Annotated in this window: 201 protein-coding genes and 4 pseudogenes (2 of these 205 only partly in view); 104 read left to right on the plus strand and 101 right to left on the minus strand. The window is 60.9% G+C overall.

Annotation, left to right across the window (positions count from 1 at the left end):
* The 3 genes from ACM5SV_RS00310 to ACM5SV_RS00320 form a co-directional block, all read right to left on the minus strand.
* A protein-coding gene (locus ACM5SV_RS00310; protein ID WP_017996269.1) for an ABC transporter ATP-binding protein crosses the window boundary here: on the minus strand, positions 1–258 show its 5' portion. It extends 888 nt beyond the left edge of the window; only the first 258 of its 1146 coding nucleotides appear in the window; its start codon is at positions 256–258; the stop codon falls past the left edge of the window.
* A 340-nt stretch (positions 259–598) separates the two neighbouring features.
* Positions 599–1540: a PfkB family carbohydrate kinase gene (locus ACM5SV_RS00315; protein ID WP_221971614.1), complete on the minus strand. Its 942-nt coding sequence runs from the start codon at positions 1538–1540 to the stop codon at positions 599–601.
* A 3-nt stretch (positions 1541–1543) separates the two neighbouring features.
* Positions 1544–2344 (minus strand): class I fructose-bisphosphate aldolase, encoded by an 801-nt coding sequence (locus tag ACM5SV_RS00320; protein ID WP_003562561.1) that lies wholly within the window; start codon positions 2342–2344, stop codon positions 1544–1546.
* Between the two features lie 281 nt (positions 2345–2625).
* On the opposite strand from ACM5SV_RS00320, the gene ACM5SV_RS00325 reads away from it, so the two are divergent.
* Positions 2626–3387: a DeoR/GlpR family DNA-binding transcription regulator gene (locus tag ACM5SV_RS00325; protein ID WP_012755536.1), complete on the plus strand. Its 762-nt coding sequence runs from the start codon at positions 2626–2628 to the stop codon at positions 3385–3387.
* Between the two features lie 92 nt (positions 3388–3479).
* Here ACM5SV_RS00325 and ACM5SV_RS00330 read toward each other — a convergent pair whose 3' ends face one another.
* Positions 3480–4298 (minus strand): sugar phosphate isomerase/epimerase family protein, encoded by an 819-nt coding sequence (locus ACM5SV_RS00330; protein ID WP_017996271.1) that lies wholly within the window; start codon positions 4296–4298, stop codon positions 3480–3482.
* 282 nt (positions 4299–4580) lie between these two features.
* On the opposite strand from ACM5SV_RS00330, the gene ACM5SV_RS00335 reads away from it, so the two are divergent.
* Together ACM5SV_RS00335 and ACM5SV_RS00340 are read left to right on the plus strand one after the other, a co-directional pair.
* The gene (locus ACM5SV_RS00335; RefSeq protein WP_419424874.1) at positions 4581–5729 is read left to right on the plus strand and encodes a Gfo/Idh/MocA family protein; all 1149 of its coding nucleotides are present in this window, start codon (positions 4581–4583) and stop codon (positions 5727–5729) included.
* A complete protein-coding gene (locus ACM5SV_RS00340; protein WP_221965557.1) occupies positions 5726–6661 on the plus strand; it encodes an alpha/beta hydrolase in 936 nt (311 codons plus the stop codon). The genes ACM5SV_RS00335 and ACM5SV_RS00340 overlap by 4 nt, the downstream gene beginning before the upstream one ends.
* Positions 6662–6681: 20 nt before the next feature.
* Here ACM5SV_RS00340 and ACM5SV_RS00345 read toward each other — a convergent pair whose 3' ends face one another.
* A complete protein-coding gene (locus ACM5SV_RS00345) occupies positions 6682–7716 on the minus strand; it encodes a LacI family DNA-binding transcriptional regulator (protein ID WP_222026799.1) in 1035 nt (344 codons plus the stop codon).
* 573 nt (positions 7717–8289) lie between these two features.
* On the opposite strand from ACM5SV_RS00345, the gene ACM5SV_RS00350 reads away from it, so the two are divergent.
* From ACM5SV_RS00350 to ACM5SV_RS00360, 3 genes are all read left to right on the plus strand, one after another.
* Positions 8290–9537, plus strand: coding sequence for an ABC transporter substrate-binding protein (locus ACM5SV_RS00350; protein WP_221965555.1), 1248 nt, complete (start codon positions 8290–8292; stop codon positions 9535–9537).
* 87 nt (positions 9538–9624) lie between these two features.
* The gene (locus ACM5SV_RS00355; RefSeq protein WP_113545703.1) at positions 9625–10563 is read left to right on the plus strand and encodes a carbohydrate ABC transporter permease; all 939 of its coding nucleotides are present in this window, start codon (positions 9625–9627) and stop codon (positions 10561–10563) included.
* A 5-nt stretch (positions 10564–10568) separates the two neighbouring features.
* Positions 10569–11414 carry a carbohydrate ABC transporter permease gene (locus ACM5SV_RS00360; protein ID WP_033183234.1) on the plus strand — a complete coding sequence of 282 codons (846 nt, stop codon included), beginning with the start codon at positions 10569–10571 and terminating at the stop codon, positions 11412–11414.
* Here the strand turns inward: ACM5SV_RS00360 and ACM5SV_RS00365 are convergent.
* The 8 genes from ACM5SV_RS00365 to ACM5SV_RS00400 all read right to left on the minus strand — a co-directional run bounded on the left by ACM5SV_RS00365 (position 11372) and on the right by ACM5SV_RS00400 (position 18426).
* Complete coding sequence (locus ACM5SV_RS00365) at positions 11372–12217, minus strand: HAD-IIB family hydrolase (RefSeq protein WP_419424875.1); 846 nt, start codon at positions 12215–12217, stop codon at positions 11372–11374. The genes ACM5SV_RS00360 and ACM5SV_RS00365 overlap by 43 nt on opposite strands.
* Positions 12214–12999 carry a DeoR/GlpR family DNA-binding transcription regulator gene (locus ACM5SV_RS00370; protein ID WP_113545706.1) on the minus strand — a complete coding sequence of 262 codons (786 nt, stop codon included), beginning with the start codon at positions 12997–12999 and terminating at the stop codon, positions 12214–12216. The genes ACM5SV_RS00365 and ACM5SV_RS00370 overlap by 4 nt, the downstream gene beginning before the upstream one ends.
* A 9-nt stretch (positions 13000–13008) precedes the next feature.
* Entirely contained in the window at positions 13009–13758 is a 750-nt protein-coding gene (locus ACM5SV_RS00375) for a glycerophosphoryl diester phosphodiesterase (RefSeq protein WP_221965631.1), read from the minus strand.
* A gap of 55 nt (positions 13759–13813) precedes the next feature.
* On the minus strand, positions 13814–14860 hold the full coding sequence (locus tag ACM5SV_RS00380) for a sn-glycerol-3-phosphate import ATP-binding protein UgpC (protein ID WP_419424876.1): 1047 nt from the start codon (positions 14858–14860) through the stop codon (positions 13814–13816).
* Position 14861: 1 nt separating this feature from the next.
* Complete coding sequence (gene ugpE / locus ACM5SV_RS00385) at positions 14862–15710, minus strand: sn-glycerol-3-phosphate ABC transporter permease UgpE (RefSeq protein WP_003562583.1); 849 nt, start codon at positions 15708–15710, stop codon at positions 14862–14864.
* A gap of 12 nt (positions 15711–15722) precedes the next feature.
* Positions 15723–16607, minus strand: coding sequence for a sn-glycerol-3-phosphate ABC transporter permease UgpA (ugpA, locus tag ACM5SV_RS00390; RefSeq protein ID WP_003562585.1), 885 nt, complete (start codon positions 16605–16607; stop codon positions 15723–15725).
* Between the two features lie 65 nt (positions 16608–16672).
* Entirely contained in the window at positions 16673–17995 is a 1323-nt protein-coding gene (ugpB, locus tag ACM5SV_RS00395; protein ID WP_026157588.1) for a sn-glycerol-3-phosphate ABC transporter substrate-binding protein UgpB, read from the minus strand.
* Positions 17996–18087: 92 nt separating this feature from the next.
* Positions 18088–18426: a hypothetical protein gene (locus tag ACM5SV_RS00400; protein WP_419425053.1), complete on the minus strand. Its 339-nt coding sequence runs from the start codon at positions 18424–18426 to the stop codon at positions 18088–18090.
* On the opposite strand from ACM5SV_RS00400, the gene ACM5SV_RS00405 reads away from it, so the two are divergent.
* Both ACM5SV_RS00405 and ACM5SV_RS00410 read left to right on the plus strand, forming a co-directional pair.
* Positions 18316–18933, plus strand: coding sequence for a DUF47 family protein (locus ACM5SV_RS00405; RefSeq protein WP_245274062.1), 618 nt, complete (start codon positions 18316–18318; stop codon positions 18931–18933). The two genes, ACM5SV_RS00400 and ACM5SV_RS00405, sit on opposite strands and share 111 nt — an antisense overlap.
* Positions 18933–19937: an inorganic phosphate transporter gene (locus tag ACM5SV_RS00410; RefSeq protein ID WP_128406928.1), complete on the plus strand. Its 1005-nt coding sequence runs from the start codon at positions 18933–18935 to the stop codon at positions 19935–19937. The genes ACM5SV_RS00405 and ACM5SV_RS00410 overlap by 1 nt, the downstream gene beginning before the upstream one ends.
* Positions 19938–20046: 109 nt before the next feature.
* Here the strand turns inward: ACM5SV_RS00410 and ACM5SV_RS00415 are convergent, their stop codons facing one another.
* The 11 genes from ACM5SV_RS00415 to ACM5SV_RS00465 form a co-directional block, all read right to left on the minus strand.
* Positions 20047–21027 carry a sugar kinase gene (locus ACM5SV_RS00415; RefSeq protein ID WP_221996217.1) on the minus strand — a complete coding sequence of 327 codons (981 nt, stop codon included), beginning with the start codon at positions 21025–21027 and terminating at the stop codon, positions 20047–20049.
* An 18-nt stretch (positions 21028–21045) separates the two neighbouring features.
* Positions 21046–21861, minus strand: a complete 816-nt coding sequence (locus tag ACM5SV_RS00420; RefSeq protein ID WP_017996277.1) for a carbohydrate ABC transporter permease — start codon at positions 21859–21861, stop codon at positions 21046–21048.
* A complete protein-coding gene (locus ACM5SV_RS00425; RefSeq protein WP_003562595.1) occupies positions 21861–22799 on the minus strand; it encodes a carbohydrate ABC transporter permease in 939 nt (312 codons plus the stop codon). Before ACM5SV_RS00425 ends, ACM5SV_RS00420 begins: the two co-directional genes overlap by 1 nt.
* Entirely contained in the window at positions 22799–24127 is a 1329-nt protein-coding gene (locus ACM5SV_RS00430; RefSeq protein WP_419424877.1) for an ABC transporter substrate-binding protein, read from the minus strand. The genes ACM5SV_RS00425 and ACM5SV_RS00430 overlap by 1 nt, the downstream gene beginning before the upstream one ends.
* 55 nt (positions 24128–24182) lie before the next feature.
* The gene (locus tag ACM5SV_RS00435; protein ID WP_017996279.1) at positions 24183–24860 is read right to left on the minus strand and encodes a GntR family transcriptional regulator; all 678 of its coding nucleotides are present in this window, start codon (positions 24858–24860) and stop codon (positions 24183–24185) included.
* 7 nt (positions 24861–24867) lie between these two features.
* A complete protein-coding gene (locus ACM5SV_RS00440) occupies positions 24868–25752 on the minus strand; it encodes a dihydrodipicolinate synthase family protein (protein ID WP_419424878.1) in 885 nt (294 codons plus the stop codon).
* A gap of 108 nt (positions 25753–25860) precedes the next feature.
* The gene (gene repC, locus ACM5SV_RS00445) at positions 25861–27165 is read right to left on the minus strand and encodes a plasmid replication protein RepC (RefSeq protein ID WP_419424879.1); all 1305 of its coding nucleotides are present in this window, start codon (positions 27163–27165) and stop codon (positions 25861–25863) included.
* Positions 27166–27319: 154 nt separating this feature from the next.
* Positions 27320–28321: a plasmid partitioning protein RepB gene (gene repB / locus ACM5SV_RS00450; RefSeq protein WP_003562605.1), complete on the minus strand. Its 1002-nt coding sequence runs from the start codon at positions 28319–28321 to the stop codon at positions 27320–27322.
* Between the two features lie 4 nt (positions 28322–28325).
* A complete protein-coding gene (repA, locus tag ACM5SV_RS00455; RefSeq protein ID WP_105008296.1) occupies positions 28326–29519 on the minus strand; it encodes a plasmid partitioning protein RepA in 1194 nt (397 codons plus the stop codon).
* Positions 29520–29792: 273 nt separating this feature from the next.
* Positions 29793–31106, minus strand: coding sequence for a hypothetical protein (locus ACM5SV_RS00460; protein WP_221995370.1), 1314 nt, complete (start codon positions 31104–31106; stop codon positions 29793–29795).
* A gap of 738 nt (positions 31107–31844) precedes the next feature.
* The gene (locus tag ACM5SV_RS00465; RefSeq protein ID WP_221968830.1) at positions 31845–32597 is read right to left on the minus strand and encodes an SDR family oxidoreductase; all 753 of its coding nucleotides are present in this window, start codon (positions 32595–32597) and stop codon (positions 31845–31847) included.
* Positions 32598–32948: 351 nt separating this feature from the next.
* Between ACM5SV_RS00465 and ACM5SV_RS00470 the strand changes: the two genes are divergently transcribed.
* The 7 genes from ACM5SV_RS00470 to ACM5SV_RS00500 all read left to right on the plus strand — a co-directional run bounded on the left by ACM5SV_RS00470 (position 32949) and on the right by ACM5SV_RS00500 (position 40551).
* The gene (locus tag ACM5SV_RS00470) at positions 32949–36584 is read left to right on the plus strand and encodes a PAS domain-containing protein (protein WP_221969071.1); all 3636 of its coding nucleotides are present in this window, start codon (positions 32949–32951) and stop codon (positions 36582–36584) included.
* Positions 36581–37222 (plus strand): response regulator transcription factor, encoded by a 642-nt coding sequence (locus tag ACM5SV_RS00475; RefSeq protein WP_113547494.1) that lies wholly within the window; start codon positions 36581–36583, stop codon positions 37220–37222. Before ACM5SV_RS00470 ends, ACM5SV_RS00475 begins: the two co-directional genes overlap by 4 nt.
* Before the next feature lie 2 nt (positions 37223–37224).
* Positions 37225–37602 carry a response regulator gene (locus ACM5SV_RS00480; RefSeq protein WP_003562617.1) on the plus strand — a complete coding sequence of 126 codons (378 nt, stop codon included), beginning with the start codon at positions 37225–37227 and terminating at the stop codon, positions 37600–37602.
* Position 37603: 1 nt separating this feature from the next.
* The gene (locus ACM5SV_RS00485) at positions 37604–38296 is read left to right on the plus strand and encodes a response regulator transcription factor (protein ID WP_419424880.1); all 693 of its coding nucleotides are present in this window, start codon (positions 37604–37606) and stop codon (positions 38294–38296) included.
* A gap of 199 nt (positions 38297–38495) precedes the next feature.
* A complete protein-coding gene (locus tag ACM5SV_RS00490; RefSeq protein WP_221968835.1) occupies positions 38496–38849 on the plus strand; it encodes an ArsR/SmtB family transcription factor in 354 nt (117 codons plus the stop codon).
* Positions 38850–39228: 379 nt separating this feature from the next.
* Positions 39229–39930 (plus strand): nitroreductase, encoded by a 702-nt coding sequence (locus tag ACM5SV_RS00495; RefSeq protein WP_221968837.1) that lies wholly within the window; start codon positions 39229–39231, stop codon positions 39928–39930.
* A 48-nt stretch (positions 39931–39978) separates the two neighbouring features.
* Complete coding sequence (locus ACM5SV_RS00500; protein WP_113547492.1) at positions 39979–40551, plus strand: NADPH-dependent FMN reductase; 573 nt, start codon at positions 39979–39981, stop codon at positions 40549–40551.
* 179 nt (positions 40552–40730) lie between these two features.
* Here ACM5SV_RS00500 and ACM5SV_RS00505 read toward each other — a convergent pair whose 3' ends face one another.
* The 6 genes from ACM5SV_RS00505 to ACM5SV_RS00530 all read right to left on the minus strand — a co-directional run bounded on the left by ACM5SV_RS00505 (position 40731) and on the right by ACM5SV_RS00530 (position 49046).
* Positions 40731–41918 (minus strand): galactarate dehydratase, encoded by a 1188-nt coding sequence (locus ACM5SV_RS00505; protein ID WP_011649533.1) that lies wholly within the window; start codon positions 41916–41918, stop codon positions 40731–40733.
* A gap of 12 nt (positions 41919–41930) precedes the next feature.
* Entirely contained in the window at positions 41931–43142 is a 1212-nt protein-coding gene (locus ACM5SV_RS00510; protein ID WP_419424881.1) for a mandelate racemase/muconate lactonizing enzyme family protein, read from the minus strand.
* Complete coding sequence (locus ACM5SV_RS00515; RefSeq protein ID WP_221968839.1) at positions 43139–44860, minus strand: ABC transporter ATP-binding protein; 1722 nt, start codon at positions 44858–44860, stop codon at positions 43139–43141. Before ACM5SV_RS00515 ends, ACM5SV_RS00510 begins: the two co-directional genes overlap by 4 nt.
* A gap of 7 nt (positions 44861–44867) precedes the next feature.
* Positions 44868–45989, minus strand: coding sequence for an ABC transporter permease (locus tag ACM5SV_RS00520; RefSeq protein WP_003562630.1), 1122 nt, complete (start codon positions 45987–45989; stop codon positions 44868–44870).
* A 9-nt stretch (positions 45990–45998) separates the two neighbouring features.
* Positions 45999–46985: an ABC transporter permease gene (locus ACM5SV_RS00525; protein ID WP_003562632.1), complete on the minus strand. Its 987-nt coding sequence runs from the start codon at positions 46983–46985 to the stop codon at positions 45999–46001.
* A gap of 123 nt (positions 46986–47108) precedes the next feature.
* Positions 47109–49046 (minus strand): ABC transporter substrate-binding protein, encoded by a 1938-nt coding sequence (locus ACM5SV_RS00530; protein ID WP_012755519.1) that lies wholly within the window; start codon positions 49044–49046, stop codon positions 47109–47111.
* 301 nt (positions 49047–49347) lie between these two features.
* Here ACM5SV_RS00530 and ACM5SV_RS00535 point away from each other — a divergent pair, with 301 nt between their 5' ends.
* The 9 genes from ACM5SV_RS00535 to ACM5SV_RS00575 all read left to right on the plus strand — a co-directional run bounded on the left by ACM5SV_RS00535 (position 49348) and on the right by ACM5SV_RS00575 (position 58187).
* Positions 49348–50061 (plus strand): FadR/GntR family transcriptional regulator, encoded by a 714-nt coding sequence (locus ACM5SV_RS00535; protein WP_041935769.1) that lies wholly within the window; start codon positions 49348–49350, stop codon positions 50059–50061.
* Between the two features lie 21 nt (positions 50062–50082).
* Positions 50083–50913: an NAD-dependent epimerase/dehydratase family protein gene (locus ACM5SV_RS00540; RefSeq protein ID WP_003562638.1), complete on the plus strand. Its 831-nt coding sequence runs from the start codon at positions 50083–50085 to the stop codon at positions 50911–50913.
* Complete coding sequence (locus ACM5SV_RS00545) at positions 50910–51866, plus strand: SMP-30/gluconolactonase/LRE family protein (RefSeq protein ID WP_017996300.1); 957 nt, start codon at positions 50910–50912, stop codon at positions 51864–51866. Before ACM5SV_RS00540 ends, ACM5SV_RS00545 begins: the two co-directional genes overlap by 4 nt.
* Entirely contained in the window at positions 51863–52816 is a 954-nt protein-coding gene (locus tag ACM5SV_RS00550; RefSeq protein WP_003562642.1) for a dihydrodipicolinate synthase family protein, read from the plus strand. The genes ACM5SV_RS00545 and ACM5SV_RS00550 overlap by 4 nt, the downstream gene beginning before the upstream one ends.
* Before the next feature lie 146 nt (positions 52817–52962).
* On the plus strand, positions 52963–54549 hold the full coding sequence (locus ACM5SV_RS00555; protein WP_003562644.1) for an ABC transporter substrate-binding protein: 1587 nt from the start codon (positions 52963–52965) through the stop codon (positions 54547–54549).
* A gap of 6 nt (positions 54550–54555) precedes the next feature.
* On the plus strand, positions 54556–55653 hold the full coding sequence (locus tag ACM5SV_RS00560; RefSeq protein ID WP_012755516.1) for an ABC transporter permease: 1098 nt from the start codon (positions 54556–54558) through the stop codon (positions 55651–55653).
* A 4-nt stretch (positions 55654–55657) separates the two neighbouring features.
* On the plus strand, positions 55658–56593 hold the full coding sequence (locus ACM5SV_RS00565; RefSeq protein ID WP_003562648.1) for an ABC transporter permease: 936 nt from the start codon (positions 55658–55660) through the stop codon (positions 56591–56593).
* The gene (locus tag ACM5SV_RS00570; RefSeq protein ID WP_012755515.1) at positions 56590–57447 is read left to right on the plus strand and encodes an ABC transporter ATP-binding protein; all 858 of its coding nucleotides are present in this window, start codon (positions 56590–56592) and stop codon (positions 57445–57447) included. Before ACM5SV_RS00565 ends, ACM5SV_RS00570 begins: the two co-directional genes overlap by 4 nt.
* Positions 57444–58187, plus strand: a complete 744-nt coding sequence (locus tag ACM5SV_RS00575; protein WP_003562653.1) for an ABC transporter ATP-binding protein — start codon at positions 57444–57446, stop codon at positions 58185–58187. The genes ACM5SV_RS00570 and ACM5SV_RS00575 overlap by 4 nt, the downstream gene beginning before the upstream one ends.
* A 42-nt stretch (positions 58188–58229) precedes the next feature.
* On the opposite strand, the gene ACM5SV_RS00580 is transcribed toward ACM5SV_RS00575, so the two are convergent.
* From ACM5SV_RS00580 to ACM5SV_RS00595, 4 genes are all read right to left on the minus strand, one after another.
* On the minus strand, positions 58230–59075 hold the full coding sequence (locus ACM5SV_RS00580) for an alpha/beta fold hydrolase (RefSeq protein ID WP_419424882.1): 846 nt from the start codon (positions 59073–59075) through the stop codon (positions 58230–58232).
* Positions 59076–59518: 443 nt separating this feature from the next.
* Positions 59519–59908, minus strand: a complete 390-nt coding sequence (locus tag ACM5SV_RS00585) for a GFA family protein (protein WP_012755513.1) — start codon at positions 59906–59908, stop codon at positions 59519–59521.
* Between the two features lie 184 nt (positions 59909–60092).
* Positions 60093–62102: a methyl-accepting chemotaxis protein gene (locus tag ACM5SV_RS00590; protein WP_222016235.1), complete on the minus strand. Its 2010-nt coding sequence runs from the start codon at positions 62100–62102 to the stop codon at positions 60093–60095.
* Positions 62103–62512: 410 nt separating this feature from the next.
* Complete coding sequence (locus tag ACM5SV_RS00595) at positions 62513–63625, minus strand: hypothetical protein (RefSeq protein ID WP_012755511.1); 1113 nt, start codon at positions 63623–63625, stop codon at positions 62513–62515.
* 264 nt (positions 63626–63889) lie between these two features.
* On the opposite strand from ACM5SV_RS00595, the gene ACM5SV_RS00600 reads away from it, so the two are divergent.
* Both ACM5SV_RS00600 and ACM5SV_RS00605 read left to right on the plus strand, forming a co-directional pair.
* Entirely contained in the window at positions 63890–64510 is a 621-nt protein-coding gene (locus tag ACM5SV_RS00600) for a hypothetical protein (RefSeq protein ID WP_012755510.1), read from the plus strand.
* Positions 64511–64622: 112 nt separating this feature from the next.
* Complete coding sequence (locus ACM5SV_RS00605; protein ID WP_003550088.1) at positions 64623–64826, plus strand: cold-shock protein; 204 nt, start codon at positions 64623–64625, stop codon at positions 64824–64826.
* Positions 64827–65183: 357 nt separating this feature from the next.
* Here ACM5SV_RS00605 and ACM5SV_RS00610 read toward each other — a convergent pair whose 3' ends face one another.
* The 10 genes from ACM5SV_RS00610 to ACM5SV_RS00655 all read right to left on the minus strand — a co-directional run bounded on the left by ACM5SV_RS00610 (position 65184) and on the right by ACM5SV_RS00655 (position 78162).
* A complete protein-coding gene (locus ACM5SV_RS00610) occupies positions 65184–66809 on the minus strand; it encodes a GMC family oxidoreductase (protein WP_003562665.1) in 1626 nt (541 codons plus the stop codon).
* Positions 66806–68335, minus strand: a complete 1530-nt coding sequence (locus tag ACM5SV_RS00615; RefSeq protein ID WP_003562666.1) for an FGGY-family carbohydrate kinase — start codon at positions 68333–68335, stop codon at positions 66806–66808. Before ACM5SV_RS00615 ends, ACM5SV_RS00610 begins: the two co-directional genes overlap by 4 nt.
* Before the next feature lie 31 nt (positions 68336–68366).
* The gene (locus ACM5SV_RS00620) at positions 68367–69209 is read right to left on the minus strand and encodes a class I fructose-bisphosphate aldolase (protein ID WP_128439730.1); all 843 of its coding nucleotides are present in this window, start codon (positions 69207–69209) and stop codon (positions 68367–68369) included.
* Positions 69182–70930 (minus strand): glycerol-3-phosphate dehydrogenase/oxidase, encoded by a 1749-nt coding sequence (locus ACM5SV_RS00625; RefSeq protein ID WP_221995380.1) that lies wholly within the window; start codon positions 70928–70930, stop codon positions 69182–69184. The genes ACM5SV_RS00620 and ACM5SV_RS00625 overlap by 28 nt, the downstream gene beginning before the upstream one ends.
* Positions 70931–70942: 12 nt before the next feature.
* The gene (locus tag ACM5SV_RS00630) at positions 70943–71938 is read right to left on the minus strand and encodes an aldo/keto reductase (RefSeq protein ID WP_222005140.1); all 996 of its coding nucleotides are present in this window, start codon (positions 71936–71938) and stop codon (positions 70943–70945) included.
* A complete protein-coding gene (locus ACM5SV_RS00635) occupies positions 71935–72939 on the minus strand; it encodes a sugar-binding transcriptional regulator (protein ID WP_003562674.1) in 1005 nt (334 codons plus the stop codon). The genes ACM5SV_RS00630 and ACM5SV_RS00635 overlap by 4 nt, the downstream gene beginning before the upstream one ends.
* 1 nt (position 72940) lies before the next feature.
* The gene (locus ACM5SV_RS00640; protein WP_128439727.1) at positions 72941–73933 is read right to left on the minus strand and encodes an ABC transporter permease; all 993 of its coding nucleotides are present in this window, start codon (positions 73931–73933) and stop codon (positions 72941–72943) included.
* Between the two features lie 28 nt (positions 73934–73961).
* Positions 73962–75500 (minus strand): sugar ABC transporter ATP-binding protein, encoded by a 1539-nt coding sequence (locus tag ACM5SV_RS00645; protein WP_128406936.1) that lies wholly within the window; start codon positions 75498–75500, stop codon positions 73962–73964.
* 69 nt (positions 75501–75569) lie between these two features.
* On the minus strand, positions 75570–76598 hold the full coding sequence (locus ACM5SV_RS00650; RefSeq protein ID WP_003562681.1) for a substrate-binding domain-containing protein: 1029 nt from the start codon (positions 76596–76598) through the stop codon (positions 75570–75572).
* Positions 76599–77100: 502 nt separating this feature from the next.
* On the minus strand, positions 77101–78162 hold the full coding sequence (locus ACM5SV_RS00655) for a YeiH family protein (RefSeq protein WP_222079415.1): 1062 nt from the start codon (positions 78160–78162) through the stop codon (positions 77101–77103).
* 65 nt (positions 78163–78227) lie between these two features.
* Between ACM5SV_RS00655 and ACM5SV_RS00660 the strand changes: the two genes are divergently transcribed.
* A complete protein-coding gene (locus ACM5SV_RS00660; protein ID WP_419424883.1) occupies positions 78228–79151 on the plus strand; it encodes a LysR family transcriptional regulator in 924 nt (307 codons plus the stop codon).
* A gap of 97 nt (positions 79152–79248) precedes the next feature.
* Positions 79249–80166, plus strand: a complete 918-nt coding sequence (locus ACM5SV_RS00665) for a DMT family transporter (protein WP_222078715.1) — start codon at positions 79249–79251, stop codon at positions 80164–80166.
* Between the two features lie 148 nt (positions 80167–80314).
* Here the strand turns inward: ACM5SV_RS00665 and ACM5SV_RS00670 are convergent, their stop codons facing one another.
* From ACM5SV_RS00670 to ACM5SV_RS00690, 5 genes are all read right to left on the minus strand, one after another.
* Positions 80315–81931, minus strand: coding sequence for an arylsulfatase (locus tag ACM5SV_RS00670; protein WP_222078714.1), 1617 nt, complete (start codon positions 81929–81931; stop codon positions 80315–80317).
* A 759-nt stretch (positions 81932–82690) separates the two neighbouring features.
* Entirely contained in the window at positions 82691–84148 is a 1458-nt protein-coding gene (locus ACM5SV_RS00675) for a DUF1254 domain-containing protein (RefSeq protein ID WP_419424884.1), read from the minus strand.
* 20 nt (positions 84149–84168) lie between these two features.
* Entirely contained in the window at positions 84169–85569 is a 1401-nt protein-coding gene (locus tag ACM5SV_RS00680) for a DUF1254 domain-containing protein (RefSeq protein ID WP_222078712.1), read from the minus strand.
* 25 nt (positions 85570–85594) lie between these two features.
* The gene (locus ACM5SV_RS00685; protein ID WP_222078711.1) at positions 85595–86386 is read right to left on the minus strand and encodes a hypothetical protein; all 792 of its coding nucleotides are present in this window, start codon (positions 86384–86386) and stop codon (positions 85595–85597) included.
* Between the two features lie 44 nt (positions 86387–86430).
* Positions 86431–86868, minus strand: coding sequence for a hypothetical protein (locus ACM5SV_RS00690; protein ID WP_222078710.1), 438 nt, complete (start codon positions 86866–86868; stop codon positions 86431–86433).
* A gap of 113 nt (positions 86869–86981) precedes the next feature.
* Between ACM5SV_RS00690 and ACM5SV_RS00695 the strand changes: the two genes are divergently transcribed.
* From ACM5SV_RS00695 to ACM5SV_RS00765, 15 genes are all read left to right on the plus strand, one after another.
* Complete coding sequence (locus ACM5SV_RS00695; RefSeq protein ID WP_222078709.1) at positions 86982–88706, plus strand: tetratricopeptide repeat protein; 1725 nt, start codon at positions 86982–86984, stop codon at positions 88704–88706.
* Between the two features lie 82 nt (positions 88707–88788).
* Positions 88789–89784: a SphA family protein gene (locus ACM5SV_RS00700; protein ID WP_260691291.1), complete on the plus strand. Its 996-nt coding sequence runs from the start codon at positions 88789–88791 to the stop codon at positions 89782–89784.
* A gap of 9 nt (positions 89785–89793) precedes the next feature.
* Positions 89794–91029 carry an alpha/beta hydrolase gene (locus tag ACM5SV_RS00705; protein WP_419424885.1) on the plus strand — a complete coding sequence of 412 codons (1236 nt, stop codon included), beginning with the start codon at positions 89794–89796 and terminating at the stop codon, positions 91027–91029.
* A 159-nt stretch (positions 91030–91188) separates the two neighbouring features.
* Positions 91189–92823, plus strand: a complete 1635-nt coding sequence (locus ACM5SV_RS00710) for an arylsulfatase (protein ID WP_003562695.1) — start codon at positions 91189–91191, stop codon at positions 92821–92823.
* A gap of 58 nt (positions 92824–92881) precedes the next feature.
* Positions 92882–93859: an AAA family ATPase gene (locus tag ACM5SV_RS00715; RefSeq protein WP_419424886.1), complete on the plus strand. Its 978-nt coding sequence runs from the start codon at positions 92882–92884 to the stop codon at positions 93857–93859.
* Positions 93856–94794 (plus strand): DUF58 domain-containing protein, encoded by a 939-nt coding sequence (locus ACM5SV_RS00720; RefSeq protein WP_419424887.1) that lies wholly within the window; start codon positions 93856–93858, stop codon positions 94792–94794. Before ACM5SV_RS00715 ends, ACM5SV_RS00720 begins: the two co-directional genes overlap by 4 nt.
* A complete protein-coding gene (locus tag ACM5SV_RS00725; RefSeq protein WP_419424888.1) occupies positions 94794–95312 on the plus strand; it encodes a DUF4381 domain-containing protein in 519 nt (172 codons plus the stop codon). Before ACM5SV_RS00720 ends, ACM5SV_RS00725 begins: the two co-directional genes overlap by 1 nt.
* Positions 95299–96288 carry a vWA domain-containing protein gene (locus tag ACM5SV_RS00730; protein ID WP_419424889.1) on the plus strand — a complete coding sequence of 330 codons (990 nt, stop codon included), beginning with the start codon at positions 95299–95301 and terminating at the stop codon, positions 96286–96288. The genes ACM5SV_RS00725 and ACM5SV_RS00730 overlap by 14 nt, the downstream gene beginning before the upstream one ends.
* Entirely contained in the window at positions 96285–97838 is a 1554-nt protein-coding gene (locus ACM5SV_RS00735; RefSeq protein WP_419424890.1) for a VWA domain-containing protein, read from the plus strand. Before ACM5SV_RS00730 ends, ACM5SV_RS00735 begins: the two co-directional genes overlap by 4 nt.
* On the plus strand, positions 97835–99127 hold the full coding sequence (locus ACM5SV_RS00740) for a hypothetical protein (RefSeq protein WP_419424891.1): 1293 nt from the start codon (positions 97835–97837) through the stop codon (positions 99125–99127). Before ACM5SV_RS00735 ends, ACM5SV_RS00740 begins: the two co-directional genes overlap by 4 nt.
* A gap of 89 nt (positions 99128–99216) precedes the next feature.
* Positions 99217–100191, plus strand: coding sequence for a formylglycine-generating enzyme family protein (locus tag ACM5SV_RS00745; protein ID WP_419424892.1), 975 nt, complete (start codon positions 99217–99219; stop codon positions 100189–100191).
* The gene (locus ACM5SV_RS00750; RefSeq protein ID WP_419424893.1) at positions 100188–101201 is read left to right on the plus strand and encodes an HAD family hydrolase; all 1014 of its coding nucleotides are present in this window, start codon (positions 100188–100190) and stop codon (positions 101199–101201) included. Before ACM5SV_RS00745 ends, ACM5SV_RS00750 begins: the two co-directional genes overlap by 4 nt.
* 12 nt (positions 101202–101213) lie before the next feature.
* Complete coding sequence (locus ACM5SV_RS00755; RefSeq protein ID WP_419424894.1) at positions 101214–103130, plus strand: mechanosensitive ion channel family protein; 1917 nt, start codon at positions 101214–101216, stop codon at positions 103128–103130.
* 1 nt (position 103131) lies between these two features.
* Positions 103132–104265 (plus strand): hypothetical protein, encoded by a 1134-nt coding sequence (locus ACM5SV_RS00760; protein WP_419424895.1) that lies wholly within the window; start codon positions 103132–103134, stop codon positions 104263–104265.
* Between the two features lie 199 nt (positions 104266–104464).
* On the plus strand, positions 104465–104914 hold the full coding sequence (locus ACM5SV_RS00765; protein ID WP_419425042.1) for a pyridoxamine 5'-phosphate oxidase family protein: 450 nt from the start codon (positions 104465–104467) through the stop codon (positions 104912–104914).
* Positions 104915–104936: 22 nt separating this feature from the next.
* On the opposite strand, the gene ACM5SV_RS00770 is transcribed toward ACM5SV_RS00765, so the two are convergent.
* Complete coding sequence (locus ACM5SV_RS00770; RefSeq protein WP_419424896.1) at positions 104937–106181, minus strand: DUF763 domain-containing protein; 1245 nt, start codon at positions 106179–106181, stop codon at positions 104937–104939.
* A 117-nt stretch (positions 106182–106298) separates the two neighbouring features.
* Between ACM5SV_RS00770 and ACM5SV_RS00775 the strand changes: the two genes are divergently transcribed.
* Positions 106299–107810, plus strand: a complete 1512-nt coding sequence (locus ACM5SV_RS00775; RefSeq protein ID WP_128406900.1) for a phospholipase D-like domain-containing protein — start codon at positions 106299–106301, stop codon at positions 107808–107810.
* On the opposite strand, the gene ACM5SV_RS00780 is transcribed toward ACM5SV_RS00775, so the two are convergent.
* Positions 107757–108719, minus strand: coding sequence for a lysylphosphatidylglycerol synthase domain-containing protein (locus tag ACM5SV_RS00780; RefSeq protein ID WP_012755483.1), 963 nt, complete (start codon positions 108717–108719; stop codon positions 107757–107759). The genes ACM5SV_RS00775 and ACM5SV_RS00780 overlap by 54 nt on opposite strands.
* A gap of 139 nt (positions 108720–108858) precedes the next feature.
* Here ACM5SV_RS00780 and ACM5SV_RS00785 point away from each other — a divergent pair, with 139 nt between their 5' ends.
* On the plus strand, positions 108859–109587 hold the full coding sequence (locus ACM5SV_RS00785) for an endonuclease/exonuclease/phosphatase family protein (RefSeq protein ID WP_012755482.1): 729 nt from the start codon (positions 108859–108861) through the stop codon (positions 109585–109587).
* Positions 109588–109590: 3 nt separating this feature from the next.
* On the opposite strand, the gene ACM5SV_RS00790 is transcribed toward ACM5SV_RS00785, so the two are convergent.
* The 4 genes from ACM5SV_RS00790 to ACM5SV_RS00805 form a co-directional block, all read right to left on the minus strand.
* Positions 109591–110103, minus strand: coding sequence for a hypothetical protein (locus ACM5SV_RS00790; RefSeq protein WP_419424897.1), 513 nt, complete (start codon positions 110101–110103; stop codon positions 109591–109593).
* Between the two features lie 74 nt (positions 110104–110177).
* Positions 110178–111314, minus strand: coding sequence for an NAD(P)/FAD-dependent oxidoreductase (locus ACM5SV_RS00795; protein WP_003562726.1), 1137 nt, complete (start codon positions 111312–111314; stop codon positions 110178–110180).
* A gap of 96 nt (positions 111315–111410) precedes the next feature.
* A complete protein-coding gene (locus ACM5SV_RS00800; protein WP_419424898.1) occupies positions 111411–112943 on the minus strand; it encodes an amino acid ABC transporter permease/ATP-binding protein in 1533 nt (510 codons plus the stop codon).
* A 90-nt stretch (positions 112944–113033) separates the two neighbouring features.
* On the minus strand, positions 113034–113861 hold the full coding sequence (locus ACM5SV_RS00805) for an ABC transporter substrate-binding protein (RefSeq protein WP_003562731.1): 828 nt from the start codon (positions 113859–113861) through the stop codon (positions 113034–113036).
* A gap of 177 nt (positions 113862–114038) precedes the next feature.
* On the opposite strand from ACM5SV_RS00805, the gene ACM5SV_RS00810 reads away from it, so the two are divergent.
* Positions 114039–115109, plus strand: coding sequence for a LacI family DNA-binding transcriptional regulator (locus ACM5SV_RS00810; protein ID WP_419424899.1), 1071 nt, complete (start codon positions 114039–114041; stop codon positions 115107–115109).
* Positions 115110–115283: 174 nt separating this feature from the next.
* Positions 115284–116387 (plus strand): LuxR C-terminal-related transcriptional regulator, encoded by a 1104-nt coding sequence (locus ACM5SV_RS00815; RefSeq protein WP_419424900.1) that lies wholly within the window; start codon positions 115284–115286, stop codon positions 116385–116387.
* A 149-nt stretch (positions 116388–116536) separates the two neighbouring features.
* On the opposite strand, the gene ACM5SV_RS00820 is transcribed toward ACM5SV_RS00815, so the two are convergent.
* From ACM5SV_RS00820 to ACM5SV_RS00840, 5 genes are all read right to left on the minus strand, one after another.
* Positions 116537–116800, minus strand: a complete 264-nt coding sequence (locus ACM5SV_RS00820; RefSeq protein ID WP_012755478.1) for a hypothetical protein — start codon at positions 116798–116800, stop codon at positions 116537–116539.
* Positions 116801–116934: 134 nt separating this feature from the next.
* Positions 116935–117165 carry a hypothetical protein gene (locus tag ACM5SV_RS00825; RefSeq protein WP_011649482.1) on the minus strand — a complete coding sequence of 77 codons (231 nt, stop codon included), beginning with the start codon at positions 117163–117165 and terminating at the stop codon, positions 116935–116937.
* Between the two features lie 182 nt (positions 117166–117347).
* Positions 117348–117596, minus strand: a complete 249-nt coding sequence (locus tag ACM5SV_RS00830) for a hypothetical protein (RefSeq protein WP_419424901.1) — start codon at positions 117594–117596, stop codon at positions 117348–117350.
* Positions 117597–117662: 66 nt separating this feature from the next.
* Positions 117663–118070 (minus strand): hypothetical protein, encoded by a 408-nt coding sequence (locus tag ACM5SV_RS00835; RefSeq protein ID WP_419425043.1) that lies wholly within the window; start codon positions 118068–118070, stop codon positions 117663–117665.
* Positions 118071–118193: 123 nt separating this feature from the next.
* Complete coding sequence (locus ACM5SV_RS00840; RefSeq protein ID WP_387465862.1) at positions 118194–118484, minus strand: hypothetical protein; 291 nt, start codon at positions 118482–118484, stop codon at positions 118194–118196.
* A 376-nt stretch (positions 118485–118860) separates the two neighbouring features.
* On the opposite strand from ACM5SV_RS00840, the gene ACM5SV_RS00845 reads away from it, so the two are divergent.
* The 4 genes from ACM5SV_RS00845 (at position 118861) to ACM5SV_RS00860 (ending at position 121871) form a co-directional block, all read left to right on the plus strand.
* Entirely contained in the window at positions 118861–119289 is a 429-nt protein-coding gene (locus tag ACM5SV_RS00845; RefSeq protein ID WP_419424902.1) for a suppressor of fused domain protein, read from the plus strand.
* Positions 119290–119481: 192 nt separating this feature from the next.
* Positions 119482–119925: a DUF5086 family protein gene (locus ACM5SV_RS00850; protein WP_419424903.1), complete on the plus strand. Its 444-nt coding sequence runs from the start codon at positions 119482–119484 to the stop codon at positions 119923–119925.
* Positions 119926–119977: 52 nt separating this feature from the next.
* Entirely contained in the window at positions 119978–120340 is a 363-nt protein-coding gene (locus tag ACM5SV_RS00855; protein ID WP_419424904.1) for a hypothetical protein, read from the plus strand.
* Between the two features lie 343 nt (positions 120341–120683).
* Entirely contained in the window at positions 120684–121871 is a 1188-nt protein-coding gene (locus ACM5SV_RS00860; RefSeq protein ID WP_419424905.1) for a hypothetical protein, read from the plus strand.
* Between the two features lie 168 nt (positions 121872–122039).
* Here the strand turns inward: ACM5SV_RS00860 and ACM5SV_RS00865 are convergent, their stop codons facing one another.
* From ACM5SV_RS00865 to treZ, 3 genes are all read right to left on the minus strand, one after another.
* On the minus strand, positions 122040–122201 hold the full coding sequence (locus ACM5SV_RS00865) for a hypothetical protein (RefSeq protein ID WP_012755472.1): 162 nt from the start codon (positions 122199–122201) through the stop codon (positions 122040–122042).
* A 191-nt stretch (positions 122202–122392) separates the two neighbouring features.
* Positions 122393–124258, minus strand: a complete 1866-nt coding sequence (malQ, locus tag ACM5SV_RS00870; RefSeq protein WP_222016206.1) for a 4-alpha-glucanotransferase — start codon at positions 124256–124258, stop codon at positions 122393–122395.
* A 29-nt stretch (positions 124259–124287) separates the two neighbouring features.
* Entirely contained in the window at positions 124288–126048 is a 1761-nt protein-coding gene (treZ, locus tag ACM5SV_RS00875) for a malto-oligosyltrehalose trehalohydrolase (protein ID WP_419425044.1), read from the minus strand.
* A 209-nt stretch (positions 126049–126257) separates the two neighbouring features.
* Here treZ and ACM5SV_RS00880 point away from each other — a divergent pair, with 209 nt between their 5' ends.
* Entirely contained in the window at positions 126258–126539 is a 282-nt protein-coding gene (locus ACM5SV_RS00880) for a type II toxin-antitoxin system ParD family antitoxin (protein ID WP_222016203.1), read from the plus strand.
* Positions 126540–126883: 344 nt separating this feature from the next.
* On the opposite strand, the gene ACM5SV_RS00885 is transcribed toward ACM5SV_RS00880, so the two are convergent.
* Positions 126884–128560: a response regulator gene (locus ACM5SV_RS00885; RefSeq protein ID WP_128406890.1), complete on the minus strand. Its 1677-nt coding sequence runs from the start codon at positions 128558–128560 to the stop codon at positions 126884–126886.
* Positions 128561–128570: 10 nt separating this feature from the next.
* Entirely contained in the window at positions 128571–134870 is a 6300-nt protein-coding gene (locus ACM5SV_RS00890; protein WP_419424906.1) for a HAMP domain-containing protein, read from the minus strand.
* A gap of 209 nt (positions 134871–135079) precedes the next feature.
* Between ACM5SV_RS00890 and ACM5SV_RS00895 the strand changes: the two genes are divergently transcribed.
* The 7 genes and pseudogenes from ACM5SV_RS00895 to ACM5SV_RS00925 all read left to right on the plus strand — a co-directional run bounded on the left by ACM5SV_RS00895 (position 135080) and on the right by ACM5SV_RS00925 (position 140061).
* Positions 135080–135541 (plus strand): hypothetical protein, encoded by a 462-nt coding sequence (locus ACM5SV_RS00895; protein ID WP_017996328.1) that lies wholly within the window; start codon positions 135080–135082, stop codon positions 135539–135541.
* 74 nt (positions 135542–135615) lie between these two features.
* On the plus strand, positions 135616–135897 hold the full coding sequence (locus ACM5SV_RS00900) for a hypothetical protein (protein WP_003562757.1): 282 nt from the start codon (positions 135616–135618) through the stop codon (positions 135895–135897).
* A gap of 2 nt (positions 135898–135899) precedes the next feature.
* Positions 135900–136762: pseudogene (locus ACM5SV_RS00905) on the plus strand (alpha/beta fold hydrolase).
* 79 nt (positions 136763–136841) lie between these two features.
* Positions 136842–137108 (plus strand): annotated as a pseudogene (locus ACM5SV_RS00910) (DNA-binding protein); the annotation flags it as partial.
* Between the two features lie 132 nt (positions 137109–137240).
* A complete protein-coding gene (locus ACM5SV_RS00915) occupies positions 137241–138266 on the plus strand; it encodes an ABC transporter substrate-binding protein (protein WP_003562760.1) in 1026 nt (341 codons plus the stop codon).
* A complete protein-coding gene (locus ACM5SV_RS00920) occupies positions 138263–139303 on the plus strand; it encodes a FecCD family ABC transporter permease (protein ID WP_222016201.1) in 1041 nt (346 codons plus the stop codon). Before ACM5SV_RS00915 ends, ACM5SV_RS00920 begins: the two co-directional genes overlap by 4 nt.
* On the plus strand, positions 139300–140061 hold the full coding sequence (locus ACM5SV_RS00925; RefSeq protein WP_128406888.1) for an ABC transporter ATP-binding protein: 762 nt from the start codon (positions 139300–139302) through the stop codon (positions 140059–140061). Before ACM5SV_RS00920 ends, ACM5SV_RS00925 begins: the two co-directional genes overlap by 4 nt.
* A gap of 42 nt (positions 140062–140103) precedes the next feature.
* On the opposite strand, the gene glgB is transcribed toward ACM5SV_RS00925, so the two are convergent.
* The 3 genes from glgB to ACM5SV_RS00940 are packed head-to-tail and all read right to left on the minus strand — an operon-like array spanning position 140104 to position 148817.
* Positions 140104–142314 (minus strand): 1,4-alpha-glucan branching protein GlgB, encoded by a 2211-nt coding sequence (glgB, locus tag ACM5SV_RS00930; protein ID WP_419424907.1) that lies wholly within the window; start codon positions 142312–142314, stop codon positions 140104–140106.
* Positions 142311–145592, minus strand: coding sequence for a maltose alpha-D-glucosyltransferase (gene treS, locus ACM5SV_RS00935; protein WP_221968908.1), 3282 nt, complete (start codon positions 145590–145592; stop codon positions 142311–142313). The genes glgB and treS overlap by 4 nt, the downstream gene beginning before the upstream one ends.
* Positions 145593–148817, minus strand: coding sequence for an alpha-1,4-glucan--maltose-1-phosphate maltosyltransferase (locus ACM5SV_RS00940; RefSeq protein WP_419424908.1), 3225 nt, complete (start codon positions 148815–148817; stop codon positions 145593–145595).
* Between the two features lie 216 nt (positions 148818–149033).
* On the opposite strand from ACM5SV_RS00940, the gene ACM5SV_RS00945 reads away from it, so the two are divergent.
* Genes ACM5SV_RS00945 through ACM5SV_RS00955 form a run of 3 tightly spaced genes read left to right on the plus strand, consistent with a single transcriptional unit; the run spans position 149034 to position 151180 of the window.
* Positions 149034–149474 (plus strand): hypothetical protein, encoded by a 441-nt coding sequence (locus ACM5SV_RS00945; RefSeq protein WP_003562771.1) that lies wholly within the window; start codon positions 149034–149036, stop codon positions 149472–149474.
* Between the two features lie 32 nt (positions 149475–149506).
* Entirely contained in the window at positions 149507–150388 is an 882-nt protein-coding gene (locus ACM5SV_RS00950) for an MBL fold metallo-hydrolase (RefSeq protein WP_419424909.1), read from the plus strand.
* 21 nt (positions 150389–150409) lie between these two features.
* On the plus strand, positions 150410–151180 hold the full coding sequence (locus ACM5SV_RS00955) for an aminoglycoside phosphotransferase family protein (protein WP_003562775.1): 771 nt from the start codon (positions 150410–150412) through the stop codon (positions 151178–151180).
* 159 nt (positions 151181–151339) lie between these two features.
* Here the strand turns inward: ACM5SV_RS00955 and ACM5SV_RS00960 are convergent, their stop codons facing one another.
* Positions 151340–152383: a magnesium and cobalt transport protein CorA gene (locus ACM5SV_RS00960; protein ID WP_003562777.1), complete on the minus strand. Its 1044-nt coding sequence runs from the start codon at positions 152381–152383 to the stop codon at positions 151340–151342.
* Positions 152384–152534: 151 nt separating this feature from the next.
* Positions 152535–152730, minus strand: a pseudogene (locus ACM5SV_RS00965) (DUF4272 domain-containing protein); the annotation flags it as partial.
* Between the two features lie 127 nt (positions 152731–152857).
* On the opposite strand from ACM5SV_RS00965, the gene ACM5SV_RS00970 reads away from it, so the two are divergent.
* The gene (locus tag ACM5SV_RS00970; RefSeq protein ID WP_128406884.1) at positions 152858–154738 is read left to right on the plus strand and encodes a HAMP domain-containing methyl-accepting chemotaxis protein; all 1881 of its coding nucleotides are present in this window, start codon (positions 152858–152860) and stop codon (positions 154736–154738) included.
* Positions 154739–154803: 65 nt separating this feature from the next.
* Here the strand turns inward: ACM5SV_RS00970 and ACM5SV_RS00975 are convergent, their stop codons facing one another.
* From ACM5SV_RS00975 to ACM5SV_RS00995, 5 genes are all read right to left on the minus strand, one after another.
* Positions 154804–156255, minus strand: a complete 1452-nt coding sequence (locus tag ACM5SV_RS00975) for an NCS1 family nucleobase:cation symporter-1 (protein ID WP_012755452.1) — start codon at positions 156253–156255, stop codon at positions 154804–154806.
* 149 nt (positions 156256–156404) lie between these two features.
* Positions 156405–157586, minus strand: a complete 1182-nt coding sequence (locus ACM5SV_RS00980) for an alpha/beta hydrolase (RefSeq protein ID WP_128406882.1) — start codon at positions 157584–157586, stop codon at positions 156405–156407.
* 79 nt (positions 157587–157665) lie between these two features.
* Positions 157666–160737 (minus strand): efflux RND transporter permease subunit, encoded by a 3072-nt coding sequence (locus tag ACM5SV_RS00985; protein WP_128406881.1) that lies wholly within the window; start codon positions 160735–160737, stop codon positions 157666–157668.
* The gene (locus ACM5SV_RS00990) at positions 160734–161819 is read right to left on the minus strand and encodes an efflux RND transporter periplasmic adaptor subunit (RefSeq protein WP_221968913.1); all 1086 of its coding nucleotides are present in this window, start codon (positions 161817–161819) and stop codon (positions 160734–160736) included. The genes ACM5SV_RS00985 and ACM5SV_RS00990 overlap by 4 nt, the downstream gene beginning before the upstream one ends.
* The gene (locus tag ACM5SV_RS00995; RefSeq protein WP_128406879.1) at positions 161816–162889 is read right to left on the minus strand and encodes an efflux RND transporter periplasmic adaptor subunit; all 1074 of its coding nucleotides are present in this window, start codon (positions 162887–162889) and stop codon (positions 161816–161818) included. Before ACM5SV_RS00995 ends, ACM5SV_RS00990 begins: the two co-directional genes overlap by 4 nt.
* 111 nt (positions 162890–163000) lie before the next feature.
* Between ACM5SV_RS00995 and ACM5SV_RS01000 the strand changes: the two genes are divergently transcribed.
* Both ACM5SV_RS01000 and ACM5SV_RS01005 read left to right on the plus strand, forming a co-directional pair.
* Positions 163001–163633 carry a TetR/AcrR family transcriptional regulator gene (locus ACM5SV_RS01000; RefSeq protein WP_012755447.1) on the plus strand — a complete coding sequence of 211 codons (633 nt, stop codon included), beginning with the start codon at positions 163001–163003 and terminating at the stop codon, positions 163631–163633.
* A gap of 75 nt (positions 163634–163708) precedes the next feature.
* Entirely contained in the window at positions 163709–164788 is a 1080-nt protein-coding gene (locus ACM5SV_RS01005; protein ID WP_012755446.1) for a LacI family DNA-binding transcriptional regulator, read from the plus strand.
* Between the two features lie 46 nt (positions 164789–164834).
* Here ACM5SV_RS01005 and ACM5SV_RS01010 read toward each other — a convergent pair whose 3' ends face one another.
* Positions 164835–165866: a helix-turn-helix transcriptional regulator gene (locus ACM5SV_RS01010; RefSeq protein ID WP_128406878.1), complete on the minus strand. Its 1032-nt coding sequence runs from the start codon at positions 165864–165866 to the stop codon at positions 164835–164837.
* A gap of 269 nt (positions 165867–166135) precedes the next feature.
* Here ACM5SV_RS01010 and ACM5SV_RS01015 point away from each other — a divergent pair, with 269 nt between their 5' ends.
* Positions 166136–167287 (plus strand): ROK family transcriptional regulator, encoded by a 1152-nt coding sequence (locus ACM5SV_RS01015; protein WP_128406877.1) that lies wholly within the window; start codon positions 166136–166138, stop codon positions 167285–167287.
* A 279-nt stretch (positions 167288–167566) separates the two neighbouring features.
* Here ACM5SV_RS01015 and ACM5SV_RS01020 read toward each other — a convergent pair whose 3' ends face one another.
* The 6 genes from ACM5SV_RS01020 to ACM5SV_RS01045 are packed head-to-tail and all read right to left on the minus strand — an operon-like array spanning position 167567 to position 175702.
* On the minus strand, positions 167567–168613 hold the full coding sequence (locus ACM5SV_RS01020) for a carbohydrate ABC transporter permease (protein ID WP_012755443.1): 1047 nt from the start codon (positions 168611–168613) through the stop codon (positions 167567–167569).
* 1 nt (position 168614) lies between these two features.
* Positions 168615–169610: a carbohydrate ABC transporter permease gene (locus ACM5SV_RS01025; RefSeq protein ID WP_128406876.1), complete on the minus strand. Its 996-nt coding sequence runs from the start codon at positions 169608–169610 to the stop codon at positions 168615–168617.
* A 2-nt stretch (positions 169611–169612) separates the two neighbouring features.
* On the minus strand, positions 169613–170719 hold the full coding sequence (locus tag ACM5SV_RS01030; protein WP_017996347.1) for an ABC transporter ATP-binding protein: 1107 nt from the start codon (positions 170717–170719) through the stop codon (positions 169613–169615).
* Complete coding sequence (locus ACM5SV_RS01035; RefSeq protein WP_128406875.1) at positions 170707–172071, minus strand: glycoside hydrolase family 28 protein; 1365 nt, start codon at positions 172069–172071, stop codon at positions 170707–170709. The genes ACM5SV_RS01030 and ACM5SV_RS01035 overlap by 13 nt, the downstream gene beginning before the upstream one ends.
* Positions 172068–173162 carry a glycoside hydrolase family 88/105 protein gene (locus tag ACM5SV_RS01040; protein WP_128406874.1) on the minus strand — a complete coding sequence of 365 codons (1095 nt, stop codon included), beginning with the start codon at positions 173160–173162 and terminating at the stop codon, positions 172068–172070. The genes ACM5SV_RS01035 and ACM5SV_RS01040 overlap by 4 nt, the downstream gene beginning before the upstream one ends.
* A gap of 17 nt (positions 173163–173179) precedes the next feature.
* A complete protein-coding gene (locus ACM5SV_RS01045) occupies positions 173180–175702 on the minus strand; it encodes a hypothetical protein (RefSeq protein WP_128406873.1) in 2523 nt (840 codons plus the stop codon).
* Positions 175703–175893: 191 nt separating this feature from the next.
* On the opposite strand from ACM5SV_RS01045, the gene ACM5SV_RS01050 reads away from it, so the two are divergent.
* Positions 175894–177177: an ABC transporter substrate-binding protein gene (locus ACM5SV_RS01050; RefSeq protein ID WP_012755437.1), complete on the plus strand. Its 1284-nt coding sequence runs from the start codon at positions 175894–175896 to the stop codon at positions 177175–177177.
* Positions 177178–177431: 254 nt separating this feature from the next.
* Complete coding sequence (locus ACM5SV_RS01055) at positions 177432–178793, plus strand: MFS transporter (protein ID WP_017996352.1); 1362 nt, start codon at positions 177432–177434, stop codon at positions 178791–178793.
* Positions 178794–178797: 4 nt separating this feature from the next.
* Here ACM5SV_RS01055 and ACM5SV_RS01060 read toward each other — a convergent pair whose 3' ends face one another.
* Positions 178798–179721 (minus strand): LysR family transcriptional regulator, encoded by a 924-nt coding sequence (locus ACM5SV_RS01060; RefSeq protein ID WP_012755435.1) that lies wholly within the window; start codon positions 179719–179721, stop codon positions 178798–178800.
* A 114-nt stretch (positions 179722–179835) separates the two neighbouring features.
* On the opposite strand from ACM5SV_RS01060, the gene ACM5SV_RS01065 reads away from it, so the two are divergent.
* From ACM5SV_RS01065 to ACM5SV_RS01075, 3 genes are all read left to right on the plus strand, one after another.
* Positions 179836–180996 carry an FAD-dependent monooxygenase gene (locus ACM5SV_RS01065; protein WP_419424910.1) on the plus strand — a complete coding sequence of 387 codons (1161 nt, stop codon included), beginning with the start codon at positions 179836–179838 and terminating at the stop codon, positions 180994–180996.
* A gap of 4 nt (positions 180997–181000) precedes the next feature.
* Positions 181001–181846 (plus strand): alpha/beta fold hydrolase, encoded by an 846-nt coding sequence (locus tag ACM5SV_RS01070; protein ID WP_419424911.1) that lies wholly within the window; start codon positions 181001–181003, stop codon positions 181844–181846.
* A gap of 63 nt (positions 181847–181909) precedes the next feature.
* Complete coding sequence (locus ACM5SV_RS01075) at positions 181910–183367, plus strand: MFS transporter (RefSeq protein WP_419424912.1); 1458 nt, start codon at positions 181910–181912, stop codon at positions 183365–183367.
* A gap of 8 nt (positions 183368–183375) precedes the next feature.
* Here the strand turns inward: ACM5SV_RS01075 and ACM5SV_RS01080 are convergent, their stop codons facing one another.
* Positions 183376–183591, minus strand: a complete 216-nt coding sequence (locus tag ACM5SV_RS01080; protein ID WP_128406870.1) for a hypothetical protein — start codon at positions 183589–183591, stop codon at positions 183376–183378.
* On the opposite strand from ACM5SV_RS01080, the gene ACM5SV_RS01085 reads away from it, so the two are divergent.
* Positions 183590–184852: a DUF3422 domain-containing protein gene (locus tag ACM5SV_RS01085; protein ID WP_128406869.1), complete on the plus strand. Its 1263-nt coding sequence runs from the start codon at positions 183590–183592 to the stop codon at positions 184850–184852. The genes ACM5SV_RS01080 and ACM5SV_RS01085 overlap by 2 nt on opposite strands.
* Positions 184853–184927: 75 nt before the next feature.
* Here ACM5SV_RS01085 and ACM5SV_RS01090 read toward each other — a convergent pair whose 3' ends face one another.
* Together ACM5SV_RS01090 and ACM5SV_RS01095 are read right to left on the minus strand one after the other, a co-directional pair.
* Positions 184928–187072, minus strand: coding sequence for a methyl-accepting chemotaxis protein (locus ACM5SV_RS01090; protein WP_012755430.1), 2145 nt, complete (start codon positions 187070–187072; stop codon positions 184928–184930).
* A 16-nt stretch (positions 187073–187088) separates the two neighbouring features.
* Positions 187089–188018, minus strand: coding sequence for a substrate-binding domain-containing protein (locus ACM5SV_RS01095; RefSeq protein WP_012755429.1), 930 nt, complete (start codon positions 188016–188018; stop codon positions 187089–187091).
* 110 nt (positions 188019–188128) lie between these two features.
* Here ACM5SV_RS01095 and ACM5SV_RS01100 point away from each other — a divergent pair.
* Positions 188129–188707: pseudogene (locus ACM5SV_RS01100) on the plus strand (substrate-binding domain-containing protein); the annotation flags it as partial.
* A 6-nt stretch (positions 188708–188713) separates the two neighbouring features.
* On the opposite strand, the gene ACM5SV_RS01105 reads toward ACM5SV_RS01100, so the two are convergent.
* A complete protein-coding gene (locus tag ACM5SV_RS01105; protein WP_012755427.1) occupies positions 188714–188989 on the minus strand; it encodes a type II toxin-antitoxin system RelE/ParE family toxin in 276 nt (91 codons plus the stop codon).
* Complete coding sequence (locus ACM5SV_RS01110; protein ID WP_012755426.1) at positions 188989–189249, minus strand: CopG family ribbon-helix-helix protein; 261 nt, start codon at positions 189247–189249, stop codon at positions 188989–188991. Before ACM5SV_RS01110 ends, ACM5SV_RS01105 begins: the two co-directional genes overlap by 1 nt.
* Before the next feature lie 303 nt (positions 189250–189552).
* Here ACM5SV_RS01110 and ACM5SV_RS01115 point away from each other — a divergent pair, with 303 nt between their 5' ends.
* From ACM5SV_RS01115 to ACM5SV_RS01130, 4 genes are all read left to right on the plus strand, one after another.
* On the plus strand, positions 189553–190281 hold the full coding sequence (locus tag ACM5SV_RS01115) for a FadR/GntR family transcriptional regulator (protein WP_206615938.1): 729 nt from the start codon (positions 189553–189555) through the stop codon (positions 190279–190281).
* A gap of 337 nt (positions 190282–190618) precedes the next feature.
* Positions 190619–191632 carry an ABC transporter substrate-binding protein gene (locus ACM5SV_RS01120; protein WP_012755424.1) on the plus strand — a complete coding sequence of 338 codons (1014 nt, stop codon included), beginning with the start codon at positions 190619–190621 and terminating at the stop codon, positions 191630–191632.
* Positions 191633–191728: 96 nt separating this feature from the next.
* Positions 191729–192547, plus strand: a complete 819-nt coding sequence (locus ACM5SV_RS01125; protein WP_026157598.1) for an ABC transporter ATP-binding protein — start codon at positions 191729–191731, stop codon at positions 192545–192547.
* Positions 192548–192558: 11 nt separating this feature from the next.
* Positions 192559–193440, plus strand: a complete 882-nt coding sequence (locus tag ACM5SV_RS01130) for an ABC transporter permease (RefSeq protein WP_012755422.1) — start codon at positions 192559–192561, stop codon at positions 193438–193440.
* A gap of 80 nt (positions 193441–193520) precedes the next feature.
* Here the strand turns inward: ACM5SV_RS01130 and ACM5SV_RS01135 are convergent, their stop codons facing one another.
* Positions 193521–194924, minus strand: a complete 1404-nt coding sequence (locus ACM5SV_RS01135) for a sensor histidine kinase (RefSeq protein ID WP_221962721.1) — start codon at positions 194922–194924, stop codon at positions 193521–193523.
* The gene (locus tag ACM5SV_RS01140) at positions 194914–195582 is read right to left on the minus strand and encodes a response regulator (protein ID WP_003562839.1); all 669 of its coding nucleotides are present in this window, start codon (positions 195580–195582) and stop codon (positions 194914–194916) included. Before ACM5SV_RS01140 ends, ACM5SV_RS01135 begins: the two co-directional genes overlap by 11 nt.
* Positions 195583–195739: 157 nt before the next feature.
* Here ACM5SV_RS01140 and ACM5SV_RS01145 point away from each other — a divergent pair, with 157 nt between their 5' ends.
* Together ACM5SV_RS01145 and ACM5SV_RS01150 are read left to right on the plus strand one after the other, a co-directional pair.
* Positions 195740–196318 carry an isochorismatase family protein gene (locus tag ACM5SV_RS01145; RefSeq protein ID WP_017996366.1) on the plus strand — a complete coding sequence of 193 codons (579 nt, stop codon included), beginning with the start codon at positions 195740–195742 and terminating at the stop codon, positions 196316–196318.
* Positions 196315–197325: a GlxA family transcriptional regulator gene (locus ACM5SV_RS01150; RefSeq protein WP_012755420.1), complete on the plus strand. Its 1011-nt coding sequence runs from the start codon at positions 196315–196317 to the stop codon at positions 197323–197325. Before ACM5SV_RS01145 ends, ACM5SV_RS01150 begins: the two co-directional genes overlap by 4 nt.
* A 30-nt stretch (positions 197326–197355) precedes the next feature.
* Here ACM5SV_RS01150 and ACM5SV_RS01155 read toward each other — a convergent pair whose 3' ends face one another.
* Together ACM5SV_RS01155 and ACM5SV_RS01160 are read right to left on the minus strand one after the other, a co-directional pair.
* Complete coding sequence (locus ACM5SV_RS01155; protein WP_419424913.1) at positions 197356–198141, minus strand: carbohydrate-binding protein; 786 nt, start codon at positions 198139–198141, stop codon at positions 197356–197358.
* A 126-nt stretch (positions 198142–198267) separates the two neighbouring features.
* The gene (locus ACM5SV_RS01160) at positions 198268–200064 is read right to left on the minus strand and encodes a heparinase II/III domain-containing protein (RefSeq protein WP_419424914.1); all 1797 of its coding nucleotides are present in this window, start codon (positions 200062–200064) and stop codon (positions 198268–198270) included.
* A 133-nt stretch (positions 200065–200197) separates the two neighbouring features.
* Here ACM5SV_RS01160 and ACM5SV_RS01165 point away from each other — a divergent pair, with 133 nt between their 5' ends.
* The 7 genes from ACM5SV_RS01165 to ACM5SV_RS01195 all read left to right on the plus strand — a co-directional run bounded on the left by ACM5SV_RS01165 (position 200198) and on the right by ACM5SV_RS01195 (position 208308).
* Positions 200198–201184, plus strand: a complete 987-nt coding sequence (locus ACM5SV_RS01165) for a carbohydrate ABC transporter permease (RefSeq protein ID WP_221991010.1) — start codon at positions 200198–200200, stop codon at positions 201182–201184.
* Complete coding sequence (locus ACM5SV_RS01170) at positions 201181–202017, plus strand: carbohydrate ABC transporter permease (protein WP_419424915.1); 837 nt, start codon at positions 201181–201183, stop codon at positions 202015–202017. The genes ACM5SV_RS01165 and ACM5SV_RS01170 overlap by 4 nt, the downstream gene beginning before the upstream one ends.
* Before the next feature lie 4 nt (positions 202018–202021).
* Positions 202022–203194: a glycoside hydrolase family 88 protein gene (locus ACM5SV_RS01175; protein ID WP_419424916.1), complete on the plus strand. Its 1173-nt coding sequence runs from the start codon at positions 202022–202024 to the stop codon at positions 203192–203194.
* Positions 203195–203209: 15 nt separating this feature from the next.
* Positions 203210–204319 carry an ABC transporter ATP-binding protein gene (locus ACM5SV_RS01180; protein ID WP_113547390.1) on the plus strand — a complete coding sequence of 370 codons (1110 nt, stop codon included), beginning with the start codon at positions 203210–203212 and terminating at the stop codon, positions 204317–204319.
* 20 nt (positions 204320–204339) lie between these two features.
* Entirely contained in the window at positions 204340–205065 is a 726-nt protein-coding gene (locus ACM5SV_RS01185; RefSeq protein WP_017996372.1) for a YesL family protein, read from the plus strand.
* A 40-nt stretch (positions 205066–205105) separates the two neighbouring features.
* A complete protein-coding gene (locus ACM5SV_RS01190; protein WP_419424917.1) occupies positions 205106–206380 on the plus strand; it encodes an ABC transporter substrate-binding protein in 1275 nt (424 codons plus the stop codon).
* Between the two features lie 77 nt (positions 206381–206457).
* Complete coding sequence (locus ACM5SV_RS01195; protein ID WP_419424918.1) at positions 206458–208308, plus strand: DUF2264 domain-containing protein; 1851 nt, start codon at positions 206458–206460, stop codon at positions 208306–208308.
* Positions 208309–208355: 47 nt separating this feature from the next.
* Here ACM5SV_RS01195 and ACM5SV_RS01200 read toward each other — a convergent pair whose 3' ends face one another.
* Entirely contained in the window at positions 208356–208862 is a 507-nt protein-coding gene (locus ACM5SV_RS01200) for an HIT family protein (protein ID WP_128406129.1), read from the minus strand.
* A gap of 216 nt (positions 208863–209078) precedes the next feature.
* On the opposite strand from ACM5SV_RS01200, the gene ACM5SV_RS01205 reads away from it, so the two are divergent.
* Positions 209079–209342, plus strand: coding sequence for a hypothetical protein (locus ACM5SV_RS01205; protein WP_003562866.1), 264 nt, complete (start codon positions 209079–209081; stop codon positions 209340–209342).
* 44 nt (positions 209343–209386) lie between these two features.
* On the plus strand, positions 209387–209656 hold the full coding sequence (locus ACM5SV_RS01210; RefSeq protein ID WP_003562868.1) for a hypothetical protein: 270 nt from the start codon (positions 209387–209389) through the stop codon (positions 209654–209656).
* A 99-nt stretch (positions 209657–209755) separates the two neighbouring features.
* Here ACM5SV_RS01210 and ACM5SV_RS01215 read toward each other — a convergent pair whose 3' ends face one another.
* The 4 genes from ACM5SV_RS01215 to ACM5SV_RS01230 all read right to left on the minus strand — a co-directional run bounded on the left by ACM5SV_RS01215 (position 209756) and on the right by ACM5SV_RS01230 (position 211315).
* On the minus strand, positions 209756–210172 hold the full coding sequence (locus ACM5SV_RS01215; RefSeq protein WP_003562869.1) for an HD domain-containing protein: 417 nt from the start codon (positions 210170–210172) through the stop codon (positions 209756–209758).
* A gap of 5 nt (positions 210173–210177) precedes the next feature.
* The gene (locus ACM5SV_RS01220; protein WP_026157601.1) at positions 210178–210504 is read right to left on the minus strand and encodes a DUF2934 domain-containing protein; all 327 of its coding nucleotides are present in this window, start codon (positions 210502–210504) and stop codon (positions 210178–210180) included.
* Between the two features lie 54 nt (positions 210505–210558).
* Entirely contained in the window at positions 210559–210915 is a 357-nt protein-coding gene (locus ACM5SV_RS01225) for a hypothetical protein (protein ID WP_003562872.1), read from the minus strand.
* A 109-nt stretch (positions 210916–211024) separates the two neighbouring features.
* Positions 211025–211315 (minus strand): hypothetical protein, encoded by a 291-nt coding sequence (locus ACM5SV_RS01230; RefSeq protein WP_003562874.1) that lies wholly within the window; start codon positions 211313–211315, stop codon positions 211025–211027.
* Positions 211316–211343: 28 nt separating this feature from the next.
* Here ACM5SV_RS01230 and ACM5SV_RS01235 point away from each other — a divergent pair, with 28 nt between their 5' ends.
* From ACM5SV_RS01235 to ACM5SV_RS01250, 4 genes are all read left to right on the plus strand, one after another.
* Positions 211344–211544 (plus strand): hypothetical protein, encoded by a 201-nt coding sequence (locus ACM5SV_RS01235; protein ID WP_128406107.1) that lies wholly within the window; start codon positions 211344–211346, stop codon positions 211542–211544.
* 232 nt (positions 211545–211776) lie between these two features.
* Complete coding sequence (locus ACM5SV_RS01240; protein WP_017996377.1) at positions 211777–212091, plus strand: co-chaperone GroES; 315 nt, start codon at positions 211777–211779, stop codon at positions 212089–212091.
* Between the two features lie 149 nt (positions 212092–212240).
* Positions 212241–213869, plus strand: coding sequence for a chaperonin GroEL (gene groL / locus ACM5SV_RS01245; protein WP_003562877.1), 1629 nt, complete (start codon positions 212241–212243; stop codon positions 213867–213869).
* Between the two features lie 54 nt (positions 213870–213923).
* Positions 213924–214160, plus strand: coding sequence for a hypothetical protein (locus tag ACM5SV_RS01250; protein WP_003562879.1), 237 nt, complete (start codon positions 213924–213926; stop codon positions 214158–214160).
* Positions 214161–214212: 52 nt separating this feature from the next.
* Here ACM5SV_RS01250 and ACM5SV_RS01255 read toward each other — a convergent pair whose 3' ends face one another.
* The 3 genes from ACM5SV_RS01255 to ACM5SV_RS01265 are packed head-to-tail and all read right to left on the minus strand — an operon-like array spanning position 214213 to position 216619.
* Complete coding sequence (locus ACM5SV_RS01255; protein ID WP_017996380.1) at positions 214213–214491, minus strand: DUF6522 family protein; 279 nt, start codon at positions 214489–214491, stop codon at positions 214213–214215.
* Between the two features lie 35 nt (positions 214492–214526).
* Positions 214527–215657: an HPP family protein gene (locus tag ACM5SV_RS01260; RefSeq protein WP_041935730.1), complete on the minus strand. Its 1131-nt coding sequence runs from the start codon at positions 215655–215657 to the stop codon at positions 214527–214529.
* A 56-nt stretch (positions 215658–215713) separates the two neighbouring features.
* Positions 215714–216619: a LysR family transcriptional regulator gene (locus tag ACM5SV_RS01265; protein WP_003562882.1), complete on the minus strand. Its 906-nt coding sequence runs from the start codon at positions 216617–216619 to the stop codon at positions 215714–215716.
* 259 nt (positions 216620–216878) lie between these two features.
* Between ACM5SV_RS01265 and ACM5SV_RS01270 the strand changes: the two genes are divergently transcribed.
* From ACM5SV_RS01270 to ACM5SV_RS01280, 3 genes are all read left to right on the plus strand, one after another.
* Positions 216879–217190, plus strand: a complete 312-nt coding sequence (locus tag ACM5SV_RS01270) for a hypothetical protein (protein ID WP_017996382.1) — start codon at positions 216879–216881, stop codon at positions 217188–217190.
* A gap of 511 nt (positions 217191–217701) precedes the next feature.
* Entirely contained in the window at positions 217702–218406 is a 705-nt protein-coding gene (locus ACM5SV_RS01275) for a 5-formyltetrahydrofolate cyclo-ligase (RefSeq protein WP_041935729.1), read from the plus strand.
* A 21-nt stretch (positions 218407–218427) separates the two neighbouring features.
* Positions 218428–218634, plus strand: coding sequence for a hypothetical protein (locus ACM5SV_RS01280; RefSeq protein ID WP_419424919.1), 207 nt, complete (start codon positions 218428–218430; stop codon positions 218632–218634).
* Between the two features lie 45 nt (positions 218635–218679).
* On the opposite strand, the gene ACM5SV_RS01285 is transcribed toward ACM5SV_RS01280, so the two are convergent.
* Positions 218680–219582, minus strand: a complete 903-nt coding sequence (locus ACM5SV_RS01285) for a GNAT family N-acetyltransferase (RefSeq protein ID WP_419424920.1) — start codon at positions 219580–219582, stop codon at positions 218680–218682.
* A gap of 330 nt (positions 219583–219912) precedes the next feature.
* Between ACM5SV_RS01285 and argE the strand changes: the two genes are divergently transcribed.
* The 9 genes from argE to ACM5SV_RS01330 all read left to right on the plus strand — a co-directional run.
* Positions 219913–221034 carry an acetylornithine deacetylase gene (argE, locus tag ACM5SV_RS01290; protein WP_419424921.1) on the plus strand — a complete coding sequence of 374 codons (1122 nt, stop codon included), beginning with the start codon at positions 219913–219915 and terminating at the stop codon, positions 221032–221034.
* 26 nt (positions 221035–221060) lie between these two features.
* A complete protein-coding gene (locus tag ACM5SV_RS01295; protein WP_221995410.1) occupies positions 221061–221984 on the plus strand; it encodes a 2-hydroxyacid dehydrogenase in 924 nt (307 codons plus the stop codon).
* Between the two features lie 25 nt (positions 221985–222009).
* Positions 222010–222363: a cupin domain-containing protein gene (locus ACM5SV_RS01300; protein ID WP_003562889.1), complete on the plus strand. Its 354-nt coding sequence runs from the start codon at positions 222010–222012 to the stop codon at positions 222361–222363.
* Positions 222364–222492: 129 nt separating this feature from the next.
* Complete coding sequence (locus tag ACM5SV_RS01305) at positions 222493–223956, plus strand: aldehyde dehydrogenase family protein (RefSeq protein WP_419424922.1); 1464 nt, start codon at positions 222493–222495, stop codon at positions 223954–223956.
* Between the two features lie 9 nt (positions 223957–223965).
* On the plus strand, positions 223966–225009 hold the full coding sequence (locus tag ACM5SV_RS01310) for a tartrate dehydrogenase (protein ID WP_419424923.1): 1044 nt from the start codon (positions 223966–223968) through the stop codon (positions 225007–225009).
* A gap of 15 nt (positions 225010–225024) precedes the next feature.
* Positions 225025–226482 carry an NAD-dependent succinate-semialdehyde dehydrogenase gene (locus tag ACM5SV_RS01315; RefSeq protein ID WP_221974546.1) on the plus strand — a complete coding sequence of 486 codons (1458 nt, stop codon included), beginning with the start codon at positions 225025–225027 and terminating at the stop codon, positions 226480–226482.
* 227 nt (positions 226483–226709) lie between these two features.
* On the plus strand, positions 226710–228668 hold the full coding sequence (locus ACM5SV_RS01320; RefSeq protein ID WP_041935727.1) for an SARP family transcriptional regulator: 1959 nt from the start codon (positions 226710–226712) through the stop codon (positions 228666–228668).
* Between the two features lie 41 nt (positions 228669–228709).
* Positions 228710–229738, plus strand: a complete 1029-nt coding sequence (locus ACM5SV_RS01325; RefSeq protein ID WP_012755400.1) for a phosphatase PAP2 family protein — start codon at positions 228710–228712, stop codon at positions 229736–229738.
* Positions 229739–229771: 33 nt separating this feature from the next.
* A protein-coding gene (locus ACM5SV_RS01330; RefSeq protein WP_017996392.1) for a S8 family serine peptidase crosses the window boundary here: on the plus strand, positions 229772–230686 show its 5' portion. 780 nt of this gene lie beyond the right edge of the window; only the first 915 of its 1695 coding nucleotides appear in the window; it begins with the start codon at positions 229772–229774; its stop codon lies off the right edge, out of view.

Genomic DNA, 230686 nt, shown 5'->3' on the forward strand with positions numbered 1-230686 from the left:
CGCATAGCTCTGAAAGACCATGGCAATATCCCGGTCCTTGGGCGCGAGATCCACGACGTCCTGGCCGCCGATGCTCAATGTTCCGCTGCTGATTTCCTCGAGCCCGGCAATCATGCGCAGAGCGGTCGATTTTCCGCATCCGGACGGCCCGACCAGAATCAGAAACTCGCCATCATGGATCGTCAGGCTCAGATCCTTGATCGCATGGTAGCTGTTTCCGTAGGTCTTGCAGATTTTGTCGAGTACAACCACAGCCACGTCTCGTCCTCCCGTACCAGTCCGGATCATATCTTCAGACGGCGCTCCCCGCCGTGTCCGATCCTTTTGACAAGAAAGCTCAGGCCTGAGCTTCAAAGTCAACCAAAGAATCGATGATATTTCGCCGCAGATTACCAGCCGCTCTTAATATCTATTTGAAACGTATCATTATTTTACCAGAAATTAAAAATAAACTGCGGAATTATATTTTTTATCGCGCGTAACTTTTATGATCGAACTTGCCGCTGTTGAGAGATCGCTCAAAGTGATTCAATGACACGCCAGCCGTGAGGCTCTGCTGGGTCAGTCGATCGGTGCCGGCACCCATCGCCGCCCGCGCTCATTTTTGGCATCCCGGCATCGGCATCGGCACAGGCGCATTCTCCGCCGCCATCCATGCCAGGCACATAAGGTGATCCGGCAGGCCTCTGCGCCCTCCCCGTGCGGTCACGGAAATGGCGGCCGCCGCCGCGGCATAGGCAGTGCAATCAAGCGGGCTCTTACCCTCTGCGAGAGCAAGGGCGTAGGCACCGTGAAAACAATCCCCGGCGCCGGTCGTGTCGACCGCCTGAACTTGATAGGCCGGCACATGCCAGCGGGTGGCATCGCCTCTCTGACGGAGGTAGGTCCCTCGTTCGCCATCAGTCAGGACAACCGCGGACCGATCCCCCGACCAGAGCTTGTCCAGGATCATCGTTGGATCACCCTCGCCGGTGTACTCCCGCCCGAAGGCAAGCGGCAGCACCAGGTGATCGGCAAGAGCCAGGATCCGGTCGGTCGCGGCACCGACCGTCCATTCGATATCGGCAATCACGGCCAGGCCCAAGGCGCGTGCGCGCGCCACGACGTTTTCCGAGTGCGTGGCGTAGCCATCGATCAGCAGCACCGGGGCCTGCATCAGAACATCGTCCGGCAGCGCATCCGACGTGCCGTGCAGCACATCATCGTCATAAGCGATGAACCGGTCGCCGTCGGGACCGACGGTGATCACGGAGCGGATCGGCGCGGCATCCGCGTGGCGGGGAGCCAGCGATATATCGACACCGTCCCGCTCGAGCTCGCTTCCCGCCACGTCGGCCGTTGTGTCATTGCCGAGCCAGCCGATGAAGCCGGCCCGCCCGCCGAGCCGGGCGACGGCAACAAGGGCCGTCGCCACGTTGCCGCCATGGTCCGTGGCGCGCTTCTTCACCTTCCCTTTGCCGGCCGTCAGGCCCCGATCGACATAGATGATGTCATCGATTGCCAGGGCGCCGAAGCCCAGAACCTGGAAAGGGCGCGACACGTCTCAAGCACCGGCCGCCGCCAGCGCATCCTCCGGCGTCATCCCCTTATGAATGACGAACTTGAAGGCGCGCGCGGCCATGGTCGTGTCGCCGTGACCCCAGAGGTTGCGACCGACGACCGCGCCTTTGGCCCCAGCGCGCAGTGCTTCCGACGTCTGGACGAGCGCGCCGAGCAGCGTATCGGTCTTCGGGCCGCCGGCGATCACGACCGGAATCGGGCAAGTCGCAACGGTCTCGCGGAAGGACTCGAAATCGCCGGTGTAGCCGACCTTGATCACGTCGACGCCGGCCTCGAAGCCGATGCGCACGGCGTAAGCGATTTCATCCGGGGTGAACACGATCTTGCCGCCGTCGGAGAAATCGCGGGGATAGACGTGGGCAACGACCGGCATCTCGAAGCGGGCGGCGGCGTTGACCGTATCGGTGAGCCAGCGGATATACTCTCCTTCGGTGGCGCCGCGCACGGGAATGGCGACAGCCAGAGCGTCCGCACCATAACGAACCGCGTCCTCCGGGGTCGCAATGAGCTGGCGAATACGGTCGTCGGCGGTGAAGCAACCGCCCTGAATGACGAGCGCTGCCTTTCCGGCGTATTCCGACCAGAGGTGGCGCGCCGCGCCAGGCTGGATGCTGATGTAGTCGGGGCCTCCCGCCATGACGCGTCTGAGCGCACCCGGCAGGTCGGCAAGCCCGCCCTCACGCACATTGCCATAACCGACAAAATGATCGACGGCGCCTCCGAACAAGTGACCCGATGGGTTCGAGAACAGGCGTGCGAGGCGGATTTTGGTTCCGAGACCCATGGCGAGACTTCCTTTGTGATTGCCGACTTTGTGATTGCAGGCTTGCGATTGCCGGCGCCGATGCTGGAAAAACCCTAACTCGAAAACAAACAAACATTCAATATTTCGATTTCTTTCGTTTTTACAAGAATGATGAATTTTTGACGTGCATTTTCGTCGTTGAACGGCTATTTCTACAGCAGAAGCCGTAGGATGAGACAGCGAGCTTTCGTTTTTCAAAAGTCGCAGCGTCGCAATTTCAAAAGTCGCAGTGTCGCAAATAACAGCAGTCGGGATCACATATGCTTGCAGAGCAGAGGCGGCAGCAGATCATGCTGGAACTTCAACGGGTCGGCCAGGCACGCACCCGCCAGCTCGCGGAATTCTTCGAGGTCTCGGAAGTGACGATCCGCTCCGATCTCGAAATCATGGACGCCAAGAAGCAGCTGATCAAAACGCATGGCGGGGCAATCGCCCTGCCGTCCGACTCTCCGGCAGCAGCCTTCGAGGAACGCATGCAACGCAATTTCGATGCGAAGCGCCGCATCGCCCAGATGGCTGCGAGACAGATCATCGATAACCAGTCGATCGTCTTCGACAGCGGCTCGACGCTGCTGCAGGTCGCCATGCAGATGCCACCAGTCAACAACGTCGTGGTTGCGACAACGGCAATGAACATCGCCCAGCATCTGATGTACCGGCCAGGGCTCGACGTGCACATGATCGGCGGCCGCGTGTTTCCCAGCACCGTGAGCACGATCGTACAGGACTCCGACAAGGCGGTCGGCGGCCTCGTCGCCCACCAGGCTTTTGTCGGCGCCCACGCGATCGATCAGGCCTTCGATGTCGTCGATGTCTCCGAGGACGTGGCACGGACCAAGCGCAACCTGGTTCGCATGGCGCGGCGTGTCGTCCTCGTGGCGGATTCGAGCAAATTTGACGTCGGCGCCTCCTCCAAAGCCTTCTCGCTGTCGCGCGTCGACTTGATCATCACGGACAGCAACATGCCGCACAGCATTCGCCACAGGCTCGATAAGCTGGGCGTGGAGGTTCGCTACGCGTGACCTGCAGTCCACCTCTCCAATTTACAAGAGAGACAGGAGAGGCTTTGGCATCGACGGATAGCTTTGGCCGACGCCACGGAATACGAGATGGGCTAAAACCCCAGACGTCGAAGCGTCTCGCGGTTCGCTCGAACGGCGGCGGCAGGATCGGTTCCGGCATGGTCCGATTCTTCTTCCACCACGATCCAGCCGATAAAGTTCGGCGCATCCCGAACGGTCGAAACCACGGCAGGCACGTCGCAGACGCCTTCGCCCAGCATCGCCCAGATCCCGCCGGCGTCGACATCCTTCAGATGCACGTAACGGATCCGGTCCCGGTGGGCCGCCAGCGTATCGCCGATCTGCTGGCCGCCACGCAGGATATGACCGGTATCCGGCACCCAACCCACCTGTGGATCCAAGAGAGCAAACAGCTGATCATAGTCGTTCCGCGTGAACAGCAGCGTGTTGTGGTGCGAGGAAGGATGGACAGCTACAGCGACGCCAGCCGACCGTCCGATCTCGGTTGCACGATTGTAGCACTCGGCCGCAATGGCGAATTTCTCATCGCGCGGACCATCCGAGACGACCGTCGCCGATCCCATCGATATCATCGCGCCGGGAAAGTTCGCTGCGAAATCGACCCATCGCCGCGCCGTGTCGAGATCGGAGGCAATCTTTTCCGCCACCGTGAAGCCGCTGGCGGAGCCGAAGGCAAAGGAAACCAGCGCCAAACCGGCATCCGCCAGGGTGCGGGCAAAGTCGGCAGGCTTGAGCGCGTAGTGACCGATCATCGTGTCGGTGATTTCGATACCGGCATATCCGCCGTCGGCAATGGCGCGCACCAGATCGTCCGGGCCGCCGCTCCAACCTGTCCCCAGCATCTCCCAGGTGAATGTTTGGCAGCCGATCTGCAGCTCAGCATTTTTCATATCGCGGTCCTGACCTATTCGTTGATGACAGCCGATACCGAAGCCGGCTGCTTCCCCGCGCGGGCAATCCTCAGGGGCTCCGCCGACCTTGCAAAACTCCTTCCGCCTGGGAGGCGGCCGAAGGCCGGAAAGGCGGGCTCTTCAGCGGGGATTGCGACGCCAGCGTCTTGCCATTACGTACGGTCAAATGTTAGCGTACGTCAATATATTTTATCCCTTGCGATTAAAATGTAACGTACCCCTCAACCCTTCGCACCCGCAACGGCAAAATCAGGTTCTTCGATGGCACAGACCAATGGTATGAAACTCAGGATCGGCATTGTCGGATGCGGCAACATTTCGCTCGCCTATATGCGCAACGCGCCGCTGTTTCGCGGCGTCGAAATCATCGCCTGTGCAGACCTCAACGCAGACGCCGCCAAACGCCGCGCGGCCGAGTTCGATCTGCGCGCGGCTGACGTCGACAGCCTCATCGACGACCGGAACATCGACCTCATCCTCAACCTGACGATCCCGGCCGCGCATTTTGACGTTTCGATGCGGGCGCTGTCTGCAGGCAAGCATGTCTTCACGGAGAAGCCGCTCGGTGTCACGGCCGCCGAAGGACGCCGCTTGGTGGATGCCGCCGCCGTAAAGGGCCTCATGCTCGGCTCGGCGCCAGATACGTTTCTGGGGGCGGCCGGACGCCATGCCCGGCGGCAGATGGAAGCCGGCGCCATCGGCAAGCCGGTGACCGGGACGGCCTTCATGATGGGGCGCGGCATGGAGCACTGGCATCCGGATCCCGGCTTTTATTACCAGGCCGGCGCCGGCCCGGTCATGGATATGGGGCCTTATTATCTGACGATGATGGTCAATCTGATGGGGCCTATCCGCCGTGTGCAGGCCGTCGCCACAAGCGGGCAGGACGAGCGGCTCATCACGGCGGAGGGACCGAAGCAGGGCACCACGTTCAAGGTCGGCACGCCGACCAGCGTGCTGTCGTTGCTGGAATTCGATTGCGGTGCCACGGTCACCTTCGGCACCTCCTGGGACGTCTTTCGCCACTCCAATCACCCCATCGAACTCCACGGGACCGAAGGCTCGCTGCGCCTGCCCGACCCCGACAATTTCGGCGGCTCCGTTGCGCTCTCCAGCCGCGGCGCGCCCTGGCAGGAAACGGATACGTCAGGCAAACTCTTTGGCGCCGTCAACTGGCCGATCGCAGCGCCTGATCGTGCCAACTACCGCATGCTTGGTCTTGCCGATCTCGCACGCGCAATCATTGAGGGCCGTGCGCCGCGTGCTTCGGGCGATCTCGCTCTCCATGTGCTCGAAGTCATGGAAGCGATCCTGCGTGCCGGTGAAACCGGTGTCGCGCAGACCATTCCGGGTATTGTCGCGCAGCCAAAAGAATTGCGGGAAGACGAAGCGAGGAGTTTGCTGGCATGACACAACTGGATGAATCCGCCAAACGTGCGCTTGCATGGCCCGGCGATCCCCAAACGCCGGTCGAAAGCTGCACGCCGGCGCTGGCGCGGCAGCAATATCTGGATAGTTTCGCAGACATTCAACGGCCGCTCGAAGACGTAGCCGAGATCCTGGAAAGGCATGCGGGCGCAATCCGGTTGAAGATATGGCGCGGCCGCGCTGCGCCGCGCCAGGGCGCACCGGCCTTGCTCTATCTCCATGGCGGCGGCTTTGTCATCGGCGCGCCGGAAACCCATGAGGATATCTGCCGGACGCTTGCCAATATGGCAGGCGCCGTCGTGGTTTCGCCCGACTATCGCCTGGCCCCGGAACACCCCTTTCCCGCTGCCATTGACGACTGCGCCGCCACACTCGTCTGGATGACGGAGCAGGCGGATGCGCTGGGCATCGATCCCTTGCGAATTCTCGTCGCCGGCGATAGCGCCGGTGGCAATCTGGCCGCCGTCGTCGCCCTGTTGGCGCGGGACGGACAGGTGCCGGCTGTCATCGGACAGGTGCTGATCTATCCGGTGACCGATCAGTTGCAGACAAGCGACAGCTACTTGCGTTACCAAGAGGATTTCGGCCTGACGGCCGCGGCGATGAAATGGTTCCGAGACCACTATCTGCCGGAACCTACGAGCCGGTCGGACTGGCGAGCCTCGCCGCTGAACGTAGCGTCGCTGGCGGGCGTGGCGCCGGCGCTCGTGATCCTTGCCGGATACGACGTGCTGTTCGACGAAGGGGCCGCTTATGCCGAGCGGCTCAGCACCGAGGCGAAGGCAACGACCCGGACCTGGCCCGGACAGATCCATGGCTTCGTATCGAAGCGACGGGCTATTCCGGAAGCACAAGAGGCCCTCGAAGCCATCGCAATGGCATGGCGCGCCATGGACCCTGCGCTTACCCGTTGAGGCAGGAACCCGTGCCGGCCTCAAGCCGATTCGCGCATAACCAGCGTTGCCTCGAGGATCACCTTGTTCGTCGTAGGGGTCGTTCCATCATCCTCGCTCTCGATATGTGCCAGCAAAAGCTCCACGGATTTCGCGGCGATCTCCGGCGCGTTCTGAGCCATGGTCGTCAGCGACGGGCAGGTGTATCGGCTAAGCGGGTGGTCGTCGTGCCCGGCAATGCGTACGTCGCACGCGTCGCTACGACCGATTTTCAGTCCCGAAGCGAATGCGGCAGCCATTGCTCCGAAAGCGAAGCGGTCATTGGCGCATAGCAGCGTTTTGCCGGGAAGACCGTCTTTGGCAAGAATTCTCTGCATCTGCTCGTATCCGAGACGCTCGAATTCCCAGGAAGGTGGTGCGTCGCAATCGATGACCAGCGGAGTATGCCCCTCCCTCGCCATGGTCGCGCGGTAGCTCTCCTGCCGCTCGCCAGCATTTTCGGTCAAATGTGGAATCTCCAGGAATATCGGTGGCTCACCGGACCGGCAGAGATATTGCACAATGGCTGCCATGCTTTGCGCGTTATCGTTTCCGACATAGGGAAGGTCAGCGCCGGCAGGGTTGTCGAAGCAGACGACGGGGATTGCGCCGCTTAGTCTTTCCAGCGCGGAACGGCGTGAACCGGCTCCGAGCGGCGCCACGATCGCGCCTGCAACCTTCAGCGACAGCAAGGTCCGCACGGCCTCCGCCTCCAGCTCCGGCCGCGTGTGCGAAGAGATCTGCACGGGCCAGAATCCCTTTTCGCGCAACTCCAGCTCGATCAGCGACACGACCTGCACATAAAAGGGATCCGACATGGTCGGGACCAGAATCCCGATATTCCTGGTCCGCTTGCGATTGAGATGCCGGGCGAAAAGGTTCGGCTCGAAATGCGACTTCTTGAGAGCCGCCTCGATGCGCTTGCGGGTCACCTCCTTGATCTGCGAGGGATCATCGAAATATTTCGACAAGGTCGGACGCGATACGCCGGCGGCGGTCGCGAAGTCGTCCATCGATTTATAATTCTTCTTGGCCATTCAATTCCTTACCGGCGGGACGACGACAACTGATCGGGTATGACTTCACGCAACGGCCGATCCTCTGACGCGCCAAATCACGCATTCGGCAATTTGTACAGGTGATCTTCGTATCCTCAATCGTCGAAACCGACCACGTAAGCCGGCGTGATCCGTCACTTTTGGTGCGGGCCCTGCCCTCCCTTTCGAAAATCGAAATATTCCCTTCACTGCGACTTGCGCCGTTTGCGCCGCGTGGGTGCAAAAGGTGCTTGTTTCAGCGCCCCAAATTCGAAAATTTGCAGTGAAGACGCCGGGTTCCACGCTTTTCATTTTGTTGGGTAAACTTTCATTTGTTTACGAAAGTAAAGAAAAAATGCGTCACAAGCAACACAAATGCTGCAGAAAAATACCGATAATGTCAATCAATTTTATTATTTTTTATCAATGATTTAACTCGACGCACGCCGTGAATGCCGGCCTCCCAACTTTTTCCGATCGCAGTTCTTCATTGACAGATAGGGCCTTCAGGGAACCTACTTTGCCTACGATCTTGAGGAGGATCGATTAACTGACAATCTTTGGGAGGCACAGATGAATATCAGAAAATTCGGCGTGACGATGCGGGCTGCCGTAGCGGTATGGGCGCTCTGCGCCACATCCGCGTTTGCCGACACCACCATCGAGTTCATTCAATGGTGGGAACCCGAAATGCCGTCCGGCGCCTTGCGCGGCATTATGAACGATTTCGAAGCCAAAAATCCCGGCATCAAGGTGACGCTTGTCAGCGGTCCCTATGCCACGACGCGTGACCAGATCGTCGTCGGCGCCGCCTCGGGAACGCTCAGCGACGTGGTCGGCCTCGATGGTGCCTGGGTAAACGGGCTCGCCAAGCAGGGCGCGATCGCCTCCATGGACGAACTGATGGAGAAGGCGAAATACGACAAGAGCCAGATCACCGATATCGTCAAGGTCGATGGCAAGAGCGTGATGTTCCCACTGGCATCCTTCGTCTACCCGGTCTTCGTGAACCTGGATATCTCCAAGGCCGCCGGCGTCGACAAGTTGCCGACCACGCGCACGGAATTCGCTGAAGCCGCGAAGAAGATGACCGACGCCTCGAAGAACCAGTACGGCTGGGTTCTGCCGCTATCGCTGCAGTCTCCGAGCGGAATCCAGAACGACGTCATGTCCTGGGTCTGGGCCTCCGGCGCCTCGATGCTGAAGGACGGCAAGCCTGACCTCGAAAATGACGCCGTCGTCGGCACGCTCGATTATCTTGCCTCGCTCAACAAGGAAGGCGTGATTTCTCCCGGCATCTTCGCCAAGAAGGAACAGGACAAGGTCGAAGAATTCGTCAACGGCCGCGTCGGCATGATGGTGGATTCCCTCGCCCATGTGAACCTCATCCGCGAGCGCAATCCGAAGCTCAACTTCGGCATCTCCGCCTTGCCGGCCACTGACGGTTACACCGGCAAGCGCGGCATGCCCTATGCCTCCTGGGGCATCGGCATCAGCGAAGGCAGCCAGCACAAGGACGAAGCCTGGAAGCTGGTCGAATACCTGATGAGCCCTGACGTTAACGGCCGTCTCGTCTCGATTGCCAATGCCTTCCCCGGCAACGTCCATGCCAAGCCGGACTTCGTGGCCTCGGACCCGATTTTCGCGGAAGCTTTCAAAATCTTCCAGAGCGGCTATCCTGCCAACGAATTCGTCGGTCTTCCGGTTGCCGAAGAGCTGATGCGCGACATGAACGTCGAAGTCCAGAAGATGTTCGACGGCGGGCAGTCAGCCAAGGACGCAGCTGCCAATACCCAGAAGGCGTGGCTCGCGAAGTTCTAAGCACGTCGCTTTCACGATCACCGGCAGCGCAACCTGGCGCTGCCGGTGCATATCGTCAAATCTCGGCAGAATGGAAAGTCACAGCTCATGAATCATTCGGCTACGGCTCTGATCGCTGCGCACCCCAAAGCGCGAAGAAAGGGATGGCTTCGCTACAGCACCTTGAGGAAGCTGGTGCCGTATTTCTACGTGTCGCCGGCGACCCTGCTGCTTGTGCTGCTGATGCTGTTCCCGATGGTGATGGTCTTCAAATATTCTCTGATGGACGGCGCCATCATGAAAAAGGACGCTGCCTTCGCAGGCGTCCAGAACTATGTAACCATCTTCGAAAATCCGGTCTTCTGGCAGTCGGTCGCGCAGACGCTTTATTTCACGATCATGAGCGTCGTCTTCCACTTCATCATCGGCCTGGCCTTTGCGCTGCTGTTGAACACCAACCGCGTCGATCCGCTTATTCGCAGCATCCTGCGTGTGCTCTTCATCCTGCCCTGGCTGTTCACCGCCGTCATCATCGCCATCATCTGGCGCCTGCTGCTCGACCCGAACGGCGTCGTCAACAGCGTGCTGATGGCGCTCCATATCATCAACTTCAAGGTCGAGTGGTTTTCGTCGACGCGCACCGCCATACACGCTTTGACCTTCGCAAACATCTGGGCGGGTTATCCGCTTTACATGGTCAGCCTGCTCGCCGGCCTCCAGGGCATTTCAAAGGAGCTTTACGAGGCAGCCGGTATCGACGGCGCCAACGGACTCCAAAAGTTCTGGTACATCACCATTCCGCAGCTGATGCCGATCATCATCAGCATCGCGCTTCTCGACTTCATCTGGACGATGCAGGTTTTTCCACTGGTATGGATGACGACGGGCGGCGGCCCGATCTATTCGACGGAAGTGCTCTCCACCTTCACCTACAAGCTCGCATTCTCGCAGTATGAATTCTCGCTGGCTTCGGCGAGCGCGATGATCATTCTCATCATCTCGATGAGCGTCACCTATTTCTACATCAAACACCAGCAGCGCAGGTGACCGCCATGGCAAAGCGTTCCTTCAAGAGCTCGGTATTGCCGACCATCCTGACCTATCTCGGTCTGGCGATCGGCCTGGTTTTTTCGGCTTTTCCGATCGTGTGGATGTTCTTCAGTTCGCTGAAATCGAATACCGAAATCTTCGCCCTTCCGCCGCGGCTGTTGCCGGATGATTTTACGGTGGCCGCCTATCTGACGATTTTCAACGATCCGGTGAAAGTGCGGTTCTTCATCAACAGCTACTTCGTCGCCGGCGTCGTCACCGGACTGACCCTCCTCGTCGCCATCGTGACCGCCTACGGCTTCAGCCGCTATCAGTTCCGGTTCAAGAACACCTTGAACATCTTCATCATCAGCACCCAGACTGTTCCGCCGATCACCCTTCTCATCCCCTATTTCGGAATGGTGGTCGCCTTCAGGATCTTCGATACCTATCTGGCACTGATCCTGACCTACATGGTCTTCACACTGCCTTACGCCGTCCTGCTGATGACAGGCTATCTCAACACCCTGCCGAAAGAGCTGGACGAGGCCGTCCTGGTCGACGGCGGTTCGAGCTGGACGGCGCTCTGGCGCGTCATCGTTCCGGTCTCCATCCCCGGGATCGTCGCCACCGCGGTCTACACCTTTCTGCTCGCCTGGAACGAGTTCCTCTTCGCGCTGACGCTGACAAAATCGATGGACCTCAGGACGGTTCCGATCGGCATCCAGCTTCTGATGGGCCAGCACGCCTTCGAATGGAACGAGATGATGGCGATGAGCGTGCTCGGTTCCCTTCCCCTACTGGTCCTTTATCTGGTTGCTCAACGCTACTTCCTGGCAGGCATGACCGCCGGCTCGGTCAAAAGCTGACGAGACGTCTCAGAACCTGCGCCAGCCGCGTCCAAGATCGTTTGGGCAATATCGGCAAAGCCAAGCCCGGCGGGCTGCGAGGAGACCCATTTCGGCGCGTATTGCAATTGTGAAAGAACCGGGATGATGTTGTTGACCCCGAAAGAGTTGCGGATAAAGCCAAACATCGGTGCATCGTTTCGAGAGTCACCGACGAAGGCGGTCACGGCGGCTGTTTGATCGGGATCGATACCGAACATCTCGGTTAAAACGCGCTCGCTCATCGAGCGCTTATTGTAATCGCCGATCCACGTGTTGATGTGGATGGAGCTGATCGCGACCGTTCCGCCCATGGCTCTAATGCTGGATGCCAGATCTTCGACCTCATACGGTTCCTGACCGTGAATGTCGATTGCGACATCCGCCAGCCGGAAGACCTGGTCGTGGGCAATTCTGAACGTCCGGCTCTTTTGCGAGATCAGCTCTTTGATCGTCTGCAGGTGCTGGCGCTGGCGCTCACCCTGTAGGGCGCCATCCTCCCAATAGTCGAAGACCACTTCGCCGTCCTGACGGGTGACGCAATATGCGCCGCTTTCGCCGATGACGGCGGCCACAGGCCAGGCGCGGACGATATGTTCGCACCATCCGGCTGAGCCGCCCGTGACCGGCACGACGGCAATTCCCGCCCGGCTGAGATCCCAGAGAGCGCCGTAGGTCTGCGGCAGAAGTTTACCCTCTGTCGTCAGGGTATCGTCGATGTCGGTGAACAGGTAGCGCACATCCTGTAACTCACGAGCCGATGGCGCAAGGTCTACATAGCTCATGTCATATCCTCGCTGCATGTGACCACGTCCAAGCCGCTCTCGGCGAGGGCATTGGTGGCGGCAGCTTCGCCAGGCAGCCGATCGGTGTAGAAGCGGGTGAGTTTGCTGAATGGCGCAACACGCACGGAAGCGTTGCGCGTCCACTTGCTGACGTCTGCGGCCAGAATCTGCGTTTGTGAATTCTCAAGGAGGGCATTGGTGATTTGGGCTTCGCTATAACTGAAATCCATCAGACCGTTGAGCGGGCTTAAAGCGCCCGCGCCGACGACTGCGTAAGTCGCATAGAATTTTTCGACGAACTTGATCACATCCGTGCCCACCACGTCGCGGTCATCGTGGCGCAAAAGTCCGCCCGTCAAATGGACCTCGACGCTCGGCGCGTCGCAAAGGCTCAAGGCGACGTGGATGTTATTGGTGATCACCGTCAGACCCTGGTGATCACGCAGCGCCTCGGCGACGAACCGAACCGTGCTGCCGATCCCGAGGAACACTGTCGCGTCTGCCCCTATGTCGGCGGCGACGCGCTTGGCGATCAGCCGCTTGGCCCGTCGGTTGAGCTGGGCGCGAGCATTGAGCGAGATGTTGCTGCCCGCGACCGGCAAGTCGACGCCGCCGTGGAAGCGGCGTGCGTGCCCGAGATCGCATAATGCATTGATATCACGACGGATCGTCTGCGTCGTCAGATCATACCGACGTGCCAGTTCCTCGATGTACTGAACACCTTCCGTTTCGATCAGCGCAAGGATCTCACGTTGTCGGCTCGATATGATCCGCTGCCCCATCGCCGCTCCTTACGTGAGGTAGACACTGGGGTCGTCTGTTATCACACCGGTCAAACCCACATCCCAGAATGACGCGAGCCGCTTGGGATCGTTGCAGGTCCACGCCCGCACCGAGATGCCGCGACGCACGGCCTCCTCGAGAAACCCGATACTCAGAGCCTTGTAGTCGAGATGGATGGTCTTTGCGGGAATCGACCGAAGGATATCCAGCCAATCCGCAGGCAGCTTGCTCCACAGCATGGCGAGGTCGTAGCTTGGATCAATCTCGTGCATTCCCCCCAGCGCAGCGGCATCAAAGCTTGAGATCATGATCTTGGTGTGCGCCGCCCGCGCCTTCAGATGTTGATCGACGACTTTGACCAGCTGGTCGAGTGACTTGTGATGGGCATGCTGCTTGATCTCGACATTGGCGTTGAGGCCGAATTCGCCCAGCGCGGAAACAACGCGGGCCAGCGTCGGCAGTGGTTCGCCTTTGAATTTCGGGCTGAACCATGAGCCAGCGTCGATGGCGCCGAGATCTGACGCGGTGAGGTCGGCAAGATTTCCCTTCGACGAGGAACAGCGATCGATGGAAACGTCGTGGATGACGACCGGGGTCCCGTCGGCAAGAAGTGCAACGTCGAGTTCGACCCATTCCGCGCCTTGTTCAGCGGCCGCCCGGAAAGCGGCAATGGTATTCTCGGGCGCAATGGCAGAGGCGCCTCGATGCGCCTGAACCTCACTGCGTCTCGGGCCGGATCTCGGCTCTACGGTCGTCATCGTCTCATCTCTTTCGTCGTCTTCTGGGGTGGGATGGAGAAATAATAAACCGGAGTCAATCTGTGCGTTTTCCGGTATCGCTGTTGAAAGGATGCATTGCGCCGACACGTGCGAAGACGTCGATATTCGCATTCTCGGCAAAATCCGGACGACCCGGTACGGTCAGGACGACCGTCTGCTGGCCCCCTCCCAATCGCACATGCAGATGGCTTTCTCCGCCGATTGGCTCGAGCAACTCGACCGTTGCATCGAGACGAACGGAAGGCTCAACCGGCTTGGCAACAAGCAACGCGTCCGGGCGAAGGCCGACCATATCGGTCCCGGCGGGCAATGCCAGGGCACTTGCGCTGTCGGCTGCCCTGAGGACGTCGATCGGCACAAGATTCATAGGCGGTGAGCCGATGAAGCTGGCGACGAACAAACTCGCCGGGCGATCGTAGACCGCCACGGGCGTGCCGACCTGTTCGACAAGTCCTCCGTTCATGACGACCAGCCGGTCGGCCAGCGTCATCGCTTCAAGCTGGTCATGGGTGACGTAGATGCTGGTGGTCTTCAGGCGCCGTTGCAGCCGGCGTATTTCAACGCGCATCTGCACCCGCAATTTGGCATCGAGATTGGACAGAGGCTCATCGAACAGGAAGGCGGCCGGCTCGCGAACGATCGCCCGCCCCATCGCAACGCGCTGGCGCTGCCCGCCGGAGAGTTCGCGAGGTTTACGATCCAACATCGGCCCGATTTCGAGGATCTCGGCCGCCTCCGCCACGCGGCGGTTGATTTCCGCCCGTTCGGTGCCGCGATTTTTCAAACCATATTCTAGATTTCCGCGTACGGTCATATGCGGATAAAGCGCATAATTCTGAAAGACCATGGCGATATCGCGGTCGGCAGGCTCTGCCTTGTTGACATTGCGGCCGGCAATCTCGACATGGCCTTCGCTGATGGATTCCAGCCCGGCAATCATGCGAAGCAGGGTTGATTTGCCACAGCCGGAGGGGCCGACGAGGACGATGAGTTCGCCGTCTGCGACAGACAGGTTGATGCCCTTGACCGCCGGAACGGCGCCATAATTCTTCTTGACGTCGATGATATTGATCGTTGCCATTTCATTTCTCCGTTTCGACCAGGCCTTTGACAAAAAGGCGTTGCATGGCGACGATGACGAGGACGGGTGGCAGGGCGGCCAGAATGACGGCTGCCATCACAAGGTTCCAGCGCGGCTCGGCATCGGCAACCGCTGCCATGCGCTGGATTCCCATCACGACGGTATAAAAGCTCTGGTCGGTCGTTATGATGAGCGGCCACAGATACTGGTTCCAGCCGAGCACGAACAAGATGATGAAGAGCGCCGCGATGTTGGTGATCGACAGCGGCAGCAGGATATCCCGGAAGAACTTCATCGGCCCTGCGCCATCGACACGGGCAGCCTCCATGAGTTCGTCGGGAACAGTCAGAAAGAACTGACGAAACAGGAAGGTTGCCGTTGCCGATGCGATCAGCGGAATGATGAGGCCGCCGTAATTGTTCAGCATTCCGAGATCGGCGACGACTTTGTAGGTCGGCACGATGCGCACCTCGACCGGCAGCATCAGCGTGATGAAGATCATCCAAAATGCCAAGGTCCGGAACGGAAACCGGAAATAGACGATAGCAAAGGCCGAAAGGATCGAAATAGCGATCTTCCCGACGGCGACGCCAACCGCCATGATCAGCGAGTTGATCATCATGGGCCCGATCGGCGGCGCCCCCGAGCTTGTCATTCCAGATGATAGCATCGTCGAATAGTTCTCGATGATGTGGCTTCCCGGCGTCAGCGGCACGACACCTGACAAGAAGTCGTTTGGACCGTGGCTCGATGCGATGAAAGCCACGTAGACGGGAAATACAACAATCGTGACGCCGATGATGAGGACAAGATGCGCCAGGAAATTTAGGAAGGGGCGATTTTCAACCATCCTCGGGATTCCTCAATATTGCACGCGGCGTTCGATGAAGCGGAATTGGACGGCGGTCAGAGCGATGACGATCACCATGAGAATGACCGACTGCGCCGCCGACGAGCCCAAATTCAGTCCGATGAAGCCGTCGAAATAGACCTTGTAGACAAGGATCTCGGTTGCACGCGCCGGTCCGCCCTGGGTGGTCGCATGAATGATCCCGAAGGTATCGAACATCGCGTAGACGATATTGATGACGATCAGATAGAAGGTTGTCGGTGAGATCAGCGGGAACACGATCGTCCAGAAACGCTTCACAGGACCGGCTCCGTCGATGGCCCCGGCTTCCTGAAGCGAACGCGGGACCGACTGCAGCGCAGCCAAGAAGAATAAGAAATTATAGGAAATCTGCTTCCAAGTCGCCGCGATGACGATCAGGATCATGGCGTCGTCAGGATTGATCAGATGGTTCCAGTTGATCCCCATCGCCCGCAACATATAGGCGACGATGCCGATCGAGGGATTGAACATGAACCACCAAAGAATGCCGGCGATCGCGGGAGCGACGGCATAGGGCCAGATCAGCAAGGTCGAATAAATGCGAGAGGTGCGCAACACGCGCATCGCCGCTGCAGCCAGGAGCAGCGCGATCGCCGTCGATAGGACCGTCACGAGAATGGCGAAGATGAGCGTGTGGCCGAAGGCGTTGATGTAGATCGGATCGGCAAAGAGCCGGCGGTAGTTTTCGAACCAGACGAAACTCGTTTTGAAGCCGAAGGCATCCTGGCGCAGGAAAGATTGCCAGAATGCCGTCGCCGCGGGCCAGAGGAAGAATACCACGGTCACGAAAATTTGGGGTGCGATGAGCAGGTAAGGCAAAAGCTTGTTGGGAAATACGGTCCGTTTGGTTTGCATGGGCCCTCACACTGACGGATGGGAAACGGGGGCCGGTCTCTCACCAGCCCCCGTCGCGGAGCCCATTAGTTGGCGGACTGGAAATCGCGAAGCTGTTCGTTGCCTCGTGCGACCACGGAATCAACCGCTTCCTTCGCCGTCTTCTTCCCGCCCAGCAATGCTGCAAACTCATCGTCGATGATGCCACGCACCTGGACGTAGTTGCCGAACCGGATACCCTTGGAATTATCGGTGGGTGTCACCCGCGTCAGCTGCTTGATGCCGATATCTGCTCCAGGATTCTTCTCGTAATAACCCTGATCCTGACCCAGCTTATAGGCAGCCTCGGTTATCGGCAGGTAGCCGGAGAACTGATGCCAATCGGCTTGCACTTCCGGCTTCTGCAGGTAGGTGAAGAACTTCGCGACACCCTTGTACTCCTCTTCTGGGCGACCTTTCAGCGTCCAGAGCGTGGCGCCGCCGATAATCGAATTGAGCGGCTGCGTAATGACGTCGTCATAGTAGGGAAGCGGCGCAAACCCGACCTTGAAAGCCTTCGCGTTATTGATAACGCCTGCCCGGCCGGCCGACGAGTTCATGTACATCGCGCATTCCTGCGAATAGAACATCGGAGGAGCATTATCGCCGCCGCCAGGCCCGCCGAATTTGAAGAGCCCCTCGTCCTGCCACTTCTTCAAGTTGCCCCAATGGCGGATCGTGAGATCGTTGTTGAAGGTGAACTCCGCATCCAAGCCGCCAAAGCCGTTGGCCTTGGTGGAGTAGGGCTTGTCGTGCAGAGCATTGAGGTTTTCAGTCTGAATCCAGGAGATCCAGGCGCTGGTGAAGCCGCATTTGGCTGCGCCGGACTTCATGATCGTCCGCGAAAAGGCTTCAACTTCCGCCCATGTTTTCGGCGGTGTTTCCGGATCGAGCCCCGCCTTTTTGAAGACATCCTTGTTGTAATACATGATCGGCGTCGAGGAATTGAACGGCAAGGACAGAACGTTGCCGCTGGTGTCTGAGTAATAGCCGACGACCGGAGCAATGAATTTGCTCTGGTCCCAGGCCTCGCCTTCGTCCTTCATTAACTGGTAAACAGGATAGATCGCGCCCTGTGCTGCCATCATCGTGCCGGTACCGACTTCATAGACCTGTACGATTGCAGGCTGCTGGTTGGCGCGGAACGCAGCAATGGCGCCCGTCAGCGTCTCGTCATAGGTGCCTTTGAATACCGGGACGATCTCATAGTCAGATTGAGATGCGTTAAACCCCTTGGCGATCTGTTCAAGCTTCGCGCCATTCTCGCCGCCCATTGCGTGCCACCACTGGATCTTCGTGGCCGCCATTGCCGGAACGGATAAGGATAGGCTGGTCAATCCTGCGGACAGGAAAAAAGCGATCTTGTTCATCCTCACTCCCACTTGTTGTCGGTCCATAGCCTCCCGCTACGAACGTGAGCTCGATGGTAACAGGCTAGTTTCATTTTGCAAAGATAGAATGTTCATATGAACATTTGATGACACCAACTCGCTCGGCGATCGTAAAGACCGTTGCCCGGAAGGAGTGGCCAATCGATGATACGCGCCGCGTCAGCCTTTGATGGCACGCATGATCCGGTGGAAGTCCCCGTGACATCGGTCGCTAACGGCTTTTCACGACCAACGGCGTGCTCTATGACAGCTTTGTGACAGTCGATGGAGCGCAGATGCTGAACTGGTTTCGAAAACTCATGCCGCGGGAAGATCGCTTCTTCGATCTGTTCGCTCAACACGCAAAGACTGTCGTCGGTGCGGCCGAAGCCCTCGACGAACTTTTGAGCGGCACAGACATTGAAGGGCATTGTGCACGGATTGTCGCCTTGGAGAATGAAGCGGACGAGATCACCCGCGAAGTACTGCTTGCCGTGCGTCGCAGTTTTGTCACGCCGTTCGACCGTGGCGACATCAAGGATCTGATCCAGTCGATGGATGATGCGATCGACATGATGCAGAAAACGGTGAAGACCATTCGGCTATTCGAGCAGAAAAGCTTCGATCCTCTGATGCAGGAAATGGGAAAGACCATTGTCCAGGCAGCACATTTGATAGCCGAAGCCCTTCCTCTTCTCGATCGGATCAGCACGAATGCTCCCCGTCTGGCGGCGCTGGCAGAAGAAGTGACGCGCGTCGAAGGCCGGTCCGACGAGTTGCACGAGCAGGGCTTGAAGGATCTTTTCCGCCGCCACGGCGCGTCGAATGCAATGGCTTACCTCATCGGCAGCGAGATCTATGGCGAGCTTGAGAAGGTCGTTGACCGTTTCGAGGATGTCGCCAATGAGATCAGTGGCATCGTCATCGAGAACGTTTGATGGAAGCCACCCTTGCCCTTCCTCTTCTTGCCGCTCTCGTGGCTGTCGCACTCTTCTTTGATTTCCTGAACGGCCTGCACGATGCAGCTAATTCCATCGCCACAATCGTGTCGACGCGCGTGCTGCGTCCGCAATATGCTGTGCTTTGGGCGGCCTTTTTCAACTTCATAGCCTTCCTGTTCTTCGGCTTGCACGTCGCGGAAACGCTCGGAACCGGCATCATCGATCCGGCCATCGTGACTCCGCAAGTCATTTTCGCGGCGTTGATGGGCGCCATTGTCTGGAATATTGTCACCTGGGTCTTTGGTATCCCGTCGAGTTCATCGCATGCACTGGTCGGCGGTCTGGTGGGTGCTGGCCTGATGAAGACGGGATTCAGTTCGATCGTCTGGACCGGTTTGTTGAAGACGGCCGGCGCCATCGTGATGTCGCCGGCGATCGGATTTTTCCTGGCGCTTCTGCTCATTCTGATCGTGTCGTGGACTTTCGTGCGACAGACACCGTTCGCCGTTGATCGCACATTCCGGGTCTTCCAGTTTGTGTCTGCCTCCCTCTACTCCCTCGGCCATGGGGGCAACGACGCGCAGAAGACGATGGGCATCATCGCCGTGTTGCTATATTCGCAAGGGTACCTGACCGGTGGTTTCCATGTGCCGCTCTGGGTCGTTCTCTCATGCCAAAGCGCAATGGCACTCGGTACGCTTTTCGGCGGCTGGCGGATCGTCCATACGATGGGATCGAAGATCACGCGTCTCAACCCAATGCAGGGCTTTTGTGCCGAAACAGGCGGTGCATTGACACTGTTTGGCGCAACCTGGCTGGGCATCCCGGTCTCGACCACGCATACGATCACCGGCGCCATCATCGGCGTGGGCGCCGCCCGACGCCTGTCCGCCGTACGCTGGGGCTTGGCGGGCAACATCGTTGTTGCCTGGGTTGTCACACTCCCCGCCGCTGCGATCATTTCGGCGCTGTGCTACTGGCTATCGGACCTCTTCGCCTAGAATGGGATGTCGTCCGAAAACCGCTCACATTTTTCGGCATCATGCCCTATCTCTTTGTTTTCACGCAATACCGGACGCAAAACCGCTTCGCACTATTGCTGGAATTTCTCTAGCGACCACCCATCCTTGTCACCGGCGCGTCCCAACCCTGCAGCCTGTTGCAGACCTCGGCTCTGCTGGGTGCGCCGGTACGACCGCCAAACACCTGGCATTTGAGCGCCGCCGCCATGGATGAAAAGCGCATCGTCTCTTCAATCGGCAGGCCTTCCGCGACAACCAGCGCAAAAGCGCCATGGAAGATATCGCCTGCCGCGAGCGTGTCGACCGCCCTCACCTTCGGAGCGGCAAGATGAAGGACTTCGCCGCTTCGGTCATCGAACCAGAAGCAGCCACTTTCGCCCGCCGTGACGCTGATGAAGGCATGCTCGAACTTTCGTTTGAGAAGACCGACGATCTTCACCAGCTCGGCTGCTCCAGAAAGCCGTTCGGCCGCCGGTTGTGAGAACACGATGTGACTGGCCGCCGGCGCAAGCATCTCGATCACGCCATCGCCTGCAACATCGCCATCGAGAATGGCCGGCTTGCCCGCCTCTGCGGCTGCCAATAGCGTCCGCAATGCAAGCTTCGGCCACCGGACGTCAACCAGCACCGCATCGAAAGCAGAAATATCCTTCTTGGTGACCGGCTTGACCGTTTCGTGCAGGCCCGCATCGTAGAAAGGTACGATCAAACGCTCGCCTTGGTCATCCACAAGGATGGTCGAGACGGCCGAACGGGCGTCTTCGACGCGCAGCATGCCGCTCGTGTCTATGCTGCTATTGCTGAGATCGGCAATGATCCGTTCGCCGGTGGCATCATTGCCGACGGCGCCCCAGAGGCTGGCTTTGCCACCCAGCCGGGCGACTGCAAAGGCGGCGCTCGATGCCATGCCTTCGGCGATCTGGAGCATATCGTAAGGCAGAATTTTGCCCTGGCCATTCGGTAGCGAACGTACGCGAAACAAGGTGTCCATAACCGCGGCGCCGACACACAAAACGCGGCGCGCCCGACCGGGAGGTGGGTCGAAGGCAGAAGAAGAAGAAGTCGTCAAAACCGTTGTCTCACCCGCTCACTTGACGGCTCCGGCCGTCAGACCCGCCACGATCTGCCGTTGCGCAAACACCGTCAAAATCAGCACGGGCAAGGTGACGATCAACGCCGCCGCCGCCAGCGGACCCCAACTGACCTGCTCGAACGAGAGCATGTTGTAGACCGCGACGGGGAGCGTGCGCGTCTCGCGACTGGCGAGCACGATGCCGAAGACGAAATTGTTCCACGAGAAGATGACCGACAGGATGAAGGCGACGACAATGCCTGGCCTGGCGATCGGCAAGGCAACCAGCCGGAAAACCTGCCAGGGTGTTGCACCGTCGATGCTTGCAGCCTCTTCCAGTTCCATCGGCGTCGTCTCGAAATAACCGATCATGATCCACACGACGATCGGCACTGTGACGACGAGATGGATGATGATCTGCGGCAAGAGCGTGCCGAGCAGGTTCAGCCATTGGAACAGTAGGAAGAGCGGGATCAGGAACGAAAGGCCCGGCGTCATGCGCGCAATCATGATGACCATCGCAGACTTCTCGGCCTTCAGCCGCGCGATGCCATATCCGGCCGGCACGCCGATTAGTAGCGCCAGAAGTGTGGCGGCACCCGTCACCAGCACCGAATTCCAGAGATAGAGGAAGAAGTTGTTCTCTTCGAAGACCTTCAGATAGTTCGACCAGGCAAAGCGCTCCGGGATGAAGATCGGTGGATAAGCGCCGTTGTCGATTTCATATTTCAGCGACAGGGAAATCATCCAGAGGAAGAACAGGACGACCGGCGATATCATCACCAGGGCAACAAACAGCAGTCCGATGCGATCGAGCGTCTTGCGCTTCATCAGCGTGCCTCCCCGTCGGACCAGTTCGCGCGCTGCCGCAGCATCATCAGGACGAAGGCGAGCAGGACGATGAGGATGAAGAAGACAACCGCCATCGCAGATCCATAGCCAATATCGTAGTAAGCGAAAGCAGTGTTGTAGAGATAGATGTTGATCGTTTCCGACGCCGTGCCCGGACCGCCTTGGGTCATGGCGTAGATGATGTCGAAACTTTTCACCGCATCGATGCTGCGGATCATCACGGCAATCATCAGAAATGGCGCGATCATCGGCAGCGTCAGGTAGCGAAATTTCTGCCAGACATTGGCTCCGTCGATTTCGGCACTTTCATAGGGCTCGCGCGGAACCGCCGCCAGACCACCGAGCACGATCAGCATGATAAGCGGCGTCCATTGCCACGTCTCGACCAGCACCAGCGATGGGATGACACTGTTCTGGTTATAGATCCATTCCTGCGGGCCGATGCCCATGAGGGAGAGAAGATAGTTGAGGACGCCGAGCTGCGGGTGGAACATCATCGTCCAGACGAGGGCGATGGCGACCGGCGTCGCCATCATCGGCATCACGAATATGCCACGCAGAAGGCCGCGCAGCGGAAATTGCGTATCAAAGATCAGCGCGGCGAGCGTCCCCAGGAAAAGGGGCGCCACCACGGAGAGCGTCGTATAGAGCACCGTATGCCACAGCGAGTCCCAGAAGCGCATGTCCACGACCAGGCGGGCATAGTTGTCCAGTCCCGCAAAGACCTGGGATTGGCCAAGCGTCCAGCTGTTGACGCTCATCCAAAGGGTAAACACCCATGGAAAAACGATGACGGCCGCAATGACGATGAGCGCCGGGATGACGAAAGGCCAGTAGTTGGGAGCAAACCGATCCGGTTTGCTCCTTCCTTTCGAGGTCTTGGCCACTGCGGCCGTTTCGATGCTTGTCGAGGCCATTATCCCTCGCTTTTCGCCAGGACGGGTTCGAACTGTGCCGTCGCTGCCTTCAGCTCGGTTTCGGGATCGGCGCCGCCGATCATGTTGGTGAGACCGACACCGTAAACGTCGCGGAACTCGGTGACCGGAATGATGACCGGCAGCGCGAGCTGCGAAATCTTGCCGGAACCGACGACGGCATCTAGCCAGGCGCCCGGCATCTTGACGCCTTCGCGGACCTTCGCATCCTCGAGGACGGACTGGCGGAAAGGAACGCCGGCGCCGGCCTGCAGCAGACGTGCGCCCATTTCATGCGAAATCGCCCATTGGCAGAAGAGGTATCCGGCTTCTTTCTTCTGGCTTGCCGCGACGACTCCAAGCCCGTCACCGAAGGTGCCCGCGGCCTGTGCCTTCGGACCTTTCGGCATGATGCCGTAACCGACCTGGCCGACGACGCGCGACTTTTCCGGATTCTCGATCGGCGGCGCAAAACCGACGCCATCCAGCCACATGCCGATCTTGCCCTGCAGGAAGGCCGACTGTGCCTCGGCCCAGTTGAAGCCGGAGACGCCGGGAGGGGCTGTCTTGGTCATCAGTCTTTGGTAAAGCTTGGCCGCATCGATCGCTTCTTGCGATGTCGTGCGCAGCTTGCCATCCGGGCCGAGCGGGCTCGAACCATAGCCAAGCAGCAGCGACGTCCAGACCGGCGTATTGGCATTCTTCAGGCCGCGGGCGACGAAGCCGTAGGTGTTGGTGGAAGGATCGGTGAGCGCCTCCGCGGCACTGGCGAGTTCTTCGAACGTCGTCGGATAGGCCAGCCCCTTCTTCTCGAACAGCGCCTTGTTCCAATAGATGATCCAGTAGTCGACCGAGAATGGAAGCGAACGCAGAACGCCGCCCGGATCTTTGGCAAAAGTCAGGCCGGCTTCGGCGAAGTCGCTTTCAACCAGAGACGGGTCGGTCAGAGAGGGGTCCTTGAGAAAACCGCCGATATCGGCAAGCCAGCCGCCCTTTTCGAACTGCCGCTTCTGGACATGATAGCTCATATGCACGACATCGAAGCTGGGCTTGCCGGAGCTCAGCTCGATGGTCGTCTTCTGACGCTGCTGTTGTTCGGGCGTCGCTTCGGCATTGACCTTGATGCCGGTGAGCTCCTCGAATTCGGGAAGGTACTTGAGAAGTATTTCGCTGCGCGGGCTCTTGACCAGATTGACTTCGAGCGTCGTGCCGGTAAAGCGCTTCCAATCGACCGCAGCCGATGCCAGCCGCACGCCGAGCATGCTGCTGGCGCCAAAAGCGGCCGTACCCGCCAGAAAGCCGCGCCTCGTCGGGTTCAAAAACGATGACATGTGATTCCTCCTCCTTTTGCCGGCGATCTCCTCACCCCCGGCTGCTTATTTCCGATTATATCCTGAGCGCACGATCTCTTGCATGATTGATGTGTGCGACAAGGCTGTTGACGGCGTCCTCCGCCGATCGTCGTTCGATCGCCTCGAGTACCTTGAGGTGCTCACCCATGACAGGTCCGACGTGACCATCGATACGAAAACGGTCCTGACTGATCAGGCGCATCTTGATTGAGTTCACCCGGTAGGCGTTCGAGATGATGGTATTTCCCAAAGCATCGATAAAGGCGTCATGCATACCCCAATCGACAGCTTGTGCGTGTACTTCCAATTCGTGCGATCCATCGCCATTTCGAATGGCGTCCGCAATATCCCGATGCTGCTTCAAAAGCCCGGCGATCGTCTCCTCAGACGCAGAGCGGGTGAAAAGCGCTACCGCTTCCTTCTCCAGGAACACGCGCAGTTGGAACGCCTCGCGAATAAGGTTCAGGTCGATATGCGCGATCTGCAACCCCCGCTGGGGCACCGTCTTGATCAGTCCTTCGGCTTCGAGCCTTGGGATAAGTTCGCGGATGGCGCCAAGCGTCAGCCCCGTCAGCTCGACGAGGCGACGCTGCGAAACGAACTGGCCGGGGCGCACATCACGCGCAAGAAGGTGGCGTGTGAAACTCTCATACGCCTTTTCCCGCAGTGTCGGCTGCTCGTCCGTTCCGTCCATCGCCTCTCCCAGAAACATCTCCGACCTATGCCGCTTTCGAGCGGAAAAGAGTGTCGAACGCAAGAGCGAGTTGCGCCTGCCCTTCGCCGGATATTGAAACGAGTGGTGGGCGAACCGCAAGCCAGATTTCATCAGACGTCAGGTGAGTGACCATCGCTTTCACGGCGGCGGTCACCGGAAATTTCAGCAGTTCGGCCACGAAATCCTCGACGCGAGGATCGTCCTTGCCTTCTTCCGCCATCAGCTTGACTTCGCGAGGTACGAAATTCGCCATGCCGGAGATCGCACCCTGGCCGCCAAGCCGCACACCCTTCGCCAGGTGACGTTCGTCGCCCACCAGGATGACGAGATCGCCATGCGCCTTCAGCAGCTTTTCCGTAAAAGGCCAGTCGCCGGAGGAATCCTTGACGCCCGTAACGACCTTGGGAAAGGCGGTCCGCAGTCGGCCGATGAGCGATACGCTCAGCGGAACCATGGTGACCGAGGGAATGTTGTAGACGATAATATCGCGCGCCTTGTCGCCCAGGATGGCGAAGACAGCCGAAAACCACTGGAAGACGCCGTCCTCACTCACGTTCTTGAAATAAGACGGCGGAGCAAGAAGGATATTGCGGGCTCCCTTGGAAAGCGCATGGCCGGCCTGCATCGCCGCATCCTCGGCCGCGTCGACCAGCACACCGACGATGATCTGCTTTGCGGCTAATCCGCTATCAAGCATGGAAGCGAGAACATGCTCACGTTCCTGCGTGCCGATGGAAGAACCTTCACCCGTCGTCCCGAACAGGGTCACACTCGAGCAGCCGGCCGCGAGGCTGCGCCGTGCCTGCTCGATCATCGCCTCGATCGCGATATCGCCGTTGCTGTCGAACGGCGTGGCGAGAGCAACCGAGAGCCCGAATTTTTGTGTCAAATATGCTTCCTCCCAATGAATGGATCAAATGTAGCAAACTAACATGTTAGCTGTAAAGAGGTGATTGCGCACTGTTACACGAATGCCGAGGCAGTCGCTTTCTCACGATCAACTGGCATGCCTCGCCGTCGGCCCATTCGTCCGCGCGAGCGCCATCAGCATCGGTCCGATTGCAAACTCGCCCTTTTCGGTCCTTCGGGTCAGATCTCTGAGATAACCGCCGGGCGAGTTGATGTGCCCTCCCCTCTCCAGGATGCAGGCGATCACGGTGGCGGCGTTTTCCGGCCCCATGCCCGAGCAGGCTTCCTCATAGGCCGAGGGACTGACGCCGAGCATCGAACGCACGACGACGGCCGCCGACATCAAGTCTCGCCAATTGCCGATGTTTCCGCCGGGCCCATAGTCGAGAATACTCGGGCAGGCCTGGAGGACGAGGCCGAGCGGGAAGGATTTCAGGCCTTGTCCGGCGCCCGGGTCGGCTGCGCCCCCCGCCCTGTTGCTCATCCGGCCGGAAGGCCTTTGCTGCTTCAATCTTCGTTCGTCTGACGGCCCGGCGTTCGGGTCATTGTCGGCCGCTGCCTTTTCGCCCTGCTTCGTTTCGAAGCTTGGTTCAAGTTCATAATTGGAGTCGGGATTTGAATTCTGTTTGTGATGCTCAATTTGAGACTCATTGGCGTCTATTTTTTGTGTTTTTATCCGTCTTTCCAGCATGTTGACGATCTCTGCACGCAGCATCGCCATCTCGTCGAGCAGCGGTGTCAGGTCTTCGGCGGTCGCCACCCGTGGAATTCGGGCAAGAAGCGCTCGAAACATCGCCGAAATACCTTCCCAATCACCGGAAACCCCTTCTTCGAGCGCCGCCGTGATCAGCTTGGAAATGTCCCGCCGGCACAACGTCAGGCGTTCCCTGGTCACCCGTAACAGCTCCCGGTCGGCAACCGCCTGAGCCGCCAGGCTTTCGATTTCGACAGCACGCGCCAAAAGCGGTGCGACGCTGAAGCCGAAGGCATCGCCGATCGCCCCTGCCCTGTCGCGGCGCGCATAGCGCTTTCCATTCGGGCTGTCCTTGCGCAGGATCAGGCCGGCCTCGACCAGGACAGCAAGATGCCGCCTGAGGGTCGCTGGCGTCATGCCGCGGGCGCGCAACGAAAGCTGCGCATTCGAGGGGAAGACGATCAGTCCCTTTTCCTCGGAGATTTCGTCGTCAGGGTAGAAGGTCAGAAGCGCGTCGAGCACCGTCAGTGCCCGATCGGTGACGCCAAGCGCCGGCCGTGCTTCGCAGATCGCCCTGAATAGCTTCCATTTGCTGCGTTTCATTCCCGGCTCGATGGTCTCGGCCAGGTGCTGGCTTGCCAGCATGCCAAGCGACATCGGCCGCCGCCCAAAGGGCGTCGTCACATATCCACTCTCCATTTGCCTTCACCTTCGTTCAGGCAAAAGAAAACCATCCACCAATTTGGTGCCTAAGACGCTTGACTGTGATTCGGGGAAATGCGATTCTCGATGTGCTTAAGATCTGAGAAGGGCTTCCACGGCGTCGTCGTTGGGGGCCTTTTTCTTTTGCGCGCTACGCTCCTCTGTCCTTGTTGAACTCCTGGAACAGGCCCTTCAGCCTTTCCTGGACGAATTGATCAAAACCGGGCGCCGTCTTGCCGTCGAAGACGAAGGTCGCACCGGATGCTGTCTTCTTGATCATGACAGGCACACCGCTGACCTCAGATTTGGCCACCGTCGGCTTCGGAGCAGTCGTCTTCTTCGTTGCCAGAACGAGCGCCCGGTGAAACCGCTCGTCGCTCGAAATTTTGCGCGCGTCGTCCGCGGACAACTCCGCGATGATCTTTTCGACGTCGGCTTTCTCAAGCCGCTCCCCCAGTTCCAGCCATCGGCGGCGGCCGATATCAGGTGCTGCACCTATGGCATTGACGAGCGTCAGGGGGACCTGTCGTATGACGATCAGCATTCTCGACAGCGCCGCCTTGTCCACGCCGAGGGCCGCCATGATGACATCGCGGCCAAAGCTGCGTTCCTCGAGCCGCGATGCGAAAAGTGCGCGCTCGATGTAGGAGAGATTGGTTCGAGCGCTGTTTTCCTGTCCCTGGCTGACGACCAGCTGACCGTCGGTGAGATCGCGGACGACCGCACGCACCCTGATGCCAATTTCTCGGGTGGCAGCCAGGCGACGATGGCCGTAGGCGACCTGATAGCGTCCCCTGCTTTCGGGATGCGGGCGGACAAGAATCGGAACCTGCTGCCCATGCTCGCGAATCTGCTCGACAAGCTGCGCGAGTTCGGCCGCATCGATCGCCAATCGATCGCTGACGAAGGAAGCGTCGATCAGGCCGGGATCGAGTTCGATGATCGTCTGGCCACTGGCAAGCTGCCGTTCCAGCTCACTCGCCCGCTCCATTTTCTCGGTAATGTTGCCGAGCGTCTTGGTAATGCCGCCGACCGGCGCGGCACTGCGCTCCTGCGGCACGAATCCAGCGATCGGACGATTGTCGCGCAGTGCGACCGCGTCCGCCCTTGCCGGGTTCGGAGCGGAAATTTCGATGAGGTTCTTGCGCGCCATCTATCTATTTCCTCCCCCAGGTGGAGCGAATATGCGCCTCGATCTCGCCATTCACGAGGTTGAGGGATTCCAGTGCCCGATCGTAGGTTCCGCGTGTGAACTGCGACCGCTCGACCTCGTAAAGTGTCTGCTTGGTGACGCCGGCATCGGCGACTGCCGTCGATTTCACCATGGCATTGTGGAGCATTCGGTTGCCGAAGATTGCCCGCATGAAGCCGGTCATCTGGCTTTGCGGTCCGTCGTTCGGTTCGAACCGCGTCACGAGATAGCGCATCCAGTCATAGCTCGTACGCCCGCCGGCCTTTTCAACGACCGACATCAATTCACTCGTCATCGTCAGAAACTGCGACATCGACATGACATCCAGCATCTGCGGGTGGACCGTGATCAAGACCGAGGTTGCCGCGCAGAGCGCCGACATCGTCAGGAAGCCCAGCTGCGGCGGGCAGTCGATGACCACAACGTCGTAAAGGCTTTCGATTTCCGTCAGGACCTCGCCGATGCGGGCAAAGAACATCGTCTCCGCCGTACCCGACGCCATCGCCTTCGGGGTCTCGTGCTCGAATTCCATCAGCTCGAGATTGCCCGGAATGAGATGCAGATTGGGCGTGTAGGTGGCGCGCACGATGTCGGCGATGGGGCGCGGGTCATCATATCGGATCGCACCGTAGATCGTTTCGCCCTCTCCGACGTCGAACTCCGGCTGATGACCGAACAAGGCGGACAAGGACGCCTGCGGATCGAGGTCGACGGCGAGCACGCGGTAGCCTCGCAGCGCCATGAACTGCGCCAGATGGGCCGCAGTGGTGGTCTTGCCCGAGCCGCCCTTGAAATTCATGACGGAGATGATCTGGAGCTTTTCACCCGGCCTGCGGGCCGGCACATATTTCGGCGTTCCGTTTCGCTCGTCGAGGACCCGGCGAATTCGATCCATATCCGTTGCGCTATAGAGCCGCCGTCCGTTTGCGAGCGGATCGGGCCCATGGCCGTCGGCGGCTACCTGGCGGAGATACCCTTCGCCGATGCCGATAAAGGCTGCCGCTTCCGCCGGCGAAAATGTTCTGATGGTCTTTTGCGAGAGCGGGGGGAAGATTTTTGCCTGATGCTGCTGAAGTTGATAGGATAACTCCTTCGCATCCGTTGCCAGAAGCGACGGGAGGTGCTCTTGATCGTCCTGAAGAGCAAGACTCGGCTGCATGATCTTTTTCCCAAGTAACTGCGCAATTTTGAACGAAAGCGCTTCAGTTGCGCAGTTACTATATGCCTCGATTCGTTACCAATTTACAAATGCTTAACCAAACCGCCCGTTTCCGCCCGCCGAGACGACCGGCGACGTCGGGCAGATTTGAGGCGGTGCGAGCCATGCCAATGGTTCGCAATGGTTGACAACACGGGTGACTTTCAAGCCAGCCGGAAATTCAAGAAATTCCCCGGATAAATCCAATTTATCAATAGCCTGGACGCTGCCTCTCTATTTTCCGTCGTCCTTCAGGTAGTTGTTGCCGTTGATCACCAGAAGCCCGTCGGAACCTTTGTCCGGTTCGAATATGCTCATGGTCTCGGTCTTGCCGCTGGCGTCGGTCAGATCGAGGCGGTAGCCGGAAAGTTTGTAGCGTCCGCTGGCGCCCGGCCGGTTGCTTGACGTGGTGACGCCCGATTTCGATCCGCCGACTTCGTTCGTCGTCGAGGCGCCCGACCAGCCTGTGCGTTCGAAAGTACCGTTTCGATGAAGCCTCAGCGTATGGCTGGACGCCACCGATCCCGATGAGGTCGCGGTCATGCCGCTCGAGGCGAAGGTGGATACCCATTCGCCGTCAAGTGTCGTGCTCTCATCAAATGGCGGCACGGCGCGATAGTCTGCCTCGGCAATCACCAGGTCTTCGCCCTTTTTCGAGAATGTCTTCGTCTCTATCTCGATCGTGCCGTAGGCAGAGGTGACGCTGCGCGTTTCGATCGACCCGGCGGAGGAGAAGAAACCGCCGCCGACAAGCTTGTAGAGGCCGCAATCGGTCGGGGTCTCCTTACAATGTTCGGTGATGCTCCGGCCGCCCTTCGGTAGCTCTGTGCTGAACAGACCCTTCGGGTCGAAGATGGTGATCGTGCTGTCCGAATAAAAATCCATGCCGCCGAAGACATTCGGCCGGATTCCGGTATCGAGATGGGTGAAGACGCCGTCCAGCCCGCCATCGCCGCTCGTCGGCACGAGGTCGAAATCCTTGTCGGAAGGATCAAGCTTCACCGAGCGGACCAGGGCAGCGAAATCGGCCTCGGCGCCACTGCTTCTGTCACCGCTGACATTCAGCAGCACGAGCTGCAGAAAGGCCTGCCGCTTGTCGCCGGCGATGCCGACGACCATCTGGCTGATGCTGACGTTCTTCTGTTGGACGCAGCAGCGTTCTTCCGCGCGGATGTCATAGCCGTTTACCGAGACCCCGTAATGCTTGATCAGGATATCTTCCTTTGCCATGTCGGGCAGCGTCGCAACGAAGGTCTTCATGCCGGCCTGCAGGGAATTGCGCGCTGCCGCGAGCGGCTTGGTGATCTGAATCAGAGCATTGCCGCGCTTGTCGTCCTCCGTTTCCAGAAATTCCTTCTGGAGCATGAAGAGATTGCCCTTTCCGGCTTTCCTCCAGCCGGAAGCAGCATCGGGCAGGGTCACCGTCAGGCCGCCGATATCGGCGGGTGCGGCGAAGGATTGAGGGCTGGACAGTAGGGAAACGAGGACGAGAATGAAACCCAAGCCTGGTCTCACTCGACCGACCCGATCGATCTGTGCGTTGCCCATGTGCGCCTGCCCTCCTTTTCGACTGCTGCCGACGGGATTTGGAGCGGGGTGCGACGAGTTCAACCCTGAGCTTCATACAGGTTTCTTGAATGCTCCGAGGTGATGAACCCCGGCGACTTGGGTGAAAACACCCGAACCTCCAGAGTCGCGCCCCTCGACCTTCCGACGGACGCCGTCCTCAGCATCGGGCGGCAGGGTGCGCCTCAGATCACGGGTCTAAACCGGCCAACGTTGACGTAGCCGGCAAATGAATGTTTGCCATCCCTCGTTTTGCAGTGCACAATATTTGCTGTTAACAGGGATGTGAGCCGTTGAGAATTTGCATCTACAAATCAGATGAAGCTCCTGAAGTGACGCTGTTCTTACGAGAAGGCGTACCGGTGCCCGCACATCCGAAGAGCCAAAAGTGGCGGCACATAAAAGCGGTTGTTGGCGAAGAGGTAAGGGCCGACCTTCTGACCCAAATAGAGATCGGCAATGGATGTCTTTTTGTCAACCTTGGGGCATCCCCGAAGCACTGATCTAGGCGGCTGGGTTAAACGCTGCTCAACCGACACGGAATATGCTCGCTCATTATTGTACCCGCCGCCAATCTTTCAGGAGGCAAGCCTTGCCCCCCTCGTTCATCTCGATTTAAAGATTGCGGTGAGCCTTTGAGGGTTCTAATCGCAGCCAGATGAACGTTCTGTGGCGGGTCGATTTTAAGTCTCCTACCGGCCGGAAGAAAAGCCGCGCGGCCTACTCCCCCATCGATTGGTAGAGCCAGTCGGAAAGCGTCTGGCGCGCCATGCGCGCACCGGCGCTAGGAATCAGGGCGTCGTCGGTCAGTTCGACACCGAAATACGACGTGGATCGATCGGTTATCACCTGCCGTTCGTCTTCATTCGCGGCGAGATAGATCCGGGCGATTTCATCGATGCCGAACTGCTCCGGGCCGCCGATTTCGACGACATCGCCCAAGGGAGCACCAGCTGCCAGTTTCGCCAGGAATGCAGCGACGTCCCCGGCTGCGACCGGCCTCATCAAGGCCGACGGCAATCGAAAGATATTGCCTTCCGCACCGATGTCGATCAATCCGTTTATGAACTCGTAAAATTGCGTCGAGCGGAGGATCGTATAGGGTCGACCTGCAGCCCGGATGAGATTTTCCTGCACCATTTTCGCGCGAAAATAATCGCTCTCCACGAGGCGCGGCGTGCCAACGACGGAGAGTGCGAGATAGTGCCGGATGCCGGCTTGCGCCGCAGCTGCGAGCAAGTTCTTCGTCGACGCCTTGAAGAAATCGAGCGCCGAACTGTCACCGAACGATGCGGCATTGGTCACGTCCACAACGACCTCGGTTCCCGCCATAACCACGTCCAGACCCTTGCCGGTAACCGTGTCGACGCCAAGCGACAAAGATGCGGCCGCGACGTCGTGGCCCGACCAGCGCAGCTTCTCGCTGAGCCGCGTTCCGATCAGACCGCTTGCTCCCACCACGGTGAATTTCATATCGGAATCCTCTGTTGCATCTCGTCTGCAATGCCTCACGCGGATCAACAATGACCGGAAAGTCGGACGCCTTCCATCGTGCCTGAGGTCTGGCGCCCTAGCCGTAGGGCATAGCGGAACCAGCCCGAAGCCTAGGATGCGCCATCGGGAAAACAGAGCATTCTTCCGATCCGTCGTTTGCCCGAAAATTCCGGCTACATTCCCGCGCAATGCATGGGTTTCCATGAGTTGCGGTTGTGGTGCAGCGGGATTACGGTTCGTAACATGAGCTCGCCAGCCCCGAAATCGAGAATGACTGCTGCAGGAAATGCTGACGATCCCCCGGTTCTCTCTGTCCGGCAGGAGCAGTTGATGCTGAGCGTCTGGTCGCACCGTCCCCGGCTCCTGCACCTGGGGCTTTTCTTCCTCGCCTATGTACTCGCCTGCGGCTTCGCACAGTCGCTGGCAATCGTGCCGGGAACGGGTATTTCCATCTGGCCTCCGGGCGGGCTCTTCGTCGCGACCCTCATCCTCGCTTCCAGGCGCAGCTGGTCATGGTGGATCCTGGCGGGCTGCCTGGCAGAGATGTTCAGCAATTTCCTGTGGTTCTACAGCCCGGTGCCTGCGGCCTTCCTGATCTATGTCGGCAACGCTCTTGGAGCAATGGTCGCGGCATGGCTGGTGAATCGAACCTTGAAGCATCCCGTTCAGCTGGAAACTCTGCGGGAAGTTCTCACATTCGTCATCCTGGCTGCCGGAATTGCACCGATCGTGAGCGCGACCGTGGGAAGTGCCACGCTTGCCGGGTTCGCGATCCAATCGCAATCCTTCGCGACGGCCTGGCCGCTATGGTGGATCGGAGACGCAACCGGTATTCTCATCGTCGCACCGCTGGCGTTGGTCCTCTTTCACAGCTGGCGCAGCAAGACGCAGTTCTCTGCCGCGCAATGGGTGGAAGCCTGCGTCCTGGCGCTGATCTTTCTCGGTGTGGCGGCTCTTTCACTGAGCGGCTACCTTCCCTTCGCCTATATCATCATGCCGCCTCTTCTTTGGGCCGCGGTCCGCTTCGAGTTCAAGGGCGCCGCCGTATCGCTCGCTCTGCTTGCTCTGATCACGGCGGTGTTCACGATAACAGGCGCCAGCCAATTTGCCGGCGATCCCGAATCCCAGAAACACAATCAGATCATGCTGCAGCTGTTTCTGGCCATCTCGGCATTTTCGGCGCTGATTGTCGCCGCCATATCCCGACAGCATCAGCAGGCGGTGCTCACTTTGCGCCAAAGCGTGGAGACATTACGCGAACGGGAACGGGAACTCTCACACCTCGTGGATATGGTTCCGAGCCACGTCTGGCGCCTGACGCCTGAAGGCGAGCCGAGCTTTTTCAACAAACGGATGGTCGATTTCCTCGGTCTCGATGTGGTGGATTTCGACAAGCCCGGCATGAGCCGGCTGGAGGCGGTTCTAGAGGCCACCATCCACCCCGAGGATACGGCGGGGTTCGGAGACACCCTTCGTCATTGTCTCGTCAGCGGCGGCAGCTTTGCCATGCGCTATCGCCTGCGCCGTGCCGACGGCCTCTATCGCTGGATGTCGAGCCGTGCCGAACCAATGCGGGATCAGTCGGGGCGCATCGTCCAGTGGTACGGCCTTTGTCACGACATCGACGATCAGGTCCATGCCGAGGACGCTGTGCGGCGGAGCCAACAACAGCTCCAGCAGATCATAGACGCCGTGCCGGTCCGCATCTGGAGTGTGGAGCCCACCGGCGGCTCGTTCTATTTCAATAAGCGATATCAGGATCATTTCCGCTCCGTAATCGCCAATTTTGACGCTCTCGGTGAACCGCGTATCGACGATCTTCTGCAGCAGCTGGTTCATCCCGAAGACGCTCCCGATGTCCAGCGTACGCTCAGGAACTGCTTCGAGACCGGCGACGGCTCTGCGATGCGATTTCGCTGGCGCGAAAAGGATGACGTCTACCGTTGGGCGGAATGCCGGGTGGAGCCCCGGCGCGACGATGACGGAACGGTCGCGGAATGGTATGGCGTTTCTCTCGACATCGATGAAGAGGTACGCGCGCTGGAGGCGTTGCGCAATCGGGAGCGCGAACTCTCGCAGCTCGTCGACATGGTCCCGGTTCAGATCAGGCGTCTGACGCCGGAGGGCGAGCCGGTCTTTTTCAACAAGCGACTGATCGACTTCTTCGGTCTCGACGTAGGGGATATGGACAGGCCGGGCATGAGCCGGTTGGCGGCGGTCATTGGTACCCTCATCCATCCCGACGACGCCCCAATGGTGCTGGAGACGATCCACCATTCCCTCGCCAGCGGCGAACCTTTCTCGATAAAATATCGCATGCGTCGCGTCGACGGTGCCTATCGCTGGGTCGACGGTCGCGCGGAACCGCTGCGGGATCAAAGCGGCGCAATCATGCAATGGTATGTGATCTCAGTCGACATTGACGATGAGATGCGCGCGCAGGAAGCGCTACGCGACCGGGAGCGGGAGCTTTCGCAACTCGTCGATATGGTTCCCAGCCTGCTCTGGCGGCTCAATCCGGAAGGCGCTCCGACCTTCTTCAACAAGCGCCTGATCGATTTTCTCGGTCTTGAGATGGCGGATATGGACAGGCCGGGCATGAGCCGGCTGGCGGCACTCATCGAGGCCGCAGTCCATCCCGACGATGCGGCGATCCTTGAAGAAGCGCTTAACCATTCCTTCGCCACCGGCGAGCGCTTCTCCAGCCAATATCGCCTGCGGCGTGCCGATGGCGTCTATCGCTGGGTGAAAGGCAGTGCCGAGCCGCTGCGGGACGAGAGCGACCGGATCGTCCAATGGTATGGTCTGTCGCATGACATCGACGATCAACTGCGCGTCGAAGAGGCACTGCGGGAGAGAGAACGATCGCTCTGGCAGCTCGTTGAAACGCTGCCGGCAATGATCGATTGCGCAGCACCTGATGGAGAACCGATCTATCGCAGCCAGCAACTGCGCGACTTCCTCGGTTATAATCTCGATGAGTTGGATGGAACGGGCAAAACCCGGCTGGACGGCACACTCGATGCCGGTGTTCATCCCGACGATGTGGCAGGGGTCAAAGAAAACTATGCCCATTCATTGTCCACTGGCGAGCCCTATGCGCGTAGGCACCGTCTGCGGCGCCATGATGGTGAATATCGCTGGGTCGAGACGCGTGCGGCACCGATGCGCAATGCCGAAGGCGTCATCGTCCAGTGGAATGTCATCTGCCTTGATATCGACGGTGAGGTTCACGCGGAGGAAGATCTGCGTCGAGTGCGAGAGGGTCTTGCACGGGCGAGCCAAGTGGCGAGCCTCGCCGAGCTTTCAGCCTCCATCGCCCACGAGGTGAACCAGCCGCTTGCGGCCGTCGTGGCGAACTCACATGCCTGCCAGCGCTGGCTCATGGCCGAGCCGCCGAATATGGAGCGGGCACAGAGGACGGTCGAGCGCATCATCCGGGATGCCAACTCGGCGGCGGATGTCGTCAGCCGGATCCGCGCCCTGTTCAAACAATCCGTAGACAGGAGGATCTCATCGACGCTCTCCGGTATCGTCAACGAAGCGCGCAACCTCATGGCCGACGAGGCCTGGCGTCGTCACGTTCGGATGGAGGTGGAGGTCGACCCCACCCTTCCGCCGATCGCAATCGACCGCGTCCAGATCCAGCAGGTTCTGATCAATCTCATCCGCAACGGCATCGAGGCAATGGACGCCACGACAGGCGACAGGGTCGTCGAAATCCGCGTGCGCCAGATTGGGAATATCCTCCAGACTGAGATCAGCGATCGCGGACAGGGCATCGACTTTCCCGAAAAGATGTTTGAGCCGTTCTTTACGACGAAGGAAAACGGCATGGGCATGGGGCTGGCCATCTGCCGCTCGATCGTCGAGCTGCATGGCGGACGATTGTGGGCCGAGAAGAACAATCCGCATGGAGCGACGTTGCTATTCACCTTGCCCATAGAAACGAAGGCGGCGTCATGACGGGTGATGACCATATCGTCTTCGTCGTCGATGACGATGAACGTGTTCGGGAAGCGCTCAGCGAGCTGCTGGACTCGCACGGCATGCGCGCCATCACCTTCGAATCGGCCGGCGACTACGTGAAAGCGGACAAGCCGGATGTGCCCTCCTGCCTCATCCTCGATATCGAGCTGCCTGACATCAACGGCCTCGATCTGCAGAGACAGATCGCCGACAGGGATCATCCGCCGATCGTCTTCATCACAGGTCACGGCGACATTCCCTCCTCGGTGCGTGCGATCAAGCACGGCGCGGTGGATTTCCTGACCAAACCCTTCAGCGATGCGGACCTGATGGCAGCAATCCACGCGGCGCTCGCTGAGGATCGGGAAAAGAGATCGCAACGCGCCGAACTCGATACGCTCAAACGACACTATCTCGACCTGACGCCACGAGAGCGCGAGGTGCTGCCGCTTGTCGTCAGCGGTCTTCTCAACAAGCAGGCAGCAGCCGAATTGGGGATCAGCGAAGTGACGCTGCAAATCCACAGAAGAAATGTGATGCAGAAAATGGCCGCGGCATCGCTCGCCGATCTGGTGCGGATCGCGGAGAGATTGGAAATACCGATAACCCACTCGCGCCGAGTGGGAGGGAATTGAACATGAACAAGACAAGACACGTCGTGGCAATTGTCGATGACGACCCAAGGTTGCTTGAATCGATGGGCGATCTTCTTGAATCTGCGGGCTATGTGGCCCGCAGCTTCTCGTCGGCGGGCTCACTGCTCGTCAACGGGCTGTCGGACCTCGACCTGCTCATCACCGATATAGGTATGCCTGGCATCGACGGCTTCGAACTTCGTGACCTCGTGAAGAAGTCACGTCCGGAGCTGCCGGTATTCATGATCACGGGCCGCCACGAGATAGCGGATCAGGGGCGCGCTCAAGGCGCGAGCGGATTTTTCCGCAAGCCCTTCGACGCCCAGGCCCTGCTGGCGGCCATTGCCAACGCTTTGCATAAATCGACAGATGGAGGGTGACATGAGAGTTGACCAGCCGTTGCTGCGGAGATCGGCGCCGTTATCATTGCAGTGCAGTTATGATGAGAGCCAGCCGCTTGTCATTATCGTCGATGACGACGCATCGGTTCGCGAGGCGCTGTCGGAATTGATCCTGTCGGCGGGTTTCCAGTCGACCAGTTTTGCTTCGACCCGTGAATTGCTTGACGCCGATATTTTGGATAGCCCCGGCTGCCTTATCCTCGATGTGCGCATGCCGGGGGCAAGCGGCCTCCATCTGCAGCGTCATCTAGCCGAAAACGGCATTTCCAAGCCGATCATCTTCCTGACCGGACATGGCGATATTCCGATGACAGTCCAGGCGATGAAGGCCGGCGCCGTGGATTTTCTCACCAAGCCGGTGCGGGACCAGACGCTGGTCGACGCGGTGACTGCCGGCATTGCGATGGATGCCGAACGACGAGCGGAAGCCGCGATCGCCGAGCGCAACATAAAGCGCCTGGAGACGCTGACGCAGCGCGAGCGCGAAGTTCTGCATGAAGTGGCGCGCGGCCGCCTCAACAAGCAGATCGCCTTTGATCTCGGCATCAGTGAAGTGACGGTCAAGCTGCATCGCAGCAATGTCATGCACAAGATGGAGGCTGCCTCTATCGGCGAATTGATCCGGGCCTGGGAAACGCTGCCCGCGCAAATGCGCCAAGTCGGTGCGCGCTAGCTTATAGGTGAAGGATGCCGGGCTCGAAGACGAGCCTGCCGCCGCTGTCCATTTGATGCGCGGCGTATCCGATTCGCGCCAAAAAAGACGACGAGGCGCCGATAATGGGTTTCGGCTCCGCACCCATGCGTTATCTCTAAATTAAAGCTCGGGGATATGACCTGGTGCCCGGCTTTGGTTCCCTAAAGGAGATCTCGCCTTGAACAATCAATCGTCAGCCGCGCCTTCCCCTGAAACCAACGCCTTCGACAACGAAGCAAACTTCCTGTCAGCCATGGGGAATGCCAAACGGCTTCACATTCTGCATCTGTTGGCCGAAGGAGAAATGTCCGTGAGCGTCCTGGCCGACGAGGTGGGATTGAGCCAATCTTCGACGTCCCAGCATTTGGCAATTCTCCGAGAACAGGAACTCGTGCAGACGCGAAGGGCAGCCCAGACGATCTACTATTCACTTCAATCCGCCGCGGCCACCGCGATGCTCGATACGCTCGCCGACATCTTCGGATGGCATCCTCGCTCCCCAGTGGAACGCGTCCGAGCCGTAGGCAGCTGACGAAATGACGAAGCGGTGCTCTTGCGGCACATGATCTTGTAGGCAACTCGGGATCGGCGCAGCGGCAACGAAGAGCAGCGCAATGGCGAAGTCGGCGAAAAAGACAACTGCGGCTTGAGCGCAAGCGCCAAGCTGAGGCCCTTCAGGGGCGTCCTTCCAGGCCGGGATGCGGTGGCGCGGGAGTCCAGCGATGCTTCGCCCACATGCCCCCCCGCAACGCATCGATCCCTGATGTACGTTTGATGTACGCCTCCTAGACCACGGTGTGATTACGCCTCCATTGCGAATGGAGATAATGAACCACATCAGCAACGGAACAGTCTGGAGGAAGCGGCCATGACTATGGACGTAACGAACGGCCAGCGCCATGGAGGCGATCATGGACGTATATGAGGCAGTCAAAAGTCGGCGGTCGGTGCGAGGGTTCAAAGACGAGCCTGTGGACAGGGAGGTGCTTGAGCGTGTGCTGTCCGCCGCAGCTTGGTCGCCGTCAGGATCGAACATCCAGCCGTGGAATACCTATGTGATGACCGGCGCATCGCTGGCAGAGCTGAAGACGTCCGCCGTCGAGCGCGTGGCCCATGGTGACCCCTGGGACAAGCGGCAGTACGAGATGTACCCGGCCGGGCTGAAGCCCCCCTATGGGGAGCGCCGGTCCGCCTTCGGCAAGGAGCGCTACAGCGCGCTCGGCATTGCGCGCGAGGACTGGGAGGCGCGCCAGCGGGCAGCAATCGCCAACTGGAACTGTTTCGGCGCGCCCGCCGCCCTGTTCTGCTACATCGACCGTGACCTGGGCCTACCCCAGTGGGCTGACGTCGGCATGTATCTGCAGACCGTCATGCTGCTGCTCCGCGCCGAAGGTCTGCACAGTTGCCCGCAGATGGCGTGGTCGCAGGTTCGCGAGACGGTCGCGGAGGTCCTGTCGCCCCCGGACGGCCTCATCCTCTTCTGCGGCATGTCGATCGGGTACGAGGACCCCACGGTCAGTTACGCCCGTACAGGCCGCGCCCCGCTCGACGAGACGGTCACGTTCCTCGGCGATAGTGACTTGCGATCAAAGAACAGGAAACCACCTCTGTGATCCTAGCGTATGATACGTCCCTTCTCATGCGAGATATTGGAGAACGCCATGACCACGCATAAAGTAGGCTACCTCATCGGCAGCCTCGCCAAGGGCTCGATCAACCGCAAGCTCGCCAAGGCGTTGGTGCGGTTCGCCCCGCCGGAGCTTGAAATGTCGGAGATATCCTTCAAGGACCTGCCGCTCTACAGCTACGACTATGACGCTGATTATCCTCCGGCTGGCAAGGCATTCAAGGCGGCAATCGCAGCCGTCGACGCCGTGCTGTTCGTCACGCCCGAATACAATCGATCCATACCTGGCGGGCTGAAAAACGCCATCGACTGGGCTAGCCGCCCCTACGGCACCAACTCGTTCACACGCAAGCCGTCAGCGGTGATCGGCACGTCGCCGGGCGCGATAGGCACAGCGGTCGCCCAGCAGAATTTGCGCAGTGTGCTCAGTTTCTGCAACTCTCCCCAGATGAACGCCCCGGAAGCCTACATCCAGTTCACACCGGGGCTGATCACCGATGACGGCGAGGTCACGAACGACAAAACCGCGGATTTCCTTCGCACTTACATGCAGGACTTCCATGTCTTCATCGCAAGGGTTCGCTCAGTGCTGCCGAAAGATGCCTAGAACTGGATGATTTTAGGCCCGTCGGGCCTAAGATCTGAATTCTGTTCTAAATTAAAGAGTTAGAGCATGATGTCACCCGAAAACCGCTCACACTTTTCGGCATCTAGAAGCGTCGCCCTGCGGGAGCTGGCCGGGCCATCCGGGCGGTCAGCTCCTGTTTTTTAAAGCGGGCAATGCCCTCAGGCGAAGGCGTAGGAGCCGTCGGGCCGCTTCGGCACGCGCCGCTGCCAATGGATGTAGCCTTCCTCTTCCATCGCCTTCTCGTCCATTTCGACGCCCCAGCCCGGCCGGTCGGGACGCAGTTCCAGATAGCCGTCCTTCGGCAGATAGGGATCAACGACGTAACGGGTTTCTCCCTCCCGCTTCTCGATATCGAGGCCGCCATAGACATAGGCCTGTCCCTTTGGCAGCCGGTATTCGAGGATGCGGAAATTCTGTGCCGCCGCCGAAAAATGAACGTTGACCGCCGTTGCAAGCGGGCCCATCGGGTTGTGCGGCGCCACACCGACGAAGAAGGCTTCGGCAAGTGTCGCGATGCGGCGCATTTCGCTGATGCCGCCGACGACGCAGATGTCAGGCTGGATGAGGTCGGCGCCCTTGACCTGCAGCAGGCGGAGGAACTCGTTTCTGTTGTAGAGCGACTCGCCGGTCGCCAGCGTGCAGTTGAGCCCCTGTTTCAGATCACCCCACGCCTCGATATTTTCAGGACGCAGCGGCTCCTCGAAAAACAGCGGATCATAAGGCGCCAGCGCATTACCCAGCTGGCGAGCGGCGATCGGCTCGAAAATCTTGGCATGGGCATCGAAGGCGATCTCGTATTCGTCATTGACCGTCTCGCGTAGCGAGCGGAAATAATCCGCCGAGGCTTTGACGACATTGCCCCAGCGATTGGAGTGCATGTCGATACGCCAGGGGCTGAGCTTGAAGGCGGTGAAACCCCACCCCTCCTTCAGACGATCGAACTCGTCGCGGGCCGCCGGCGCATCCGGCGCGGTATAGACCCCGGCATAGACCTTGATGCGGTCGCGCACTTCGCCGCCGAGCAGCTTGTAGACCGGGACATTCACCGCCTTGGCCGCAAGGTCCCACAGGCAGTGATCGAGCGCGGAGATCGCGGCAAGACCGAGCGCCCCCGGCGGAAACCGGCTCTGCTGGATCAGCAGATTGACAAGATACTCCACGCGTGTCGGGTCCTGGCCGGAGACAAATCCATAGAGATAATCGAGCAGCGGCGGCAGCGCCTTGTCGGGGCCGTGATTGTAGCATTCGCCCCAACCCGTCAACCCGTCATCGGTGTCGAGCGCGACGATCACGCGCGGACGGTCCTTGTCGCGGGTCATGAAAACCCGCATGCGGTCGATCTTCATCTTTCTGTCCTTCTAGCGATTGAAATAGGTGCGGCGCGACTGGCGCGTCTGCACGTAGAGATGCTCGTTGTCGGTTCCGGTATTGTAGGCACCGGCACTTTGCGGCACCGAGACATTGCCGTTGCTGGGGAAGCGCGCCACGAAGGCCTCGTCGATATCGCAGCCAAGTCCCGGGCCATCAGGAACGGCGATCAAGCCGTCGACCTGTTGCGGATGCGGCACGATCGTCTGGCGGCGGCCATCCCAGTCGTCGTCGAGGCGCTCGAGGATGAGCGCGTTGGGGATCGCGGCGAGCAGATGCAGAGCCGCATATTCCGCCACCGGTCCGAGCGAACCCGAATGCGGCGCCATCTGGATATGATGGGCTTCGGCCATGGCCGCGATCTTCTTCATCTGGGTGATACCGCCGGCCCGGCCGGTGTCCGGCTGGATGACGTCGACCAGTTCCTTCTCGATAAGCTCACGCTCGCCGAAGATGGTCGCAAAGCGCTCGCCGGCGGCAAGCGGCACATGTGCTGCGTCGCGGATGCGCCGGTAGCCGTCGATATTCTCCGGCGCGATCGGATCTTCCACCCACATCAATTCATAGGGTTCGAGCGCCCGCACCAGCCGGCAGGCATCCGCCGGTGTCAGCCATGGCGGTCCGTGCAGATCGATAGCAATATCCATGTCGTCGCCGACGGCGTCACGCAGCGCGGCGACCTTGCGGACCGGATCGGCGACACCGCCGCACTTGATCGCCTTTATGCCGCGTTCCTTGATGGCAAGCGCGCGCTCGGGCGTATTCGCATGCGAGTAGATCGGAATCCGGTCGCGCATCTTGCCGCCGAGCAGCATCCAGACAGGCACACCGAGCGCCTTGCCTTTGATGTCCCATAACGCCATGTCGATGCCGGTCATCGCACCACCTCCGACCGTCCCGAGCATGCCATGTCCCATCATGGCGATATGCATCTTCTGCCATAGCCGTTCGGTATGGGCCGGATCTTCGCCGATAAGGAGTGGGGCGAGATCATGGATCGCTGTCTCGACGACGCGCGGCCACCCTGAGCATTCACCGATGCCGGTGATGCCCTCGTCGGTATCGATCTTCAGAAAGAGCCAGTTTCTGGTGCCGCCGAACTGTTTCGAGGCGCCACTGCTGGACCGTTGGTCGGAAGCCCAGTTCGCGGGATCAGGCTGACCGACATGCATGAGAAAAGTGCGGATTCCGGTGATTTTCATCGCTGCAAACTTCCATTCTTCAAAATCTCCGGCGCGACGTAGCGGAAACGCCTGGAATGGTCGCGATCACGCGGATCAGGGCGCGGGATCGCTGATATGAGCGCCTGCGTATAGGCGTGCTCGGGCGTGCGGCAGACCTTCTCCGCGTCGCCGATTTCGACGAGCTGGCCTTTGTACATGACGCCGACACGGTCGCACATGTAGCGGATAACGCCGATGTCATGACTGATGAAGATATAGGCGAGCCCGAGTTCGTCCTGCAGGCGCATCAATAGATCGAGCACCTGCGAGCGCACCGAGACGTCGAGCGCCGAGGTCGCCTCATCGGCAACGATGACGCGCGGATTAAGGGTGATGGCGCGGGCAATGCCGATGCGCTGGCGCTGGCCGCCGGAGAAGGCGTGCGGGTAGCGTTCGCGCGCCCTCGGATCGAGCCCAACCTGCTCCATCAGATGGCAAACGCGCTCCTCCAGCGTCCGCCCCTTTGCGACGCCATTGACGAGCAGCGGCTCGCCGATGATTTGCGAGACGGTCATGCGCGGGTTGAGAGAGCCGAAAGGATCTTGAAACACCATTCGCAATTCCCGCCGTGCCGCGGCAAGCGTCTGACCTTTTGCCGTTGCCAGATCGATGATGTCGCCGTCGGCGCGGCGATAGAGGATCTCGCCTGAAGTCGGATCGATCAGCCGCATGATCGAGCGACCCATCGTCGTCTTGCCGGATCCGCTCTCGCCGACGATGCCGAGCGTTTCGCCCGGCAGAAGCGAAATGGACACATCGTCCAGCGCTTTCACCTCGCCGAAATCCATCGATACATTGCGGAGCTCGAGGATCGGTGGCGCCGTCGTGTCGAGCGGCGGGCGCGCCAGCCGGATTTCGGCCTTCGCTTCCAGCTTCAGCACCGAGCCGATCAGCATGCGCGTATAGTCGTCTTTCGGTGCATGAAAGATCTGCTCGACCGGCGCATATTCCTTGGCGACGCCGTTGTGCATGACGAGCACATCATCGGCGATCTGCGCCACGACGCCCATGTCATGCGTAATGAAAAGAACGGCCATGCCCTTGGCCTTTTGCAGCCGGGCGATCAGGTCGAGAATCTCGGCCTGCGTCGTCACGTCGAGGGCCGTGGTCGGCTCGTCGGCGATCAGCAGCTGCGGTTTGCAGGCGAGCGCCATGGCAATCATCGCGCGCTGGCGCATCCCGCCGGAATATTGAAAGGCATATCGGTCCAGCGCTTTTTCCGGCGAGGGAATTTCGACCTGGCTGAGCAGCGATATGGCTTCAGCGCGCGCCTCCGCCTTGCTCATCCGGGTGTGAAGGCGAAGCGCCTCGACGATCTGGTTGCCGACCGTGTGGATCGGCGACAGCGACGACATCGGCTCCTGGAAGATCATGGCGATGTCGCGGCCGCGGATCGCCCGGATCTGACGCCCGCGCGGATTGAGGCTGGTCAGATCGATCGAGCCGCCGTTCCGATCGTTCAATATGATCGATCCGCCGGACATGCGGCCAGGCGCATCGACGATCTGCAGGATCGAACGCGCCGTCACCGATTTGCCGGATCCGCTTTCGCCGACGACACAGAGCGTCTTGCCCGGCTCGATCGAGAAAGACAGATCGCTGACGGCGCGGAAGACGCCGGTGCGCAGAGGGAACTCGACCGTCAGATTTTTCACCTGGAGCAGCGGCCTGCCGGCAATAGGAGGGGTATCGGTCATGCCGGCCTCATTTGTTGTAGGGGTCGGCCGCATCGCGCAGGCCGTCGCCGAGAAGGTTGAGCGCCATCACGGCGACCACGACGGCACAGCCCGGCATGAAGAGCCATGGCGCGGTGGCGATCGAGCGAATGTTCTGGGCCTCGCGCAGAAGCACGCCCCAGGAGATGGTCGGCGGCTGCAGACCGAGCCCCAGGAAGGAAAGAGAGGTTTCGGCAAGAATCATTGCCGGCACCGCAAGCGTGATCGACGCGATGATATGGCTGGCAAAGCTTGGCAGCATGTGACGAAAGATGATGCGTCTTTCGCGAACGCCGTCGAGCCTGGCGGCGGCGACAAATTCCTCGGTGCGCAAGGACAGGAAGCGGCCGCGCACGACGCGGGCGAGCTGCGCCCAGCCGGTCAGCGACAGGATGATCGTGATCATCATATATTGTAGCGTCGCAGGCCAGTCCTGCGGCAGGGCTGCGGCCATCGCCAGCCAGATCGGGATCGTCGGCAGCGACAGCACGAAATCGATCACCCGCTGCAGGAAGAAATCGATGCGGCCGCCGTAATATCCCGAGATGCCGCCGAGCACGATGCCGAGCATCAACGAGAAGAAGACGCCGACGAGGCCGATCGACAACGAGATCTGCGAACCCTGCACCGTTCGGCTGAAAACATCCCGCCCAAGCCTGTCGGCGCCGAACAGAAGCAGCGGCGTCGTCTTGTCGGGCGAGGCGATCAAATGGATGTTGGTCCTGAACAGGCCGAACACCGAATATTCATAGCCGCGCCCGAAAAACTGGACGTCGACACGTTTTGTCGTGTCTTCCTTGTAGATGGCGGCCAGCGTTTCCGGATCGCGGGCCAGCTTCATCGGATAATAATGCAGGCCGAACGAGAACCCGTTCTCAGTATCGATCAGATGCAATTTCTGCGGCGGGTGAAAGGTCGCCCGCGCATTTTGCAGGTACGGGTCGTTGATGGCGAAGAAGCCGGGAAGCAGGGCAACGATATACATCAGCACAGTGACGACAAGCGCCACCATGGCCAGCCGGTGCCGGCGGAAAGCCCACCAGATGAGCTGCCACTGCGATGCAACGGCGGCGCGATCCGGGGGAATGTTTGTAACGGTGATGTCGGCCACGTGGGGCTCCTATTCCAACCGAATGCGGGGATCGACCAGCGCAAGCAGGATGTCGCTGATCAGAGAGCCTATCAGCGTCAGCGCGCAGATCAGCAGGACGAAGGCGCCGGCGAGATACATGTCCTGAGCCATCAGCGCCTGCAGCAGCAAAGGTGCGGCCGTCGGCAGATTGAGGACGATGGCGACGACGACCGAGCCGGAGATGAGGTTGGGCAGCAGCCAGGCAATCGTCGAGATGAACGGATTGAGGGCGATCATCAGCGGATATTTCATCAGCAGCCGGAACTCTGAGAGACCTTTTGCCCGTGCCGTGGTGACGTATGGCTTCGGCAATTCATCGAGCATGTTGGCGCGCATGACGCGGATGAGGCTCGCCGTCGAGGAGACGGCAAGGATGATGACGGGAAGCCAGAGATGCGAGAAGAGGTCGACCATTTTGGCGAAGCTCCAGGACGCGTTCTCGTATTCCGGCGAAAAGAGCCCGCCGACATCCTGGCCGAATTCGACCGCCGCGACATACATCAGCACCAGCGCCAGCAGGAAGGACGGAACGGCTAGGCCGAAAAAGGTGAAGGCGGTGAAGAAATAGTCGCCGATCGAATATTTGCGCACGGCGGAATAGACGCCGATCGGCAGCGCGATCGCCCAGGTGGCGATCAATGTCGACAGAGCCAGAACGAGCGTCAGCGCCATGCGCTCCCAGATCAGGTCAGAGACCGGCTGCTGCCATTCGAAGGAAATGCCGAAATCGCCGCGTGTGAGAATGCCCCATATCCATTTGAAATATTGGACGAGCATCGGGTCGCCGAGGCCGAAGCGCTCGCGCAATTGCGCCGCCGTGTTCTGATCGACGATCTCGTTGGAGGCTGCCAGCGTCGCAATATAGGTCGTGACATAATCGCCCGGCGGCAGCTGGATCAGCACGAAAGCCAGGAAGCTGACGGCAAACAGCGATGGGATCATCCATAGGAAGCGTTTGGCGATGAAGACCAGCATGGGGCGCCTCTTGCATTGAACGCCGCCTTCCGGGCCTTGTCGGCCGTCAGGGCCGGCAAGGCATCTCGGAGAGCGAACTGAAAGTAAGCGCCGCACCTGATGGTACGGCGCTTATGACGAAAATCAGCTCGTGAAGGTGAATTGCTGCGGCATTGCCGGACCGGGATTGGGCCAGGACCAGCTATCCGGCTCCTTCTCGGGAACATTGCGCAGATTGTTGCGGATGATGCCGAAACCGCCGACGGCAAGGCAAAGGCCGACGGTCTCGAACTCCTCGGCCGCGATGTCGAAGATCTGCTTCATGATCGCGCCGCGCTTGTCGAGATCGGCCGTCGAACGCGCTTCGTCGAAGAGCTTCATGCGCTTCTTCTGGCTTTCTGGCGGTTCTTCGCCGCGTGCGCCGTTGGAGGTGTACCAAAGCGTCCACGGAATGGCGTAACGCGAACCCTGCGGATGGAAGGCGAAGAAATCGCGCGGATCGAGCATTGGATCGAGACCGCCAGGACCCGGCCACACCGCCGCGTCATGGGCGTTGTCGTCGCCGCGGGTGTAGTAGAGCGCCCGCTCGATCGTGTTGACCTTCATGTCGACACCGATCTGAGCCCAATGCGCCTTGACCAGTTCCAGGGCATCGACGAGGTCGGGATAAAGCGTCGGAATGACGTCGATCGAGAAGAACACCTTCTGGCCGTCGGGCCGGAGGCGGAAACCGTCGCCGCCTTTCTTGTAGCCGGCCTCATCGAGCATCGCGCCTGCCTTGTCGGCGTCGAATTCGGTGAATTGGCGCGCGTATTTTTCGTTATACCACGGATGGGTCGGACGCGGCCCTGCCTGGTAGGGCTCGCTCTGTCCGAAATAGACGATGTCGATGAGCTCCTGGCGATTGATGCCGATCGAAAGCGCTTGCCGGAACGCCTTGTCGGCAAACATCTTGCGCATGGCAGGATCTTTGTGGGTGATGTTGAAATAGATCTGGCACTGTTGCGAGGCCGAAGGCACGAGCGTCAGCAGCCGATAATCGCCCTTTTCCATGTTCTTGGACAGCGTCGGCTTGTTGGCGAGCACGCTGATGTGGCGTTCCTGTATGTCGATCTTTCCAGAGATGACGTTCAGCATCAGCGATTCGACGTCCTGTGAGATGCCGAAGTTGATTTCATCGATGTAGGGAAGCTGGTTGCCCTCGGTATCGACCTGCCAGAAATAGGGATTGCGGGTCATGACGACACGCGTCGCACCGCCGGCATAGGGCTCCTTGACCACCCATGGATCGAGCGTCGGCTTGTCGACATTGCCCCATCGCGACGGGATCTCGATGTCGCCGCAACGGCTGCGGAACAGCTCCGTCCAGCTGGTGACGCCGGCCTTCTTCGCATCGGCCTCGATATTGGGATTATATTTCGGCAGGAACTGGCTGCAGTAATGCTTCGGGAACAGCGTCGGATGCTGACCAAGCGGCGTGGCGAGGTTCTCCAGATAAAGCGCATTGGCCGCGGCAAAGGTGAACTTCACCGTGTAATCGTCGATCTTCTCGACGGTCACCGGCTTGCCGGCGACGGCAAGCTGCGCCGGTGTCGAGCTGTAGAGCTCGGTGTTCTTGACGCAGTCTTCGATCGCGAAAACGACGTCATCGGCCGTAAAGGGATGACCGTCCGACCAGCGCACGCCTTCGATCAGATGGAACGTGAATTGTGTTGCGTCGTCGCTGACTTCCCAGCGTTCGGCAAGGTTCGGCTGCACGGCGGTAAAGTCGAGGTTCCATCGCACAAGGCTCTGGTTGCCGACCATACGCAGGATGCCGTTATGGTCGGATGAACCGCGAAGGCCGCGGCGCAGCGAACCGCCATAGGTGCCGACTTTCTCGAACGGCGTCACGACCATCGGCTTTTTCGGCAGGCGCTCGGCGAGCGGCGGCAGCTTTCCGTCCTTGGCGAGTTGCGCAAGTGCCGGCGCTTCACCACCTGCGGCAGACACGCGACCGGCGATAGACAGCGCCGCGACACCAGCCATGCCACCAAGCACGGCGCGGCGGGTGACGCCACGCGACAGTATTTCTTTGGCCATCGAATTCCTCCCTTTTGCGCCGGCGCAGCCTTTGCACCGGCTGATGCGTCGGGCTCCCGACCCGACGCTGACGCCCTCCTCGGCGCGACGAGCGAAACCATAGACACGTTCTCAAATGATTACAAGAGTTGACAGATAATTACAAATTTTGTAGCCATGCAGCATTGAAACGCCATGTTGCGCCGCCGAAATGCGACCAACAAGACCAAAAACGTTGAATCTGTCAGATGCTGTGCACCGCCTTGAACATCATGGCCGGCGACAGCCACGGCGCACGCGGCGTTGAGAGAAAAGGACCATGGTGACATTCGCGGTCGATGCCGGTTCGAACAGGGGCGCAACGCGCTTCAGCGACATCATCTACGAGAAGATCGTGGGGATGATCGCCGACGGCAACTTTCCGGTGAACGAACGACTGCCGCCGGAGACGAAGCTGGCCGCTGATTTCGGCGCATCGAGACCCGTCGTGCGCGAAGCGCTCGAACGCTTGAGAGCCGATGGGTTGGTCGTTTCGCGCAAAGGTTCCGGTTCCTATGTCAGGCAAAGGCCGGATTCGTCGATGCTGAAAATGGTGCCGGTCGGCTCCTTGGCCGATGTCCAGCGGTTCTTCGAATTTCGCGCCGGTCTCGAAGCCGAGGCGGCTGAGCTTGCGGCACGAAACTGGCAACCGGACGACAGGGAGCGGATAATGGCAGCGCTTCTTTCGATCGAGCAATGCTTGCGCGATGGGGAGCTTGGTGCCGAGGAGGACCAGGCTCTGCATGATGCAATTGCCATGGCGACCGGTAACCAGTTCCACATCACCATGCGCGAGTGGTTCAAGCCGCATTTCGCCATCGGGCATTCCGTTACGCGAAGCTTGAGCCTGAAGCGGACGCCGGAACAGATCCGCAGCGTCCAGGATGAGCATGCGGTGATCGTCGAGGCGATCTTCGCGCACCGGGAAACCGAAGCGCACGATGCGATGAAGAAACACATACTGAATGCTCGCGCCCGCATGTTCCAGGGCGTTTGAGCGATAATGGGAGGAGAGACGATGAAACGGGTCGCTGTGACGGGTGCTGCCGGACGTGTGGGGACGCTGCTGCGCCCGCTTCTTCGGTCGCATTTCGAGCACCTCAGCCTGATCGATTTGCAGGAGCCTGACGGGCTTGGCGAAAACGAGACTTTCGTCAGGGCCGACTTTACAAAGCTCGACGAGGCGACGGCTGCGCTGAAGGATATCGACGGCGTCGTCCATTTGGCAGGTATCGCAAGCGGCATCGACATGAACGCCATTCTGCATGCGAACGTGCTTGGGACATACAATCTCTACGAAGCGGCGCGGATCAACAAGGTCCAGCGGGTCGTCTATGCATCGAGCAATCATGCCACGGGCTTTTATCCGCGCGGCCAGCTGGTGTCGCCGCTCGACCCGATGCGCCCCGATAGCCCCTATGGACTTTCCAAATGCTGGGGCGAACTTGTGGCGGGGCTTTATTACGACACGTCAGGCATTCGCTCTCTTTCCATCCGCATCGGCAATGCGGGCACCTATCCCAATAGCGAACGATCGGTTGCGATTTGGATCAGCGCGCGAGACCTGGCGCAATTGGTCAGGATCGGCCTGTCGCACCCGTTGATCGCAGCAACAGTGGTCTACGGCGTTTCGGACACCGAAGAGATGTGGTGGGACAACGGTCTGGCGGCACGATTGGGCTACCAACCACAGGACCGGCCGCGTGATCACGCCCGCATCGAAGAGGGATCCGAAGGGCCGGTCGCGCTGGCGTTCCAGGGAGGCGGGTTCTGTGAGATCAATCACGACGGCACCATCCGCATGCGCGACGCCGAGGGTCTGGCCAAGAGCCTGGAGACGGTTGAATGACGGCGCCTCGGATCATCCGCCCGGACGTCCGCTCCGTGAGCGAGCAGCCGCTGACGGTCGGTGAATCGCCGGTATGGGACGACGAGACCGGCACTTTGTGGTTCGTCGATATTCTGGCGCCAGCACTCGTTCGGCTCTCGGCTTCAGGAAAGAACGACCGCTTTGAGATGCCGGCCGCCATCGGCGCGCTCGGGCTTTGCCGCGATCAAAGGATCGTCGTGGCGCTCCAGACAGGCGTCCATCTCTTCGATCCCGTCTCCGGAGATTTCGAGTTTGTGTCCGATCCGGTCGGACGCGACATCAATTGCCGCCTCAACGATGGAAAGGTCGGTCCCGACGGGCACTTCTGGATCGGCTCGATCAGCGAATCCAAGCCACAGATCGATGAGGCCGCACTTTTCCGCGTGGGCGCCGACGGCAGCACGCGGACCGTGGCCACGAAACTGACGAGCTCCAATGGCCTTGCCTGGTCGCCGGACGGCCGGCGGATGTATCATTCCGACAGCCGGCAATGCTTCCTGCAGGCATTCGATTTCGATCCTGATACGGGCGACCTCGGCGATGGGCGCCGGCTTCGCAGCTTCACGGAAGACGAGGGTCGGCCGGATGGAGCGACAACCGATCGTGACGGGTTCTACTGGAGCGCCGGGGTTTCCGCCGGTCACCTCAACCGTATTTCGCCTGAAGGCGACATCGTCGAAATCTACATTCTGCCGGTCGCTGCACCGACGATGCCGTGTTTCGGGGGGCCGAATCTGCGCACCCTCTACGTCACGAGCCTGTCGACAGACCGCACCGGACGTTTCGAGGCGGGGAAGGTCATCGCCTTCGATGTGGATGCAGAGGGCCTGCCGCCGTTTCGCTTCGGGGCCAATCATCCCTCCGGGATGGCAGCGGCCGATCACCCTTCGGGTGACGGCGGATTGATGAAAGATAACGGGGAAGAAAGATGAGCATCGCAACCATGCGCAAGGCGCTTACAGGCGTATCGGGTGTTCCCGTCACCGCCTATGACGGCAAAGGTGAAGTCGAACCACGGATCACGGCGAAAGTCTATGAGCGGGTGGCGGCAGCCGGCATTCACAACATCGTCGCTGCCGGCAATACCGGGGAATTCTATGCTCTGACGCCGCAGGAAATCCGGATCGTCCATGAGGCGGCGGTTTCAGGCGTCAACGGCAAGGCGCCGGTGACGGCGGCAATCGGCCGGTCGCTGCGCGAGGCGATCGGCATGGCGAAAGATGCGGCGACGATCGGCGCATCCGCCGTCATGTCTCATCAGCCCGTCGATCCTTTCGCAGCACCTTCGGCCCAGATCGACTATTTCTGCAATCTTGCGGATGCTTCCACCCTGCCGCTCGTCGCCTATGTCAGGGCAGAAGGTTTCGGCGTCGACGATATCATTCGTCTCGCAAACCACGGCAATATTGCCGGCATCAAATTTGCCACGACCGATCTGATGCTGCTTTCCAGAGCGATCGCTGCGGCCGATCCGGCCGGCGCACTGTTCGTCTGCGGCCTGGCGGAGAGTTGGGCGCCGACATTTACGGCTGCGGGTGCGCGCGGCTTCACATCCGGCCTCGTCAATGTCGCACCGCATCTGTCGCTTGCCGTTCACAATGCGCTCGAAAGAGGAGACTTCGGCGCGGCCAGGGCTATCGTCAACCAGCTTGAACCATTCGAGCGGATGCGGACGAAATTCCGCAATGGCGCGAACGTGACTGTCGTCAAGGAGGCCGTCACCTATTCCGGCCTCGATGTCGGCCCCGTGCGCGTGCCGGGATTGCCGCTGCTCGATCGGCACGATCGCGAGGAACTCCATCGGCTGCTTCAACGCTGGGATGCCGCCGGTAACAACCAGATCGATCCACACCAGCAGGATTCCGCAAAGGCGGCCGGCTGAGTTCAACACGAGCGCGGCTCAACTTTTCATGGAAGCGCAGAGCCGCTCTAACCCTTTGTTTTTACGCAATTTCGCACGGAACATCGCTTCGCACTTTTCCTGGAATTGCTCTATTTCCGCCAACAACAGGATTGGGAGGTCTTGAGATGCTGAGACAAGTACTGACAACGATCGCAATTACCGGCGCCATGATGACGGCGCAGCCCAGCTTCGCGGCGTCGCCGCCCAATATGCTGGTGATCGGCACCAATCTCACCGGCATAAGGACGCTCGATCCGGCGCAGAACAATGCCCGCACGGTTTCCGAACTGATCTCGAATATTTACGACAATCTCGTGCAGCTGTCGCCGGACGACCTTAAAACGCTGAAGCCGATGCTCGCGAAGCAATGGAGTGTCTCGGCGGATGGCAAGATCATCACGCTGACATTACGCGACGACGCGGTCTTCCAGAGCGGCAACAAGGTCACCGCCGAGGATGCGGCCTGGTCGATCCAGCGCGTCATCAAGATGGGCCAGGTCGGCTCCACCGACATCGCGCTCTGGGGCTTCACGCCTGAAAACGTCGAAAAGCTCGTTCGCGCAAAAGACGAACACACGCTCGAGATCGAGCTGCCGCAGGCGGTCAATACCGATCTGGTGCTCTATTCGCTGGCGGGCTCGTCGATCGGCATCGTCGACAAGAAGACGGTACTGTCGCACGAGGCAAACAGCGATTTTGGCGGCGCCTGGCTTTCCGCCAATTCCGCCGGCAGCGGCCCATTCAGCCTGGCGCAGTGGCGGCCGAACGATGTCGCGATCTTCAATGCCCAGCCGAAATATTGGGGCGGCAAGCCGGCCATGGCCCGTGTCGTTGCCCGTCACATCCCGGAATCCGGCAATCTCCGGCTTCAGCTCGAAGCCGGCGACGTCGATGTCGGCCAATATGTTTCAAGCGGCGACCTCGATGCGCTCGCCACCAAGAAGGACATGGTCATCGAGAATGTCCCGGGTCTCGGCTTCTACTATATCGCCCTCAATCAGAAAGACCCGGATCTGCAGAAGCCAAAGGTTCGCGAGGCCTTCCAGCATGCCTTCGACTGGAAAGCGATCTCCGGCAACATCATGCGCTATACGGGCTTTCCCTGGCAGTCGATGATCCCGCGCGGCATGATCGGCGCTCCCGGTGAGGCGGCGGTCCGCTACGATTACGATCCCGCCAAGGCCAAGCAGTTGCTGGCGGAAGCCGGATATCCCAATGGCCTGAAGAAGGTGCTCAATCCGTCGGGAGCCGCGACCCTGCCCTTCGCCGAAGCGCTGCAGGCGAGTGCGCGCGCTGCCGGCCTTGATCTCGATCTCGTGCCCGGCGAGTTCACGCCCGCCTTCCGCGAGCGCAAATTCGAAGTGCTGCTCGGCAATTCCGGCGCCCGCCTGCCCGATCCCTTCGCGGTCGCCACGCAATATGCCTTCAACCCCGACAATAGCGACGAGGCACGCCTCGGCAGCTATTACCTCTGGCGCACGGGCATGAAGGTGGACGAGCTCAACACGCTCATCGACCAATCGATGAAGGAGCGCGACACGGAAAAGCGCACAGACATCTTCAAGAAGATGGATGGCATCTATGCCGGCATGGCTTCGCCGCTGGTCATCTTCTTCCAGCGAACCGACCCCTATGTCATGCGCGCCAACGTCAAGGGCTATCACGGGCATACGACATGGTCGACGCGCTGGCATGACGTGACCAAGGAGTAGAACGCCGTGGCGAGCGCCGATCTGACATCGAAGTCTGAGAGCAGCCGTGGTTCCACGGAGGGCGGGTTCGCCGAGGCGGCCCCGCACCCGGCGCTGAGCCTGCTGCGGCGCCTGGCGGGACGCGTCGTGGCAGTCGTGACGACGCTGCTTGGCCTGCTCTTCCTGACCTTCTCGATGGGCCGCCTGCTGCCCGCCGACCCGGTGCTCGCCATCACCGGGGCGGAGGTCAGCAAGGATGTTTACGATCGCGTCTATAACGAGCTGGGTCTCGGGCAGCCGATCTGGATGCAGTTCCTCTCCTACGTCGGCAAGATCGCCACAGGCGATCTCGGCATGTCGGCGACGACGGGCCAGCCGATCCTCACCGATCTCCTGACAATCTTTCCCGCAACGATCGAACTTGCGATCATCGCCATGATCATCGGGGCGATCGTCGGCATTCCCTTAGGGATCACCGCCGCGGTCAGGCGGGGAACCGTTATCGACCACATTGCGCGGATCGTCGCCCTTGCCGGCCACTCCATCCCGATCTTCTGGACCGGGCTGATGGCACTCTTCGTCTTTTATGCGAAGCTGAAGCTCGTCGGCGCCTCGGGCCGGATCGATGTCTTCTATGAAGGCCTCGTCACGCCGATGACGGGCTTTCTCCTGATCGACGCAGCGATTCAGGGCCAATGGGACGTGTTTTACAACGCCCTTGGCCACATCATCCTGCCGGCCGCCATCCTCGGCTACTATTCCGTCGCCTATATCAGCCGCATGTCGCGAAGCTTCATGCTGGAGCAACTGAGCCAGGAATACATCATCACCGCCCGGGCCAAGGGGCTTGGCACCCGCAAGGTGGTCTGGCGCCATGCATTCAAGAACATCCGCGTACAGCTCCTGACGATCATGGCGCTGACCTTCGGCGGGCTGCTCGAAGGCGCGGTGCTGATCGAGACCGTCTTCGGGTGGCCGGGGCTCGGCCAGTACCTGACGCGGGGGCTGCAGATGAACGACATGAACGTGGTCATGGGTTCGGTGCTGACGATCGGCGCCGTCTTCCTGACGATCAACATCCTGTCGGACTTCCTTTATCGCATTCTTGATCCGAGGACACGGTGACGCCATGACGATCTCCTCTGAGCACGCAGACAGCGTCAACACCGGCGGCCTCCGCAACTGGCTGCTCGCACCGGAGCCTCGAGGCTGGTTCCAGTCATCGGCGCAGCAGATTCATCAAGGCTGGCGGAAATTCAGCCTGCACCCGCTTGGTCTGGCGGGACTGGCCATTATCCTGCTGCTGATCGCCGTGGCGCTGGCCGCACCCCTGCTGACGAGCTACGATCCGATCGTTCAGGACATGGCCGGGCGGCTTGCCGCGCCATCGGCGAGCCATTGGCTCGGCACCGACAATTTCGGCCGCGACGTCTTTTCCCGGGTGATCTATGGCGCCCGCACGACGCTCTACATCATCATGCTCGTCACGGTCATCGTCGCCCCGCTCGGCCTGCTGATCGGCACCGTCTCAGGTTATTTCGGCGGCCTCGTCGACGAAATCCTGATGCGCGTCACCGATATTTTTCTCTCCTTCCCCGGTCTCGTGCTGGCGCTGGGTTTTGCCGCAGCGCTCGGTCCGGGCATCACCAATGCGATCATCGCGATTTCACTGACGGCCTGGCCACCGATCGCGCGTCTTGCGCGCGCCGAGACGCTCAGCCTGCGCAAGGCGGATTACATCGCCGCCGTGCGCCTGCAAGGCGCGACATCACTCGCGATCATCACTCGTCACATCCTGCCGATGTGCATTCCCTCAGTGATCGTCCGCGTCACCCTCAATATGGCCGGCATCATCATCACTGCCGCCGGTCTCGGCTTCCTCGGCCTCGGCGCGCAGCCGCCATGGCCGGAATGGGGGTCGATGGCCGCCAGCGGACGTGAATTCATGCTCGACAGCCCCTGGGTCATCGCAGCACCCGGCATTGCCATTGCGCTCGTCAGCCTCGCCTTCAACCTCGTCGGCGATGCGCTTCGCGATGTTCTCGATCCCCGAGGTTCAGAATGACAGAGCCCTTGATCGATATTCAAAATCTCGAAATCGCATTTGGCGGCGGACAGGTGCGGGCCGTGCGCGGCGTGAGCTTTTCGCTTGGTCAGGAAAAGCTCGGAATCGTCGGTGAATCCGGATCGGGAAAGTCGACCGTCGGCCGCGCCATCATGAAGCTGCTGCCACCGACCGCCATCGTCAATGCCGAGCGGATGCGGTTTCGCGACGTCGATCTGCTCAAGGCGAACGAAAAAACGATGATGACGATCAGGGGCCGGCGGATCGGCCTGATCCTGCAGGACCCGAAATATTCGCTCAATCCCGTCATGCGGATCGGCGAACAGATCGCCGAGACCTACCGCTTCCATCATCCGAGGGTGAGCAAGAGCAAGACCTACAGGCAAGCGCTCGATATGCTCGAAGCCGTCCAGATCCGTGATCCCGAGCGTGTTGCCCGCCTTTACCCGCACGAAATCTCGGGTGGCATGGGTCAGCGGGCGATGATCGCCATGATGCTGATTGCCGAACCCGAAGTGCTGATCGCAGACGAGCCGACGTCAGCGCTCGACGTGACGGTGAGGCTCGAGATCCTGGCACTGCTCGACGAGCTCGTCTTGCGCCGCAATCTCGGTCTGATCTTCATCAGCCACGACCTCAATCTCATCCGGAATTTCTGCGATCGCGTCCTCATCATGTATGCGGGGCGGGTCGTGGAAGTGCTCGAAGCGCGCGATCTCGACAAGGCCCGACATCCTTATACGCAAGGATTGTTGGCATCCCTGCCGACGATCGAAGATCCCCCTGCCCGGCTGCCGATCCTTAAACGAGATCCGGCCTGGCTTGAAGAATTCGCATTGGAGCCGCCGCGGTGATTAAAATCGACAATCTTACGGTCCGTTTCGGACCCGGGCAGCGGCCTGTCGTTCGAGACGTAAGCTTCGCCATCGAAAAGGGAACTGCTTTCGGTCTGGTCGGCGAGTCCGGCTGCGGGAAGTCCACTGTCTTGAGGGCGCTTTCCGGCCTCAACGCCAACTATGACGGCCGGATCGAGCTCCACGGCGAGCCGTTAAGTCAACGGCGCAGTCGGCCATTCTTCCGCCGGGTGCAGATGGTGTTCCAGGACCCCTACGGATCCCTCCATCCCCGCAAGACCATCCGCTCGCAGCTGAAAGAACCGCTGCGCAACCAGGGCCTCGATACGAATTCCGTCGACGTCAACGCCGTCCTGAGATCGGTCGGCCTCGATCCGGCGCTGAGCTACCGATTTCCGCACCAGCTCTCCGGCGGCCAGCGCCAGCGCGTGGCCATCGCCCGCGCGCTGATGCTGAATCCGGACGTTCTGCTTCTCGACGAACCGACATCGGCGCTCGACGTGTCAGTTCAGGCCGAGATCCTCAATCTCCTCCAGGATTTGCGCGTCAATCGCGGTCTGACCTATCTGCTCGTCAGCCACGACCTCGCCGTCGTCTCGCATATGTGCAGCCGCGTCGCCATCATGGAAGCGGGCGAAATCGTCGAACAGGTCGATGTCGGCGCCCTCCGAAGAGGTGCGGTCGAACACCCCTATTCGCAACGCCTGCTGCGCGCGAGCCGGATGTACGGAAGGGCGTAGCTGTTGGTCGGTGGGCCCCTGCCTGCTTCTTGATGCCACAAGCTACCGACCGCAATGGGCTTCGATAGCAGAAGTGATCTCCTGCCAATCCTGGAGATGAATTTCGTGGCCACCGCCTTCGAGCCGAATGAGCTTTGCTCCCTTGACGGTTCGTGCCAGCAATTCGCCGTGCTCAACGGGATAAATCGGATCAGCCGTTCCGTGTATGACAAGGAGCGGCGCGGCAAGTTCAGCCAGTTTGCTCCTTAAGGTCTGGCCGCCCTTCACCATGAAATGATTGGTAGCGCTGACGAAGTTTTGGGCCCGTTTGACGTCACGTTCAACAAAGGCGCGCGCCTGCCGTTCATCGTAAGGGTGCGCCGAACCGGCGATCATCTGGGTATCCTTGACGAGGAATTCGATCACCTGGGCATTGTCTGTCCAATCGACGTTCTCACCCGTCGCTGCGTGCTCCATGTAGGCGTCGGTAGTGTGGGGTAGAGCACTGGTATCAACGCCCACCGGCGTGGTGGAGATCAGTGTTAGTGTCTTGACGCGCTTCGGATTTGACAGTGCCGCGATCTGGGCGATCGTGCCGCCCAACGACATTCCAATCAGATTGGCGCGATCTATGCCGTAGCCATCAAGTACCCTTGTGGCGTCCTCGGCCATGTCGTCCATCGCATAGGGCGGCTCCCCCGGCGGGTAGATCGTTGAGCGGCCGGTGTCTCGATTATCGTAGCGGAGGACATAGAACTCGTGATCAGCAAGCTTTTGGCAGAATCCGTCCGGCCACCACAACATGGAAGCCATGGCGCCCATGATGAGCAGGATCGGCTCATGCGCCGGATTGCCGAAAGCCTGAGTGGCAATCTCGACGTCGTCAAACTTGATCATACGTTCAGTCACTTGGCGGCATCCTTTATTGGCTTGGATGAGGCAGCGAAAATCGCAGGCCTTCTTATCTGCAGGCTTCCACGCGAACGCCACTCGACGTCTGCATGTTCCCTATCCTGTGGCTAAGGTGGGTGGTGCCGCATCGGGCATATTGAGTATGACGGTCCCCAAAAACCATTTTCGCGGCATAAGGTGGTCCAAGCGGATTCAGGTCAGGGTTCCGGGGACGGAATATCGCCGGCACGTGGGATCTCCACATCGCTACTCTGCTAGGTCGGGATGACTATGTCTTCATCTCTGCTAATCTCGAACTTCAGGTTTCAGGGTCAGCCGCGACGGCGATGGATGGCACACGTTTTATGCTCGCAGACCAGAGTGATGCACACGTCTTGCAACGTGCCTTGATGTCGATCGATCAAATGACATGCACGCCGAGGGAGCGAAATCAGCAGGCGTCAGATCTTTTGCTGAGGGATGTCTATTGATACCCATGCGTGGCGGTTCTCATCGTAAACCGCCTGCGATGGCTCCAAGTCTCGCTTCTCGTCGAAACAGCCAAGTGCGACTGCTGTTAAACCCGGCCTGAACTCCGGTTTCCAAAAAACGGTCGAACCGCATGTGGGACAAAAATGGAATTCGATCAGCTTCCCGCTATCACCCGATCTCCTGAAGGTCGAAGACAACCCAGTTTCCTCGGTTGTTTCCGATGCAAAAAAGACCCCTACCCCAAAGCTTGATCCTGTCCGGCGTTGACAAGCGGCGCAATGGCAGACGGAAATTTTTAGGGGGTTTCCACGTGCGATGATGGAAAGTGCACCACACGAGCATGAAGCTCTTCTTTCCACGTAGGACCCCACTCTGTTTGAAGCCTTGGCGCCGTTCGCAGCGACAGAGCTAATGGCGGCTATTTCGGCCACCCGCGCGGATAAACGATGTCTGCACGGACGGAAGAGGTTCGAAACATAGTGGCGTCGGAACATTCCGACGCCACATCAGCATTTCTGACGCCGTGTCAGTACCCACGTAATCTCAACTTGCTCGGGCGTGTCTTGCACGGACCGCAGTTGCCAGCGTCTGATGCGGCGAGGGTGAAAGAGCGTGATGATGGGTGACGCTGGCTGCAGCAGGATTGCGGATGTTACGCGCTCCTACGTTAAAGCGGGAGATCAGTCTGGATAGCGTGACGACTTCTTCCGCAAGTCTGCTGGTACTTGCGGTGGCCTCTTCAACCATCGCGGCATTCTGTTGCGTGACCTGGTCCATCTGATTGACGGCAGTGTTGACTTCGGCGAGACCGGTTGCCTGCTCCCTTGCCGCGGTCGCAATTGAGTGGACGTGATCGTTGATTTTGGTGACCTGTGTTTGGATCAGGCTCAAGGCGTCTCCTGTAGCGGTCACCAAGCTAACGCCGGTGCGTACCTCTCCGCTTGAACGGGTGATCAGTTCCTTGATGTCCTTTGCGGCGCGAGCAGAACGCTGAGCAAGCTCGCGAACCTCTTGCGCGACAACGGCGAAGCCCTTGCCGGCCTCACCCGCGCGGGCCGCTTCGACGCCTGCATTCAATGCAAGCAAGTTCGTTTGAAAGGCGATCTCGTCTATGACACTGATGATCTGACCAATCTCGCCGGAGGCCTGTTCAATAAGACCCATGGCGGCAACAGCATCACTGACCACCGCACTCGATTGATCTGTGCTTCGACGCGCTTCGCCAACCATGTGACTGGCTTCCGATGCTCGATCCGTAGAATTCTTAACCGCCGATGTGATCTCCTCAAGCGCTGCAGCGGTTTCCTCCAATGAAGCAGCCTGCTGTTCCGTTCGTTTGGACAAATCGCCGGCCGCATCGCTAAGTTCACCGGTCCCAGAATTGATTGTGTCGATCGCGGTACCGACTTCCGCTATAACCGTTCGAAGACCCTCCATCGTCGCATTCACATTGCGCTTTAGCTCCCCAAAGGCCCCCTGAAATTCGCCTTCCATCTCCTCGGTGAGATTTCCCTCCGCCAGCGCCGCGATCACACGTTGGGTCTCACTGACGCCCCGATGAACAGACGTCACGAGCTCATTGACGCTTCCCGCGAAACGATTGAGGTCCGGACTATCATAAGTCGTCTCAATTCTTTTGGTGAAATCTCCCGCCACCGCCGCCGCAACCACCTTCGAAATATTTGATGAGAGGTCCGCGCTCTTAGCGTGCAGCGCAGTTTCCTGGGCGTTGAGATGGCGCATCCTAATGCCGTTCTGCTTGAACACTTCCACCGCACCCGCCATAGCGCCGATCTCGTCAGGTCGGCTGGCGAACGGTATGATTGTCTCAAGGTCGCCGTCGGCCAGTTGTTTCATACTGGTGGTCAACTTCCCGATTGGGCGAGCGATCGCCCTGGAACCAAAAATAGCTGACCCGATGAGGGTCATCACCACTAGACATCCCGCTCCGAGACTAACCTGCATCGCCAAGCTAGATGCTGTTGCCATCTGCTGACCTGCTTCGTCCGCTTTCCCTTTGGCCGCTGTTACACACTCGTCGAGCAACGATCCGATTTCATCGGCAATAGTCAGGAGCTTGACTTGAGCGGACCTTTCCGCGCTGGCAGCCTTGGAGCCGTCGGCTGAGTTGTCCAACTTCGCGTCGATAGCGGTTGAAAGCCCCCCGAACTCGGTCATCCACTGACTTGTCAATTCGGAGATCTTTGACACTCGATCCTTATTGGTCTGGAGCGTTATACTGGCGCTCGCGCTTGTCAGGTATTTGATGACCGACTCATGGCGCTTGGCGACATACTCGCGCGCCTTCGTCGCTTCGGCCGAGCTTTCCGCGAGGCGCAATTCCATCATTCCCATCATCATGCCGCGTAGCGACGCTTTCGCATCAACCAGGTCACGGGAAATGACCAATTGCATCCGGCCGAAATCGGAGCTCTTGCCGACCGAGGTGCCCCCGACCCAGACCGCCACCAGCAAGATCGCAACCATGAGAATGGCGGCTGCGGACATGGCGGTTAACTTGGCACTTATACGGGTAAAAAGTTTGGGCGGCATTTCGATGCTCCTTGGCGCACGGGACGACCGGCTCCCGGCTGCTGCGATTGGTCAACAAGCTGGACAAACGTGCTCCAGCCGTACTTTGCATTCGGGTTCCCAACACCAACTCCCACACGCAACGACGCTGTGGTGGTTATTTAGAATTATAGTAATGAGCTTAAGTTTCTGTTGAGGCTGTGGGCGACGGTCTGTGGTGGGTTTTTCGCGGATCATCGAGGCATGCAAAAATCGGTAGATCGCCCAGTTGCTACCGATTGAGCCGCGAGAGTGGGTTACGGTGCGCGCAACCGAACGGGGCACCTACAACCGTGCAGAATTGTGCCGCTTTGGCCGGCCGCTTCCACGCGCGCAGCCGATTGCCCCTACCGATGATGAGGGCGCCCGGTCAAACAGCGGGCGCCATCTTTTTATTTCCAGCTCGTATAATCGTCGGCGACGCAACCAAACGGCGCGCGACCCTGACCAAACCGCTTCTTCAGTTGCTCGCATCCCCACTCGTTCAACGGCGCTGGCATGAGATTGTTGATGTCCATGCCAGGCGATTGGAATGCTGTCGGGGAAGTCGTGATGTACCAGAGCCAGAAGCCGACCACACCGACGACCATCAGAAGCAACACACCGAAGAAAAACTTCACCCGCTTCCAGATCGATACCGTCCTTTTGGTGTCTTCGATCAACACCGGAACGCTCTGATCGCGTTCTTGCTGATACGCGAAAGGTGCAAGAGCTGCGGTGCGTTCTTTATCCGTAAGCTCCACACGCTGCAGCCGATCGTCGAGAAGCACCGGCAGGGCAGTATTGCCGTGCCTCACGGCCAATCCGATCGCCTTGCCATTGGCTTCACCGACGATCAGAGGCTCCTCTCCATCCTTCATGCGCGTGTAAGCCGATCGCCCTGTTTTGTCATCGGCAATCTTGTCGTTGTAGGTGATGGAAAGGACGCCGCGTTTGCGGTCGAATGCGGTGATCTCGACCGGGACAGGGGTCAGCATGGCAGGCCGAAGCAACTGGCCCTTGACCCGCCAAATGCGGATGGCGAGAAAAATCATCCCCAGGCCCATGCCGCCAAGCAGGACGGCAAACACAGTAAGCGTGATGATCCGGTTCCAGAGCATGTCCAGACCCAGGCTCATCGTCGCAAGTTCCGGGTGATCGGCTGATATCACCAGACCCGTTTCATAGTCGCCGGTATGGAAATCGACGAACATGACCTCGACTTCGGTATCGTAGTCTCGTCCACCGTAGCTGTAGACCAGGCGTGCCTCGCAATCGGTAAAGACTGCCTTGCGTGTCGTGCATCGCCCATTTTGCACGTCGCCATTTTCGAGCGTCAAAGGGTTCTGGCTGATCTGGAAATCGCGGATCACACCTGGTGCTTCCGAGACGAATAGAAAGCCAGCCAGTGCCAGGATAATGGGCGTTGACCAAAAATAAGCATTCGGCGTGGAGATGACGTTGCGCGCCAACGAGAGCGGGCGACCAGGAAGAACAAGCGAAATCAAAGGCGTCGGCCCCCTCATATGTGACAGCCCCGTGGGCTGGCAAAGTTTCTGTCGGCGGCCCCCTATGCAGCAGTTCAAAACGCAACAACCTCCTTTGCGCATCTCAAGACGCGCGGCGCTGTAGCGGAACTGAAGCCATCCCAGCCGGCTCGCACAATCTCATTGTGCAAGACCGATCTAAAGCTTCAGGCGGTAGATCGGCAATCCCTTTCAGCGTGCGTGGGCATCATTGGCCCGTTGATCTTGTTGAAAACGTCCGCGCCGTGTTGGGAACGCGATCGAATGCCGCCCATACGGAACCAAATCATCGTCGAGCGGTTATATGACACCCTCCTCCTCGAAGAGCCGAGCGTCATGATGCGGATGTTATGCGGCCCGAAAGTTAGCCAGATGTTTAAGATCCTTGCCTGCGCAATCGCCGCTGCGACGGCGTCAATGCTCACGGCCGGCGCCGCCCACGCCGACGAATCCGCCTTCCTCAAAACACTGGCGGGAAATTGGAGCGGTAACGGTACGGTGAAAGTGCGAACAAACGCACCCACCATTAAAGTCACTTGCCGCTTCAAGTCGGACGCGAATGCAAGTTCCCTCGCACTCAATGGACGCTGCACCAGTCTCGTCGTTTTTTCCCGTGTCATCAGCGCTAACCTCAAGGCCAGCGGTGACAGCTACACCGGCTCCTACGTGGGCGCGGGCACCGGCACCGCGGGTCTAGGCGGAAAGCGCGCTGGTAATGCCATAAGCCTCGCGATCAAATGGGCAAAAGAGGTCAATGGCGACCGCCGTGCGCAGATGACGATCGAAAAAACCGGGGCATCGGGCATGCGCCTCACAACCGTCGATACCGACCCCGCTACAGGTCGATCGGTTGTTACGAGCCGCATTGACCTTCGTCGGAGCTGATATCTTTTTACATTCAAAGAGCCGTCGGCGTGCTAAAGGGTTGATAGAGAAGCCCCGAAGCTATAGTTTCGCCTTCGCAAATCGCTGAACGACACAAGGAAATAGTTATCTCATGCCGACAGGTACCGTTAAATTCTTCAATGACGACAAGGGCTTCGGCTTCATCACCCCTGAGGGTGGCGGGCAGGACGTTTTTGTTCACGTGTCTGCGCTGCAGAGCGGCGGGTCGCTCCGCGAAGGCGACAAGGTCAGCTTCGAAGTTGGACAAGATCGCAAGACCGGAAAATCGAAGGCTGAGAACGTCTCGACTCTCTGATCAAAAATGGCCCAACCTGCATTGAGCGGGTTGGGCTCATCATTACGAGCCGCAGGCGCGAATGCCTTCGTACTCTACAGCGCGGCGCGATTTTTCATATTCGCTCTTCGCGCTTTAGTTTTTTGTGCGCATGTCGTTGTCGGAAAACCGCTGCACAGTTGCGCGGTATGCTTTAAGCCGAAACGCCGCCAATCGAGGTCTGGGCGTGTCGTTTAACGTCAGCACCTTGGAAATTCCGAATAGTGACGACCCTCACGCCAGCGCAGTCGCGGCAAACTGAGCATTTTGTCTCTGAGAAAAGGATGTTCCACGCATTCGCTTTAGACAATGCGAGGAGTCATCACGGCGAAGAGCCCATCACACCCCTGATAGAATGCTTTCCGCGGCCTTCTCGGCAATCATGATCACCGGCGAGTTGGTATTGCCCGACACGATTGTCGGCATGATCGAGGCATCGACCACCCGCAGTTTCGCCAGCCCATGCACCCGCAATTGCGAATCAACAACCGCCATCGTGTCGCTGCCCATCTTGCAGGTGCCGACCGGATGGAAGATCGTCGTGGCGATATCGCCGACACGACGGATCAGGTCCTCGTCGGTCCGGTATTCCGTGCCCGGCAACATCTCCTGCGGCCGGTACTTGGCGATGGCACCGGCCTCCATGAGCCGGCGGGCGTGCCGGATCGATTTCGTCGCAACCATCCGGTCGCCGACGGTCGAAAGATAATTCGGGCGTATTTCCGGCGCCACCGAAAGGTTCGGGCCGCTAACATGCACGCTCCCCCGGCTCTCCGGCCGCAGATTGCAGACGGAGACGGTGACGGCGGGATATTTGTGCAGCGGCTCGCCGAGCCGGTCGGTGCTCAAGGGCTGCACGTGATATTCGAGATCGGCGGTCGCAACAGCCGGATCGCTCTTGGCAAAGATACCGAGCTGGCTCGGCGCCATCGACAGAGGCCCGGACCGGCGCAGCATATATTCAAGCCCCATGCCCGCGCGGGTGAACAGGTTGTGATAGAGCTGGTTCAGCGTCTTTGCGCCCTCGATGCGGAAGACCGTGCGGATTTGCAGATGATCCTGCAGGTTTTCGCCGACACCTGGAAGTTCGTGGACGACGTCCAGCCCAGCAGCCGACAACACATCCGGTCGACCGATCCCGGAAAGCTCAAGGATTTTCGGCGAATTGATCGCACCGGCAGACAGAATGACCTCGCGACCGGCGCGAGCCAGATGACTCCGTCCGTTCAGCCGGAACCGCACGCCGGTCACCATTCTGCCCTCGAATTCCAGCCGCTCGGTTTCGGCGCCGGTCAGCACACGCAGATTGGGCCGCTTCATCGCCGGGCGCAAGAAGGCCTTGGTCGTGTTCCAGCGCAGGCCGCCGCGCTGGTTGACCTCGAAATAGCCCGAGCCTTCATTGTCGCCATCGTTAAAATCGTCGGTCTTCGGGATGCCGAGTTCTTCGGCGGCATCGCGAAAGGCATCGAGGATCGGCCAGGACAGCCGCTGCTTTTCCACCCGCCATTCGCCGCCTGCCCCGTGCATTGGCGACTGGCCACGATAGTTGTCCTCGGATTTCAGGAAATAGGGCAGCACGTCGTCCCAGCCCCAGCCGGAATTACCCGCCTGCCGCCAGCCGTCGTAATCGGCCGCCTGGCCGCGCATGTAGATCATGCCGTTGATCGACGAACAGCCGCCCAGCACTTTTCCACGCGGATAGGGCAGTGACCGACCGTTCAGTCCGGCCTCCGCCGCCGTCCTCATCATCCAATCGGTGCGCGGATTGCCCATGCAGTAGAGATAGCCGATCGGTACATGCACCCAATGGTACCGGTCGCTGCCGCCGGCTTCGAGCAGCAGGACGCGGGTTTTCGGATCGGCCGATAGCCGGTTGGCCAGAACGCATCCCGCCGATCCCGCGCCGACGATGATGATGTCGTAGCTTCCCGCATCAATGGCTGCATCATTCACACGAATATTCACGCCGCTGCCCCCGCTGCCGCCGGGGGGACCGCCGTCAGACGCCGCCAGAGCGGTGCCATCGCTTCGGCGATATCCTGATAGAGAGCGTAGCGCCGCGCGTAATGCGCCTCAAGCGAGACATCCGGACGATAAAGCCTCTCGGTCCGGACCATGGCCGCAGCACCAGCGCCGAAGTCCGCGAAAATGCCGACGCCGGTTCCGGCCGCAATCGCCGCTCCCAGCGCACCGGTTTCACGCGAGCGGGCAACGCTGACCGGAACGCCGAGCACATCGGCAAAGATCTGCGGCCAGATCAGGCTGCGCGAGCCGCCGCCGGAGAGCACCGCTTCGTTGAACACCGCGCCGGCCTTTCGGATCGTCTCGATGTGCTGGCGATGACCGAAGGCGACCCCTTCGAGAAGCGCGCGAACGAGATGCCCCTTGGTGTGCCAACCGGCAATGCCATAGAAGCCGGCGCGTGCGTGGCCGTCCTGCTGGGCGCCATAGAGATAGGGATGGTAGAGCGGGTCGTCTGCCGTGGGCTCGATCGCCCCGGCCAGCGCGCAGCAGGCATCGAAGGGCGACACGCCTTCCGCATGCTCGCCTTCGAAGAACTCCCGCACCAGCCATTCGAGATTGGCCGCCGAGGTGGCGCTGTTTTCCATCGCCATGTAGCGGCTGCGATCGAAGGTCGAGGACATGAAGACCGGCCCGTCGAGGTCGGGACTATCGATAACGACCTGGTTGATGCTCCAGGTGCCGGCGATGATCGAGGCGCTGCCGGTGCGCGAAACGCCCGAGCCGAGCGCCGAGGCGACAACGTCGAACAGCCCGCCGACCACAGGCGTCCCGGCGGCGAGCCCGGTTTGCGCCGCCACCTCTTCCGTTACCGTGCCGGCAATGTCGGCGCTTTCGATGAGCGGCGGCAACAGGTCCATGCAATCGCCCAGCCCATAGGCCTCCATCAGTGCCTTGTCGTAGCGGCGCGCGGCAAGATCGAGCAGACCGGCCCCCGACATGTCGGACACCTCGCTGACGCGGCGGCCAGTCAGGCGGTTGACGACGAAATCCTTGGAGAAGAACACCGTACCGATGCGGTTGAACAGGTCCGACCGGTGACGCTTCAGCCAGGCAAGCAATGTCGGCGTCTGGGATGGCCACGGGCGCTGGCGGGCAATCGGATAGGTCCGGTCTCCAACGCCGGCTTCTCGCCATTCATCGACCAGCCCGGCCGCCCGTGTGTCGAGCGACTGGATGCCGATGAGCGGAGCGCCGTCGCGATCAAGCGCATAGAGACCGTTGCCATGCCCGGCGCAACCGATCGCGGCAATTTCCTCCGGCTGGATCTCTGCCTTTTCGATGCAAGCGCGGATAACCTGCCGTGCATTCGTCCAGAGTTCGTCCAGACCCCGCTCGACATGCCCCGGGCTCGGCATGCGGCTGTGTCCTTCTTCGGACGCAGCTGCGATCTCCTTGCCCGCCCGGTCGAAAATCACCGCCTTGATGACGGTGTTTCCGGCGTCGAGCCCCAAAAGATAGTTTCCCATGCAGAACCCTCCCAAGGTTCGAGATCGCTGCTCAACCCTGCTGATAGAGCGCAATGGCCTGTTCGCCGCTCGCATCCTCGTGCACGATCGCCATCAGCCCACGCACCACCGCACTCGGATTGGCGTGCTGATAGATGTTGCGCCCATAAACCATGCCCATTGCGCCCTGTCGCATCAAGGCGGCGGATTTGTCGAAGACGGCACGAAGATCTTCCTTGCCGCCACCGCGCACCAGAACCGGGCAACGGGCTGCTTCCACCACTCTATGGAAATCCTCGGCATTGGTGGTCGGATCCGCCTTGACGATGTCCGCCCCCATCTCGCGGGCAAGCCGCGTCAACGTAACGATCTTGTCTGCATCGCCGTCTACCATGTAGCCACCCTTTTCGGTGACCGGCTGCATCACCAGCGGCTCGATCATCAGCGGCATGCCATACTTGTCGCAATCGGCCCGCACCCGGGAAATGTTCTGCACGCATTGGCGGAACAGGTCCGGCTCGTCCGGCAGCATGAACAGGTTGACGACGACGCAGGCCGCATCCATTTCGATCGCGCCGATCAGCGGCTCGGCCTCGTTCTGCAGCACCGCCCACATGTCGCGATGGCGGATCCGGTTATAGGGATTGCCCATGTCGATGCGCATGACCAGAGCCGGCTTGTCCTTGCCTGACACGTCCTGCAGCAGGTCCGCCTGGCCGTAATTCATCTGGATGGCATCCGGCCCCGCAGAAACCAGCGCCTTGACGACGGCCTGAATATCCTCCAGCCCGTTGAGGAAGGACGGTTCGTTGCACACGCCGTGATCGATCGCCACGTCGAGGCAACGGCCGCCGCCGAACAGCCGGTTCATCCGGACTTTGCTGTTGTGTCGCATTCTATGCTCCTTGGTTCGTTCCTTGCGGAAAGCATGTCTTCGTCGACGCCGTGGCGTCCGGTGAGAAGGGTGAGAAAACGGTCGCGCTCACGGGTGCGATGCGCGAGCGTCCAGTGCTTTTCCTGCGTCAGCAGGTCGAGCACAGCATCCATCATGTCGAGCGAAAGCTCGCCAGAAACAGCCAGCGTCGTGCGCCGCAAAAGCAGGTCGTCGAGATGTTCCACCGCTTCACAGCGGATCAGGAACTGCAATTCGCGCATCGAGTAGCCGGCGTGCGGCAGCGCGGCATCGGGGCCTGCCGCGATGAAACCGGCAATCGTCTCCGCATCCGTACCGTATCGGGCAAACAGCTCGCCCATGCGTGGGCCGGAGAGGCCCTTGCTGGCTGCCACCTGCGTTAGCCAAGCGGGCGCGTTGGCGGGGAATGACCGCCCGCCGCCGATCGGCCGATCGGTTGTCTGAACGCGGCGCTGCCTGCCTAGCCGTTCCAAAGACATGTCGGCCGCCAGTTCCCCGAAGGACCGGAATGTCGTCCACTTGCCGCCGATCATGCACAGAACCGGTGGACCACCCTCGGAAGGCTCCAGCACGGTGCAGAAATGATCGCGGGGGATGCGCCCTGTAAAACTGTCGGTGCTGGCCGGCAGCGGCCGCACGCCGGAAAACTGGAAAACGATCTGTTCCGGCCGGATGACGATATCAGGCAGCACGAAGGCGAGCGATTGCAGGATATAATTCCGCTCGTCTGCCTCGCAGCGCACCGTTTCCGGATCATCGACACGGATATCGGTGGAACCAACGAGAACCTTGCCGAGATAGGGAAACAGGATACAGATGCGCCCGTCCTCGTTCTCATAGTAGATCATGTGATCGGCGAGCGCGTCGCGCAGCTCTGCATTGTCGACGATCAGATGCGAGCCCTTGGTGCCGCCCATCAGTGGAGCCGGCCGCGCTTCCGGCGAAAACAAGGTCTGATTGGCGATGTCGATCCAGCCGCCGGTGGCGTTGATGATCAGCGCCGGTTCAACGGCAACGGACGCACCGCCGATCTGGTCTTCGACACGGTACTGACCATCCTCTGTCAGCCGCAGTTCCGCATAGTTCAGCGCCATTGCCCCGAACTTTGCTGACAGACCGTCCTGTAGAAGCTCGATGCCCAGCCGCTCCGGATGGCTGACCCAGGCGTCGAAATAGGTGGCGGAACTCTTGATGTCGGGATTGAGCGCCGGCCACTTGGCAAGCGTCGTGCGGCGGCCGCGAAACTGGTGGTGCGGCATCAATGCCCGCTTGCGGGTCAGGAAATCATAGATGCTCAGGCCTGCCTTGATGGCGATAGCGCCACGCCGGCTCGGGCGGCGGCTGAGACCCAGGAAGCGGACGATGCCATTGCCGAGGCCGGAAAAGATATCGAACACCGGCACCGTCGTCGGCAGCGGCGCGACGTAGTGTGGCGCATTGCGCAGCAGCCGGTCCCGCTCGACCAGCGATTCCTGCACCAGCTTGAATTCGCCGTTTTCAAGATAGCGAAGCCCGCCATGCACCATGCGCGACAGCGCCGAACTGGCCCCGGAGCAATAGTCGTGTTTCTCGACGAGCAGCACGTTCAGCCCCTGGAGCGACAGCTCCCGAAAGACGCTGATGCCGTTGATGCCGCCGCCGATGACACACACGTCCACCTTCGGGCTCCGGCGGAGCCCGTCCAATATCTCTTGCCGTTTCATGATGGCGATCCGCTACCTGTCCATGTCAGTCAGTTTCGCCGCTATGGCCGTATCGATGGCCGCAAGCTCGGCCGCATTCAGCCGGATGGTCCCGGCCCGCGCATTATCGAGCGCTTGTGCCGGATTGCGCGCCCCGCAAAGTGCAAAAGTGATGCCAGGCTGCGCCAGCGTCCAGGCAATCACGATCTGGGCGATGCTGGCGCCGTGTTTTTCGGCGACCGGCCGGATGGCGTCGGCCAGCGCCGTTGCCTTCCGGCGGTTGCCGACTGAAAAGCGCGGATTGCCCTTGCGCTGGTCGTCGCCGGAAAACACGCGGTCAGGACCGATGGTCCCGGACAGCAACCCCAGCGCCAGCGACGAATAGCTCAGCGTCGCAATGCCGTTGGCCTTTGTCAGCGGCAGAAGTTCCGCCTCGATTTCCCGGTCGATCATGCTGAACCGCTCCTGGATCGCATCGAGATCACCGGCAGCGATATAGCCATTGAGGTCGTCGGGGCTGACATTGCTTGCGCCGATTGCCCGGATCTTGCCCGATGAGCGCAGGTCTTGCAGCGCCCGCATCGTTTCCTCGATCGGGGTCGTCGGGTCCTGCCAATGAGTGATGTAGAGGTCGATATAGTCGGTTCCGAGCCGCCTAAGACTTTCCTCGACCTCGTGCAGGATCGCGTCGCGGCCGAGATAACGGTGGACCGGCTTGCCGTCCTGGTCGAAGAAACGACGGCCCTTCTGCGTATGCCAGACAAGGCCGCATTTGGTAGCGATGACAGCCTTGTCGCGGCGCCCGGTCAGTGCCTTGCCGACGATCTCCTCGGAACGTCCGAGCCCATAGGCCGGCGCCGTGTCGATCAGCGTCACGCCGGCATCGAGCGATGCCTGGATTGCGGCGATGGATTCGGCCTCATCGGTCCCACCCCACATCCAGCCGCCGATCGCCCAGGTGCCGAGCCCCACCGCCGAGGCGGAAACGCCCGATCTGCCGATCTCACGTGTCAGTTGCTGTTCGCTCATGCCCATTTTCCTTCACCATTCGCCAGTGCCAGCACGCGGGCACCCGTCGCCTCATCGGTCACCAACGTATCGAGATGATTGCCGCGCAGAACACTGAGGATGGGACCTGCCTTGTTCGGCCCGCTCGCCACACCGATCTTGGTGGGGATGGAGGCGAATTCCGCCAGCGTCAGCGACACCAGCGAACGGTTGAGGCTGTAGTCGCAGACCTGGCCATGATCATCGAGCAGATGCGCCAGCAATTCGCAGGAGGCGCCGGACCGCTCGATCGCGGCGCGGTCGGTGCTCGAGGATGGATGGAGGTCGTAATAGCTCGAATCGTCCGAGAGGATCGAGCCGATGCCGACCACCGCCACCTTCGCCTCACGCGCCCGTTTGAAAACGTCTGCAACGGAACGCATGTTGATCAGCATCGCCCGCTGCTCGGCATCATCGGCAAAGAGGGGCGCATGGATCTGGTAGGAACGCCCCCCAAGCCGGTCGGCCATCAAGGTCGAGACATGATTGACGTCGGTATAGTGTTTACCCTGCACGCAGCCAGTTGCTGGAATGACCTCGACATCAAAACGACGCGGCGGCTGCAGACCGGCAACGACGGCGCTCACCCCTTTGCCGCCGGTGATGCAGATCGTATCGCCGTCGGTGATCTCTTCCAGCAGCAACCTTGCTGCCGCTTCGCCGACGGCTTGAAGTGCCGTCTGCGGATTGTCGGACACTGTCGGCACCACCACGGCGCGGCCGATACCGCCAAGCGCTTGTAGCCGTTCTTCCATATCGACCAGCGGCTCGACCGGCGACTTGATCTTGATCTCGACCAGACCGAGCTGGCGGCCGCGCTTGATCAGCCGGTTGACGGTGGCGTGCGAGATGCCAAGCTGATCGGCAATCTGCGCCTGCGTCAGCCCTTCGAGGAAATGCAGCACCAGAGCCTGGTGCATCTGCCGGGCGATGACGATTTCCTCGCGCGGCGCATTTGCGGGTTTGAGCTTGGCTATCGGCATATCAGGCAGCCTTCCGCTTGTGCAGGAAATGATCGATCGAGACGGCGGCAAGCAGAATGCAGCCTTTGATCATGTCTTGCCAATAGACAGACACGTCGAGCAAGATCAATGAGCTTGTTACGACCGACAGCAGGGCAATGCCGAGAATAGCCCCAAGGATCGTGCCGGAACCGCCATTCAGCGACGCACCGCCAATCACAGCGGCTGCGATTATGTTGAGTTCCATGCCGACACCAAAGGTCGGGGTCGCGGCACCGAAGCGAGACATGTAGATGACCCCGGCAACACCGGACAGTGTGGCGCAGAGCACCGTCACCCAGAACTTCACCTGGTTGGTCTTGATACCGGAATAGAGCGCCGCCTTCTCGTTGCTGCCGGTGTAGAACACCTTGCGGAAGGCGGTTGCCCGGCGCAACAGGAAATCGAACAGCACGACAACCGCAACAAAAATCAGGATCACATAGGGGACGCCATAGAATGTGCCCTGCCCGACCGCCTTGAACGAGGGCGGCAAGGTGAACAGCGACAGCGGCGTTCCCTTGGTGATGATCAGGCAGATACCACGCACGATGACCATCGCCGCAAGCGAGGTGATGAAGTGGTTGAGCCCGACGACCGTGACGAAGAAGCCCATGGCACAGCCGATCAGGCCGCTGGCAAGAATGCCGATCAGAGATGCGCTCCACGGATCGAGCCCCATCAGGAACAGCGAGCCCGACAGCACCATCGAGAAGCAGACGACCGAGCCGACCGACAGGTCGATGCCGCCGACGATCAACAGGATGGTCATGCCGACGACGACGATCCCTTCCACCGAGAACGACATCAGCATCGCCCGGAAGTTGCCGAGCGTCAGAAAATGCGGCGAGGCAAAACTCATGACGATGCAGAGCGCCAGGATGATCGCGATCAGTCCCGCCTCGCGCATCGTCCCCAGCCGTTTCCAGCCGGGCGCGCGTGCCTGAGGTGCCGTTGCCAATGTAGCGTCCGCCATGACCCTGTCTCCTGCCCCTGCTTTTTCCCTATGCGGCATGCTCTGATGCCTTTGAATTGTTGTGACCGCCGATACCCGAGGCGAGCCGCATGATCGCTTCCTCCGTCATCGCCTCGCCCTCGACCTCGCCTGCAACCGTACCTTCGTGGATGACCAGCACCCGATCGCACAGACCGAGAAGCTCCGGCAGTTCCGACGAGATGACGACGATGCCGATGCCGGAGCGCGCGAGATCGCGCAGCAGCCGATGGATTTCCGATTTGGCGCCGACATCGATGCCGCGGGTCGGCTCATCCATCAGGATGACCTTGGGATCGACCGCCAGTTGCTTGGCAATCGCCACCTTCTGCTGGTTTCCGCCCGACAGCGACGAGACCGGCATGTCGATGCCACCCATCCGCACGCCGAGCCGCCGGACCAGGTTGTGGGCGCGATCCGCCTCGGCCTTGGAATTCAACAGTCCCAGTGGCCCGGTCAGCGATTTCAAATCGAGAACGGCAATGTTCTGGGCAATGGAAAGATCGAGGAATATGCCGGAGCCTTTCCGGTCTTCCGACAGATAGACGACGCCCGCCTGCGCTGCCTGCGCATAGGAGCGCGCCCGCAGCCGCTGTCCGTGCAGCTGCACCTCGCCGTCGATTACCGGACGCAATCCACAAATTCCTTCGGCTATCTCGGTGCGGCCCGAGCCGATCAGCCCGCCGACGCCGAGAATTTCCCCTTTGCGCAGGTCGAAGTTCACATCCGTGAAGCGGCTGCCGTCACCGAGATCGCGAACGCTCAGAATGACCTCATCGGTCCGCTCCGCCGGCGCCTGCTTTTCCGGATAGAGCTGGGTGATCTCGCGCCCGACCATGCGGCGCACAACATCATCCGGCGTCACGTCCGCCACCTTCTCCGTCGAGACATAACGGCCATCGCGAAACACGGTGACCCGGTCGCACAGGCTGAAGATTTCGGCCATGCGGTGGCTGATATAGATGATCGAAATACCCTGCGCCTTGAGGTCGCGGATGATTGCGAACAGGACCTGCGTCTCCGATTCCGTCAAAGCCGCCGTCGGTTCGTCGAAGATCAGCACCCGACAATCGAGCGTCAGCGCCTTGGCGATCTCGACAAGCTGCTGGCTGGAAATCGACAAGTCGCCGACTTTGCGGCGCACGTCGATCGGCGCCAGACGGTTCATCACGACCTGCGCATCCCGCTCCAGCCGGCCATAATTCATGAAAGGCGAGCGGCGGCGGTTGGTCGCGGCCATGAACATGTTCTCGGCCACCGTCGCATCGGGGCAGAGCGCGATTTCCTGATGCACGAGGCCAAGCCCGAGCGATTGCGCCACGGCCGGCGACGTCACTTTTACCGGCGCGCCATCGACGAGAACATCCCCCTCGGTCGGCTGCAGCACGCCGGCAATGATGTTCATCAGCGTCGACTTGCCCGCGCCGTTTTCGCCGCAAAGCGCATGAACCTCGCCCTTCTCCAGGCTGAAGCTCACCTCCGTCAACGCCTTCACCGCACCGAAGTGCTTGCTGACATTGCGGATTTCCAAAACCGGCACCGACGCCATCATCGTCTCCTCCTCCCGCTCGCGGTGGCTGTCCGGAGTTTCCTGCCCCCGGACAGCCGGCACAAAAGCTTACTCCTCGATGCCTTTGGTGCCCCGCCGCTTCAGATACTTGTCCCAGTAGAAATCGTCGGCATTGGCAGCCGTGACGATCGACAAGCCGTTGTCGACGAACGGAATGCTCATCGGATTGAAGCCGACGCGCTTGGCGTCGTTCATCGGGTCGATGAGTTCCGGATGCTTGGCAAGCCACAGGAGCATGAAGCCCATGTAACCCTGCATGCCCTGGTTCGGGTTGATCGAGCCGAACACTTCGCCCGCCTTGATCATGTCGAGAATGTTGGCGTTGACGTCGGCGCACATCACGAGGATCTTGCCGCCGCTTTCCTTATTGGCCTGCGAAGCGCCGATGGCCGAATTCGCTTCCGGCATGAAGACGGCGCCAATGTTCGGATGTGCCTGCACCAAGCTCATCAGACCCTGATAGGCTTTGTTCGGGTCCTGGTTGGACGCAGCGCGGCCGACCAGCTTCATATCAGGATATTTTTCCTCCATACGGGCGATGAAGGCGGCGATACGCTTGTCGTGGTTGTCCTGGCCCGGATTTTCGAGAACGGCATACTCACCCTTGCCACCCATCTTTTCGGCAATCGCGTCGGCCGCATAGGTGCCTTCGCGGGTATTGTCCGACGTGACGAACGAGATGCGCTTGGAAAGCGGCGCATCGGCTGCGAATGTCACGACCGCCGTGCCCTGGTCGATCGCCCGGTTGATCGGCTCGATGAACGGGTCGGAGTTCATCGGGTGAACGAGAATACCGGCCGGGTTCTGGGCCAGCGCCTGGTCGAAAGTGGCGATCTGCTTGTTGACGTCATATTCCGGCGTGCCGGTATAGGCGGTCTCGCAACCGAGCTGCTGACCGGCCTGCTTGAACATTTCATAGACCGGGAACCAATATTCGACGCCCGATACCATGACGTTCATGACGTATTTTTCACCGGGCTTGCAGCGGAACGGATTTTCCGCGTCCGCATTGGCCGCGCCGGCGAAAAGCGTCGATGCAAGGACCGCCAATGCGGTCGTGCTTAGAAATTTGCGCAAGTTTCCTCCTCGAGGCCGAAGCCCCTCCCAAATATCCGGCGGCGCCTCAGCGGCTGCCGATGATCCATTGAAGACCGGAGTTCCTCCTCGAAGTCCGGTATGGGCAGATAATCGCAACGGCAGAGCGCTGTCAATATAATTCATCATGTGAAATATATTTCACAACGCTCTCTCGCGTGGCGGTCGATGTAAGCCGCCCAGCGCTCGAGAATTCATGCCGATCGTCGTGGCGACTGGTGATGTCGCCCAGTTCCGCAAACGACCCCAACAGAGCGCGTCCGCTTTTCCGCGCACCGGGAACGCTTTATCTTTTGGTTTTGTGCAATCCGGGTGCAAGTCCGCGAGGCACTTTGGTGGAATTGCTCTACAGCCGATTGCGCGCAATAGGGGTCACGGAAACATGACGACCTATGCTTCCGCCTGACTTGGATGCACGGGCTGGCCGCCGATCGCTTGGAAGGCACCCGGAATCTTTGCAAGTATTTTGGGCGTATCACCTCGATCAGACGATATTCAGCAGCCCGATCAGGCAAAGCCCCAGAGCCCCCAGCGCCAACAGCGACAGCGCCGCCGATGCGAGGACACGACCGCCGGTATGGGCGACGGATCTGACATCGACGGAGAGGCCCAAAGCCGCCATGGCGGTGACGGTGAAGGCGGCGGAGACCGCCGCCATCCCGGGCAGCAGCGGCGCCGGGATCGCGTCGAGGGAACGAAGCGTCGCCATGGCTGCAAAACCGAGGATGAACCATGGGAGAACATGGCGGAGATTGACTGGCGAACCGCCAGGGCGGCGGCCATGAACTGCGCCGAGCACGAGGATGACCGGTCCGAGCATCATCACGCGGATCAGTTTGACGAGCGTGCCCACCTGGGTGCTGACGGCTCCGGCAGAGGCCGTGGCCGCCAGGACCTGCGGGACGGCATAGGCTGTCACTCCTGCAAAAACGCCATATTGTACGGCGCTCAGACCAAAGAGCAGGTGAAGAAGCGGCAGCGTCAGCACTGCACCGATGCCGAGTAGTGCGGTAAAGGCTATCGAGGCCGCGATATCGTCGGGTTTGGCGCCGATCACGGGCGCTGCGGCGGCAATCGCGGAATTGCCGCAGATCGAGTTGCCGCAAGCAACCAACGTCGCCAGGCTGGCCGACAACCCGAAGAGCCGCCCGATAACAAAGCTGCCGGCCAAAGACAGAGCAACCAGAACGGCAATTCCGCCGACAAGCGGCAGTCCGGCCTGCCTGATGGCAGCCGTGCTGAGCGAGGCGCCGAGCAACACGACCGCAATCTCGAGCAATGTCTTGGCGGCGAATTGGATGCCGGGAATAAACGTCTGCGGCAGGCAGACCGAGGAGCGCACGGCAATGCCGATCAGAATGGCGAGCACGAGGCTCTCGATCCAGTGCGAGCCGAAAACCATCGTCTGCAGCTGTTCAACGAGATATGCAGAGAGCGTGACTGCCGCACACAGGACAAGCCCCGGCAGGACGGCAGGAAGCGACAGGGAACGTGAGGTGGAAACGAGCATCGGCAAGACCTTGCGTAGGGCTCTAATCTCCCACACTCAATTGTCGACTTCCATTGAATAGTATAGCATGGTTCATTCGGTAAAATCGAACGATTGAATCAATGACGTTTGAACAGCTTTCCATTTTTATCGCGGTTGCAGAACGCGAGCATCTGACCAAAGCCGCCTTTGCGATCGGGCTCACGCCATCGGCCGTCAGCTCGGCTATCCGCAATCTCGAGACCTCCTATGGCGTCGAGCTTTTCCACCGCGTCGGACGCCGCATAGAGCTGACATATGAAGGACGGGTGTTTCTGGGGGAGGCTAGAGCGACGCTGGCGCGCGCAAAGGCGGCAGCGCTCGTCCTGTCCGATCTCGGCGGCTTGCAAAAGGGCGAACTGGTCGTTTTTGCGAGCCAGACGATCGCCAGCTACTGGCTGCCGGCGATGCTGATGCGTTTCAAGATCCGCTACCCTGGCATTGACCTGAAGCTGATGATTGGCAACACGACCACGGCAGCAAAAGCGGTTCTCGATGGATTGGCCGAAGTCGGTTTCGTCGAAGGCAGCGTTGATGAGCCGGCGCTGCATGTTCAGCCGCTTGCCGAGGACGAACTCCTTATCGTCGTCGGTCCGCGCCATCCCTGGGCGCGTGGCAAACCAATTGCACCGGCAGAGCTGGTTTCGGGCGCAAAATGGGTCATGCGGGAAAAGGGGTCCGGAACCCGATCGGCTTTCGAGGCGGCGATTTCCAATCTCGGCATAGACCCCGGAGATCTGGCTGTCGCGCTGCAACTGCCGTCGAACGAGGCGGTCATATCGGCAGCAAGAGAGGGCCTCTGCGCGACGGTCGTCTCAGGTGCCGTGGCCGCGCCGCTCTTGACGCAAGGTCTGCTGGTAAAGGCGCGCTTCCCTCTGCCGTCCCGCCAATTTGCGATCCTGCGGCATAAACAAAGGCACTCCAGTCGTGCCTCGCTGGCGCTGGAAACCATTTGCCGCGAGGACAAAGCGGCCGAAGTTCAAAATTGGGATGATTGGGCGCTCTAGGCGTCTGATCCTCCGCGCCGGCGGCTTGACATCAGCATTGTTAAGGCAGAAGCCGCACTCGGCCACGCATGCGCGGCTGCTTTGCGAGGATGCCAAGATGACAACCAAGACTGGCGTAGCCAATGCCGGAAACCTGATCATGACTGGCGTCCTACTGATGCTGCTCGGCGATCTTCTTTTTGCGCTGAACGATGCAATGGGCAAGTGGCTGGTCGCGAGCTTTGCCGTCGGCCAGGTGCTGGTGATCCGCTCGGTCGGCGCCTTCATCGTGCTCGGACCAATGATCCTTCGGCAAGGGCCCATAGCCTTGTTCCGCGTCGAGCAGAAGGGCCTGCAGTTCATCCGTGTTTTCATGGCGACTGTCGATGTCGCCCTATTCTACGCTGCCGTCGCCTATCTGCCGCTCGCAGATGTGATGACCTTCTATATGGCCGGGCCGATCTACATTGCGGCGCTCTCGCATTTCTTTCTTGGAGAGAAGATCGGCTGGCGCCGGTGGCTGGCGGTTCTGATCGGCTTCGCAGGCGTCGTCATCGCGCTGCGCCCGTCCACGGCGATACTGTCGCTTCCATCGCTCTTCGGCCTTGCCGGCAGCCTTGCCTTCGCACTGTCGCTGGTGATGAGCCGCTATTTGCGCTCGACCAGCGACACGACGCTGGTGACATGGCAGACGATCGCCGCGCTCGCCACCGGCATCGTTTTGAGCGTCGGCCATTGGCAGCCGGCAACGCTCATCGATTGGTCCGGCATGCTGCTGCTCGGCATCGTCGCCTCCTGCGCGCATCTACTCATCACCCGCTCGCTAAAGCTCGCACCGGCATCGCTGCTCGCGCCGCTGCAATATACGCTGCTGCTCTGGGCAATCGTCCTCGGATACCTGTTCTTCAACGACATTCCCGATACGCAGATCATCGTCGGTGCCGCAATCATCGTCGTTGCGGGGCTCTTCATCTTCCACCGGAAGAATTTGAAAGAGACGGTTCCGGCCGAAGCCGTCCCGCCCGACGGTCATTGAAGGCTATGTCGAGAAAAAGAGAGAAGGAAAGCGATGTGCTGCTGACATGGAGCGCTATGGCAATCATAGTAAGCAGTCATCATCGTTCCTTGAACTAGCGACGGTTGCAACAGATGCCAAGAATGCAATGACAAGCGATCCACCGATGTCATTTCGACGCCGGAGAGGACAACTGTTCCACGACCTTGTCGAGATTGAAGCTCGCGGGTTTTTGCCTCGGCGGAAATTCCTTGAAACTGCTCAGCCAATTTGCCGCCAGTGCTTGCAAGGGAACCTGAACAAAAGCGTGATCCGCCAACCATTTGTCGTAAAGAATTGACTCGTCTCCCCGTTCGAAGGGATCGGCGCGTAAGTTGAACAGCTTCGGAATGCGCAGCTCCTCAAAACCGCGCATCCAGACGCCGATGCCCTCATGGTTCTGCTCCATGAAGACTGCCTTCCAATCATCGTAGCGAAGGGAGACAAGCTGACCGTCATCGTTCCAGTAGATGAATTCGCGCCGCGGGGCGTCCTTTACCTCACCCTTGAAGAAAGGAATGAGATTGTAGCCGTCGAGATGGACCTTGAAGGTCTTGGTGCCGAACTGACCGCCCTTGAGGCACTTCTCGACGATATCGGGATCACCGCCTGCGGCTGCGAAAGTCGGCACTAGATCGTAATGCGCGAAGGTTTCGTTGAAGACGGTTCCGGGCTTGATGGTGCCAGGCCAGCGGATCAGCATCGGAACCCGGTAGCCGCCTTCCCAATTGGTCGCCTTCTCCCCGCGAAACGGCGTGTTGCCGCCATCCGGCCAAGACATCACTTCCGCGCCGTTGTCCGTCGTAAAGACGACGATGGTGTTGTCAGCCACCCCGAGCTCTTCGAGCTTCTGGAGCAACTGCCCGACATAGCCATCCAGTTCCACCATTCCGTCCGGATAGAGGCCGAGCCCCGTCTTGTTCTTCGATTCTGGCTTGAGATGGGTGAAAACGTGCATCCGGGTTGGATTGAAGTAGCAGAACCACGGCTTGTCGGCCTTCTGCTGCCTGTCGATGAAGTCCATCGCAGCGCCGAGGAATTCCTGATCCACCGTCTCCATCCTCTTGGTGGTGAGTGGTCCGGTGTCTTCGATCCGTCCGTCGGCCGAAGCCCTAATGACGCCGCGTGGCCCGAAGCGCCTGGCGAAATCGGGATTCTTCGGGTAGTCCGGGTTCTCAGGTTCTTCCTCTGCATTGAGATGGTAGAGGTTGCCGAAGAATTCGTCGAAGCCGTGGTTGGTCGGAAGGAACTCGTCCTTGTCGCCGAGGTGGTTCTTGCCGAATTGCCCGGTCGCATAGCCGAGTGGTTTGAGAAACTCGGCAACGCTCGGGTCTTCGGCCCGCAGGCCGATATCCGCGCCGGGAAGCCCGACTTTTGTCAGCCCCGTCCGAATGGGAGATTGCCCGGTGATGAATGCGGCGCGACCGGCAGTGCAGCTCTGTTCTCCGTACCAGTCCGTGAACATCGCGCCCTCAGTCCCGATGCGGTCGATGTTCGGCGTGCGGTAGCTCATCATACCGTGATTGTAGATACTCGCGTTGAACCAGCCGATGTCGTCGGCCATGATCATCAGGATGTTCGGCTTGCGCCCACCCCCCGACGACGAGGCCTGTTGCGCTATCGCGAGGCTGGGCGCTGACAATGACACCGCACTTGCTGCAAGCGCAGTGCTCGCCACTAGCAGATCACGTCGACTAAGACCCTGCGGAACGCCAGAAAATGCTCTGTTCTTCTGCTCATCGACCATTCGCGTATCTCCTCGCGGCAAGGCAAGCGGAACCCGCGCCGACACGCTAGCGGTGAATCCAAATGAGGGAAGTCCGTTACTGTAAAGGCGACGTGGATTTACAGTAACAAGTTGGCGGCCTGTGCAGCCGATTTGAGTGTTACCCCGAATGCAAATGGTGGGCGGAGTCGTCGCCTCCTGCGCGCACCTGCGGATCACGCGCTCGCTTCACCCGATCTTGACTCCGTCATCCTACCACCGCCCGCCGCTCGTCGCCTCTGGGCCTCGCTCACCACTTCACGCGCGGGCCGACAGTTCCCTGGATCGAATAGCTGTCGCCGAAGGATCTAAGGCTGATGTTCGCAGAAACCTCGCCGTAGACCGAGTATTTGTCGTCGTCCAGTGTACGATCCGCCCACGCCCACACCGCCCCCACAGTCGGTCGTTGCTGGAGGCGAACCCGATGCCTGAGACATTGAATTTGGTTCCATCGAGGAACTCGTAGTAGAGATTGACGATGCCTTAGAAATCGGTCCGGCGAAGCCTGCCTTCATCGTCGAGCCAATTGCGCTCGCGGTCAGCGGTGATGCCAAGTCTGCCGACGAGTTCGCCGCGACCGGGGAAGACGCGCGCGCCGAACTCGTCGTCGAAAGCATCGAACCGCCGGGAACCCCCTCGTCTTTCGCAAAGGACAGCTAATACACGGCAGGAGCGACGTGCATTACTGTTACAGCGCCGGGGTTTGCGGCCGGCCGGTGTGCAGAGTCGACGGTGTCGTGATCATTTTGAGGCCACGATGTCCGGCAGAGTCCAGGTCTTGTCGAAAAACTTCTCGGTCGGTCCGTACCAGCGGAAATAGGCGAACCAACCGCGGCCGGGGATCGTCCTGATCCAGTTCACGTCGTCCTTCGGCGGCTTTGGACCGAAATGGACGTCCACGGAGCCGTCCGCATTGGCCTTCAGCTTGTCGTGGCTGGACACTCCGGCCTTCATGATGCCGGTCTTGATCATCGAACGGGTCATGACGTCATACACGGTGACCGCCCAGAATTCCTTGGCAGGGACGTCGGCAGGGACATGCAGGGTGTAAACTCTGCCGCCGTCCAGCCACGTCCCGCTCTTGTCCTTCGCCGCACTCATGTACTGGGATCCCGCGCCTGGTATCTGCTTGATCATGCCTTCGGCGATAGTGATCGCCTCGAACGTATAGTCGGTGCGTTCGTCGAGCTGAGTGTATCCGGGCGCCTCCTGGGATGGATCGAGGGTCAGCACCCATTCCCAATGCGTTCCCGGATAGGATGAGGCGTTTTCCAGGCGCGGAGCCATGCTGAGCGTCTGAGCCATCAGAAAGCCCACGTCCGCCGCTTCCGTCAGGATCTTCTTCTGCCGGTCGTCCGGCTTGAAGGGCTTCCCCTTCTCGATGCCAAGCGGCTTCAACATCGCGTGGAAGAAGCGATCTCGTTCCTCGACCGGTTCTTTGTCGAGAGCGTCGGAGAGGAGCTGCCAGTAGCCGAAGCCTTTCGGGGCGATCGAATTCAGCGGTCGGTCGCCAGCCCGGACCACACGCGTTTCGGGAGGACGCTCGGCCTTAGACAGCGGGTAGACTTTGATCCGAGCGAGCGTGTCCACCGCCGACTTGGTGTCTCCGTCCTTTACGAAGGCGCGGCCGATGAACATCGTCTGGTTCGTCTTCGACTTCGCGGCTAGATAGCCGTCTGGAACGGGGCCGTCGTAGCCCGGCGGCAGCAGCAGGAACTTGCCACCCTTACCCTTGTCGGGACCGAACGGACCGACCTCCACGACCGGTCGTTGCCAGAAGTCGTCAATCACGCCGTAGACGCCGACGGGGGAGTCGATGACGACAGGTCCGTCCCGCTCAAGATCGGTGAAGACGGCCGCGTAGATAGTGGTGTTGTTGCCCGTAAGGGCGCTGACGACCGGGGTCGTGTATCCATCAACGAGCCCGACGTCGTTGTAGTCGACGCCCCAGTCGCTTGTGTTCGCTGACCTTAGCGCCTCCATGGCAACGAGCGGCGTCGCCCATATGTAGGCCTGCGTGGCACGCTGGAAGTCGAGCTCGTCATAGAGCTTGCTCACGGACTTCGTGCTCGGATATCCTCCTTGCAGTTCGACAGGTCCAATATGGGTCTTGACCGGCCCGGTTAGAACGTCCTTGGCAGAGGCCGTTGTGCCTATGACCAGGGCCGCGGTGGCGACTGCGACAATGAAGCTTCTCATGTTAGTCCCTCCTTGCGCTTCTAGCGCACCTGCTCGAGATCCGGCAGCGCCCAAGACTTGTCGAACAGCGCCTTCGTCGGCGCATAAAGGCGGAACATCACCTCGAAGTCGCGCTTCGGGTCCGTCGGGATCCAGTTCGTATCTTGGCCTGCGGGCGCCTTGGGGCCGAGAAAGATATCGACCGTGCCGTCGGCGTTCTTCTTCAGGTCGGCGATCTGGGACGACCGGCTGGCGCGGTCCATGTTTCGGATCAGCGCATGCGTTTCCCGGTCATAGGCGGTTAGCGACCAGTACTGCTTCACGGGAACGTCGGCCGGAACGGTCAGCCGGTATGTCTTGGAACCGTCGAAGGCCTCGCCCTTGTTGTCCTTGATGGAGATCAGATAGAACTGACCGGTCCCCATCCGTTTCAGGCCAACGAAGGCGTAGCTGTAGGCGACGCCACGCAGATCGACCGGATAGGCTTCGGGTTCGTCATATCCAGCCTGGGCGCTCTTCACCAGTTCGGGGCTGCCCGCGAAGTTCCATCGGCTGTTGTCGTAGAAGGGAACCAGCCCGCTATCGTACTTCTCCGCGAGCCATTCCTTGCCCTCCTTCACGCCTGCTTCGAGCTGTTTTGCAACCGCCTGCGTCGGAGAGAATGTCTTGCCCTTCTCGATGCCGAGCGACCGAAGTTGGTCGATCATCGCCCGGTCGCGCGATAGCCACGGTTCGTATTGCACCACCCGGGCGAGCGACTTGAAGAAACTTTCGTCGTATTTGATGGTGGAATCGAAGACGACGTCCTTGGCGTCGGTGAAGACCGTCTCGGGCGGGTTGCCGGCCTGAGACAAGGGATAGACCTTCAGTCGCTTGGCGTATTCGACGGACTTGGCAATATCGGCATCGCTATGGCTGGCAAGGTTCGATCGCAGAAGCGCGTATCCGCCGAAGGTATCGGACTGGAGCGGGATGTACCCGTCCGGGACTTTGTCTTTGTACCCCGGCGGAAGCACAAGATATTTGCCGCCCTTGCCCTGGTCCGCGCCGGACGGGCCTGCATCTTCAAGGGCCATCTGCCAGACGTTGACGATGTTGCCATTGATCGAGCCTCCCTCGGCGGGCGGCACCTCGATCACGACCGGACCCACGCTCTTGGTGTCGGTGAATGCCATCAGATAGATCGCGTCGGGATTGGGCGTCAGGGTCTGATTGTGCCAGTCGAGCGGCCGCGACCAGTAGAGGATCTGGTTCACCTTGCCCTTCGTCTTGCTTAACATCTCCTGGAGCATCAGGTCGTAGTTGACGGCCGGGATGCCCCAGATCACGGCCTCGACGGCGCGTCGCTCGACCGTGCGGGATGCCAGCTCCTCAGGAGTGAACGCTGCGCCGGTGGTTGCAGCGGCCGAAAGCATGAGAAGCGCGAAAACCGTTTTACGCATGGATGCTCCTGAATTGCGTCGGATGTCACCGTCCGACCGGAAACTGGAAGTTGACGCCGCCGAAGATCTGCCAGCGAGGCGCGCCCGGTCCGTCGTGCCAGACCGTATACTGAGGCTCGATGAAGGCGTTCATCGTCACGCCCTTGTCGAGCTGGAAAACCTTGCCGACGCCTGCGCCGACGGGGATGTAGGAGTTGCCGCTCTCGAGATTGAAGTTCCACGTCGCCGACGACCGCAGATACCAGCCGTCCGACAGGTTGATGTTGAGGATCGGCTGGAAGGTCAAAAGGCTCACATCCTCCCGGTCGTCCACGCCCGCGAAGGACGCCTGATAGGTCGCAAGGGCTCCAAGGAGACCCCAGCTTTGAGGTGCGACGACGACGCCGGCCGCTCCGATCTGCCATTTGCCGCTTCCAAGGGACTCGTCCGTGGCTGTGGGAACGACGAGCAGCGGGCCGGCGCCGAGGGTGACATCTCTATGCTTCGGCAAGATGAAGAGATCCATCAGCGTGAGGTCACCGAGCCCCGTGACATATCCGCTTGGAACATCGGGGGACGTCGCGATCGGGAGTGTAAAGCGAAGAAGCTGCGGCAGCCCGAACATGTCCGATGGGATGAGACCGCGGAGCAGGAACTGGTTCGCCTCGGGGTCTCCCGGCGTGTTGATGAAGCTCGGAGTATAATAATCCTGAAGATTGATGGTGATCTTCGGGGTCAGAGGATTGTTGGCCTCGTTGACGGCGTCGTGCGCTTCCTGGGCACTGGCCGAGGAGGCCAATGCCAGCAGTAGCGGGAATGCTGGAGCATGCGGGCGCACGGAAGCCTCCTATATCGATCGCAGGCATTCCAGCACGAAACTGTTTACGGCCACAGGCTGTAACGGTTACCGTAAATCCGGAAAGCGGGCACTACCGTACGAATGTTACAGTAACATTCTCGATTTTTGCGGTTGACCGGCGCGAGAATGGACCGAGGCGCATCGCGCTTCATTGCATGCCTCCTGACTGAAAGGAACGCCTGCTCGCCATGGACACCGCCAGAGATGCCGCCCACCGCGGACTTTTGAAGTTGATGCTGCGGCTGCCGTCGTTGCGTGGCCAGCTTCAGCTCCTCTGGCCGAACGATCCGTCCTTCGAGGCTCTCTGCGAGGCTTATCAAGATGCGACCGCCACGCTGGAACGCCTTGTCCAGCGCCCCGGCGACGGAGAGGACGGACTCGTCGAAGAGTACCGGGGCGTGTGTCAGGCGCTTGAATCCGACGTTGTCCTCCGCTGTCGTGCACGCATGGCGCGACCGCAACCGGACCGACGCTCCTGACTATTCGTCCCACATGCAAGCGAACAGGATTGCAACTTTCAGTGACATGACGCATATTCGCGACAGCTTATGGAAGGGCGGGCGTGAGGTGCGTAATGGCAGCGAACGGCATGAGCAGCGGGGCACAAGCGGTCTGTGAGAGCGAGGCAAGGTCGGAGGCGGAGCGGCTTCTGGCCGACCCGCGGCTTCATGTCTCCGATCGCCATAGAGCGTTTCTCAGATACATCGTCGACGCCGTTTTCGAAGGTCGCGGCGACACGGTGAAGGCCTATTCCATCGCGATCGACGTCTTCAACCGGCCTGCGTCGTTCGACCCCTCGTCCGATCCGATCGTGCGCATAGAAGCGACGCGTCTTCGTGAGACTTTGGCGAAATATTACGAGCAGCTCGGCGACGAGCCTGGAGCGCGCCTGGACATTCCCCGCGGACGATATGTTCCTGTCTTCGTCCAGCGAGGGCAACCGGCATGCCCAGGCGACGATGTTTCCGATCTCGAAGAGGAAGACGCCCCGGCAGCCGAAGACGCGACCGCGTCGTTGAGGTCCACGGTCAGCCGAAAACCCTACGCTGCCGTCGCGCTGGCGGGCCTTGCCGCCATTGCCATGGCCGGAGGCTACGCTGTCTTCAGCGCCGCCATGCCCGCGCCTTTGGATACACAAAAGCCATTCGTCTCATTATCGCTGAATGCGGCGCGGCAGGATGCGGTGGCCGGAGAGGCGGTCATCGAAGATCTGGCCGTATCGCTTGCGCGGTTCGGGACCGTCCGCCTCAAATCCGATGCAATGACGAGGCCAGGCGTCGAGCCGGCCGAGCAGACGACGTACGACGTCAGGATGCGCTACGGTGAGGATGCGACATCCGTCTCCTTGTGGTGGCAGGTTTCCGACGCGTCCACGGGAGAGGCCGTCTGGACCGACCAGGACCGACGCCCAACCGGAACAGGGACGCGAGATGGCGCGATGCGCGCGCTCGTCTACGGCGTGTCCCGCAAGATCGCCGGGCCTGTCGGCGTCGTCAACTCCATGGAGTTACGGCGTAATCTGCCGGCCTCGGCGACCGGCAACATCTGCGTGCTGAGGGGCGAATTTGCCGTCGAACAGCGCCGCCTGGCCGCTCTGCAAGCGGCCCGCCCCTGCCTCGAAGCAACGATCGCCGCGGATCCGGCTGACGCCGACGCGATGGCAACACTTGCGCGCGTCTTCATCTGGACCGGTCGTACGACCGGCGACGACAGCTACTTCGGCCGCGGTCTCGAGCTTGCGAACCGGGCTGCAATGGTGTCGCCCGCCTCGACAAGGGCGGCGCTCGCCCAGTTGGCGACACAATATCAGATTGGACAGAGCGACGCCTCCATTGCGGCCGGCCGGCGCGGCGTCGCCCTCAACCCGGAAAATGCCGACCTCATGGCGAAGCTCTCCATGGCCCTCTTCCTGAGCGGGCATTGGGAAGAAGGTGTCCGCCTTGCGCAACAGGCGACTGACCTCGTCGGGCAGACGATGCGTGACGCGAATTTCGTCATGATCCTCGACGCCTACCGCCAGGGGCACTATGCCGAAGCGGTTTTCCTTGCCCGGCAAGTCCCGGCAGCCGATACGCCGACGACCGTGTTGAAGCTGGCCGCCATCGCTCGCCTCGGTGACCGGCCGGTAACGGAGCAGGAGATAGCCGCGGCTCGGCTGCTGCATCCCGATCTCGACCGGACAGTCGCGGCGATGTTCTCCGGAGCGCGTTATGACAGCAGTCTCAAAACTGCCCTTCGAACAGGCATTCTGGAAGCGGGCTTAAAATCGCCGGAACTCGCCAGCAACGGGCCGATGTAACAGTAACATCCTTGTCCGGCAGCCTTCGATGGCTTTCCTTCGACCTGTCCGCAGATTGCGGGCGATGATGTCGAGGGCCGCCATGATGCGCAAGCTGCTTGTCTTCTCAGTCGCCTCCACCTTTCTCGCAGGCGTGGCCGCGACGCTGCTGCCTTCGCTCGCCGTCGCCGCCGAAGGCGGCGCGGGTTTTTATCTTCTTGGATCGAAGGGGCCTGCCGCGGCCATCACGCCGCCGCCGGGCGTCTTCTTCTCGAACGATATCTATTTTTACACTGGCGATCTCGGTGGCGGAAAAGCCCTGCCGACCGGCGGACGTCTGGCCGTCGGCGTGGAGGGCAAGGCAGTCATCGCGGTGCCTACCGTGCTCTGGATTCTTCCGGAAGATGTGGCGGGTGGTCACCTTGGGCTGTCGCTGACCGTCCCCGTCGGCTGGAAGAACACCGACGCCGATGTGACGTTGGCGGGACCGCGAGGCGGGACAGCGTCCGGATCGATCTCCGATTCGGTCTTCACCGTCGGCGATCCGGTTCTTGGCGCCCTGCTGGGCTGGGAAGCCGGCAACTTCCATTGGCAGACCAGCCTTCTGGTCAATGTTCCTATCGGTGATTATCAGGACGGCGAGATATCGAACATAGCCTTCCATCACTGGGGCGCGGACGTCTCGGCCGGCGTGACCTGGCTTGACCCGACGATCGGCCTCGACCTGTCGGCGGTGGTCGGCATGACGTTCAATGCCGAGAACCCTGCCACCGACTACCGCACCGGCAACGAATTCCATGTCGAATGGGCCGCCGTCCAGCACTTCAACGAGCAATTCGACGCCGGTCTCGTTGGGTACTATTACGACCAGGTGAGCGGCGACAGCGGTGCCGGCGCGTCCAGCGATTTCAAGGGGCGCGTCGCGGCCATCGGCGCGACCATTGGCTGGACGTTCAAAGCGGGCGAAGTGCCGATATCGACACGCATCAAGTATTTCCACGAGTTCGCCGCCGAAAACCGCGCCGAGGGAGATGCCGTCTATCTGACGGTCTCGATGCCCTTGTCGATCACCAAGCCGATGAACATCGCGGCGCAATAGGGATCGATCATGCCCCGGGCGACATCGCTTCGACTGATCGCGCTGCTGGTTTTCTTACCGGGGCTTTGCGCTTGCGGACACCCGAGCGGCGTCATGCAGCCTGTGGCGCTGACCGCGACGGCGCCCAGAACCGCGCAGGTCGACATGCTCGTCGCAACGACCCGACAGCCGTCAGGCGATCCGGCGACGTTGTTCAACGGCGAGCGCAGCCCCAAGCCCTCGATGACCGACGTTGCGGTTTCCATTCCGCCGAAGCGCGAGCCGGGCACCGTTCAGTGGCCGCAGCGGCTGCCACCTAATCCTGCGAGGGACTTTGCCGTCACACGGGTGAAGCAGATCGACACCATCCCGGAAGGCCGGGCATGGTTCCGCCAGCATATTCAGGGCGGGCATGCGCTCGTCTTCATCCGCGGGTTCAACAACACCTACGAGGACTCGGTCTTCCGCCTCGCCCAGATCGTCCACGACAGCGGCATGCAGGCGACGCCGATCCTCTTCACCTGGCCGTCACGCGCCCAACTCACCGGATACGAGTACGACAAGGAGAGCACGAACTATTCGCGCACGGCGCTGGAGCAGTCCCTGCGGGTCCTCGCCGCCGATCCTGCCGTGAAGGACATCACCATCCTCGCGCATTCCATGGGAACGTGGCTGGCGATGGAATCGCTGCGGCAGATGGGCATCCGCGACGGCCACGTCAACGCCAAAATACACAACGTCATCCTCGCTTCACCCGACATCGACATCCAGGTGTTCGCCAAGCAGTTCGTCGAGATGGGAGACCCGAAACCGAAGTTCACCATCTTCGTGTCCCAGGATGACCGAGCGCTCGCGGCGTCGAGCTTCATCACCGGCAATGTGTCGCGGCTCGGCGCAATAGACCCATCGAAGGAGCCTTACCGGTCCCGGCTGGAGAAGGCGGGGATCACCGCGATCGACCTCACGAAGGTGAAGACCGGCGACAGCCTCCATCATGGCAAGTTCGCCGAAAGTCCCGGCATCGTCCAGCTCATCGGCCAGCGTCTGATGACCGGCCAAACGCTGACGGATTCCAACATTTCTCTCGGACAGGGCGTCGCCGCCGTCGTGGGCGGAACGGCGCGCACCGTCGGCACGGTCGCAGGCGCTGCGGTTGCTGCACCACTTGTGATCATCGAGCAGCCGGCAAGAAGGCAGCAGCCGACAGGAACGGAGTTGGAAGACAGTCTGTACAACGACCGCCAGTCGAAGCCCCTGACGCAATAGCCGGTTTGGGCAGGCGATTGTTACCTCCGGCAGACCTCGAAGTAACAGTTACAAGCTTACCAGCTGGCTGGGCCTGAAGCAGTATCCCCGTCTCCCGTCACGTCATCCGATCAAAAAGGAGACTGAAATGTCGAACCGCAAGCAGAAAGGGAACCCGTGATGAGTACGCCCATCTACCGACGACTCCTTGCCGCCACGGCCGCCGTCGCGATGACCATGACCGCGGCCGCGATCGCACCTCCGGTATTCGCGCAGCAGGCAGCAACAGCACCGGCCGCAACCGATGCCTCCAAGCCGAACATTCTTGTCATCTTCGGTGACGATATCGGGCAGACGAATATCAGCGCCTATTCCTTCGGCGTCGTCGGATACAAGACACCGAACATCGACAGCATCGCCAAATCAGGCATGATGTTCACCGATTACTATGCCGAGAACAGTTGCACGGCGGGCCGCTCGACCTTCATCACCGGCCAGACATGCCTGCGAACCGGTCTCTGCAAGGTTGGCGCACCCGGTGCTCCGGTCGGCCTGCAGGCCGGCGACATCACGATCGCCCAGGCGCTCAAACCTCTCGGCTATGCGACCGGCCAGTTCGGCAAGAACCATCTTGGCGACCGCGATGAGTACTTGCCGACCAAGCACGGCTTCGACGAGTTCTTCGGCAATCTCTATCATCTGAACGCCGAAGAGGAGCCGGAAGCGCCCTATTGGCCGAAGGACGACGCCGAGTTTCTGAAGGCCTATTCGCCGCGCGGCGTCATCAAGGCGTCGGCCGACGGCAAGATCGAGGATAGTGGCCCGCTGACCAAAAAGCGGATGGAGACCATCGACGATGAGACCAGCGCCGCGGCGATGGACTTCATGGACCGTCAGGTAAAGGCCAAGAAGCCTTTCTTCACATGGATGAACGCGACGCGCATGCACGTCTTCACGCACGTGCGGGAGTCGATGCGGGGCCAGAGCGGCATGGTCGGAAACGAATATGCCGACGGCATGGTCGAGCACGATCAGATGGTCGGCAAGATCTTGAAAAAGCTCGAGGAACTCGGGATCGCCGACAACACCATCGTCGTCTACACCACCGACAACGGGCCGAACCAATGGTCTTGGCCCGATGCGGCGACAACACCGTTCCGCAGCGAGAAGGACACAAACTGGGAAGGCGCGTTCCGTGTGCCCGCCATGGTGAAATGGCCGGGCCACATCCAACCGGGCCAGGTTTCGAATGGAATGATGTCCGGCCTCGACTGGTTCCCGACACTGCTTGCGGCAGCCGGTGATCCCGACGTCAAAAGCCGCCTCCTGAGTGGTTGGAAGCCGGATGGAAGCGCCACCAGCTTCCGCAACCATCTCGATGGCTACAACCAGCTCGACTACCTCACCGGCAAGACCGACAAGAGCGCCCGTAGCGACTTCTACTACTTCGACGACGACGGCGGGTTGGTGGCGACGCGCTACGACGACTGGAAGGTCGTCTTCAAGGAACAGCCGGCTCCGGGCGGCTTTGCCGTCTGGCAGACTCCATTCGTCACCTGGCGCATTCCGAAGCTGTTCAACCTACGGATGGATCCGTACGAGCGTGCCGACACCGTTTCGGACCAGTATAATGACTGGCTCACGCGCAACGACTACCTGCTTGTGAAGGGTCAGTTGCAGGGAGCGGCCTTCCTCGAGACCTTCGTCAAGTATCCGCCCAGCCAGCGGGTCGCCAGCTTCAACATCGAAGGCGTCCGCGCGGAGGTGGACAAGGCGATTGACCAGTCCTTCAAGGACCGCGGCATCGAGAAATAAGCAACGCACCGAGGCGCGCAGGCGGTCTGCGCGCCTCTCCTTTCTCATCGAGGTTCCCATGACGGCTCGCGACGATATCCTCGATCTCGGCAGGCGTATCGGCCACACGATCATCGGTCAGGAGACCATGGTCGAACGGCTGCTCCTTGGGCTGCTCGCCAACGGCCATCTGCTGGTCGAGGGACTTCCCGGTCTCGCAAAGACCCGTGCGATCAAGAGCCTGGCGAAGAATCTCGATTCAGAGCTTTCACGCGTTCAATTCACCCCCGACCTGCTGCCGGCCGACATCACCGGCTCCGAGATCTACTTCAGCGAGGGCGGCAAGGGCGAGTTCAAGTTCCAGCAGGGGCCGATCTTCGCCAATCTCATTCTGGCGGACGAGATCAACCGCGCGCCGGCCAAGGTGCAGTCCGCTCTGCTCGAGGCCATGGAGGAGCGCCAGGTCACCGTTGGCGGCAAGAGCTATCCGCTGCCGCCGCTCTTCATGGTGATGGCGACGCAAAATCCCATCGAGCAGGAAGGCACCTACCCTCTCCCCGAAGCCCAGCTCGACCGCTTCCTGATGCATGTCGAGGTCGGTTATCCCGACGAGGCGTCGGAGGCAGCCATCATGCGGCTCAACCGCAACGAGGAAAACCAGACGCATGGCGGCGCGAAGCCGCCGTCGCCGGAGAAGCTGAACCCACAGGGGGTATTCGACGCCCGGAAGGAGATCGGCACTGTTACCGTTTCCGAACCCGTCGAGAAGTACATGGTGGCACTCGTCTTCGCCACGCGTTATCCCAACCGCTACGACAAGGATCTCGCGAGGCTGCTGCAGGTCGGTGCCAGCCCTCGCGGGGTGATCGGCCTCGACAAGGTTTCGCGATCCTATGCCTGGCTGAAGGGGCGCGATTATGTCACCCCTGATGACGTCAAGGCGATCGTCCACGACGTTTTTCGCCACAGGCTGATCCTGTCCTACGAAGCGCATGCGTCAAACACCACGCCGGACAAGGTGATCGACCGCATCGTCGAACTGGTGGCGGTCTCATGAGCGATGCGGGCGTCTATGTTTCGACGGACGAACTGGTCGCGCTGGAAGCGAGGGCTCGAGATCTGAGCTTCGTCCAGAAGGCGCGCAGCCACCAGCAACTTGCAGGCCGCATGCAGTCGGCGATGCGCGGCCGGGGACTGATCTTCGAAGAACTGCGCGATTATCTGCCCGGCGACGACATCCGCTCCATCGACTGGCGCGTCACCGCGCGAACCAGCAGACCGGTGGTCCGCATCTATTCCGAGGAAAAGGAGCGGCCCGCGCTGATCATCGTCGACCAGCGGATCAACATGTTCTTCGGCAGCAGGCGATCGATGAAATCGGTCACGGCAGCGGAAGCCGCGATGCTCTGCGCCTGGCGCATACTGGGTTCCGGCGACCGGGTCGGCGGCTTCGTCTTCGGCGAAAGCCCAACAAGCGAGGTGAAACCGCATCGCAGCCGCAATGCGGTGATTGCCTTTGCGGAAAAAATCGCAGGGCAGAACGCCAGCCTGCACGCAGACAGCAAAAGCGAGCTTGACCCGCAAGCATTGGACAAGGTTTTGTCGACGGTCGCAAATATCGCCCACCACGACCATCTCGTGGTCGTCGTCTCCGACTTCGACGGCCACACCGCGACGACACGAGACATCCTGCTGAGGCTCTCGAGCCGCAACGACGTGATCTGCCTGCTCGTCTACGACCCCTTTCTACTGGACCTGCCGACCTCGGGCGACATCGTCGTCAGCGGCGGCGGCCCGCAGGCGGAGCTGGCTCTGCGAACGGCAAGCGTCCGATCGTCGATCGACACGTTCGCCCGCAACCGCGGCCGGGAGCTGAGGGCATGGCAGCGCCAGCTCGGGCTCCCGATGCTGCCCATATCGACCGCCGAGGAAACTGCACCGCAGCTCAGGCGTCTGCTGGAGCAGTCTGCGTGGCGGCAACGGAGGCGTTGATGGAGCCGGCAGCAAAGCTTGATCCGATGACGGAGACGGCGCTGCGCTCGCTGCACGACATCGTGGTGCCGGCGCCGGTCTCATGGTGGCCGCAGACCTGGGGATGGTCTCTGGTCGCAGCGCTGCTGACCTTAACCACTCTCCTGGTATTCCTTCGATGGATCAAGCGTTACCGCGCCAACGCCTACAGGCGCGAGGCCTTGACCTTGCTGGAAGGGATCTCGGGCAAGCTCCGACACCCCGCCACGCGCCCCGACGCCATCCGGGAGCTCGCAGAAGTTTTGAAGCGCACGGCGCTGGCGGCCTGGCCGCGCGATGAGGTCGCCTCCCTTTGCGGCGACGGCTGGGTTCGATTTCTCGACGCGCATGACGAGGATGGGACCGGAGACACGCTCGAACGCCTTCTGGACGACTTCGAATATCATGGCGCCGAGATCGTCGCGGGCCTGCCGTCGAATGTCTGCAGCGATCTCGTCATCGCTGCCCGCAGATGGATCGAGCAACATGTATCAGCTTGATCTGCCCTGGATTCTGCTTGTCCTTCCGCTACCGGTGCTGGTCTGGTGGCTGCTGCCGGCCCATCGGGAGACGTCCGCCTCTGTCAGACTGCCCTTCTTCTCGCAGGTCGCCGAGGCGGCAGGCATTCGCCCGACTGAGGGATCGGTGGTGACACGCAGGACATGGCCACAGCTCGTCTGTGAGACCCTGGCTTGGTGCCTGGTGGTGCTCGCTCTGGCACGCCCCCAGTTCGTGGAGCCGCCGATCGAGAAGATCGAGCCGCAACGCGACATCCTTCTCTCCCTCGACCTGTCGCAGTCGATGGATGCGCGGGACTTCCCTGGCGCCGATGGAAAGCCCCTCGCCCGCGTCGAAGCCGTCAGGCAGGTGGTCGCCGATTTCGTCGAGAAAAGACCGGGCGATCGGATTGGCCTCGTCGCGTTCGGAGACGCGCCCTATCCGCTCGCACCCTTCACGATGGATCACGAGCTCGTCCGGACGATGATCGCCGACACCGTTCCCGGGATGGCCGGACCGCGGACGTCGCTGGGAGACGCCCTTGGTCTTGCGATCAAGATGTTCGGCAAGACGACCGCGCCGGAAAAGGTGCTCATCGTTCTGACCGATGGCAACGACACGGCCAGCAGGATGCCGCCCCTGAAGGCGGCCGAGATCGCGAAGTCGAAGGGCGTGCTCGTCCACACGGTGGGCATCGGAGACCCTGCCGCGACGGGCGAGGACAAGCTGGACACCGCGACGCTACAGAAGATCGCCGCGAGCACGGGCGGCCGCTACTTCTTCGGGGGCGATCAGTCGCAGCTGGCAGTGATCTACGAGGTGCTCGACCAGATCACGCCGGAGGATCAGAAGAACATGTCCTGGCGGCCGCGGATCGAGCTGTTCCACTGGCCGCTGCTGGCCGCCGTCGCACTGCTGGCGGCCTATTATCTTATCTCGGGAGCGGCAGTCGCGTTCAGGCGGAGGGCTGCGGCATGATCACGGATTTTCATTTCCTGCGTCCCTGGCTCCTGCTCCTTCTCGTACTGCCGGCCGTGATCCTCTGGATGGTCTCACGCTCCGGCGACATCCGTGCACAATGGAAGGGCATGATCGCGCCGCATCTGCTCGACCGCCTCGTCGTCGATACTTCGGGGCGCTCACGAATGCGGCCTTCCTGGTTGCTGGCTGCCCTCCTCGCCACCGGGATCGCTGGAGCGGCAGGACCGACATGGCAGCGCGAACCGCCGCCCTTCGTCGAGGACACGGCGCCTCTCGTCATCGCCGTCGACCTGTCGCAGACAATGGACGCCATCGATGTGACCCCGTCCAGGCTGGAGCGGGCGAAACTCAAAATCAAGGATGTGATCGAGGTCCGACAGGGCGCGCGCACCGCGATCATCGCCTATGCCGGCACCGCGCATCTGGTCCTGCCGCCGACCGAGGACGCGGCGCTGCTTGAAAGCTACTCCGAGGCATTGGCGACGCGCATCATGCCGACGCCGGGCAAGGACACGGCAGCCGCGCTGCGGCTCGGACAAAGCCTCCTGGACAAAGAAGAGGTCGCCGGAACGATCCTGCTGCTGACCGACGGAGTGGAAGCCGCTGCAGTGCAGACACTGAAGTCGAGCGGCGACGGCGTCGTCATTCTCGGGATCGGCACTTCGGCCGGCGGGCCGGTCAAGACGCCGGATGGCGGATTTCTCTCGGATGCATCCGGCGCACGTCTCTTTCCCAAACTCGACGTCGCCGGGTTCCAGGCGATCGGCAACGAAACCAGGGCTGATGTCGCGACCGTCACGGATGACGACAAGGATGTTCGTTGGATCATGCAGCGTATCCGCAGCAACTTCGCGCAGAAGCAGGAGACAGAGGGAGACCGCTGGCGCGATCTCGGCTGGTGGCTGGTCGTCCCGGTCGCGGTCGCGATGGCCCTGTCGTTCCGCAAGGGCTGGGTGGTGCGGATCGCCACGTTGCTGCTCGCCCTGCGGATGCTGTCGCCGGGCAGCGCCCATGCGGAGGGACTGATCGATATGTGGCTGACTTCCGATCAGCAGGGCCGCATTGCTTTTGAGCGGGGCAAGTACGACGAGGCCGCAGACCGCTTTGCCGATCCGATGTGGAAGGGCGTCGCCCTCTATCGAACCGGCAAATTCCAGGAGGCGGTCGATACCTTTGCCTCCGTCGACACGGCGGAGAGCTGGTACGACCAGGGCAATGCTCTCCTCCAGCTATCGAAGTTCGAGCAGGCTGTAGCAGCTTATGAGAAGGCTCTCGATAAACGAGCAGGATGGCCGGACGCCGAGGCGAACCTCGCCGTCGCGCGACAACTGCTGAAGCAACAGAAGGAAAAGCAGGAAGAACAGCCCGAACAGCCGAGCGAGGATCCTGACAGCGTCCAGTTCGACGAGAAGGGAAAGGAGGGCAAGGAAGGTCAGATCGATATTGCCGAACAGACCTCGGAGATGTGGATGAAGAACATCAATGTCAGCCCGACGGACCTGATGGCTCGCAAGTTTTCCCTCGAGGCGAGGAGGCAGTCTCCATGAGACTTCCAGCCACGCTTTTTTGGGCGTTGGCATGCGGACAGGCCATCGCCGCCGAACCCTTCGGACGCGCCGCCATCGAAGGAGCAGAAGGGATCGTCCCCGGCCAGCAAGTCCACGTCGTCGTCGACATCTTCGCGCCGGACTTCTTCACGTCGCCGCCGCAGTATCCGCTGTTCGAGGTCCCGGCCGCCCTTGTCACACTTTCCGACGATCGTGCCCAGAACCTCGTCCAGACGATCGCGGACGTTCAATATTCGGGAATACGCAGGAGCTACGTGATCGTCCCGGAGAAGCCCGGATCCTTCGCACTGCCCGAAATCGCGATCGATCTTGGCTATTCGGCGAACGGAAGCGCGATCAAGGCGCAGGTGCGTGTAGCCCTTCCCTCCTTCGATGTCGCGGCCGCTCCCAATCAGGCGGCCAGCCCCTTCGCTGCCCGCAACCTGACGGTAACCCAGTCCTTCGACAGAAGCCCGGCAACCTTGAAAGCCGGCGACGCTGTCATTCGGACGGTCGTCGTCTTTGCCGAGGACACGCAGGCTATGCTGATCCCGCCGGTCGATCTGGGACGGGCGGCCGGGGTCGCGCAATATCTGAAGCCGCCGTCACTGACGGACGGCGTCGAACAGCGCGGGATCGGCCGGAGCGTCGAGACCGGAAGTACCCGAACCGAAACGGTTGTCTACACGGCTTCTGCCGAAGGCAGCTTCCAGGCGCCGGCCGTTTCCTACCAATGGTTCGACCTGGATGCCCATGCCGGAACGACGGCGACCCTTCCGGCCGTCGATATCGTCGTAGCGAAGGCGCCCTCAACCGAGCGCATCGATCCGAAATTCGATCCATCTGGCGAAGACGAAGGAAAGAATGCTTGGCCGGTAGTGCTGTTATCATGCGCAGCCGTGCTCGCCGGCTTTGCGGCCGTTGTCGCGTGGCAATGGGGCTCGGCAATCCGCGCATGGGCGAAACGGCGTCGAATGAGCCGCCGAAACTCTCCACGGAGAAGACTTCGCCGCCTTCGAACCATCATCAGGGTCGGGCCCGATCCGGCAATCTATCGGGCGCTTCAGGATTGGAGTGGAAGCCTCGGATTCCGGTCGGTTTCCGACTGGGCTGAGGCGCAGGGCAATCCTCGGCTTTCGGCACAGGTCACCATTCTCGAGCGGCGCCTTTTCCGATCGCGCGACATGCAATTGGATCGCGGCAAGTTCGCGGACGCCATCACCTTGGCAGCGACGAACAAGGGGCGAGCGCGAAAATCCGCCCTGCCCGATCTCAATCCGGTGGCATGACGGACGCGTTGTTACGTCGAATTAACAGTAACATTCTTTCCTGACGGCGCGCGGGAGCTAATGTCAGAACATCGGTTCTGGAGGCCGCGATGGCATTGGCATTCGACAGCGCGACAGAGGCCCGGCGCGAGTCCCAGGGCATGGTGTGGATTCCGGGCAGGACGTTCACGATGGGATCCGACCATCACTATCCGGAGGAGGCCCCGGCCCACCCGGTCAAGGTGGACGGGTTCTGGATGTCGCTGACGCCGGTCACCAACAGGCAGTTCAAGCAATTCGTCGAGACGACCGGATATGTCACCGTCGCAGAGAAAGCTCCCGATCCGAAGGACTATCCCGGTGCGAAGCCCGAGATGCTGAGGGCAGGATCGCTGGTGTTCACGCAGCCGAAAGCCGTGAACGGCGCCGACATCTCCCAGTGGTGGACATTCAAATTCGGTGCGAACTGGCGCCGCCCCCTCGGCGGTCTCAGCGATCTGCGCGGCAAGCTCGACCATCCGGTCGTGCACGTCGCCTACGCGGACGCCGCTGCCTATGCGCACTGGGCGGGGCTCGATTTGCCGACGGAGGCCGAATGGGAACTTGCCGGCCGCGGAGGGCTGGATGACACGGAATATGCATGGGGCGACGAGTTCGCGCCGGGCGGCGTCCCGATGGCAAACACCTGGAGCGGCACGTTCCCTACCCACTCGATGAAGTCGAAAGGACACGAACGCACCTCGCCTGTGCGATCGTTCCCGCCGAACGGCTTCGGCCTCTACGACATGATCGGCAATGTCTGGGAATGGACGAGCGACTACTGGTCGACCCGACATCCCGAACCGGCGAAACACTCCTGCTGCATCCCGAGCAACCCACGCGGGCGTGACGCCGAGGCAAGCTACGATCCGCGCCAGCCGGAAATTCGGATAGCGCGGCGGGTGCTGAAGGGCGGCTCCCATCTCTGCGCCCCAAACTACTGCAGACGCTACCGTCCTCCCGCCCGCCACGCCGAGCCCGAGGATACTTCCACCAGCCATGTCGGCTTCCGCTGCGTCAGGCGCACCGAAGGAGAAGCGAAATGAGAAGGCGTTTCCAGGCTTCCGATACCGTGCTTGCATCACTTCTCGTCGCCGCGCTGCTGCTCGTCAGTGGCGTCGTCGGAACGGCCGTGGCGCAGGAGGTCCTGCCGTCCTGGAACGATACCGCGGCAAAGACCAGGATCATGGACTTCGTCAAGGCAACGACGGCCGAGGGTGGCGAGGGATACGTCGCGCCCGAAGACCGGATCGCGGTCTTCGACAATGACGGCACCCTCTGGTCGGAGCAACCCATCTACTTCCAGTTTGCTTTTATGCTCGACCGTGTGAAGACGCTCGCACCGGAGCACCCTGAATGGCAGGCCAAGGAGCCGTTCAAGTCGGTGCTGGCAGGCGATCCGATGGGCGTGATGAAAGGCGGCGAGAAAGGGATCGTGGATCTCGCGATGACGACGCATGCCGGGATGACGACGGACCAGTTCTCGAAGATCGTCACCGACTGGTTTGCGAGCGCCAAGCACCCGAAAACCGCAAAGCCCTACGACGAGATGACCTTCGTGCCGATGCGCGAACTCCTCGACTACCTCAGGGCCAACGGCTTCAAGACCTACATCGTCTCCGGCGGCGGCGTCGAGTTCATGCGGCCGATGACCGAGAAGATGTACGGCATCCCGCCGGAACAGGTGGTCGGCAGCACCATTACGACGGAATATGCCATCGTCGGCGACGAGCCCGTGCTCAAAAGGCTGCCGAAGATCGACTTCGTCGACGATGGCCCTGGCAAGCCTTCTGGCATCAACAAGTTCATCGGGCGCAAGCCGATCTTCGTGGCCGGGAATTCTGACGGCGACTACGAGATGCTGCGATGGGTCACCGCCAAGCGTCCGAGCTTTGCGATGATCGTCCATCACACGGATGCGGAACGGGAGGTCGCCTACGATCGAAAGAGCGAAATCGGCAAGCTCGACAAGGCGCTCGACGAGGCGGAGCGCCGCAACTGGCTGGTTGTCGATATGAAGGTGGACTGGAAGAAGGTCTTCTCATTCGAGAAATAGAAAGACAGGCGCATGAAATGGATCGGTGGACTCGTCCTGTTCGTGTTGATGTCCGTCGTCGCCACTGCCCAGGAAGCGCCGCGGCCGCAGAAGGTCGACGATCTCGTGCGGTTATTGCAGGATCCCGAGGTCCGGTCATGGCTGGAGAAAGCGCCCGGCCCGGCACGCGCGGCTGCCCAGGAAGCGGATGCCGGGCTGGCAACATGGGAAGCGGCCACCCGGAGCCGGATCGATGGCGCCGTTCAGGCAATCCCAAGTGTTCCGGCCGAGGTGATCGCCGCCGCTGCTCGCACGAGAGAAGATGCGCTCTCCCATGGCCGGCTGCCTGTTTTCGTCGCATTCCTTGGGCTGACGGCGGTCGGACTTTTCGCCGAACGTCTTTTTGTGCGATCAAGAAGGCGCGCGGAAGGGCTGCAGGAGCGCCTGCTGGCCATTGGCATCTCTGCGGTGGCGATGGCCGCCGTCTACTTCGCCTTCGATTGGCCCGTACTCCCACGCATCGTACTCCTCGTCTCGCTACTGGCGCTCTTGGCATATCGAGCAATCTCGGCGCTGCTCGACACGGCCGTGCTGACAGTTTCCGCTCGCAGGCGGACGAAGATCTTCGCGGGTGCCGCAATCGTCGGGGTCGCAGCGGCAAGCCTTGGCCGGCCTTTGTCAGTCGACCCCTCGGTGACGGCGGCGATCTCTTTCTGCTTCTCGATCGTTCTTCTCGCCTTGGCCGTCGAGGGCGTCGTCTCCTCGTCCGAGAGACCCCTTCGCATGCGCCTCGCGCTCTGCCTTGCCTTCGTGATCATCTGGGCGCTCTGGTGCGTCGGTCTCCGCGGTCTGTTCTGGCTGGGCGTCTACGCGATGACGCTGCCCTCGGCGCTTCGGTTCGCCGGTCAGACGGCAGCCGACACGATTCCCTCGGAACCCGACAGCACCAAGCGCGTCCTGCTTGTCCGCGGCAGCCGGGCCGTCGTTGTCGCCGTCGCCGTCGCATGGGTGGCGATCGTGTGGAGGGTCGATCCCAACTCGCTTGTTCACAGCGATCCTGCCGTGACCTCGGTGGCCTACGGACTTCTGAAGAGCATCGTCGTCCTGCTGCTTGCCGATCTCGCATGGCATCTGGCGAAGTCGTGGATCGACCGGCGCCTCTCGGTGCAGGCCGAAGCTGGAAACGATCCTTCGCAGGCTGCGCGGCGGGGGCGCCTTCGCACCCTGCTGCCGATCTTCCGGAACGTGCTGGCCGTCATGGTGGCGGTTGTCGCCGGGCTGATCGTGCTTGCGGAGCTCGGCGTCGAAATCGGGCCGCTGATCGCAGGTGCGGGCATCTTCGGCGTGGCGCTCGGCTTCGGATCGCAGACGCTGGTGAAGGACGTCATCAGCGGGGTCTTCTATATGCTCGACGACGCCTTCCGTGTCGGCGAATACATTCAGGCGAAGAGCTACAAAGGGACCGTCGAGGGATTCAGCCTCCGGTCGGTGCGGCTTCGTCATCACCGCGGCCCGGTGTTCACCGTTCCGTTCGGCGAGCTCGGCGCCGTCGAGAACATGAGCCGCGACTGGGTCATCGACAAATTCCGGGTCAATGTCAGCTACGACACCGACATAGAGAAGGCGCGCAAGCTCGCGAAAAAGATCGGCGCCGAGCTGCAGGCCGATTCGGAACTGGGGCCGATGTTTATCCAGCCGCTGAAGATGAAGGGTGTCGAGGAGTTCGGCGATTATGGCATCGTTCTCAGCTTTGCGATGACGACAGTGCCCGGAATGCAAACCTATATCCGGCGCAAGGCCTATGCGAAAATTCGCGAGGCTTTCCAGGCGAACGGCATCGAATTCGCGACGCCGTCGGTGCAGGTCGGCGGCGACGACAGGGACGGCGCTGCCGCTGCTGCGGCCGCGATCCGCACGCAGCAAGCCAAGGTGGCGGCGGCGGAGGGGTAGAATGGCCGGCGACGACGATCGCTTGCGGATCATGCATGGCGGGCCGTTCTACGAGCTGATGACCCGGCTTGGCATGCGCAAGCGCGGATGGCGGGCATTCGTCTTCGCAGGGCTGTGCTGGACGATCCCCGTGTTGCTTCTGCTGGCAACCCGCGGCGGTCACGGGGCCGGCCTCTTCCTTCACGACTGGGGAGCGTGGGCAAAGTTCCTGATCGCGCCCGTCCTGCTGACGCTGGCGGAGAAGCCCATCGGCTTCGCCCTCGACGAGTGCGTTTCCATGCTCTTTCGGATTCCGCTCGTGTCGTCGCAGTCCATGCCAGACACCCGGAAGGCGCTGCGTGACGCAGGCGCTCGAACAACTGCCGGCTTTCCGGAACTCGTCTGCTTAGGTTTGGCGCTCGCAGCGACGATCTTCAATGCGTCCACGTTCCTTGGCGGATCCGCGCCCCCATGGGCGGTCGGCGACGGAGGCGTTTCTATGACAGGCTTCTGGTGCCTGGCGGTCGGCAACACCGTCTACTGGTTCCTGCTGACGCGTCTCGTATGGAAGCATGTGATCTGGTGCCTGTTCCTGTCGACCGTCGCAAGGTGCCATCTCCGTCTCGTGGTCACGCATCCCGACGGCCATGGCGGCCTCGGCTTCCTCAGCTACTACCCTGCCGGCTATGGCCTCTTCACGCTTGCGGTGAGTTCCGTCTTTGCGGCCGGCGTCGGCCATGTGATGCAGCGCGAGACCGTGACACCCGGTCTGTTCACCGCCGTCTGCGGAGCGTGGCTGATGGTGGTCGCGATCTACTATGCTGTTCCGCTCGTCGGCGTCGCCATGCAAGTCTCCCCTCTGAAAAGGAAAACGATCCTGCTATCGCTCTCGAAGGTGACGGATTTCGAGCGGTGGAACGAACGTACGACGCTCGGGGACAATGTCGTCGGTGATGAAAGCGAGCCTGAGGTGGCGGAATTCCGCGATGTGAAACCGGTCTACCTCGCATCACTGAAGACGTCCACGATGCTGATCAACAAGGGTAACGTCCTGCCTGTTCTGGTGCCGGCACTGCTGCCGATGTTAGTGGTCGGCGCGTCGTACTTGCCATATTCGCAGCTCGGGCCGATCGTGAAGCGGCTCCTGTTTCTATAAGATGCATGACCGCGCCGCGCGTCTTTTCAGCTGTGCGAAGGACGCTTTCCAGCAAATCCGCGACGGGCGACACGATTTTTCCGCTATGCAGATCATCCCTGGCAATGACTTCGTGGGCAAAGATGCCGCCGGGAGCCTTCCGCGGAACAATTTGGGCGCTTGCACGCTACTCCCCAGCATTCAAACCCGGGAGATCGCAATGGCGTCCATGACCCTCGAAGACTTATCCTCGCAACTGAAGAAGATCGATTTCTGCATGCTGTCGACGAACGCCGGGTCGGGCCGCATCTCGGCCCGACCGATGAGCAATAACGGCGACGTCGAATATGACGGGGATTCCTGGTTCTTTTCCTATGAAGACACCAGGAAAATCACGGAGATCGAAGGCATCGACACCGTCTCGCTGACGTTCACGGCGCCTCCCAGCCTGCTCGGCAAGCCGGGGATTTTCATCGCTGTCGAGGGCTTCGCCTCGCTGGTGCGGGACAAGGCGGCATTCGAAGAACATTGGGTGCCCGATCTCGAGCGGTGGTTTCCTGAGGGAGTGGACACTCCCGGGATCGTTCTTATCAAAGTTTCGGCGTCCTCCATCCGGTACTGGGATGGAGAGGAAAACGGCGAGGTCACCCTGCCCGGCTCAGCGAGTTAGGATAGTGGCATAAAGGGGTGCCCTACTCTGCGGGTGGCTCCTCCCAGCCGAAGACGCTGCGGCCGCCGAAATCGGCGGACTGGCGGAATTCGCCGGCGATGATTTCCTTGAGGTCGGGACCCGTGACATAGCGTTCCATCTGCCTGGACTGGTCGTCCAGGCGCTTGAGAGCTTGCAACTCCTCCTCGCGTCCGAGCCTGCCCTTCTGCACCGCCGATTTCATCACGGCGATCGTCTCGTCATAGACCTTGAGCGGGACCGGAAAAGGATGGCGGTCCTTGCCGCCATGGGCGATCGAGAAGCGCGCCGGATCGGAAAAACGGCAAGGCGCGCCGTGGACGACTTCCGCCACCATCGCCAACGCCTTCACCGTGCGGGCGCCGACGCCTGGAACGAGCAGCAGCTCTTCGAAATCCGCCGGCCCGCGGTCGGCGGCGGCAGCCAGATTTCCATGCAGGCGCCGCATGTTGACGTCGCTCTCGCGGACATCGTGATGGGCGGGCATGATCAGATGCGGCAGCATCGGCTGTTCGGCGGGTTCGGGCGCCGGCGCTTCGGCACGCAGCAGTGCGGCGGCTTCGCGGATGATCCGGTCGGGACCGAGGGTCGCCAGCAGATCGAGCTGACCGCGACGCGAGCGCTCGGCACGCCGGTCGGCAAGATTGACGATCTCACCCTGGCTTCTTCCCTCGATTGCCGCATGCGGCGAGTCGACGAAACTCTCCAGCCCTTCGGATAGCCAATGATAGCGCCGGGCCTGCCGCTTATCGCCGTTCATGCCCTGCTGCACGACCACCCAATGGCCGTCATCGGCGACGATGAATCCGTGTAGATAAAGGTCGAACCCGTCCTGGAGGGCGGCGCTGTCGACCTTGGCAATAAGACGGCTCGTGGTCGCGAGCCCCTCCCCGTCGAGACCGACACGCTCGCCGATCGAGACGAGCTCCAGCGGCGTCTTGCGCGAATGCGCGCCGCGGCCGCCGCAGACATGCAGACCGAGCTCGCCGGCACGCGGCTTCAGCCCGCGCTTCAGCGCACCGAGAACGCTGGTGGTGATGCCGGAAGAATGCCAATCCATGCCCATTACCGCGCCGAAGGACTGGAACCAGAAGGGATGCGCGAGCCTGCGCAGGAATTCGTCGCGGCCATAATGATGGACGATCGCCTCGGTGATCAGCGTTCCGAGCCGCGTCATCCTGTCGCCAAGCCAATACGGCACGCGTCCCCCGTGAAGGGGAAGATCGGCGCTGCCTGCTCGTTGTGACATCTCGTTTCCTTGCACTTCGTATCGCCGGCCCCTACCAACCAGACCGCCTCATCTGGCGCCGCAGGGAACCCAAAAATATTCCAAGCGTTTGCTCTCGCAGTTAGAGCCGAGGCAATCATGACGACATTCGAAACCATCTTCAATAACCCGAGCTTGCCCCAGACAAAATCACAACGGCCGAGCGACCGCCAAAAACAGGATGGCAGCGACTTGCGTTTCCAAGGGAGCGCTGCGAAGACGACCTTCCTGATCAACGGCAATAGCTACTTTGCGGAGTTGGCGCGCGCACTACGGCAGGCGCGGCGCACCGTCTGGATCGTGGGTTGGGATTTCAACCCCGACATCCCGATGGAACCTGACAAATCCGACGAGACCCTGTCCGACCTACTGCATGAACTGGCGGCCGCAAATCCGCAGCTCGAAATACGCATCCTCGTCTGGACGCTCGGTCCCATCTATTCGGACAAGTCGCTCCGGCTGCTTCGCAAGAAGAGTTTCCCAAGGAATGACCGGATCGATCTGCGCTTCGATCTTCAGCGCGCGGTGCGCGGCTGCCACCATCAGAAGCTCGTCTGCATCGACGATGCCGTCTCCTTCATTGGCGGCATGGACCTGACATCGCGGCGATGGGACACCTGGCTTCATCGCGCCAAAGATAAACTTCGGCGCGATCCCGAGGGCGTTTCATACGATCCCCTGCACGACGTTCAGGCAATGGTCGCCGGCGATGCTGCTAGGTTGATCGGCGATATCGCCAGGCGGCGCTGGGAAAACGCGACCGGTGAAAACTACCTGCCGTTGGCCGAAGATGTCGCTTTTTCCTGGCCGGACGATCTCGCCGTTTCGATGAGGGACATCGCGGTCAGCTTCGCGCTGACGGAGCCGTCGACCGCTTTTCGCGCCGGCATCAGCGACGGAATCGCCATGACATTGGACGTCATCGCCCGGGCGCGGCGGCAGCTTTACATCGAGGCGCAATATCTCGCCTCCTTCCGCGTCGCTGACGCCATCGCGGCGCGGCTGCAGGAGGAGGACGGCCCCGAGGTCGTCATCATCTGCACGCGCAGTTCTCATGGGCTGATCGAAAAGCTTGTCATGGGCGGCAATCGCGACCGCGTCATCCGCCGCCTCAAACGCGCCGATCGCGCCGATCGCTTGCGCGTCTATTATGCCGTCGTACCCGGGCCAGTCACGCCCGGAGAGAACGGCGAGGTGGAGGTGCTCGTCCATTCCAAACTGATCATCGCCGATGACGAGCTGGTCCGCATCGGCTCCTCCAATCTCAACAATCGCTCGGAAGGGCTGGATGGCGAATGCGACATGTTGTTTGAGGCAGGTAGTGACGCGCACCGCGGCGCGATCGCGGATCTGCGCAATCACCTGCTTTCGGAATATCTCGGAACCACCCCGGAAACCTTCGCCGCAGCCTTGATGCAAAGCGGCACGTTGATCGAGGCGGTCGACGCTCTCAATGACGGGCCTCGGGGTTTACGGGAATTCACCGTCGAGCTGTCGGGCAGCATTTCACCGATTTCAGGCACGGCGATCTTCGACCCGGTTCGACCGTTCACAGTTTTAAACCGATTGGGCCTCGGCGCGCTCGTCCGCCGCCTCATTCGCCCCGCCTGACCTCCGTCGGAAAACGACCTCGCTGATGACGAGCAGCGTCGTGCCGAGCGCCAGTGGAATAAAGAAATAGGCGCAGCGGAACGCAATCAGCGCGCCGATCGACGCCTCCTTCGGCACGACATAGGAGACTGTCGCCTCGAGCACGCCGAGACCGCCCGGAACATGCGTCGCGAGGATCGCCGAATTGGCAAGCACGTAAGCCGTCACCGACCTGAAGATGGCAACGTCGCCGAAGGCCGAAAGCATCTGGTGCAGGCAGGCGGAGACGAGCATGAAATTGATCGTCCCGACCGCAACCTGTGCGACCGCGATCGAAAATGGTGGCAACTGAAACGACCAGCGCCACAGCCCCAACGTGCCGCGGATGAAAAACGCCAGGCCCGCATAGAGAGCCGGCACGACCAGCGCCAGCAAACCGAAGATGCGCACACTTGCCGGGTCGATGCGCAGAAGGCGCCCGGCATCGCCGGGATTGACGATCATGGCGATGCCGCCAAGCGTGATCAGCCCGAGCCCTACCGTGACACCGCAAAACAGGATGATCTTCGCCAAGTCCTCCGCCGTCAGCCCCCAGCGTGAATAGAAACGATAGCGAAAAGCGCCGCTGCTCAGCCCGGCAAAGCCGATATTATGCCCGAGCGAAAGGCTGATGAACGAGGCGAGCAGGATATTCCGGTAGGGCAAGGATTTGCCGAGCGAGCGGATCGCCAGGAGGTCGAAGCAACTGAGGCACAGATAGGACGCCGCCGCAAAGAGAAGTGCAGTGCAAAAGGTCGAAAGGGGTATGCTGCGAACCGATTGGACGATCTGATCGAGGCTATATTGTTGGAATATTCGATAGAGGAGAAAGACCGCAAGACAAAGGGCAGCAACGAGCAGTCCATTCCATATCATGCTTTTCAAGCTCATCGATTGTCCTCAGGAGTGCGAGCGCGATGGTCGATGATCGGGAACGATCAAACGAGTTTTGTGTTCCCTGCAGAACCAGTTCTATGTTTTCCAGGGGAGCTTCTATGTTTCCCCGGGGGGAACGAGTTCAGCAGGGCCTATGCCGGATCAATCAATCAAAATCCTGACCTATAACGTGCACAGTTGTATCGGCGGCGACCGGAAGCTCGATCCCGGCCGCATCGCTTCTGTCATTGCCGAGGCTGAGGCTGATATCGTCGCTCTTCAGGAGGTCGACGTCCTCCGCCGCAGGACCGGCGGCGTCGACCAGGCCCATGCGATCGCCTCGCTTTTGAAGATGCAGGCTCATTTCCATCCGGCGCTGTCGATCGCTGAGGAGCAGTATGGCGATGCGATCATCACTTCGCTGCCGACCGGCGCGGTCAAGGCCGGACCATTGCCATCCATCGGCGAACAGCGCGGCGCCATTTCCGTCGAAATATTGGTCGGCAACAGAAAACTGCTGGTCGTCAACACCCATCTCGGCCTTCGCGGCCGCGAGCGCATCCGGCAGATGACGACATTGCTGAACCCCGGCTGGCTACGCGGCACGACAGATGAACCTCTTCCAACCATCCTCTGCGGCGATTTCAACGCCATTCCGTCATCGGCGACTTACCGACTTGCCGCGCGGTCATTGAAGGACGCCCAGCTCGCAGGCAGCGCCGCGCCGAGAGCCACCTTTCCCTCGCGCTACCCGCTGATGCGCCTCGACCACATCTTCGTCACTGACGATCTCATCGTCAAACAGGCGGCGGTCCTGGAAAACCGCCTGACAAGGATTGCCTCGGACCACCTGCCTCTGCTCGCGGAAATCGGCTTTGCCTGATATTTATCGACGCTTGGCGAGCTTCCGGTTCATCGCCGCCGCCACCAACGGTAGCGCCGTCGTCGCCACGGCTCCCAGCGGCAAACGCATGATGCCCCTGGTGGCGACGAAGGTCGCCGCCATTGCACCTGCCAGCTTGAGCCAAGGCTGATTGCCGAGCTGCGCATGGGCGCTGGCATCGGCCCATCGGACGTTCTCCGTCACGACGGTCGCGGCCTGATGTTGGATCACGTGAAGGCGAGCGCGGAGGTTTTCGAGTTCTTCTCGCAGTTCTTGCAGACGGCCTTCCAGCACATGACCTTCGTAGATCGGGAGGGGCTCCTCGACGGTGTCTCCAACGGAAGCATAACCACCGAGCGTCGCAATATATGCCCGATATTCGGCCTCGCTGGCGAAACCCTCACGTCTGATAAGATCAGGGTTGATGCCCGCCTCTTCGAAGGAGGCCGGCGCGGTTTCCACAGCGTCGCGCATTTCCTTGTTTGTGCCGGTATCCCCGAGTTCGTCCTTGAGCATGATGTGTCTCCAGTTGTTCCTGGCGATAGAACGCTCGACGGCTCAGAAGGATGCATCGGCCTCCGCTCCGGCCTTCATCGTCGCGACGCGCTGAAACGCTCCGGCCGAAATTCCGCCAGCAGCGGATGCCGGCGTCCAGTGACGATCTCGTCCGCCAGCAGTTCGCCGGCAATCAGGCCGAGGGTGGCGCCGCTATGGCTGAAGGCGACGAAATAACCCGGGATCGACGGCAGTTCGCCGAAAACGGGCTCGCCGTCGCCCGGGATAGGCTTGAGGCCGACCCCATAATCTTCGACCTCCAGCGCAGGATTGCCTTCGAGAACCCTGGAAGCCTCGCGCAGCAGCCCGTCCAGCGTCGATTGTCTGATTTCATAGCTGCCGTCGGGCTTCACGCTCACCTCTTCCTCAGACCAGGCGGAATCGAGCGCGAAGCCGCCGTTGGGCGTCGGCCGGATGGCGACGCGAGGGGTATTGAGCACGGCCTTCAACGGGTGGCGGATCGGCTTTGTCCTGACGAGAAGGGCGACGGGCGTTGCATCGCCGATATGCTGGCCGGCCTCGGCAACGATTGCGGGAACGTCGCCGCCGGCAGCAAGCAGCACGGCATCCGCGTCGCGGCGCATGCCGTCTGCGGTGATCACGCCACGGGCGCGCCCGCCTTCAATATCGACCGTCGCGCGACCCGCGTCCGTGATGATCTCGCCGCCCAGCGTGCGGAATTCTTCCACAAGCGTGGCGATCAAGGACGGAAGATCGACCCAGCCCTCCCCGGGGTTGAAGATCGCGCCTTGCCGCGTCACCACACTTGCATCGACACCCGGCGTCGCTGCAGCAATTCGTTCGGGGGCGAGCCACTGCGCGTGATAGCCGAGATCGCGCTCATAGTCGAAGATCTCAGCGATCTCGTTGCCGGCATCGTCCGCATCCCAGGTCAGGCCGCCATCGAAGCACAGCCACGGCGCATCGGGATACCGGACGGCCAGCGTGCGGTAGCGATCTATGCCGGCCAACCGCAGCCGGTGATAGGCATCGGTGCGTTTGCGCGCCGAATTGAGCCAAGCGAGCGAACGACCGGAGGCGCCGTTGGCGAGCGGGCCGTCATTGATGAGCACGATGCGGACCCCGAGCCGTGCCAGATGGACAGCCGTCGAGACGCCAAAGATCCCGCCGCCGATGACGACGACCTTCGAAGGTTTGGTGGAAGCATTCATGTCGATAACCTTGTTGTCTGCTCTTGCTAGGTCGAATGAAATCCGGCGCACCCGGCATGAGGACGACCGGGGGCACCATGCGTTGCCTCAGGCGCTTCAGAGAACTTCCGCAAGGAAGCGCTTCAGCCGCTCGCTTTTGGGATTGTCGAAGATCTGCTCCGGGCAGCCGGCCTCGACGATGCGACCCTCATCCATGAAGACGACTTGGTCTGCCACCCTGCGGGCAAATCCCATCTCATGCGTCACCACGGCCATCGTCATGCCCTGTCGACCGAGAGCGGCCATCAGGTCGAGCACGCCCTTCACCAGTTCGGGATCGAGCGCACTCGTCACTTCGTCGAAGAGCATCACCTCCGGATCCATGGCAAGCGCGCGGGCGATGGCGACGCGCTGCTGCTGCCCACCCGACAGGCCTGCGGGCCGATGATCCCTACGCTCTGCGAGACCGACCTCCGCCAGACGCGCCTCGGCGATGCGCTGCGCCTCCTGCCTCGGCATCTTCTTGATCTTGGTCAGCGAAAGCATGACGTTTTCGAGTGCCGTGTGGTCGGGAAACAGGTTGAAGTGCTGGAACACCATGCCCACACGCCGGCGCAGCCTCTCCGGCTTCATCGCCAGGATGCTCTCGCCATCGAGCAGGATGTCGCCGCCTTTCGGCTCGACAAGCCTGTTCATGCATCGCAGCAGCGTCGATTTTCCCGAGCCGGAAGGGCCGATGATGCAAGTGACGGTTCCGGCAGCGATGTCGAGATCAACACCCTTCAACACGTCGAGATCGCCGTAGGCCATGGCGAGGTCTCGGATGTTCAGGGCGCCGCCTTTGAAGCGCTGCGTACTCTCCTCGGCCGTGCCCGTGGGATGGGGGCCAGCGGCCCGCAACTCGCTTACCTCGACCAATCCGCTCGCAACACCCGAGCCGCGGCCTTGTTTTCCGAGCCGCAGTCTCGCATCGATATAGTTGACGAAGTGGGTCAGCGGAACGGTGATGACGAGATAGAAGACGCCCGCCAGCAGCAGCGGTGACAGATTGCCGGTGACGACGGCCTGATCCTGGCCGACCCGGAAGATCTCCCGCTCGGAAGCGAGCAATCCGAGGAAGTAGACAAGGCTGGAATCCTTGACGTTTCCGATGAATTGATTGACCAGCGCCGGCAGAACCCGCCTGATGCCTTGTGGGATGACGATCAGGCGCATGCCCTGCCCATGGCTCATGCTGAGAGCCCGGCAGGCTTCCATCTGGCCGCGCTCGACGCTTTGAATGCCGGACCGGAAAATTTCGCCGATATAGGCTCCGGCAATCAGGCTGAGCGCCAGGATGCCGAGCGGAAATGGAGACGGACCGAAGATCTCGCGCCCGATCCGGGCAAACCCCTGGCCGATGATCAGGATCGTGACGATCGCCGGAAGCCCGCGGAAAACATCGGTGTAGATGCGCGCCGGCAGCCGCAGCCAGCGGGATTGCGAGATGCCCATCACGGCAAGCGCCATACCGATGATGACGCCGAGCACGGTCGAGGCAGCGGCCAGGATCAGCGTATTCTTCAGGCCGACGCTGATCATGCTCGGCAGAACTTCCGCCATGGCGTCCCAGTCCAGGAAGCTGCGGCGCAGATTTTCAAGCCAGTTCATTCAGATCCCCATGAATTCTTGCCCGGCGCGGACGCCGCCGTCCGGCAGAGCCCTGGTAAGCCGCCCGCCATGAGCGGGCGGCTTGCGGCGTCACTTCTTGGGAAGATACTGTTCCGGCATCGGCGAGCCGGGGAACCACTTTTCGTAAAGGGTCTTCCAGGTGCCGTCCTGCATCGCATCGTGAAGCGCGCCGTTGAGCGCCGTGCGAAAGGCGTCATTTCCTTTTCGGACCACGAAGCCAGCAGGCGCATCGAAGGAGGGGATATTCACGGCAACCTTCAGCGCGGGATAGCGCTCGCCATATTGCTTGGCGGCCTCGTAGTCGAGAAAATGCGCATCGACCGTTCCGTTGTTGAGGGCAGCCACGGCAGAATTGTTGTCGGGGAATTTCACCAGATCGGTTCCCCCGAAATTCTTGGCCGCATAGACTTCCTGCAAGGTCCCCTGCACGACCCCGAGACGCTTGCCCTTGAGGCCATCGGCATCCTTGATACCGGCATCCGGGGTCAGCACGGAGAGATAACCGGCAAGATAGCCGTCGGAAAAGTCGATGGTCTTCTTGCGGGCTTCGGTGGTTCCGATCGCCGCAACGGCAACGTCGAACCTTTCGTTTGCGACCGACGGCAGGAGTGCTGAAAATTCCTGGCCCGTAAACGTCACCTTGTCTTTTTGAAAGCCGAGGCGGGAGACGACGTTGAGAAACAACTCGATATCGAAACCGGTAAACTGGCCGTCCGCCGTGGCAAACGTGTAGGGCTTGGAATCGCCCATCGTGCCGACGCTGATAGTCCCTGGCTCGATCAGGTTATAGGGATTGTCGGCTGCGGCCGCAGAACCTGCCCCCATCGCAAGAAGGCATGTGACAAGGCCGGCCCGCAACGGGGCCATGATGGCCGGAAAAAATAGAAAAGGCTTCATCGTCGTTCTCCGCTCTGAAAGGAATGCTCTTGTCGGCATTGTCGTCCCACGCTGCCGCGCATCGCGACAGAGATTTGTGGACAAGATACCGGTCTCTGATATAAAGAGACCGGTCTCACGACATATTTGATATCCGTCAATTGACCTGCCGTCAACAACTCTTGTAGTCCTCGGCCCATGGAAGATTCCGCTCATCCGAAACGTGCAGTCACGGTCGCCGACGTCGCGAAGGCCGCAAAGGTCTCGAAGGCGACGGCCGCCCGCGTTCTCGGCGGCTACGGCGTGGTCAGCGCCAAGATCACAGATCAGGTCATGGCGGCCGCCGCCGCCCTCGAATACCGCCCGAACGAACTCGCCCGGAGCATGAGCACCGGAAGATCCGGTATCATCGGGGTCGTGGTCGGCGATATCGAGAACGCTTTCTTCAGCCTGGCGGTGCGCGGCATCAGCGATGCCGCCCGCCTCGCGGGATTCAACGTCATCATCGCGAATTCGGGCGAAGAGCTCGATGCGGAAAAATCGGCCGTCGACCTCCTGATCGGCAAACGCGTCGATGGCCTGATCGTCACTCCGGCCCGCTGCGACAGCATCGATCATCTCCACCACGTCCGCCGCGCCGGCGTGCCGCTCGTCCTGTTCGACCGGGCGATCCCGGAACTCGATGTCGACGCCGTGACCGGCGACGACCGGGATGCGGCCATCGCGGCGACCCGGTATCTGATCGAGCAAGGACATCGCCGCCTCGCCTACGTCTCTGCTATGGATGCCGAGGGCGGCGGGCCCACAGATATCGGGCGGATCTCGAATTCCGCCGTGCGCGAACGCGTAGAAGGTTTTGTCAGCGTCCTGACCGAGGCGGGTTTGCCGAACCCTCTTCATTATGTCAGGCTCGGAGCCACGGACCAGCGCCAGACAGACGGCGTGATCAAAAGCCTGCTCGCCGACAGTGCCGCGCCGACGGCGCTGCTGGCATCGGACAGCCTCGTCGGCTTGCGCATCTTCAAGTCGCTACAATCGCTCGGCCTGTCGATCCCCAGGGACGTGTCGATGATTTCGTTTCTCGACGCCGACTGGACCAGCGTCACCGTTCCGCCGATCACCATCGTAGACCAGCGCGTCTACGAGATGGGCAAGCTCGCCGGCGAGCGGCTCATCGCCCGTATCGAACGCACCCCTCTTGCCGTCGAACGTCTGCGCGTCCGCACGAGCCTCGTCCTGCGCGGCTCCGTCGCCACGATCGGCCGGTGAGACCTATTGATTTGGCCATACCCGCTCGCTTGAAGCAGCGAGCAGTGCCGCCCTGCGATGTGCAACTGATGTCCATGGTCGCCGATTTTGATATTACATGGGGTTGCCGTTGTCTTTACCTGACCAACGTTATTTAATACCGAAAATACTCGCTATGGGATTTTCAGAAAGATCATGCTCCAGTCAAAAGACGCTTCATCTGAGCTGATAGATTTGATCTATGGAAGTCTATTCGGTGAGTGCAACTGGCAGGATTTTCTAGATCGCGTTGCGCAAACCTCGCCGAATGGAAAGGCTGCCCTCCATTACCACGATCTGGCCTCGCCTGTGGCCCATGTTCCCTACGTATCGGGGTTTTCGAGGAATGAGGTCGACCAGTTCAGCAGCCACTTTGCCGCAGTGAACCCCTGGATTCCGAGATTGAGCTCAGTGCCCGTCGGTCAGGGTGTCTGCGGAGACGAGATCTTTCCACGCGAGGACTTGCTCAAATCGGAATTCTACAATGATTGGCTGAAGGGGCAGGCCCAATGCGAGACGAGCATTGGTGTCTCCATCATTCGGGAGGAAACCCGCACCTTCGTCCTATCGACCTGCACGTCGTCAGCGGATCCCGGTTTCAACAAGGAGGCAGCCGGGCGGTACACGATACTCGCTCCCCATTTGAAAAGAGCTTTCGACTTCATCCGGAAGCGCGATTTACTCGCCCCGGAAAGACAGACAACGCAAACCCTGTTTGATAGCATCGGCGTCGGACTGATCTACGTTTCGGAGCAAGGGCGAGCACGCCAATGGAATAAGAGCGCGGAAGCCTTAATGGCGACTGGCTTTCCTATGCATGTCGCCCCAAGCGGCAAGCTCGAAGTTCAATGCGAGAGGTCGACCGCTGTTCTCGATTTCCTGACCTCCAGAAAAGGTGTGCAAACAAGGCCGCATACGGCGATTGCAAAGGGGAAGGACAAGGCAAGTTATCGCATCACACTCCTCCGGCTCCAGTCCGATGCATTCACTGAGATCTTGGAGGGGCCGACCGTGGCCGTCATTGTCGAGCCGATGGTGGCCACGCTGCTCAATGAGCGGCGAGACTTCCTAATGGAAGCCTACAAACTGACTGCGACGGAGATTCGGATCGCATCAAGCATAGCCTCGGGCCATTCTCCAAAAGAGGTGGCCGTAGCCGATCACATCAGCTACGAAACGGTCAGAACCCACCTCAGAAACATCTATTCCAAGCTCGGGGTAAACTCCCGGGTTGGTTTGGTCGCGCTGCTCATGCGCTGACGATAATCTTGCAGCTCGTCGCTACCGCCCGCATGGCTAGCCAGCCTTCGCATATTGCGAACGGGTGCCGAGAGCAAAGACATGCAACACTCGAACATGAATTCCGGCAACCCTCGTCTCATCGCGGGGAAAAACCAGTGCTACGCCCACTAATCATAGAGTTCGCCGTGGCCGATCTGGTCCTGCCTGGCGGCTGCGTCGCTGATTGAGGGATCGTCGGCCGGATCGGGATCTCTCTTGTTGGCATCGCTTAAAGACTGGGCGGCCTTAAGCAGTGCTGCGGTTATCTCCTCGGTGCCCCATCCGGCTTCATTGGCGGCTGCAATCAGCCTTTCCAAAGCGTCGCGCGCGGCTGCGGTCGCCTCTTCGAAGCGCTCCGCGGGAGATTCGGTTTTAGGTGGTGGAAAGGTCATAGGCGTTCTCTCCAATAGGTCCGGCTCTTCGGAGTGAACGCAGCCCGGGGGAAATAGATGCACGACCGTGCTGATTAAACAAACCGATGCCCAGCAGCGCCGTACCGGCAAGGGCCGGCAACGTCTTTTACCCCTTAAATGACCGTCTGCAACAGAAACGGAGAGCGCTCCAACGGACGCTGGGCGAGGATCCTCAGCATTGCGGGGCCTTGTATGCCGGAAGTCGTGCAGGAATGGCCGTCGTGATAGACCACCGTCATGATGCGGCTGAGACTATTGTACCTGATCTCTGCGATCGTCCGGGTGTGAACCGGAAAGATGAATTCATGGGGTTGAGATTTCTCCCCCGAGGTTTTCAAGGTCATTGCGATGCCCCAACGAAAAAAAGCAATTTTAGCCCCACCGCGCCCTGGTCTGAGCCTAACGGTGTCTATCAAGCACATATTGCTGCGACGGTCGCGTGACATCGGCGTGACACGCAGAATCGGCACTGCCAACTCAGAGCGGAATTTGGTGACCCGTCAGTTGCCAAAGCGGCTATCAACCGTCAATGCAATGTCCGACGGATCCCGTGTGCGAGAGCGGCCTGCGGCCAGCATTCGACCGAGCGCGCCAACGATCGAACGGCTTCGTCCACGTTGAAAACCACGTCCCCGAGCCGCTCGATCTCATGATCGAGCTCGTAGACCTCGACTTCGTCGAGGTCGTCATTCTGGAGCATTCGCCTCATTGCCTCGATAAGGCGCTCAGTTCGCCCAACGATATCCAGCGCGCTGCGTATGATGATGTCGAACATGCCTATCCCTCGCGTCGATAATGAAGGGTCGGCCAGAATCGTGATGCTGACAATCCTGAAATCTTGTCAGATGCGCTCGCGGATCGTGTCGTAGAGATCTCGCAACTCCCGCAGTGCCGGTTGAGGCCGATGGCGCGGTAGGGCGGCGCGACGCCCAGCAAAGGCAAGTGCGCCGGCGACCGCCGCGACGAACAGCAGCGTTGAGGCCGGGTAGAGCTTCACCGCAGCTTCCGTCTGACGCATTGCTTTCCCGGCACTCCCCTTTACCGATCGGCCGGCATCGAGGACCTGCTGCTGGAGCCAGCCGATCTGCTGTCGCAGCGCGCCGAGCTCTTCAGCCAGGTCACGATCGGACTGGCGGGGAACGCCGACCGATGCCGTATTCGTATCGATGACTGCTTTCGGAACGGGCTCGCCGATCTTGGCTCCCTTGGTGTCGAGGGTCGTCGTCTCAATGCTCTTGCGGCGCGGCATGATCATTTCTCCTTCCTGGAACATGACGCCAAAAAATGTGAGCGGCTTTCGATGACATCATGCGCTAACTCTATAATGTATAACAAGATTCAGAGTGGGCCGACCGAGCCTAATCGTCCTGTTCTAGTCGTCGTCGAGCGAGAAGACTGGCCGGTAGTGGCGCTCGGCGATCAGTAAGCTCCGGTCGGGCCGGATGATGTAGATCTCCTCGACCTGGCGTCCCCATTGATCGGTGAAGGTGTGGGGGAAGGAAGAGCCCGCCGGCGATTTCGTCAACTTCGTGCGAGGCTGGCCATTATATGTGATGCTGCCGGGAATGGGTGCCAGTCCTGCCGACGAATAACTGCCTGCTCCGGTCGTACAGCCTGTCAGCACAACCGCAAAAACCAGCCCAAATCCTATGCTCCGCTTCATCGATCCCTCCAACTGCCTTGTCTTCACGCGGCACACGCTTTTATCGTCAGTGTAACAGGGGACGACAGACATTGTTCCAGAATTTGGCCGCAGACATCCGAGCAGGCGAGACTTCGGCCCGAAACGGAACGAACGCGCCATCGCGTCGTTCTGTCGAAGCGCATGCAGTCGCCTATCCCCTCACGTTGGCGTTGAACTTTTCAGAGGCCGGTGGGATTAAAAGCCCTTTCAAAGCGTGGTTGTGCTTCTAAAAATGTTCCCACTTGTCAGAGCATGCAGTCGAAGGCGTTTTCTGGCCATGACCTTGGCCTGTAGTGCTGCGCCGGCCCGGCCTGCCAGATCCGCGTGGAATGGAAAGAATGGAGAGACGGCAACGATGGCGGGAGCAGAAACGACATCTCTCAACGCATTCCGTCGCACCGTTTATGAGAATGAACTGGAGGAACCGGAATATTCATTCGCAGACGACCGATCGGACGGCATTGACATTCACGCGTTCGGACGCGACTTCGCGTCGGTCGGTACGGACGAAGGTTACATGCTCCTGACCAACGGCATGAGCGATCGGCGAATGACGCTGCCGGCCTCGCACCGTGAAAAGAGCGAAAAGCCCAGAGCCGAACTGATGTGGTACGTGCATGAGCCGACGCCCGAAATTATCGTCAATCTGCGCTGGCTTGCCGAGCGTCCATTCAGGGACGCGACCTGGTTCGGTTTCGGCCATCGGGTTGCCGATGCCGACTCCACCGGTCGAGGGATGCGATTTCAGGACATTTCTCTTTCTCACGCCGATCATCGAAACTGACCAGCGCATTGCGGAAGCGCTTATAGTCGAGAATGATCCGGTCGAACTCCTCACGGTGAATTTGATTTCCGATGCGGAGTACCGCTTCATCACGGAGAAGAGGGACTGGACCCTTTTCTCGACATGCTGGACGAAGAGGATTATCCGCCGATATTCGACCCGAAGCGAAAATCCTACTGATAGCGATCGCACATGCGCAAAAGTCCAGGAGCTATCCTTCTTGCTGTCGCGACCATTTTGGGCGCAGCAGCCTTCGCGCGTGCCGACGCGGTGAAACCACCTGATGTTTCCACCGTCATTCTCTCAATCTCACCGCGGACCGTTCGCTGGGCCACCGTCCACCAACATCCGGAGCCCGCCGATCACCATCTTTACTACCATGTCGAAGTGATCGAGAAGGAGCGAGCTTCGCCGCCATGGCAATTCAAACGACTTGCCACACATGTCGTCGTAACGGCGGACGCTTTGGAGCGAAGCCGCGTGCGACGAAAAGCCAAGACCTATTTTTACAAGGACATCGAATTCCGGATCGCCTACCGAGCCTGGCGCGCGCAACCTCTCATGCAGCAGGAGGCCGGCGTTTGTCGCACGAGAATTCTTGAATGCGTCGACGCCGCAGACGATATGCGCCCATAATAATCAGAGGGCGACCGTACCAATGCGGCGCGTGCCAAAAGGACGTTCGCCGATGCTAGCAAGACCAGCGGGATATGCCGGGGCAGCAATCGCTGCTCTGTGGGCGGCTCGTCAGATCGGCCGACTTTATTCCTCCACCGAACCGTTCGGTCCTGAGCTCATGAATGTTGCAAGAAATCTCGGCATTTTCATTCTACCGGCGCTCGTTCTGCTCCTGGCGGGGCCTTTCAAGATGTGGTTCGACAGATTTGCGCCGCTGTACCCCTTGGTGCTGGGAGCCGGTGTCCTCAACATCTATATGCAGGACGATGCGCTGGCTGCCGGTCTGCCGCTGATCGTGCTCGTCTACCCCTTCCTGGTGATTTTTGCGCTCGCCTATTTGTTGCGCGGGCGAATGTCGGAAATGCGCAATTGAATTCTCCAGCGCCCGGCGGACGAGCGACTCCACCTCGGCATTCGAAGGTCGAAGGGTTGCAAGAATCGAGGAAATACACTTTTTGTGTAATGGATGAGTCTCAACGCTACCCCTGCTAGAGAAAATACTGCCGCGCGTTACCGGCGGAGGAGCACCTATGTTTCTTCAGCCCCAGCGTTCCGGGTGATCCTGACCTCACCGCCCCCCAAATTAGCTGACCAGATGAAGGCCGTGAAATCGAGCGGCGCGCTTCGTGGACCGCCTTTTCTGACCTCAGAGCGGGACTCGGCCCGTCTGGAAATTTCGAAATCCTCGCATCTATTTTCTACATAAGGACATCTCCATGAAGCACATGCGTAATCTCCACTTGATGATGGCAAGCACCGCGTTCCTGACGCTGGCCAGCCCGGCGCTTGCCCTTGATGGCACCGACATGATGAAGAAGCTCAATGCCGCAACCAGTGCCGGCGGTACGGTCATCACCTTCGAAAAGGCGGAAGCCGATGGCGACACGGTAATGGCGACCGGTGTCCAGGTGGGATCTTCGAGCCTGCCCGGCGACACTTTGAAGATCGGCAACCTCACCTTCGAGGGCGTTGAGGAAATCGAAGGCGGTGGCTATCACGCCAAGACCGTCTCCTTCCCGGATATCGATATCAGCCAGGAGGAAGGACGTTTTTCCGCAAACGAGATCCAGATCACAGGCCTCACGATTCCCGCCAATGCGACGGGCGATACGCTGAACGACATCCTCCTTTATGAAACCGTCAGCACCGGGCCGATTGCTCTCAACATCAAGGGCAAGGACGTGCTCGCGATCGAAAGCATCGAGTCGAACCTCGAACGCCAGGATGGCGGCTTTGCCTATGACGCCAATGTCGCTGGTCTCAAGGCCGACCTGTCGCAGGTCGAGGATGCAAATGCGAAGGAGGCCATCGAGAAACTGGGCCTGACGACGCTCGACGGCGCGGTAACGATGAAGGGCATCTGGGAAATCGAAAGCGGCAAGGTCGCTGTCGACGAATATGCTTTCGACTTCAAGAATGTCGGCCGGCTGAATTTCGCCGTCGATTTCTCCGGTTACACGCTGGGCTTCATCAAGTCGCTGCAGGAGGCGGTGAAGACCGCCGAAGCCAATCCGAACAAGGAAGAGGCCAACCAGGCCGTCGGCCTTGCGATGCTGGGGCTGATGCAACAGCTGACGATCAACAGTGCCTCGATCCGCTTCGACGATGCCTCGATCACCCAGAAGGCGCTCGATTATGCCGGCTCGCAGCAGGGCGTCACCGGCGACCAGCTGGCACAATCGTTGAAAGGTCTCGTGCCGATGATGATGGCGCAGCTCAATATGCCCGAGCTGCAAAACCAAGTTGCGGCTGCCGTCAACACCTATCTCGACGGACCGAAAAGCCTGACGATCAGCGCTGCGCCGGAAAAGCCGGTTCCCGTCCCGATGATCATCGGCGCGGCCATGGGCGCACCGAACACCATTCCTTCAGTGCTTGGCGTCAAGGTTACGGCGAACGACTAACTATTCGCAGAGGCGTTTTTACGAACGCAGGCTACCGGAGGCGGGTTTTGCCGACCTGCCTCTGCATCCTTTTCTGGGAAGGCGGAGTACCATTCAAGCCAACGAAAAGGTGTCCACCACCTCTAGCCACTCCAGGAGAAGTGTGAAGCGGTTTTCCCGCGAAAGGCTCTAAAACTCGTCGCTGCGACGCTTCACGGCGTGCTTCAACGCCACCATATGCCTTCGCCGCTCCAGCATATAATCGGCATATCCGACGCAGATGAACAGCAATGTCGGACCGGCGTAGATGATGATCAGAGCCAATGCGATAAGGATGAATGCGCTCGTCATGGTCTTTTTCCATCAATATAGTCGCCGCATCTGACGCGGCGAAAGCGGACGGGTCCTCATCTCGGCATGCCTGTCCCTATTCCTTCAAAATTCGCCGGCTTCCTATTCGTTCCCTGCGCGAAGCGATTTCCATATAAGCGGCAGGCCCTATCGAACGACAATGATGAAGCGGACGGCTCGCCCGGCCTTAATCACTCCCGCGGACGTTCCTCCCGCATCGCCGCCGTCACGCTCTTGAGCAGCGGGCTCGACATCAGATCCGCGAGCAAAACCGATAGCTTCGGCTTCCAGTTCGGATAGCTGTCGCTAGTGCCTGGCACATTGGTTGGCCTCTTTTCGTCGGTGAGATCGGCGAGACGGACCGCGGCGAGAAGCGAGGGCGTCCTGGCGATGAAGCGATAGGCGCTCACGGTCAATTCCCTCAGCGTCTCCTCGCTTGCTCGTGCTTGGGAAAGCCTGGCCGGCAGTTCGAGACCGGCAGCCTTCAGCGCCGTTTTCAGGTTCCTCCGCTCGCGTTTGCGGTCTTCGAGATGTTTCTCGGTGAGATCGGGCGGCACGATGCCGTGGTCGCACCGGGCCTGAATGTCGGCGCCGCGCCACCAGCCGGCAAGGGTCTGGTGGTCATGCGTCGAAATGCAAGCCAAAGCCAGGGCGGGATAGACGTCCGCCGGCTTGAAGCCCTTCTTGTCCTGTTCATAGGAAAGGATGCGGTAGGAGAGAATGTGGGCCGCCGCCAGATCGTCCTGCAATCCCTTGGGGATCAGTCCCAGGTCTTCTCCGATGACGAGGCACCGATGCTCGGCGGACACTTCTGCGAGGATCTGCAGAAGCCGATCCTGGGGATATCGGACATAGGCTCCGCCGTCCGGCCTGCTGCCCAATGGCACCAGGAAAAGGCGGCGAAGTGCTGCGGCGTGGTCGATGCGGATGGCGCCCGCATATCGCATGGCAGCGCTCAGCATGCGCCGGAAAGGCGACATTTCTCCTGCCGCGATCGCGGAAGGCAGGTATCCGGCAAGGTGCCAGTCCTGCCCGTCCACGGCGAATGGATCGGGTGGGCTGCCGATCGTGGCCTTCGAGACATAGGTATCCGGCCCGCTCCATGTCGCCGAACCGTCGACCGCCTCCCCGACGGCAAGATCGAGATAGAGCCCGATCCGCAGGCCCGCCCTCCGCGCCCGGTCCGCCGCCTGCATCAGCTGCCGGTGGGCAAGCCATTGCAGCCACATGTGGAAGCGGACATCGTCCGCGTGTTCGCGCTCGAATTCAGAGACGGCGGCGCTTTCGAAGCGCTGGAAATCGGCCGGCCAACGTTTCCAGCCGGCGCCTGTCCCGCGCTCGACCATGGAAAACGAGAGGCATTCGAAAAGCGCATGCAGCCGCAGGCTGTTACCGCCTTGCGTGATGAAGGCGCCGAAATCGGCCGGATCATAGGCCTCGTCGATCACGCTGCGCTGTCGCCAGGCCGGCCAGAGATCGCGCAGGACCCTCAGCTTGATCTGTGCGACGCCGACGTAGTCGACGAGATCGGTTTGGCGAAGGCTTTCCAAATGCCGTTCGAGTTCGGGACCGCAGGCAAAACCCGGCAATCGGTCGACCGCGATATAGAGCGGGTTGAGATGCTGGCGGCTCGACGGCTCGTAGGGACTGCAACGGTCTGGATCGGCGAGAAACGGCGCATGAAGCGGGGTGAGGCCGATGAAATCGGCGCCCAACGATCCTGCGAGATCCGCCATATCGGACAGATCCTCGAAGTCTCCTATGCCCCAGTTGCGCGCCGAACGGAGCTCGTAGAGCTGCAGGCTCACGCCCCAGACGCGCGTGCCGGAAAGGAAATCGGGCAGAAATGACCTGGCGATCTTCTTAGCCGCCGGCTTGGGCTCCCGCCGCGGCGCGCCGGTCTCGGGATCGGCCGTTCCCGGCACGTCGATCTTCAGTGCCGAGAGGATCTTGCGCTTGGTCTCGGCTGATATCGCCACCTCCCGATTGTCGGGACTGGGCCTGGTCGGGCTGATGCCGTGCCGGCGGGCGAACTGGTCGAGCTCAGCAGGTTTCATCGTTTAATCGCCTTCCTGTCAGCACGCCGTTACGCCTCGCTGATTTTCCAAATCACCGTCCAGGGTGCGAGATCGCCGCCGTCGCTGCCGCCGAGACCGAAGATCGTCTCGCCGTCGTCCTGCGGCGAGACGAGCGGCACCGCCTCGGCGCCGAGGTTGGCCTGCAGATGAAGACGCCGGTTCTGCGCCAGGGTCCAATCCACCGCGAGCGCGCTTCCCGCCGAGCGATAGACCGCGGTTCCGGCGCCAGCGCCTTTCAGCAAAGGCACGATCCTGCGGTGCCGGAGGTCGAGAAGCATCCTGTAAAAACCGACTGACTCGGAAGAGGCGAGTTTCGACCAGTCCAGCTTGGCGGCGGCAAAGGTCGATGGCGCCGTCGGGTCGAGAAGGTCGTCGGCGTCGAAGCCCGGGAGACGGGAAAGCTCCTCGCGACGGCCTTTCCTGACCTTCTCGTTCAGATCCTCGTCGAAATCGCAGAAGAAGGGGAAAGGTTCTCTGGCGCCCCATTCCTCCCCCATGAACAGCATCGGGATCTCAGGCGCCAGCAGGTAGATGGCGGCGACCGCCTTGACGACATCAGCCGGGCTCGAAGCCAGAACCCTATCCCCCAGCGCCCTGTTGCCGATCTGGTCATGGTTCTGGATGAAGGAGATAAAAGCGGTGGGCGGCAGATGGCCGCTCGGCTTGCCGCGGCTTCCGCCGCGATAGGGCATGTGTTCCCCCTGAAAGACGAAACCTTCCGCCAGCGCCCGGCCGAGCTTGCCGGCGTCACCAGCGTAATCGGCATAATAGCCGAAGGTTTCGCCGGTGGCGGTGATATGCAGCACATGGTGCACGTCGTCGTTCCACTGGGCGGTGAACAGCTTCACTTCCCCGTTTTCGTCACGCTGCAACAGGTCGCTGTCGTTCTCCTCGTTTTCGACGATCAGATGAACATGCCGGTCGCCGGCCGCGGCCCTGACGCGGCGGGCAAGCGCGTGAAGCAGATGCTCGGAGCTGTCGTCCTTGATGGCATGCACGGCATCGAAGCGGAAACCGTCGAGCCTGAACTCGGTGATCCAATAGATGGCGTTCTCGATGATGAACTCGCGGATCATCTCCGACCCGTCGCCGTCGTAATTGATACCGTTGCCCCAGGGCGTCTTGTGATGATCGGTAAAGAGCGGTGCATAGGCCGGGATGTAATTGCCGTCCGGCCCGAAGTGATTGTAGACCACGTCCAGGAAAACCGAGATGCCGTGCTGGTGCGCTGCGTCCACCAACGCCATGAAATCTTCCGGCCGGCCGTAGCTGCTGTCCGGAGCATAGGGAAGCACGCCGTCATAACCCCAGCTGTAACGGCCGGGAAATTCACTCAGCGGCATGATCTGCAGCGCCGTAACGCCCAGCGCTCGCAGATGGTCAAGCCGCTCGATCGCGGCCTTGAAAGTACCCTCCGGCGTGAAGCAGCCGATATGCATCTCATAGATCACCATCTCTTCCCAGGGCCGACCCGTCCAGTCGCTCGTCTTCCAGCGATAGAAGGAAAGGTCGACCACTTCGCTCGGCCCATGCACATCCTGCGGCTGAAATCGCGAAGCGGGATCGGGTATTTCGAGACCGTCCGGCAGGACGAAGCGGTAGCGCGTACCGACACTGGCATCCGCGACTGTAGAGCGGTGCCAGCCGTCCCCGATCGCCTGCATCGGCCGGAGATCAGCGCCTTCAATCTTCAACAACACGCTTTCATGCAAGGGAGCCCAGAGGCGGAATAGAATACCCTCTTCAGTGGATGCCGGTCCGAACGTCATTTGGGTCAAAGGAAAGCCTTCGATGAAATTGGGATGGGATCTGGGTAACTTTTGTCAGGGCAAAAAGTTTCGCACGCACGAAGAGCGTAGAGCGGCCATCGTCGCGAGGTGCCCTCCGGCAGAGACCCAAAGAGTATGATTCCATCCTATCGGGAGAAGGATTTTATCCTATCGCGTGCTATAAACCTGCAACAGCAGGAGTTTATTCGATGCGTTCGACGCAACAAATGAGCATCACGTTGCCCCTGGAAATGGCGAAGCGCGTTAAACAGCGGGTGTCCAACGGTGATTACGCCTCGGAGAGCGAAGTCATACGCGAGGGACTGCGGGCTTTGCAGGAACGCGAGAATGCCGTCGAGCATTGGCTGCGAACAGAAGTAACGGCCACCTATGATGCCTACAAGGCCGATCCCACCAAGGCCACGCCCCTCGATGAGGTCTGGAAGCACCTCGAGGCGCGGATGGACGAAATCGATCGAAAAGAAGACTGAGAAGCGCTATAGTATCCGCCTTCCCGATGAGGCGGAATTGGATTTGGCGGGTATCTATAGTCCGCAAGACATCCGCATCTTCTGCCGTCGCCCGCGATTATGTGGCCCGCATCAAGACCTTCGTAAGTGGGTTCGAAACGTACCACGAACGCCGCAGCATCCGCGATCATGTCCGACCCGGGTTACGCATTGTGGTTTCGAGCGCCGGGTAAGCGTGGCGTTCGTAGTTGAGCCCACCGAATTGTTATCCTCCGCATCCTCTATGCCGGGCAGCGGTTTGAAAGCGACGCGAGTTAGAGCCGACCCAGAACGCAATACACCCCAGCACATCCCCACTTCGACCCTCAGGCCGCCGCGACTTTGCCCGAGAGCGCCTGATCCATCGCCGCCTGAAGCTGTTCCTGTGTGAATGGCTTCTTCATCCGCAGCATCCGGCCGAGGCCATGGTCCTCGGAAAACTCGGCATAGCCTGAGGCAAGGATGATGGGCAGGCCTGGAAAGGAGGAGCGAAGGTGACGCGCAAGCTCGGCGCCCGTCATGCCCGGCATGGCATGATCGGTGATGACGAGATCGCAATCCTGCCCGTGGGCAAAGAATTCCAAGGCCTGGGAAGCGGAAGACGCTTCCTGCGGCAGGTGCCCGAGATCCTCCAGCATCGCCACGGTCCCGGTCCTGACAAGGGCATCGTCATCAACTACGAGAATGGCAAGCGGCCGCGACGCCGGCTTCAAAGGCTCCGTCGCCGGCAGCTCGACGGGAGGCTGCACCTTGACGAATGCCTCGGCAACGGGCAGCCAAAGCGAAACCGTCGTGCCTTTGCCCCTAACGCTTGATATCTGGATCGAGCCACCGGATTGCGCCGCCAGGCCATGCACCATCGACAGGCCGAGACCGGTGCCCTTGCCGACCCCCTTGGTGGTGAAAAACGGTTCGGCGGCACGCGAGACCGTTGCCTCGTCCATCCCCTCGCCATCGTCCGACACCGATATCCTGATGTAATTTCCGCCTGCAAGGCTGGCCGGCCGGGCTTCTTCGGCTGCCGCCGCGGCAACCGTCACGGCTCCGCCGCTTTCGAGCGCATCCCGCGCATTGACGAACAGGTTGAGCAACGCCAGTTCCAACTGGTTGCTGTCGACCAGGAGGGGTGCCAGATCCGCCGGGATGCTTTTGCGGATTTCGATGCGCGGCCCCACCGCCTTGGCGAGAAGATCCTCGACGTTTTCGAACAGCCTGAAGAAGTCGACCGCCTGCGGCTTAAGCTCCTGGCGGCGTGCGAAAGCAAGCAGGCGCTGGGTGAGCGCCGTGCCGCGTTCGGCCGCCTGGATCGCGTTCGTCACCAGGCGTTCACTGCGTTCATCGGCCGGAAGCCGCTTCTTGAGAAGATTCAGGCTGCCGAGAACTGCCATCAGGAGGTTATTGAAGTCGTGGGCCACGCCACCCGTCAGGTGGCCAATCGTGTCGAGCTTCTGCGCCTCGAACAGCTGTGCGAGCGCCTCTTCGCGCTCCCGCGTCCGTTGATCAATCCGGTGCTCGAGTTCCTCGTTGAGCTCACGCAACTGCGCTGCAGAAGCCTCGAGCTCGGCGGTGCGCTGGTGAACGCGGGCCTCCAGCTCGACGTTCAGGCGTTCGAGTTCCCTCGTCTTCCTGTAGAGCTCGGCAAAGACCCGCACCTTGGCTCTCAGCACCTCGGGGACGATCGGAACAGAGACGTAGTCGACCGCGCCCACAGCATAGCCGCGCAGCCGGTCGGGTTCCGCCAGCATCACGGCGGAAACAAAGATGATCGGCGTGTTCTGATAGCGCGGATGCTGCCGGATCATGCTGACGAGCTCGAACCCATCCTGTTCGGGCATGCAGACATCAACGAGGATCACCGCGATTTCAGTGCGCAACAGGTGCTCGAAGGCTTCGCGAGCGGATTGCGCCTTGATGAGGTTTTCCTCGAGCTCTTCGAGAATGACCTCGTAACTCAGGAGCTTTGCCGGTTGGTCGTCGACGAGGAGGATGTTGACGGGGTTCATGGCGAGGTCCTCAGCGATGCAGCCACATGCGAAGAGCCGACAGAAGCTGTTCGGTATTGACCGGCTTCGCCAGATAGTCGGATGCGCCCGCTTCCAGGCATTTCTCGCGGTCGCCCTTCATCGCCTTGGCCGTCAGCGCCACGATCGGCAGCCGCCGGAACCGGGGCTCCGAACGGATGAGCTGCATCGTCTCGTAGCCGTCCATTCCAGGCATCATGATGTCCATCAGCACGATCGCGACAGAGGGTTCGTTGTTGATGACATCGATGGCTTCGCTGCCGGTCGTCGCGGTCAGGACCTTCATTCCCCGGCGTTCGAGGACGCTGCTCAGCGCGAAGATGTTGCGGGCATCGTCGTCGACGAGCAGCACGGTCTCGCCGACAAGATCCTCATCCGAGCTGTGCAGTTCCTGCAGCGTCGCCTGTTTTGCGGCCGGCAGGTCGGCGACCACCCGGTGCAGGAACAAGGCCGTCTCATCCAGGAGACGTTCGGGCGACTCGACCCCCTTGACCACGACGCTGCGGGCCATGCTGTGCAGTGCCGCGTCTTCCTCGGCGGAAAGCTCCCGGCCGGTGAAGACGACCACCGGCACCTCGCCGATCTCGGCGTCGTCGCGTATCTGCTCCAGCACGTCGAAGCCGGACATGTCGGGAAGGGAAAGGTCGAGCACCACGCAGTCGGCGGCATTCTGCCGAAGGGCTGCGAGAGCCTCCGATCCGGAGCCGACGCTGGTGATATCGATGTCGTCATGTCCGAGAAGGGCGGTGACGCTCAGACGCTCGGCCTCGTTGTCTTCCACCAGCAGCAGATGCTTGCGGCGCGGTTGTGCATAGGCCTTCAATCGCGACAGTGCCTTGCCAAGGCCTTCTGGTGTCGTCGGCTTGCTCATGAAGGCGAAGGCGCCGCGGGTCAGCCCATGTTGGCGATCCTCGTCGAGGCTGATGATCTGGACCGGAATATGCCGCGTCTGCGGATTCTGCTTGAGCTGGCTCAGCACCGTCCAGCCGAGCATATCGGGCAGAAAGATGTCGAGCGAGATCGCCGCCGGCCTGTAGTCCTGCGCGAGTGCGAGCGCTTCGCTGCCACGCATCGCCACCAGAACCTTGAATCCATTGTCGCGGGCGAGATCCACCAGCACGCGGGCGTAATGCGCATCGTCCTCGACGACGAGCAGCACGGAGTCGCCGGCCTCTATCTGATGGCGATCGTCTTCAACATGTTCGATCGGCTTTTCGGCGCGGCGGTTTGCTGCCGCCTCGGCGAATTCTACGACATTTGCCGACGGAACGGTCTTGGGGGCAGCCGCGCCGGCGCCGACATAGGTGAGCGGCAGATAGAGGACGAAGGTGCTGCCGATACCGGGGGTGCTGCGCAGCTGGATTTCGCCGCCGAGCAGGTTCGCCAGTTCGCGACTGATCGCCAAGCCGAGGCCGGTGCCGCCGTATTTGCGGCTCGTCGAAGCGTCCGCCTGCTGGAACGCCTCGAAAATGATGCGCTGTTTTTCAGGCGGTATGCCGATGCCGGTATCGACGACTTCGAAGGCAATGACCGAAGGCGCGTGCTTGAGGGAGGGATGATCGGACGACCAGCCGCTCGTTGCCGACGCGACGCGAAGTGTCACGCCGCCCTGCGCGGTGAACTTGAAGGCATTCGACAGCAGGTTTTTGAGGATCTGCTGCAGTCGCTTCGAATCCGTGATGAGGCTCTTTGCAACATCGGCGCCGACATCGACCGAGAACGACAGGTCCCGGTTTTCGGCCTCGTGCCGGAATGGCCGCGCCATCATCTCGAGCAGGTTGCTGACAAAAATCTCCTCGGCATCGACCGAGACTGTTCCGGACTCGATCTTCGACAGGTCGAGGATGTCGCTGATCAGGTTCAACAAATCGGTTCCCGCGCCGTGAATCGTCTTTGCGAACTCGACCTGTTTGCCCGAGAGGTTGCCATCCGGATTTTCTCCCAGCTGCTGGCCGAGGATGAGGATCGAATTCAAGGGCGTGCGCAGCTCATGCGACATGTTGGCGAGGAATTCGGATTTGTACTTCGATGTCAGCGCCAGCTCGGTTGCCTTTTCCTCGAGCGCGCGCCGGGCCTGCTCGATTTCCTGGTTCTTCGCCTCGACTTCGACGTTGCGCTCCTCCAGTTGCTGCGCCTTTTGTCCGAGCTGCTCGTTGGTCTGCTGCAGCTCGCGCTGCTGCGTCTGAAGCTCGGCGGCAAGCTGCTGGGACTGCTTGAGCAGGCCTTCGGTCTGCATCGTCGCTTCGATCGAGTTGAGGACGATGCCGATCGATGTCGTCAGCTGATCGAGGAAGGACAGCTGCAACTCGGTGAATTCGCCGACGGAGGCCAGCTCAATCACTGCTTTCACCTGCCCCTCGAAATGCACAGGCAGCACGATGGCGCTCCTCGGCAAGGTCGTGAACACGCCGGAGCTTATCGGAACGACATTGTCGGGAAGGTCGGTGACCAGGATGCGGCGGGCGTCGCTGGCGCACTGGCCGACAAGTCCCTGGCCGAATTCGAGCCGCGCCGGGTGCGCCGCCTCGCCCCCTTTCGCGTAGACAGAGAGCAGCGACAAGATCGGCTGCCGCTCGTCGGAATCCACCTGGTAGATGACCCCCTGATGGGCACCGACCAGAGGCGCCAGCTCCGACAGCAGCATCTTGCCGACCAGCGTCAGGTCGCGCTGCCCCTGCAGCATGTTGGTGAAGCGCGCCAGGTTGGTCTTCAGCCAGTCCTGCTCGGTGTTGCGCTCGGTGGTCAGCCTGAGGTTATCGATCATCGTGTTGATGTTGTCCTTGAGCTCGGCCACTTCGCCGCGCGCGTCGACCTTGATCGAGCGCGTCAGGTCACCCTTGGTGACGGCGGTCGCCACCTCGGCGATGGCGCGCACCTGCGTCGTCAGGTTGGCTGCCAGCAGGTTGACGTTACCGGTCAAGTCCTTCCAGGTTCCCGCAGTACCTGGAACATTCGCCTGACCGCCGAGGCGGCCTTCCACGCCCACCTCACGCGCAACCGTGGTCACCTGATCGGCAAAGGTCGCGAGCGTGTTGGTCATGTTGTTGATGGTCTCGGCAAGGGCTGCCACCTCGCCCTTCGATGCGACGGTGAGATTTTGCTTGAGGTCGCCGTTCGCCACCGCCGTCACCACCTTGACGATGCCGCGCACCTGCTCGGTCAGGTTGGCGGCCATGACGTTGACGGTGTCGGTCAGGTCTTTCCAGGTTCCGGCAACGCCCGGCACCTGCGCCTGGCCGCCGAGCTTGCCTTCGGTGCCGACTTCGCGGGCAACACGCGTCACTTCTCCGGCGAAGGCGTTGAGCTGGTCCACCATCGTATTGATGGTGTTCTTCAGTTCGAGGATTTCCCCCTTCACGTCGACGGTGATCTTGCGCGACAAGTCGCCGCGCGCCACGGCCGTCGTCACTTCGGCGATGTTGCGGACCTGGGTCGTCAGATTGGCGGCGAGCAGGTTGACGTTATCGGTTAGATCCTTCCATGTGCCGGCGACGCCGGGAACGACGGCCTGACCGCCGAGCCTGCCATCGGTGCCGACTTCGCGGGCAACACGTGTCACTTCGCCGGCAAAGGAGCGAAGCTGATCGACCATGGTATTCAGCGTATCCTTCAAGAGCAGGATTTCGCCGCGCACGTCGACCGTGATCTTGCGCGACAGGTCGCCGTTGGCGATAGCGGTAGCCACCTCGGCGATGTTGCGCACCTGCGCCGTCAAGTTGCCGGCCATGGAGTTGACGCTGTCGGTCAGGTCCTTCCAGGTGCCGGCAACACCGGAGACCTGCGCCTGGCCGCCGAGCTTGCCTTCGGTGCCGACTTCGCGGGCGACGCGCGTCACTTCGCCGGCAAAGGCGTTGAGCTGGTCCACCATCGTGTTGATGGTGTTTTTCAGTTCGAGGATTTCCCCCTTCACGTCGACGGTGATCTTGCGCGACAGGTCGCCGCGGGCCACCGCCGTCGTCACTTCGGCGATGTTTCGCACCTGGCCGGTCAGGTTGGAGGCCATGGAGTTGACGTTTTCGGTAAGATCCTTCCAGGTGCCGGCGACACCTGGCACCTGCGCCTGGCCGCCGAGCTTGCCCTCGGTGCCGACCTCGCGGGCAACGCGGGTGACTTCGGAAGCAAAGCGGTTCAGCTGATCGACCATGGTGTTCAGCGTTTCCTTGAGCTCGAGGATTTCACCCGAGACCGACACCGTGATCTTCTTCGACAGGTCGCCATTGGCAATCGCAGTCGAGACTTCGGCGATGTTGCGCACCTGCGCCGTCAGATTGCCTGCCATTGAGTTGACGCTGTCGGTCAGGTCCTTCCAGGTGCCGGCGACGCCGAGCACGTTCGCCTGGCCGCCGAGCCGCCCTTCCGTGCCGACCTCGCGCGCCACACGCGTCACCTCGCCGGCAAAGCCGTTGAGCTGATCGACCATCGTGTTGATGGTCTCTTTCAGTTCGAGGATTTCGCCCGACACCGTCACGGTGATCTTCTTGGACAGGTCTCCCTGGGCGACGGCGGTCGCGACTTCGGCGATGTTGCGCACCTGCCCGGTCAAGTTGGAAGCCATGGAATTGACGCTGTCTGTCAGGTCCTTCCAGGTGCCGGCAACGCCGCGCACATTCGCCTGGCCGCCGAGCCGGCCCTCCGTGCCCACTTCGCGGGCGACGCGGGTCACTTCCGAGGCAAAGGCGTTCAACTGATCGACCATCGTATTGATGGTCTCCTTCAATTCGAGGATCTCCCCCTTCACGTCGACGGTGATCTTCTTCGACAAATCGCCATTGGCGATGGCAGTCGAGACTTCCGCGATATTGCGCACCTGCGCCGTCAGGTTCCCGCCCATCGAGTTGACGTTCTCAGTTAGATCCTTCCAGGTGCCGGCGACGCCGCGCACGTTGGCCTGGCCGCCGAGCCGGCCTTCGGTGCCGACTTCGCGGGCCACGCGGGTCACTTCCGACGCAAAGGCGTTCAACTGATCGACCATCGTGTTGATCGTTTCCTTCAGCTCGAGGATTTCCCCAGACACCGTAACGGTGATCTTCTTCGAGAGGTCGCCGTTGGCGATCGCAGTCGAGACCTCGGCGATGTTGCGCACCTGCGCGGTGAGGTTCGAGGCCATGGAATTGACGTTATCGGTCAAGTCCTTCCAGGTGCCGGCGACGCCTGGCACCTGCGCCTGACCGCCGAGGCGGCCCTCTGTGCCGACTTCACGCGCCACACGCGTCACCTCGCCGGCAAAGCCGTTGAGCTGATCGACCATCGTGTTGATGGTTTCCTTCAGCTCCAGGATTTCTCCCGAGACGTCGACGGTGATCTTGCGCGACAGGTCGCCGCGCGCCACGGCCGTGGTCACCTGGGCAATGTTGCGCACCTGAGCCGTCAGGTTGCCGCACATGGCATTGACGCTGTCGGTCAGGTCCTTCCAGGTTCCGGCGACACCCGGCACCAGCGCCTGTCCGCCGAGCTTGCCTTCGGTGCCGACCTCGCGGGCGACGCGCGTCACTTCCGAGGCGAAGGATCTGAGCTGGTCGACCATGGTGTTGATCGCCTCCTTCAGCTGCAGGATCTCGCCGCGCACGTCGACGGTAATCTTCTTGGAAAGATCGCCATTCGCAACGGCGATCGTCACTTCGGCGATGTTGCGCACCTGCGCCGTCAGGTTCGACGCCATCGAGTTCACGCTTTCGGTGAGGTCCTTCCAGACGCCGGTCACCTCCGGCACCTGCGCCTGGCCGCCGAGTTTTCCGTCCGTGCCGACCTCGCGCGCGACGCGCGTTACTTCCGAGGTGAAGACGCTCAACTGCTTGATCATCGTATTGACGATATCGGCCGAGCGCAGGAATTCACCTTTGAGCGGCCGCCCGTCGACGTCGAGCGGCACGGTCCGCAAGAGATCTCCCTTGGCGACAGCCGTAATCGTACGCGTAACAGCTGTCGTCGGCCACAGGAGATCGTCGATCAGACCATTGATCGATCCCTCCATTTCAGACCAGGAGCCGTCCGACAGGCCGAAGCGTACGCGCGTGCTCGTTCGCCCGTCCCGACCGACCACCTGCCCGACATGCTCGAGCTGCTGGGCCATGCGCTGATTGGCGGCAATGATGTCGTTGAGGGCATCGGCGACTTTGCCGGTGAGACCTGTCAGGTCGGACCGCATCCGTACGGAAAAGTCGCCGCGCCTAACCGCGACAAGGACTTCCAGAAGCGCGCTGGCGTCGTCGAACGCCATCGTTTTGTGGTCATGCCCATTGAGGCTATCTACCGCAACGCTGTCGCGCGCGAATTCGCTAGTTTGGTCGCTCACGAAAATCCCCCTATTCGACGACTGGTAATTTAGTGCTCAACTCAGAAAATGGTATGGGCCGTCCCGCGTTCATTCTAACATGATTCACCACCCAAAATGAGCCTGATAGTTGCAAATATCGGAAATGCTCGCCCGAAACCGCTCCAGTCAAATTTGTGGTTTTTCGTGCGCGGAACACTTTGCTGCCGGCTGTCGTTACCGTTCTGACAATGGAGAGCGACATGTCGAACGTCTCAAGGACAGGCAAGGAAGAAATCAATAACGCGACCAGCCCGACCACTTTCGGAAAGTCGGTCGAGAGCCAGGCGCAAATCGAGGATGCTGCGCAAGCGTCGTCCGACATAGGCGGCGAGATGCTCAACATCTACCGGTTGGAGCCGATCGCCGCACCCGACGATCCGAGATGGGACAATTCCCCCGGACACGGCACTGTCGTCGTTGCCGCCAGAACGCCCGGTGACGCCAGAATCGTCGCCGCGTCTCGTGAGCTCGACTTCATGGAAGTGGATGCGGCTCCCGCCGAGGATGTCACCACGGTCAATGCCAGCGCCTTTCGGGACGACAAGCTTTACACCGTCATCGAGATCGACCGGAACAGGCGCGATATTACGCGCGGGATCCTCGAGGGCGCCGTCGCCGTCGATACGATCCGGCCGGTTCAACCGGACTGACGTAGCAATGCCGCGGCGCAATCGGCGATGAGCCGGAGCGCCATCGTCCCATCCATCGTTTCCTCGGAGTTCTCATGAATACGGCCAACCTCCAGCTCAAGGGCCTGATCATGGCCATGGCGTCGATTTGTGATGCGATCGTCGAGAAAGAATTGCTCACCAGCCAAGAACTCAATGCCGCGCTCTCGAAAGCCAAGAAGGCAATCGAAGACGATGACGACCATGAACTGTCCGGTGCCAACCGCGCCGCGATCCTGTTTCCCATCCGTGTGCTGCAGCTCGCCGAGGAGGCAGGCAGGAAAGGCGAACGGCTGACATTTTCGGACTATGCCAAGCTCGTGGGAAAGCTGAGCTGAAGATGTTCGATGGCTTCACCCTGGATGCGATCGACACCGCAGCAGGCTCGCTTCGTGTCCGTCACGGAGGATCGGGGCCAGCCGTTCTTCTTCTCCACGGCCACCCAAGGACCCATATGACCTGGGGCAAAGCTGCAGATTTCTTGTCATCGGGCTACCACGTCGTCTGTCCCGATCTTCCTGGCTTCGGCCGCTCCTATCAGCCGGGCGACGCTCCGGATAGCAGCAATTCCTCTAAGCGCGCCAAGGCTCACGCCCTCGTCGAGCTGATGAAACGATTGGGACACGAAAGCTTCTTCGTAGCGGGACACGACCGTGGAAGCTTAACGGCGTTCCGCATGGCGATGGATCATCCCGCCTGCGTGCGCAAGCTCGTCATCGTGGACGCCATTCCTGTTATCGAGCATCTGGAGCGCGCCGACTGGACCTTTGCCAGAGACTGGTATCACTGGTTTTTCTTTGCCCAGCCGGAAAAACCCGAACGCGCAATTTCAGCCGATCCGCTAGCTTGGTACGACAAGCTGTCACCAGGCTGATGGGTTCGGAGGCCTATGATGACCTGCTCGACGTCATCCGTGATCCCGTTGTGATCCATGGCATGATCGAGGATTATCGCGCCGGCCTCAGCATCGATCATCTGCACGACAGCGCGGACCGCGACGCCGGCAGGAAAGTGACCTGCCCCATGCTGTGCCTTTGGTCGCTCAGGGACGACCTGGAAAAGATCTATGGCGATCCTGTCGCCATCTGGCGAAGCTGGGCGGATGATGTGCGAGGTTTCGGCATAGAGAGCGGTCACCACGTGGCCGAGGAAAATCCATATGCGCTCTCCCGGGCGATGAGGGAGTTTTTTGGAGCTCACTGATGAGCGCCGGCTTCGTTACATGGTTGACTTGATATGATCATGAGCCACAAAAATACCTTGTCAACCAAGGAGCCACTCAGTGGACAATCACGTATCCGGTCCCTTCACTGTGCAGGAAGAACCGAACTCCATCAGGAGTGCGTTTCTGCGACGCGCGACGTCGGCGCTGGAGCGCATTTCTACGAATGTCCCGGCAAATGAGCTGGCCGAGGCGCTTTCAGCCACGACGGACGCTGGATCGTTGGCGCAGCTTCTCAGCCGCTCGGACATGGTGGGCGCGGCGATAAACGATCTCGATCCGCTGGTTCCGGCACTGGCTCGCAATGACGAGCATCGCTGCAGTTTAGCGGGTGATGGCACGTAGCCCGGCAGCAAAAGCGCTGTCAATTTTGAGATAAGTTGATTTTTTTGGTCTTGTTTTCCGCCCGTTTCTGAGGCTATACGGCGGCCGGATGTACTCACTCACCGGGGAAACTTCGTGACCAGCCTCAAATCGCTTCTGGCCGCCTGCGGCCTTTCCGCCATGATCGGCCTTGCCGCAAATCCGTCTTTGGCCGGTTCGACGACCTATCCGCTGAGCCTGGGAAACTGCGGCGCGCAGGTGACTTTCCAGAAGGCACCCGAACGGGCGATCGGCCTTGGCCAGAACAGCGCTGAAATCCTGCTGCTGCTCGGCCTTCAGGACAAGATGGCCGGCACGGCCTTCTGGCCGAGCAAGGTCCTGCCGCAGCTCGCCGAAGCCAATGCCAAGGTCAAGCTTCTGACCGTCGAGATGCCGACCTTCGAATCGATGCTCGCCGAAAATCCCGACTTCGTGGCGGTGGCCTTGCCGAGCCTGGTCGGGCCGAACAGCAAGATCGCCAAGCGCGAAGATTTCGACAAGGTGGGCGTCGCGACCTATCTCTCGCCCAGCACCTGCCTCAGCACCAAGGACGTCAAGGACCAGTACGGCAGCCGCGCCGAGCTGTGGAACATGGATCTTCTCTACAAGGAAATCGATGAACTCTCGCAGATCTTCGACGTCGCCGATCGCGGCCAGGCACTGATCGCCGACTTCAAGGCGCGCGAAGCCAAGCTTCGCTCCAGCGTTTCGAAGGACGGCAAGAACCTTTCCTACGTCTTCTGGTTCTCCAGCCCCAGCCCGTCGGCCGATGCCTATCTCGGCGGCAAGAACAGCGCGTCCGGCTTCATCGCCGACCTGCTCGGCGGACACAATGCGATATCAGCGGAAGCGGAATGGCCGACACTCGGCTGGGAAGGCATCATCGCCTCCGATCCCGACATCATCGTCGTCGCCAGTCTCGACCGCAACCGCTGGGAGCTCGACAAGCCGGAGGCCAAGATCAATTTCCTGAACACCGATCCGGCCGTCAGCCAGATCCCTGCCGTCAAGAACAAGGCGATCGTGATCATGGACGGCCAGGCGATGAACCCGACCGTCCGCACGGTCTACGGCGCTGAACAGGTGGCCGGCCAGTTGAAGGCTCTCGGTCTGTTGAAGTGACGGAAGCGGGCCGTATCTTCCGGCAGCTGGGAGCCGTCCTCGCACTGCTCCTCGCCTCTTTCTGCCTCATCGCTATCGCCATTGGCGTCAGCGTCGGGATCGGCGACCTGCCGATCCCGCTTGCAACCACGTTTTCGGCCGTCACCAACCGGCTGGGATGGACCGCGGTCGAACTGAACCGCATCCACGAGACCGTCATCTGGGATTATCGTCTCAGCCGGGCGCTCGTTGCCGCCTTCTGCGGCGCGGGCCTTGCGCTGTCGGGCGCGATCATGCAGTCGCTGCTGCGCAACCCGCTTGCCGAGCCCTATGTTCTCGGCATCTCCGCCGGCGCCTCGACTGGCGCCGTCGCAATTGTCATTCTCGGGATCGGCGCCGGCGCGGTCTCGCTTTCGGCCGGCGCCTTTGCAGGCGCCTTCGCGGCCTTCTTCTTCGTGGCGCTGCTCTCGAACGGCACGCGCGGCGGCGCGGATCGCACCATCCTTGCCGGTGTCGCCGCTTCGCAGCTTTTCAACGCCACCACGTCCTATATCGTCACCACCTCAGCCAATGCGCAGCAGGCCCGCGATGTCATGTTCTGGCTGCTCGGCAGCTTCGGCGGTGTGCGCTGGCCGGAATTCGCGCTGGTCTCGATTGTCGTCGGCATCGGCCTCATCGGCTGCCTGTTTTACGCCCGCGTGCTCGACGCCTTCGCTTTCGGCGACGAGGCGGCTTCCTCGCTCGGCGTCAATGTCGGCCGCGCGCGCATGGTGCTCTTCGCGCTGACGGCGATGATGACGGCGACGATCGTCAGCATGGTGGGGTCGATCGGCTTCGTCGGCCTCGTCGTCCCGCATGTCGCCCGCTTTGTCGTCGGGCCGCTGCATGTGCGCCTGCTGCCAGCCTGCGCCATAGCAGGAGGGATCTTCATGGTGCTCGCCGACATTGCCGCGCGCGCCCTCATTCCCAATCAGATCTTGCCGATCGGCGTCGTCACGGCCCTGGTGGGCGTCCCCTTCTTCTCTATCATCCTCTACCGGTTCCAGCGCGCATCATGAGCATCAAAGCCGACAACCTCATCTGGAAAATTGGTAAGAAGACCATTCTCGATGGCGTTTCCATGGAGGCGCAGCCCGGCCGGATGCTTGGTTTGCTCGGCCCGAACGGCTCGGGCAAGACCTCATTGCTGCGGCTTCTGGCCGGCCTGAAGCGGCCGCATTCCGGTCGTGTTACGCTCGACCGGAGCGACATCGGCACGATCAGCCGCCGCTCGATCGCCAGGCGCATCGCCTTCGTCGAGCAGCACGCCACGACAAATGCCAATCTGAAGGTGGTGGACGTCGTCAAGCTCGGAAGGTTCCCGCACCGGTCGATGTTTTCGGGCTGGACGAAGACCGACGAGGAAGCAGTCGAAGAGGCGCTGGCGCGCGCCGGCATGGCGCAGAAGCGCGACGATCGCTGGCAGAGCCTGTCGGGCGGCGAAAAACAGCGGACCCATATCGCAAGGGCGCTCGCCCAATCGCCCGAGGAGCTGATCCTCGACGAGCCGACGAACCATCTCGATATTCAGCACCAGATTGGCCTGATGCGGCTCGTCTCCGGCCTGCCGATCACCAGCATCGTCGCCCTTCACGATCTCAACCATGCCGCCATGTTTTGCGACCAACTGATCATCATGCAGCAAGGCAGGATCGTTGCCTCCGGCGCACCGCAGGATGTATTGAGCGAAGACCTTCTGCGTGACGTCTTCTCCGTCGAGGCGCGCATCGAGGCCTCTCCCTATCATGCGCGCCCGCATATCCATTATCTCAGGTGACGGTGAAACCGTCACCGAAATGACAGTTCCGCGGCCGCGCCGTCAAGGCGACGGCCCCTGCAGAAAAATCGTCGATAGCGGCGGCAGCGTCAGCGACAGGGAGACGGGCCTGCCGTGGGCGGGTACGGGCTCAGTCGACACCGCGCCATTGACCAGGCCCGAGCCGCCATATTCCCGCGCATCCGTCGTCATCTTCTCGATCCAGACACCGTCGCTGGGCACGCCGATCCTGTAGCCGTAACGTGGCACCGGCGTGAAATTCGACATGACCAGCACCGGTGAAGCGCGATCGGGCGCATACCGCAGCATGCCGAGGACGGAATTGACGGCGTCGTCGGCTGCCGCCCATTCGAAACCCTCGGGATGAAAGTCACCGAACTGCAATGCCGGCTCGTCCGCGTAAAGGCCGTTTAGATCCTTCACCAGCCGCTGAATGCCGACATGCTGAGGCCGGTCCAGCACATCCCAGGTTACCGACCCATCATGGTTCCACTCGCCAGGCTGGGCGATTTCGCTCCCCATGAACAAGAGCTTTTTGCCGGGATGACCCCACATGAAGGCGAGATAGCTGCGCAGATTGGCGAACTTCTGCCATTCGTCGCCCGGCATTTTCGCCAGCAGCGAGCCCTTTCCGTAGACGACCTCGTCATGTGAAATCGGCAGAATGAAGTGTTCGGAATAGGCATAGATCATGCCGAAGGTCATCGTGCCATGGGCGTAACTGCGGTAAATCGGATCCTTCTCGATGTAGCTCAGGCTGTCATGCATCCAGCCCATGTTCCATTTGATGTCGAAGCCCAGCCCCCCCTGCTCCGGCGGCTTTGTCACCCCGGGCCAGGCCGTCGATTCCTCGGCGATCGTCATCGCGTGCGGGCAGCGCTCGTGAATGATGCTGTTCAGGTGTTTGAAGAATTCGACCGCTTCCAGATTCTCGCGACCACCATATTGGTTGGGGATCCATTCGCCCTCGTTGCGGCTATAGTCGCGGTAAAGCATCGAAGCCACGGCATCGACCCGCAAACCGTCGATATGGTAGCGCTCCAGCCATTCCAGCGCGCTGGCAATCAGGAATCCTTTCACCTCTTTGCGGCCGAGATTGTAGATCAGCGTGTTCCAGTCGCGGTGAAAGCCTTCGCGCGGGTCTTCGTGCTCGTAGAGCGCGCTGCCGTCAAAGCGGGCAAGCCCCCAGACGTCTGTAGGAAAATGGGCCGGCACCCAGTCGAGGATGACGCCGAGCCCGGCGCCATGGCACCGGTCGATGAAATAGGCGAAATCCTCAGGCGTCCCATATCGGCCGGTCGGAGCGAACAGGCCAAGCGGCTGATATCCCCAGGAACCGCCGAACGGATGCTCCATGATCGGAAGCATCTCGATATGGGTAAAGCCCATGTCGCTGACATAAGGAACCAGCCGCTGGCTGAGTTCCACCCAGTCGAGCGACCTGTTGCCATCCTTTTGGTCGCGAAGCCAGGAGCCGACGTGCACTTCATAGACGGAGAAGGCGCCCTCCAGTCTGTCTTGCCGGGACCGTCCCTTCATCCAACCGTCATCGGTCCATCGAAACGGCGTCGACGATGCGACAATGGAAGCGGTCGAAGGGGCGGCCTCGCTCGCCCTGGCCACCGGATCGGCCTTCTGCGGCAGGCAAGTCCCTTGTGCATCGACGATCTCGAACTTGTATCTTTCGCCGGGGGCGAGGCGCGGAATAAACAGCTCCCAGACGCCCGCCGACGGTCTCAGCCGCATCGGATTTCGCCGCCCATCCCAGGCATTGAAGTCGCCGACCACCGAGACGCGGCGCGCATTCGGTGCCCAGACGGCGAAACGAACGCCCGATATCCCGTCGATCGACATATCAACCGCGCCAAGCGTCCGGCTCAGACTATAATGGGTGCCCTCCGATATCAGATGAAGGTCGAGCTCTCCGAGCAGCAGGCCGAAACTGTAGGGATCCTCGGTGATCTGCAAGGCATCCGGCCATGTGATCCGCAGCCGGTATCCCGTCCTCGACGCGGCTGCTGCCGCGAACAGGCCGGACGGATGGGCGATGCTGAACGGCGTCACCACCCGACCGGTCGCTGCCTCGATGAGATCGACAGCTTCCGCTCCGGGCAGATAGGCCCGCACGATCGTCATGCCGCCGGTTTGGTGGGGACCGAGGATCGAAAAAGGATCGCCATGGCGCCCGTCGATCAAGGCCCATAGCGCATCCTGGCCGATGCCCGCCAGAAGTTCCGAGCGCTCAACATTCATGCCGTGACCCCCGCCAGACGCGATACGATTTCGGTAAGGCCAGATAGCGGGATCGGCAGCCATTTCGGCCTGTTGCGAGCCTCATAGGCGATCTCGTAGGCGGCCTTTTCGAGAAGAAAGGCATCGAGAACCCTGCGTCTTTGATCGGGTGGCATGTCAAGCTCCTTCGATACGGAGACCGCCTGCCAGTAGGCATCCAGAAAGGCCTCCTCGGCATTGCGCCCGAAGCGGGCGATCGCCTCGCGGCGGACCTCGTTGTCGTGTTCGATGACCGCGTCATTATCGAGCTGCGCGGTGGCCACGAGGTAGCTCAGCGACCTCAAAAGCCCGGCGACATCGCGCAGCGGGTTTGTCTTGGCGCGGCGCTCGGTCAGATTTTTCGCAGGCTCGCCCTCGAAGTCGATGATGACGGCATCACCCTCGCTGACAAGGATCTGGCCAAGATGGAAGTCGCCATGCGTGCGTGTCATCAGCGTATGGCGGCAGCTTTCCGCCAGCGTCCCGGCGAGCTCTGCGAGTTCGGAGCGGCGCTCGAGAAGCGGGGCCGCCAGCAGGTCGATTGCAGGGTCGGCATTCTGCTCGCGTTCGTCAAGCTTCGACATGGCATAGGCTACCTCGCCGGAAACGGCCTTCTTCATCGCCTCGACCTCTTTGTCGCCTGATACCACCGGGCTGAAGGCCTCGTCCCCAGTCTTCGCAGCGAGCACGACATGCAGCTCACCGAGCCTGAGGCCGACCATCGCGACGAAGCTGATCAGCGACTGGAAAACGTCGTCGTCTGGTTGGACCGCCGGATCGTTCAGCACCAGTTCGTCGGCCCCGCGGCGCAGATTGTTCAGCATCCAGTTCCAGGCGTCGCCCTGATTGCGGATCGCGCCCTGGACGATGATCAAGGTCGAACGGCGTCCGCTGGAATCGGTATGCGCGACCTCGCCGAGCAGGGGCGCTGTGTGGTCATAGCCGGCGCGGGTGAGATAGCGCGTCATCTCCACTTCCGGATGGATGCCCGGGAAGATGTGCCTGATCAGTTTGATCATCGCTACGTCGCCGACGAGCAGCGAGCTGTTGGATTGTTCAGCCGATAGCCAATGCACCGGCAGCTCGTCCGAAATATCGAGACTGTCGAGCTGTTCTGTCCCAAGGAATTCGAGCGTGCCGGTCCGGCCGGTGGTGCGCGAGCGGTCGCGAAGTCCGTGCAGAATGCCGCGCGCCATTGCCTCCACGGCAAATCCATCTGTGAGGAAACCGACGCGTCTACCTTGGCGAATCCTCCCAAGCGCAAGCTGCTGGGCAAGCGCGGAAGGGTGGGCATCGTCCCAGGCGACCGTGAGCGGCAGTTGGTAGGATTCGCTGTGGTTCGGCAGCACGACCTCCAGCTCGCCGAGGACGACGCCGTCGGCGAATGGGATTGGTGTCGCGGAGACCAGTCGGGCGGCCTGAAGCGGCTGGTCCTTTGCCCCGAACCATCGCCGCCTGGAGAGATAGGCGGGCAAGATTTCGCCGCTCAGGATGCGTGCATGGCCCGGTTCGTCCACGAGGTCGAGCAGGCTACGCCGGATGACCATCGTCAACAGATCAGGAAGCTGTTCGGGCGGTGCGGTGCGCCACGCCGGCGGGTCGGCATCAGCCGTCAGCTGGAACCAGAAGAAACCGTAGGGCGGCAGGGTCAGAAGATAGGTCAACTGGCCGATCGGCGGAAACGGCGACATGCCGGTCAGTTCAATGGGCACGCGCCCCTCGAAGCTCGACAAGTCGAGTTCGACGGCCTGGGGCAGGCGCGAGAGACTTGCAACACAAAGCAATACCTCGCCTTCATACTCCCTGAGATAGGCAAGGATCTTGCGATTTTCCGGTGAAAGAAACCGCAGCGTGCCACGTCCGAAGGCCGGATGCCTGCCGCGCAACGCCAACATTCTGCGCGTCCAATTGAGCAGCGAATGCGCGTCCGTGCTCTGCGCCTCGACGTTGACGGCCTCGAAACCGTAGAGCGGGTCAGCGACGGGCGGCAGGACGAGACGCGCCGGATCTGCCCTGGAGAAACCGCCATTGCGGTCCGGAGACCATTGCATCGGCGTCCTCACCCCATCCCGGTCGCCGAGATAGATATTGTCGCCCATGCCGATCTCGTCGCCATAATAGATCACTGGCGTTCCCGGCATCGACAGAAGAAGCGCGTTCATCAGCTCGATCCGCCGGCGGTCGCGCTCCATCAACGGCGCTAGGCGCCGCCTTATGCCGAGATTGATGCGGGCACGTTTGTCGGATGCATAGGTCTCCCAGAGATAATCCCGCTCGGCGTCGGTCACCATTTCAAGCGTCAGCTCGTCGTGGTTGCGAAGGAAGATCGCCCATTGGCAGTTGTCGGGAATCTCCGGCGTCTGGCGCAGGATATCGGTGATCGGAAACCGGTCCTCCTTAGCGATCGCCATATACATGCGCGGCATCAGCGGAAAGTGGAAGGCCATGTGGCATTCGTCGCCGTCTCCGAAATATTCGCGCGTGTCCTCCGGCCATTGATTGGCCTCGGCAAGCAGCATCACGCCGGGATGGGTGGCATCGAGCGCGGCGCGTATGCGTTTGAGGATCGCGTGGGTTTCCGGCAGATTTTCGTTGATCGTCCCCTCGCGCTCGACGAGGTAAGGTATAGCGTCGAGACGAAACCCGTCGATGCCGGTTTCCAGCCAGAAACGCATCACCCTCAGCAATTCCTCCATGACGAGAGGGCTGTCGAAATTGAGGTCGGGTTGATGGGAATAGAAGCGGTGCCAGTAGTAGGCGCCGGCGACCGCGTCCCATGTCCAGTTGGATTTTTCCGTATCGATGAAAATAATGCGCGTTTCCGGAAATTTCTGGTCGGTATCGGACCAGACATAGAAGTCGCGCTCGGGCGAGCCTGCCGGCGCCTGGCGGGCGCGCTGGAACCAGGGATGCTGATCGGAAGTGTGGTTGATGACGAGCTCGATGATGACGCGGATATTGCGCTGGTGGGCGGCGTCGACGAAAGCCCGGAAATCCTCCACCGTCCCGTAATCGGGGCTGACGCTGCCATAGTCGGCGATGTCGTAGCCGTCGTCTCGACGCGGAGAGGGAAAGAAAGGCAAAAGCCAGATGGCATTGACGCCGAGGGCTGCGATGTGATCGAGCTTCTGGTGCAAGCCGGCAAAGTCGCCGACCCCGTCACCATTGGCGTCGTAGAACGACTTGATGTGCAGCTGGTAGATGATTGCATCCTTGTACCAGAGCGGCTGCGACGCGCTATCTGCATTCATCGTGTCCATTCATGCCTCCGTTGAGCGAATACGCCAGATCGCATAGGGCAGGACCTCAGGATTGAGACTGATGCTCTGCCATTTGCCGGTCCACTTGAAACGATGCCCGCCGATCAGATCTTCGACATCCACCGTGCCGCCGTCGCCCAGCGACCACTGCCAGAGCGGCAGCTCGACGTCGCTCTGCTGGAAATTGTGGGGATCGAGGCTGATGGCGATCAGCAGGACATTGTCGCGGGCACGGCTCGCCTTCTCGAAAAACAGGATATTGTCATTTCGCGCATTCAGCAGCGTCAGCCCGAGATGCGAATGCAGCGCGGTGTTTTCGTTGCGGATGCGATTGAGCGTCCTGATTTCGGCGATGATATTGCCCGGCCGATCGTAGTCCCAGGCGCGGATTTCGTATTTCTCGCTGTCGGCATACTCCTTGCGCTTGGCATCGGGACGCCCCTCGCAAAGTTCGAAACCGTTATAAACGCCCCACAATCCCGACAGGGTAGCGGCAAGTGCTGCGCGGATCAGAAAGGCCGGGCGCGGCGCGTTCTGCAGGAAATCCGGATTGATATCATGCGTGTTGACGAAGAAATGCGGGCGGAAGAATTCCTTCGGCGCCGTCTCGGTCAGCTCCCGCATATATTGCTCGAGCTCCCACTTGGCATTGCGCCAGGTGAAGTAGGTATAGGATTGGGAGAAGCCGATCTTTGCCAGGCGGTACATCACCTTCGGCTTGGTGAAGGCTTCCGACAGGAAGACGACGTCGGGATGACGGCCCCTGATATCGCCGATCAGCCATTCCCAGAACGGAAATGGCTTTGTGTGCGGATTGTCGACGCGAAACAGCTTGACGCCCTGGTCCACCCAAAGCTGGACGACATCCCTGAGCTCCACCCATAATGAAGGCAGCGCGTCTTTCGTGTAGAAATCGACGTTGACGATGTCCTCGTATTTCTTGGGCGGGTTTTCAGCATATTTGATCGTGCCGTCGGGGCGCCAGTCGAACCAGCCGGGATGCTCCTTCAGCCAGGGGTGATCCGGCGACGCCTGGATCGCGAGGTCGAGAGCAATCTCCAGGCCATGCCGGCCGGCTTCCTCGACCAGCCGGCGGAAATCCTCGAACTCGCCGAGCTCGGGATGGATGGCGTCATGGCCGCCGTCCTCGGAGCCGATGGCATAGGGACTTCCGGGGTCGCCCGGCGCAGCTTTCAGGGTGTTGTTGCGACCTTTCCGGTTGGTCGAGCCGATCGGATGAATCGGTGGGAAATAAAGCACGTCGAAGCCCATGTCGCGGATGGCGGGCAGTCGCGGGATGACGTCGTCGAAGGTGCCGTGCCGGTCCGGATCGCCGCTCTGCGAGCGCGGGAAGATCTGGTACCAGCTGGCAAAGGCGGCCTCCTTGCGTTCGGCATCGACGGCGCTTGCCGTCGAGCGAAGCCGAAACGGCCTGTTGTCCGCCTTGTTCATCAATTCGGATGTTCCGGCATCGAGCAGTATCGCCGTGCGCTCGGTATCGGACGCCCCTTCGAGACTATCACCAAGGGCCTTCAATTCGGCATTGAGCGTTGCGCCGGCATGCACCTCAGCCGAGCGGATGAGGTTCAATCCCTCCTGGAGTTCGAGCTTCAGGTCCAGCCTGGCATCGTTCTTCTTTGTCAACTCGTAGCGAAAGATCGCAAACGGGTTCTTCCATGCCTCGACGGCAAACTCATAGCGTCCGATGCGCTCCAGCAGGAATTCGGCGCGCCAGCGGTCGTTTTCGACCAGCTGCATCTCCGTCTCGTTCCAGTCCGCCGCATCGAGCGGCCGCCAGAGCAGGACCACGGCGATCGGGTCGTGGCCGTCGGCGAATATATCGGCCTCGACGGTGAGGATGTCGCCGACCACCCGTTTGACAGGAAAGCGCCCGTCGTCGACCCGCGGCAGGATATTTTCGATGGCGAGTCGGGGTGAAGCTATCGCCTGCGCGACGTCGAGGATTGGCCGCGATGTGATCGGCGCCGGCGCCTTGCCTTCGACGACAAGGGTCTCCCCTGCCCGCAGCCGCAGAACCGTGCCGTCGGCTGCGACGGGAAGGAAACCGGAGCCCGCTTCGCGCAGTGCTGTTACCGGAGCGGGCGCACTTTTGCGAAGGTCCCTGTTGATTAGGATGAACCGCACATTTTCGGCGCTGCGAGGGTCTTCCGCCGCCGATTGCAGCAGCGCCGAGACCGGTCCGTTGGCGTTGCGGATGAGCCGAAGCGATGAGGCAAGTGCATGGGGTTCCTTGCCGATCTCGGTGTTCGCAAGGCGAATTTCGGAGGAGATATCGAAAGCCAAATCATGGCGCAGTCCCCGCAAACCCGTTCCATTCCCATGGGTCGGATCGAGCGGCGTGGCTGCGCCATATTCGAAGCCCATCGGAACCATCAGGCCGCCGCCGAGCGAGGCGGCAAGGCGTAGCGCCCTAACGGCGCGCCGTTCGAGGATTTCGCGGCTCTCGGTTCCGTGGGCGATACGCCTGCCGAAGGGCGGTTCCGGAAAAGCGATCTGCCAGCCGAGCGGCTTCTGGACCCGGTGTTCTTCGATGAACCATCTCTCGTCAAAATCCCACCAGGCCATCGATGAAAAACATCCATCGAAGCCTGTATTCTTGACCGCGTCCCTCACGCCGAAATCAGTGCCGGGCGTCCAGGCAAGGAATTGCGCGTCCGTCTTCTCGCGCACCGCCGAAATCAGCGATTTGAAAACCGCCGGCCCAATGCGATCGATCCCCAGGGCCCGATAGCCGGAGAGGCCAAGACCGGCCAGCCCCCGCAGCCGTTCTGTCCATTCTTCCAACAGCCGGGATTGAGACTCCGCCTCCATCGCAGTCATCGGCTCTGCCGGATCCAATGGCGAGCGTCTCGGATCGACAGGGTGAAAGCCCACCTTGAGATCCCGGGCCTTGCCGTCGAGCATCAGGTCCATCATCAAGGCGACGCCGCTCTTACGGGCGGCCTCCGCTAGGCGTCCCACCCCATTTTCGACCGCGCTTCCGAGCGACAGTTGCGGATCAAGGCGCTTCAGATCCTGGGAGGCAAAGATGCTGCGCTCCCCGCCCCGGTCGAAGAGAGGTGCCGTCAGTACGCGGTCAAAACCGGTATCCGCCGCATGGTCGAAAACCTCGCGCCATGCATCGATACCCTGAAGAAGGAGTGGATTGACATAATAGATCCGGGGTGGGGTGCTCAACACACCCTGGTTTGGAGAGAATGACATCGGCCGCCGCTCGAGTTTGCTTTGAAGGCAAACTTCTGTTGCCGGAGGTTGTTCCACCGAAAGTTCCAGTGACGATGCACCAGACATCGCCGGCTGCACTGGCGCAGGATCGATGGGACGCGCTCCATTCGCGCAACAAAGGCGCCGCTTCCGCAGATGGGCCTTGAAGTTTCGTGCCGTCTTTGGATAGTCTTCCGCTTCCCGGAAGGGTGAGCCATGGCGGCTCACGGCACACCATTGCTTCGATCGACACTCCTTAGCGCCGCCCTGTCGGCTTGCGCGCTGTGCCTCGCTTCCTGGAGCATCGAGACCGATCGCTCCACTGAGCACACCCATGGCCTGTTCGAAATCCGCGAGGAGGCCAAGCGCTTCATTGCGCACGAGAACGCCAAGGGGCATCCGCAATGGGACGTGCTGGAGCCGAACCTGAAGACGCTGGTTCCCCGATGTGCAGTCCCGCTCGAAACACGGTGGACGCCGAAGAGTAATGGCCGCTCGAAATTGAGCGTGATGGTCACATGCACTGCCGCGGTGCCGAACACCGTGATGAGACGTTGGAATGTCCATGTTCCGGTAGAGCGGAAGCCAATTCAGGCGGGAAGCTCGGCACCCTCTGAAAGAGCAGGCGCCCGAACGGGACTTGATGTATCCGAATGAAATCACTGCGATTGCAATAGAGGCGACCAGACATGAATCCATCGGTGGAGTTGTGTTCATATCCCGAACTCGATGATCGTATCGTGATCGTCAGGGCGGGGGACGAAGTTGATGCCGTGTTCGTCCGGACCGAGAGGTTCAATGTGCTGATCGATACGCTCGGAACGCCCGAACTCTGCATGGCGGCACTGAACCTGCTCGAGGCACAGACGAACGCTCGTCCGCTGATCGTCGTCAATTCGCACATGGATTGGGATCATTTCTGGGGAAATGCCGCCATTGCCGGGCGCGCGCCCATTATCGCGCATGCCGCCGCGCTCGACTGTTTGCGCGCCCCTTCCGCACGCGAGGTCCTGAGGGACAAGGCGAGCCAGGAGTCGAGGTTTCGGAACCTCGACCTTATCGGTCCCGATATCACCTTCTCCGCCTCTATGACCCTCAACGGCGGCGATCTGACGCTGGAGCTCATTCATACAGCGGGACACACGCCCGACCATATCGCCGTATGGATTCCGGAACTTCGCGTCTGCCTGGCCGTCGACGCAGTGGAATACCCGATCCCCGAAGTCTGGAGCAAAAATGCAGGCGACCTTCGCTTGATCCGTTCCTCGCTCGAGCGGATCCGTGACCTCAATGCAAGACTGGTCATCCCTGCGCACGGCCGGACGCGCTCCCCTTCGGCGGTGGATGACAACCTCGCCTATTTCCAAGCCTTGGCCGATCGGGTCGGCAGTATGAGCGAGAGCCAGCTGGCGGACCCGCAACTCGGCAGTTCAAGCGGCCTGCGGTTGGAAGACTTCGTCCTCATCCCCGACGGAATGGCTTCCGACACGGCGGCATTCTATCGGCAGTGCCATGAGACAAACCTTGGCGCGACGGTTCAGGCCCATCTCGAAAAACTGAAATTCGCCTAGAGAGACTTCAGGAGACCAAAAATGGAACCATTGGAGGGCGGACGAGCCGGGCAGATCTGGCGTGACGACAACACCGTGATCAGGCCTTCCGGCGCATGGACGCCGACGGTGCACCGGTTTTTGCGCCATCTCAGGAGCAGAGGCTTTCTGGGAGCGCCGGATCCTGTGGAGATAGCCGGGAACCGGGAAGTCGTCAGTTTTGTCAGCGGGCGCGTCTGCGAAGATTTGGGCGACCGGTTTGTCGGATCGGAGCGCATGCTGCTTTCCGCAGCCAAGCTCCTGCGCGATTTTCATTCGGCATCTCAAGGGTTTCTCGAATCGGACCGCGAGATCCAGACATGGATGCTGCCGCCGCGGGAACCGTGCGAGATCGTATGCCATGGAGATTATGCGCCCTACAACATTGCTACGGCAGACGATGAGGCTGTCGGGATCATCGATTTCGATACAGCCCATCCGGCGCCGCGCTTATGGGATCTGGCCTATTCGGTTTACCGCTGGGCGCCGCTTTCCGATCCCGCCAATCCGCACGTGACCTTCGGCCTCGACGATCAGTTGCGCCGGGCGGAAATCTTCTGCACGGTATATGGGGCGACAGGGGAAGACCGGCTCCAGCTCCCCGAGATGATCTGCCGGCGGCTTCAGGCGCTCGTCGATTTCATGCTGGTAAATGCCGTGGCCGGAGATGAGACATTCGTGGAGGACGCGGCTGCAGGAGACGCCCGGCTGTATTTGAGCGATATCGACTATATCAGAAGGCATCGGGATCGACTGCTAAACGCCCTGTGCTGACGCGCCTTTGCCAAGCAGGATGTCCGTCTGCCGCATACCCGCCCCCTGCGTCACATATCTAGAGGATGTCGCGCAATGTGCGGCGGTTTTGCGATAACGACATGCGCAATAACAAAGACCTAAAGCGCGAAGAGCGAATATGAAAGGTCGCGACGCGCTTTAGAGCCACTTCTTCCGACGGAAGAAACCGAAGAGGCCCAGGCACAAGGTGACGATGACGCCGAGTACGACGAAATAGCCGTACTGGGTTTTCAGTTCCGGCATATCGCTGAAGTTCATCCCGTAGATACCGGCGATCGCGGTGGGAACGGCGAGGATTGCCGCCCAGGCGGCGAGCTTGCGGGCGATCGCCGTCTGCTCCGTCTGGCCGATCATCACGCTGGCCTCGAAGGCGAAGGCAAGGACCTCGCGCAACGCATCGATATCTTCCTGAACCCGGCGCACGTGATCGGTCACATCGCGAAACAGCGACTGCAGCGTCGGGTCCATGCCGGGTAGATCGATGTGCTCGTACCGCCGGCAGACGTCCACGAGCGGCACCACGGCATTGCGCAGCCGCAGCAGCTTGCGCCGCAGCAGGTAAAGCCGCTCGATGTCGGACTTTTCCAGCTGTTCGCGCAGCACCAGATCCTCGAGCTTCTCGACCTCCTCCTGCACAACCTCGATGACAGGCATGTAGTTGTCGACGATGAAATCGAGGATGGAATAGAGAATATAATTCTCGCCGTGGGCCAGTGCTGCCGGCGTGGCCTCGCACCGCTGCCGCACCGCCAGATAGGAAGACGAATCCCCGTGGCGAACGGAGACGACATAACCGCGACCGACAAACAAATGCGTTTCGCCGAAGATGATTTCGTCATCCTTCATATGGGCGGTCCGGGCGACGATGAACATCGCGTCCCCGTAAATCTCCAGCTTCGGGCGCTGGTGCGGCTGTGCCGCGTCCTCGATCGCCAAGGCATGGAGATTAAACTCGGCCTGGACCTGATGCAGCAGCACTTCATCCGGCTCGTGCAGGCCGATCCAGACGATGGCATTCTCCCGGCTTCGCCACTCGCCGGCCTCTTCTATCCTGATGTCGCGAATGCGTTGCCCATGCTGGTAAACGGCGGCAGCCACGACGCCGGGCCGTTCATACGGAGGCGATGTGGAACCGCCACCTTCTCGCGCGAGAGCACTATCCAGATCCTTCAGCCGTTCCAAATCCTGCCGTCCTCCATTCCGCGCGGATCACATATCCGCAGCCAGCCCCTCCGCCGGTCAGGCGCTCGACCGATCATAATGCTATTTCGTAAAACATGCATCACCGCGTCGGCGCGGGGGTCTAATCGGGTTAACATGCCGCGAGGCGGCATCACGTGTCTGTGGAAATATCGTCCCAATCCTGGTCCATGTAACCAATCAGCCAGTTGAGGGCGTAGTGGCGTTGCTGCCCTATCGTAGCGGTAAATGAGGTCGGCAGCGTCGAGCAGCTCTTTGTGCGGGCGCAGCTTGGCACGGCGCATCAGTCCGTCCGTCCCCAGTTCACGCAGCGTGTTCGCAATCGAAGGCGACAGCGGCTTTCCGGAAAACTGGTAAACGACGTTTTTACATACGGAACAAATCGTTAAATTTTTTTCGATACAAAAGTCCTTGGGCCAATCCGGTACGAAGCCGGACGTTCGATGGGGACTTTCAATGCGTCGTCCAAACATAAAATCGAGTTTGCTGTTGATTTTCACCGGCATAGCTCTTCTTTTCGGGCTTGTCGCCTATCTCGCAGTCGACGGTCTTCAAAAGACGAACGGCTCCACCGAAGAAATTGCGACCAACTGGCTACCGAGCGTGCAGGCGTCGCAGGCGATCAATCTCGCCATGACGAATTTGCGCCTCGCCTACCGCGATCACATCATCGCGCAGTCGGATGCAGAAAAGAAAACGCGCGAAGACGCCATCAAAGTCGCCGAAGATTCGGTTGGCAAATCGGTAGACGCCTATCTTTCGCTGGCGTCATCCGACCACGAGCGCGAATTGATCAAGACGATAAAGGAGAGCGTTGGTGGCTATATCACCAGCAGCTCGCAACTGCTCGTCCTTTCCCGGGCCAACAAGACCGAAGAAGCCGGGCAATATCTGGGGGGCGAGATGCGCTCCTATTCGGATAAGCTCAAGGAAGCCACGGCAGCCCTGGTCGAACTGAACGTCAGCGGCAGCAACAAGGCCGCCGAACTCAGCAAGGAGGCCTTCGCCTCGATAGAATTCGAACTGTTTGCCGCGATCGGCTTTGCCGGATTGCTCGTTCTCGGCGCCGTCGTCTTCGTGCTGGCCGGCATTGCCAATCCGGTTACCGGCATCACCGCCGCGATGCGGCGGCTGGCCGAGGGAGATACCGGATCGGTGATTCCGTATGCCGACCGCGCCGACGAAATCGGATCGATGGCGGGAGCAGTGGAAATCTTCCGCCAGGCCGCGATCACCAACAAGCGGATGGCAATCGAAGCCGACGAAAACCGCAACAGGGCGGAGGCCGATCGTCTTGCCGCCCAGCAGCAGGCGGAAGCTGACGCCTCGGAGCGGCTACGCATCGCTACCTCGGGTCTTGCCGCCGGTTTGAAACGGCTTGCAGGAGGCGATCTCGCCTTCCAGCTCAACGAGACCTTCGCGCCCGACTTCGAGGCGCTTCGCCATGATTTCAACCAGTCCGTCACCCAGCTCGGCGCGACTCTGAGAGCAATTTCCGACAGCATCGGCACGATCGACGCAGGCACGCGGGAAATTTCCTCCGGGGCAAGCGATCTTGCAAAGCGCACGGAGCAACAGGCGGCTTCGCTCGAAGAAACGGCCGCCGCACTGGAGGAGATCACGGCGAACGTGTCAAACTCCAGCAAGCGAACCGAAGAGACGCGCACGGTGGCCACGGAGGCAAATCGCAGCGCCGGGGTCTCCGCGGAGGTCGTTTCCCACGCCGAAGAGGCGATGGAACGCATCGAAACCTCGTCACAGCAGATTTCCAACATCATCAGCGTCATCGACGAAATCGCGTTCCAGACCAACCTTCTTGCGTTGAATGCCGGCGTGGAAGCGGCAAGAGCCGGCGAGGCCGGCAAGGGCTTCGCCGTCGTCGCACAGGAAGTGCGCGAACTTGCCCAGCGTTCGGCAAGTGCTGCCAAGGAAATCAAGGGCCTGATCCAGAACTCCTCGAAGGAGGTGGAAGGCGGGGTCAAGCTGGTGCGCGATACCGGCCAGGCCTTGAAGACCATCGGCGGCTTCATCACCCAGATCAATCACCATATGGATTCGATCGCCACCTCTGCGAAAGAGCAGTCCATCGGACTCAGCGAAGTCAACGTCGCGGTCAACCGGATGGACCAGACCACGCAGCAGAACGCCACCATGGTGCAACAGTCGACTGCGGCATCCGATTCGCTCGCGCAGGAAGCCCAGAAGCTTCGCGAACTCATCGCCCAGTTCAGGCTCGACGATGCGGTCAGTCAGTCCTCGGCCCTTCGTTCGACGGCGAGAACGATGGCGCAGCCCGCGGCCCGTCCGGCCATGCATGCGGTTGCCGCTCGGCGCTGAAACATGCCGCAGCAGGAAATCCGACATGAAAGGCGCCCGGCAATTGCCGGGCGCCTTTCATTCTGTCAGGACGCGAAGGCCGGATTACGCCGCGCGCCCATTCTCAACACGAAGTAGATCGCTCCGCCGATGGCGACGCCGAAGAACCAACCGTAGGTTCCCCACCAGTCCGGAAGGATGGTGGTGAAGGTCGGCAGGATCGAGGAGAACAGCACGCCCACCGCAAATGCGATGAAGGCATTGCCGTGCCATCCGCTCTGGAACCGGAACTCGCCATTCTCGTGATAGAGCGCCTCGACGTTCAGCTGGCTTCTCCGGATGAGATAGTAATCCACCATCATGATGCCGAAGATCGGCCCCATCGTCGATCCGATGAAATTGACGAAATGCGCAGCACCCGTCTCCCATGGAGCAAACGGGTACAACACGAGGGCGATCAGGGCGGCGATATATCCCCCGCGTTTGAAGTTGATCTGGCGTGGGAAGACATTGGAAAAGTCGAAGGCCGGCGACACGAAATTCGCCACGACGTTGATGCCGAGCGTTGCGATCGCGAATGTCAGCGCGGCCAGCAGCGCCAGGAACCAGCTGTCGAATTTCGCCGATATCTGTTCCGGATGCAGCAGCACCTCTCCGTAGACGGTGAAGGCGGCGGTGGTCGTCACGCCTGCGACGAGGCAGAACGCCAGGAGGTTGATCGGAAGCCCCCAAAGATTGCCCTTTTTGAGCGCCTTTTCGCTCGTTGCGTAGCGCGAAAAATCGCAGAAATTCAGGTAGAGCGCTGCGAAATAAGTGATCCAGGTGGCGGCTACGGCAGCAAGGGCTGCAATCGAACCAGGCTCGCCTGGCACGCCCGCATCCTTGGTCTTTTCGATCAGCACATCGCGCGGGATTTCGGACCCGAAGGAGAAAGTGCCTGACTTGACGACCAGATAGACCGCGAGCATCAACATCATGATCCAGACGGCCGGACCGGCCCAATCCTGGAACTTGCGAACCGTTTCCATCCCACGCTGAATGATCAGCAACTGAAGACTCCAGACGATGACGTAGCAAATGACCTCAAGCGTCGAGTGGCCGAGCAGGTGGCTGTTCTGGTGAAAGGCGAGCAGGCTCTCGTTACGGATCAGCAAGGCAACGATGGCGCCGGATGCGGCGGCAGTCTGCGCCCCATACCAGAAGCAGGCGACCACCGCCCGGACCAATGCCGGAACATTCGCCCCGAATGTGCCGAAGGAGGCGCGCGCCAGAACCGGAAAGGGGACGCCGGTGCGCACGCCGGCATTGCCGACCAGGCTCATCAGGCAGAAGATGACCAGAGATCCGAGACCGATGGCGATGACGAAATTGACGAAGCTGCCGCACAGCAGGAACAGGCTCGCCGCCAGATAGTAGCCCCATAGGCTATGGACGTCTGATGTCCAGACGTTAAAGATGCTGAATGCACCCCATTTACGCTCCTCGGCGGGTGCAAGATCCTCGTTGTATAACGAGGGAGACGGATTTCGTACGCTCATGAATGCCCTCCCATATCCTTGAGGCCAAATCGACCACAGGCGGAAGTCTGCTCTTCATTTGTGCAGCTGACAATTTAATAGTCACATTATGCACATCTCTTGACGATGCCTCAGGATTAGCCAGAGGCGCGGCTCTTACCTCGGTCTGTTCATTGCGAGCCGACGACACGTCCGGCCAGACGAAATGGACTTGCGACCGCGGCGCCGGCGGCATCGAAGACATAGGCGCCAACCTCGCCGGCGGTCGAACGCTTCCCACTTTCGAAGGAGGCAAGCTGCGCGCCGAACTTGGCGAGCGATGCGTAGCGGTCGTGCCCCATCCCGTCGGACGCCTGGATCGACGTGATGTCGATGACCCGAAGCCTTTCCTTCAAGGCAGCCTCCCTGATGACGGGATCGTCGATATCGAGGCGTCCGACCCGCGCCCGCTCTCCGGCTATGAAGCTCGAGGCCACCAGCGCCCTGTCGTCCTTCGAAACGAGAAGGGATATTGGGATCGGCATCCGCCCGATATCCTTCAACTGCGACCGGAAAACATCGACGTCGATGTCAGGGGCGGCGAGGATCACCGCCAGTTTACCGATGACGTCATCGCGATGCTGCAGTTTGAGCTCACGCACTGTCTCCATGACCAGGAATCCGCCCATGCTGTGTCCGAAAAGGATGATGCGTTTCACCTTTCCTGAAGCCGAGAGCGAGGTGATAAGCGAATCGAGGTCGCTACGCGAGGACAGCGCCGCATCGCGGTCGGCGACATAGCCGGCGACGGCAGCGGCCGAAGGCCACGAAAACAGAATCGGAGAGCCCGGAATATTGGCGTCCGCAGCGATCTGCGCGGTGCGAAACAGCGCCTCCTGATAGCTATAGTTATAGCCATGGACGAAGATGCCGACAGTGCCGTCGGACTGAACGGAGCCCAGCGCTGCCTGCACGAAGGCCGCCTTTGCAAGCTGCTTGCGCCCGATGACGGCAAATTGCCGTTCGGGATCCGGTCTCGCGGTCGGATATGTGATCGCGGTGTCCTTCCGGTTGGGAGGGACCGAAAACGCATATTGCTCGTAGGTGAGATTGTCAGCCCACGCGCTCCCGAACCCACCGCGCGCAGTGTCGGGGCTCCTGTTTGTCGCAGCGAGCACGTTTACGTGGTTCGCCGCGGCTTCATCGGAATGAAGCGATGCATTCAGATGACCTGGGAGATGAACCGGCAGACGGACCGGGTTCAACACATCAGGCGATGGTCTCGTGGCGCAACCGGCGAGCATCGCCAGGCCGATCGCGACCAGCATCGCCTTGGCTCCCATCGGAAACCCATTCAAACGCTGTTCCGTCATCGAGCTCTCTCCTCGGAAACCAGGACATGCAGCGGCCGCCGCGGCGGCGGCCGCATGCGATGGACGTCGAAGCCCATGCTCATGCCTTTGCCGCGGCTTCGGCCTGAACGCCTTCATCCCTCGGAATCCTGAACCACGCGACGTAGAGCGCAGGCAGGAACAGCAGGGTGAGCGCGGTTCCGACGACGATGCCGCCCATCATGGCGTAGGCCATCGGCCCCCAGAAGATCTCGCGCGAGATCGGGATCAGCGCCAGCGTGGCTGCTGCGGCCGTCAGCATGATCGGCCGCATGCGGTGTTCGGTGGCTTCCACGACCGCCTGCCATGGCGCCATTCCTTCGCTGCGCAAATGCTCGATCTGAACGACTAGGATGACGGAGTTTCGGATCAGGATGCCGATCAGCGCGAGCACGCCGAGGATCGCGACGAAGCCCATGGGGGCATTGCTGAGAAGCAGCGCCGCGACGACGCCGATCAGAGCGGTCGGCGCGACGGCGAACACCAGGAAGAGGCGGCTGAAGCTTTGCAGCTGGATCATCAGGATCGTCGCCATCGCAAACAGCATCAGCGGAGCCACCGCCGCGATCGGCCCCTGAGCCTCGGCGCTGGATTCGACCGCGCCGCCCACTTCCACCTTGTATCCCAATGGAAGGCCTTTCTGGAATTCTTCGACCTTCGGCCTCAGTTGGTCGACGATCGTGGCCGGTTGCGTCGGACCGACGACGGCAGCCTTGACCGTTATGGTGGGTTGCCTGTCGCGACGCCAGATGGTCGGCTGCTCGAGCTCGTAGCGGAAATTGGCTACGGCGGAGAGCGGCACGACCTTGCCGTTGGAGGTGGAGAGCTGCAGGTTCTGCAGTGTCTGGATGGAATCGCGCTCGGATGCCCTGGCGCGACCGATGACGTTGACCAGGTAGATGTCGTCCCGAACCTGGGTGGCCGTCGAGCCTTCGACGATGCCGTTGAGGGCGGTGGCAATGTCTTCGGAGGATACGCCGAGCTGGCGCGCCTTGTCCTGGAGCACATCGACCTTCACCACGCGAGAGGGCTCGTTCCAGTCCAGCACCATGTTCGTCAGAAGCGGGTGTGATCCCATGACGCCGGCAAATTGCTGGGAGAGATCGCGGACCTTTTGAATATCGGGGCCGCTGATCCGGTACTGGACCGGCTTGCCGACCGGCGGACCGATGTCGAGAAGCTTCACGAAGGCATCGGTGCCGGGGAAGGTTTTCGTCAGATAGCCCTGCAGTTCCGCCCGCACCTTGTCACGCACGTCGAGCCCCTTGGTGACGATGATCGTCTGCCCGAACGACACGTTGGGCGTCTGCACGTCGAAGGACAGGATGAAGCGCGGCGCCCCTTGGCCGACATAGGTCGTCCAATGATCGATATCCTTGTTGTCGGCCAGCATCTCTTTTTCGAATCTCGCCATCTGCCTGTTGGTTTCGGCGATCGAACTGTTGTGGGGGAGGTTCCAGTCGATAATGAGCTCCGGCCTGTCCGAATTGGGAAAGAACTGCTGCTGTACCAGCCCCATGCCGCCGACGGAAAGGCCGAAGACGCCGACCGTCAGGATGATGGTGACCCAGCGCCAGCGCATCGCAAGCCCCAGAAGCCAGGAGAAGATGGAGGCAAAGCGGCCCTTCTTCTCATAATGCGATTTCATGGTCTTCGGCAGGATCGTGACGCCGAGAAGCGGCGTAAACAGCACCGCCACTACCCAGGAAACGATCAGCGAAACCGCGATGACGACGAAAAGCGTGAAGGTGAATTCGCCCGCCGCGCTGTCGTTAAGACCGATCGGAATGAAGCCAGCCACGGTGACGAGCGTCCCCGTCAGCATCGGAAAGGCGGTCGATGTATAAACATGGGTGGCCGCCCTCCTGATATCGTCGCCCGCCTCCAGGCGGGCCACCATCATCTCGACGGCGATCATGGCATCGTCGACAAGCAGGCCGAGCGCGATGATCAGCGCGCCGAGCGAGATGCGCTGAAGCGAAATGCCGGAATATTCCATCACCACGAAGGTGATCGCCAGGACGAGAGGAATTGAGATCGCCACCACCATGCCGGCGCGAAGACCGAGACTGATGAAGCTGATGATGAGGACGATGGCAATCGCTTCGAAGAGCGCGCGGGTAAATCCAGACACCGCTTCGTCGACGACGGCCGGCTGATCGGAGACACGGTGGACGTCCACGCCGATCGGGAGATCGGCGACGACGCGTTTCATCTGCGCGTCGAGCCCCTCGCCGAACTCCAGAAGATTGGCGCCCTGCTTCATGCCGATCGCAAGCCCGATCGCAGGCTCGCCGTTGAACCGGAACAGCGCCGACGGCGGATCCACGTAGCCGCGTTTGATCGTGGCGACGTCGGTCAGCGGAAAGAAGCGGTCGTTTATCCGAAGATTGATCGATCTCAGACTGTCCTCGGAGGTGAACTGTCCACTCACCCGCAATGCGATGCGCTCCGGCCCGGCATCGACGAAGCCGGACTGCGTGACGGCATTCTGCGCCTGCAGGGTCTGGATGACCGACTGCTGGTCGATCCCGAGAGCTGCGATCTGGCGTGTGGAGAATTCGAGATAGATCGCCTCGTCCTGGGCACCGACCACATCGACCTTGCCGACGTTGGGCACGGTTAGGACCTCGGAGCGGGCGTTTTCCACGAGATCGCGAAGCTGCCGCTGGGTAAGGCCGTCGCTGGTGAAGGCGTAGATGTTTCCGAAGACGTCGCCGAAGCGATCGTTGAAGAAGGGACCGACGACGCCGGTCGGGAAATCGCCCTTGATGTCGGCGATCATGTTGCGGATGCGCAGCCAGGTGGGAGCGACATCCTTTGCCTTGGTCGTCGGCAGCAGCTCGACGAAGACGGTTGTCTGGCCGGCAACGGTCTCGCTCTTGGTGTAATCAAGCGATTCCAGTTCCTGGAGCTTCTTCTCGATCCTGTCGGTGACCTGCCGCGTCACTTCTTCGGCGGAGGCGCCGGGCCACTGGGCGGTGATCACCATCGTCTTGATCGTGAAGTTCGGGTCTTCTTCACGGCCGAGCTTCACGTAGGAGAAGGCGCCTGCGAGAATGAAGACGATCATGAAGTACCAGACGAGCGAACGGTGTTCGAGCGCCCAGTCGGAGAGGTTGAAGGACTTCACTGGCTGATCTCCTGGTCGATCCGGATGGCCTGGCCATCTTCAAGTTTATGCACACCTGCCACGATCACCCTTTCTCCGGGGGCGAGCCCCTCGGTAACGCGCACGGTGCCGCCGTCTTCGGCGTCGCCGTCGATCTGCACGCGGCGAAGCGATACCTTCCTAGCCGCCGCATCGACGATCCAGACGCTCGGGCCGTCGCTACCGACAAGGATTGCCGAGGAAGGCAGGACGATCTGCGGATCGGCGGCAATGGTTGCCGAGGCTGTGATGACCGAGCCGAGCCTGAAGGCTTCGGGCGAATTGGTGAGCGCGATCTTGGTCCGGCTCGTGCGGGTAGAGGTCTCCGCCTCCGGTGCTATTTCGCGCACGGTCCCCGACGTGCGGATGGTCGGGTCAAGCTGCAGCGTCACCTCGAAGGGCGCGCCGATCTTCAGTTTCTGGGCGGCGGCCTGGGGCACGTCAACCACGGCGTCGCGCTTGTCCGGCCGTGCGATGGTCACGACCGTCTGGCCGGCCGACACCACCTGTCCGACCTCAGCCGAGGTCGCCGTCACCACCCCGTCGAATTCCGCCCGAAGCTGCGCATAGCCGAGCTGCTCTTTAGCCTTGTCGAGGTTGGCCTGCGCCTTGGCGACGGCGGCCGCCGCCGTCCGCCTTGCCTGCTCAGCCTCTTCGAGCGAGGCTTCGGTGCCGGATCGCGACTCCAGCAGCGCGCGCTGGCGCTGCTCCGAGGTCACCGCATTCCTGAGCTGAGCGTCGCTGTTCTCGACATCAGACTGCGCGTTGCGCACGGCAAGCTCCAGCGCCAGCGGATCGATGGCGGCAACGACGTCATCCTTCTTGACGAGATCGCCGACATTGACGTTGCGGGCGATCATCCGCCCGAGAATCCGGAAGCCGAGTTCGGTCTCGATCGTCGGCTCGATCGTACCGGTCAGGCTCAAGCTCGAGGCCGACGTCGGCTTGACTGTCATCGACAGCACGGGACGGGGCGCTTCCCCCTTCTTCTCATCCTGCGGCGCGCAGGAGGAGATCAGGGCCGTACCCATCATCAGAGCGACTATTTTGAGACGAATACTCACTTGGAAGCTTCCTTGACATAAGACACGATTTCACCCGGCCTGAGGAACTTGGTCCCGTCCGTCACCACGATGTCTCGTTCAGACACGCCTGACTTCACGATGAAGCTGCCAGTCTCATAGCCGGCGACATCCACCGCCCTTGCCGACACCGCAGACGATGCGGGATCGACGATCCAGACGGCCGGATTGCCGCCCTTGGACGTCATGGCCGACCAGGGAAGCTGGATGACGTCCTGCGAGACGTAATTGAATCTTCCGACGACGGGTGCGCCGAGAGGGATCGGAGCGTCGCTCGATATCGCGACCTTGACCTTGATGGTTCCGGTGGAAGAATCGATTGTCGGCGAAATTTCGCGAACCTTCGCGGCGATCTTCTGCGTCGGGTCCGACAGAAGCGTCACGGTCCCGTCGCCGTCGATCGGGCGCAGGAACGCGCTTTCGACCACCTCAAAGACGGCATCCCTGTCGCCGTCATGGGCAAGCGAGAAGACGACCTGGGCGGCCTGCGCCACCTGCCCGACCTCGGCATTGCGGGCGGTGATCACCCCGTCGGCGTCCGCCTTCAGCTCCGTGTAAGACAAGGTGTCCTGAGCGGTTTCCAACAGCGCCTGCGCCGACTTCGTCGATGCCTGCGCGGTCAGAAGCGCCTCCTGCGCCTGATCGAGTGCCGCACGCGTCGTTACCTGGGTTCGAAACAGGCTCTGCTGGCGGTCGTAAGCGAGCTGCGCCTGAGTTTGCTGCGCCTCGGCCGACTGAAGATTGGCGGCCGCCACACCCAGGTCGGCCTTCTGCTCTTCCGGATCGATCCGCGCGAGGAGCTGCCCCGCCTTCACGGATTGTCCGACTTCCACCAGCCGCTCGATGATCTTGCCGCTGACGCGGAAGGACAGATCGGTCTGAACGCGCGCCCGCACTTCTCCCGTGATCGCGCCGCCCTGAACCAACGACTCAGACTTGGCGACGACGGTGCCGACCACCCGTGGGGTTGGCTCAGTCGGCCCGCCCGCATCGCTGCATGATCCGAGACCGATGGCGCATATGATCGCTGCGGCGACCAGAATGGTTCTCATAGTTGACCTCTTGCTCTCAACGGCAGCTGCTATATAATTGACTGACCGATTAGTCAATGAAACATTGCGTCGCAGGGAGAGAGCGCACGCAACAGGTTGGAGGATCAGAAAATGACAGCCCAGAAGAAGCTCACACGCTCTGAACAAAAGGCGCTGCGGCCCATCCAGATTCTCGATGCCGCCTTCGAGGAATTCGTCAGATGCGGTTTCACAGGCACGAGAGTCGAAGACATCGCCGACAGGGTCGGCGTCACCAAGGGTACGGTGTATGTCTACTTCGAGACGAAGGAGAAGCTTTTCGAAGCCATGATCAACCACTTCTCCGTGCCGTTTCAGGAACTGCTGGGGATCACGGAGGGCCTCAGCGGCAGCGTCACCGACCGGCTGATTTCCATTCTCGGCCTGCTCTACGAACAAATCGCCGAGGATCGCACGACCCGCGAGCTGACGCGGCTGGTCATTGCCGAAGGACACCGGTTCCCCGACCTGATCGACCGCCACCACGATCAATTCATTGAGCCGATCATCGCCAAGGTCGACGCTCTCATTCTGGAGGGTGTGGCGTCGGGGGAGTTTCGCGAAATTCCGGTGGAATTCTCCGAAATCGTGGTCGCGCCCATCCTGACGACGACAGTTCTGCGGCTGATATTCGACGACCGCCGCGTGCCCACTCCCAACAAGGAGGCCTTCCTGCAGGCTTATTTCGACCTGCTGCTCAATGGCCTGCTGGCCAAACCTCACTGATCGCGGAATGGCGAAAAATACCGCGCCAGGCACGTAGCTTTTCTCAAGTTTTTATGTAAAAACATTGAGTTAGCTATGCCTTCGAAGGCACGCCCTCAATTCGCGACGGAAACGGTGGAACGCAAAGTCAATCTCAAGGATGTCGCGCGCGACGCGGACGTGTCGCTGAGCACGGCCTCGCACGCGCTCAACGGAACCGCGCCGCTGACGATCGAGGTGCGCGAAAGGGTTCTGGATTCGGCCAAACGCCTGGGTTACCTCGACCGCCGAAGGAAGAAGGCGACGATCGCGACCTTGCGCGTCCTGCTTCTCGCCATTCCCGACGATGCCGCGCCCGAGAGCGACCTCAATCTGGTGAGCTGGACGATCCTCAACGGTCTTCGCAGGGAGTGCGAACGCCGCGGCATCAGGATCGTACCCTTCGTCAGCACCGGCCGGCGCATTGACGGCGCTCAGGTCAGGCAGATCGCGCTCTTGGAACGTGCCGACGGCATTGTGGTTCTGAACGACGATCAGCCGGAACTGATTCGAAGCCTCGCCTCGCCTGATATGCCTGTTGTCATCGTCAACGGCGAAGACCCTGCCATGCTGGTCGATACGGTCACCCCGGAAAACCGCTTCGGGGCGCGGCTCGGCATCGAGCACCTGCTGGCGCTTGGGCATCGCCGTATCCTGCACCTGACATGGAAGGGCCGCACGACGATCCAGCGCCGATATGACGGCTTCTCCGATGCTTATTTCGCCGCGCAGCTTCCGGTGCCGGATGGCATGATCGTCGAGGCCGAGGGATATGAGCCGAGGCACGGCGAGGCAGCCATCAACGCGCTGCTCGACCGCGATCCCACGATGAAAGGCGCGACCGCCGTCTTCTGCGCGGCCGACAATCTGGCGCTCGGCTGCCTGAAGGCATTGGCCGATCGCGACATACGCGTGCCGGAAGCGATATCAGTGCTGGGGTTCGACGACATCGTCCCCGGCGAATTCAGCCGCCCGCCGCTTTCGACGGTCAGCGTTCCCACAGACAAGCTCGGCGCTGCCGCTTTGGCACTCATCGAACAGAGGCTGATCGCCAACGATCCGCAGCGGCCGGCCCATCGCCTGGAACTCGGATGCCATCTCGTCCTGCGCGGCAGTATCGCGGCACCGCGCTCCTAGAGCATGATGTTGTCCGAAAACCGTTCGCACTTTTCGGCGTCCTTGCTCATCGCAAGCGCTCAGCCTGCAGGCGCGTATCGCGCGGGCTTTCTCCAAAGGCGCTGCGGTAGACGATCGAGAACCTGCCGGCATGAGAAAAACCCCACGTCGCGCAGATTTCGCGGACGGATCGCTGATTCATCGGATCCCGCAATTGGTCGCGGGCTGCTTGCAGCCTGATCGTGCGCAAGTAACCGCCCGGTGAAGTCCCTCGGAAGGCCCTGAAACCCGTTTGCAGCGCGCGAAGTGAAACACCGACACCATCGGCAACCATCGTCATGGTGAGGGGCTCTGCGATGTTGGCGTGCATATAGTCAATAGCACGCCGGACATGCCACGGCGCGATCAAACAAACTTTCTGTTTTTCCAAATGGTCGGAAAGACGGTGGCGGCCAAAACGGATCACGAGGTTAGCAAGCGTTTCGCTCATCGCCGCCAAGGCCAGAGGTGAAGACAGAAGTGGACCGCCATTGCGCATGCCCTGCACGATCGTCTGCACCAGGCTGCCGATAAGCTGGCCCGACGGCGTTGCGAGATCCACAACCGGCTCAAGGTCAAGCGAGTCGAGGATCGGCATTTCCACCAGTGAAACGAGCATTCGCCTCACAACTTTCCAGTCCAGAAAGAGGGCGTCCGAGCAGTGCGGGCCACCTAGGATGAGACGATCGCCAGCCTCGTGGTTGTTGGCCATGAGGAGACGACCAGGCCCACTTTCAACCACGGTCTTTCCAATGGACAGCCGGAAGGATCCCGAGTGCGGAATGTAAAACGCAAGGTGTTGCGGCGTCTCATCGAGCGTCCGACTTGTCCAGGAACTCTGATAAACCGAATGAAGCACCGTAAATGCCTCACTTGTTCGCAAGTCCGCGGCCCAGGCAAAGGCCCGATCGTTGCTCAGCGGCTTGGCGCCAAACACCCCGTAGCCCGCCGAATAGGCTCGAACCATCGACTCGAAGTCAGTGCCTTCATGCGTTGGCGCAAACTCGGATGCCTCAGGCTCGGGCGCGCGCGCCGTATTTTCGGATCTCCACGATATCATGCAACTTGGTTCTTTCCCTCTCCACACCCCGCCCCGCTAACCGCCGATCAGGCGCTCCATCTCGTTCGAGACCGCCGCAACGCCGATATCGTGGCCTTCCAAACGCTCGGACACGATCCCCTTTGAAAGGCCGTCGGCCTGACTGGCTTGGCCAATCTCGATGAGGTAAGCAGGGCCGGCAAAGCGGGGATCGAATTCCTTGTTTGACAGAAGCAGAATGCCCTCCCAATGTGGTTCACACTCACAGTGTAAATCAAAATGAACCGAAAATGAAGTATGATCCGCTAGACCATGTTGCCGCGCATTTTTTGCGAGACACACAACCGATGCGCGTGGCTTCCCGCAACGAGCGCGACCTGTTGCGGCTGATCTGGAAGTCTCCGGGGATCGAACGCTCCGACCTGACAGAGCCGCTCGATCTCACCCAGCAATCGTTGCACAGGATCGTCGCGCGGCTTCATGAGCGAGGAATGCTCGTCTTTTCCCATTCGGAAACCCGGCGGCCGGGACCGCCCAGCCCGGAGCTGACCCTTCGCAAAGACTGGTGTTTAACCCTGGGCATCTCCGTGAATGTCGGTTCGATCGGCCTTTGCCTCATGGGTTTCGGCGAACCAATGGAAAACATGGAAATTCCACAGGCGGGCTCCTCGCTATCCGATGAAATGGAGCGGATCGAAGCGGCGGTCGAAGACATTCTTGCCCGCCGGGGCGCCAAACGGCGTGACGTCCTCGGCGTCGGTCTGGCCGTCGCCGGCCACCGCATGCTGGAGACGGCCTTCAATTGCCCCTTGCCGCTCGCTCATTGGTCGTTGATCGACCTGGCACCTTTGCTTGGAAAGCAACTTGGCCTGCCGGTCTGGGCAGACAATGTCGCCAGGACCGCAGCCTTGGCGGAAGCCATTTTCGGCGTTGGCCGCGATGTCGCAGATTTCGCCTACATCGCCCATCTTCATGGCTATGGCGGCGGCCTGGTTTCCGGAGGCATGCCGTTTCGCGGCAATTTCGGCAACGCCGGCGAATTTTCCGTTCTCTTCGGGCGTCAGGACTACGAGGAACGCCCTGCACTCGGCGTCCTGCTTGAACATCTTCGTGCCAAAGGGCGCATGAACCTGACCCTGAGGGACCTGAAGAACGAGGACCTGATGGACTGGGATGGCGTTGGCGAGTGGGTCGACCGCGTCACGCCGGCCCACAATCGAGCCATCAATGCGATCTGCGCAATATTCGACCCGGCATTGATCGTCCTCGGCGGCGAGCTTCCGCACTCACTCGCGAGAATGCTGATCGAACGGACCGAATTCAACAATCTGCCTCGGCATGGCGTTTTACGCGACGTCCCCAGGCTTGATGTGGCGCAGATAATCGATGCCCCCGGCGCAATCGGCGCGGCCTTGATCCCGCTCTTCGAAACCGTTTTGTGACGTGTGCAGGACGCCGTCGCACTTTGAAATCGATGTCGGCATAGCCCAAAAACGGCGGCCTACCAGGTCGCCGGGGCGGCTGGCCTCGGTGGCAAGCGCTACGCTTGCCGCGGCGAACCTCCCTCAGTATGAGCAACGGCCTTGGGAGTCACGCACAAAGACAACGACCGAAACGCGCCGCATGAACCAGGTTCATTGCGACGCGCTTCAGCCGGGAGGTAGGCGTGGTATGGGTCGTTCGGCGATTGTGAGGAGATCTCTATCTCCACGCCTTGCCGTTCACTTCATGCCTGTTCCGGCGATGCCCGTGGTGATGTACTTCTGCAGGAACAGGAAAACGATGGTGACAGGCAGCAGGCTGAGGAACGTCATCGCCAGGATATAGTGCCACTGCACCGAGAACTCGCCCTGGAACGCATTCAGACCGACCTGCAGGGTGAAATTCTCGCGGCTGTTGAGGACGATGAGCGGCCAGAGGAAGTCGTTCCATCGCCAGAGCACGGAAAATATCGCCAGCACCGCGAGAGCCGGCGCCGTCAGCGGCAGGATGATGCGCCAGAAGATGCAGAATTCGCTCGCCGCATCGACGCGCGCCGCCTCTATCAGCTCGTCGGGTATGGTCAGCATATATTGCCGCAGCAGGAAGACGGCGGTCGGAGAGGCGACCGTCGGCAGGATGACGCCCCAGAGGTTATCGGCAAGCCCGACCCCGACGATGACGAGATAGGCCGGCACCATGACGACGGCGAGCGGAATCATCAGCGTTGAAATGATGATGACGAAGACCGTCGTATCCCCTGCAAATTTGTATTTCGACAGGGCAAATGCCGCCATGGCGTTGACGATCAGCGTCAGCAGCGTTGCGACGAAGGTGACGAACACCGAATTCTTGAGGAAGGTCAGGAAGTTGAAGCGCGTCAGCGGATCGGTGTAATTCTGCGTGGCGATCGTCAGCTTCTGCACCGGCGTCAGCCCCTTGACGTCGACGCTGACGGGCTGTCCCGGATTTGCGGGATCAACCATTTGGGCCTTGAGGCCGATGCGGCGGACCATGGCCATTTCGCGCATCTGACCGTCGATGGTGACCTTCCAGAGGCTGAGCGGTTTGTCGAAGCCGGGTACGGTCTGCTCGACGGCGGCCCGAGGAAGCAGCGTTGGCGGAAATCGGGTGATCTCGGCGGCCGGCTTCAGCGAGGAGAGGCCGGCCCAGATGACGGGAACGAGCACGACGAAGGTTCCGCCGATCAGCCAGACCCACGACAATATGTCGGTGATATCGATGCGTCCGGCCCGGCGTGTGCGCTTGAAAAAGCTGATCGGGTTCATCTCAGGACTCCATTCGCTTGCCGATACGCAGCTGTATGAGGGTGAGAACCAGAAGCACCAGCCCCATGAGAACCGATGCGGCGGAAGCCAGTCCGAAGAGGCGAAGATCGCTGCCGAATGCCATCTGGTAGATATATTGGACGATGAAGCTGTTGGCCGTGCCCGGACCGCCGCCATTGGTCAGAACCCAGGCCTCGTCGAAGATCTGGACGGATTTGATCATCAGAAGAATGAACACGACTAAGAGGTTCGGGGCCAGCAGGGGCAGTGTGATCCTGAACAGCGTGCGGCGCGGCGAGGCGGCATCGATGGAGGCAGCCTCGTAGAGCTCCTTCGGGATGGCCTGGAGGCCGGCCAAGAGGATGAGCGTGTAAAAGCCCATGTGGAACCAGACCGACACCACGACGACGAAGAAGCGCGACCAGCCGACGTCGAGCAGGAAGATCTCAGGGGGAACGCCGATCATCTGGAAGAAGGCGTTCAGCAGCCCGTTGCGATCGAGGAACCATTTCCAGATCAGGCCGATGACGACGGGCGACAGCAAGACAGGATAGAAGAACATCGCCCTGAAGAAGCCGCGCGCCACGATCGCCCGATTGAGGATCAGCGCCGTGATCAGCGCCACGAGCAATGTGGCGACGACATTGAAGGCCACGAACCAGAGCGTATTCCACACAGCCGTCCAGAACAGCGATTCCTGGCAGGTTCCCGGCTGCAGATAATTGCCGCAGGAAAGCAGCGTGCGGAAATTGTCCAGGCCGACGAAAGGCCGCTCCGACACGAATAGATTGGTGCCGCCGGTGAAGGCGTAACCGACCGCGATCGCGATCGGAAGGAACGTGAAGATGGCGAACAGAACGAGGTTCGGCGCCAGGAACAGCCATGGCATACGCTTGCGGCCGAAGATGCGCTCGATCACATTTATCGGGGCTTCGACCACTCTCATCGCCGTTTCCCCTGCCTGGGACAGCAATGCACCTGCCTTGAGCGCCGCCATGTTCAGCGCCTCCCCTGTCCGGGCCGCCGGGCAAAAGCCAGGCCGCTTTCGGGATCGAACAGATGAACCCGCCCCGGGGCGGCATCGATCAGGATGCGATCACCAGGCGCCGGCGCGAAATGGCCGGCCTCGTGAATGATGATCTGCTCGTCATGGCCTGCAAGATTGCCATAGACATAGGTCTCCGTACCGAGGCCCTCGTGATACTGGACGATGAACGGCAGGCCCTGCTCGCTGGAGCGTGAAAAATGCGCGGGCCGGATGCCGGCGAGAACAGCCTGTCCGACCGCAATTCCGGCGGGATCGACATCGCTGACGACCTTGCCACCATTGCCGACATCGATGACGACGCCGCCTTCCTCGATGCCAGCGACCTTGCCCTTGATGATGTTCATGCGCGGCGAGCCGAGGAAGCCGGCGACGAAGAGATTGCGTGGGCTATCGAACAGGTCCAGCGGCGCGCCGACCTGCTCGACCCGCCCGGCGCGCAGCACGACGATCTTGTCGGCCATCGTCATCGCCTCGACCTGGTCATGCGTGACATAAATCATCGTCGTCTTGATCTCGCGGTGGAGCTTGGTGATCTCGGCGCGGGTCTGAACGCGCAGCGCCGCGTCGAGATTCGACAGCGGCTCGTCGAAGAGAAAAATGTCCGGTTCGCGCACGATAGCCCGGCCGATCGCCACGCGCTGGCGCTGGCCGCCCGAAAGCTGCTTCGGGCGTCGGTCCAGGTAGGGCTCGATCGCCAGCATCCTGGCGGCCTCGGCAATCCGCGCCTCGATCTCGGCACGCTTGAACTTCAGGTTCTCCAGGCCGAAAGCGAGGTTTTTGCGAACGCTCATATGCGGATAGAGCGCGTAGGACTGGAAGACCATTGCGATCTTGCGCTCGGCCGGCGAGAGCGCGCTGACATCGCGGCCCCCGATCGCGATTGCGCCCTCCGTCACCTCTTCGAGGCCGGCAATGACACGCAGCAGAGTCGACTTGCCACATCCCGACGGCCCGACGAAGACGACGAACTCGCCGTCCGTGATATCGAGTTCGACGTCATGCAGGACTTTGACCGAGCCATACGATTTGTTGACGTTGGAAAGTTTCAGTTCTGCCATGCCCCACTCCCATCAGGTGCCGCCGTTTCGAAGACGGCGTCGTTTTTGTTCCAGCCTTGCGGCAGCGGTGTCGGCCGTGTGATCCGCACCTCGTTCATCAAGATCCCGGTGACATCAGCCACGTAGACGGCCGGCATTCCTCCCGGATAGTGCTCAAGACCGATTACCCGCCCGTCTGACCCGCGGGTCCAGGCATTGGCGCGGCCACCGCCATCGGCTGTCGGGGAAAGGTCTGCGTTTGTCGGACGCAGGTCGTAGGATCGCGCAGTGCCGAGCTGCCCCGGCTGCTGATCGATGGCGATGCGTGCCAGCGATGCGTTGCGGATGCCGGCCGGCGAGGTCGAAATGACGGTGATCGCCCCCTCCATCCGGCCGGTGATGTCCTCGACGATGAGATTTTCGATGGCGCCTGCCGCGCGTTCCGTAACACGGTCGACGACATTGACGGTCAGCGCCTCCCCCGAACCCCAGAAACCATCGGGCGTCTCGCGGCACTCCACCGCAATTCGTGAGAACCTCACGTTCGATATCCGGCCGCCGTCGCGGGAGAATACGCCGAGGGCCCTGTTGGAAGATGAGACGCTGCAATCCTCGAACACGACATTGGTGACATCGCCATGCGTTTCCGTGCCGATCTTCAGCGCGCAGCTAAGGCTCTGAACCGAGCATCTGCGGACGAGAATGTTTTCGCAACGCCCGATGGCGACACGGTCAGGACCGATGCTCGTCTTCAGGCATATGCCGTCGTCGGCCGTCGATATCCGGCAATCCTCGATAACGGCGCCGCGACAGGCATCCAGCACGATCCCGTCCGTGTTGGGAAGGCGGCGGTCGTTGTCGATGATCACGTTCCTGACCGCAACATCGGTGCAGTTGACGAAGTGCAGCGTCCACATCGGCGAGCGGCAAATATGGACGGAGCTGATCTCGACCTCGTCGCAGCCCTCGAAGACGACGACGCGGGGACGAAATTCGGCCGGGATGAAGGTTCCCACCGTCTCGTCGTCTCCCACGATGAAGCTGTCACAACCGGCTTCGATGCGCCCCGCCCCCGTCAGGCTGATCCGCCGCGCATCCTTGGCGACGATCATGCCGCGGTCGGATTTTTCGGCGATCACCGAAACGGTCGTCTGCGCATAGGCCGCGTAATCCGGAACGGGACGCAGGATCGCACCGGCGGCCAGATGAAGGTCGACGCCGGATCTGAGCTGGAGCCCGCGGCAGACATGGATGCCGGCCATGAGCTCAACGCGTCCGCCGCCTGAAGCCGACAGGCCGTCGATGGCCGCCTGCAGACGGACCGTATCGTCGCTCTGCGCCGGCTCGATCGCGACAAGAGACACGGGGCTCATTGGCGCTGGCCGTTCTCGAGAAAGACTTCCGTCAGCAGCAGCATGGTCAGCGCCTGGCCATAAGGCGTCGGCACGTTGGGGATGCGCTTGTAGAAATCGAGGTCATGACCCATCGGCGTGCCGTCCGAGACGCCGTGGACGACGCCTTCTTCATCGATCTGCGCCAGCACCGCCGCAAGCGCGCGCTCCGCATAGGCCCTGTCGTCCTTGTCGAGAATGCCGGCATCGATGGCGCGCAATATGCCGTAGGCAATGCCCGCCGTGGCCGAGGTTTCCAGCGGCGACGACGGATCGTCGAGAAGCGTCGTGAACATGCCGTCCGGCCGCTGGTATGCTTTCAAGGAGCGCACCTGGCTGACGAGGACGTTCGACAGAAAACGCCGGTCCTTCTCCCCGAGCGTCGGAACGAGGTCGAAGAGCTCGGGGATGGCGACGGTGATCCAGGCATTGCCGCGCGCCCAGAAGGCATTGGCAAAATTGTGCCGTCCGTTGAAGGTCCAGCCGTGATACCAGAGCCCGCTGACCGGATCGGAGAGATAGCGGGTGTGGATCACGAACTGATAGACGGCCTCGTCGATCCACTCGCTGCGCTCGCAGAGAACGCCGGCGCGGGCGAGAAACAGGCAGGCCATGAACAGCGTATCGTCCCACAATTCGCCGTCGTTGAGGCGCTCCTTGACGACGTGCTGAAAGCCGCCGTCCTCGGTCTTCGGCAGTTCCTTGACGAGCCATTCGGCCCAGTCCTCGACGAGCGCGCGAAAGTCGGGACGGTCGACATGCTGGACCAGGATCGCAAGCGGCAGCATCGGCGCCGTGCTGTTGATTTGGCGCGGCGGCAGGCCGCGTTCAATCTGGCCGGCATACCAGGCGACGAGTTCCTGCAGCGCTTTTTGATCATTGGTGGAAATGGCGCGGCGCAGGAAGCCGTAAAGACCGACGCCGACTTCCCAGTCCCACTCGTCGAACTGGATTCCGGAGGCCGAATTTCCCGTCACGAGACCTTCCTTGATGCCTCTGAGCCGGCTGAAAGCCGTTGCCACGCGATCAATCGTCGTCAGGAGGGCGGCGTTATCGACAGATGTTGTGTTCATGCTGGAGACCTATGTTTTCAGGAGTAGAACGGCCCGTCAGTGCCGGCGCCGGAGGCAGCACTGTCGTAGGTGAGGATCGGTTGCGGCTGATCGTGGGTGAAGGGCCTCGCCTCGCCGCCGATCGAAAGACCATCGGCGTAGGAGAGGTCGATCGCCGGGCCGCCCGGCGGCGTCAGAGAGAGACGCCGAAGCCCGGGATCGAAGGAAACCGTCGTCTGGCCCAGGCGTTCGACGAACGCCTTGAAGGCATCGTCGTTGCCGCATCCGACGATACCAGCCCAGCCGCAAAGCTGCCCGTAGGAGCGCGCCTCGCGGCCGGCGGTCGGGCCGTCGGTGATCAGCTCCAGGCCGTTCGACGCCCAGAGGGCGGAAAATCCCCGGCCCGATCGCGCGATGAGCCACTTGTCTTCGATGATGAGATCGTCCAGCCCGTCGCGGCCGATATAGGCGTGCGTCCATGCGTGGCGTGCGTCGCTTGTGTCCTCGATCAGGAGGGCAACGTCGCGATGCTGGGCAACGCGCGGCAGGATGCCGTTGCCGGCCCAATAGGACGGCCTTTGATTGCCCCAGGGGTCGTCCTCGCCGGGATGGTTGACCCACAGCCTCGCCATCGGATGGCCGGCCAGCCGGATGTCGAGCACATGCTGCTGGTGCCCCTTCTGGCCGGTCTTGTGATCGACGACCGTCGAAAGCTGCGCCGCCTCGTTCTTGAACAGCACGAGTTTTCCGCTCTCGAGGCCCTGGCTGTAGCGCGCCTCGACGCTTCTTGATCGGGTGAGCGGCGCAAGTTCGGCCAGATCGGCGGGCGGCTCATAGCTGCCGGCGCAGAACATGGTCAATGCCGCCACACCATTGTTCAGCCAGCCGGTTCCGAAGGCGACCTGGGCGAAGGGCGCAAGCTCGGTCAGCGGGCCGGCGCGCAACTCCTTGTCGTAGGCACGGCCCTGCGATCCGGCCGGAACGCCTGCGAGCGTGTGAAGGGCGATCATGCGGAAGATGAGATCGATCTGGGCGCGGGCGCGCTGGGCAACGGCCGCCTCAGCCCAGCGCTCCAGCGCCAGCAGGCCGATGAAATCGATCGGGTAATAGGCCGCCGAGTTCCACTCCGCCAACCCATGGGCTTCGACGCTGTCGAACCAGCGGCCGAGCCGCTCGCCGGCAAGTTCCGCCTGCTGCCGCCCCGTGCGGCCCGAGGCCGAAAACACCTCGTCGGGCAAAAGAAGTCCGGCCAGCAGCTGGCTGGTATGAAAGCAGAGCACATGGTTCTCGCTCCAGAACCACATCGCGTCGTTGCCCGGCTCGTCGACCCAGTAACGGTAGGAGCGGGCGGAATGCCGGATGCGAGCGATCACTGCATCGGGCATCCGGTCGGCATAGGCGCCGAGCAGCCACAAGAGCGGCACCATGATGAAATCCGAGCAATCCTCCCGCGCATCGATGGAGGCGAGCGTCGCCTCGATGATGCGGTCGAAGCTTTCCTGGTCGTGGTGACCGGTTTCCATCATCGCAATGAGGCGCCCGACGCGGTTCGCGCCGAAGCGGGCGCTGTATTCCAGCGCCTGCCGCTTGCGGGCGGCGAGCGACGCCTCGGCCGACAACGGCGAAATGCTGCTCATGAAAGCGGCATCGATGACGCGCGTGACCGAGCCCGTGCCGGAGCCGATCGTCATGTGGACGCCGTGATAACCGTCCGGAATGCCGCAGATATCGTCGGCCGTTAGGCTGCTCTGATGGGCCTTGAGCGTCAATCGGGAATGCGCGAGAACGGGCCGCTCGTGACCATGACCGACGACCTTGATCTCTACCGGCAGATCGCGTTCGGGCGCTGTGCCGAAGATGATCTCCAGCGGCTGATTGACGAAGACGTCGCGAGCCGGACGGACGCCGCGAGCAAGGGCTTCCAGCTCGCGGACCTCATCCTGATCCAACGATACGGGCAGCAGCACGCAGAGCGGCTCCTCGTCCAGCATCTCGAGCTCGAAGAACCACGTCGTGTCACGCTCGGCCAAGTCTTCGGTATGGACGAGGATCTGGTTGTCGCCGGCGTCCAGCGCCAGCCTTATGTCGGTTGCGCTCTCGGTGTTGCGCTTGAAGGGTTCGAAGCGCACCGCCTCCTGTCCGTTGACCCATATGCGAACGCCGCCGCAGGTCTTCAGTCTGAGATTGAGCGTTCGCGCGGTCTCCGTTCTGAACGTGCCCTTCAGCCATCGCCTGAGATGCGTCGGTACGTGCCAGAAGCCGGTGAACTCGACGCGACGGTTCGAGCCGGGAAGATTGAGGCTTTCGGTCGGCCAGGCGGTGTCGGGCAATAGCGGCCGCCCGACCATGGTCGACCAAAAGGCCTTGCGGCAGGGCAGATCTCCGACATCGACGAAACCGTTGATGAAACGATAGTTTACGCGATCTTCGGCCGGCGCGGGCTCGCCGGGAAAATAGCTGGCGATGAGGCCGGAAACGGCCCATGCCGTGATCGTCTGGCCCGTGGCCACACTGTATGCTGGCGCCATCTCGCCCGGCTGCTTGATGCATTCCGTTTTCACAGACCGCCTCCTCCGCAATCCTATGAAAATATTTTCATTAGGTTATTTGTGCGCGCCATTTTTGAAAAATGCCCAAAAACATCGCTATTGCCGCAGAAAATAGCTTGACGCAACGAATGTCAAGTATATGAAATTGATTTATCGATGGCTGAGGCCGCGATTGATGAAAATGTTTTCATGGGAGGATGAAAATGAAAACCTATCTCTCAGGGGCCGTCGCACTGGCGTTGGCAACCGTTTCTTTCGCATGGGCCGGCGCGGCCATGGCGCAAACCAAGACAATCACCTTTCTGTTCACCGACGACGACCAGGCTTACGTCGAGCGCATGGAAGCGCTCAGCAAGGAATTCGAGACGGCGAATCCCGACGTCAAGGTCAACTTCGTCTCTTCGGGCTATGATGCGGTCGCCAAGCAGCTGCCGGTGCAGCTTGCCGTCGGCGAGGGCCCTGACATCGCCAAGATCACCGACTGGCAGCTTGCGCCCTATTACCTCGACATGCGTCCCTACATGAAGGACCCGGATGGCTTCGCCAAGCTGCACGGCGACAGCCTGAACACGCTCCGCTTCCCCGGCGTCAACGATCCGCAGTCGATCAACGGCTATATCGCCTCGCAGACCTTCAACCTGCCCTTCGTCAACAAGACGCTGTTCGAACAGGCCGGCGAACCGCTTCCCAAGCCCACCGCCACGCTGAAGGATATCGTCGAAGCCTCGGCGCGCGTCGCCAAGGCGACCGGCGCTCAGATCCCCTTCACGATGGACCGCTCGGGCCACCGCTTTTCCGGCGCGGCATTCTCCTACGGTTCGAACTACGTCAAGGACGGCAAGTTCTTCTTCCCCGACGATGCCGCCAAGCGCTACGTCACGGATCTCTACGGTTGGACGAAGGACGGCTCCTTCCCGAAGGAAATGTGGGGTGCTGCCGGGGGAACCCAGTACAAGAACATGGGTGACGAGTTCGTCAACGGCAACGTCGTGACCTATCTCGCCGGCAACTGGATGGTCAATCCGTTCCAGAAGAAGATCGGCGACGCCTTCGACTGGACGGCGATCAGCGCGCCCTGCGGCGATGCCGGCTGCTATGCGATGCCCGGTGGCACCGCGATCGTTGGCTTCAAGCGCACCAAGTCTCCCGAGGCCGTGGCCGCGTTCATCGAGTTCCTCGGCTCTGAAAAGGTCCAGCGTGAAATCGCTGAAAATTACGTCGTCCTGACGGGCGCCGACATCAAGGACCCGCAATACAAGCTTGAGAGCAAGAATGCCAAGGAGGCGATGGCCGTCTTCCTCGGAAGCCGCAATAGCGTGCCGCAGGCAGCCCGGGACCTGGAACGTCTCAAGGGATCCTCCGCCATCTATCAGCTCATCGTCCAGAGGATGAGCCAGCTGATCGTCGGCGAGCTTTCCCTCGACGAGACCTTCAAGGCGATGAATGCCGACGTCGACAAGGTCAACCAGGCGCTCGCCGCCAAGTAACCGGTCACGCGTTGTCCCGCAAAATGCGCGCACGCAGCAGCCACGGCCTCGCAACAGGGCCGTGGCTTTTTCGTTTTTTCTCGAACACTTCGATGCGTTTCGAATTGTCGATGGCCTGAACGACGTTACGTTTCCTACTGCATAATTCCTTCCGGAATTGGCTTAGCGATAAAATTATCGCGGCAATTCAAAATGTTACAGCGTCCTTTGAGCGTCTAAAATGACGCGCGGCGCTGTAATGGAAAGGCAGCGTCATGAATTCAATCGAACAAAACTCCAGGGCTTACGCACAGTTGAAGCCGGCCTCTCTCGCCATTCTCTGCCTCGGCGTGATCGTGGCGCAGGTCGATACATCGGTCGTTAATCTGGCGGTTCAGCCAATCGGACTCGATCTCAAAGCCTCCGTCACCGAGCTGCAATGGGTCGTCGACGCCTACAATCTCGTTTACGCAGCACTTCTCATCAGCGGCGGCTTGTTCGCCGATCTTTACGGCCGACGTCTGATGTTCGTGATCGGCTGCGCTGTCTTGGCGCTGGCGAGCCTTGGCTGCGCATTCGCCTCGACCATCGCGATCCTCATCGCCGCGAGAGCCTTGACCGGCTTCGGCTCCGCCCTCCTGCTGCCCGCTTCGCTTTCGCTGATCCGGGTCATCTACCGGGATGAGAAGGTCCGTGCCCGAGCGCTCGGGATCTGGGCCGGCTGCAATGGAATGTCGCTTGCGATCGGCCCAAGCCTCGGCGGCTTCCTCATCCGTGATTTCGGCTGGCGATCCGTCTTCTTCGTCGTCATCCCCATCGCGCTGATCGCGGCGGCGGCGGCACGGTTTTTCGTTCCGGAAAGCGCCGATCGGCAAGGCCGGTCCTTCGACATGCCGGGTCAGTTGCTGGGGATAGCATCCCTCACCGTTCTTACCCTCACGGCGATCGAATCATTGCATCTGCCGCCTTTGTGGACGGCCCTCCTGGCCATCGCCGGCGCCCTGCTTCTGCTGCTCTTCATCATCGTCGAAAAGCGCCTGGAGCAGACGGCTCTGGTTCCGATCTCGATGTTTTCGGGCAGGCAGTTTCGCGGTGCGATGGCCGGAACGGCGGCAATGACGTTCGGCATGTATGGCACGCTCTTTCTCTTTCCACTCGCCTCCCTCAGCCTTCGACGCCTGGCCTCGGTGGAGGTCGGGCTGTCTCTGCTGCCAATGGCCATCAGCTTCATCGCGATCTCACCCTTCTCCGGTTCGATCTCGGAGCGCCTGGGGAAGAAACGCACCATATCGGCGGGACTGGCGCTGATGGGTTTGGGCAACCTTCTGCTCGGCTCATCCTTTCTGGCCGATTGGTTCATTGCCGAAGAGGTCGGATTGTTGCTGACCGGGGTCGGGATGGGCATGGCGACGGGGCCTCTGACGGCGGTCGCGGTTTCAACCGTGGCGGCCGATCGCGCCGGCACGGCGAGCGCCCTGATCAATGTTGCCCGCATGGTCGGGGCGACGATAGGCGTCGCCTTACTGGGAGCGATCTTCGCCTTTTTGGGAGAAGCAGAAACGGCCTTCATCGTCGCGATGTCGGTCGGCGGCAGCACGCAACTGCTTGGAAGCCTCGCTGCCTGGCGCTTGCTCTGAACGGTCAGGCACGATCACGCATATGCGGCGGAACGGCGGCGATGTCCTTCGTCAGCGCAACGAAATTCCGCACGATGGAGAGTTTCAGATCACGCCGGTAAGCGATGCAGAGCGGCAAGGGTGAAAGTTGGCCGGGAGCGAGCGCGCGATAGGCAATGGCCTCCGGATGGAGGACCTGCATGGAGGTTGGAACGATCGTGACGCCGCGACCGCCGGCAACGAGGTTGATCGCTGCGACGATGCGATAGACTTCGTCGACGATCGCAGGCGTCACGCCTGCACGATCGAGGGACTGCAAGATACGCTCGAATATGCCTGGGCCGTCGGGTCGCCGGTAAACGACCACGTCCTGCCCCTCCAGCATTTTCAGCGTGATCGGACCGAGGCGTTCATCCGCAAGGGGATGACCAAGAGGGATGGCGACGATCATGTCCTCTTCGGAAAGCACCGTGCTCGCCAGATCCGGAAATCGATTTGCGTCGATGTGCAGCAACGCTGCATCGATACGGCCCTCCTGCAAGGCGAGAATGAGTTCGTAGGTCTCGCTTTCTTCGACGGCGATTTTCACGAGCGGATAGGAAAGACGGAACTGCTGCAGCAGCTTCGGCGCCAGAACATGCAGCGACGCGGAACTCGTAAAGCCGACGGACAACTGGCCAGCCTCGCCTTTGTGGTAGCGGCGGACATTTTCGACTGCCTGACCGGCGCGCTTCAGAATGTCGCGGGCGTCGGCAAGAAAAACCGCGCCGGCAGCGTTGAGCACGATCTTCTTCGGATGCCGATCAAAGAGGGAAAGGCCAAGCTCGTATTCAAGATCGCGGATCTGCTGACCAAGCGGCGGCTGCTGGATGTTGAGACGCGCGGCAGCTCGCGAGATGCTCCCCTCTTCTGCGACGGCCACGAAATAGCGGAGGTGTCTCAATTCCATCGGCTTCCAACATAAACTTAAAAGGTTCCATGCATGGATTATATAAATATTTTACATACTATAGACGCCGGATTACGACTAGCGCCATCTTGATTGCCAAGGGAGGAAAATCGCATGGCTGGAAGTAAACCGAAAATCGCGATCGTTGGTGCCGGCATGGGTGGTCTCGCCGCCGCGGCGACCCTTCGCCAGGTCGGTATCGACGTGAATGTCTACGAGCAGGCACCGAAATTTGCCCGCATCGGCGCCGGCATCCAGATGCTGCCGAATTCGTCGCGCGTCCTGCGCGGTATCGGCGTTCTCGACAGGCTTCAGAAACTTGCGTTCGAGCCTTATTCTCATCTCAACCGCGTCTGGGATACCGGTGAGATCAAGCGCGAGCTTCCGATGCCGGAAAGCCTTTACGGCGCGCCCTTTCTCTGCATGCACCGGGCCGACCTGCATGAAGCGCTTTATTCCGTGCTGCCGCCGGAGATCGTTCACCTCGGCAAGAAGCTCGTCGGCCTGGATCAGACGAAGGGCGGCGTGACGCTCTCTTTCGCCGACGGCACGAAGGCGGATGCCGATGCGGTGATCGGCGCTGATGGCGTGCATTCGCTGGTTCGCGACATCGTCGTCGGCCCTGACAAACCGATCCACAAGGGCCGGATCGCCTACCGCGCGGTCTTCGACGCGAGCCTGATGAATGGCGGCGAGATCCAGGCGTCCAGAACGAAGTGGTGGGGTGTCGATCGCCACATCGTCATCTACTACACCGCCGCAGACCGCAGCTCGCTCTACTTCGTCACCAGCGTGCCTGAGCCTGCTGACTGGCTGACCTCGGAATCCTGGTCCGCCAAGGGCGACGTGAAGGAATTGCGCACCGCCTATGAAGGCTTCCATCCGGAAGTGCAGATGGTTCTCAATGCATGCCCGGACTGTCACAAGTGGGCAATCCTCGAACGTGAACCTCTGGCGCGCTGGAGCGACGGACGCGTGGTGCTTCTCGGCGACGCCTGCCACCCGATGACGCCCTATATGGCGCAAGGAGCTGCGACCTCGATCGAGGACGCGGCAGTGCTGGCGCGGTGCCTTGCCGGCGTCGACAATGACGACATCGAAGGCGCGTTCCGCCGCTACGAGGCAAACCGCAAGCCGCGCACCTCACGCATCCAGGCGATTTCGAGCGCCAATACCTGGATGTCGGGGGGCAACGAAGACACGTCCTGGCTCTATGGCTACGATGCGTGGAACGTGCCGCTCGTGGGCGAAAACGATATGGCGCATGCCGGATAAGGGAATGTCGATGTCCAACAGTGCAGCAAATGCGCGCGAGACGGCTTCCGGCGTCGCCTATGCGAGAATGTCCGATGGTATCGGCCTTGCTTATAGACGCAGTGGACGGCCGGGTGGGCCGCGCGTCGTTCTGATCCATTCACTGGCGCTCGACGCCAGCGTCTGGGATCGGGTTGTCGGGCGGCTGGAGAATGCGGATATCGTCACGATGGACTGCCGTGGCCATGGCAGGAGCGACAAGCCTACCGGTCCCTACGATGTCGAGCGGTTCGGCGACGATATCGCCGACCTGATGGGAGAACTCGGGTGGAGTGACGTCGTCGTCGCGGGCTGCTCCATGGGCGGTTGCGTGGCGCAGACCTTCGCGGCGCGGCACCCCGAGCTGGTGCGCGCCATGCTGCTGATCGATACCACCGCCTGGTATGGTGCCAACGCGCCCACGGAATGGCGGGCCCGGGCGACAAAGGCTCGCAGCGAAGGGCTGGCATCGATGGCCGAGTTTCAGGCAACGCGCTGGTTCGGCGATCGATTCCGGATGGATCATCCGGCGCAGGTTCAGCATGCCATGTCGGTCTTTACCACCAACGATATCGATGCCTATGCCGCGACCTGCGCCATGCTCGGCGATGCCGATCTGCGCCGGCATCTGGGAGGTTTCCGGTTTCCCGTTTCGGTGGTCGTCGGCGAGGAAGATTACGCCACCCCCGTCGAGACGGCCCGAGATCTCGCTGCGGCCATTCCGGGCGCATCCCTCACCGTCTTGCCCGCCGCGCGGCATCTGACGCCGATCGAATGCCCGGACCAGATCGCCGATGCGATCCGGTCGCTGTTCAGGCGGGCCAACGGCTAACGCCTAATGCCGGCGCTACGAAGGCGCCGGCCATCATCAAGGTGCTGAATCTGGGAGGATAGAATGCACGACAACACAATTACGCTGGCCGCATCCGCGACCGCAGATGGGCTTGAGGCCCGCGATCCGACCCCGGCATCCGACCGCGGTCGCGCCGCTGCGCTGACTGCCCGTTTCGAAGCCATTCCCTTTACACCATGGCACCGCCGGGCGCGGATCGTCATGGGGAGTGCCACGTTTCTCGATGCCTTCGATGCCCTTTCGCTGGCATTCGTCCTTCCGATTCTGATCAAGCTATGGGAGCTTTCTCCGGCCCAGATCGGCTGGATGATCGCCGCCAGCTACATCGGCCAATTGCTCGGCGCCTTGCTCTTCAGCCGTCTTGCCGAAAGTTTCGGCCGCGTACCCATGGCGGCAGCGGCCACAGCGCTGATGTCGGTCATGGGCCTGGCCTGCGCGCTCACCGGCAATTTTCAGATGCTTTTCCTATGCCGCCTGATTCAGGGTATTGGTGTCGGCGGAGAAATGCCGGTCGCCGCCACCTATATCAGCGAGCTTTTGCGGGCGAAGGGACGCGGCCGCTATTTCATGCTGTATGAGATGATCTTTCCGGTCGGGCTGATGATCACCGGCCAGGTTGGGACCTTGCTCGTGCCGATCCTCGGATGGACATCGCTGTTCTTCATCGGCGGCATTCCCGGTCTCGTCATCGCCTATCTGCTTTATCGGCTGCCGGAATCGCCGCGCTGGTTGATCGGCCAGCAACGCCTGGACGAAGCGGAAGCGATCATCCGCCAGGCTGAGGCGAGCGCAAGAAAGGCAAACCTCGACTATCAACAGGAGCCGCAATCGGCGCCTGAAGCGCCGGCTGCAGCGCCCGCCCCCGCACAGGTCGCCCGGCAGCCGAGAAGCCGCTGGAGCGAGCTGCTGTCTCCACGCTTCCGCGCCAGGACGTTGATCGCCTGGGTCCTTTGGGCGAGTTCGTTCTTCGTCGCCAACAGCCTCAACAACTGGATGCCAACACTCTATCACACCGTCTACAAGCTCGAGCTCGGAAGCGCTCTTCGGGCGGCGTCGATGACCAATGTCGCCCAGGTCGCCATCCTTCTGGTTTGCGCTTTCTGCATCGACCGCATCGGTCGAAGAACTTGGGCCATTGTATCCTTCCTGGTCGGCGCGGCACTGTTGACCGCTTTGGCTGCCGGTGGCGCAGGCCAGCTCTGGTCGTTGATCGTGCTGGCAACGCTTGCCTATGGCGTTGTCGGGTCGATCAATGCGGTTTTGTATCTGTACACGCCGGAGATCTATCCGACGCGGATGCGCGCTATCGGAACGGGTCTTGCGACATCATGGCTGCGCATAGCCTCGGCCGTCGGGCCGACCACGGTCGGTTATATGATGGGGACGCAGGGCATCAATTCGGTGTTCATGATGTTCGCGATCGTCGCCGCCATCGGTGCGGTTGCGGCTATCGGAATGATCGAGACCGGGGGACGTCGACTGGAAGAAACCTCATCGTAAGGTCAGCATCACCAGTTCAGCGGGTGACAATCGAGCAATAGGGCAACGATGTCGCGCAAGCCGCCGACATCGTTGCCCTTTATGGTGACATGCGGTTCGGGAGAGGCTATAGGCGTTGTCAGCCTTCGCCGGCTCGCAGGCGCCATGGTCAACTCACACATGCCGGCAACCCGCTTACATCCGGCGATCCAGCGACTGTCTACCGTATAGAGGTGCATTTCCATGCCGATGGGCTCCGAGCATCCGCTGCGAAGGGAACTTCACAACGAGCTCCACGCGCGGCCGTCGCTTTACTTCGATGGCGACACGGATGTGTGGCACGTCGCCATCGTCGGCGAGAATGCCCCTCCTCAGATACCAACTTCCCTGCCGGGACTAGAAGATGTCTCCACGACCCGCGAGGGCAACCACGGCATCGGCCGCATCGGCGACGGCCGGCTGAAGTGGGAGGCGCATACCGAGTTCCTCACCCTGACTTTCGTCGTTCCCGCATCGGCCGAACCCGGCAGCAATCCGCCGGAAGCCTTTCAGGCCTGCTGCCGTCAGATCGACGGGAAGATCATCGCAGCCGTCCGCGTGCTGGTGCGGGACGACAAGGACGGGCAAGGTCCGGAAAAACCGAAGCTCGACTATGTCGCTTCACAAGTCGGCGGCGGCGACGCGGAAGTGCATTCGAACTTCCGGCTGACCGATAGCGGTTTCGTCGAATTCCTGTTCTTCAACCGCAATCTCAACGCCTATCGCACCGGCCGCATGGTCAGGCGTTTCCTGGAGATCGAGACGTACCGGATGATGGCGTTGCTGGCGTTGCCGATGGCACGCGAGACGGTGTCGAAGCTTTTCGTCTTCGACCGGCGCCTCGACCTGCTGATCTCGCATATGCAGAGTGCGGTCAAAGTCGACAAGGCCCTGCTTTCCGAGGTCACCAAGCTCTCGTCGGATGTGCTCAATTTCTCCGCTCTCGCTCGTCACCGCTTCGGCGCGACGAAAGCCTATGCCGAGATCGTCGCAAGCAGATCGTCGGAGCTGCGCGAGGAGCGCGTCGAGCAGCGCCAGCGGATCGGCACCTTCATCGACCGGCGCTTTCAGCCGGCCGTCCGTGCGGTTCACGCCGCCGAACGCCGCCTCGATGAACTGGCCGAACGTGTGAGCCTGGCCGGAGACCTGCTCAGAACCACCGTGCAGGTTCAGCTCGAAGATCAGAACGCCTCACTCCTGACATCAATGGAAGAGCGGGCGCGCATCCAGGTGCATATCCAGCAGGCGGTCGAAGGCTTCTCCGTCATCGCCATCACCTATTACACCGTTGGCCTCGCAAAGATCTGCCTGGAAAGCATCTCCGAACTGGGCGTCGATCCGCACATCGCAAAGCTCGCCGTTCTCGGCGCCATCCCGCTCGTGCTCTTCGCCGTGTGGACGGCAGTTCGCCATGTTCGCAAGAGCATTGCCGGCCACTCTCACGGTCCCGCATCAGAGAGCCATTGAGGCGACGCCGGCCGATGACCGCTCACCGCCGCCCTTTCGCGGCGGCGGCGTTTTCTTGCCTGCATCGGCAGGACGTCAGGATGCCATCGCGTAGTGGCGATGTTCCGATGCCCGGCCGCTACCCGTCCTGAACCGCCGCAGCAGTTCGGCAAGGCTTTCGGTTTCATGTGTCAGGCTCTGCGCGGCCGCCGTGGTCTCTTCGACCATCGCGGCGTTCTGCTGCGTCACCTTGTCCATCTGGTCGCCGGCAGCCGAGACCTCGCGCAGGCTTGTCGCCTGTTCGCGGGCGGCAACGGCGATCTCGGCCACGGTCGCATTCATGGCGGTGACCTGCTCGACGATCTGTTCGAGCGAAAGGCCGGATTCGCCCACCAGCTGGACGCCGGTCTTGACCTGCGCCGAGGATGTAGAGATCAGCTGTTTGATCTCCCTTGCCGCGTTGGCGGAGCGCTGGGCGAGCTCGCGGACTTCCTGGGCGACGACGGCAAAGCCCTTGCCTGCCTCGCCGGCGCGCGCCGCTTCCACGCCCGCATTCAGCGCCAGCAGGTTGGTCTGGAAGGCGATCTCGTCGATGACACTGATGATGTTGCCGATCTTGGACGACGAATTTTGAATTTCCGTCATCGCATCGATGGCGCGAGCAACGATCTCTCCGCCCTTTTCAGCATTGGTGCGGGCGGTTGCCACAACACCCTGGGCGCGGCTTGCGCCCTCCGCCGTTCCATTGACGCCGCGGGTCACTTCACCCAGCGCCGCGACGGTCTCCTCCAGCGAGGCTGCCTGCTGCTCGGTGCGGCGGGCGAGATCGTTGGAGGCGGTGGAGATTTCCGCAAGACCGGAGCGGATGGTGCCGACCGCGCGAATGACGGCGTCAACCGCCTCTTCGAGGCTTGCGACCGAATTGTTGAAATGATCCCGGATCCTGACATAGCGATGGTCGACTTCGCCGACGCGGACCGTGAGGTCGCCCTTCGAGAGTGCGTCCAGCCCGACAGAGATCTGGCGGAAGGCATGCTCCATCACCTGCGCGTCGCTGAGCCGCTCGGCCTCCTGGCGGAGCCGCTCTTCTTCGGCCGCCAGGCGGGCGCGGTCGGCATTGGCTTCCGCAATCAGCTTGGCGCGCCCCGTTTCCTGGAAAACCTTCAGCGAACGCGCCATGGCCCCCAGCTCGTGGCGATGTTCGACGCCCGTTATCACGATCCCTTCCTCGCCGCGGGCAAGCTGCTCCATGGACTGCGCCATGTTGCGCACCGCCGAGGAAATCAGCCGGCCGACGAAATAGGAAAGGACGAGGCCGATGACGATCAGCAGCCCGCTGATAACAAGCGTCGTGCTGGTCGCGGAGGCAACCGTTGCGTCCACCGAACCATCAAGGGTCTTCTGCGCGCCCGTTACCGTCGCCTGCAGATCCTTGAAGCCGCCTGAGATTTTCGGCGCGAGCACGCTGAGCTGCGTCTGGCGGATGTTGCCCGAGGCCTGCAGCACGTCCTTCATGTCGCCGAGACGGGCGGTGTAATTCTGCATCAGCTGGCCGGCGCCCATCAGGCGCTTCTTCTGCAGCTCGTTCTTTGCGGCTTTCGCAGCCGCTTCGTTGAGCGCGACCGCTTCGGCCAGTGCTGCCTGCGCCGTGTCATAGGCTGCAAAATCATCGGAGTGCACGAAGCGTTCGGAGAAATAAAGGCTGCGGTTCAAGGCCTCCAGTGTCGCCGCGGTCATCTGCAGCAGGGCCACATCGTTCTGGCGCCAGGCGCTGCGCACGACATCGTTGAGCGCAATACTGGTCCAGGGGCCGAATTCGGTGACCTTGGAGATCAAGGCATCACGCCTGGCCTGCAGCGCGACGATCTGTTCGAAAGCCTTGCCATAGGTGGCGATGTCCTGGCGGATCGCCGCAAGGCCGGACTGCAGGTCCTTGTTGCCGGCAAAACGCGGGTCGTCGGCGTCGAACGCTTTCACGCCGGCGCGGAAGCGATCGACGACATCCTGCGTCGGCGTGGAGCGGAAGGCTTCCGCCGACATCTGAATCTCGTTCAGCTGGTCGCTGTAGTCCGAGATGGCGAGACTTTGGCCGGCCGTGGCGCGATAGGAAGAGAAGATCGAGGCGAGCCCGTTCATGCCGGAGATCGCGCTGACCGTGAGCAGGCTCATCAACAGGATCAGCGGCACGAAGCCGGAGGTGATCTGTGCGCGAATGCCGAATTTATTCCAGAAATGCAACATCATAATCCTCTTATGCTCACTGGCTCTTCGGCAGATAGGTGGCAATGTTCTCAGGTGTGACGAGTTCGAAGGGAACGTTGTTTTCGCGCGGCACCTTCTCTTTGCGGATCAGCTTGACGGCAGCGTCGACAGCGGCAGCGCCCTGCCCGACGGCGCTCTGGAGAATGGTCACGTCGAGATCGCCGGCGACCATCGCTGCGAGCGCGTCGTCGGTCGCGTCGACGCCGGCGACGACGACATTTTTCATCGGTATGCCGGCCTTCTTCATGGCCCGGATCGCGCCGAGCGCCATCTCGTCATTGTTGGCGATGACCGCGTCGAACTTGACGCCGGCTGACAGCCATTCCTGCATCTGCTGGTCGGCATAATCGCTCGACCAATAGGCCGCCTGCCGCTCGACGATCTGAAGGCCCCTGCAATCCGGGGTGGCAATGACGTCTGATATATCCTGGGTGCGGGCACGCGCGGCGGCGTGGAATGGTTCGCCCATCAGCACGACGACGCGGCCTTTGCCTTTAAGGAGCGCGCAGACCTGCTTGGTCTCCAGCGTTCCGGATTCCTTCTCGTTGGAGGCGACCACCACCTGATTGTCAGGCAGGTCCAGCAGGTTGGAAGGAACGTTGTTGATGTACACCAGTGGAATGCCGGCATCTGCCGCCATCTTGGTCATTTGCGGCCCGAGGTCGCCATCGGAGACGGCAAGGATGATCGCGTCGACCTTGTCGGCAATGAGCTTCTGCACCTGCTGCTTCTGGAGCTCCTTGTCGCCATTGGCATTCTCGGTGACGAGTTTGAGGCCGGATATCGTCTGCCCATGCGAGACAACGCCGTTTAGAAGCGCCGTCCTGAATTTGTCGAGACCGGACATCGAAACCCCGATCGTCTGGGCATGGGCAGCAGAGATCGATATCGCCAAGGCGATGGATGCAAGCGTGGCCGTTTTCATGAATTCCCCTGCACAATTCGGATCTGAAAGGGTTATTTCAAATTTTGGTTAAATTTTACTTTTCGGCCGGAAGAAAAAGGTTAAGCGCCAGGATATGATTGCGGTGGCAATTCGACCAGAAGGTGGAAGGCGCCGAGCGTGATTTTGTCGGTTCCGACAACCCGCTGACCACCACCATCCTGACGGGACATCTGCTGCAGCTCGGCCACAGACGGATCGGCTTCATCTCCGGGCCGAGCGGCCTGCACACTGCCGACGAGCGTCTGAATGGTTTCATGAACACGATGGCCGGCGCCGGTGTGGACATCGATCCTTCGCTGGTCGTCGAAGGCGGCTACACCAGAACCGGCGGCCATGCGCAGGCGATGCGCCTCTTGACCCGCCGCGACCGACCGACCGCCATCATCGGCGCCAACAACATGACGGGCCTCGCAGCGCTGCAGGTGATGCAGGAGATGGGTTTCCGCTGCCCTGACGACGTGTCGCTGGCGATGGTCGACGACGTGCCCTGGAGCAATGTCATCACGCCTCGCATCACCATGGTGGTGCAGGATGCGCAGAAGCTCGGCGAGCTGGCGGCACAGCGTCTGCTGGCAAGAATAGCAAGCCCGGAGGGCGCCGCAGCACCGCCGCAAGACTTCATCCTGACGCCGAGATTCGTCCGCGGGGAGTCGACCAGGCGGTTGTGAGTGCTTCTACCTGTCCTCACGCGTATGCCAAAGGCGCAAGACATAGATCATCGACTGCTGGATTTCATAGCGCAGCTCGTAACGGCCGACGAGAATACGGCGGACCTCTCGAGGATCGAACTCCTCGAGCCGCTCGCCGAGGCGCGGCTGCTCAAGCAGCCGTGCAGGCGCTGCCGTCAGTGCCCGCACGGTTCGGACCGCCGCTTGCCGGTCGACCGGAGTGAGAAAGTCGTACAAGCGGGAGACGTCCGAGACCGCTTTGCTCGTCCACTTGATCTCCATCACCGAGGCAAAGAGATCGGCTCGTCGCTATCGAGGCTATCGGCCCAGGCTTGAACAGACTGGTGCTCGATAACGTTACCATCATCGACGTCGGCCAACGCCTCGAGCGTCAAACGCCGGCGCTCCTCCTCCTGGTCGATCCATGCCATGAGAGCCTGCTTGACGATCCAGCCACGCGAACGTTCGAGCCGCGACGCGAGTTGATCGACCTTTTGCGCAAGCGGTAGCGGAACATGAGCAGTCAGAACCTTGGTCTCCATCGAAAACTCCTCGTCAATCATTTCTAATCGTAGCGATTAATTTTGATTATATCCAGTCGCATGTACATGGCGAAGTAAAGTCGCGGCATGGCAGTAAGCTAACGCAGCATCGAGAGTTTTGAGAGAAAGCGCAGTGCCGAATTTTCGTCGGATCGCAAAAACAGTCAAGGAACAAAGCGCAGGCGCCGCTCGTCCATTGAAAGACCATCAAATTTGTCATACATGTGTGATGAATCGCAAATTTCGGGTGCCGTGAGTTTGGGCGGCATTCGGATCAGAGCCGAGGCGGGGTCAGGCGTGGCTATGCAGATGAAGGATCGCAGCAAAGGCTCCGGGTCGCTGGTCACACAGGTCGGCGAAAGCCTCCGGCAAGCCATATTGAGCGGCCAGTATTCCGTCGGCGACAAGCTTCCGAGTGAACATGAGTTGACCGAAACACATGGCGTCAGCCGGACGGTCGTGCGCGAGGCCGTGGCCGCACTTCGCTCCGACGGACTTGTCGAGGTGCGCCAGGGGGCTGGGATTTTCGTACTCGGCGCTGATCCGGCGCTCTCCGCGCGGAAAGTCGACAAAGCCCGCGTCGCCTCCGATCTTGAGGTACTTGAGATCAGAACACCTGTCGAAATCGAGGCGGCAGGCCTCGCAGCCTTGCGCCGCTCGCCTGCGCAGGAGGAGGCGATATTCGAATGTCATCGGAAAATCCTCCAATGCATCGAGAGCGACCAATCCATTCGCGATGCGGATCTGGAGCTCCATGCCGCAATCGCCGAAGCCACGAACAATCCGCTGTTCAGGCAGTTCCTGGAGTCCCAGGGTTCGGCGATCATCCCGCAGTCGAGACTCGTTCCGGAAACGAGGACGGCCGAACAGACGGCCTATCGAAAGCTGATCCACAGGGAGCACGAGGCAATCGTCGTCGCCATCTCGGACAGAGACGATGAGGCCGCCCGCAACGCCATGCGCGAGCATCTGGTCGGCAGCCAGGCCAGGTATCGCAACCTGCTGAGAGATCTGCGAAGCTTTACGAGCTGACATCTGATCCAAGAGCTCACACGTTCCAGCCGATCATCAGATGACCATGACGGCCGCGGACAAGTCGTCTCACGATTTTCATGTTGGAGCGGCTACCGAAAAGGCTGAACGCTGCCGATGGAAGGGACAGCGCATCCGGCTTAAGAAATGCAGGCGCGCTCATTGCTCCCGCGCTCTGCGACGGGTGGTGCATGGGCGGGATGGGACGGGCTGCCTGCCCGTCCGCGACTGAAAGCTAGTTGAAAGCTTCGACGTCATAGGAAGGAGCGGCATCGTGGAGGAGACACGGTCAAGGTGGCGAGACGACGATGCCAGCCAAACACAGGAGGAGATTTCCATGCGTTCTTCACGCAGCCTTTTTCACACCGTCGCTTTTTCGACGCTTCTCGCCGCAGCATCTTTCACTACCAGCGCCGCACATGCGACCGACAAGATCACCATCATGGTCGGCGGTTATGAGAAGCAGATCTATCTGCCCGCCAAGCTTGCCGAATCGCTCGGATACTTCAAGGACGAGGGTCTCGACGTGGAGCTGCTGAACGAAGCTGCCGGCGTCGATGCCGAAAACCAGCTTCTGGCGGGCGCCGTCCAGGGTGTCGTCGGCTTCTACGACCATTGCGTGGATCTGCAGGCCAAAGGCAAATTCGTCGAATCCATCGTCCAGTTCAGCCAGGCGCCGGGCGAGGTCGAGATGGTCTCGAGCAAGTATCCTGACATCAAGTCGCCGGCCGATTTCAAGGGCAAGAGCCTCGGCGTCACCGGTCTCGGCTCGTCCACCAATTTCCTGACCCTCTTCATGGCCTCGAAGGCCGGCCTCAAGCCCGGTGATGTCGTGACAATTCCAGTCGGCGCCGGCGGCACCTTCATCGCCGCCATGCAACAGGATCAGATCCAGGCCGGCATGACGACCGAGCCGACGATTTCGCGCATGATCAAGACCGGCGAGGCGAGCGTGCTCGTCGATATGCGCACGGTCGAGGCGACCCGTCAGGCGCTCGGCGGCACCTATCCGGCCGCCTCGCTCTACCTGGAAACCTCCTGGGTCGACGCGCACAAGGAAGAGGCACAGAAGCTCGCCAACGCCTTCGTCAAGACGCTGCGCTACATCAACACGCATTCAGCCGCCGAGATCGCGGACAAGATGCCGAAGGACTTCTACGTCGGCGACAAGGACGGCTACATCAAGGCTCTCGACGAGGGCAAGGGCATGTTCACACCGGATGGCGTCATGCCGGAAGACGGTCCGAAAACCGTGCTTGCCGTGCTCTCTGAGTTCTCCAAGAACGTCAAGGGCAAGCAGATCGACCTTGCCAAGACCTACACGACGGAATTCGTCAAGAACGTCAAGTAAGGCGTCGCGTCGCTTCCGGTCCCAACCGGAAGCGACCCTCCCGATCGATCCATGGGCATTGCGTGCACGCGCCCAAAGCACGCCTCAGGTATCATCATGCAACATGACAAGAACGAGATCCCGGCGATCGAGCTGATCAACGTCAGCCGCCGCTTCGTCTCGCCGACCGGCAAGTCCCTGACGGCCTTGCGCGATTTCAACATGACGGTCGCCCGCGGAGAGTTCGTAGCCGTCGTCGGCCCCACCGGATGTGGTAAATCGACGACGCTCAATCTTGTGACGGGTCTCGCCCGCCCCAGCGCCGGTGAAGTCCGGCTGATGGGCGGCCCGATCACCGGCATTGACCCGCGTGTCGGCTTCGCATTCCAGACCGACGCGCTCTTTCCCTGGAAGAACGTCATCGACAACGTCATGGCCGGTCCGCTGTTTCGAGGCAAGTCGCGCGCCGAGGCAGAAAAGAGCGCACGCGACTGGCTCGCCCGTGTCGGCCTTTCGAAGTTTCTCCATCATTATCCCCACCAGCTGTCAGGCGGCATGCGCAAACGCGTCTCGCTGGCACAGACCTTCATCAACGAGCCGGAAATCCTGCTGATGGACGAGCCGTTTTCGGCTCTCGACGTGCAGACCCGCACCGTCATGCACGAAGAGCTCTTGAAACTGTGGGCCGAGCGCAAGGCCTCGGTGGTGTTCGTCACCCACGACCTCGAAGAAGCTGTCGCCCTTGCCGACAAGGTCTATGTCCTGACCGCCGGCCCCGCGACGGTCAAGTCGGTCTACACGATCGATCTCCCCCGTCCGCGCGTCGTGTCGGAAATCCGCTACGAGCAGAACTTCATCGACTACTGCAAGACGATCTGGGAGGACCTCCGCGAAGAGGTCGAGACCAGCTACCGCCGCGCGAGCGAAGCGGCCTGAGGGAGGATATCATGGCACACACCACTCTTGAGGCCGGTTCGGCCACCATGTTTCGGCCCGGCACGTCGGACACGGAAATCGAGGCGTCGGCGCTGAAGGCGATGCGCCAGCGCAAGACGCTGGTGCGCTTCTGGCAGATCGCCATCCTGGTCTTCGTGATCGGCATGTGGGAACTGTCTTCCAACATGCAGTGGATCGATCCGTTCTTCTATTCGAGCCCGAGCGGCGTCGTTCAGCGCCTCTACGAATGGGCAACCGAAGGCACCACGGAAGGTTCGCTCTGGTATAATCTATGGGTGACGATGGAGGAGGCCTTGATCGGATTCTTCGCGGGTTCGATCACCGGCGTCGTCGTCGGCATCGGTCTTGGCCGCAACCGCTTCCTGTCGGACATTTTCTCCGTTTATATCAAGGCGATCAACTCGATACCGCGCGTCGTTCTCGCCCCCATCTTCATCATGATCATGGGTCTCGGCCTGCCCTCCAAGGTTGCTCTCGCCTTCATCATGGTATTCTTCGTGGTATTCGCAAACGCCTTCCAAGGCGTGCGCGAGGCCGACCGTAATATGATCGCCAATGCCCGCATCCTCGGCGCCTCGGACTGGCAGGTCACCCGCACGGTGATCATTCCCTCGGCGATGAGCTGGATCTTCGCCAGTCTGCATGTGTCCTTCGGTTTCGCGATCATCGGCGCGATCGTCGGCGAATTCGTCGGCGCCCGCTTCGGGATTGGTCAGCTCATCTCGATCGCCAAGGGTACGTTCGATGCCGCCGGCATGTTCGCGGCAATCCTCCTGGTCATGGTCGTCACGCTTTTTGCCGAATACATCATGACATTGATCGAGAACCGTCTGGCGAAATGGCGTCCGCAACAGCACCTCGATACCCAGTGATCAAATCGGCCTCCTCCCAAGGCAGATAGAGAAGAAGGCCGGGTGCCATGCCCGGCCTTCTTCATTTGACGCGCTCGAGTTTAAGCGAGCGGAAGCCGTACCGTCACGATGAGCCCGCCGCCGCCTTCCGCATCATCGAGCGAGACTGAACCTCCTGCACCTTCGACAACCTCCCGAACGATCGACAACCCCAGACCGCTCCCCTCAGCTTCGGTCCCCATGATCCGGTAGAACCGTTCGAAAACCTGCTCGCGCTCCCCGCTCGGAATACCCGGCCCGTTGTCCTCGACGGTCACGACGGCATTGCCGTCCGCCTGCCCGACGGCGACGGTCACCCGTCCATTCGGGCGGGTATAGCGGATCGCGTTGTCTATGAGGTTGACCAACATCTCGCGCAACATCGTCGCGTCGCCGTCGACAATGACCGGGCGGACCGCTTCCAGACCGACGTCGATGTTGCGCCTGAGCGCCTCTTCGGCATGCGCTTCCAGGATCTCGCGGGCAGCCTTGCTGAGGTCTGTCGCATCGCTGCGCGGGCGCCGGCTTCCGGGCTCGGCCCGCGACAAGGTAAGAAGCTGGCTGGCGAGACGCGAAATCTGCTTCGTGCTGGTGCGAAGGGCGACAAGCGCCTCGTCACGGCGAGCCGGATCAGCTTCCCGGGCCGCCACGCTCGCCTGCGTCGAAATCAGCGCGAGCGGCGTTCGGAGCTGATGCGCGGCATTCGATACGAACCGTCGCTGCGCGGCCATCTGGTTCTGGACGCGCTCCATATGGTCGTTCAGGGCATGGACGAGCGGCTGCAGTTCGCTCTGCACCATTTCCGGCGGCAGCGGATCAAGACGATGGCGGCCGCGCTGGCGCACGGCGTCCCGCAGTCTCAGAGCGGGCGCCAGACCCCGTTGAAGCCCGAGGATGGTCACCAGGCTCGCGACGAAGACGAGCACGAACTGCTTCGAAAAGTCCGAAAGCCACAATTGCCGTCGCATCGCATACTGGCTGTTATGCGTAACGGCGACGGTCACGGAGATCGTGCCGTCATCGGGCAGGCCGACGACAGGATGGTCGAGCATCATGACACGCACATCGGCACCATGGAACGCGCGATCGGCGCCTGCCCGCTGGACGGCCGGCAACGGCAAGTCGGGAAAGCCGCTGACCAGACTGCCCCACGCGGTGATCACCTGGTAAGATACCCGGTCGCCGAAGCCTGTATCAAACATCTCCAGCGCGGAAGGCGGCACGTCCACCTGGACATTGCCGCCCTCGTCGACGCGGACGGCCTCGGCAATGACGCGGGCCGAGGCCAGAAGTGTTCGATCCGTCACCAGCTTTGCCGTCGCATCCGCCGTCCAGAAGCTGTCGTAAAGATTGAAGCCGATCGCGCCGAACAGGGTCATCAGCACCCAGCAGAGCAATTGTACCCTCAAGCTGTGGCTGAGCCGCGCGATCGCCGCGCCGACCTTTGTAACTAGGCTACTGGACATGTCGGAGGAGATAACCGAGCCCGCGCAACGTCGCAATCTGAACCGAACTGCTCTCCAGTTTCTTTCGCAGCCTGTGGACGTAGATTTCGATGGCGCTCGCATCCGCCTCGTCGTCGAAACCGAAGACGCTTTCAGAAAGCGCGGCTTTCGAAACCGTGATGCCATGCTTCATGACGAGCTGCTCGAGAACGGCATATTCGCGCGGCGTCAATTGCAGCGGCTCGCCTGCGACGAAAAACTGCCGCGTCCCACCGGAAAAAAGCAGGTTGCCGACGGTGATTTCCGACGAAGCCCGATCCTGGCCGCGGCGGACCACCGCACGGATCCTCGCTTCGAGCTCGGCGATTTCGAAGGGCTTGGCGAGATAGTCGTCGGCGCCGCTGTCGAGCCCCGCCACACGGCCGTCCAGGCTGGCATTCGCGGTCAAGATGATGACCGGCAGCTTGCTCCCGGACTGCCGCAATCGCTTTAAAAGCGTTAACCCGTCAAGTTTGGGCAGAGCAAGATCGAGGATCATCGCCGAATACTCAGCCACCTTGAGCAAATGCTCGGCGTCCTCGCCGTCATGGGCAATGTCGATAGCATATTGCGCCTGTCGCAGGGCTTTGCCCAGCCAGGCCGCCAGATCCTTGTTGTCCTCCACCACAAGCAGTCTCATCCGACCTCCTTAGCATGTGCGGACGGTCTGGCGGAAGCGTGACCCGATTTCCTCCGCCGAGGCCTGGCGTCCATGGCGCGAATTGTCCGTTATTTGTCCGGCGCGCGCATTTTCCTCTGTCTTCAAATCGCCGAATATGACTTCATAATCAACCTGGATGGAGCAAAAAATGTCCGGCCATGATACTGTCCTTCTCGTTATCGACGCCCAGGAGTCTTTCAGACACCGCGATTACTGGGATGAAAACCTCGCCTCCGCCTATATCGATCGTCAGCAGGCTCTGATCGACGGCGCGGAAGCCGATGGGATACCCATCATCCAAATCTTCCATGTCGATGAAAACGGCCCGTTTTCGGAAGCATCCGGGTTCGTCAGCACACTCGCTCCGCTCAGGATCGCCCCCAAGGCGACGTTCAGGAAGAGGCGCCATAGCGCCCTGGTCGGTTCCGGTCTCGACGTGTGGCTGACCGAGAACGGCGTCCGTCGTATCCTCGTCTCCGGCATCCGCACCGAACAGTGCTGCGAGACCACGACCCGTCATGCCTCCGATCTCGGCTATCAAGTCGACTATGTCGGCGAAGCGACGCTGACCTTCCCGATGACCGACGCCACAGGACGCACTTGGAGCGCCAAGGAAATCCGGGACCGGACCGAATTGGTCCTGTCGGGCCGGTTTGCTCGGATCGCGACCGTCGACCAGGCCCTGGCGGGGCGTGGAAAGTCACTCGCCGCATGACGGACGCCGCGCAGCCCTTCGATATTCCGGTCTTCGTCGTCGTGCCGCCGCGCGTGCTGCTGCTCGACGTCGCCGGCCCCATCGAAGTGCTGCGCAAGGCGAACCTCGAACAGTGCACAGTGCGCTTTACCGTCGCCTATATCGGCCCATCGGCGACGGTCGGCAGTTCGATCGGCCTTGCCGTTACGGGAGTCGCCGCATTGCCGGAGAGCTTGCCCGATACCGCGCTTGTCATCATTGCTGGCAGCGCCGATGCCCCGATGAAAAACAGCGCGCCAGGGAACGAACAGGAGCGCGCCGACCAGGCTGCCATCGTCGCATGGCTGAGGCACGCCATTCGCCCGGGAATTCGTCTGGTCTCGATCTGCTCGGGCGCATTGCTCGCTGCCGAGGCAGGCATGCTCGATGGCCGCGATTGCACCACCCATCATGGCTGCATAGAGGATCTGGCGAGGCTCGCTCCCACCGCGCGCGTCCGGGACAACCGGCTCTATGTCGAGGATGGAGATCGCCTCACCAGCGCCGGCATCACCGCCGGCATAGACCTCATGCTGCATATCGTTGCCGAAGCGGCCGGGCACGCGTGTGCGCTTGCGGTGGCACGATATCTTGTCGTCTATCTCAGGCGCGGCGGATCGGATCCGCAGCTTTCACCCTGGCTCGAAGGTCGCAACCATATCCACCCGGTCATTCACCGTGCACAGGATGCCGTGGCCGCCAACCCGTCTGAGGATTGGTCGGTGGTGTCGCTCGCCCGCCTCAGCGGCGCCAGCCCGCGCAACCTTTCACGGCTGTTCAACGAGCAGACGGGCATGAGCGTGACGGATTTCGTCAACCGTATGCGCGTGGCTCTTGCCCGCGAGATGCTCGCCGGTTCACGGCTGGACATGGAGGCTGTCGCGATGCGCGCCGGCTTCGGCTCGGCGCGGCAACTCCGCCGCGCCTGGAACCGTCTGAATGACGGCCCACCGAGTGCGGCACGGTCGAGGCTACCTACAGGCTCATAGCACAAGAGGAAGGACGGACGGGCCGATGCCCTACACCTCGATTCCCCAGATTTCGATCTGGGTCAGCGCCGGATAGGGCGAGGCGTCCTCGGCCTTGATCAGGCCGTGGAGTTCCACCCATTCGACGATGCAGGGTTCTATGGTAAAGCCCTGCGCAACACCCGATTTCACCAGCGAAAAACAGGAGGTCTTGCCATTCGAGAAGGTGACGCTGGCCTTTTCCCACCAGGAATCATGCGGAAAGTCGGCCCGGAGATAGAAAACGATCTCGTCGATCCTGACCGGCCTACCGAATTCCACCGTCAGTGCTGCTTGCGGATCGCGATTGATGCCCCAGCTCGTATAGGGCCAGAAGCCGTGATCATCGTTGGCCTTCTCGCCATCGATCGCGTTGCGCGCGGCAAAGACCGCTTCGCCGCGGGTCTCGACGTTGGCGCGCGCATGCGGAAACAGAGCCCGATTGGCGTGATCGTCCCAGGGGTTGAGGGCGAGATTGCGCCGATGGACGATCTCGTCAGGGCGTGTGCTTCGCGCTGAAAGCCGGTGGATATCGCCCCTGAAGGCATTCGGCGAATAGGGCTTGCGCTTATCGCCGAAGGGCACGGCGAGCGAATAGGCGCATTCCTTCATATAGACCAGGCCGGGCTGGACCGCGCCATCAAGGGAGAGGAAGACATGTCCGGGCTCGGAGACCTCCACGACCACGCGATCGCCTTCGCGATAGCTCTGGCGATAGACCAGGAACGTCTCGTCCCGGCCGATGGAACTCGCCAGCACCGCCCCACCGGCATCCACGATCTTCAGCGTCAATTCCATGCTCGCCCTCCCCAGAGCATGATGCCGAAAAGCGTGAGCGATTTTCGGACGACATCATGCTCTAACTCTTTAATTTTAGAACAGGATTCAGATTTTTAAGCCGACCCGGCCTGAAATCATCCTGTTCTAGACGATCCGCAATCTCAGCAGCCTGCCGGCAAACGGCAGGCGCAACCGGTAGATTTTCTCGGGCCAGGCCGATCTCAGCCGGGCGTCCTCCACGACGATCTCGTCGATTTCGATCTCGCCGGCGCCCTCGACGAAAATGCTGCCGAGATCGGCGAGATCGATCCTGTCCGGGCCGACGGTCGGCGCCAGGCATGTCATCAGCGACAGGACCGCCGGCTTGCCGCCGTCATAGGTGTCGACGATCTCGACATGGCGGCCGCGCAGCAGGGAAACAACGCGCCGATAGCTGTGCAACTGCGCTTCAGGGGGATAGGCGTCTGAAATATCGAGCGCTATGCGCGCGCTCCCTTCGTCAAACCCGACCTCGACATCGCGCGCGCCAAAAGCTTCGCCGGCCGACTGCATGACGCCTGCAAATGTCGGCAGGTTGTGGAACGCCGACTGCATCGTCCATATCTCGTAGCGCCGCGCCGAAAAGGTTTTTGCGGTATAGGTCTCGACGCCGACATCGATCAGGAACGGACGTCCCCTCTTGTAGAGCGTCACGCTCCCGACATCGTTGTGATTGTGGCCCTCGCCATTGTTGCCGCCCTTGACGGCAAGCGAAAACTGCTCGTCGCGGGCGATGAACAGGCCGATGCCGGGATAGAAGATATCGCGCCGGGATGCAGGATGCGGCGGGGCGGCAGCGGGAAGCGTCGGGCCGGCCAGCAGTTCCTGCACGCGATACCAGAGGTTCCATTCCCGGGGTATATGCGAATTGTTGGAAGCGGCTCTGTCGGCTGCGGCGAACTCAGCCAGCATCTCAGAGCCGACCGCCTGTCCGAACAGGTATTCCCGCGCGCTGCAGGGTTCAACCACCGCGGAGGAATCCGCGAAATTGAAATAGTAGCGGCCGGCCACATGCATATGGGCAATATATTCGGCCATGTTGCGGATCTTCGGCTGCTGCCAGACCCCGGCGAACAGGCCGGGCGCCACGGCGTCCAGGATGGTCAACGCACCATGCAGGCAGAGCGCGGCGTGGCGGTAATAGAGCACGCCCTCCTCGCAGGCGCCGTCCTCGGCATAGTCCTTCAGGAAGGCGTCGAGGCTGCCGAGCGCCTTTTTGACGACGGCGTGACGCGTGGGCTGATCTGTTTTCAGCGAGAAAACCGTCAACAGGACGTTCTGGCTTATCCATGCCGTCCAGTTGTTCATCCGCTCTTCGCCGCGGCCCATCCACCAGAAATGCCGGCCGAGATAGGGCGAGAGGATTCGGATCTCGATCTCGCGCTCCACGCGTGCCGTAATCTCGGGGCTGATGCCGTCGAGTTCGTCGCGAAACAATGCGACGACGGTGGCAAGCAGGGCGGCTGTTTCGGCGGCGAAGAGATCGACGACAGGCTGCGAATTGTCGGGAAGCGGCAGGCGCGCGCCGCTTCGTTCATAGGCGTTATGCGCCGGCAGCTGCCAGCCGCTCTCCTCCGCGATCAGGAAGATACCGTCGACGATCTTCGGCAGGAACCGCGCCTTGCCTTCAATGAGTTCACCGAGCACCAGATTGTTCAGCATCCGCCGCCGCGTGAAATAAAGCTCCTCGAAGCGCGCGCGGTTGCCGGTTTCGGTGAACTCCCGGTAATCCGAGGCCGCAATCAGCGGCCAGGCGCGCGCAACCGTCTCTTCGGCCTCGCCAATGACCAGTTCCCGTAGCGCTTGCGGCACAGTGCTCCATCTGAGGCGATCGGAGCCGACCGCCCCGGGCGTAAAATCGCCCAGCACATCCGGCAGCTCCCCTGAAATCTCGCTGAACATGTCCCTCCCCGTACCGGAAAAGCATCGATGGTCGTTTGGTCTCTGCATGCTCACCTATCATATGTATTTCGCGCTTTCTATAACATTCGTATGACCTATCCAGAACTTGTTTGACCAATACCCGATATGTGCTATGTGGTTGCGGGAGGAAGAGGAGGCATCGGTGTCCCTATCGAATTCGGTCATCGCGACGGATGGCGCTCCGGCAATCCCAAGCCGAAAAGTCGCGGCCTTGTCCAAGCGGCAGCGCAGGATCCGCAGCGCGCTCGTCGCCTATTCCTTCATTGCGCCGAATTTCATCGGCTTTGCCGTCTTCACGCTCGGCCCGATCCTGTTCGCCTTCGTGCTCGCCTTCATGCATTGGGACGGCTCGAATGCGATCACATTCGCCGGGCTGGATAATTTCTGGCGGCTCTTCGAGGACAAGGCCTTTATCGCGGCGTTCTGGAACACGGTGATCTATACGGTCGCTTCCGTGCCGGCGACGCTCATCTGCGCGCTCGGCCTCGCCGTTCTCCTCAATCAAAAGATCGCGGGGCGCGATTTCTTCCGCACGGCGATGTTCTTCCCTTATGTCGCCTCGCTGGTGGCCGTCGCGGTCGTCTGGAACATGATCTTCAATCCCGAGATGGGACCGGTGAACATGATCCTCTACACGCTCGGCCTCGATCCCAAGAACATGCCGGGATGGGCGGCCGATCGCCACTGGGCGATGGTGACGGTGATCCTCTTCGGCATTTGGAAGAACATGGGCTATTACATGGTCATCTATCTGGCCGGCCTGCAGGGCATTAATTCGGAGCTCTATGAGGCCGCCGATCTCGATGGCGCCAATTCCTGGCAGAAGTTCATCCATGTCACCGTGCCGCAGCTCGGGCCGACGACCTTCTTCGTCACCGTGATGCTGACGATTCAGTCCTTCAAGGTGTTCGACCAGATCTACATGATCACCCAGGGCGGGCCTGGCACCTCGACGCTCGTCCTCGTCTACCACATCTACAACGAGGCCTTCATTTCCTGGGATCTCGGCTATTCCAGCATGGTTGCGCTCGTTCTGTTCTTCCTCGTGCTCGCGGTCACCGTCTTCCAGTTCCGGCGCCAGAGGGAGGATGGTGAATGAGGATCGCAGGACGCAAGGTGACCGTCAGATCGGTCGCGATCTACGCCATCGTCATCGCCGTCACGCTCATCATGCTGATGCCGTTTGCCTGGATGCTTTCGGCATCGCTGAAGCTCAGCCGCGACGTGTTCGCCTTCCCGATCGAGTGGATACCGTCCGAGCCGCAATGGCATAACTACGTCGATATCTGGACGAAGATCCCGCTCGCGCTCTTCATCTACAACACGTCGAAGCTGACGATCATCGTCACGCTGCTGCAGCTTTTGACCTCCAGCTTTGCGGCTTACGCGTTTGCCAAGCTGAGTTTCCCCTACAAGAACACCCTGTTTCTCGGTTACATCGCCACCATCGCCATGCCCTGGCAGGTCTATATGGTGCCGCAATTCCTGCTGATGCGTGAATTCGGCCTCAACAACACCCATCTGGCGCTGATCTGCCTGCAGGCCTTCACCGCCTTCGGTGTCTTCCTGATGCGGCAGTTCTACATGTCGATCCCGACCGAGCTCTGCGAGGCGGCTCGCATCGACGGCATGAACGAGTACCAGATCTGGGCGCGTATCATGCTGCCGCTGTCGAAGCCCGCACTCTCGACGCTGACGATCTTCACTTTCGTCACCACCTGGAACGATTTTCTCGGGCCGATGATCTACCTGACCAAGACCGAGCTGAAGACCGTCCAGATCGGCCTGCGTATGTTCATCTCGCAATATTCGGCCGAATACGGGCTCATCATGGCTGCCTCCGTTGTCGCCCTCATTCCGGTTCTCGTCGTATTCCTCTCTCTCCAGCGTTTCTTCGTCGAGGGCATAGCCTCGACGGGACTGAAGGGTTAAATCCATGAACGCCGTCTCGTCCGTCGCCCCACAGCCGATCACCGATCCGGAGGTCAAAGCCGCGCTCGATCTTGCCGTCGAGCAGATCAGGCGCAACCTCCCCCAATTCACCCATGCCTCGCAGAACCATTCGAGCGTCGGAAATTTCTATCCCGCGGTGGCGAACGACCAATGGACAGCGGGCTTCTGGCCCGGCGAGCTGTGGCTCGCTTTCGAGCACAGCGGCGAGGCGGTTTTCCGCGATGCCGCGCAGGTCCAAGTCCAGTCATTCCTGCATCGGATCGTGAACCGCATCGAGACCGATCATCACGACATGGGCTTTCTCTATTCGCCCTCTTGCATCGCCGCCTGGAAGCTCGTCGGAGACGAGGATGGCCGCAGGGCCGCCATCCTGGCCGCCGACCAGCTGATCGAGCGCTTCCAGCCCGTCGGTCAGTTCATCCAGGCCTGGGGCCGCAAGGGCAAGGCGGAGGAATACCGCTACATCATCGACTGCCTGCTGAACCTGCCGCTTCTCTACTGGGCAAGCCGCGAGACCGGCGATCCGAAATACCGCGAGATCGCGCTCATTCACGCCCGCACCACGCTCGCCAACTCGGTTCGGCCGGATGATTCCACCTATCACACCTTCTATCTGGACCCGGTCACCGGAGCGCCGGTGCGCGGCGCCACCAAACAGGGTTACAAAGACGATAGCGCCTGGGCGCGCGGACAGGCCTGGGCAATCGCTGGCATGGCGCTCTCCTATCGCTATGAGCGGATCGAGGAATATCGCCAAACCTTCGACAGGTTGCTTGCCTTCTATCTCAACCGGCTGCCGGCCGACATGGTGCCCTATTGGGATCTCGTCTTTTCGGATGGCGATGGCGAGCCGCGCGACAGCTCGTCGGCCTCGATCGCCGCCTGCGGCCTTCTGGAGATGGCCGATCTCGTCGAACCGGAACCGGCCTCACGCTATCGCACGCTGGCGCGCCGCATGATGAAGAGCCTTGCGGATCATTATGCGGTCAAGGATCCCACCGTCTCCAACGGCCTGGTGCTGCACGCCACCTATTCGAAGAAATCGCCGTTCAACACCTGCCGCGGCGAGGGCGTCGATGAATGCGTCTCCTGGGGAGACTATTATTACATGGAAGCTCTGACGCGCCTTTCGCGCAACTGGTCTTCCTATTGGTGAATTCAGGAGAACTCGATGGCCAGCATTTCGCTTAAAGAGCTGAACAAGAGCTACGGTGCGCTCACCGTCGTCCACGACATCGACCTTGAGATCGCAGACAAGGAATTCATCATTCTGGTCGGCCCGTCGGGCTGCGGCAAATCGACGACGCTACGGATGATCGCCGGCCTCGAGGAAATATCGGGAGGAGAGCTCAAGATCGGCGGCGACGTCATGAACGACGTCCCTTCCAAGGATCGGGATATCGCCATGGTGTTCCAGAATTATGCGCTCTATCCGCATATGACCGTCTACAAGAACATGGCTTTTGGGTTGCAGCTCAGGAAGGTGTCGCGCGACTTCATCGATGCCCAGGTGCAGGACGCCGCCAGGATCCTCGACATCAGCCATCTCCTGAACCGCAAGCCGAAGGCGCTTTCGGGCGGGCAGCGCCAGCGCGTCGCGCTCGGCCGCGCCATGGTGCGCAATCCGGCCGTCTTCCTTCTCGACGAGCCACTTTCCAATCTCGACGCCAAGCTGCGCGGCACGATGCGCTCGGAAATCACCAAGCTGCACAAGCGCCTCAACGCCACCTTCATCTACGTCACCCATGACCAGGTCGAGGCTATGACCATGGCGGACCGGATCGTCGTCATGAAGGACGGGCACATCCAGCAGGTGGATACGCCGCAGAACCTCTATGACCGCCCCGTCAACATGTTCGTTGCCGGCTTCATCGGCGCGCCGCAGATGAACATGCTGCCCTCGACCATTCTGCGCCGGGGCGACGGCTACGTCGCCGTCTTCGACGGCCGGGAACTGCCGCTGCCTGCCCATTTCGACAAAAGCAGGATCGCCCCCTACGAGGGCCGCGAACTGGTGCTTGGCATCCGTCCGGAGAATTTCCACGAGCTGCCGCCGGCCGACATCGCGCCCGAGAACCTGGCGCCTCTCAAGGCGGTCGTGGAACTTGCCGAACCGATGGGATCGGAAGTGCACCTGAACATGGTAGCAGGCGGTCGCAATCTGATCGCCCGCGTCTCGCCGCGCTACCGGCCTGATATCGGCGAGGAGGCGGTGCTGGTCGCCGATATGACCAATGCGCAGCTGTTCGACAAGGAAACGGAACGCTCGATTCTATACTGAGACGCCTGCGGGAGACGGCAATGCAGTGGTTGCGGGACATGTGGACGAGGGAGGGACCGGGCATTCCGAAGGATGCGCCGAAGAGGACCGGCCTTGCCCTGTTCGCCGAGATCCTCGTCCGCGAGTGGTGGGAGATGGTTAAGCTGAACATCCTCTTCATCCTGTCCGCCCTCTTCGTCGTGACGCTGCCGGCAGCGCTCGCCGCCATGGCCCGGGTCTCGGTCGCCGTGGTGGAAGATCGCAACACCTATCTGCTCAGGGACTTCACGGAAGCTTTTCTGCGCTACTTCTGGCGCGCCACCGGCTGGGGCCTGGCGTTGGGCGGCGCCCTCGCGATCGGCATCTATGCGATCGTCACCTATGCCGCAGGCGCGCGCAACAATCTGTTGCTCAGCGCACCGCTGACGATCGCCCTCGTCGCCACCGCTTTCATCGCGGTTCTCGCCTGCCATCTCATCGTTCTGATGGTGATGCGCGATCTACCGGCTCTGAGGTTGCTGCGCCTCGCCGCGCTCGCCTCCGTCATCCGTCCGCTCCCGGCGCTCGCCGCACTCGCCTTTACCGCCGGCCTCTGGCTGGCGCATGTCCTCTTCTATCCGGTTTCGGTGTTCATGCCGGCAACCTTCAATTTTTCACTCGGAATGTTCGCCGTCGCATTCGGCGTCCATCGGGCGGCGGTGACGGTTCTAGACCTGCCAAACGCAACACAGCCGCACAGCGAACCGCATAGACGAGACGCTTCATAAAATAACTGATCCAGAGATGATCCAGGGAAGGAGAACGGGAATGTATTTGGATAAATTCGGGGGGACGGTGAAACTTGCCGTGGCAGGATTCACCTTGGCGGCGATGACGACCGGGGCAGCGTTTGCCCAGGACGCCGTGACGCTCAAATGGGCTTTGTGGGATTGGGACAAGACCGCCTATTACAAGCCTCTGATCGAGGCCTATCAGGCCAAACACCCCAACGTGAAGTTCGAGCCGATGGACCTCGGCTCGCAAGACTATCAGCAGATGATCTCGACGCAGCTGACCGGCGGCTCCAAGGACATCGACATCGTCACCATCAAGGATGTGCCGGGCTACACCAATCTGGTGCGCGCCGGTAACATCGCCGATCTCAGCGGCTTCGTTAAGGATCAGAAGATCGACTCGGCTCCCTTTGGCGGCCTGATCGAGGAACTGACCATCGATGGCAAGATCTACTCCCTGCCGTTCCGCTCCGACTTCTGGGTCGTCTATTACAACAAGGATATATTCGACAAAGCAGGCGTCCCCTACCCCACCAATGACATGACCTGGGCGCAGTTCGACGAGACCGCCGAGAAGCTTTCGGGCGGCATGGGCACCAACAAGACCTATGGCGCGCTTCTGCATACCTGGCGGTCAACCGTTCAATTGCCTGCCATCCTCGACGGAAAACACACGCTTGTTGACGGCGACTACGGCTTCCTGAAGCCATGGTACGAGAGGGCGCTGAACCTGCAGAAGGATGGCGCGATTCCCTCCTATGCCTTCCTGAAGACGTCGAACACACATTATTCGGCGCTCTTCTTCAATGGCACGATCGGCATGCTGCCGATGGGAACCTGGTTCGTCGGCACCCAGATCACCAAGGTGAAATCGGGTGAATCGAAGAGCAGGAACTGGGGCATCGTCAAGTTCCCGCATCCCGACGGTGTGGCAACCGGCACGACCGCTGCGCAGATTTCCGGCCTGGCGGTCAACGCCAATTCCGACCACAAGGATGCCGCGCTCGATTTCATCAAGTTTGTCACCGGTCCTGAGGGCGCAGCAGTTATCGCGTCGACGGGCACCTTCCCTGCGCTCAAGACGGATGATGTCAGCGCCAAGATCGCGGCAACACCCGGATTTCCTGAGGATGCGGCCAGCAAGGAGGCGCTGAAGCCGTCGAAAACCTATCTGGAGATGGCGGTCAACCCGAACGCCGCCAAGATCGAGGTCGTGCTCAACCGGGTGCATGACGCGATCATGACTGACAGCACCTCCGTCGATGACGGGCTGAAGGAAATGACCGAAGGCGTGAAGGCGATCAAGTAGGCGTCCAGAAATGTCGACGGCCGCGGGCAATATCTGCCCGCGGCCGATCCTGTTTTTCATGAATTTCGAGCCTGACAATGATATATGATCCCGCCCGGGCCAATCCGCTTTTCGGCAATCCCCTGAAGACACGCGACGACCTCGCCAAGGCCGTCACCGATCTCTTCGAGCCGCTGCTGCCGTATTTTTCCGAAGGCGGCGCCCGTGTGCGCCTCGGCGCAGCCGGCGCGATCTTCGATCGGGCGGCGGCGGATCTGGAGGGATTTGCGCGGCCGCTCTGGGGGATCGTTCCGCTCGTTGCCGGCGGCGGCGCGTTCCCGCATTGGGATCTCTATCGCCGCGGGCTGGCAAACGGCACCAATCCTGCTCATCCCGAATATTGGGGCGATCTTGCCGATCGCAATCAGCGGCTGGTCGAGCTCGCCGCGGTCGGCTTCGCCCTGGCGCTTGTGCCAGAGCACATCTGGGAACCGCTCAACGACAGCGAGAAGAAGACGGTCGCTGCCTATCTTCTTCGAGCGCGCGAGTTGGAATTCATCGACAATAACTGGAAATTCTTCCGTGTGCTCATCGATCTCGGGTTGGAACGCGTGGGCGTGGCGTTCGATCACTGGAAAACCCTCGCCTATCTCGACGAACTGGAGGCCTTCGACCTCGGAGAAGGCTGGTATCGCGACGGGCCGGTTCGGCGGGTCGATCATTACATTCCCTTTGCCATGCATTTCTACGGAATGATCTATGCCGTCCTGGCCAAGGGCGACGAGGCGCGCAAGGATCGCTTCCGCGATCGCGCCGAGATCTTCGCCAGCGATATCCGCCACTGGTTCGGCCCGGATGGGGCAGCCCTTGCCTTCGGCCGCAGCCAGACCTACCGCTTCGCGGCGGGAGGTTTCTGGGGCGCGCTTGCCTTTGCCGGTGTCGAAGCCCTGCCCTGGGCCGAGATCAAGGGCTATTACATGCGCCATATCCGCTGGTGGGCGGCGATGCCGATTGCCGATCGCGACGGCGTTCTTTCGGTCGGCTATGGCTATCCGAACCTCTTCATGAGCGAGAGCTACAACTCTCCCGGCTCGCCCTATTGGGCGCTGAAATTCTTCCTGCCGCTCGCCCTTCCGGGGGATCATCCCTTCTGGGCGGCCGAGGAGGCGTCGCAGCCGGAATTTCCGGAGCCGGTTGCGTTGAAGCCGGCGGGAATGGTCGCCATGCACACGCCGGGAAACGTGGTCGTGCTCTCCTCAGGGCAGCAGCACGACAAGATGCTCGGTGCAAACGAGAAATATTCGAAATTCGTCTATTCCACCCGCTACGCCTTCAACGTCGAAGCCGACGACCGGAATTTCTCCGCCGCAAGCTTCGACGGCATGCTCGGCCTCTCCGACGACGGCGTCCATTTCCGCATGCGCGAAACCCTCGAAGAGGCGTTGATCGCAGGCGACCTGCTCTATTCGCGCTGGCGCCCCTGGAGCGATGTCACTATCGAAACCTGGCTGCTTCCTGAAAATCCGTGGCACATCCGCATTCACCGCATCGCCACGCCACGCACACTCAGCACCATCGAGGGCGGTTTTGCGATCGAGCGCGCGGATTTCAATGCCGACCGCTCCGATGCAAGGGATGGCCGGGCTGTCTGGTACGGGCAGACCGACGTCAGCGCCATCGTCGATCTATCGCCCAATCCAAGGGCCGGCCATGCGATGAGCCCGATCCCGAACACCAATCTCATCCACGCCAAGACCCTACTGCCGCAGCTGCGCGGCAACATCGGCGCAGGCACCATCGTGCTGGTGACCGCCGCGATGGCCCTGCCCAGCCGTGAGAACTGGGCAAAAGCGCTCGATAATCCGCCAGCCCGTCCCCGCCTCGACGAGGTAGAGCGGCTCTTCCGCGAGAAAGGCGTACAGGTGCCGGCATTCGCCCTCGGGATGTAGCTTGGAGGCACCGGCTTCCGGGTTTCGACCGCGGGCCAGACGGTTGATTATCGTGCGGTGAACTCGAACCGGTATGCTTCACCAATGCGCTGCGCCAGCTGGGCCATTTGATCGTCAGGGATCTGCAGAACCCCGTGCTCCGCCATCAGTGCATGGTATTGCTGCTTTTCAAGAGGCACACCTGAGGGCAAGGGAACGACATGAAAATGCAGGTGGCTGTTGGCTTGTTGGCTGCCGAGCGAAAGCACATAAATTCGCTCGGCGTCGAACACACTTTTGAGGGCGCGCGACAAGACATGCACCTTCTCCTGAAGTCGAAGATATTCATCCGTCGACATGTCCCGCGCCAGATCCTCACGGTGCTCCTTCGGACAGACGAGGCAATAGCCCGGTAGAGTGGGATATTTGCTCAGGAAAATGATCGTCTCGTGGTCTTCAAAAACGCGATGATGATAGAAGGCCGGGTCGTTCCTGACCAAGCTGCAGATAAAGCATGGTGTTGTTCCGATGTCGTGCACATAGGCCTCGAGATCAAATGGTTGGCGTTCGATGATTCTGAACCTCTCCAATGGCGGTCGCAAACTTCCGGAATTTTGGCGCGGCAACCCGGCTGAAGAACATAATATTTTCGGATTACTCAATAGTTATATTTACATCTTCAACTAATGAATAAGAAAGACCCACTCTTCACAACATTGCTGTAATGAAATCCGGCAAAGCGCAGCAGCATACTCAGCTTTCAGTTTCCGAAATCTTGGGAGGAGGACGCAATGCCTACCATAATGATCTGTCACGACGTTAACGACACGAAACACTGGCTCGCTTCACCAATCCGCAAACAAGTATTGGAACCCAACGGCGTCACGAACATTCGCACGTTTACGGACCCTCAAAACTCCAACCGCGTCGGCTTGGTCATGGACGTTGCAGACATGGAAAAGTTGATGGCCTTCATGCAGACCAAGGCAGCGGCAGATGCGATGGCGAGTGATGGCGTCTTGCCCGAAACCATGATGTTCCTCGTTCAATCGTAACACACGTCTTAACGAGTCTTGGAAATGCAACGCGGGAGGATGACATGACGACATTATTCGTGCGGCACGAGGTCTCCGACTACGCCGCTTGGCGCAAGATATATGATACCTTTTCGCCGGTGCAGAAGGCCAATGGGGTGACGGCGCAGGCCGTTTATCGAGCAATCGACAACCCGAACGATATTACCGTCACCCACGAGTTCGCCACGCTTGAAGCGGCGCAAGCATTCAGCAAGCTGGACGAATTGAAGACGGCGATGCGCACGGGAGGCGTGCTCGGCGCGCCGACGGTGTGGTTTACCAACAAGGCGTGACCGCTCTCAGTGCATGACATGCAGGCGGGTAGTGTGCGCTCGGCCGATTGCCGACCTTGATGGCAATGGCTAGCGACTGCAAATTTGTCCGAGTTCCTATTATCCGCTCCTGATGTCGCGCAAGAGATCCAGGCCGCGCTGGTATTTTTCCGTTTTCTTGCCGCTCTGTTCGGCCTGCCGGAGATTGTCTTCAAGATCGGCCTGTTTGACGGACAGGGCCAGCGGGTTTGATGCCGCACGTCTGACGAAGTCGTCATCCGGCTCATCTGGCCGCCGTGTCAAAGCATTCACCGCGGAGATGATCGCCGGCGGAAAGCCTTCTTCTCTCAGCCTGTCGAGCGTCCACCCGCTGCCCTTCTCGACCACATCATGAATGTAGGCGACCGTTCGTGTCTCGTCGCCGGAAACCAGAAGCGCTACCCGCTGGCAGTGCTCGAAGAATGGCCGGCCGGTCTTGTCCGCCTGGCCTTTATGGGCCGTAAGAGCGATCTGGATGGCATGGTCGAGATGCTGCATGGCGATCACGGCCCTTCGGTCTTCTTCACTTTCCGCCGGAAAGGCTTTTCGCCCGTCGTCATCTCGACGTCAGGGACCGGAGCCACGGCTGTTTGAACCGGCCTCGCTCGTGGCCGATCGAAGTCGCCGCTCTCACCGGCGCCTTGAAGCAGCGCCGCATCGTCCCTGTCGTCTTCATCGAGCAGGTCCTGCAGCGTCTCATGCTCATCCTCGCCGGCCAGTTCGTCGCAGGCTTGCAGCCAATGGCGCTCGTCAGCGCCATCGGGGTGGCCCTCGGCCTCCCAGATTTCGTAGGCGCGCTGGCGTATCTGCTCGTGCTTGTCTATGGCCATGATCTCCTCCAAGCGCATTAGGATGAGCCCTCCGAAGAGCGGCCCGGCCGCCTTTCAGGGCGTGTTGATGGTTGGAAGAAAATCCTCCACCTGTTTGCGTTGATCCTTTGGAAGCGTCTCCACCCGTTCCTTCCAGAACCGTTCGGCCTCCGGCGGGTCCTCATCCCATTGGCGGACATCGGTGATATTGTCGTCGATCTTGGAGCGGCGGTGGCCGCCGAGGCTGAGATATTCCCTTGCAAGCTTCAGGCTTGGGGTTTCCGTGCCGCTATTGCGATCTAATGCCGTCCTCGCGTTGCGCCGGGCAGTTTCCAATGCCCTTTTGCGATCGGTCTCGGCCCGTTCTGTATCGGCGGACCGCGCGTCGTCTGTGCCGCTCTCAGGCGGCACGCTGGATTTGAAAGTCGTCATGGATCACCTTTCGATATTGTGATCCAATAACCTTCGCAGGCAGTGAGAGTTCCGCGTGAGTGGTGATTGATTTGAGCGGGCGATCCAGGCGGGGCCACGCCGCCGGCAGTCAATGGACAGCCATGCTCACCATCCGATAGGGGTGCACGGCTTCGAATTGCGAGATCATCGCCGCTGCCTGCTGCAATACCAACTCGGCATTCTCAGGATCGTCACGGGCGAGTTCATCGGCATTGACGCGGATCGCTTCAGCCATGTTGTTGGAGAGTGCCGCAAAATGCGTATTTCCTTCGACAAAGGCCTCGCGCGCCGTGTCCTCCAGCGTACGAGCGATATCGACGAGGATTTCCTCGCGTTCCTCGATACTGAGGTCTTTGATGATATTGGTCTTCTCTTCCATGTCACTCACTCCAAAAAGACGTGGGACGATGACCGAGCTTAAGAAAGCCTCGATCACCAAAGATTTGGGAATGCCGAAATCCGGATTCAAGCCTCAATCCTGCTCGAACTCGCCTCCGGCACCACGCCGTCGCCTTCATTATTCGAACGCGGGAGCCGATTTTCTGTTCCCTGCCGAGCGTTGGCACTCACCGGCAGAGAGTGCCAATTTTTCTTCCATCACCTCTTGAATTGTAGAACCATCGAACCAAATCATTCTCGCAAGGCGCGCGCGCGAGCACCCGCCCGGATTGGTCATTCGGTCCGGTTAGAACAGGATGACTTTAGGCCTGCTCGGCCTAAAATCTGAATCCTGTTCTAATCTAAGAGTTAGAGCTTGATGTCGTCCGAAAACCGCGCACACTTTTCGGCATCATTCTCCAAGGGAACAACGTCATCACTGTTTGTCGATGGAGGAAAGACATGTCGTTCCGACCGCTTCATGACCGCATTCTCGTCCACCGGGTCGATTCAGAGGAAAAGACCAAGGGCGGCATCATCATTCCCGACACCGCCAAGGAAAAACCGCAGGAAGGCGAGGTCATCGCCGTTGGCCCTGGCGCGCGCAACGACGCCGGCCAGATCCAGGCGCTCGACGTCAAGCCCGGCGATCGCATCCTGTTCGGCAAATGGTCGGGCACCGAGATCAAGATCAATGGCGAAGACATGCTGATCATGAAGGAAAGCGACGTGATGGGCATCATCGAACCGCAAGGTGAAAAGAAGCAGGCCGCCTGAGATCTGCGGACATCAGTCAAGGCCGGAGCGCTTCAGCTTTTCATGGAAACGCAGAACCGCTCCAACCTTTAATTTCTGACGCAATCCGAAAGGAATACGCGTCGTACTTTTCCTGGAATTACTCTGGCCGCCTATGAAGGAGTGAGGACATGGCTGCTAAAGAAATCAAATTCAGCACCGAAGCCCGCGAGAAGATGCTGCGTGGCGTCGACATCCTGGCCAACGCCGTGAAGGCGACCCTCGGCCCGAAAGGCCGCAACGTCGTGATCGAACGATCTTTCGGCGCCCCGCGCATCACCAAGGACGGCGTTTCCGTCGCCAAGGAAATCGAACTCGAAGACAAGTTCGAGAACATGGGCGCCCAGATGGTCCGCGAAGTCGCCTCGAAGACCAGCGACATCGCCGGCGACGGCACCACGACGGCAACGGTACTGGCCCAGGCGATCGTCAAGGAGGGCGCCAAGGCGGTTACCTCAGGCATGAACCCGATGGACCTGAAACGCGGCATCGATCTTGCGGTCGGCGCCATCGTTGCGGAACTGAAGGCCAATGCCCGAAAGATCTCCAACAATTCCGAAATCGCCCAGGTCGGCACGATCTCCGCCAATGGCGATGCCGAAATCGGCCGCTTTTTGGCGGAAGCCATGGAAAGGGTCGGCAATGATGGCGTCATCACCGTTGAAGAAGCCAAGACCGCCGAAACCGAACTCGAAGTCGTCGAAGGCATGCAGTTCGACCGCGGCTATCTCAGCCCCTACTTCGTCACCAATGCCGACAAGATGCGGGTCGAGTTTGAAGACCCTTATATCCTCATCCATGAGAAGAAGCTCTCGAACCTGCAGTCGATGCTGCCGGTTCTCGAAGCTGTCGTCCAATCCAGCAAGCCGCTGCTCATCATCGCTGAAGACGTCGAAGGCGAAGCCCTGGCAACGCTCGTCGTCAACAAGCTGCGCGGCGGCCTGAAGATCGCCGCCGTCAAGGCTCCTGGCTTCGGTGACCGCCGCAAGGCCATGCTCGAAGACATCGCCATCCTGACCGCCGGCACCGTCATCTCCGAAGATCTCGGCATCAAGCTCGAATCCGTCACGCTCGATATGCTCGGCCGGGCCAAGAAGGTTTCGATTGAAAAGGAAAACACCACGATCGTCGATGGGTCAGGCGCCAAGTCCGACATCGAAGGCCGCGTTGCCCAGATCAAGGCCCAGATCGAAGAAACCACGTCGGACTATGACCGCGAGAAGCTGCAGGAACGTCTTGCCAAGCTCGCCGGCGGCGTTGCCGTCATCCGTGTCGGCGGCTCGACGGAAGTCGAAGTGAAGGAAAAGAAGGACCGCGTCGACGACGCGCTTCATGCAACCCGCGCTGCCGTTCAGGAAGGCATTCTGCCTGGTGGCGGCGTGGCGCTGCTGCGCGCCGTCAAGGCGCTCGACAATGTCAAAACCGCCAATGGCGACCAGCGCGTCGGCGTCGACATCGTTCGCCGCGCGGTCGAGGCACCGGCTCGCCAGATCGCCGAAAACGCCGGAGCGGAAGGCTCGGTCATCGTCGGTAAGCTGCGCGAGAAAAGCGAGTTCTCCTACGGCTGGAACGCTCAGACGGGCGAATATGGCGACCTCTATGCGCAGGGCGTCATCGATCCGGCCAAGGTGGTTCGCACCGCGCTGCAGGATGCGGCCTCCATCGCCGGTCTTCTCGTCACGACGGAAGCTATGATCGCCGAGAAACCCAAGAAGGACGCGCCACCGCCAATGCCCGCCGGCCCCGGTATGGACTTCTAAGGCGCTTGCCGGCCCGCCGGCCTCGCTGGGCGGGCCTTATCTGAGGGAATAGAGATGGTTCAAACGATCAAAACCCGATCGCAGGCACCGCTGGACTCCCGCGATCTCGAAATCTGCCAGCGGGTCTTCGACAAGATCAGATCCGAGTACCAGGTGGAAAAGGACAGCGACGAAGCCGAACGAACGGCGAGCATAATCATCGAGCTTTACCGGCAGGGCGTGCGTGACCCCGATCACCTGCAGTCGATGGTCGAGGCGGCCCGCGGCCTCTTCGAAACGAGCGAACGGTAGGAAATGCCGCGCCTGCGCGTAGTAAGCCGCGCCGAACAGAGATGTGATGGTGTTAGCGCGGATGCCCTCCGGAGGATTTACCCCGAAGAACGGTCATCTGCTCCTGCTGCACTTCATTTTCATCGTTCAAAATGGCTCGCCAAAGCCTGTTGCCGAGGCGAAGCGACACCCGTTTCGTCCCCTCGTGTTCAGCCGTGCCGATTTCCACGGAGCTGACGACGGAGCCATGGCGAATGTGGCGGCGAAGATCGGCGAGCGACAGCCCAAACCGCTGCGCCAGTTCGGATGATTCCAGGATGAAATCACCATTTGAATCGCGCTCGATCAGCACCGACTTTTTCTCCAGCTTCGTCCCACGCCGACCGCTCAGGCCACCGCCGGAATTGCATTGTCTTCCTTTGGCAGCAGCCGCGCTACTGCGCTCAGCAGATCCGTTTGCGATATCAGGCCGAGGATGCGAAAATCGTCGTCGACGATGATGACGGCATGCGTGCGGCCGTCCGTCAGAACGGGCAATAGCGACAGAGCGGCATCGGAAGGTCTGGCCACCGCCGGCCTCGAGATCGCATGCGCGATGGTCTCGGTGCTCATCGACAATTCCCGCAAGCCGACAGCGCCGACGAGGCGGCCTTCGGGGTCCTTAACCGGCAGCGTGCGGATATTATGCTTCAAGAGCAGATGCCGTGCGGCATCCGGTTCCGAAGCTTCGCCAATGGCGATCACGTCACGCGACATGATATCGGCACAGCTGATCTTGTCGGTTGAGCGGATCGCCGCTTGCAACTCAACCTGCTGCAGCAGCCGGCCGAGGTCTGCCCGGTCGATATCGAAGGTTTCGTCAAGCGCTTCGAGGGCCGCGTCGACATCCTCCTCGCGAAAACCCACCCGCACCGCCGATGGCAGGTCGATCGTCTGATGGGTGTTCTCCACGGGTTTCGGAACGACGTGCGGATAATTCCGCTTGGAAAGCTTGTGGAACAGCAGGCCAAGGCCGACGAGAATGCAGGAGTTCAAGGCGACGGGCACGAAGGGAAAGAGAAATCCCCAACCGGCAACGACAGGGCCGCCGAGCACGGCGGTCAGTGCGGCGGCTCCTCCTGGCGGATGAAGGCACCGCGTGAAGGACATCGCGCCGATGGCAAGCGAAACGCCGACACCGGTCGCGATGATCGGATCACGAATGAAATAGGCGGCAATGATCCCCATCAGAGCGGAAATCGTATTGCCGCCGATGATCGACCATGGCTGCGCCAGCGGGCTTGCAGGCACCGCGAAAAGAAGCACTGCGGACGCCCCCATCGGCGCGACAATCAAGGGAAGATGCGGCCCCTGCCCGAACAGATAGCCGCTGATGACGCCGGTGAAACCAATGGCCAGCAAAGCGCCGAGACATGCAATCAATCGCTCTCGTAGAGTCGCTCCCGCCAATATGGGTGAGAACAAACGGAAGCGGCGGAGGCGGCTCGATCCCACCTTCGGGGAAACGGGATACTGCATGACAAGACCAATTTTAAGCGAGGATTATCTGGCGGCGAAGGAGAGGGGCGTGCGAACTAGTTTGTTGTCAGCCTGACATCTCTGCCCTTTGTCGCGCTGAGAACTTCGTGGAACGCGTTGAACGCGCTGGGGCGATCATTCTTGCGATAGACGAGCAGCGTCTCGACAGCACCGAGCTGATGGGTCTGGACCGGTGTCGGCCAGTGCATGAGGTCAAGGACCGATCGGGGCATGACACCCGCCGTGTTCCCGGTCGCAACGCTCGCCAGGATCGCGTGGTAGGAACCGAGTTCGCTCGTCGGCAGCGCGCTCGATTTACGCGCCCAGTTTTCAGCGATCCTGCGATAGGTGCAGCCAGGCTCCAAAGCGGCGAGCGACCCGACACGCAGGTCGGCGGCGGATTTGATGGAGGGATGCCCGGATGGCAACACGATCAACAGGTCTTCGACGAAGGTCAGCTCCATTTCGAGCGCCTTGAGTTCGGCATCGAAGCTCGAGTCTTCCTCGCGCATCGTCTTCGGCAGGCGGGCAATCAGCGCACAATCCAGCGCATCAGAGAGAACATCGCGGGTCAGATCGCGGGACGCCCCCATCGTCAGCTGAAGCGACACATCGGGCCACATCTGATTGAATTGCATCAGCGCCGCCGGCAGCCTGCTTGCCGCCGTGCTCTCCATAGTGCCGACCCGCAACGTCCCCGATGGGGCGAGAGGCCGCACGGCCTGGCGCGCTTCGAGCGCAAGCGCCATAAGCCGGTTGGCATAGGCGAAAAACGTCTCCCCCTCCCGCGTCAACGTCATCTTCTTGCCATCACGGCTGAAGAGGGAAACGCCGAGGTCCTCCTCCAGTTGCTGGATGCGCGTCGTCACATTCGATGGCACCCGCCCTACGGCCTTGGCAGCCTTCGTCACGCTGCGGTCGCTGACAACGGCGAGGAATATCTCGATCGATGAAAGGTCCAATGAAAAGATCTCGTTTCCGGAATTAAGACGACAGATAATTCTCTATATAAAAATCATTGCTCCAGCTCAAGCCGGTTTCGGCATTGGACGAGAAACATGAGCCCAAGCAGACGAGCGATTGCCGAAAAAAGGGTCGCGACGCCGAGGAAATAGCCATGCAAGCCGCGACATTGCCTCTATCGGACGACGTTTTGAGGGTTTGAGGCTGGCATAAGGTTTGCATGCATAGGGCTATCTGCGGATCGATCGGCGACGTCCTATGTTGCAACTTGTCTTGACCTGTCTTCTTCTGAGCGTCGCTTCAGGCTTGAGCATGCGTCGTTTTTTAATGCCGTATTTCCCAGGCGGCGATCTCGCCCAGAAATCCGCCCCCGTGACCATCGTCGCCAACGCCGTCTTTCTGGCAGCAATCGCTTTCACCGTCTCCGATCAGGAGCTTTGGGCAAAATCCGTCATCCTGATGCTCGGCCTTGCGCTGGCGGCGATGTTCGACGATGCGAGACCCAGGCTGACAATCGCCCTCTCCGCCGTCAGTTTGGCGGCCTATCTCGGGCTACGTGCGATCACCTGAGGCATCCCGCTTTCACGGGATAATGCAGTCCTGTTGGCGGTACCGAAGCCCTTATCGAGACGCTGCATCCAGAGACGAAAGTCATTCGTCAGCAGCACCACATCGTACAGCCATTCCGTGCGCAAAAGCTCCCAACGACTTGCTTCCGCATTCTCGAGCAAGGCGTGAACTCTTTGCCGCAGTTTTTCGAAAGCTCATCACGAGGGAAGGGCGTGGGGCAGCGCGTTGCGGGATGAAGTCGGTTTTCCATAAAGCTCGCTCCTCGACAATCGGGCGATCTTGATAATATCGTATTACGACATATTATCAAGATAACCTGAGTGAGAGCGTCACGGCTTGGCGCAGAGAGAGCAATATTCCTGGATTTCCGCCACGGCGGCTGAAGCCCTCCCTCTGGCGAGAGAGATTTCAGGCCACGCGAAAAACAATCTCTATTGAAGAATAGTACCGCACTGTTATTCTCTAACGTTGAACACGGATTGAGGGGCAACGAACAGAAAAGAAACGCTCCATGAGTGACGATGCCATGAAAAACAATGCCGATGGCTTTTCCTCACCGGCCTGCTTCATGCATGAGGTTGATCCGGCTTACATGGGGCTCGAACCGGAGCCCGAAGTCGTCCGGGAGTGGCGGAAGGAACAACGCCGTCGCCTGATAGACTGCCGGACGCTGCTCGGCGCGAATGAGCGCGAGCAACGAACATCTCTTATCCGTCATCATCTGGATCGGCTGCTGCCGAAGATCGCCGGCCGCAGTGTAAGCCTCTACTGGCCGTTTCTGGGCGAGCCGGACCTCCGCGGCTGGATGCAGTCTGCGGCAGCTTGCGGCGCCACTTGCCTGTTGCCGGTGGTGACGGAAAAAAGGAAGCCCCTCAGCTTCCGCTCGTGGTGCGTCGGCGAAGAACTGACACGGGGCATCCTGAACATCCCGGTTCCGCTTCAAGGCGAAGAGCGCCGGCCCGATATCGTCATCGCCCCGGTCGTCGGATTCGATGCGCAATGTTACCGGCTCGGTTTCGGAGGCGGTTATTTCGATCGAACGCTGGCCGCTCTCCATCCCCGGCCTTTCGCGATCGGCGTTGGTTTCGACTTCCAGGAGATCGAGACCATCCGTCCTCAGGACCATGACATCCCGATGGATGCGATCGTAACCGACGGCGAAATCCGCTTTCGCAAAGGCAACGGCTCCGTTGCCGCGCGGATGTTCCAGGGTTAGCCGATGATGAGGAGATGAGCGATGATCATGGACGGGAAACCGGCACGAAAGATCTGGTCGCAGTGGTATGCGTGGCATCCTGTCTTGCCGATCGATGACTCGGTGTTCTGGCTCGAGACAGTGTATCGGCGGGAAAGCCCGGAGGGTTTCTGGCAATACCGCTCGTTCCGGCCCGAACTCGAACGCCAGCAGGCTCTGACCTGCCTCCGCGTCTGTCCCGGCGCCTAATCCACGCGAAGGCCGGTTTGCGTCGGGCGCCCGTGCGGGTTTGCGTCAACCGAGTGCCTGGCTGACGAGTGCATAGGTCTTCGGCTCGGGCGCAGTTGCGCGTCCGGCAACCGGAAGCCAAGCGCCACCGAGCGACATGGTCGTCACGATATCGTAGACAGGAAGACCGCAGCGGGAGAGGAAATCGGAAAAGGCTCCGCCCTGCTCGCGTGTGTCGAGGCGCAGGAACGCCCCTGCGTGCTCGGCCGCATGCGGGCGGACGACGGCGATCGCGTCGGCGTCACTGCGCGCCACAACAGGACCGATGACATGGCCACGCCCGAACCGCCGGCAAAGCGAGAAGGCCTCGATCCGGCCGGCGCGGCTCAACACGATGCCCTTGGAATTCGCCATGAGCCGGGCCAGCAGCAGTTTGCGATCCGTACCGAAGGCCACACAATCCAATTCGGCGATCGCTTCCAGATCGCCCGCCTCCACTGCCCGTATTGCGGCACCGGACGGCAGCTCTACATCCGGCGGCGCCATCGCTTCGCCTTGGCATTGAAAGACCAGCGCCTCCCGAACAAAGTTCAAGGACCGATAAAGACGGCGCGCTGCGCGCGTCGCATTCAGCCCGAGGTTCCGCCCGGCGACCTGAGTAAGCGCGTGTCCCATCAGCCATTGCCCGGCGCCATTGGTTTGAAGACGCGGCGAGGTGATGACCATACCGACCGTGGCAAATTGCGCGTCATAGGGAAACCACATGGCAGAGCCCAGGATACGGCCGATTTCATCGATCGCCACGATGCCCTGGCCGAACTCCCGCAGGAACTGCCAGTCTTCGCCGCGATGCGGCCAGGCGACGGTCATCGAAAGTGCGTGCAACTGGTCGAGAGCAACGCTGTCGATCCCGGCGATATGCGTCTCGAAACTATCGACGAACCTGGATTCGGATATCAGTTCACTCACTCCCGCCCTCCTGCCGCATTGGCCAAGTCTGCGCCCGGAAACTTCTCCGCCCAGACTAGAACAGATCGTTCGATACAATTCACTGGTGAAGCCTGCGCAAACACAACAATCGACCAAATCCCGATGCGCTTTCGGCAAGTAACGCCTGCGTCTCCCTCTAGACTCATTGACAGATCCAGCGGCCGGAGTCGCTGTTCACTGTGAGAGCCCGGAAATGTCACCCCCCTCAGTCCAGTTGCAAACACCTCTAACATCTCGCTGGGCCGAATTGTCGTTTCCGCCGGCGGTATGGCCGCCGTCTCGGCAAGCAGCATGTTTGTGAGGTCGCCGGTGCAAGCCATTGAAATTCTCGAAAGGCTCGTCGGCTTCCCCTCCGTCGTCGGCACGCCGAACGGCGAGATCGTGGCGTGGATCCGGCACTACCTGCAAAGCCACGGCGCCGTCGTCACCGAGCTTCCCGGCCCGGAGGGCGACCGGTCGAACCTCTTCGCCACGATCGGCCCGAAGGAAACGCCGGGCTATATTCTCTCCGGCCATATGGACGTGGTTCCCGCCGCTGGAGGCGGCTGGACCAGCGATCCGTTCCGATTGCGGGCTGAAGCAGACATCCTCTACGGTCGCGGCGCTACCGACATGAAAGGCTTCCTTGCCGCGGCTCTCGCAGCCGTTCCGGCGCTGGTGGCCTCACCGCTTCGCCAGCCCGTCCACCTTGCCTTTTCCTATGACGAGGAGGCCGGCTGCCGCGGCGTGCCGCACATGATCGCGCGCCTGCCGGAGCTCTGTGCAACCCCGCTTGGCGCGATCATCGGCGAGCCGAGCGGCATGCGGGCAATCCGCGCCCACAAGGGCAAGGCCGCCGCCCGACTGACGGTCAGGGGCCGGTCCGGCCATTCCTCGCGTCCGGACCAGGGACTGAACGCAATCCATGCCATCACCGATATTCTGGCTTGCGCTCGCGCCGAAGCCGAACGGCTCACGCGCGGCCCGTATGAGCCTGTCTTCGAACCGCCCTACTCCTCGCTTCAGGTCGGCACGCTGAAGGGCGGCCAGGCGGTCAACATCATTCCCGACAGCTGCGAGGCCGAGTTCGAAGCGCGGGCTATTTCCGGCGTCGATCCGATCACGTTGCTGGCGCCACTGCGAGCATCGGCCGAGGGGCTATCGCAGTTTGGCTTCCAGATAGACTGGCGCGAACTCAGCGCCTATCCGGCGCTTTCGCTTGCCGCCGATGCGCCGCTTGCGGTCCTGCTTAGCGAACTGACCGGCATCGAGCCGCTCGCCGCCGTCAGCTACGGCACCGAGGCCGGACTTTTCCAGCGCGCCGGCATCGATGCGATCATCTGCGGACCGGGCGACATCGGCCGCGCCCACAAGCCGGACGAATTCATCCTCACCGGCGAACTGCTCGCCTGCCAGGCGATGGTCGAGGCGCTTGGCCGCCGCTGCGCCTGATGACATCGGATCAAGGAGCCGACGCCATGACCTTCCTCTTCAATTCCGATGCGAAGCGCGGCGCCATATTCGCCGAAGCCTTCGCGCGCGAACTGCCCGACATTGCCTTCTCCATGGATCCCAAGTCGGTCAAACCCGACGCCGTACGCTTCCTCATCACCTGGACCGTACCGGAGGATCTCGCCCGCTATCGCAATCTCGAAATCCTGTTTTCGATCGGCGCCGGCATCGACCAGTTCCATATCGATGCGGTGCCGGCGTCGGTGAAGGTGGTGCGCATGGTCGAAGACGGCATCGTCAGGATGATGCAGGAATATGTGACGCTGGCGGTGCTTGCGCTCCATCGCGACTTGCCGGCCTATCTCGACCAGCAGCGGCGCCGGACCTGGCAGACGATCGCTTCCAGGCAGGCCTCGGAACGCCGCATCGGCGTGCTTGGCCTCGGCATGCTTGGCAGCGCCGTGCTCGAACGGTTGCAGCCCTTCGGCTTTCCGCTTTCGGGATGGAGCCGCAGCCCCCGCGAGATCGACGGCATCCGATGCCTGAGCGGCCGCGACGGCCTCGATATTCTGCTTGCAACCACCGACATTCTCGTCTGCCTGCTGCCGCTGACGGTTGAGACGCGGGGCTTCCTGAATGCCGAACTCTTCGCCGGACTGCCGGCCGGCGCCGCACTCGTCCATGTCGGCCGCGGCCCTCAGCTCGACCATCAGGCGCTCATTGACGCGCTCGATGCTGAGCATCTCTCCGGCGCCGTCGTCGACGTCACCGATCCGGAACCGCTTCCCGCGGATCACGCCTTCTGGAACCATCCGAAGATCCTGCTGACGCCGCACATTGCGAGCGTCACCCAGCCTGAAACCGCGGCAGTGGCCGTCATCGGCAACATCAAACGGCACCAAGCGGGCCTCGATCCGATCGGCCTGGTCGATCGCAACCGCGGCTACTGAGTTCTCAACCTAGGAAAGCAAAATCATGTTCCTCCTCAAGACGATCGACACCGACCCATCCTTCGCGCCGCGCGAATCCGGCCCCCTCCCCGAACGGTTGATCTCGGGCAGTCCTGCCTTCAAGACCTGGGCGCAGGACGCTGCCCGCGGCGAGACCGTTCATAGCGGCGTCTGGGAAGCGACACCCGGCGAGACGCGCTCGATCAAGGGCGAGACCTTCGAGTTCTGCCATATCCTTTCCGGCCTGGTCGAACTCACTCCGGAAGGCGGTGAACCGGTGGTCTACAAGGCCGGCGACAGCTTCGTCATGAAGCCGGGCTTCGTTGGCGTCTGGAAGACGATCGAGACGGTGCGCAAGATCTACGTCACCGTGTCGTGATGCCGACGCCGTAGATTTGACTGCCGCAGCGACGAAAACGCAATTTTTCGCCGCTGCGGCATCCCCGGTCGACGCATGCTGCTCGCCTTCGCCAGTTAGGCTTGTCTCAGCCCACCCCGAGGACATGCGATGACACTCAGCTTCGATCCGAACACGATTTCCCTGCCCGTCGGACATTTCATCGGCGGCCGGCTGGTTCCGGCCGAAGCCGTCATCGACATGCATCGTCCATCCGACGGCAAGGCCTATGCCGGCTGCCCGCTGGCCGACGAGGCCCTTGTCGATCAGGCTGTCGAAACCGCCAGGACCGCATTGAAGACGAGCAATTGGGGTGGCATACGGCCACGCGAGCGCACCGTGGCGCTGCAGCGCTGGGCGGACTTGATCGAAGCCGAGGCGGAGACCCTCGCCAGGCTCGAAGCGCTTTCCTCGACGCGGCCAGTCGGCCATCTCGTCGCCGGCGATATCGCCGTCACCGCCGAACAGATCCGTTTCTTTGCTGAATTCGCCGACAAGGAAGGCGGCGACCTCGTCCCGACTGACAATGCGAATTTCGGCATGATCATGACGGAACCCTATGGCGTCGTCGGCGCCATCACGCCCTGGAATTATCCCGTGTCCATGGCCGGCTGGAAGCTCGGCCCGGCGCTGGCGGCAGGCAATGCGGTGGTGTTGAAGCCATCGGAAATGACGCCGTTTTCCACACTCTATCTCGCCGAACTTTCGGTGCGGGCCGGCCTGCCGGCCGGTCTCGTCAACATCGTGCTCGGCGACGGCCCGACCACCGGAAATGCGATCACCGGACATCCAGGCATCTCCAAGGTCAGTTTCACCGGTTCGACCGCGGCCGGCGCGGCGATCATGACCAACATCGCCCGCACCGGCGTCAAGCCGATGACGCTCGAACTCGGCGGCAAGAGCCCGCAACTGGTTTTCGCCGATGCCGATCTCGAGCTTGCGGCGGGCGCAATCGCCGGCAGCATTCTCTCCAACGCCGGTCAGGCCTGCGTTTGCGGATCCCGCCTCATCGTCGAGGCGAAGGTGGCGGACGCGCTGGCAGCTGCGCTTATCGAGAGGCTGGCGGCCATCCGCCCCGGCCCCACCTGGGACGAGGCGACCGATTATTCGCCGGTCATCTCCGAACGACAGATCGCCCGCATGGACGGCATCATCCGTGCCGCTATCGACGACGGCGCCGAATGCCTCACCGGTGGCCGCCGGCTCGACCGCGAAGGTTATTTCTACGCACCGACCCTGATTTCGGGCGTGACGGCAACATCGCCGGCGGTTCTTGAGGAAATTTTTGGACCGGTGCTGACCATTCAGACCTTCGAGGACGAGGAGGAAGCGCTGGGGCTCGCCGACCATCCGGCCTATGGGCTCGCCGCCGGCCTCTTCACCCGCGATCTCTCGCGTGCCATCCGCGTGACCCGCCGCCTGCAGGCCGGCACCGTCTGGGTCAACCGCTACGGCCGTTCACGCGACCATATCCTGCCGACCGGCGGCTACAAGCAGTCCGGCATCGGCAAGGATCTCGGCCGCGACGCCTATCTCGCCAACCGCAAGAGCAAGAGTGTGCTCATCAGCCTGTGAGGACCTGCGATGAAAACCTACAAGATCGCTCTTCTGCCCGGAGACGGCATCGGCCGCGACGTGACGGCAGCAGCCTGGGCCGTGCTTGAAAAAACAGCTCGCCTGAACGGATTTTCTCTTGATGCAACCAGCTATCCCTGGTCCTGCGACTACTATCTGGAGAACGGCAGCATGATGCCCGCCGATGGCATCGAGACGCTCCGGTCCTTCGATGCCATCCTGCTCGGCGCCGTCGGCTGGCCTCGTAAAGTGCCGGATTCGGTGTCGCTGCATGGGCTTCTGCTGCCGATCCGCAAGGCTTTCGTGCAGTATGCCAATATCCGCCCGCACCGGCTGCTGCCGGGTGTGCAGGGGCCGTTGCGGTCCGATGGTTTCGACATCCTCTGCATTCGTGAAAATACCGAAGGCGAATATTCCGGCGCCGGTGGCCGCGTCCACCAGGGCACCGACAATGAAGTGGCGGTCGAGACCTCGATCTTCACCCGCACGGGGGTCGAGCGCATCCTGCGTTTCGGCTTCGAGCAGGCGCGGACGCGACGCGGCAAGCTTGCCTCGGTGACGAAGTCCAACGCCCAGAAATATTCGATGGTCTTCTGGGACGAAATCACCCAGAAGCTTTCAGCGGAATATCCCGATATCGAGGTGACCAGCTACCATATCGACGCCATGGCTGCGCGTATGGTCATGGCGCCTGATAGTCTCGACGTCGTGGTCGCCTCCAACCTGTTCGGCGATATCCTGACCGACCTCGGCGCCGCCATCCAGGGCGGGCTTGGCTTTGCCGCCTCCGCCAACATCAATCCCGATCGCTCGGCGCCGTCGATGTTCGAACCCGTCCACGGCTCCGCGCCCGATATCGCTGATCTCGGCATCGCCAATCCGATCGCCGCCATCTGGTCGGGCGCGATGATGCTGGAGCATTTGGGAGAAGCGGCTGCCGCAGCAAAGGTGATGGCCGCTATCGAGGCGACGACGGCACGCTGCATCGGCGCAATTCCCGGCAAGGACAAGACCGACGCGATCACGGCATCGGTGCTTTCGGCACTTGGTTGATCAATGGAGAACAGAATGAACGGATTAAGGGATAGCAACCTGCTTCGTCAGCAGGGGCTGATCGACGGAGAATGGCACGGAGCTGAAACCGGGCGCACGATCGAGGTCATCGATCCGGCGACGCAACATGTGCTGGGCACGGTGCCCGACATGGATGGAGCCGATACGAGGGCGGCAATCGCGGCGGCGGAAAAGGCCTTCGGTCCATGGCGCGCAAAGACCAATGCCGAGCGCGGCGCATTGCTGGAAGCCTGGCATGATCTGATGCTCGACAATATCGAGGATCTGGCGCTGATCCTCACCCGAGAGCAGGGCAAGCCACTGACGGAAGCGCGCGGCGAAATCCGCTACGGCGCCTCCTTCATCAAGTGGTTCTCCGAGGAGGCGCGCCGTATCGGCGGGACGACCATTCCCTCGCCGACAGCGGACCGGCGGATCGTCGTTCTGAAGGAGCCCGTCGGCGTATCGGCGATCATCACGCCGTGGAATTTTCCGAATGCGATGATCACCCGCAAGGTCGGGCCGGCGCTCGCAGCAGGCTGCACCGTCGTCGTCAAGCCATCGGACCTCACCCCTTATTCGGCGCTGGCGCTCGGCGTATTGGCGGAGCGCGCCGGCATCCCCAAGGGCGTGATCAATATCGTCACCGGCATGCCGGCCGGCATCGGCGACGAACTGATGGCGAACCAGACCGTTCGCAAGATCTCTTTCACCGGCTCGACCCGCGTCGGCTCGCTGCTGATGCGCGGCGCGGCCGACAGCATCAAGCGGCTCAGCCTCGAACTCGGCGGCAACGCGCCCTTCATCGTCTTCGACGATGCCGATCTTGATCTGGCCGTGGAAGGCGCAATTGCCTCGAAATTCCGCAATGGCGGGCAGACCTGCGTCTGCGCCAACCGGCTTCTCGTCCAGTCGGGCGTCTATGAGGCCTTTGCCGCCAAACTTTCCGCGCGCGTATCGGCCATGAAGGTCGGGGCCGGCACGGATGCAGGCACGGATATCGGGCCGATGATCAACAAGGCGGCGATCGACAAGATCAAGCGTCATGTCGACGATGCGGTGGAAAAGGGAGCAAGCATCCTCGCCACCGCAGATTCCGTGCCTGAAGGCGACCAATATGCGGTGCCGATGGTGCTCGGCGGTGCGACGACCGAGATGCAGCTTGCCAGCGAAGAGACCTTCGGACCCGTTGCCCCGCTTTTCCGTTTCGACCACGAGGAAGAGGCGATCCGCATTGCCAACGCCACGCCCTTCGGGCTTGCGGCCTATTTCTACACCGGGAGCCTGAAACGCTCCTGGCGTGTCGCCGAAGCCCTCGAATTCGGGATGGTCGGCCTGAACACAGGGGCGATCTCGACCGAGGTGGCTCCCTTCGGCGGCGTCAAACAATCCGGTCTTGGCCGCGAGGGCGCGCAGTGCGGCATCGAGGAATATCTCGAAATGAAGAGCTTCCACATCGGCGGTCTCGCCTAACTAAAGGAAAACAAAAGAGCGCCGGGACATCATCCCGGCGCTGGATGATCGGGAGCCACGGTCGATGCTCCCGCTGGAGCAACACCGACACATCGTTCTAAGTACTCCGCAGCCTTTGGCGGATGCCCGCAAAATTACGGTGCCCAAACAACATTTCTTTGACGCTGCTTTGACGGCAGGATGCTACGGCCGGTTTGCGAAGTTACGCAGAGGGATTTCAACCGGTTATGCTTCAGTTCGATCATCGCCATAGCATAGATTTACATTTCGCAATCCCGGTTTCCCTTCCCGGTTGCTTGCCAGGAGCCGAAGTTGTGGCAGACTGGCCCCTGGATGCCAGGTTTTCCGGCCGCCAAACGAGCGTATCGGAGGCAGCGGGGGCGGGGCCGGTGGATCGCATGAACAAGGAGCAATATCCGTTTCGGATGTTCCTGCTCGGGCCCTTTGCCCTTGTGGACGCCGGGGGGCGGTCGGTTGCTCCGAAATCCAAAAAGGCACAGGCACTTTTGGCAATGCTTGCATTGTCCACCCGGGGCTCGCGCTCGAGAATCTGGCTTAGGGACAAGTTATGGAGCGATCGCTCCGACGACCAGGCGGCAGCCAGTCTACGCCAGGCGCTTTTGGACATTCATAAGAGTCTGGGGCCGGCACGTGATCTCTTGATTGCGGATAAGAATACCGTTTGGCTGGATATGGACCGACTGGCGCTCGATACCGACCTGGTGGTTCGGACGGAGCGGTCTGCGGATCAAGTCACCGACGAATTGCTCGAAGGTATCGACATCCGCGATCCTGAATTCGAGGACTGGTTGGCGCTGGAAAGGCAAAACTGGTATCGCCGTCTCGATGAAGGACAAGTCCACGACGTCTTCGAGCCGCGACAGCAGCCGAGCCGCGATATCGCCAAACATTCCGCCCTGCTGCCGTTAACTGGCGCCCCGGATACGTCGAGAACAGGCAAACCACCCGTGGATATCGCCAGCAGCGGTCCCTCTGGGCGGCGGGTTGGCGGTGACTGGCGATGGATGATGGCTCTTCTGTCCCCCATCGTGGTGGGTGCCGGCGAGGGCGGGCAAATTGCTGCGACACGGTTCCAAAACCTCATTGCAAAAGCCATCATCGATGGGCTGGGCTTTGGCGTCACCGACCTCTCGTTCACCTCGCCGCATATTGAAGAGAGTGAACAGCAAATCAGCCTTCCCCTATGCCTTCAGCTTCGCCTGACGTTTGATGGTGACATGGTGCTGATCGAACTGGTGATGAAGCACCTGATCAACAACCGCATTCATTGGCTGGGAAGTCAGGCAATCAACCGCACGCAGTTCGAGCGCGGCGAGTTCGGCATCGCCGCTGCGCTGATCAGCCAGGCAGTCGATCAACTGGCCTATTTCGAGGAGATCCAGGCAACCGACAGCAGATTGTCGCAAGACGGTCTCCTGATCGACGCCGTCAATGCGATCTTTCGGCTGTCGCGCGACGACCTCGACAACGCGGAACGGCGCCTGGAAGAACAGATCCAGTATCAGCCGCGATCATCGACTTTTGCCTGGCTGTCATTCATTCGGACTTTCCAGGTCGGCCAGCGTTTCAACGCGCTGGATGCCCATCTGATCGAGGAAGCCCAGGCCTATGCACGCAAGGCGCTGGAACTCGATCCGCAGAATTCCGTGTCGCTCGCGCTCGTCGGCCACGTCCATTCGTTCCTGTTCGGCGAATACGACTATGCGGCCAACCTGTTCGAAAAATCGATCCGCCTGAATCCGGCCCTGCCGCTCGGTTGGGACCTCTACGCGATGCTGCACTGCTATGCAGGCCAGCCCGACAAGGCGGTGGCGATGGCGCGTTGGGTACAAGAGCTCGGCGTCTACAGCCCGCATAAATATTACTTCGATACGACCAAATGCATTGCGGCAGCGCTTGCAGGCGATCATGCCGCAGCCATATCTGCAGGCGAAGAAGCCCTGCGGGCACGGCCGAACTTCAACAGCCTGCTGCGCTATCTTGCCTCCAGTCATGCCCATTCCAACGATCTCGGCGGCGCGCGGCATTACCTGCAGCGTCTTGAGGCAGTCGAGGGCGGTTTCTCCATCGACGCCTTCCGCGGCAGCGGCTATCCGCTGCTTGACACAGGCGGCGGGCAGATCCTGATCGACGGCCTGCTCAAGGCCGGCGCCAAGCTGCGCTGAACCCCGGACAATTCTTCACATCATCGCGCAAGGAGGCTGCCATGGAAGCGGACACTGCCCACGAATCGCAATCAAAATTAGTTTTATTTCTAAACAGTTATAAATTCAGGATTGAGCCGGATACGGTCCTTCCATGCGAACCCAGGGACGATACCGGTGCTGATCCTCTCGCCGGTGCGTCGCCGGCTGCACCGGATGCAGCCTCCGAACCTGCGCTGCTCCCCGGCACCGGTGAAGATGCAGCGCTTCTGGCCGGGCCGATGATGGCGACGATGGCCGTAGCCTCGGTTCTCAACAAGAGCGTGGCGAACAAGTCGGTGCTCAACAAGGCGTCGCTGAACAAAAACAAGAACAAAAATAAGAACAAGAACAAGAACAAGTCGACGATGGACGGCGGCAGCCTCGGCGTGTCGCAGCTTATCCCCTCCTTCGAGCTGCGCAGGCTGCACCAGCAGCCGTCACGCAACGCCTATACCGCGGCGCGGCGCTTCACCTGGGAAATGCTGGATATACTTCCGCCACCCGGCCCGGATTATACCCGCCTCGAAACGACGGTACTGCTCTCTATGCAACGCCGCGACCGCGAACGCATGCGGCGCCTGCCCGATATTCAAATCGAGTCGACCATCTCCGTGGGGGAATTCACCCGTGCATTGTATATCGAGGATCTCGGCGGTTTCGAGCAGACGGAAGGCCTTTTTCAGGCGATCCTGACGGCCTGCGAATATGTCGGACTGATCTACAAGAGCCAGTTCAACCGGCAGCGGCCAAACCAGTTCGAGCCCCTGCTGCGGCCGTTGCTGGCCGTGCCCGTCCACGAGTCCTATCCCAGCAACCATTCGTTCCAGTGCTTTTCGATCGCCTTCGCGTTCTCAACAATCCTGCCGGAACATCCGGCCACCGACGAGCTTGCCCGCATCGCCCAGAACGTCGCCGAAAATCGCGAATGGGCCGGCCTGCACTATCCGAGCGACACGCAGGCGGGGCGAGATCTCGCCCGACGCTTCGCTCCCTACCTCCACGACGCGTTCGGTCCTTTGTTCGCGGCCGTACACGACGAATGGGTCTGAATTCTCCAGCTGCTGCTCAACAGGGTGACAACCATGACGGATCAAACACAAATGCCTGAGCCCTCGCCGATCAACTACTATTACCTCTGGCACCTGACTGCTCTTGGCGTAGTCGACGCGGAATACGGATCGGCTCCACCGGCGCCTCCAGCGCCCGATGCGAGCTCCGCACGCGCGCTCTCCGATCCCCTCATCACCGGCACGGTCTGGGATGCCATCGCTTCCGCCGGCCCGCTGCGACCCGCGCGGGTCGCGCTGATCGATGTCGGCGTATCTCCGGATCATCCCAATCTGGCAACCCGGCTTGACCGGGAGGCGTCAATCGATTTGACGACCCATCGTTACGGCGCACGCGTGCTCGAAATTCTCGAGACGACCACATCCTTCGACCGCGAGGAAAGGCATGCCTTCTTTGCCGGGCTCGACATCGCTCCGCTCGGCAATATCGGCCTTTCGAACGACGACCGGGACTATCTCGGTGATCTGGTTGCCGAATACGCCGCGTCGGAGGGGGTTCTCCGGCGGCTCTACAATCCGGAATCGCTGTTTGCGTCGCATGGTACTTGTTGCGCTGGGCTGATCGTCGGCGAACCCGCCGTTGTTGCGGAAGAAGGCACGCCAAGCCTTCCGCCGGAAGGAGCCTTCTACGGGAATGGCGACGAGCTGCGCACGAGCGGCAATCGCAACGTCATCCCCTATTTCGGCGTTGATCCTTTCTCAAGGCTCATCTCGATCAGAACCTCCTTCGAAGACGATGTCAGGCAGTTCATTGCTGCCTTCCTTTATGCCTATCTTCAGAAAGCAGACGTGATCGTCTTGCCGCGCGGTCTGCCTGACCCGAAACACAGTATCGTTGACCCGAAGAACGAACTGAAGGCCGACCTGGAATTATGGAAAAACCAGGATGCCGCCAATCTGTTCACGCGCATTGCCGTTGCGGATCAGGGT

The sequence above is a fragment of the Rhizobium sp. CRRU65 genome, assembly GCF_048551595.1.
In the GTDB taxonomy this organism is placed as follows: domain Bacteria; phylum Pseudomonadota; class Alphaproteobacteria; order Rhizobiales; family Rhizobiaceae; genus Rhizobium; species Rhizobium leguminosarum_J.

Bases quoted from the DNA above. Each gene is read 5' to 3' on its own strand.
- ACM5SV_RS00505 (WP_011649533.1), bottom strand. From the start codon at position 41,918: ATGAAGATCGACCGCATGCGGGTTTTCATGACCCGCGACAAGGACCGT.
- ACM5SV_RS00355 (WP_113545703.1), top strand. From the start codon at position 9,625: ATGAATCATTCGGCTACGGCTCTGATCGCTGCGCACCCCAAAGCGCGA.
- ACM5SV_RS00995 (WP_128406879.1), bottom strand. From the start codon at position 162,889: ATGAGAACCATTCTGGTCGCCGCAGCGATCATATGCGCCATCGGTCTC.
- ACM5SV_RS00740 (WP_419424891.1), top strand. From the start codon at position 97,835: ATGAGACTTCCAGCCACGCTTTTTTGGGCGTTGGCATGCGGACAGGCC.
- ACM5SV_RS00340 (WP_221965557.1), top strand. From the start codon at position 5,726: ATGACACAACTGGATGAATCCGCCAAACGTGCGCTTGCATGGCCCGGC.
- ACM5SV_RS01125 (WP_026157598.1), top strand. From the start codon at position 191,729: ATGCAACATGACAAGAACGAGATCCCGGCGATCGAGCTGATCAACGTC.
- ACM5SV_RS00625 (WP_221995380.1), bottom strand. From the start codon at position 70,930: ATGAAACGGCAAGAGATATTGGACGGGCTCCGCCGGAGCCCGAAGGTG.
- ACM5SV_RS01060 (WP_012755435.1), bottom strand. From the start codon at position 179,721: ATGGAATTGAGACACCTCCGCTATTTCGTGGCCGTCGCAGAAGAGGGG.
- ACM5SV_RS00500 (WP_113547492.1), top strand. From the start codon at position 39,979: ATGACCACGCATAAAGTAGGCTACCTCATCGGCAGCCTCGCCAAGGGC.
- ACM5SV_RS00495 (WP_221968837.1), top strand. From the start codon at position 39,229: ATGGACGTATATGAGGCAGTCAAAAGTCGGCGGTCGGTGCGAGGGTTC.
- ACM5SV_RS01000 (WP_012755447.1), top strand. From the start codon at position 163,001: ATGACAGCCCAGAAGAAGCTCACACGCTCTGAACAAAAGGCGCTGCGG.
- ACM5SV_RS01220 (WP_026157601.1), bottom strand. From the start codon at position 210,504: ATGGCCATAGACAAGCACGAGCAGATACGCCAGCGCGCCTACGAAATC.
- ACM5SV_RS00330 (WP_017996271.1), bottom strand. From the start codon at position 4,298: ATGAAAAATGCTGAGCTGCAGATCGGCTGCCAAACATTCACCTGGGAG.
- ACM5SV_RS00550 (WP_003562642.1), top strand. From the start codon at position 51,863: ATGAGCATCGCAACCATGCGCAAGGCGCTTACAGGCGTATCGGGTGTT.
- ACM5SV_RS00515 (WP_221968839.1), bottom strand. From the start codon at position 44,860: ATGACCGATACCCCTCCTATTGCCGGCAGGCCGCTGCTCCAGGTGAAA.
- ACM5SV_RS00845 (WP_419424902.1), top strand. From the start codon at position 118,861: ATGGCGGGAGCAGAAACGACATCTCTCAACGCATTCCGTCGCACCGTT.
- ACM5SV_RS00645 (WP_128406936.1), bottom strand. From the start codon at position 75,500: ATGGCGTCGGTGCCGGTTTTGGAAATCCGCAATGTCAGCAAGCACTTC.
- ACM5SV_RS01055 (WP_017996352.1), top strand. From the start codon at position 177,432: ATGAATTCAATCGAACAAAACTCCAGGGCTTACGCACAGTTGAAGCCG.
- ugpE (WP_003562583.1), bottom strand. From the start codon at position 15,710: ATGGTTGAAAATCGCCCCTTCCTAAATTTCCTGGCGCATCTTGTCCTC.
- ACM5SV_RS00840 (WP_387465862.1), bottom strand. From the start codon at position 118,484: ATGAAGCGGAGCATAGGATTTGGGCTGGTTTTTGCGGTTGTGCTGACA.
- ACM5SV_RS01210 (WP_003562868.1), top strand. From the start codon at position 209,387: ATGACGACATTATTCGTGCGGCACGAGGTCTCCGACTACGCCGCTTGG.
- ugpB (WP_026157588.1), bottom strand. From the start codon at position 17,995: ATGAACAAGATCGCTTTTTTCCTGTCCGCAGGATTGACCAGCCTATCC.
- ACM5SV_RS00865 (WP_012755472.1), bottom strand. From the start codon at position 122,201: ATGACGAGCGCATTCATCCTTATCGCATTGGCTCTGATCATCATCTAC.
- ACM5SV_RS01185 (WP_017996372.1), top strand. From the start codon at position 204,340: ATGCAGTGGTTGCGGGACATGTGGACGAGGGAGGGACCGGGCATTCCG.
- ACM5SV_RS00595 (WP_012755511.1), bottom strand. From the start codon at position 63,625: ATGAGGGGGCCGACGCCTTTGATTTCGCTTGTTCTTCCTGGTCGCCCG.
- ACM5SV_RS00820 (WP_012755478.1), bottom strand. From the start codon at position 116,800: ATGACCTTTCCACCACCTAAAACCGAATCTCCCGCGGAGCGCTTCGAA.
- ACM5SV_RS00695 (WP_222078709.1), top strand. From the start codon at position 86,982: ATGGCAGCGAACGGCATGAGCAGCGGGGCACAAGCGGTCTGTGAGAGC.
- ACM5SV_RS00755 (WP_419424894.1), top strand. From the start codon at position 101,214: ATGAAATGGATCGGTGGACTCGTCCTGTTCGTGTTGATGTCCGTCGTC.
- ACM5SV_RS00435 (WP_017996279.1), bottom strand. From the start codon at position 24,860: ATGTTTCTGGGAGAGGCGATGGACGGAACGGACGAGCAGCCGACACTG.
- ACM5SV_RS00860 (WP_419424905.1), top strand. From the start codon at position 120,684: ATGAAGCACATGCGTAATCTCCACTTGATGATGGCAAGCACCGCGTTC.
- ACM5SV_RS01160 (WP_419424914.1), bottom strand. From the start codon at position 200,064: ATGTTCAGCGAGATTTCAGGGGAGCTGCCGGATGTGCTGGGCGATTTT.
- ACM5SV_RS01205 (WP_003562866.1), top strand. From the start codon at position 209,079: ATGCCTACCATAATGATCTGTCACGACGTTAACGACACGAAACACTGG.
- ACM5SV_RS00855 (WP_419424904.1), top strand. From the start codon at position 119,978: ATGCTAGCAAGACCAGCGGGATATGCCGGGGCAGCAATCGCTGCTCTG.
- ACM5SV_RS01280 (WP_419424919.1), top strand. From the start codon at position 218,428: ATGATCATGGACGGGAAACCGGCACGAAAGATCTGGTCGCAGTGGTAT.
- ACM5SV_RS00750 (WP_419424893.1), top strand. From the start codon at position 100,188: ATGAGAAGGCGTTTCCAGGCTTCCGATACCGTGCTTGCATCACTTCTC.
- ACM5SV_RS00480 (WP_003562617.1), top strand. From the start codon at position 37,225: ATGAACAAGACAAGACACGTCGTGGCAATTGTCGATGACGACCCAAGG.
- ACM5SV_RS00950 (WP_419424909.1), top strand. From the start codon at position 149,507: ATGAATCCATCGGTGGAGTTGTGTTCATATCCCGAACTCGATGATCGT.
- treS (WP_221968908.1), bottom strand. From the start codon at position 145,592: ATGGACACGATGAATGCAGATAGCGCGTCGCAGCCGCTCTGGTACAAG.
- ACM5SV_RS01080 (WP_128406870.1), bottom strand. From the start codon at position 183,591: ATGGAAATGCACCTCTATACGGTAGACAGTCGCTGGATCGCCGGATGT.
- ACM5SV_RS01005 (WP_012755446.1), top strand. From the start codon at position 163,709: ATGCCTTCGAAGGCACGCCCTCAATTCGCGACGGAAACGGTGGAACGC.
- ACM5SV_RS00940 (WP_419424908.1), bottom strand. From the start codon at position 148,817: ATGTCATTCTCTCCAAACCAGGGTGTGTTGAGCACCCCACCCCGGATC.
- ACM5SV_RS00370 (WP_113545706.1), bottom strand. From the start codon at position 12,999: ATGGGGCAGCGGATCATATCGAGCCGACAACGTGAGATCCTTGCGCTG.
- repB (WP_003562605.1), bottom strand. From the start codon at position 28,321: ATGGCGCGCAAGAACCTCATCGAAATTTCCGCTCCGAACCCGGCAAGG.
- ACM5SV_RS00885 (WP_128406890.1), bottom strand. From the start codon at position 128,560: ATGAACCCCGTCAACATCCTCCTCGTCGACGACCAACCGGCAAAGCTC.
- ACM5SV_RS00380 (WP_419424876.1), bottom strand. From the start codon at position 14,860: ATGGCAACGATCAATATCATCGACGTCAAGAAGAATTATGGCGCCGTT.
- ACM5SV_RS00565 (WP_003562648.1), top strand. From the start codon at position 55,658: ATGACGATCTCCTCTGAGCACGCAGACAGCGTCAACACCGGCGGCCTC.
- malQ (WP_222016206.1), bottom strand. From the start codon at position 124,258: ATGAAACCTGCTGAGCTCGACCAGTTCGCCCGCCGGCACGGCATCAGC.
- ACM5SV_RS00590 (WP_222016235.1), bottom strand. From the start codon at position 62,102: ATGCCGCCCAAACTTTTTACCCGTATAAGTGCCAAGTTAACCGCCATG.
- ACM5SV_RS00975 (WP_012755452.1), bottom strand. From the start codon at position 156,255: ATGAGCGTACGAAATCCGTCTCCCTCGTTATACAACGAGGATCTTGCA.
- ACM5SV_RS01250 (WP_003562879.1), top strand. From the start codon at position 213,924: ATGGTTCAAACGATCAAAACCCGATCGCAGGCACCGCTGGACTCCCGC.
- ACM5SV_RS00665 (WP_222078715.1), top strand. From the start codon at position 79,249: ATGACAACCAAGACTGGCGTAGCCAATGCCGGAAACCTGATCATGACT.
- ACM5SV_RS00660 (WP_419424883.1), top strand. From the start codon at position 78,228: ATGACGTTTGAACAGCTTTCCATTTTTATCGCGGTTGCAGAACGCGAG.
- ACM5SV_RS01105 (WP_012755427.1), bottom strand. From the start codon at position 188,989: ATGGAGATCAAGTGGACGAGCAAAGCGGTCTCGGACGTCTCCCGCTTG.
- ACM5SV_RS01015 (WP_128406877.1), top strand. From the start codon at position 166,136: ATGAAGTATGATCCGCTAGACCATGTTGCCGCGCATTTTTTGCGAGAC.
- ACM5SV_RS00365 (WP_419424875.1), bottom strand. From the start codon at position 12,217: ATGAGCTATGTAGACCTTGCGCCATCGGCTCGTGAGTTACAGGATGTG.
- ACM5SV_RS00980 (WP_128406882.1), bottom strand. From the start codon at position 157,586: ATGACGGAACAGCGTTTGAATGGGTTTCCGATGGGAGCCAAGGCGATG.
- ACM5SV_RS00485 (WP_419424880.1), top strand. From the start codon at position 37,604: ATGAGAGTTGACCAGCCGTTGCTGCGGAGATCGGCGCCGTTATCATTG.
- ACM5SV_RS01235 (WP_128406107.1), top strand. From the start codon at position 211,344: ATGACCGAGCTTAAGAAAGCCTCGATCACCAAAGATTTGGGAATGCCG.
- ACM5SV_RS01175 (WP_419424916.1), top strand. From the start codon at position 202,022: ATGAACGCCGTCTCGTCCGTCGCCCCACAGCCGATCACCGATCCGGAG.
- ACM5SV_RS00375 (WP_221965631.1), bottom strand. From the start codon at position 13,758: ATGACGACCGTAGAGCCGAGATCCGGCCCGAGACGCAGTGAGGTTCAG.
- ACM5SV_RS01145 (WP_017996366.1), top strand. From the start codon at position 195,740: ATGGAGCAAAAAATGTCCGGCCATGATACTGTCCTTCTCGTTATCGAC.
- ACM5SV_RS01295 (WP_221995410.1), top strand. From the start codon at position 221,061: ATGACCTTCCTCTTCAATTCCGATGCGAAGCGCGGCGCCATATTCGCC.
- ACM5SV_RS00760 (WP_419424895.1), top strand. From the start codon at position 103,132: ATGGCCGGCGACGACGATCGCTTGCGGATCATGCATGGCGGGCCGTTC.
- ACM5SV_RS00620 (WP_128439730.1), bottom strand. From the start codon at position 69,209: ATGCGACACAACAGCAAAGTCCGGATGAACCGGCTGTTCGGCGGCGGC.
- ACM5SV_RS00925 (WP_128406888.1), top strand. From the start codon at position 139,300: ATGAGCATCAAAGCCGACAACCTCATCTGGAAAATTGGTAAGAAGACC.
- ACM5SV_RS01070 (WP_419424911.1), top strand. From the start codon at position 181,001: ATGTCGATGTCCAACAGTGCAGCAAATGCGCGCGAGACGGCTTCCGGC.
- ACM5SV_RS00325 (WP_012755536.1), top strand. From the start codon at position 2,626: ATGCTTGCAGAGCAGAGGCGGCAGCAGATCATGCTGGAACTTCAACGG.
- ACM5SV_RS01020 (WP_012755443.1), bottom strand. From the start codon at position 168,613: ATGAACCCGATCAGCTTTTTCAAGCGCACACGCCGGGCCGGACGCATC.
- ACM5SV_RS01110 (WP_012755426.1), bottom strand. From the start codon at position 189,249: ATGGAGACCAAGGTTCTGACTGCTCATGTTCCGCTACCGCTTGCGCAA.
- ACM5SV_RS00600 (WP_012755510.1), top strand. From the start codon at position 63,890: ATGCCGCCCATACGGAACCAAATCATCGTCGAGCGGTTATATGACACC.
- groL (WP_003562877.1), top strand. From the start codon at position 212,241: ATGGCTGCTAAAGAAATCAAATTCAGCACCGAAGCCCGCGAGAAGATG.
- ACM5SV_RS00770 (WP_419424896.1), bottom strand. From the start codon at position 106,181: ATGTCACAACGAGCAGGCAGCGCCGATCTTCCCCTTCACGGGGGACGC.
- ACM5SV_RS01065 (WP_419424910.1), top strand. From the start codon at position 179,836: ATGGCTGGAAGTAAACCGAAAATCGCGATCGTTGGTGCCGGCATGGGT.
- ACM5SV_RS00720 (WP_419424887.1), top strand. From the start codon at position 93,856: ATGAGCGATGCGGGCGTCTATGTTTCGACGGACGAACTGGTCGCGCTG.
- ACM5SV_RS01150 (WP_012755420.1), top strand. From the start codon at position 196,315: ATGACGGACGCCGCGCAGCCCTTCGATATTCCGGTCTTCGTCGTCGTG.
- ACM5SV_RS00795 (WP_003562726.1), bottom strand. From the start codon at position 111,314: ATGAATGCTTCCACCAAACCTTCGAAGGTCGTCGTCATCGGCGGCGGG.
- ACM5SV_RS00970 (WP_128406884.1), top strand. From the start codon at position 152,858: ATGCGTCGTCCAAACATAAAATCGAGTTTGCTGTTGATTTTCACCGGC.
- ACM5SV_RS00410 (WP_128406928.1), top strand. From the start codon at position 18,933: ATGGAAGCCACCCTTGCCCTTCCTCTTCTTGCCGCTCTCGTGGCTGTC.
- ACM5SV_RS01270 (WP_017996382.1), top strand. From the start codon at position 216,879: ATGTTGCAACTTGTCTTGACCTGTCTTCTTCTGAGCGTCGCTTCAGGC.
- ACM5SV_RS00420 (WP_017996277.1), bottom strand. From the start codon at position 21,861: ATGAAGCGCAAGACGCTCGATCGCATCGGACTGCTGTTTGTTGCCCTG.
- ACM5SV_RS01320 (WP_041935727.1), top strand. From the start codon at position 226,710: ATGCTTCAGTTCGATCATCGCCATAGCATAGATTTACATTTCGCAATC.
- ACM5SV_RS00570 (WP_012755515.1), top strand. From the start codon at position 56,590: ATGACAGAGCCCTTGATCGATATTCAAAATCTCGAAATCGCATTTGGC.
- ACM5SV_RS00530 (WP_012755519.1), bottom strand. From the start codon at position 49,046: ATGGCCAAAGAAATACTGTCGCGTGGCGTCACCCGCCGCGCCGTGCTT.
- ACM5SV_RS00360 (WP_033183234.1), top strand. From the start codon at position 10,569: ATGGCAAAGCGTTCCTTCAAGAGCTCGGTATTGCCGACCATCCTGACC.
- ACM5SV_RS01215 (WP_003562869.1), bottom strand. From the start codon at position 210,172: ATGCAGCATCTCGACCATGCCATCCAGATCGCTCTTACGGCCCATAAA.
- ACM5SV_RS01190 (WP_419424917.1), top strand. From the start codon at position 205,106: ATGTATTTGGATAAATTCGGGGGGACGGTGAAACTTGCCGTGGCAGGA.
- ACM5SV_RS00745 (WP_419424892.1), top strand. From the start codon at position 99,217: ATGGCATTGGCATTCGACAGCGCGACAGAGGCCCGGCGCGAGTCCCAG.
- ACM5SV_RS00955 (WP_003562775.1), top strand. From the start codon at position 150,410: ATGGAACCATTGGAGGGCGGACGAGCCGGGCAGATCTGGCGTGACGAC.
- ACM5SV_RS00775 (WP_128406900.1), top strand. From the start codon at position 106,299: ATGACGACATTCGAAACCATCTTCAATAACCCGAGCTTGCCCCAGACA.
- ACM5SV_RS00800 (WP_419424898.1), bottom strand. From the start codon at position 112,943: ATGAACTGGCTTGAAAATCTGCGCCGCAGCTTCCTGGACTGGGACGCC.
- ACM5SV_RS00465 (WP_221968830.1), bottom strand. From the start codon at position 32,597: ATGAAATTCACCGTGGTGGGAGCAAGCGGTCTGATCGGAACGCGGCTC.
- ACM5SV_RS00700 (WP_260691291.1), top strand. From the start codon at position 88,789: ATGATGCGCAAGCTGCTTGTCTTCTCAGTCGCCTCCACCTTTCTCGCA.
- ACM5SV_RS01310 (WP_419424923.1), top strand. From the start codon at position 223,966: ATGAAAACCTACAAGATCGCTCTTCTGCCCGGAGACGGCATCGGCCGC.
- ACM5SV_RS01165 (WP_221991010.1), top strand. From the start codon at position 200,198: ATGTGGTTGCGGGAGGAAGAGGAGGCATCGGTGTCCCTATCGAATTCG.
- repA (WP_105008296.1), bottom strand. From the start codon at position 29,519: ATGCAGCCGAGTCTTGCTCTTCAGGACGATCAAGAGCACCTCCCGTCG.
- ACM5SV_RS00730 (WP_419424889.1), top strand. From the start codon at position 95,299: ATGTATCAGCTTGATCTGCCCTGGATTCTGCTTGTCCTTCCGCTACCG.
- ACM5SV_RS01170 (WP_419424915.1), top strand. From the start codon at position 201,181: ATGAGGATCGCAGGACGCAAGGTGACCGTCAGATCGGTCGCGATCTAC.
- ACM5SV_RS01090 (WP_012755430.1), bottom strand. From the start codon at position 187,072: ATGTTGCATTTCTGGAATAAATTCGGCATTCGCGCACAGATCACCTCC.
- ACM5SV_RS00830 (WP_419424901.1), bottom strand. From the start codon at position 117,596: ATGTTCGACATCATCATACGCAGCGCGCTGGATATCGTTGGGCGAACT.
- ACM5SV_RS00825 (WP_011649482.1), bottom strand. From the start codon at position 117,165: ATGACCTTGAAAACCTCGGGGGAGAAATCTCAACCCCATGAATTCATC.
- ACM5SV_RS00850 (WP_419424903.1), top strand. From the start codon at position 119,482: ATGCGCAAAAGTCCAGGAGCTATCCTTCTTGCTGTCGCGACCATTTTG.
- ACM5SV_RS00615 (WP_003562666.1), bottom strand. From the start codon at position 68,335: ATGGGAAACTATCTTTTGGGGCTCGACGCCGGAAACACCGTCATCAAG.
- ACM5SV_RS00475 (WP_113547494.1), top strand. From the start codon at position 36,581: ATGACGGGTGATGACCATATCGTCTTCGTCGTCGATGACGATGAACGT.
- ACM5SV_RS00630 (WP_222005140.1), bottom strand. From the start codon at position 71,938: ATGAGCGAACAGCAACTGACACGTGAGATCGGCAGATCGGGCGTTTCC.
- ACM5SV_RS01180 (WP_113547390.1), top strand. From the start codon at position 203,210: ATGGCCAGCATTTCGCTTAAAGAGCTGAACAAGAGCTACGGTGCGCTC.
- ACM5SV_RS00425 (WP_003562595.1), bottom strand. From the start codon at position 22,799: ATGGCCTCGACAAGCATCGAAACGGCCGCAGTGGCCAAGACCTCGAAA.
- ACM5SV_RS01195 (WP_419424918.1), top strand. From the start codon at position 206,458: ATGATATATGATCCCGCCCGGGCCAATCCGCTTTTCGGCAATCCCCTG.
- ACM5SV_RS00640 (WP_128439727.1), bottom strand. From the start codon at position 73,933: ATGGCGGACGCTACATTGGCAACGGCACCTCAGGCACGCGCGCCCGGC.
- ACM5SV_RS01305 (WP_419424922.1), top strand. From the start codon at position 222,493: ATGACACTCAGCTTCGATCCGAACACGATTTCCCTGCCCGTCGGACAT.
- ACM5SV_RS00635 (WP_003562674.1), bottom strand. From the start codon at position 72,939: ATGCCGATAGCCAAGCTCAAACCCGCAAATGCGCCGCGCGAGGAAATC.
- ACM5SV_RS01010 (WP_128406878.1), bottom strand. From the start codon at position 165,866: ATGATATCGTGGAGATCCGAAAATACGGCGCGCGCGCCCGAGCCTGAG.
- ACM5SV_RS01260 (WP_041935730.1), bottom strand. From the start codon at position 215,657: ATGCAGTATCCCGTTTCCCCGAAGGTGGGATCGAGCCGCCTCCGCCGC.
- ACM5SV_RS00710 (WP_003562695.1), top strand. From the start codon at position 91,189: ATGAGTACGCCCATCTACCGACGACTCCTTGCCGCCACGGCCGCCGTC.
- ACM5SV_RS00785 (WP_012755482.1), top strand. From the start codon at position 108,859: ATGCCGGATCAATCAATCAAAATCCTGACCTATAACGTGCACAGTTGT.
- ACM5SV_RS01240 (WP_017996377.1), top strand. From the start codon at position 211,777: ATGTCGTTCCGACCGCTTCATGACCGCATTCTCGTCCACCGGGTCGAT.
- ACM5SV_RS01040 (WP_128406874.1), bottom strand. From the start codon at position 173,162: ATGAACACAACATCTGTCGATAACGCCGCCCTCCTGACGACGATTGAT.
- ACM5SV_RS00680 (WP_222078712.1), bottom strand. From the start codon at position 85,569: ATGCGTAAAACGGTTTTCGCGCTTCTCATGCTTTCGGCCGCTGCAACC.
- ACM5SV_RS00525 (WP_003562632.1), bottom strand. From the start codon at position 46,985: ATGCTGGTCTTCATCGCCAAACGCTTCCTATGGATGATCCCATCGCTG.
- ACM5SV_RS01115 (WP_206615938.1), top strand. From the start codon at position 189,553: ATGCAGATGAAGGATCGCAGCAAAGGCTCCGGGTCGCTGGTCACACAG.
- ACM5SV_RS00430 (WP_419424877.1), bottom strand. From the start codon at position 24,127: ATGTCATCGTTTTTGAACCCGACGAGGCGCGGCTTTCTGGCGGGTACG.
- ACM5SV_RS00790 (WP_419424897.1), bottom strand. From the start codon at position 110,103: ATGCTCAAGGACGAACTCGGGGATACCGGCACAAACAAGGAAATGCGC.
- ACM5SV_RS01135 (WP_221962721.1), bottom strand. From the start codon at position 194,924: ATGTCCAGTAGCCTAGTTACAAAGGTCGGCGCGGCGATCGCGCGGCTC.
- ACM5SV_RS01225 (WP_003562872.1), bottom strand. From the start codon at position 210,915: ATGACGACTTTCAAATCCAGCGTGCCGCCTGAGAGCGGCACAGACGAC.
- ACM5SV_RS00895 (WP_017996328.1), top strand. From the start codon at position 135,080: ATGGAGAGCGACATGTCGAACGTCTCAAGGACAGGCAAGGAAGAAATC.
- ACM5SV_RS00945 (WP_003562771.1), top strand. From the start codon at position 149,034: ATGGCGGCTCACGGCACACCATTGCTTCGATCGACACTCCTTAGCGCC.
- ACM5SV_RS00545 (WP_017996300.1), top strand. From the start codon at position 50,910: ATGACGGCGCCTCGGATCATCCGCCCGGACGTCCGCTCCGTGAGCGAG.
- ACM5SV_RS01275 (WP_041935729.1), top strand. From the start codon at position 217,702: ATGAGTGACGATGCCATGAAAAACAATGCCGATGGCTTTTCCTCACCG.
- repC (WP_419424879.1), bottom strand. From the start codon at position 27,165: ATGGAGAGTGGATATGTGACGACGCCCTTTGGGCGGCGGCCGATGTCG.
- glgB (WP_419424907.1), bottom strand. From the start codon at position 142,314: ATGAATGTTGAGCGCTCGGAACTTCTGGCGGGCATCGGCCAGGATGCG.
- ACM5SV_RS00780 (WP_012755483.1), bottom strand. From the start codon at position 108,719: ATGAGCTTGAAAAGCATGATATGGAATGGACTGCTCGTTGCTGCCCTT.
- ACM5SV_RS01035 (WP_128406875.1), bottom strand. From the start codon at position 172,071: ATGAGCCCCGTGTCTCTTGTCGCGATCGAGCCGGCGCAGAGCGACGAT.
- ACM5SV_RS01230 (WP_003562874.1), bottom strand. From the start codon at position 211,315: ATGGAAGAGAAGACCAATATCATCAAAGACCTCAGTATCGAGGAACGC.
- ACM5SV_RS00400 (WP_419425053.1), bottom strand. From the start codon at position 18,426: ATGCCCTTCAATGTCTGTGCCGCTCAAAAGTTCGTCGAGGGCTTCGGC.
- treZ (WP_419425044.1), bottom strand. From the start codon at position 126,048: ATGACGTTCGGACCGGCATCCACTGAAGAGGGTATTCTATTCCGCCTC.
- ACM5SV_RS00715 (WP_419424886.1), top strand. From the start codon at position 92,882: ATGACGGCTCGCGACGATATCCTCGATCTCGGCAGGCGTATCGGCCAC.
- ACM5SV_RS00835 (WP_419425043.1), bottom strand. From the start codon at position 118,070: ATGCCGCGCCGCAAGAGCATTGAGACGACGACCCTCGACACCAAGGGA.
- ACM5SV_RS00470 (WP_221969071.1), top strand. From the start codon at position 32,949: ATGCTGAGCGTCTGGTCGCACCGTCCCCGGCTCCTGCACCTGGGGCTT.
- ACM5SV_RS00880 (WP_222016203.1), top strand. From the start codon at position 126,258: ATGCGTTCGACGCAACAAATGAGCATCACGTTGCCCCTGGAAATGGCG.
- ACM5SV_RS00705 (WP_419424885.1), top strand. From the start codon at position 89,794: ATGCCCCGGGCGACATCGCTTCGACTGATCGCGCTGCTGGTTTTCTTA.
- ACM5SV_RS01120 (WP_012755424.1), top strand. From the start codon at position 190,619: ATGCGTTCTTCACGCAGCCTTTTTCACACCGTCGCTTTTTCGACGCTT.
- ACM5SV_RS00815 (WP_419424900.1), top strand. From the start codon at position 115,284: ATGCTCCAGTCAAAAGACGCTTCATCTGAGCTGATAGATTTGATCTAT.
- ACM5SV_RS00460 (WP_221995370.1), bottom strand. From the start codon at position 31,106: ATGGGCAACGCACAGATCGATCGGGTCGGTCGAGTGAGACCAGGCTTG.
- ACM5SV_RS01300 (WP_003562889.1), top strand. From the start codon at position 222,010: ATGTTCCTCCTCAAGACGATCGACACCGACCCATCCTTCGCGCCGCGC.
- ACM5SV_RS01050 (WP_012755437.1), top strand. From the start codon at position 175,894: ATGAAAACCTATCTCTCAGGGGCCGTCGCACTGGCGTTGGCAACCGTT.
- ACM5SV_RS00805 (WP_003562731.1), bottom strand. From the start codon at position 113,861: ATGAAGCCTTTTCTATTTTTTCCGGCCATCATGGCCCCGTTGCGGGCC.
- ACM5SV_RS00675 (WP_419424884.1), bottom strand. From the start codon at position 84,148: ATGAGAAGCTTCATTGTCGCAGTCGCCACCGCGGCCCTGGTCATAGGC.
- ACM5SV_RS01325 (WP_012755400.1), top strand. From the start codon at position 228,710: ATGGAAGCGGACACTGCCCACGAATCGCAATCAAAATTAGTTTTATTT.
- ACM5SV_RS01075 (WP_419424912.1), top strand. From the start codon at position 181,910: ATGCACGACAACACAATTACGCTGGCCGCATCCGCGACCGCAGATGGG.
- ACM5SV_RS01085 (WP_128406869.1), top strand. From the start codon at position 183,590: ATGCCGATGGGCTCCGAGCATCCGCTGCGAAGGGAACTTCACAACGAG.
- ACM5SV_RS00765 (WP_419425042.1), top strand. From the start codon at position 104,465: ATGGCGTCCATGACCCTCGAAGACTTATCCTCGCAACTGAAGAAGATC.
- ACM5SV_RS00540 (WP_003562638.1), top strand. From the start codon at position 50,083: ATGAAACGGGTCGCTGTGACGGGTGCTGCCGGACGTGTGGGGACGCTG.
- ACM5SV_RS00335 (WP_419424874.1), top strand. From the start codon at position 4,581: ATGGCACAGACCAATGGTATGAAACTCAGGATCGGCATTGTCGGATGC.
- ACM5SV_RS00900 (WP_003562757.1), top strand. From the start codon at position 135,616: ATGAATACGGCCAACCTCCAGCTCAAGGGCCTGATCATGGCCATGGCG.
- ACM5SV_RS00350 (WP_221965555.1), top strand. From the start codon at position 8,290: ATGAATATCAGAAAATTCGGCGTGACGATGCGGGCTGCCGTAGCGGTA.
- ACM5SV_RS00405 (WP_245274062.1), top strand. From the start codon at position 18,316: ATGCCGCGGGAAGATCGCTTCTTCGATCTGTTCGCTCAACACGCAAAG.
- ACM5SV_RS01130 (WP_012755422.1), top strand. From the start codon at position 192,559: ATGGCACACACCACTCTTGAGGCCGGTTCGGCCACCATGTTTCGGCCC.
- ACM5SV_RS01155 (WP_419424913.1), bottom strand. From the start codon at position 198,141: ATGGAATTGACGCTGAAGATCGTGGATGCCGGTGGGGCGGTGCTGGCG.
- ugpA (WP_003562585.1), bottom strand. From the start codon at position 16,607: ATGCAAACCAAACGGACCGTATTTCCCAACAAGCTTTTGCCTTACCTG.
- ACM5SV_RS01140 (WP_003562839.1), bottom strand. From the start codon at position 195,582: ATGAGACTGCTTGTGGTGGAGGACAACAAGGATCTGGCGGCCTGGCTG.
- ACM5SV_RS00345 (WP_222026799.1), bottom strand. From the start codon at position 7,716: ATGGCCAAGAAGAATTATAAATCGATGGACGACTTCGCGACCGCCGCC.
- ACM5SV_RS00735 (WP_419424890.1), top strand. From the start codon at position 96,285: ATGATCACGGATTTTCATTTCCTGCGTCCCTGGCTCCTGCTCCTTCTC.
- ACM5SV_RS01030 (WP_017996347.1), bottom strand. From the start codon at position 170,719: ATGGCAGAACTGAAACTTTCCAACGTCAACAAATCGTATGGCTCGGTC.
- ACM5SV_RS00725 (WP_419424888.1), top strand. From the start codon at position 94,794: ATGGAGCCGGCAGCAAAGCTTGATCCGATGACGGAGACGGCGCTGCGC.
- ACM5SV_RS00320 (WP_003562561.1), bottom strand. From the start codon at position 2,344: ATGGGTCTCGGAACCAAAATCCGCCTCGCACGCCTGTTCTCGAACCCA.
- ACM5SV_RS01025 (WP_128406876.1), bottom strand. From the start codon at position 169,610: ATGGCGGCGCTCAAGGCAGGTGCATTGCTGTCCCAGGCAGGGGAAACG.
- ACM5SV_RS00670 (WP_222078714.1), bottom strand. From the start codon at position 81,931: ATGGTCGATGAGCAGAAGAACAGAGCATTTTCTGGCGTTCCGCAGGGT.
- ACM5SV_RS00555 (WP_003562644.1), top strand. From the start codon at position 52,963: ATGCTGAGACAAGTACTGACAACGATCGCAATTACCGGCGCCATGATG.
- ACM5SV_RS00605 (WP_003550088.1), top strand. From the start codon at position 64,623: ATGCCGACAGGTACCGTTAAATTCTTCAATGACGACAAGGGCTTCGGC.
- ACM5SV_RS01315 (WP_221974546.1), top strand. From the start codon at position 225,025: ATGAACGGATTAAGGGATAGCAACCTGCTTCGTCAGCAGGGGCTGATC.
- ACM5SV_RS01095 (WP_012755429.1), bottom strand. From the start codon at position 188,018: ATGAAAACGGCCACGCTTGCATCCATCGCCTTGGCGATATCGATCTCT.
- ACM5SV_RS00810 (WP_419424899.1), top strand. From the start codon at position 114,039: ATGGAAGATTCCGCTCATCCGAAACGTGCAGTCACGGTCGCCGACGTC.
- ACM5SV_RS00510 (WP_419424881.1), bottom strand. From the start codon at position 43,142: ATGAAAATCACCGGAATCCGCACTTTTCTCATGCATGTCGGTCAGCCT.